Source organism: Rahnella sp. 1L-D-7-B-C2, from assembly GCF_057290995.1.
In genome coordinates this window covers 287,414-518,099 of the sequence record NZ_JBXAVQ010000001.1, presented here as the reverse complement: position 1 = coordinate 518,099, position 230,686 = coordinate 287,414, and the positions used below count along the sequence as shown (strand labels likewise).

Annotated in this window: 191 protein-coding genes, 5 tRNA genes and 1 pseudogene (2 of these 197 cut by a window edge); 107 read left to right on the top strand and 90 right to left on the bottom strand. The window is 52.7% G+C overall.

From position 1 onward, the window contains the following. The 3 genes from AC0Z7K_RS02275 to AC0Z7K_RS02265 all read left to right on the top strand — a co-directional run. Positions 1-32: the final stretch of a DUF1240 domain-containing protein gene (locus AC0Z7K_RS02275; RefSeq protein ID WP_485612597.1), read on the top strand. The gene continues 424 nt to the left of window position 1, outside the view; 32 of the gene's 456 nt are visible here — the last part of the coding sequence; its start codon lies beyond the left edge, outside the window; it ends in the stop codon at positions 30-32. Further along, complete coding sequence (locus AC0Z7K_RS02270) at positions 29-193, top strand: hypothetical protein (RefSeq protein WP_485612596.1); 165 nt, start codon at positions 29-31, stop codon at positions 191-193. Before AC0Z7K_RS02275 ends, AC0Z7K_RS02270 begins: the two co-directional genes overlap by 4 nt. A gap of 266 nt (positions 194-459) precedes the next feature. Then, positions 460-897: a hypothetical protein gene (locus AC0Z7K_RS02265; protein ID WP_485612595.1), complete on the top strand. Its 438-nt coding sequence runs from the start codon at positions 460-462 to the stop codon at positions 895-897. Positions 898-993: 96 nt separating this feature from the next. On the opposite strand, the gene moeB is transcribed toward AC0Z7K_RS02265, so the two are convergent. Together moeB and moeA are read right to left on the bottom strand one after the other, a co-directional pair. Further along, a complete protein-coding gene (gene moeB / locus AC0Z7K_RS02260; RefSeq protein WP_485612594.1) occupies positions 994-1,755 on the bottom strand; it encodes a molybdopterin-synthase adenylyltransferase MoeB in 762 nt (253 codons plus the stop codon). Positions 1,756-1,757: 2 nt separating this feature from the next. Beyond that, the gene (gene moeA, locus AC0Z7K_RS02255) at positions 1,758-2,999 is read right to left on the bottom strand and encodes a molybdopterin molybdotransferase MoeA (protein ID WP_485612593.1); all 1,242 of its coding nucleotides are present in this window, start codon (positions 2,997-2,999) and stop codon (positions 1,758-1,760) included. A gap of 247 nt (positions 3,000-3,246) precedes the next feature. On the opposite strand from moeA, the gene AC0Z7K_RS02250 reads away from it, so the two are divergent. The 4 genes from AC0Z7K_RS02250 (at position 3,247) to AC0Z7K_RS02235 (ending at position 9,842) form a co-directional block, all read left to right on the top strand. Continuing rightward, the gene (locus AC0Z7K_RS02250) at positions 3,247-3,480 is read left to right on the top strand and encodes a DeoR family transcriptional regulator (protein ID WP_056769160.1); all 234 of its coding nucleotides are present in this window, start codon (positions 3,247-3,249) and stop codon (positions 3,478-3,480) included. A gap of 214 nt (positions 3,481-3,694) precedes the next feature. Further along, a complete protein-coding gene (locus AC0Z7K_RS02245; RefSeq protein ID WP_485612592.1) occupies positions 3,695-4,894 on the top strand; it encodes a DUF6361 family protein in 1,200 nt (399 codons plus the stop codon). Further along, a complete protein-coding gene (locus AC0Z7K_RS02240) occupies positions 4,888-6,663 on the top strand; it encodes a phospholipase D family protein (RefSeq protein WP_485612591.1) in 1,776 nt (591 codons plus the stop codon). The genes AC0Z7K_RS02245 and AC0Z7K_RS02240 overlap by 7 nt, the downstream gene beginning before the upstream one ends. 2 nt (positions 6,664-6,665) lie before the next feature. Further along, a complete protein-coding gene (locus AC0Z7K_RS02235) occupies positions 6,666-9,842 on the top strand; it encodes a helicase C-terminal domain-containing protein (protein ID WP_485612590.1) in 3,177 nt (1,058 codons plus the stop codon). Between the two features lie 54 nt (positions 9,843-9,896). Here the strand turns inward: AC0Z7K_RS02235 and tsgA (AC0Z7K_RS02230) are convergent, their stop codons facing one another. Together tsgA (AC0Z7K_RS02230) and xapA are read right to left on the bottom strand one after the other, a co-directional pair. Continuing rightward, positions 9,897-11,093: an MFS transporter TsgA gene (tsgA, locus tag AC0Z7K_RS02230; protein WP_485612588.1), complete on the bottom strand. Its 1,197-nt coding sequence runs from the start codon at positions 11,091-11,093 to the stop codon at positions 9,897-9,899. Between the two features lie 9 nt (positions 11,094-11,102). Then, a complete protein-coding gene (xapA, locus tag AC0Z7K_RS02225) occupies positions 11,103-11,936 on the bottom strand; it encodes a xanthosine phosphorylase (protein ID WP_485612587.1) in 834 nt (277 codons plus the stop codon). Positions 11,937-12,095: 159 nt separating this feature from the next. Between xapA and AC0Z7K_RS02220 the strand changes: the two genes are divergently transcribed. Continuing rightward, positions 12,096-13,016: a LysR family transcriptional regulator gene (locus AC0Z7K_RS02220; RefSeq protein ID WP_485612586.1), complete on the top strand. Its 921-nt coding sequence runs from the start codon at positions 12,096-12,098 to the stop codon at positions 13,014-13,016. Positions 13,017-13,052: 36 nt separating this feature from the next. Here AC0Z7K_RS02220 and tsgA (AC0Z7K_RS02215) read toward each other — a convergent pair whose 3' ends face one another. After that, positions 13,053-14,252, bottom strand: coding sequence for an MFS transporter TsgA (gene tsgA / locus AC0Z7K_RS02215; protein ID WP_485612585.1), 1,200 nt, complete (start codon positions 14,250-14,252; stop codon positions 13,053-13,055). A gap of 278 nt (positions 14,253-14,530) precedes the next feature. Here tsgA (AC0Z7K_RS02215) and AC0Z7K_RS02210 point away from each other — a divergent pair, with 278 nt between their 5' ends. From AC0Z7K_RS02210 to gsiD, 5 genes are all read left to right on the top strand, one after another. Then, complete coding sequence (locus AC0Z7K_RS02210) at positions 14,531-15,532, top strand: isoaspartyl peptidase/L-asparaginase family protein (protein WP_485612583.1); 1,002 nt, start codon at positions 14,531-14,533, stop codon at positions 15,530-15,532. After that, positions 15,529-17,397 (top strand): glutathione ABC transporter ATP-binding protein GsiA, encoded by a 1,869-nt coding sequence (gene gsiA, locus AC0Z7K_RS02205; RefSeq protein ID WP_485612581.1) that lies wholly within the window; start codon positions 15,529-15,531, stop codon positions 17,395-17,397. Before AC0Z7K_RS02210 ends, gsiA begins: the two co-directional genes overlap by 4 nt. A 70-nt stretch (positions 17,398-17,467) precedes the next feature. Continuing rightward, positions 17,468-19,024: a glutathione ABC transporter substrate-binding protein GsiB gene (gene gsiB, locus AC0Z7K_RS02200; RefSeq protein ID WP_485612580.1), complete on the top strand. Its 1,557-nt coding sequence runs from the start codon at positions 17,468-17,470 to the stop codon at positions 19,022-19,024. Positions 19,025-19,145: 121 nt separating this feature from the next. Continuing rightward, positions 19,146-20,066: a glutathione ABC transporter permease GsiC gene (gene gsiC / locus AC0Z7K_RS02195; RefSeq protein WP_413528386.1), complete on the top strand. Its 921-nt coding sequence runs from the start codon at positions 19,146-19,148 to the stop codon at positions 20,064-20,066. Between the two features lie 8 nt (positions 20,067-20,074). Further along, positions 20,075-20,995, top strand: coding sequence for a glutathione ABC transporter permease GsiD (gene gsiD / locus AC0Z7K_RS02190; RefSeq protein ID WP_485612578.1), 921 nt, complete (start codon positions 20,075-20,077; stop codon positions 20,993-20,995). A 207-nt stretch (positions 20,996-21,202) separates the two neighbouring features. Here gsiD and AC0Z7K_RS02185 read toward each other — a convergent pair whose 3' ends face one another. From AC0Z7K_RS02185 to ptrR, 3 genes are all read right to left on the bottom strand, one after another. Continuing rightward, on the bottom strand, positions 21,203-21,673 hold the full coding sequence (locus AC0Z7K_RS02185) for a type II toxin-antitoxin system PemK/MazF family toxin (protein WP_485612577.1): 471 nt from the start codon (positions 21,671-21,673) through the stop codon (positions 21,203-21,205). Between the two features lie 312 nt (positions 21,674-21,985). After that, complete coding sequence (gene fghA / locus AC0Z7K_RS02180) at positions 21,986-22,843, bottom strand: S-formylglutathione hydrolase (RefSeq protein WP_485612575.1); 858 nt, start codon at positions 22,841-22,843, stop codon at positions 21,986-21,988. An 11-nt stretch (positions 22,844-22,854) separates the two neighbouring features. Beyond that, on the bottom strand, positions 22,855-23,814 hold the full coding sequence (gene ptrR, locus AC0Z7K_RS02175) for a putrescine utilization regulator PtrR (RefSeq protein WP_485612574.1): 960 nt from the start codon (positions 23,812-23,814) through the stop codon (positions 22,855-22,857). A gap of 188 nt (positions 23,815-24,002) precedes the next feature. On the opposite strand from ptrR, the gene AC0Z7K_RS02170 reads away from it, so the two are divergent. The 7 genes from AC0Z7K_RS02170 (at position 24,003) to mglC (ending at position 32,540) form a co-directional block, all read left to right on the top strand. Next, positions 24,003-25,130 carry a YbfB/YjiJ family MFS transporter gene (locus tag AC0Z7K_RS02170; RefSeq protein ID WP_485612572.1) on the top strand — a complete coding sequence of 376 codons (1,128 nt, stop codon included), beginning with the start codon at positions 24,003-24,005 and terminating at the stop codon, positions 25,128-25,130. Between the two features lie 125 nt (positions 25,131-25,255). Continuing rightward, the gene (gene folE / locus AC0Z7K_RS02165; RefSeq protein WP_112166448.1) at positions 25,256-25,921 is read left to right on the top strand and encodes a GTP cyclohydrolase I FolE; all 666 of its coding nucleotides are present in this window, start codon (positions 25,256-25,258) and stop codon (positions 25,919-25,921) included. Positions 25,922-26,034: 113 nt separating this feature from the next. Further along, positions 26,035-27,189 carry a DUF418 domain-containing protein YeiB gene (gene yeiB, locus AC0Z7K_RS02160; protein ID WP_485612571.1) on the top strand — a complete coding sequence of 385 codons (1,155 nt, stop codon included), beginning with the start codon at positions 26,035-26,037 and terminating at the stop codon, positions 27,187-27,189. 269 nt (positions 27,190-27,458) lie between these two features. Then, the gene (gene galS, locus AC0Z7K_RS02155) at positions 27,459-28,502 is read left to right on the top strand and encodes an HTH-type transcriptional regulator GalS (protein WP_413528394.1); all 1,044 of its coding nucleotides are present in this window, start codon (positions 27,459-27,461) and stop codon (positions 28,500-28,502) included. A 250-nt stretch (positions 28,503-28,752) separates the two neighbouring features. Continuing rightward, a complete protein-coding gene (mglB, locus tag AC0Z7K_RS02150) occupies positions 28,753-29,751 on the top strand; it encodes a galactose/glucose ABC transporter substrate-binding protein MglB (RefSeq protein WP_413528395.1) in 999 nt (332 codons plus the stop codon). A gap of 227 nt (positions 29,752-29,978) precedes the next feature. Continuing rightward, positions 29,979-31,511, top strand: a complete 1,533-nt coding sequence (mglA, locus tag AC0Z7K_RS02145; RefSeq protein ID WP_485612570.1) for a galactose/methyl galactoside ABC transporter ATP-binding protein MglA — start codon at positions 29,979-29,981, stop codon at positions 31,509-31,511. A gap of 18 nt (positions 31,512-31,529) precedes the next feature. Continuing rightward, positions 31,530-32,540: a galactose/methyl galactoside ABC transporter permease MglC gene (gene mglC, locus AC0Z7K_RS02140; RefSeq protein ID WP_413528397.1), complete on the top strand. Its 1,011-nt coding sequence runs from the start codon at positions 31,530-31,532 to the stop codon at positions 32,538-32,540. A 62-nt stretch (positions 32,541-32,602) separates the two neighbouring features. Here mglC and sanA read toward each other — a convergent pair whose 3' ends face one another. The 9 genes from sanA to AC0Z7K_RS02095 all read right to left on the bottom strand — a co-directional run bounded on the left by sanA (position 32,603) and on the right by AC0Z7K_RS02095 (position 41,344). After that, positions 32,603-33,526, bottom strand: coding sequence for an outer membrane permeability protein SanA (gene sanA, locus AC0Z7K_RS02135; protein ID WP_485612569.1), 924 nt, complete (start codon positions 33,524-33,526; stop codon positions 32,603-32,605). Between the two features lie 216 nt (positions 33,527-33,742). Beyond that, on the bottom strand, positions 33,743-35,440 hold the full coding sequence (locus AC0Z7K_RS02130) for an NAD-dependent malic enzyme (protein WP_413528399.1): 1,698 nt from the start codon (positions 35,438-35,440) through the stop codon (positions 33,743-33,745). 169 nt (positions 35,441-35,609) lie between these two features. Beyond that, positions 35,610-36,494 (bottom strand): cytidine deaminase, encoded by an 885-nt coding sequence (cdd, locus tag AC0Z7K_RS02125; protein ID WP_485612568.1) that lies wholly within the window; start codon positions 36,492-36,494, stop codon positions 35,610-35,612. A 171-nt stretch (positions 36,495-36,665) separates the two neighbouring features. Then, on the bottom strand, positions 36,666-37,400 hold the full coding sequence (locus tag AC0Z7K_RS02120; protein WP_485612566.1) for an arginine ABC transporter substrate-binding protein: 735 nt from the start codon (positions 37,398-37,400) through the stop codon (positions 36,666-36,668). A 236-nt stretch (positions 37,401-37,636) separates the two neighbouring features. Then, entirely contained in the window at positions 37,637-38,305 is a 669-nt protein-coding gene (artM, locus tag AC0Z7K_RS02115) for an arginine ABC transporter permease ArtM (RefSeq protein ID WP_485612565.1), read from the bottom strand. Continuing rightward, the gene (gene artQ / locus AC0Z7K_RS02110; RefSeq protein WP_413528402.1) at positions 38,305-39,021 is read right to left on the bottom strand and encodes an arginine ABC transporter permease ArtQ; all 717 of its coding nucleotides are present in this window, start codon (positions 39,019-39,021) and stop codon (positions 38,305-38,307) included. Before artQ ends, artM begins: the two co-directional genes overlap by 1 nt. 12 nt (positions 39,022-39,033) lie before the next feature. Beyond that, entirely contained in the window at positions 39,034-39,765 is a 732-nt protein-coding gene (gene artJ / locus AC0Z7K_RS02105; protein ID WP_413528403.1) for an arginine ABC transporter substrate-binding protein, read from the bottom strand. Positions 39,766-39,813: 48 nt separating this feature from the next. Continuing rightward, complete coding sequence (gene artP, locus AC0Z7K_RS02100; RefSeq protein ID WP_413528477.1) at positions 39,814-40,542, bottom strand: arginine ABC transporter ATP-binding protein ArtP; 729 nt, start codon at positions 40,540-40,542, stop codon at positions 39,814-39,816. Positions 40,543-40,762: 220 nt separating this feature from the next. Continuing rightward, entirely contained in the window at positions 40,763-41,344 is a 582-nt protein-coding gene (locus AC0Z7K_RS02095; RefSeq protein ID WP_413528404.1) for a lipoprotein, read from the bottom strand. A gap of 176 nt (positions 41,345-41,520) precedes the next feature. On the opposite strand from AC0Z7K_RS02095, the gene AC0Z7K_RS02090 reads away from it, so the two are divergent. Next, positions 41,521-41,847, top strand: a complete 327-nt coding sequence (locus AC0Z7K_RS02090) for a heavy metal-binding domain-containing protein (protein WP_112166422.1) — start codon at positions 41,521-41,523, stop codon at positions 41,845-41,847. After that, entirely contained in the window at positions 41,844-42,692 is an 849-nt protein-coding gene (locus tag AC0Z7K_RS02085) for an N-acetylmuramoyl-L-alanine amidase (RefSeq protein ID WP_413528405.1), read from the top strand. The genes AC0Z7K_RS02090 and AC0Z7K_RS02085 overlap by 4 nt, the downstream gene beginning before the upstream one ends. A gap of 18 nt (positions 42,693-42,710) precedes the next feature. Here AC0Z7K_RS02085 and AC0Z7K_RS02080 read toward each other — a convergent pair whose 3' ends face one another. The 7 genes from AC0Z7K_RS02080 to AC0Z7K_RS02050 form a co-directional block, all read right to left on the bottom strand. Then, complete coding sequence (locus AC0Z7K_RS02080) at positions 42,711-43,745, bottom strand: NAD-dependent epimerase/dehydratase family protein (protein WP_112166420.1); 1,035 nt, start codon at positions 43,743-43,745, stop codon at positions 42,711-42,713. A gap of 154 nt (positions 43,746-43,899) precedes the next feature. After that, positions 43,900-45,342: a DUF2867 domain-containing protein gene (locus AC0Z7K_RS02075; RefSeq protein ID WP_485612561.1), complete on the bottom strand. Its 1,443-nt coding sequence runs from the start codon at positions 45,340-45,342 to the stop codon at positions 43,900-43,902. Between the two features lie 78 nt (positions 45,343-45,420). Beyond that, a complete protein-coding gene (gene ltaE, locus AC0Z7K_RS02070; RefSeq protein ID WP_485612560.1) occupies positions 45,421-46,434 on the bottom strand; it encodes a low-specificity L-threonine aldolase in 1,014 nt (337 codons plus the stop codon). Between the two features lie 90 nt (positions 46,435-46,524). After that, a complete protein-coding gene (poxB, locus tag AC0Z7K_RS02065) occupies positions 46,525-48,246 on the bottom strand; it encodes a ubiquinone-dependent pyruvate dehydrogenase (protein WP_485612559.1) in 1,722 nt (573 codons plus the stop codon). Positions 48,247-48,433: 187 nt separating this feature from the next. After that, positions 48,434-49,447, bottom strand: coding sequence for an NADH oxidoreductase (gene hcr / locus AC0Z7K_RS02060; protein ID WP_485612558.1), 1,014 nt, complete (start codon positions 49,445-49,447; stop codon positions 48,434-48,436). Positions 49,448-49,453: 6 nt separating this feature from the next. Then, positions 49,454-51,106, bottom strand: coding sequence for a hydroxylamine reductase (hcp, locus tag AC0Z7K_RS02055; RefSeq protein ID WP_413528410.1), 1,653 nt, complete (start codon positions 51,104-51,106; stop codon positions 49,454-49,456). Between the two features lie 178 nt (positions 51,107-51,284). Next, complete coding sequence (locus AC0Z7K_RS02050; RefSeq protein ID WP_413528411.1) at positions 51,285-52,184, bottom strand: LysO family transporter; 900 nt, start codon at positions 52,182-52,184, stop codon at positions 51,285-51,287. A gap of 189 nt (positions 52,185-52,373) precedes the next feature. On the opposite strand from AC0Z7K_RS02050, the gene AC0Z7K_RS02045 reads away from it, so the two are divergent. Continuing rightward, positions 52,374-54,107, top strand: a complete 1,734-nt coding sequence (locus tag AC0Z7K_RS02045; protein WP_485612557.1) for a DUF2813 domain-containing protein — start codon at positions 52,374-52,376, stop codon at positions 54,105-54,107. On the opposite strand, the gene AC0Z7K_RS02040 is transcribed toward AC0Z7K_RS02045, so the two are convergent. Then, complete coding sequence (locus AC0Z7K_RS02040) at positions 54,104-55,093, bottom strand: VirK/YbjX family protein (protein ID WP_485612556.1); 990 nt, start codon at positions 55,091-55,093, stop codon at positions 54,104-54,106. The genes AC0Z7K_RS02045 and AC0Z7K_RS02040 overlap by 4 nt on opposite strands. A 287-nt stretch (positions 55,094-55,380) precedes the next feature. Beyond that, positions 55,381-55,602 (bottom strand): cold shock-like protein CspD, encoded by a 222-nt coding sequence (cspD, locus tag AC0Z7K_RS02035; RefSeq protein WP_413528414.1) that lies wholly within the window; start codon positions 55,600-55,602, stop codon positions 55,381-55,383. A gap of 383 nt (positions 55,603-55,985) precedes the next feature. Here cspD and clpS point away from each other — a divergent pair, with 383 nt between their 5' ends. Further along, positions 55,986-56,306 (top strand): ATP-dependent Clp protease adapter ClpS, encoded by a 321-nt coding sequence (clpS, locus tag AC0Z7K_RS02030; RefSeq protein WP_056769226.1) that lies wholly within the window; start codon positions 55,986-55,988, stop codon positions 56,304-56,306. Between the two features lie 27 nt (positions 56,307-56,333). Then, entirely contained in the window at positions 56,334-58,616 is a 2,283-nt protein-coding gene (gene clpA / locus AC0Z7K_RS02025) for an ATP-dependent Clp protease ATP-binding subunit ClpA (RefSeq protein ID WP_485612554.1), read from the top strand. Positions 58,617-58,850: 234 nt separating this feature from the next. Here clpA and infA read toward each other — a convergent pair whose 3' ends face one another. From infA to trxB, 5 genes are all read right to left on the bottom strand, one after another. Further along, positions 58,851-59,069 (bottom strand): translation initiation factor IF-1, encoded by a 219-nt coding sequence (gene infA, locus AC0Z7K_RS02020; protein ID WP_002211347.1) that lies wholly within the window; start codon positions 59,067-59,069, stop codon positions 58,851-58,853. Positions 59,070-59,162: 93 nt separating this feature from the next. Next, positions 59,163-59,897 carry a leucyl/phenylalanyl-tRNA--protein transferase gene (gene aat / locus AC0Z7K_RS02015; protein ID WP_485612550.1) on the bottom strand — a complete coding sequence of 245 codons (735 nt, stop codon included), beginning with the start codon at positions 59,895-59,897 and terminating at the stop codon, positions 59,163-59,165. Positions 59,898-59,950: 53 nt separating this feature from the next. Then, a complete protein-coding gene (gene cydC, locus AC0Z7K_RS02010; RefSeq protein ID WP_485612549.1) occupies positions 59,951-61,672 on the bottom strand; it encodes a heme ABC transporter ATP-binding protein/permease CydC in 1,722 nt (573 codons plus the stop codon). A gap of 2 nt (positions 61,673-61,674) precedes the next feature. After that, positions 61,675-63,441 carry a heme ABC transporter permease/ATP-binding protein CydD gene (gene cydD, locus AC0Z7K_RS02005; RefSeq protein WP_413528417.1) on the bottom strand — a complete coding sequence of 589 codons (1,767 nt, stop codon included), beginning with the start codon at positions 63,439-63,441 and terminating at the stop codon, positions 61,675-61,677. Between the two features lie 149 nt (positions 63,442-63,590). Further along, positions 63,591-64,559: a thioredoxin-disulfide reductase gene (gene trxB / locus AC0Z7K_RS02000; protein ID WP_213051049.1), complete on the bottom strand. Its 969-nt coding sequence runs from the start codon at positions 64,557-64,559 to the stop codon at positions 63,591-63,593. 731 nt (positions 64,560-65,290) lie between these two features. Here trxB and lrp point away from each other — a divergent pair. The 13 genes and pseudogenes from lrp to AC0Z7K_RS01935 all read left to right on the top strand — a co-directional run bounded on the left by lrp (position 65,291) and on the right by AC0Z7K_RS01935 (position 82,226). Beyond that, positions 65,291-65,785, top strand: a complete 495-nt coding sequence (gene lrp, locus AC0Z7K_RS01995; RefSeq protein ID WP_013574775.1) for a leucine-responsive transcriptional regulator Lrp — start codon at positions 65,291-65,293, stop codon at positions 65,783-65,785. A gap of 122 nt (positions 65,786-65,907) precedes the next feature. Then, positions 65,908-69,396, top strand: coding sequence for a DNA translocase FtsK 4TM domain-containing protein (locus AC0Z7K_RS01990; RefSeq protein ID WP_485612546.1), 3,489 nt, complete (start codon positions 65,908-65,910; stop codon positions 69,394-69,396). A 196-nt stretch (positions 69,397-69,592) separates the two neighbouring features. Then, on the top strand, positions 69,593-70,204 hold the full coding sequence (gene lolA, locus AC0Z7K_RS01985) for an outer membrane lipoprotein periplasmic chaperone LolA (protein WP_413534893.1): 612 nt from the start codon (positions 69,593-69,595) through the stop codon (positions 70,202-70,204). Positions 70,205-70,211: 7 nt separating this feature from the next. Then, positions 70,212-71,555 carry a replication-associated recombination protein A gene (locus tag AC0Z7K_RS01980; RefSeq protein ID WP_485612544.1) on the top strand — a complete coding sequence of 448 codons (1,344 nt, stop codon included), beginning with the start codon at positions 70,212-70,214 and terminating at the stop codon, positions 71,553-71,555. Between the two features lie 106 nt (positions 71,556-71,661). Further along, positions 71,662-72,954 (top strand): serine--tRNA ligase, encoded by a 1,293-nt coding sequence (serS, locus tag AC0Z7K_RS01975; protein ID WP_413528420.1) that lies wholly within the window; start codon positions 71,662-71,664, stop codon positions 72,952-72,954. Between the two features lie 232 nt (positions 72,955-73,186). Beyond that, positions 73,187-74,230, top strand: a pseudogene (locus tag AC0Z7K_RS01970) (molybdopterin-dependent oxidoreductase); the annotation flags it as partial. Next, positions 74,194-75,696 (top strand): DMSO/selenate family reductase complex A subunit, encoded by a 1,503-nt coding sequence (locus AC0Z7K_RS01965; RefSeq protein ID WP_485612868.1) that lies wholly within the window; start codon positions 74,194-74,196, stop codon positions 75,694-75,696. The pseudogene AC0Z7K_RS01970 and the gene AC0Z7K_RS01965, both read left to right, overlap by 37 nt. An 84-nt stretch (positions 75,697-75,780) precedes the next feature. Further along, on the top strand, positions 75,781-78,225 hold the full coding sequence (gene dmsA / locus AC0Z7K_RS01960) for a dimethylsulfoxide reductase subunit A (RefSeq protein ID WP_485612542.1): 2,445 nt from the start codon (positions 75,781-75,783) through the stop codon (positions 78,223-78,225). An 11-nt stretch (positions 78,226-78,236) separates the two neighbouring features. Then, a complete protein-coding gene (locus AC0Z7K_RS01955) occupies positions 78,237-78,854 on the top strand; it encodes a DMSO/selenate family reductase complex B subunit (RefSeq protein ID WP_413528423.1) in 618 nt (205 codons plus the stop codon). Position 78,855: 1 nt separating this feature from the next. Continuing rightward, a complete protein-coding gene (locus AC0Z7K_RS01950) occupies positions 78,856-79,713 on the top strand; it encodes a dimethyl sulfoxide reductase anchor subunit family protein (protein WP_485612541.1) in 858 nt (285 codons plus the stop codon). A gap of 71 nt (positions 79,714-79,784) precedes the next feature. After that, positions 79,785-80,393 (top strand): Tat proofreading chaperone DmsD, encoded by a 609-nt coding sequence (gene dmsD / locus AC0Z7K_RS01945; protein WP_485612539.1) that lies wholly within the window; start codon positions 79,785-79,787, stop codon positions 80,391-80,393. Next, positions 80,393-80,947, top strand: a complete 555-nt coding sequence (locus AC0Z7K_RS01940) for a 4Fe-4S binding protein (RefSeq protein ID WP_485612538.1) — start codon at positions 80,393-80,395, stop codon at positions 80,945-80,947. Before dmsD ends, AC0Z7K_RS01940 begins: the two co-directional genes overlap by 1 nt. 133 nt (positions 80,948-81,080) lie before the next feature. After that, complete coding sequence (locus tag AC0Z7K_RS01935; RefSeq protein ID WP_112166369.1) at positions 81,081-82,226, top strand: MFS transporter; 1,146 nt, start codon at positions 81,081-81,083, stop codon at positions 82,224-82,226. A gap of 71 nt (positions 82,227-82,297) precedes the next feature. Here AC0Z7K_RS01935 and pflA read toward each other — a convergent pair whose 3' ends face one another. The 4 genes from pflA to ycaO all read right to left on the bottom strand — a co-directional run bounded on the left by pflA (position 82,298) and on the right by ycaO (position 88,758). Beyond that, the gene (gene pflA, locus AC0Z7K_RS01930) at positions 82,298-83,038 is read right to left on the bottom strand and encodes a pyruvate formate lyase 1-activating protein (protein WP_112166367.1); all 741 of its coding nucleotides are present in this window, start codon (positions 83,036-83,038) and stop codon (positions 82,298-82,300) included. Between the two features lie 268 nt (positions 83,039-83,306). Beyond that, complete coding sequence (pflB, locus tag AC0Z7K_RS01925) at positions 83,307-85,589, bottom strand: formate C-acetyltransferase (RefSeq protein WP_413528428.1); 2,283 nt, start codon at positions 85,587-85,589, stop codon at positions 83,307-83,309. A 74-nt stretch (positions 85,590-85,663) separates the two neighbouring features. After that, positions 85,664-86,521 carry a formate transporter FocA gene (focA, locus tag AC0Z7K_RS01920; protein ID WP_413528429.1) on the bottom strand — a complete coding sequence of 286 codons (858 nt, stop codon included), beginning with the start codon at positions 86,519-86,521 and terminating at the stop codon, positions 85,664-85,666. A 473-nt stretch (positions 86,522-86,994) separates the two neighbouring features. After that, positions 86,995-88,758 (bottom strand): 30S ribosomal protein S12 methylthiotransferase accessory factor YcaO, encoded by a 1,764-nt coding sequence (gene ycaO, locus AC0Z7K_RS01915; RefSeq protein WP_485612536.1) that lies wholly within the window; start codon positions 88,756-88,758, stop codon positions 86,995-86,997. A 423-nt stretch (positions 88,759-89,181) separates the two neighbouring features. On the opposite strand from ycaO, the gene serC reads away from it, so the two are divergent. From serC to AC0Z7K_RS01845, 14 genes are all read left to right on the top strand, one after another. Further along, positions 89,182-90,267: a 3-phosphoserine/phosphohydroxythreonine transaminase gene (gene serC, locus AC0Z7K_RS01910; protein ID WP_485612535.1), complete on the top strand. Its 1,086-nt coding sequence runs from the start codon at positions 89,182-89,184 to the stop codon at positions 90,265-90,267. Between the two features lie 104 nt (positions 90,268-90,371). Beyond that, positions 90,372-91,655: a 3-phosphoshikimate 1-carboxyvinyltransferase gene (aroA, locus tag AC0Z7K_RS01905; RefSeq protein ID WP_485612533.1), complete on the top strand. Its 1,284-nt coding sequence runs from the start codon at positions 90,372-90,374 to the stop codon at positions 91,653-91,655. A 198-nt stretch (positions 91,656-91,853) separates the two neighbouring features. Further along, positions 91,854-92,552 carry a (d)CMP kinase gene (gene cmk / locus AC0Z7K_RS01900; RefSeq protein ID WP_112166358.1) on the top strand — a complete coding sequence of 233 codons (699 nt, stop codon included), beginning with the start codon at positions 91,854-91,856 and terminating at the stop codon, positions 92,550-92,552. A gap of 120 nt (positions 92,553-92,672) precedes the next feature. Next, the gene (rpsA, locus tag AC0Z7K_RS01895; protein WP_056769263.1) at positions 92,673-94,385 is read left to right on the top strand and encodes a 30S ribosomal protein S1; all 1,713 of its coding nucleotides are present in this window, start codon (positions 92,673-92,675) and stop codon (positions 94,383-94,385) included. A 60-nt stretch (positions 94,386-94,445) separates the two neighbouring features. Further along, positions 94,446-94,730, top strand: a complete 285-nt coding sequence (ihfB, locus tag AC0Z7K_RS01890) for an integration host factor subunit beta (protein WP_013574835.1) — start codon at positions 94,446-94,448, stop codon at positions 94,728-94,730. Positions 94,731-95,006: 276 nt separating this feature from the next. Beyond that, positions 95,007-97,250 (top strand): DNA internalization-related competence protein ComEC/Rec2, encoded by a 2,244-nt coding sequence (locus AC0Z7K_RS01885; protein ID WP_485612532.1) that lies wholly within the window; start codon positions 95,007-95,009, stop codon positions 97,248-97,250. A gap of 38 nt (positions 97,251-97,288) precedes the next feature. After that, entirely contained in the window at positions 97,289-99,037 is a 1,749-nt protein-coding gene (msbA, locus tag AC0Z7K_RS01880) for a lipid A ABC transporter ATP-binding protein/permease MsbA (RefSeq protein ID WP_485612530.1), read from the top strand. After that, on the top strand, positions 99,034-100,023 hold the full coding sequence (gene lpxK, locus AC0Z7K_RS01875) for a tetraacyldisaccharide 4'-kinase (protein ID WP_485612529.1): 990 nt from the start codon (positions 99,034-99,036) through the stop codon (positions 100,021-100,023). Before msbA ends, lpxK begins: the two co-directional genes overlap by 4 nt. 351 nt (positions 100,024-100,374) lie before the next feature. Continuing rightward, positions 100,375-100,584, top strand: coding sequence for a transcription antiterminator/RNA stability regulator CspE (cspE, locus tag AC0Z7K_RS01870; protein ID WP_218521340.1), 210 nt, complete (start codon positions 100,375-100,377; stop codon positions 100,582-100,584). Between the two features lie 262 nt (positions 100,585-100,846). Continuing rightward, positions 100,847-101,059 carry a cold-shock protein gene (locus AC0Z7K_RS01865; protein WP_413528436.1) on the top strand — a complete coding sequence of 71 codons (213 nt, stop codon included), beginning with the start codon at positions 100,847-100,849 and terminating at the stop codon, positions 101,057-101,059. Between the two features lie 96 nt (positions 101,060-101,155). Next, complete coding sequence (locus AC0Z7K_RS01860; protein WP_485612526.1) at positions 101,156-102,382, top strand: winged helix-turn-helix domain-containing protein; 1,227 nt, start codon at positions 101,156-101,158, stop codon at positions 102,380-102,382. A gap of 371 nt (positions 102,383-102,753) precedes the next feature. Beyond that, positions 102,754-102,936 (top strand): Trm112 family protein, encoded by a 183-nt coding sequence (locus AC0Z7K_RS01855; RefSeq protein WP_056771818.1) that lies wholly within the window; start codon positions 102,754-102,756, stop codon positions 102,934-102,936. Beyond that, positions 102,933-103,682, top strand: a complete 750-nt coding sequence (gene kdsB, locus AC0Z7K_RS01850) for a 3-deoxy-manno-octulosonate cytidylyltransferase (protein WP_485612524.1) — start codon at positions 102,933-102,935, stop codon at positions 103,680-103,682. Before AC0Z7K_RS01855 ends, kdsB begins: the two co-directional genes overlap by 4 nt. Before the next feature lie 188 nt (positions 103,683-103,870). Then, positions 103,871-104,764 (top strand): YcbJ family phosphotransferase, encoded by an 894-nt coding sequence (locus tag AC0Z7K_RS01845; RefSeq protein WP_413528439.1) that lies wholly within the window; start codon positions 103,871-103,873, stop codon positions 104,762-104,764. Position 104,765: 1 nt separating this feature from the next. Here the strand turns inward: AC0Z7K_RS01845 and elyC are convergent, their stop codons facing one another. Then, positions 104,766-105,545, bottom strand: a complete 780-nt coding sequence (gene elyC / locus AC0Z7K_RS01840) for an envelope biogenesis factor ElyC (RefSeq protein ID WP_485612522.1) — start codon at positions 105,543-105,545, stop codon at positions 104,766-104,768. A gap of 168 nt (positions 105,546-105,713) precedes the next feature. Here elyC and cmoM point away from each other — a divergent pair, with 168 nt between their 5' ends. From cmoM to AC0Z7K_RS01805, 7 genes are all read left to right on the top strand, one after another. Continuing rightward, positions 105,714-106,499, top strand: a complete 786-nt coding sequence (gene cmoM / locus AC0Z7K_RS01835) for a tRNA uridine 5-oxyacetic acid(34) methyltransferase CmoM (protein ID WP_485612520.1) — start codon at positions 105,714-105,716, stop codon at positions 106,497-106,499. Continuing rightward, positions 106,496-107,818: a chromosome partition protein MukF gene (gene mukF, locus AC0Z7K_RS01830; protein WP_213051035.1), complete on the top strand. Its 1,323-nt coding sequence runs from the start codon at positions 106,496-106,498 to the stop codon at positions 107,816-107,818. Before cmoM ends, mukF begins: the two co-directional genes overlap by 4 nt. After that, a complete protein-coding gene (mukE, locus tag AC0Z7K_RS01825; RefSeq protein ID WP_413528442.1) occupies positions 107,799-108,530 on the top strand; it encodes a chromosome partition protein MukE in 732 nt (243 codons plus the stop codon). The genes mukF and mukE overlap by 20 nt, the downstream gene beginning before the upstream one ends. Then, on the top strand, positions 108,527-112,978 hold the full coding sequence (gene mukB / locus AC0Z7K_RS01820) for a chromosome partition protein MukB (RefSeq protein ID WP_485612518.1): 4,452 nt from the start codon (positions 108,527-108,529) through the stop codon (positions 112,976-112,978). The genes mukE and mukB overlap by 4 nt, the downstream gene beginning before the upstream one ends. A gap of 361 nt (positions 112,979-113,339) precedes the next feature. Continuing rightward, a complete protein-coding gene (ldtD, locus tag AC0Z7K_RS01815) occupies positions 113,340-115,190 on the top strand; it encodes a L,D-transpeptidase (protein WP_485612516.1) in 1,851 nt (616 codons plus the stop codon). 177 nt (positions 115,191-115,367) lie between these two features. Continuing rightward, on the top strand, positions 115,368-115,919 hold the full coding sequence (mepK, locus tag AC0Z7K_RS01810; RefSeq protein ID WP_056769288.1) for a peptidoglycan L,D-endopeptidase MepK: 552 nt from the start codon (positions 115,368-115,370) through the stop codon (positions 115,917-115,919). A gap of 51 nt (positions 115,920-115,970) precedes the next feature. Further along, complete coding sequence (locus AC0Z7K_RS01805) at positions 115,971-116,618, top strand: MBL fold metallo-hydrolase (RefSeq protein WP_485612513.1); 648 nt, start codon at positions 115,971-115,973, stop codon at positions 116,616-116,618. A gap of 80 nt (positions 116,619-116,698) precedes the next feature. On the opposite strand, the gene AC0Z7K_RS01800 is transcribed toward AC0Z7K_RS01805, so the two are convergent. The 4 genes from AC0Z7K_RS01800 to pncB all read right to left on the bottom strand — a co-directional run bounded on the left by AC0Z7K_RS01800 (position 116,699) and on the right by pncB (position 122,429). Beyond that, positions 116,699-117,889, bottom strand: coding sequence for an amino acid aminotransferase (locus tag AC0Z7K_RS01800; RefSeq protein ID WP_485612511.1), 1,191 nt, complete (start codon positions 117,887-117,889; stop codon positions 116,699-116,701). Between the two features lie 244 nt (positions 117,890-118,133). Then, entirely contained in the window at positions 118,134-119,246 is a 1,113-nt protein-coding gene (gene ompC / locus AC0Z7K_RS01795; RefSeq protein ID WP_413528447.1) for a porin OmpC, read from the bottom strand. A gap of 300 nt (positions 119,247-119,546) precedes the next feature. After that, positions 119,547-120,947, bottom strand: a complete 1,401-nt coding sequence (gene asnS, locus AC0Z7K_RS01790) for an asparagine--tRNA ligase (protein ID WP_485612509.1) — start codon at positions 120,945-120,947, stop codon at positions 119,547-119,549. Positions 120,948-121,223: 276 nt separating this feature from the next. Further along, positions 121,224-122,429, bottom strand: a complete 1,206-nt coding sequence (gene pncB / locus AC0Z7K_RS01785) for a nicotinate phosphoribosyltransferase (protein ID WP_485612507.1) — start codon at positions 122,427-122,429, stop codon at positions 121,224-121,226. Between the two features lie 482 nt (positions 122,430-122,911). Here pncB and pepN point away from each other — a divergent pair, with 482 nt between their 5' ends. Then, positions 122,912-125,527, top strand: a complete 2,616-nt coding sequence (gene pepN / locus AC0Z7K_RS01780; protein ID WP_413528450.1) for an aminopeptidase N — start codon at positions 122,912-122,914, stop codon at positions 125,525-125,527. A 69-nt stretch (positions 125,528-125,596) separates the two neighbouring features. Here the strand turns inward: pepN and ssuB are convergent, their stop codons facing one another. Genes ssuB through ssuE form a run of 5 tightly spaced genes read right to left on the bottom strand, consistent with a single transcriptional unit; the run spans position 125,597 to position 129,970 of the window. Beyond that, on the bottom strand, positions 125,597-126,379 hold the full coding sequence (gene ssuB / locus AC0Z7K_RS01775) for an aliphatic sulfonates ABC transporter ATP-binding protein (RefSeq protein ID WP_413528451.1): 783 nt from the start codon (positions 126,377-126,379) through the stop codon (positions 125,597-125,599). Next, complete coding sequence (ssuC, locus tag AC0Z7K_RS01770; RefSeq protein WP_112166317.1) at positions 126,376-127,167, bottom strand: aliphatic sulfonate ABC transporter permease SsuC; 792 nt, start codon at positions 127,165-127,167, stop codon at positions 126,376-126,378. Before ssuC ends, ssuB begins: the two co-directional genes overlap by 4 nt. Before the next feature lie 11 nt (positions 127,168-127,178). Next, the gene (ssuD, locus tag AC0Z7K_RS01765; RefSeq protein ID WP_485612504.1) at positions 127,179-128,333 is read right to left on the bottom strand and encodes an FMNH2-dependent alkanesulfonate monooxygenase; all 1,155 of its coding nucleotides are present in this window, start codon (positions 128,331-128,333) and stop codon (positions 127,179-127,181) included. Between the two features lie 57 nt (positions 128,334-128,390). Further along, positions 128,391-129,371: an aliphatic sulfonate ABC transporter substrate-binding protein gene (locus AC0Z7K_RS01760; RefSeq protein ID WP_485612503.1), complete on the bottom strand. Its 981-nt coding sequence runs from the start codon at positions 129,369-129,371 to the stop codon at positions 128,391-128,393. A 17-nt stretch (positions 129,372-129,388) separates the two neighbouring features. Then, positions 129,389-129,970 carry an NADPH-dependent FMN reductase gene (gene ssuE, locus AC0Z7K_RS01755; protein ID WP_112166311.1) on the bottom strand — a complete coding sequence of 194 codons (582 nt, stop codon included), beginning with the start codon at positions 129,968-129,970 and terminating at the stop codon, positions 129,389-129,391. A gap of 314 nt (positions 129,971-130,284) precedes the next feature. Here ssuE and pyrD point away from each other — a divergent pair, with 314 nt between their 5' ends. Both pyrD and AC0Z7K_RS01745 read left to right on the top strand, forming a co-directional pair. After that, complete coding sequence (pyrD, locus tag AC0Z7K_RS01750; protein WP_413528454.1) at positions 130,285-131,295, top strand: quinone-dependent dihydroorotate dehydrogenase; 1,011 nt, start codon at positions 130,285-130,287, stop codon at positions 131,293-131,295. A 187-nt stretch (positions 131,296-131,482) separates the two neighbouring features. Next, complete coding sequence (locus AC0Z7K_RS01745) at positions 131,483-132,031, top strand: cell division protein ZapC (RefSeq protein ID WP_485612502.1); 549 nt, start codon at positions 131,483-131,485, stop codon at positions 132,029-132,031. A 69-nt stretch (positions 132,032-132,100) separates the two neighbouring features. Here AC0Z7K_RS01745 and AC0Z7K_RS01740 read toward each other — a convergent pair whose 3' ends face one another. Then, on the bottom strand, positions 132,101-133,204 hold the full coding sequence (locus AC0Z7K_RS01740; protein WP_485612500.1) for a YcbX family protein: 1,104 nt from the start codon (positions 133,202-133,204) through the stop codon (positions 132,101-132,103). Positions 133,205-133,314: 110 nt separating this feature from the next. Here AC0Z7K_RS01740 and rlmKL point away from each other — a divergent pair, with 110 nt between their 5' ends. The 6 genes from rlmKL to rmf all read left to right on the top strand — a co-directional run bounded on the left by rlmKL (position 133,315) and on the right by rmf (position 141,343). Continuing rightward, positions 133,315-135,435 carry a bifunctional 23S rRNA (guanine(2069)-N(7))-methyltransferase RlmK/23S rRNA (guanine(2445)-N(2))-methyltransferase RlmL gene (rlmKL, locus tag AC0Z7K_RS01735; protein ID WP_485612498.1) on the top strand — a complete coding sequence of 707 codons (2,121 nt, stop codon included), beginning with the start codon at positions 133,315-133,317 and terminating at the stop codon, positions 135,433-135,435. A gap of 5 nt (positions 135,436-135,440) precedes the next feature. After that, positions 135,441-137,345: an ABC transporter ATP-binding protein gene (locus AC0Z7K_RS01730; RefSeq protein WP_485612496.1), complete on the top strand. Its 1,905-nt coding sequence runs from the start codon at positions 135,441-135,443 to the stop codon at positions 137,343-137,345. Between the two features lie 78 nt (positions 137,346-137,423). Then, complete coding sequence (pqiA, locus tag AC0Z7K_RS01725; RefSeq protein WP_485612867.1) at positions 137,424-138,692, top strand: membrane integrity-associated transporter subunit PqiA; 1,269 nt, start codon at positions 137,424-137,426, stop codon at positions 138,690-138,692. Further along, the gene (gene pqiB / locus AC0Z7K_RS01720; protein WP_413528459.1) at positions 138,679-140,331 is read left to right on the top strand and encodes an intermembrane transport protein PqiB; all 1,653 of its coding nucleotides are present in this window, start codon (positions 138,679-138,681) and stop codon (positions 140,329-140,331) included. Before pqiA ends, pqiB begins: the two co-directional genes overlap by 14 nt. Then, positions 140,331-140,900 carry a membrane integrity-associated transporter subunit PqiC gene (gene pqiC / locus AC0Z7K_RS01715; protein ID WP_485612865.1) on the top strand — a complete coding sequence of 190 codons (570 nt, stop codon included), beginning with the start codon at positions 140,331-140,333 and terminating at the stop codon, positions 140,898-140,900. Before pqiB ends, pqiC begins: the two co-directional genes overlap by 1 nt. A 275-nt stretch (positions 140,901-141,175) precedes the next feature. Further along, entirely contained in the window at positions 141,176-141,343 is a 168-nt protein-coding gene (gene rmf / locus AC0Z7K_RS01710) for a ribosome modulation factor (RefSeq protein WP_112166295.1), read from the top strand. 191 nt (positions 141,344-141,534) lie between these two features. Here the strand turns inward: rmf and fabA are convergent, their stop codons facing one another. Together fabA and AC0Z7K_RS01700 are read right to left on the bottom strand one after the other, a co-directional pair. Further along, positions 141,535-142,053, bottom strand: a complete 519-nt coding sequence (fabA, locus tag AC0Z7K_RS01705) for a bifunctional 3-hydroxydecanoyl-ACP dehydratase/trans-2-decenoyl-ACP isomerase (RefSeq protein WP_413528460.1) — start codon at positions 142,051-142,053, stop codon at positions 141,535-141,537. Between the two features lie 68 nt (positions 142,054-142,121). Further along, positions 142,122-143,888: an AAA family ATPase gene (locus tag AC0Z7K_RS01700; protein ID WP_485612493.1), complete on the bottom strand. Its 1,767-nt coding sequence runs from the start codon at positions 143,886-143,888 to the stop codon at positions 142,122-142,124. Positions 143,889-144,098: 210 nt separating this feature from the next. On the opposite strand from AC0Z7K_RS01700, the gene matP reads away from it, so the two are divergent. Continuing rightward, positions 144,099-144,557, top strand: a complete 459-nt coding sequence (matP, locus tag AC0Z7K_RS01695) for a macrodomain Ter protein MatP (RefSeq protein ID WP_112166292.1) — start codon at positions 144,099-144,101, stop codon at positions 144,555-144,557. Positions 144,558-144,694: 137 nt separating this feature from the next. On the opposite strand, the gene ompA is transcribed toward matP, so the two are convergent. After that, positions 144,695-145,771, bottom strand: a complete 1,077-nt coding sequence (ompA, locus tag AC0Z7K_RS01690) for a porin OmpA (protein WP_413528462.1) — start codon at positions 145,769-145,771, stop codon at positions 144,695-144,697. A 356-nt stretch (positions 145,772-146,127) separates the two neighbouring features. Next, positions 146,128-146,634 carry an SOS-induced cell division inhibitor SulA gene (gene sulA / locus AC0Z7K_RS01685; RefSeq protein ID WP_413528463.1) on the bottom strand — a complete coding sequence of 169 codons (507 nt, stop codon included), beginning with the start codon at positions 146,632-146,634 and terminating at the stop codon, positions 146,128-146,130. 219 nt (positions 146,635-146,853) lie between these two features. Between sulA and AC0Z7K_RS01680 the strand changes: the two genes are divergently transcribed. After that, the gene (locus AC0Z7K_RS01680; RefSeq protein ID WP_485612491.1) at positions 146,854-147,507 is read left to right on the top strand and encodes a TfoX/Sxy family DNA transformation protein; all 654 of its coding nucleotides are present in this window, start codon (positions 146,854-146,856) and stop codon (positions 147,505-147,507) included. A gap of 19 nt (positions 147,508-147,526) precedes the next feature. Here the strand turns inward: AC0Z7K_RS01680 and yccS are convergent, their stop codons facing one another. Beyond that, complete coding sequence (gene yccS / locus AC0Z7K_RS01675; RefSeq protein WP_413528465.1) at positions 147,527-149,668, bottom strand: YccS family putative transporter; 2,142 nt, start codon at positions 149,666-149,668, stop codon at positions 147,527-147,529. Between the two features lie 51 nt (positions 149,669-149,719). Continuing rightward, positions 149,720-150,181: a YccF domain-containing protein gene (locus AC0Z7K_RS01670; protein WP_485612489.1), complete on the bottom strand. Its 462-nt coding sequence runs from the start codon at positions 150,179-150,181 to the stop codon at positions 149,720-149,722. A 207-nt stretch (positions 150,182-150,388) separates the two neighbouring features. Between AC0Z7K_RS01670 and helD the strand changes: the two genes are divergently transcribed. Further along, positions 150,389-152,443, top strand: coding sequence for a DNA helicase IV (helD, locus tag AC0Z7K_RS01665; protein WP_485612488.1), 2,055 nt, complete (start codon positions 150,389-150,391; stop codon positions 152,441-152,443). A gap of 33 nt (positions 152,444-152,476) precedes the next feature. Here helD and mgsA read toward each other — a convergent pair whose 3' ends face one another. Continuing rightward, positions 152,477-152,938 carry a methylglyoxal synthase gene (gene mgsA / locus AC0Z7K_RS01660; protein ID WP_485612486.1) on the bottom strand — a complete coding sequence of 154 codons (462 nt, stop codon included), beginning with the start codon at positions 152,936-152,938 and terminating at the stop codon, positions 152,477-152,479. Positions 152,939-153,056: 118 nt separating this feature from the next. Further along, complete coding sequence (locus AC0Z7K_RS01655; protein WP_413528469.1) at positions 153,057-153,716, bottom strand: YccT family protein; 660 nt, start codon at positions 153,714-153,716, stop codon at positions 153,057-153,059. Positions 153,717-153,908: 192 nt separating this feature from the next. On the opposite strand from AC0Z7K_RS01655, the gene AC0Z7K_RS01650 reads away from it, so the two are divergent. Further along, positions 153,909-154,322: a CoA-binding protein gene (locus AC0Z7K_RS01650; protein WP_485612484.1), complete on the top strand. Its 414-nt coding sequence runs from the start codon at positions 153,909-153,911 to the stop codon at positions 154,320-154,322. Between the two features lie 95 nt (positions 154,323-154,417). Here AC0Z7K_RS01650 and hspQ read toward each other — a convergent pair whose 3' ends face one another. Continuing rightward, positions 154,418-154,735 carry a heat shock protein HspQ gene (gene hspQ / locus AC0Z7K_RS01645; protein ID WP_413528480.1) on the bottom strand — a complete coding sequence of 106 codons (318 nt, stop codon included), beginning with the start codon at positions 154,733-154,735 and terminating at the stop codon, positions 154,418-154,420. Between the two features lie 123 nt (positions 154,736-154,858). Continuing rightward, positions 154,859-156,052: a 23S rRNA (cytosine(1962)-C(5))-methyltransferase RlmI gene (gene rlmI / locus AC0Z7K_RS01640; RefSeq protein ID WP_485612482.1), complete on the bottom strand. Its 1,194-nt coding sequence runs from the start codon at positions 156,050-156,052 to the stop codon at positions 154,859-154,861. 98 nt (positions 156,053-156,150) lie between these two features. Here rlmI and yccX point away from each other — a divergent pair, with 98 nt between their 5' ends. After that, positions 156,151-156,429, top strand: a complete 279-nt coding sequence (gene yccX, locus AC0Z7K_RS01635) for an acylphosphatase (protein WP_413528482.1) — start codon at positions 156,151-156,153, stop codon at positions 156,427-156,429. Between the two features lie 9 nt (positions 156,430-156,438). Here yccX and tusE read toward each other — a convergent pair whose 3' ends face one another. After that, positions 156,439-156,768 (bottom strand): sulfurtransferase TusE, encoded by a 330-nt coding sequence (tusE, locus tag AC0Z7K_RS01630; protein ID WP_485612480.1) that lies wholly within the window; start codon positions 156,766-156,768, stop codon positions 156,439-156,441. A 137-nt stretch (positions 156,769-156,905) separates the two neighbouring features. Continuing rightward, positions 156,906-157,568, bottom strand: coding sequence for an FtsH protease modulator YccA (yccA, locus tag AC0Z7K_RS01625; protein WP_056769361.1), 663 nt, complete (start codon positions 157,566-157,568; stop codon positions 156,906-156,908). A 260-nt stretch (positions 157,569-157,828) separates the two neighbouring features. On the opposite strand from yccA, the gene AC0Z7K_RS01620 reads away from it, so the two are divergent. The 6 genes from AC0Z7K_RS01620 to AC0Z7K_RS01595 all read left to right on the top strand — a co-directional run bounded on the left by AC0Z7K_RS01620 (position 157,829) and on the right by AC0Z7K_RS01595 (position 162,979). After that, positions 157,829-157,916 (top strand) — tRNA-Ser (locus AC0Z7K_RS01620). A 195-nt stretch (positions 157,917-158,111) separates the two neighbouring features. Further along, positions 158,112-158,199: transfer RNA gene (locus AC0Z7K_RS01615), tRNA-Ser, on the top strand. Between the two features lie 206 nt (positions 158,200-158,405). Next, complete coding sequence (locus tag AC0Z7K_RS01610; RefSeq protein WP_485612478.1) at positions 158,406-159,494, top strand: ABC transporter substrate-binding protein; 1,089 nt, start codon at positions 158,406-158,408, stop codon at positions 159,492-159,494. A 77-nt stretch (positions 159,495-159,571) separates the two neighbouring features. Next, on the top strand, positions 159,572-161,341 hold the full coding sequence (locus AC0Z7K_RS01605) for an ABC transporter permease (protein WP_485612477.1): 1,770 nt from the start codon (positions 159,572-159,574) through the stop codon (positions 161,339-161,341). Further along, positions 161,334-162,404, top strand: coding sequence for an ABC transporter ATP-binding protein (locus AC0Z7K_RS01600; protein WP_413528486.1), 1,071 nt, complete (start codon positions 161,334-161,336; stop codon positions 162,402-162,404). Before AC0Z7K_RS01605 ends, AC0Z7K_RS01600 begins: the two co-directional genes overlap by 8 nt. An 83-nt stretch (positions 162,405-162,487) precedes the next feature. Then, positions 162,488-162,979, top strand: a complete 492-nt coding sequence (locus AC0Z7K_RS01595) for a GNAT family N-acetyltransferase (RefSeq protein ID WP_485612474.1) — start codon at positions 162,488-162,490, stop codon at positions 162,977-162,979. A 12-nt stretch (positions 162,980-162,991) separates the two neighbouring features. Here AC0Z7K_RS01595 and AC0Z7K_RS01590 read toward each other — a convergent pair whose 3' ends face one another. After that, positions 162,992-163,591 (bottom strand): cupin, encoded by a 600-nt coding sequence (locus AC0Z7K_RS01590; RefSeq protein WP_485612472.1) that lies wholly within the window; start codon positions 163,589-163,591, stop codon positions 162,992-162,994. Between the two features lie 239 nt (positions 163,592-163,830). Here AC0Z7K_RS01590 and osmE point away from each other — a divergent pair, with 239 nt between their 5' ends. Then, the gene (gene osmE / locus AC0Z7K_RS01585) at positions 163,831-164,163 is read left to right on the top strand and encodes an osmotically-inducible lipoprotein OsmE (RefSeq protein WP_112164491.1); all 333 of its coding nucleotides are present in this window, start codon (positions 163,831-163,833) and stop codon (positions 164,161-164,163) included. A gap of 38 nt (positions 164,164-164,201) precedes the next feature. Here osmE and AC0Z7K_RS01580 read toward each other — a convergent pair whose 3' ends face one another. From AC0Z7K_RS01580 to puuD, 4 genes are all read right to left on the bottom strand, one after another. Then, the gene (locus AC0Z7K_RS01580) at positions 164,202-165,929 is read right to left on the bottom strand and encodes a potassium/proton antiporter (RefSeq protein ID WP_413528490.1); all 1,728 of its coding nucleotides are present in this window, start codon (positions 165,927-165,929) and stop codon (positions 164,202-164,204) included. 166 nt (positions 165,930-166,095) lie between these two features. After that, positions 166,096-167,409: an NAD(P)/FAD-dependent oxidoreductase gene (locus tag AC0Z7K_RS01575; protein WP_413528491.1), complete on the bottom strand. Its 1,314-nt coding sequence runs from the start codon at positions 167,407-167,409 to the stop codon at positions 166,096-166,098. A 50-nt stretch (positions 167,410-167,459) separates the two neighbouring features. Next, entirely contained in the window at positions 167,460-168,017 is a 558-nt protein-coding gene (gene puuR, locus AC0Z7K_RS01570; protein WP_413528492.1) for an HTH-type transcriptional regulator PuuR, read from the bottom strand. A 4-nt stretch (positions 168,018-168,021) separates the two neighbouring features. After that, positions 168,022-168,825 (bottom strand): gamma-glutamyl-gamma-aminobutyrate hydrolase, encoded by an 804-nt coding sequence (gene puuD / locus AC0Z7K_RS01565; protein WP_413528493.1) that lies wholly within the window; start codon positions 168,823-168,825, stop codon positions 168,022-168,024. Positions 168,826-169,202: 377 nt separating this feature from the next. On the opposite strand from puuD, the gene AC0Z7K_RS01560 reads away from it, so the two are divergent. Together AC0Z7K_RS01560 and AC0Z7K_RS01555 are read left to right on the top strand one after the other, a co-directional pair. Next, positions 169,203-170,627, top strand: a complete 1,425-nt coding sequence (locus AC0Z7K_RS01560) for a glutamine synthetase family protein (protein ID WP_413528594.1) — start codon at positions 169,203-169,205, stop codon at positions 170,625-170,627. Positions 170,628-171,090: 463 nt separating this feature from the next. Beyond that, positions 171,091-172,467 (top strand): APC family permease, encoded by a 1,377-nt coding sequence (locus AC0Z7K_RS01555; RefSeq protein WP_413528494.1) that lies wholly within the window; start codon positions 171,091-171,093, stop codon positions 172,465-172,467. 601 nt (positions 172,468-173,068) lie between these two features. Here AC0Z7K_RS01555 and sbcB read toward each other — a convergent pair. Then, positions 173,069-174,496 carry an exodeoxyribonuclease I gene (gene sbcB, locus AC0Z7K_RS01550; RefSeq protein ID WP_485612468.1) on the bottom strand — a complete coding sequence of 476 codons (1,428 nt, stop codon included), beginning with the start codon at positions 174,494-174,496 and terminating at the stop codon, positions 173,069-173,071. Between the two features lie 224 nt (positions 174,497-174,720). Here sbcB and AC0Z7K_RS01545 point away from each other — a divergent pair, with 224 nt between their 5' ends. Continuing rightward, a complete protein-coding gene (locus tag AC0Z7K_RS01545; RefSeq protein WP_485612467.1) occupies positions 174,721-175,818 on the top strand; it encodes an FUSC family protein in 1,098 nt (365 codons plus the stop codon). Positions 175,819-175,987: 169 nt separating this feature from the next. Then, on the top strand, positions 175,988-176,320 hold the full coding sequence (locus AC0Z7K_RS01540; protein WP_112164482.1) for a DUF496 family protein: 333 nt from the start codon (positions 175,988-175,990) through the stop codon (positions 176,318-176,320). Positions 176,321-176,400: 80 nt separating this feature from the next. On the opposite strand, the gene AC0Z7K_RS01535 is transcribed toward AC0Z7K_RS01540, so the two are convergent. Further along, entirely contained in the window at positions 176,401-177,504 is a 1,104-nt protein-coding gene (locus tag AC0Z7K_RS01535; protein WP_485612465.1) for an ABC transporter ATP-binding protein, read from the bottom strand. A 276-nt stretch (positions 177,505-177,780) separates the two neighbouring features. Between AC0Z7K_RS01535 and AC0Z7K_RS01530 the strand changes: the two genes are divergently transcribed. The 6 genes from AC0Z7K_RS01530 to AC0Z7K_RS01505 all read left to right on the top strand — a co-directional run bounded on the left by AC0Z7K_RS01530 (position 177,781) and on the right by AC0Z7K_RS01505 (position 185,003). Continuing rightward, positions 177,781-179,007 (top strand): extracellular solute-binding protein, encoded by a 1,227-nt coding sequence (locus AC0Z7K_RS01530; protein WP_413528498.1) that lies wholly within the window; start codon positions 177,781-177,783, stop codon positions 179,005-179,007. Positions 179,008-179,096: 89 nt separating this feature from the next. Further along, entirely contained in the window at positions 179,097-180,398 is a 1,302-nt protein-coding gene (locus AC0Z7K_RS01525) for a carbohydrate ABC transporter permease (RefSeq protein ID WP_485612863.1), read from the top strand. A 14-nt stretch (positions 180,399-180,412) separates the two neighbouring features. Next, positions 180,413-181,264 (top strand): sugar ABC transporter permease, encoded by an 852-nt coding sequence (locus AC0Z7K_RS01520; RefSeq protein WP_413528499.1) that lies wholly within the window; start codon positions 180,413-180,415, stop codon positions 181,262-181,264. A 5-nt stretch (positions 181,265-181,269) separates the two neighbouring features. Continuing rightward, positions 181,270-182,481: a glycoside hydrolase family 53 protein gene (locus AC0Z7K_RS01515; RefSeq protein WP_485612464.1), complete on the top strand. Its 1,212-nt coding sequence runs from the start codon at positions 181,270-181,272 to the stop codon at positions 182,479-182,481. Between the two features lie 67 nt (positions 182,482-182,548). Further along, complete coding sequence (locus tag AC0Z7K_RS01510; protein ID WP_485612463.1) at positions 182,549-184,612, top strand: beta-galactosidase; 2,064 nt, start codon at positions 182,549-182,551, stop codon at positions 184,610-184,612. A 73-nt stretch (positions 184,613-184,685) separates the two neighbouring features. Further along, positions 184,686-185,003: a PTS sugar transporter subunit IIB gene (locus AC0Z7K_RS01505; protein ID WP_485612462.1), complete on the top strand. Its 318-nt coding sequence runs from the start codon at positions 184,686-184,688 to the stop codon at positions 185,001-185,003. A gap of 271 nt (positions 185,004-185,274) precedes the next feature. Here AC0Z7K_RS01505 and AC0Z7K_RS01500 read toward each other — a convergent pair whose 3' ends face one another. Beyond that, on the bottom strand, positions 185,275-186,531 hold the full coding sequence (locus AC0Z7K_RS01500; RefSeq protein WP_485612461.1) for a maltoporin: 1,257 nt from the start codon (positions 186,529-186,531) through the stop codon (positions 185,275-185,277). A 279-nt stretch (positions 186,532-186,810) separates the two neighbouring features. Here AC0Z7K_RS01500 and AC0Z7K_RS01495 point away from each other — a divergent pair, with 279 nt between their 5' ends. Together AC0Z7K_RS01495 and AC0Z7K_RS01490 are read left to right on the top strand one after the other, a co-directional pair. Beyond that, positions 186,811-187,881, top strand: coding sequence for a LacI family DNA-binding transcriptional regulator (locus AC0Z7K_RS01495; protein ID WP_413528504.1), 1,071 nt, complete (start codon positions 186,811-186,813; stop codon positions 187,879-187,881). Positions 187,882-187,932: 51 nt separating this feature from the next. After that, positions 187,933-188,415 (top strand): DUF805 domain-containing protein, encoded by a 483-nt coding sequence (locus AC0Z7K_RS01490; protein WP_485612460.1) that lies wholly within the window; start codon positions 187,933-187,935, stop codon positions 188,413-188,415. Positions 188,416-188,566: 151 nt separating this feature from the next. On the opposite strand, the gene AC0Z7K_RS01485 is transcribed toward AC0Z7K_RS01490, so the two are convergent. From AC0Z7K_RS01485 to AC0Z7K_RS01475, 3 genes are all read right to left on the bottom strand, one after another. Beyond that, a complete protein-coding gene (locus tag AC0Z7K_RS01485; protein ID WP_485612458.1) occupies positions 188,567-189,265 on the bottom strand; it encodes a YopT-type cysteine protease domain-containing protein in 699 nt (232 codons plus the stop codon). Positions 189,266-189,591: 326 nt separating this feature from the next. Further along, positions 189,592-191,022, bottom strand: a complete 1,431-nt coding sequence (locus AC0Z7K_RS01480) for an EmmdR/YeeO family multidrug/toxin efflux MATE transporter (RefSeq protein ID WP_485612457.1) — start codon at positions 191,020-191,022, stop codon at positions 189,592-189,594. A gap of 113 nt (positions 191,023-191,135) precedes the next feature. After that, positions 191,136-192,584 (bottom strand): AMP nucleosidase, encoded by a 1,449-nt coding sequence (locus tag AC0Z7K_RS01475; protein ID WP_485612455.1) that lies wholly within the window; start codon positions 192,582-192,584, stop codon positions 191,136-191,138. 192 nt (positions 192,585-192,776) lie between these two features. On the opposite strand from AC0Z7K_RS01475, the gene AC0Z7K_RS01470 reads away from it, so the two are divergent. After that, positions 192,777-193,313, top strand: a complete 537-nt coding sequence (locus tag AC0Z7K_RS01470; RefSeq protein WP_413528509.1) for a DUF2058 domain-containing protein — start codon at positions 192,777-192,779, stop codon at positions 193,311-193,313. Positions 193,314-193,322: 9 nt separating this feature from the next. Here AC0Z7K_RS01470 and AC0Z7K_RS01465 read toward each other — a convergent pair whose 3' ends face one another. Together AC0Z7K_RS01465 and AC0Z7K_RS01460 are read right to left on the bottom strand one after the other, a co-directional pair. Then, complete coding sequence (locus tag AC0Z7K_RS01465; RefSeq protein ID WP_485612453.1) at positions 193,323-194,021, bottom strand: RluA family pseudouridine synthase; 699 nt, start codon at positions 194,019-194,021, stop codon at positions 193,323-193,325. Between the two features lie 136 nt (positions 194,022-194,157). Beyond that, positions 194,158-194,233, bottom strand: a tRNA-Asn gene (locus AC0Z7K_RS01460). Positions 194,234-194,689: 456 nt separating this feature from the next. Here AC0Z7K_RS01460 and nac point away from each other — a divergent pair. Further along, on the top strand, positions 194,690-195,616 hold the full coding sequence (gene nac / locus AC0Z7K_RS01455) for a nitrogen assimilation transcriptional regulator NAC (protein ID WP_485612452.1): 927 nt from the start codon (positions 194,690-194,692) through the stop codon (positions 195,614-195,616). Between the two features lie 73 nt (positions 195,617-195,689). Here the strand turns inward: nac and AC0Z7K_RS01450 are convergent, their stop codons facing one another. The 4 genes from AC0Z7K_RS01450 to AC0Z7K_RS01435 form a co-directional block, all read right to left on the bottom strand. After that, positions 195,690-197,477 (bottom strand): glycoside hydrolase family 19 protein, encoded by a 1,788-nt coding sequence (locus AC0Z7K_RS01450; RefSeq protein ID WP_485612450.1) that lies wholly within the window; start codon positions 197,475-197,477, stop codon positions 195,690-195,692. A 190-nt stretch (positions 197,478-197,667) separates the two neighbouring features. Beyond that, positions 197,668-198,612 carry a LysR family transcriptional regulator gene (locus tag AC0Z7K_RS01445; protein WP_485612448.1) on the bottom strand — a complete coding sequence of 315 codons (945 nt, stop codon included), beginning with the start codon at positions 198,610-198,612 and terminating at the stop codon, positions 197,668-197,670. A 198-nt stretch (positions 198,613-198,810) separates the two neighbouring features. Next, the gene (locus AC0Z7K_RS01440; RefSeq protein ID WP_485612447.1) at positions 198,811-199,362 is read right to left on the bottom strand and encodes a glycoside hydrolase family 108 protein; all 552 of its coding nucleotides are present in this window, start codon (positions 199,360-199,362) and stop codon (positions 198,811-198,813) included. A gap of 19 nt (positions 199,363-199,381) precedes the next feature. Continuing rightward, positions 199,382-199,912 (bottom strand): winged helix-turn-helix domain-containing protein, encoded by a 531-nt coding sequence (locus AC0Z7K_RS01435; RefSeq protein ID WP_485612445.1) that lies wholly within the window; start codon positions 199,910-199,912, stop codon positions 199,382-199,384. 422 nt (positions 199,913-200,334) lie between these two features. On the opposite strand from AC0Z7K_RS01435, the gene AC0Z7K_RS01430 reads away from it, so the two are divergent. Continuing rightward, a complete protein-coding gene (locus tag AC0Z7K_RS01430) occupies positions 200,335-202,392 on the top strand; it encodes a glycosyl hydrolase family 18 protein (protein ID WP_485612444.1) in 2,058 nt (685 codons plus the stop codon). 237 nt (positions 202,393-202,629) lie between these two features. On the opposite strand, the gene AC0Z7K_RS01425 is transcribed toward AC0Z7K_RS01430, so the two are convergent. The 4 genes from AC0Z7K_RS01425 to spy form a co-directional block, all read right to left on the bottom strand. Continuing rightward, positions 202,630-203,001 carry a phage holin family protein gene (locus tag AC0Z7K_RS01425; protein WP_485612442.1) on the bottom strand — a complete coding sequence of 124 codons (372 nt, stop codon included), beginning with the start codon at positions 202,999-203,001 and terminating at the stop codon, positions 202,630-202,632. Positions 203,002-203,235: 234 nt separating this feature from the next. Further along, positions 203,236-203,541 carry a YbdD/YjiX family protein gene (locus tag AC0Z7K_RS01420; protein WP_485612440.1) on the bottom strand — a complete coding sequence of 102 codons (306 nt, stop codon included), beginning with the start codon at positions 203,539-203,541 and terminating at the stop codon, positions 203,236-203,238. Beyond that, a complete protein-coding gene (locus AC0Z7K_RS01415; RefSeq protein WP_485612438.1) occupies positions 203,534-205,618 on the bottom strand; it encodes a carbon starvation CstA family protein in 2,085 nt (694 codons plus the stop codon). The genes AC0Z7K_RS01420 and AC0Z7K_RS01415 overlap by 8 nt, the downstream gene beginning before the upstream one ends. 307 nt (positions 205,619-205,925) lie before the next feature. Continuing rightward, a complete protein-coding gene (spy, locus tag AC0Z7K_RS01410; protein ID WP_485612436.1) occupies positions 205,926-206,423 on the bottom strand; it encodes an ATP-independent periplasmic protein-refolding chaperone Spy in 498 nt (165 codons plus the stop codon). Between the two features lie 367 nt (positions 206,424-206,790). Here spy and AC0Z7K_RS01405 point away from each other — a divergent pair, with 367 nt between their 5' ends. Next, complete coding sequence (locus tag AC0Z7K_RS01405) at positions 206,791-208,212, top strand: aminotransferase-like domain-containing protein (protein WP_485612435.1); 1,422 nt, start codon at positions 206,791-206,793, stop codon at positions 208,210-208,212. Here AC0Z7K_RS01405 and AC0Z7K_RS01400 read toward each other — a convergent pair whose 3' ends face one another. The 6 genes from AC0Z7K_RS01400 to AC0Z7K_RS01375 form a co-directional block, all read right to left on the bottom strand. Continuing rightward, entirely contained in the window at positions 208,213-208,821 is a 609-nt protein-coding gene (locus tag AC0Z7K_RS01400) for an SIS domain-containing protein (protein ID WP_485612862.1), read from the bottom strand. A 14-nt stretch (positions 208,822-208,835) separates the two neighbouring features. Continuing rightward, the gene (locus AC0Z7K_RS01395; protein WP_485612434.1) at positions 208,836-210,476 is read right to left on the bottom strand and encodes an FGGY-family carbohydrate kinase; all 1,641 of its coding nucleotides are present in this window, start codon (positions 210,474-210,476) and stop codon (positions 208,836-208,838) included. A 29-nt stretch (positions 210,477-210,505) separates the two neighbouring features. After that, on the bottom strand, positions 210,506-211,459 hold the full coding sequence (locus AC0Z7K_RS01390; protein WP_485612433.1) for an ABC transporter permease: 954 nt from the start codon (positions 211,457-211,459) through the stop codon (positions 210,506-210,508). Position 211,460: 1 nt separating this feature from the next. Next, complete coding sequence (locus tag AC0Z7K_RS01385) at positions 211,461-212,450, bottom strand: ABC transporter permease (protein WP_413528526.1); 990 nt, start codon at positions 212,448-212,450, stop codon at positions 211,461-211,463. Continuing rightward, positions 212,443-213,960 (bottom strand): sugar ABC transporter ATP-binding protein, encoded by a 1,518-nt coding sequence (locus AC0Z7K_RS01380; protein WP_485612431.1) that lies wholly within the window; start codon positions 213,958-213,960, stop codon positions 212,443-212,445. The genes AC0Z7K_RS01385 and AC0Z7K_RS01380 overlap by 8 nt, the downstream gene beginning before the upstream one ends. Positions 213,961-214,118: 158 nt before the next feature. Further along, positions 214,119-215,105 carry a substrate-binding domain-containing protein gene (locus AC0Z7K_RS01375; RefSeq protein ID WP_485612430.1) on the bottom strand — a complete coding sequence of 329 codons (987 nt, stop codon included), beginning with the start codon at positions 215,103-215,105 and terminating at the stop codon, positions 214,119-214,121. Positions 215,106-215,881: 776 nt separating this feature from the next. Between AC0Z7K_RS01375 and AC0Z7K_RS01370 the strand changes: the two genes are divergently transcribed. Genes AC0Z7K_RS01370 through astE form a run of 5 tightly spaced genes read left to right on the top strand, consistent with a single transcriptional unit; the run spans position 215,882 to position 222,033 of the window. Further along, on the top strand, positions 215,882-217,102 hold the full coding sequence (locus AC0Z7K_RS01370) for a bifunctional succinylornithine transaminase/acetylornithine transaminase (RefSeq protein ID WP_485612861.1): 1,221 nt from the start codon (positions 215,882-215,884) through the stop codon (positions 217,100-217,102). Positions 217,103-217,130: 28 nt separating this feature from the next. Continuing rightward, positions 217,131-218,204: an arginine N-succinyltransferase gene (gene astA, locus AC0Z7K_RS01365; protein WP_485612429.1), complete on the top strand. Its 1,074-nt coding sequence runs from the start codon at positions 217,131-217,133 to the stop codon at positions 218,202-218,204. After that, the gene (gene astD, locus AC0Z7K_RS01360; protein ID WP_485612428.1) at positions 218,201-219,679 is read left to right on the top strand and encodes a succinylglutamate-semialdehyde dehydrogenase; all 1,479 of its coding nucleotides are present in this window, start codon (positions 218,201-218,203) and stop codon (positions 219,677-219,679) included. The genes astA and astD overlap by 4 nt, the downstream gene beginning before the upstream one ends. A 10-nt stretch (positions 219,680-219,689) precedes the next feature. Further along, on the top strand, positions 219,690-221,033 hold the full coding sequence (astB, locus tag AC0Z7K_RS01355; protein ID WP_485612427.1) for an N-succinylarginine dihydrolase: 1,344 nt from the start codon (positions 219,690-219,692) through the stop codon (positions 221,031-221,033). Between the two features lie 19 nt (positions 221,034-221,052). Continuing rightward, entirely contained in the window at positions 221,053-222,033 is a 981-nt protein-coding gene (gene astE / locus AC0Z7K_RS01350; protein WP_485612425.1) for a succinylglutamate desuccinylase, read from the top strand. Positions 222,034-222,223: 190 nt separating this feature from the next. On the opposite strand, the gene AC0Z7K_RS01345 is transcribed toward astE, so the two are convergent. Together AC0Z7K_RS01345 and AC0Z7K_RS01340 are read right to left on the bottom strand one after the other, a co-directional pair. Then, positions 222,224-222,313 (bottom strand) — tRNA-Ser (locus AC0Z7K_RS01345). A gap of 194 nt (positions 222,314-222,507) precedes the next feature. Continuing rightward, a tRNA-Ser gene (locus AC0Z7K_RS01340) sits at positions 222,508-222,597 on the bottom strand. 395 nt (positions 222,598-222,992) lie between these two features. On the opposite strand from AC0Z7K_RS01340, the gene AC0Z7K_RS01335 reads away from it, so the two are divergent. The 4 genes from AC0Z7K_RS01335 to AC0Z7K_RS01320 all read left to right on the top strand — a co-directional run bounded on the left by AC0Z7K_RS01335 (position 222,993) and on the right by AC0Z7K_RS01320 (position 226,993). After that, positions 222,993-224,474, top strand: a complete 1,482-nt coding sequence (locus AC0Z7K_RS01335; protein ID WP_485612423.1) for a peptide MFS transporter — start codon at positions 222,993-222,995, stop codon at positions 224,472-224,474. Positions 224,475-224,599: 125 nt separating this feature from the next. Next, on the top strand, positions 224,600-225,541 hold the full coding sequence (gene ghrA / locus AC0Z7K_RS01330; protein ID WP_485612422.1) for a glyoxylate/hydroxypyruvate reductase GhrA: 942 nt from the start codon (positions 224,600-224,602) through the stop codon (positions 225,539-225,541). 66 nt (positions 225,542-225,607) lie between these two features. Then, positions 225,608-226,348, top strand: coding sequence for a PHP domain-containing protein (locus tag AC0Z7K_RS01325; RefSeq protein WP_485612420.1), 741 nt, complete (start codon positions 225,608-225,610; stop codon positions 226,346-226,348). Positions 226,349-226,408: 60 nt separating this feature from the next. Then, entirely contained in the window at positions 226,409-226,993 is a 585-nt protein-coding gene (locus AC0Z7K_RS01320; RefSeq protein WP_485612418.1) for a TorD/DmsD family molecular chaperone, read from the top strand. A gap of 74 nt (positions 226,994-227,067) precedes the next feature. Here AC0Z7K_RS01320 and AC0Z7K_RS01315 read toward each other — a convergent pair whose 3' ends face one another. The 3 genes from AC0Z7K_RS01315 to mdtH all read right to left on the bottom strand — a co-directional run bounded on the left by AC0Z7K_RS01315 (position 227,068) and on the right by mdtH (position 229,788). Continuing rightward, positions 227,068-227,631 (bottom strand): lipoprotein, encoded by a 564-nt coding sequence (locus AC0Z7K_RS01315; protein ID WP_485612416.1) that lies wholly within the window; start codon positions 227,629-227,631, stop codon positions 227,068-227,070. A gap of 148 nt (positions 227,632-227,779) precedes the next feature. Continuing rightward, positions 227,780-228,427 carry a glutaredoxin 2 gene (grxB, locus tag AC0Z7K_RS01310; RefSeq protein WP_413528538.1) on the bottom strand — a complete coding sequence of 216 codons (648 nt, stop codon included), beginning with the start codon at positions 228,425-228,427 and terminating at the stop codon, positions 227,780-227,782. Positions 228,428-228,582: 155 nt separating this feature from the next. Continuing rightward, a complete protein-coding gene (mdtH, locus tag AC0Z7K_RS01305; RefSeq protein ID WP_485612414.1) occupies positions 228,583-229,788 on the bottom strand; it encodes a multidrug efflux MFS transporter MdtH in 1,206 nt (401 codons plus the stop codon). A 212-nt stretch (positions 229,789-230,000) separates the two neighbouring features. On the opposite strand from mdtH, the gene rimJ reads away from it, so the two are divergent. Both rimJ and AC0Z7K_RS01295 read left to right on the top strand, forming a co-directional pair. Then, the gene (rimJ, locus tag AC0Z7K_RS01300; protein WP_413528540.1) at positions 230,001-230,588 is read left to right on the top strand and encodes a ribosomal protein S5-alanine N-acetyltransferase; all 588 of its coding nucleotides are present in this window, start codon (positions 230,001-230,003) and stop codon (positions 230,586-230,588) included. A 10-nt stretch (positions 230,589-230,598) separates the two neighbouring features. After that, positions 230,599-230,686, top strand: partial view of a DUF480 domain-containing protein gene (locus AC0Z7K_RS01295; protein ID WP_413528541.1) — the 5' end (the start) only. It continues 566 nt past the right edge of the window; the window shows 88 of its 654 coding nt (coding positions 1-88); it begins with the start codon at positions 230,599-230,601; the stop codon falls past the right edge of the window.

Sequence of the window (230,686 nt, the reverse complement as noted above, 5' to 3'; positions counted from 1 at the left end):
CCATTGTTCCTGACCAAAGGGTGAAAAAATGACAGAACCCAGAGGTGCGGATCACCGGCGGCGAACGAACGACGGCACACGATACGCCGTAGATCATCCGCAAATGCTGGAAATGGGCATCGGGATCCGCGGGCTGGGAAATGCGCTGATAAGGGGCACAAAATTTTGCATTTTTGCTTCACTGGCGTGGTGAGCCATTGAACTTATCTTTAAATCCGACTACGACCTGGTCGATTTTCTCGGCGATATTACGATGGATGCCGCCAAGGCGATGGTGATTATTGTTGCAGGCATTTTTTTGAATTTTTCTTTAAACGAGTTAGATGACAACGTGGGGTTATCTGTAACTCTAACACAAGAGTTACGAACGGCTCTGGTGGAATATCAAAGAATTAACGAATGGAATTTCCAATACTCGGGTCAGTTACTTAATAGTCGTTTCGGAAGGCAATGTTAAAAATGAATAATACTGACTCTATAAAATGGTTATTGTTTAAAGTAGGGGCGGTTTTAGTAATGGTTTTCTCGGTGATTTATATCTATTTTACAGTTTCTTATATGAAAGGATATAATTTTTATTCTCTGATTACATTAGGAGATGTAATTGAATATAATGGCAAGATTATCATTTGTGCTAGCGGTATCCCTATTATTGTTTTGGTGTTCTTTTTTTCGCTACGTCTCCTGCTAAAAAAAGGCGTCGATCCGTTAAAAACCTCCACTAGTTTAGGTCTTATTTGGGGGGGGCTGAGTATGATTTCCATATGTATAGGATTAATTTCCTCTTTTATTATTCCATTTATCTTAATGGTGTCGCCTTATACCTCATGCAATATAGGAAAATATAGTAGCTATTACGTGATTAAACCGGAGTTGTGCAAAACAATCACCCCGTAAAACTGGCAGTCATATGACCATAAGTAGCATTATTATTTAACGGGCGGAGTGAAACCGCCCGTTTTTATCTGGGGGCTTATAGAACCTGATTTTCTGTCAGCATTCCCCACACACCTCGCAACGCGGATCTTTCATCAGCTTCATCTCACGAAACTGCATCGTCATAGCATCGAACATCAGCAGTTTTCCGCGCGGAGTGTCACCGAATTTTGTCAGCAGCTTGATGGTTTCCATCGCCTGCAAGCTGCCGATGGTGCCGACCAAAGGTGCCATGACGCCTGCCTCGACGCAGGTCAGCGCATTTTCCCCGAACAACCGGCTGAGGCAGCGATAGCAGGGCTCCTGCGGCTGAAAGGTGAAGACGCTGAGCTGACCTTCCATACGAATGGCAGCGCCGGAGACCAGCGGTTTTTTCTGCGCGAAACATTCACTGTTTAGCTGATTTCGCGTCGTGACGTTGTCTGTGCAATCGACCACCACATCACAGGCGGCGATAAGTTCGCTCAGCATGTCGTCATCTGCCTGCGCATTGACCTGATTCAGACGGGTATGCGGATTAATTGCCGCCAGCGCCAGCGCGGCAGATTCCACTTTCGACATACCGATCCGCGCATCGGTATGTAGCGTCTGGCGTTGCAAATTGGAGAGCGAGACTGTGTCAAAATCCAGCAGCGTCAGTGTGCCGGTGCCGGCAGCGGCCAGATATTGCGCCGCCGCGCAGCCTAATCCGCCCAGCCCGACAATCAGCGCATGGCTGGCTTTCAGCTGTTCCTGGCCATCAAAATCAAACCCCTTCAGGACGATCTGGCGGTTATAACGCAGGGTTTCGGCGTCCGTCAGTTCCGGCAGCGTCGTCATATTCAGCTCCGCAGCAGGGCGTTGAAAGGTTCGATTTCGACGATTTCACCGGCGGTGACATTATCGCGCTCACGTTCAAGCACGATAAAGCAGTTGGCCTGACTGAATGAACTGAAGACGTGCGAACCCTGATGGCCGGTGGTGCGTACTTCCAGCTGGCCCTGTGCGTTGGTGCTGAAAATGCCGCGCTGAAAATCGAGACGACCCGCCGACTTTTTCAGTGGCGTGACAGCGACAGCCTGCAAACGTGGCGGAAACTGCCACGCGGTGTGGCCAGCCAGCTGTGCAATAAACGGCTGCACCAGCTGATAGAACGTCAGCGCCGCAGAGACCGGATTTCCTGGCAGGCCGCAGAACCAGCTGTCTTTCAGCTTGCCGAAGGCGAAGGGTTTGCCTGGCTTCATTGCCAGTTTCCAGAATCCGATTTCGCCCAGCTCGTCGAGCATTTGTTTGGTGTAATCGGCTTCGCCTACTGACACGCCACCGCTGGAAATCACCAAATCGGCAAACGCGTTGGCTTCTTCAAACGCTTTGCGCAGCGCCTGCGGATCGTCGCGAATGATACCCAGATCCAGTACGGTACAGCCCAGCTGTTCCAGCATCAGACGTACCGCAAAACGGTTGGTGTCGTAAATCTGGCCTTCCTGCAGCGGCGTTCCGACCGGTTGCAGTTCATCGCCGGTCGAGAACACGGCAACTTTCAACGTTTTCCACACCTGAACCTCTGTCACGCCGAGCGACGCCAGCAGCGGCAGCTCGGCCGCACCCAGCCGCACGCCCTGCGGCAATACGCTATCGCCCTGTCTGATGTCATCACCTGTCAGGCGGATGTTCTGACCGGAGAAGGGCTGATGAGTAAAACGAACGCCAGCATCCGAGACTTCCGCCTGTTCCTGCATGACGACCGCATCTGCCCCTTCCGGCACAGGTGCGCCGGTCATGATGCGGATACAGGTCCCCGCAGGCCATTCACCATGGAAGGGCGCACCGGCAAAGGCTTTGCCTGAAACCGGTAATACCGCGCCGTCGTGCAGATCGGCACAGCGCACGGCATAACCGTCCATCGCGGAATTATCGAAAGGGGGAACAAAAACCGGCGAAAGCACCGACGCAGCGGTAATGCGGCCACTGGCGGTATTGAGTGGAACGGATTCGGCGTCCCGTGCTGTTTTTGGCGGAACGTGGCCGCGCATTTTATCCAGCGCTTCCTGAAGTGAGATTAAACCGGCGGTATTGAATTCCATGAAAATTCCTTAGTGATAACGTCCCGCCGGCGCGGGTGATTTCACCGGAGGCCGGGCGGAAAAATAGAGCATGCGCACAGTATGACAGAGAAACGGGACGAACCAAAAATCGCTGTAGGCGTAAAAACTTCACGGGGATTGTCGAAAAATTGAGATCGATCCCAAAATTAACAATGTAACGCAGGTATCATGATTACCGTTATTTGTGACTTCCGTCACACAACTGTCATACAAACAGGAATAACCAGTGCTTAAAAAAAATCGCCATCAGGCCATCCTTCAGCTGGTTGAACAGCATGAAGTGTTACAGGTTAGCGAACTGGCACAATCGCTGGATGTGAGTCTTGAAACCATTCGCCGCGATCTCAGCGAAATGCAGGATAAAGGTTTGATCCTGCGTCGCCACGGACGCGCACGTCGTCTGGTCGCTCAGCCTCAGACATCCTGGCTCAACAGTTTGCAACGCTGCCCTCAGATGTGACCGGGTAGTAAGAATAAAAAAGGGAAGACAATTCAATGTCTTCCCTTTTTTTATTGGGGCAAAAAAGAGTTAAGCTAAATCAGCCAGATGCCGATATGCTTTTATATCCCTACTTTTATGCGTTGCATGGATGCAGCCGGTCGTGTAGTCCTGAATACCGACTTCAGCCATGTATCCCCGAAAATAATGTTGATAACGGCGAGCTGGTATAGCGATGATAAAGAGCCAATTTGGTTGGGTGGATTTTTCCGCCAGCGACCGAAGCAGGGTGCAATATGCACTGAAGCAACTTTCAGAGCCTGGCACCCTTGATGAATTGGGTATTGGCGGTCTGCGTGATGGTTTTGCTGATTTGATGTTTCCCGGATTTTCGACAATTCAGACCCGCGCAAAGTACTTCATAACAGTTCCACGAATTCTCAGAGATTATCTTGCACTCAGTGCGGTAGAAAGGCGTAAGTTGTCCCCTGGTGCGTATCTGAAGGAGCATGAAACCTATGTGGCCGACGCGCTTAAAGCGGCGCATCCAGATGGTGAACAGAAAGGCATTATCGGAGTCACTATGGAGGATGGCCAAACAGTGGCCAGATTACCTTCCTCGGTTTACTGGGTGGGATTACGCACCTGGGGGCTTGTGAATAGCCATGCTTCGCTCAATCAGTTTCTTCATACCTTCACTCCCCAAGATGAATTCTCCGGTAGCCTAAGCCTTGATGAGCCTGACGATGTTGATGCAGGCACAATTATCAATCGCGTCAATATTGATCGTTACATTCCCGACTGGCGCAAGCACTTAACCATAACGCTAACCTCATCTGAATCGGATTTTTTGAGCAATAAACTCAGAACCGGACCCTGCTACAGCTTGCCGAGGCAATTCGAACTGTGTGATTTACGTGCTCAGGCTTTGATCCATACTGATTTTCCTTCTCTTGCGGCCTGGATTGGCAGATGCAAAGTGCTGCCCGCTCATACCCGGCAAACGGTGAAGATGGCGCAGGCATTCAGTGAACTCATTTATGGGGCTCACCTGCGTTTCAACATCGTATTGGCTAAAAAGAATAAGCGAAATGACCTGTTGGAAAGTCTTGAGGAAAAATGGGAGGCCTGGCGTCAGCAACCGCAAGGGGTACCTGATGATATTGATATGTGGATCGCCCGAACCGACGTCCGTCTCCGACACCACACCAGAGTTTTCTTGAAGAAATGGTGTGTTGAAGCGCCCCGCAAAGGCAGCGAAGATTTACTTGACCTCCTGGTTGTGCGGCAGGCTGATGATAATAAGAAAGAGCGATCGGTTCTTCATAAACACCTTCCGGAAAGTTACCAGTGGGTTGGAATTGAGAGACTTAACTATCGCTGGTGGCAGGTGCGCACTATCTTAACGGATATTCAGGAAGGACAATCATGCTGAACCCGGGAAAGGATCGTATCGACTATGGCGAAAAACTGCGTCCTCCTGCCGGATATACACTCAGTTACGCGCTCGCGACGAGTTATTCATTAGAGCTGGATACATTGCTTGCTGTACCGCTGGCGCTGTCATTTAACAGCACGCTGGACGATGCGGAAAAAATTATTGGCGAAAAACTCGTGCTGCTTGAAGGGATTCATCAGTTGAAAGGTCGTATAAAAGTTTTCTTCCAGCAGGGAAACATTAAGCTTCCTGATACATCCAATAAACTTTATTCCCTGCTGGAACATTGTCTGGTACCGATGGTACCAGAGGGTCCTTTCAGCTCATTTCATCCTAAAATCTGGCTACTGAGATTTGTCAATGATGCTAAGGACGTGCAATACCGTCTGATCGTTTTATCGCGAAACCTGACCTTTGATCGCAGCTGGGATTTAGCCTGTACGCTGGAAGGGCGGGATTCTGGCAAAACCACTCAGGAAAATGACGGGTTGATAGCCTTGCTAGGCGATCTCGCACCCTGTGCGAAAGATTTCTCAACAGCTTTCAGACTGTTTAAAAAAGAATTACCCAATGTAATGTGGGATAAACCCACTGGCTTTCAAAGTCTGAAAACTCTGTATGGCAGAAAAGGACAAGTTCCGCTGGAATACGGGCTGGGCACGGACACGGTTTTGGTTATCTCGCCTTTCATTCACCGTGAAGCGCTGGCGATGCTCAAAGAGCGGGGAACCCGGCACTGGTTGTTCAGCCGTGGGGATGAACTGGAACGGATTGGTGAAGAGGATCTGCAAGGATGGGAATGTTTCGCGTTGAATGACCGTCTTATAAACGGTGAAGATGAACTCGAAAAAGCCAAGCAGCAAAATCTGCATGCCAAATTAGTGTTGTTGCAAAATGGCCGCACTTGTCACTGGCATATTGGATCCGCTAACGCAACAAAAGCGGCTCTTGGTGATAGAAAACATGCCTCGCCGCGTAATACCGAATTCATGTTGCGGATGTCTGGTTCGGCTCAAAACGGCTCCGCTGAAAAGTTGCGCGAAGAATTGGTGGGAACAGAAAAAAAGCCAGCCGGTATTTTCATTCCCTATGTTTTCGGTTCTTATTTGCCGGATGAACAATCCGAGTCAGAAGAGGTGAGCAGAAAACTGTTGCACGCGCTCATTTCGGTTGATTGGAATGTGGTGGCAACCCATGATGGCGATGAACTTTATACCGTTACCGTCAGCTACCCTGACAGTCTCCCTCTTTACTCTGCCACTATCGATGTTCGGCCACTGATCATTGGCCATTCTCAGCCTCTGCAAAACGTCATGGTATGGGAGAGATTGCATCTCACACAAATCAGCGCGTTTCTTATCCTGACCGTCAGTACACCGGAAGGCAACGTAGAACAACGGGTGATCAAAGCGAGTCTGGACATTGACGGAGGTGATGACCGGGAGCAGAAAATATTCTCCAGCATGATCGACAAACCTGGCAAATTGCTGTGGTACATCCAAATGATGTTACAGCCTAATGCCGAAAAAATGGAATGGCTGGCGGTAGAGCAAAATATGCAGCTGTCTGGTGAGGAGGAGACGGCTTTGAGCACTGTTTTTGATGGACCAATCTATGAATCTTTACTTCGCTGCGCCTCACGTCAGCCAGAAAAACTGGCCAGAATAGAGTCGGTTCTCACGCATTCAAGCGCATTAAACGCACAAATGCCGAAAACGTTTAACATGCTCTGGGCTCATTATCGTGCGTTTTTGGGAAATATATAGCGATGAGTGATACAAACTCCTCCCATGGAGAAGCCTGCGGTAAGCTGCAGATTACACTAGAGAGTTTGAAGGATTTTCAGCGTGCTACGGTCTCTCGGATTGTCCAGTTGTTTGATGACCCTGAGCACAGCCACCGCATTCTGGTGGCAGATGAGGTGGGCCTCGGAAAAACAGTGGTAGCCAAAGGTGTCATCGCTTCACTTTTGCTTAAGTGGCGTGAATCACGTCCTTTTCGTGTCGCTTATATTTGCTCTAATCTTGGATTAGCCAACGAAAACCGCAACAAACTGGCAGTATTTAAAGATAAAGCTGATTTGGCCAAATGGGTGCGCGAGCCTTCCTTTTCTCGCCTGGCAGAAGTGGCGTTGTTGCCAAAAAAAGATAATCAGAAGGCGGCGTTGCTGGAGATCTGTTCGCTCACGCCCGGCACCTCATTTACTTTGACATTTGGGGTTGGGAATCGTCGAGAAAGAGCCATTATTTTCACGGCATTAATGCTTCACCCTGTTATTAAACCTTTGCGTGAGCGATTAAATAACGTATTCCGGCAAAATGTCCAAAATAACTGGGAAGTGGATATCAGCAATGTTGAGTCGTATGAATTCAATATGGATATTGTCAGGGATTTCCATCAGAAATTGCATTTGCCGCTGGCGGGCGCAGAACAGACTCCACTGGATATTCTGAATGAGATTGCCACACAGTCTGGGCGTGCTTACAGCGCAATTCATCACTCTATTTTGCGTGATTTGCGGCAATTATTCACTGCATCCTGTGCAGCCCATTTACAAGCCGATTTATTTATTCTTGATGAGTTTCAGCGATTTGAAAGTCTGCTTGATCCCTCAGTGGAAAATGAGCAGGCGGTTATCGCCCAACAGGTTTTTGCGAAAACGCAGGGGCAAAAAATTTTGCTGCTTTCTGCCACACCGTTTAGGGCAATGAGCACAATTGCTGAGGATGAAAAGGACGACGGGCATCTGACCAAACTGCAGAAGATCCTTGAGTTCCTCAATCTTTCCCCGCTGTATGACTACGAACCCGCAAGAAAATTACTCCAGTCAGAATTGCTGCGTCTTGGGTTCAATGAGACCCGCGTTGAGGAACTTCAGGAGGCACCACGTCAGGCTGTAGAACGCCTTCTGCGCCCGCTGATTTCGCGTACCGAACGCAGTCAGATTGCAAAAGATGTTGATGGGTTAATCCGGGATTTACCGCTCGAATGTACTACAGAGCTTTGCGCGGATGACATCCGTTCATTCATTGAATTGGATCAGTTAGGACTATTGCTTCAAAAAAACGGGGCGCACGGCGTTTCGCGACAAATCCTCGATTTTTATAAATCTGCGGCCTGGCCGCTCTCGTTCAGCACCGGATACAGCTTGCAGGAGACGCTGAAAAAACAACTCGAAAAAAACACTGACGTTACTTCTCAACTGCGTAAAAGCAAGAATCTTTGGCTGCCGACCAAAAAGATTAAAAACTTTGAGCTTAACCTGGCAAAAGATGCACCCAATCCCAAAGTACGTGCCCTGGTGAAGCATTTATTTGGCGACAGTAAAAGAAGCGGCACGGAAATGTTGCTATGGATGCCTCCTTCCAGGCCTCATTATCCATTATCTGGCTATTTCGCAGGGCATGAAAACTTCACCAAAAGTTTGCTGTTCTCTGCGTGGGCGATGGTGCCGAGGATGCTGAGTGGCTTACTCAGTTATGAATCGGAACGACGCGTGCTGGGAAGACGCAGGGGTCCTGAAAATTATTTCTCGCAAACCGCTAATTCCGGACCAGATTCAATGGGGCAACTGATCAAACTCGATAAGGGTGATCTGGCCAATTGGTCTTTGTTATATCCGGCTAAAGTTCTTATTGATTTTCCGCCGGAGAATGGAAAAGCTTCGCTTGAACAAATTATAAATACGCGAACTGAATATTTTCAGAATTTACTTGCTCCTTTGAAGGGAAATCACGAAGGAGGTCGCAACCGGAATCATTGGTATTTGTTTGCCCCGATGCTGCTCGACCAGAGGTCTGCACCCGGTATGTATCAACAATGGATTGAGCAGATGAAATCCATTCCAAAGCTTTCAGAGGGTATGTGTAGTCGTCTTGATGAGATTGAAGGAAAGTTTGGGCGTCTCGATGAACTCGGTGAAATGCCGGATGATCTGCCGGACTATCTCGCCCGATTATCCGTAGGTTCTCCAGCTGTCTGTGCTTACCGTGCCTTAATGCAGTACTACCCTGAGGAAAACGCGGGAAATCATGCAGGCCGACTCGCGCTGGCCTTTATCAGCTTGTTCAACAGCGTGACAGGCAGTGCTGTGGTCAGAAGAATGCGCAATAAGCAACACTGGCGCAGTGTGGTTGATTATTGCGCGCAGGGCGGAATAGAGGCGATGCTGGAAGAATATTTCTACATGCTTTTTCCCGCATCTAAAAGTATTGATGACATGGTAAAGATTGTCGAATCAGTATTACGGCCTTCCCATTCAAATGTGAAAGTATGGAAGCCAGGCAAAAGAGAAAATAATATAAACCTGCGCTGCCATTATTCTGTTCCCTTAGGAACGCAAAAATCTAGTGATGAAGCCGGGCAGGTGCGGGTCATTAATATTCGTGAGGGCTTCAATTCTCCTTTTCGGCCCTTTATTCTGACATCGACGTCTATCGGGCAGGAGGGGCTTGATTTTCATTGGTATTGCAGTGAGGTAATTCACTGGAATCTGCCGAACAACCCAATTGATTTGGAACAACGTGAAGGCCGCGTGAACCGCTACCAGTCGTTGGTGATCAGACGGCGACTGGTACAGGCGATGTCTAAACAAACTGAGAAGCCAGCTTCCTGGTTCGCAATGTTTGCTCAGGCAGAAAAAAAGTCGACGCAAACTGATCTTGTGCCTTACTGGCACTATCCTGAGGGGGATGCACAAATTAATCGCGTGGTTCCGCGACTGGAGTTAAGTTACGAACATCAGCGTTATCCGCAAATGTTGAAAATCCTTTCACTTTACCGTCTGGCATTTGGTCAGCCAGGGCAAAGCGAACTGCTTGAACATCTGAGAAAGCTTAAGCTTGGGAATGAGGCTCTTGAAACGCTAAAAAACCGGCTGATGATTCAGTTGGCTCCAGTACTGTATGCATCTGAAATCCAGACGGAGCAGGAGACTGAGCAATGAGAAAAGGGAAGACAATTCAATGTCTTCCCTTTTTTATGCATCAAATCAGACTGACTAATGCGCCGGTTGTTGCTCCAGTGCTTCGGCCTTGCTGTTTACTGAGGCGAAAATCAGCGCGACCAGCAGGAAGACGTAGGCGATGGTCGCGGTGTTAAGCGCCCAGAACAGGCCATATTTGCTGTACACCAGAGACGACAGTGTAGAGAAAATTAACGTACCGATTGTGCCGATGGTCAGCAGTGCGGAGGTCAGCGTTGGCGGTGAGTTTTTCACTTGCAGGCTGCCGTAGCTCATGATGCCGGAGAACAGACCGGAGTTGCAGAAGCCGAACAGACCCGCGCAAATCAGAATCAGTGTGCTATTTCCGCTGTTGGCGGCAGTCGCCAGGCAGGCCAGCCCGACCACGGCGGAGAGCAACAGGTAAGTGCGTAGTTTGACGAACCGCACGGTGAACTGGTTCACAAACAGGCCAATAGATTTCACCGTCCAATAGGTGGTGATGTAAAACGCCGCGCGGTCCGCCGCCATACCAAAATGCTCTTTCAGCCAGCTCGGCAGCCACATGGTGAAAATCGGCTCAGCCAGCAGGAAGGCAAACAGTGCAAAGCACAGAACCCATACCGACATTCCCCAGTTTTGCTGCTCGCTTTTCGCCACGGAGCGGGTCACTGCCGCCTGCGGAATCGACGGGAATTTCTGCCCGACGCACAGCACAATCATCGCCAGACTCAGCACCGCCATCACGCCGTACATGGCCAGCCAGCTTGCGCCGTGCTGGAACAGATAGCCCAGCAGCAGGGATAACACCACACCGGCCAGCGCAAAGAAAAAGTCGGTGAGGATTAAGTTCGCCGAGCGTTTCTTCGGGTCTTCATTAATCCGCACCACCAGATAGCTGCCGATGGACATCATGATGCCCGACGCTGCGCCAATCAGAAAAACGCCGATGCCGAACATGGTGATGGTCGGCACCAGAAACAGCGCGATACAGGTCAGCACGGAAACCGCCGACCCGGTGATCAATTGCTTACCCAGATTAAACCGGCGCATCAGTACGCCGCTGACCATGATCGGCAGGAACAGACCGATATTCATCAGCGTAAACATCTGGCCGATAAAGGCCGGATCTTTGCCAAACGCCTGGGAAACCGGGCCAATAACAATGCCGAGCGTGGAAACCAGCGCACCGGTAAAGAAGTAACTCAGCCAGGAGATCATATTGATCCGCCGGCGGTTGAAAGTCTGTTCCATAGCCATTCCTTATTTTGCGGTCGCGGACAGGTCAGCGAAGAAGGCGCGGATCAGGCGGGTGAAATCGCCCACGGCCAGTTTGGCGCAGCTCAGGGTTTGTTCGTGTGAAAGCGGCGTATCGGAAAGGCCTTCGGCGAAGTTGGTCATGGCGGACACTGCCAGCACTTTCAGGCCGCAGTGACGGGCAGAGATCACTTCCGGCACGATGGACATCCCGACCACGTCGCAACCTAAGGTTTGCATCATGCGGATTTCCGCCGGAGTTTCGAAGTTAGGGCCGGTATAGGCGGCGAATACGCCTTCGGCGACGTCGATGTCCAGCGTGCTGGCCACCGCGTGAAGTCGGGCGCGAAGATCTTTGTCATAGGCGTTAGCCAGGCTAAAGAAGCGCGGCCCGAAGCGGTCATCGTTCGGGCCCGCCAGCGGGGATTCCGGCATAAAGCTGACATGGTCGGTCAGGGCGACTAAACGGCCCGGAGCCACTTCTTTACGCATTGAACCGGCGGCGTTGGTGGCCAGCAGGAATTCACAACCGAGCAGTTTGAAAGTGCGCACGGCGCTGGTCATCACCGACATGCCGTGGCCTTCATACATGTGGCCGCGACCTTTCATACACATCACCGGAACACCTTCCAGCGTGCCCAGCACCAGCTCACCGGCGTGGCCGACCACGTTGCTCTGCGGGAAGCCCGGCAGTTCGCTGTAGGGAATGGCGATGGCGTCGGTCATGTCATCACATAAAGTGCCGAGGCCGGAGCCTAAAATCAGCGCGGCCTTTGGAATAAAGCCGGGGGCGCGCTGGCGGATAATTGCTGCGCAGTCGAAAGCGTTGTTATTGAGCATGATCACTTCTCTCATTTTTCACAGTAGGTAGGAGTTACCGGCAATGCTAGGGTGAGCGGCCTTTCAGGTCTAATACCGTTGATGGCCGGGATTTATAGTCAAAACCTATAAATCTAATGAGCTAATATTTAAGGATAAATGAATGTTCCGGAGACATGCATGACGCGACCCTTTACCGATTCGGTGTTCGATCTCGGCCAGATCAACCTGCGGCTTTTGCACTATTTTCGCGTTGTGGGGGAAGAGCTGAGTTTCAGCAAAGCGGCGGTGCGCCTGAATATGTCGCAGCCGCCCCTCAGCCTGCACATCAAAGAGCTGGAAGTGATGCTCGGTACGCCGTTATTTTTGCGCACCACGCGGTCGGTTTCCCTGACGCCTGCCGGTGCGGCGCTGATGCGCGAAGCCGGGCTGATGCTCGACAGCATCAACCGCTCCCTGCATCAGGTGCGAAAAATCGGGCGCGGGGAAGTGGGGCATATTCAGTTTGGCACGGTCGGCACTGCCGCCTGGGGGCCTCTGATGCCTGCGCTTAACCGCTTTGGCCAGAGCGCGCCGGAAATTAGCTGGTCGATTACCGAGCTGACGCCGGTGCAGCAAATCGATGCGCTGCAACTGCAAAGGATTGATATCGGTATCTGGCGCGAAGCCAAGGTGACGCTGCCGCAGGGGTTATCGAGCAAACTGATGGGGCGGGAAAACGTCGCGCTGGCGATCTCAGAGCAGCATCCGCTGGCGGCGAAAAACAGCGTCGGGCTGGAGGAACTGGCGCATGAGGATTTTATTCTGATGCCGATGAACAGCTCGAGCCTCGGCGGATATCTCTATTCGATGTGTCGTCAGCACGGCTTTCTGCCGCAGGTCAAACATCAGGTGAATGAACCACAAACCGCGCTGGCACTGGTGGCGAACGGTTATGGCATCACGCTGCTGCCGGAAAGTTATGCGCGGATCCACTGGCCGGGGGTGCGTTTTTGCGCGCTAAGTGAAAGGTTGCCAGTCGATCTGTACGCGATGTATCAGGCGGATTCGATAACACCGGCGGCGGCTCGTTTTCTGGATTCACTGGACGGGGAAGGCTGAAGTAGCAGGGCCGAAGCCCTGCTGTAATCGTTGAGTTTAGTGTGCGGAAACTTCGTGGTTAATCTTCTCGGCCTTACTTTTCAGGCTGGCGAAAATCACCATCAGCACCAGCAACGCGTAGGAAATGGTCGCGATGTTCAGCGCCCAGAACAGACCGTACTTGTTGTAGATGAAAGAAGAGAACGACGCGAAAATCAGCGTGCCGACGGAGCTGGTGGTCAGCAGTGCGGAAGTCAGCGTTGGCGGTGAGTTTTTCACTTGCAGACTGCCGTAGCTCATCAGCCCGGAGAACATGCCAGAGTTGCAGAAACCGAACAGACCGACCGCAATCAGTACCAGCAGCTCGGAGTTGCTGGTGGTCAGCACGCTCAGGCTGGCCATACCCACTACCACTGACACCAGCAGGAAGGTGCGCAGTTTCACAAAACGGACGGTGAACTGGTTGAGGAACAGGCCAATCGCTTTCACCATCCAGTAAGTGGTGATGTAAATCGCGGCACGATCAGTTTCCATGCCGAAATGTTCATGCAGCCAGCTTGGCATCCACAGCGTGAAGACCAGTTCAGTAAACACGAACGCGAACAGTGCGATACACAGGAAGAACACTGCAATTCCCCATTTCTCCTGCGCGACGTTGCTGTTTTTCTCGGTTTTCACCGGCTGAACCACGGTCGGGAATTTCTGGCCTGCGCACAGCAGGATCATCAGCAGGGCCAGTACGCCCATGATGCCGTACATCGCCAGCCAGCTTGCGCCATGCTTGAACAGGAAGCCCAGCACCAGTGAGAGCGTCATACCGGACAGCGCGAAGAAGAAGTCTGTGAAAATCAGGTTCGCCGAACGCTTTTTCGGATCGTCATTGATGCGCACCACCAGATAACTGCCAATGGACATCATCAGGCCGGCCGTTGCGCCAATCAGGAACACGCCGACGCCAAACAGCGTGATAGACGGAACGATAAACAGCGCGATACACACCAGCACGGAAATGAAGGAGCCGGTCATCAGCTGTTTGCCCAGATCAAACTTACGCATCAGGATGCCGCTGACCATAATTGGCAGGAATAAACCGATGTTCATTAAGGAGAACATTTGCCCGATGAAACCCGGATCTTTGTTGAATGCGGTTGCCACGGGCCCGATAACGATACCGAGAGTGGAAACCAGTCCACCGGTAAAGAAGTAACTGAGCCAGGAGATCACATTGATCCGACGGCGGTTATAAACAGTTTCCATCACTGATTTCCTAAAAATAAAAAATATAAAAAGGCCGCAGGAAGCTTAGCCAGAGGTGCTTTTATCCACGGTTAGGACGTTTATTATTCCCGTTCTTTAGTCATTTGTCTTGGATGTTTATTCGATCCCCTTATTTAATTTTCTCAAACAATCTAAGCAATTAGCGCTGTATCGGTGGTTTTACATTTCTGCTTTACATACTGTAGCGGGCTAAATATAGTCAAAAACAGGTCCGCATTTCTCTTTACATAAATACAACAACACAGGGTGCAGTGCTAATGAGTTCTTCTACTGATAATTCAGCGGCTTCCGTTTCGAACAAGAAGCGCCCGGTCATTGCGATTCATGGCGGCGCTGGCGCGATTACCCGTGCGTCGATGAGTGCCGAAAAAGAACAACATTATTTAGCCGAGCTGGAACGCATTGTGTCCGGCGGGCAGGCCATTCTTGCCGCTGGGGGCAGCGCGCTGGATGCGGTGACAGAAGCGGTGCGATTGCTGGAAGAATGCCCGCTGTTTAACGCCGGAAAGGGCGCTGTTTTTACCCATCAGGGCACCCACGAATTAGATGCCTGCATTATGGATGGCCGCACGCTGGACGCCGGTGCCATCAGCTGCGTCAACCATATCCGCAATCCGATCCTCACCGCCCGCAAGGTGCTTGAAGTCAGCCCGCACGTGATGTTTACCGGCGCAGGGGCAGAAGCCTTCGCCCGCCAACAGGGGCAGGAAATGGTCGGGGCGGAATACTTCTTTACGCAGGAGCGTTACGACCAGCTGCAGCGAGCCATTGCCGCCGACAGTGGCGTACTGCTCGATCACGACGGCGCATCGCAAAGCGGTGATCCGCTTGATCCCGAACGCAAATTTGGCACCGTCGGTGCCGTGGCGATGGACGCACTGGGCAATCTGGCGGCGGCGACATCCACCGGCGGTATGACCAACAAACAGGCCGGACGCGTCGGGGATTCCCCCATCATCGGTGCAGGCTGCTATGCCAGCAACAACACGGTGGCGATTTCCAGCACCGGTACCGGCGAAGTATTTATGCGCACGGTGGCGGCCTATGACGTGGCGGCCCTGATCGAATACGCCGGTTTAACGCTGGAAGAAGCAACCCACAAAGTCGTGCAGGAAAAGCTGCTGCCGCTCGGTGGGATTGGCGGAATGATTGCCATCGATCGCTTTGGTAACGTGGCGCTGCCGTTTAACAGCGAAGGCATGTACCGTGGATTTGCACGCGTTGGCGATGCCCCCAGCGTCAGTATCTACCGTTCATGAATAATGCCATGAATCCCTTTCTTATCCTCCCGCCCGAGCGCGTTCTGGCGGTAAATAACCTCAGCGTGCAGTTCAGGCATGAGGGACAGGTGATCCCGGCAGTCAATAATCTGAGTTTTCAGGTGCGGCGCGGCGAAACGCTGGCGATCGTTGGCGAATCGGGTTCGGGTAAATCGGTGACGTCCCTGGCGCTGATGCGTCTGGTTGAGCAGGGCGGTGGCCTGATTTCGCAGGGTGACATGCAGTTTCGTCGCCGTAACGGTGAAGTGGTTGAACTGCTGGCCGCCTCGCAGTCGCAGATGCGCAGCCTGCGCGGTGCCGATATGGCGATGATTTTTCAGGAACCGATGACTTCACTCAATCCGGTGTTTCCGGTGGGTGAGCAAATCGCCGAGTCTATTCGTCTGCATCAGGGCAAAGATCACCGCGCCGCCCGTGCGGAAGCGTTGCGGATGCTGGATTTGGTGCGCATCCCCGAAGCCAAAAATATCCTCGACAGTTTTCCCCATCAGCTTTCGGGCGGGATGCGCCAGCGCGTGATGATCGCGATGGCGCTTTCTTGTAAACCAGCGCTGCTGATTGCCGATGAACCCACTACCGCGCTGGATGTGACCATTCAGGCGCAAATCCTGCAGCTTATCCGCGTGCTACAAAAAGAGATGCAGATGGGGGTGATTTTTATCACTCACGACATGGGCGTGGTGGCTGAAATCGCCGACCGAGTGCTGGTGATGCACCAGGGTAATAGTGTGGAAATCGGTGACGTGGCGTCGATTTTTCACTCACCGCAACAGCCTTACACGCAGGCGCTGCTGGCCGCCGTGCCGAAACTTGGTTCGATGAAAGGCAAACCGCTGCCTGCGCGTTTTCCACTGCTCGAACAGCCTGAAAGCGATCCTGAACTGGTGCAAAACACCCTGACGCCCGGCGCGCCGCCCATTTTGCAGGTGAAAGATCTGGTCACCCGGTTTGATCTGCGCAGTGGCATTTTCAACCGTGTAACCCGACGCATTCACGCGGTGGAAAAAGTCAGCTTTGATTTACATCCCGGCGAAACGCTGGCGCTGGTCGGTGAATCTGGCTGCGGAAAATCCACCACCGGCCGCTCGTTGCTCAAGCTGGTGAAGAGTCAGGGCGGGACGATCACCTTTAACGGCCAGCCGCTGACCGACATGAGCGGCAGTGCGCTGCAACATCTGCGACGTGATATTCAGTTCATTTTCCAGGATCCCTACGCTTCGCTCGATCCGCGCCTGACGGTGGGGTATTCGATCATGGAGCCACTGCTGGTGCATAAAATCGCTAAAGGCAAAGAGGCGGAAGACCGCGTGGCGTGGCTGCTGGAAAAGGTCGGACTGCTGCCGGAACACGCGCAGCGTTATCCGCACGAGTTTTCCGGCGGGCAACGGCAGCGGATTTGTATCGCCCGTGCGCTGGCGCTTAATCCTAAAGTGGTGATTGCCGACGAATCAGTCTCGGCGCTCGATGTGTCGATTCAGGCACAAATCATTAATTTACTCATGGATTTGCAGAAAGAATTTGGTCTGGCATTTCTGTTTATTTCGCACGACATGGCCGTGGTGGAGCGAATCAGCCATCGCGTGGCGGTGATGTATCTCGGGCAGATCGTGGAAATCGGCCCGCGTCGCGCGGTGTTTGAAAATCCACAGCACGCCTACACCCGCAAACTGATGGCGGCGGTGCCGGTGGCCGATCCAGCGCATAAGCGAAAAGAGCAGGCGCTGCTGGTCGATGAAATCCCAAGCCCGATCCACGATTTAAACGATGAACCGCGCGTGGCTCCGCTGGTACAAGTGGCGGAAGGGCATTTTGTGGCACGGCACGCCATTGCGGGTGTGTACTGATTTTTATGGCCGCTCATTTTGAACGGTCAATCTTGTAAGACAAACGGGTAAGACAGGAAAAGGAACTGACATGAATCAGCAGAAACGTAAAGGTAAGAACGTTGTTCGTCAGGCCGTGCTCGCTGCCGCTGTTTTCGGTTCGCTGGCGTCCGCCTCTGCGTGGGCAGCCAAAGACGTGGTGGTCGCCGTAGGCTCTAACTTCACCTCGCTCGATCCTTATGACGCCAACGACACGCTGTCGCAGGCGGTGGCTAAATCCTTCTATCAGGGACTGTTCGGCTTCGATAAAAATATGAAGCTGGAGAACGTGCTGGCGGAAAGCTACACGGTGAGCAAAGACGGTCTGGTGTACACCATCAAACTGCATCCGGGTATTAAATTCCAGGATGGTACGGATTTCAATGCGGCGGCGGTGAAGGTCAACTTTGACCGCGCCAGCAACCCTGACAGCCACCTGAAGCGTTATAACCTGTTTAAAAATATCGCCAGCACCGAAGCGGTAGATGACACCACGGTGAAAATCACCCTGAAAGAACCGTTCTCGGCGTTCATCAACATTCTGGCGCACCCGTCTGCGGTGATTATCTCTCCGGCGGCGCTGACTAAATATGGCAAAGACATTGGTTTCCACCCGGTCGGTACCGGCCCGTATACGCTGGAACAGTGGAACCAGACTGACTTCGTAAAAGTGAAGAAATTTGACGGCTATTGGAAGAAAGGCGAAACCAAACTCGACACCATTACCTGGCGTCCGGTGGTAGACAACAACACCCGGGCGGCGATGCTGCAAACCGGTGAAGCTGATTTCGCCTTCCCGGTGCCTTACGAGCAGGCTGCCTTGCTGGAGAAAAATCCGAAGCTGGATCTGGTTACCGCACCGTCGATCCTGCATCGGTACATCAGCCTGAACGTCACGCAAAAGCCGTTTGATAACGTCAAAGTGCGTGAGGCAATCAACTACGCCATCAACAAACAGGCGCTGATCAAAGTGGCGTTTGCCGGTTATGCCGTGCCGTCCGAAGGGCCTTTGCCACAGGGTATTGAGTACGCCGCGAAATTTAAACCCTGGCCTTACGATCCGGCCAAGGCCAAAGCGTTGCTGAAAGAAGCGGGCTATCCGGAGGGTTTCACCACCACACTGTGGTCGTCGCATAACAACAGCACCGCGCAAAAAGTTTTGCAGTTTACCCAGCAGCAGCTGGCGCAGGTGGGCATCAAAGTGAACGTGACGGCAATGGATGCCGCGCAGCGTGCGGCGCAGGTTGAGAACGTCGGGCAAAAAGACGCAGGCGTACGCATGTTCTACACCGGCTGGTCTGCCTCCACGGGCGAAGCTGACTGGGCGCTGTCGCCACTGTTCTCCACCCAGGCGGCTCCGCCGAAACAATTCGGCACGGCGTTTTACAGCAATGCGCAGGTGGATAAAGATCTGACCGACGCGCTGAAAACCACCGACAAAGCCGAGAAAGCCAAACTGTACGCCGATGCCCAGAAACAAATCTGGACCGATGCGCCGTGGGCCTTCTTAGTGACCGAACGTCTGGTATCAGCGAAAAACAAACGCCTGAGCGGTTTCTATGTGATGCCCGATACCGCGTTCAGTTTTGATGAAGCCGATGTGAAATAATTATCTCTGTTTTTACAGCGTTTCATTTTAGGGGAGGCACGGTGATGGGATCCCGCAGGGATGCCCACGCCGCGCTAGCCCCGTGTATCTCGGATGAACTAATGAACGTATCTGATTTGTCATGCTGAATTATTTTCTAAAACGACTGCTTGGATTGATCCCGACACTGCTGATTGTGGCTGTGCTGGTCTTTTTGTTTGTGCATCTTTTGCCAGGCGATCCGGCGCGGCTGATGGCCGGTCAGGACGCCGATGCCAGCGTTGTGGCGCTGGTGCGTCAGGACCTGGGGCTGGATAAGCCGCTGTATCAGCAGTTTCTCACTTTCTTTGGCAATGCGCTGACTGGTGATTTCGGTCATTCGATGGTCTCGAAGCGTCCGGTCATCGATGAAATCAGTTCCCGCTTTATGCCGACTTTCTGGCTGACGCTGACCAGTATGGTGTGGTCGGTGATTTTCGGGCTGGTGATCGGCGTAGTGTCTGCCGTCTGGCGCAACCGCTGGCCGGATCGTCTCGGCATGGCGCTCGCCGTTTCCGGTATCTCCTTTCCTGCTTTTGCTCTCGGCATGTTGCTGATGCAGGTCTTCTCCGTCCAGCTTGGCTGGTTGCCGACCGTGGGCGCCGACAGCTGGCAGCATTACATTCTGCCCTCCATTACGCTGGGGGCGGCCGTGGCGGCGATCATGGCGCGCTTTACCCGCGCCTCTTTTGTCGAGGTGATGCAGGAAGATTACATGCGTACCGCGCGGGCGAAGGGCGTTCACGAAGGCATGGTGGTAATAAAACACGGCCTGCGTAACGCGATGATCCCGGTAGTGACCATGATGGGCTTACAGTTTGGGTTCCTGCTCGGCGGTTCGATTGTGGTCGAAAAAGTCTTCAACTGGCCGGGGTTAGGGCGGTTGTTGGTGGATTCGGTCGAGATGCGCGATTACCCGGTGATCCAGGCCGAAGTGCTGCTGTTCTCGCTGGAGTTCATCCTGATCAACCTGTTGGTGGACATGCTGTACGCCGTGATTAACCCTTCAATCCGATACAAGTGAGCAAGCGCATGAAAAACTGGCGGCGAAATGCCGTACTCGCGGGTCTGCCGATGGTGACGGCAGAAACCGCTACATCACAGGCGGTAAGGACACCGTGGAAGGCGTTCTGGCGGCGTTTTCGCAGGCAGCATATTGCGATGATTGCGGGCGCTTTTATTCTGCTGCTGATAGCCGCCGCAATTTTCGCGCCGTGGCTGGTGCCTTTTGATGCGGAAAACTATTTTGATTACGACCGCCTGAACGAAGGTCCGTCGATGATGCACTGGCTCGGCGTGGATTCTCTCGGGCGTGATATTTTCAGCCGCATCCTGATGGGCACCCGTATCTCACTGACCGCCGGGGTGCTCTCGGTCGTCCTCGGAGCCGCCATCGGCACGGTCTTCGGCCTGCTGGCGGGATATTATGAAGGCTGGTGGGATCGCATCACCATGCGCATCTGCGATGTTTTGTTCGCTTTCCCCGGCATCCTGCTGGCCATCGCCGTCGTCGCCGTGATGGGCAACGGCATGTCGAACGTAATCATTGCCGTCGCCATCTTCAGTATTCCGGCGTTCGCACGGCTGGTGCGTGGCAACACGCTGGTGCTTAAGCAACAAACCTACATCGAATCCGCCCGCAGCATCGGTGCCTCCGACACCACAATCTTGTTCCGGCATATCCTGCCGGGTACGCTGTCGTCGATTGTGGTGTATTTCACAATGCGTATCGGGACGTCAATCATCACTGCCGCGAGCCTGTCGTTCCTCGGCATGGGCGCCCAGCCGCCGACGCCGGAGTGGGGCGCGATGCTTAATGAGGCGCGGGCCGACATGGTGATGGCTCCGCATGTGGCGATCTTCCCGAGTCTGGCGATTTTCCTGACCGTATTGGCGTTTAATTTGCTGGGCGATGGATTGCGGGATGCGCTGGATCCGAAATTAAAAAGTTAGTGTTTTGGGGGGAAGCCCCCAAATGTCCCATGTGTTCTTTGGAACGGGGGAAATGGGTGATTGTTTTATATTGAGTGAGCTTTAGCCCGCTGCTAATGCAGAAGCCCGATTATAAATAATCGGGCTTCGCGGTCCCTCAAGGGGAAAGGGTGAAGCTTAAAGGCCTCTAAGGGCAACACGAATATATTATCAAGGTAGAGAATAGGATCAAGCTGAAATTGAATCTTTAACTAAAAAAATGTTTGCGTTGATAGAACGAATCACCGCTATCTGGATTAATGTAACTATTTTATTAGGGATGCACTGCGATAATCTTCCACGATTATCTAATATCGGTTTATTCAGACGATTATTGCTGACTGTCTGAACCAGATCGCATTTCGCCCAACATGTTTTAGAACGAAAGTGCTTTAGATCAGCGATTAAACCTGATTCTAACTCGACATGTATCCCTTTACTTAACTTACATTCATTTTTTGTTGTTGATAAGGGGACAACTATCGAGGAATTGTTATTGAGTCTGCCATTGAGAACGATGACCAGTCTTTGTTTAATCATTTCTGGCGGCATGTGGGCATCAACCCTATCGGGGATAACGTTCCCGTTAATATCTATCGGGTAGAGTCCATAGTTACAGTTGAGAATCTGCCCGATTTTGGGTTTAAAGTTGATTGGCATTCGATTTCCTTTCTTTGCATTCAAAAAGAAAAGAACATATCGTGACTTATAATACCTGCCAATAACCGGTTCTGCTAAATACGAGATGTCTTCCAATAAATAAAAGTAATTACATCGAAATTACATTCGAAAATTATCTATTTGATAAATACATTGAAACCGAATATTTAAAAGCTAATTAAAAAGACGTAGAGATCCCAGAGAGGGCCGAGAATGGCCCCCTTTGGTTGGTTTCGACGCAGCGAGTTAGGCGCTTACTACAGGTGATAAACCGAAAGTTTTACACATGCGTTTTAAAAGGCATCCCTGAACTCATGTCTTCGGGTGCAAATATCCCGAGTGGAACCGCAAATGCTCTTCCACAAACGACGCAATCGTAAAGTAACTGTGATCGTATCCCGGCTGCGCGCGAAGCGTCACCGGCCAGTCGCGCTGGCGGGCAATTTCTGCCAGTTTTGAGGGCTGAAGCTGATCCGCCAGGAACTGATCGCCATCACCCTGATCAATTAAAATTGGGAACGGTGTTTGATCCGCAGGCAGCGAACTCAGCAGGTGACAGCTGTCGTATTGCAGCCACTGACTCTCGTCATCACCCAGATACGCACTGAACGCTTTGCGCCCCCACGGCACCTGTGCCGGATTGACAATCGGCGCGAAGGCAGAAACCGAGCGAAAACGCTGGGGATTGCGTAATGCCAGCATCAGCGCACCGTGGCCACCCATCGAGTGACCGAAGATTGACTGGCGATCGCTGACTTTGAAATGGCCATTGATCAGCGCTGGCAGCTCGTCTACCAGATAATCGTACATCCGGTAATGTGCCGCCCACGGGGCCTGCGTGGCGTTGAGGTAAAAACCTGCGCCCTGACCGAGATCGTAACCGTCATCGTTAGCGACACCTTCACCGCGCGGGCTGGTATCCGGCATTACCAGAACCAAACCAAGTTCGGCTGCGACGCGCTGCGCACCGGCTTTGGTCGTGAAGTTCTCATCATTACAGGTCAGGCCGGACAGCCAGTACAACACCGGCGGTGGGGTATCATCTTTCGCCGGTGGCAGATAAATACTGAACGTCATGTTGCAGTTCAGGCTTGCCGAGGTATGACGGTAGCGCTGCTGCCAGCCGCCAAACATCCGGTGCTCTTCGAGGAGTTCAATCGAGCTGCTCATCAACACTTTCCTTAATGGTTAAAATGAATAACGTTACGGATGGATTCAGTTTCGTGCATCAAATGCACTTCTTCGGGGGACAGAGGGTGTTTGAGTAACGGGATCACGCCGTCATTTTGGACGATGATCTGTTCTTTCAGCGCCCGGACGTTGGGGCTGAATGCATCCCGACGCCAGATAAGCCAGGTGGCGGTATCGGCAAATTGGTCAGGAATATCGTGGATTTGGACCCGCTCGTGGCCGGGCAGGTGCTCGAGCACCGAGCGCGGAACCATGGCGATCCCCGCACCGCTGGCCACGCACGCCATCATTGAATGGTAGGACTGAATCTCCAGGGTGTTGGCCACCGGTACGTTCATCTCTTTGATCCAGGCCTGTAATCGCTGGCGGTAGGAACAGCTCGGGCGGAAGGCAAAAACGGTGTGGCCGCTGCGCCCGGCGGGCGGTTTGAGCGGTGATTCATCGGGCGGGCTAATTATCACCATGCGCTCGCGATAGGAGATACAACCATTGAGATCGTCAAAATCGATCGGGCCATCCACCAGCGCCGCTGCGAGACGACCAGCCCGCACGCTGTCGATGATTTCGCCGGAGGTACCGGTGACCAGTGAGAGCGCCACCTGCGGAAACGCCTGATGATAGGCTGCGAGCAACGAAGGGAGACGCGTCGCGGCTGTGCTTTCCATCGAGCCCAGTGCGAAATTCCCAGCCGGTTCGCCCGCATGGGTGATGCTCATTGCTTCATCGCTCAGCGCCAGAATGCGCTCGGCGTAATTAAGGAAGTTATGGCCCATCGCAGAAAGGCGGATGCGTTGTTTCTCGCGGATGAACAAATCCGTGCCCAGTTCGAGCTCGAGCTGGCGCAGGCGGGTCGTCAGGTTCGACGGCACGCGGTGTAACTGCTCCGCCGCGCGCGCGAGCGATCCGGTTTTTGCCACGCAGCAAAACATTCGCAACTGGGTAAGATCCATGAGGTGTTCCTGCGTTCTCTTTTCGTAAGTAACTTGGTTTGTATTATTCAGTTTTCGTGATTGTAACTTTCCTGCATCCTGTCTGACAACTTTCTTTTGGAAAGACACTGTTATCAGTGATCGGCCTTGAGTATGTTTACTCATTGTTTCTATTATGTTGCGTCGCGGTTTCTCTTATCGGAGCAGTTATGGCTTTTCGTATTGCGCTAAGTGGTTTTCTGGCCTTTGTGGTCGCAATGGGTATCGGGCGCTTTGCCTTTACGCCACAGGTTCCTTTAATGATAGCTGAACATCAGTTTACGCTGACCGGGGCGGGGCTGGTGGCGGCCTTCAACTATCTCGGCTATTTGTGCGGTGCGTTCGATGCCATGCGTGCGACGAAACATCTTGAGCGCCGCCTGTGGCTGGGCGTGTGGGGCGGGGTAGTGCTGACCTTGCTGTCGGCGGTGATTTCCGGCGAAGTGCTGCACAGCGTCGTGCGTTTTCTGATTGGCTGGACCAGCGGCTGGGCGATGGTGATGGTCGCGGCATGGTGTAACGAGCGGCTGGCGCATTTCGGTCGTCCGGCGATGAGCGCGGCGGTATTTGCCGGTCCGGGCGCGGGGATTTTCCTCAGCGGTATGCTGGCAGTCGGTATCCACAGTTTGCAGCTGAGTTCTGCGCAGGCGTGGTGCGTATATGGTGTACTGGCGCTGATTTTTGTGGCGATTATCACGCCGAATCTGCCACGTAAAGGGGATTTGCATCGCTCGCACGTCGCGGCCGATCCGCTGGTGATGACGCCTGCACTAAAACGCTTAGTGTGGAGCTACAGTCTGGCGGGTTTCGGTTATATCCTGCCTGCAACGTTTCTTTCTCAGATGGCTAACGCACGTTTTCCAGACAGCCTGTTTGCACAGTTTGTCTGGCCGGTGTTTGGGGGCGCGGCAGTGATCGGCATTGTGATCGGTATTCTGACCCGTCACTGCCTGACCACGCACCGACGTCTGGCGCTGACGCTATGGATCCAGGCGCTCGGTATTTTATGTGCCGAAGTGGTACCGGGGGTGAGCGGGTTGGTGCTGGGCGCATTGCTCACGGGCGGTGGATTCCTCAGCGTAGTGCAGCTGGCATTACAATGCAGCCGCGAGCTGGCGCCCAATCACAGCCGGTATATGGCAGGGTTGCTGACCACCGGATATGCGGTCGGCCAGTTGTGCGGTCCGGTCTTGTCGGCCATTTCCACCGCGTTGACCCACCGTCTGGAGCCTGCGCTGTATGTCGCCTTTGTCGGATTTATTATCGCGGGGACTTTAGTGTTCAGGCATAAACGATAACTTGCAGCTATTTCATCCATCATGAAACACAATCACTGGATTCTGTTTCCGCTCTCCACTACAGTAAGCCACCTCACTTTGGCGTGATCTGCGTCAAAGTGATTACATCTGCCGGAGAAGAAAGAATGCCTACCCTGAGTAAAGAAGCCATTTTGGTCCATGAGGCCCTGTTAGCCCGTGGTCTGGAAACCCCTCTGCGTGAAGCTTTGCCTATCGACAATGAAACGCGCAAGCAGCGGATCCAGGAACACATGACCGGTATCATGCAGCTTCTGAATCTGGATCTCTCCGACGACAGTCTGGCAGAAACGCCAAACCGTATCGCCAAGATGTACGTCGATGAAATCTTCTCCGGGCTTGATTACGCCAACTTTCCAAAAATCACCGTCATCGAAAATAAGATGAAGGTCGATGAAATGGTTACCGTGCGCGATATCACCCTGACCAGCACCTGCGAACACCATTTCGTGACCATCGACGGCAAAGCGACCGTGGCGTATATCCCGAAAGATACCGTGATTGGTCTGTCGAAAATCAACCGCATCGTACAGTTCTTCTCGCAGCGTCCGCAGGTTCAGGAGCGTCTGACCCAGCAAATTCTGGTGGCCTTGCAGACTCTGCTCGGTACCACCAACGTGGCCGTTTCGATTGACGCCGTGCATTACTGCGTGAAAGCGCGCGGCGTGCGTGACGCGACCAGCGCTACCACCACCACGTCTCTGGGCGGATTGTTCAAATCAAGCCAGAATACACGTCAGGAATTCCTGCGAACTGTCAGACACGCCAGCTAAGCGATGACGCTTTGACCGGACAGAAAGTTTGATATTGCGGCACCTTATGGGTGCCGTTAGTCTGTCTGGAGTCCGCAACTTTTTGCACCTTAACGTTAACAGGAACGTCTGGTATGCGCTCACGTATTGCCACACTCGACTTTGCCCGTGGCCTCGCCATTTTTGGCATTCTTCTGCTTAATATCAGCGCCTTTGGATTACCCAAGGCGGCTTATCTGAATCCGGGTTATTCCGGCGTGCCATCGACGTCTGATAGCTGGACATGGGCAGTGCTTGATACTTTCGCGCAGGGCAAATTCCTGATGATGTTCGCGATGCTGTTTGGCGGCGGCCTGTATTTACTGCTACCGCGAGGCAAGCACTGGATCCAGGCGAGATTGTCATTACTGTTGTTTTGCGGATTTCTGCACGCCATTTTCCTGTGGGATGGCGATATTTTGCTGTCCTACGGGCTGATCGGTCTGGTGTGCTGGCGCATGGTGCGGGAAGGGCGCAGCAGCCAGTCGCTGATTTCGACCGGTATTATCCTGTATATGATTGGCGTCGCCGTGCTGGCGATGCTCGGTCTGATTTCATCTCCGTCGCCGGGTACGTTCTGGTTACCTGGCCCGGCGGAAATACAGTATGAACAATTCTGGAAGCTGAAAGGCGGCTGGGAAGCGATTCAAAACCGGCTGGATTTGTTGTCCTCAAGCCTGCTGGCAATCGGTGCGCAATACGGCTGGGAACTGGCGGGCGCGATGCTGATTGGCTCAGGGCTGATGCGCAGCGGCTGGTTGAAAGGCGAATTCCGTGAGTCGCATTACCGCAAAGTGGCGGCGGCACTGTTACCGCTTTCATTATTCATTCAAATCCCGGCGATTTATATGCAGTGGAAGACCGGCTGGGACTATCGCTGGAGCGGTTTTCTGTTACAGGTGCCGCGTGAAATCGGTTCGCTGATGCAAGCCGTCAGCTATCTGGCGCTGTGTTACGGCTTCTGGTCGGTGATTTCCGGCTGGCGTCTCGTGCGCTGGATCTCGCAGGTCGGCCGGATGGCGTTGACCAACTATCTGCTCCAGACGCTCATCTGCACCACCTTCTTCAACGTATTCGGCTTCTTTATGCACTTTGACCGCTTACAGTTGCTGGCGCTGGTGACGCTGGTCTGGGCAGGTAATTTGCTGTTCACGCTGGTCTGGATGCGGTATTTCCGGCAGGGGCCGGTCGAATGGATCTGGCGCAAACTTACCGTCAAAGCCTCGGGCGTCGAACTTAAATCTGCCTGAATTTTACACCGTCACATCACTCTAAATGATAGATTTGAGATGGACGTTGCATAATTGTATGTAAACGTTTTCTTTCCTGTGACGAGATTCACGCAGGCGTTTCCACAAAATGATTAGGATAGCGGTCGTGCCAGTCTGACGACCACTACTCTAATAAGGAAACGCCATGAGCACTTCACCTCGCTTCTCATTCTCTGCGTTATTTACCTCCTGGGTGATTAATTTCCGTATTCCTCCTTACCAAAGCCTGGCAGATCACGGAGCGACAAATGGTCACCATTCGTGATGTCGCACGTCTCGCGGGGGTCTCAGTCGCTACTGTTTCGCGGGTTCTGAACAATCCTTCTATTGCCAGTAAAGAGGCTCGCGAGCAGGTGTTACGCGCCGTCGAAACCTTAGGTTATCGGCCGAATGCCAATGCGCAGGCGCTGGCAACGCAAAGCAGCGACACCATCGGCGTGGTGGTGATGGACGTGTCCGATCCTTTTTTTGGCGCACTGGTGAAAGCGGTTGATACCGTCGCTCAGTTACATCAGAAATATGTTTTGATAGGTAACAGCTATCATATTGCTGAAAAAGAAAGGCACGCCATTGAAGTACTGATTCGTCAGCGCTGTAACGCACTCATCGTGCATTCCAAAGCGCTGGGCGATGATGAGCTGGCACGCTTTATGGATCAGGTTTCCGGCATGGTGCTGATTAACCGTGTCATTCCGGGCTACGAGCACCGCTGTGTTTGGCTCAACAACGTCAGCGGCGCGGAAATGGCGACGCGTCTGCTGCTGTCACAGGGGCATCAGCGCATTGGTTACATCGGTTCGAGCCATGCGATAGAGGATGATGTGCAGCGCTATCAGGGCTATGTGCAGGCGATGACGCAGCCAATGACGCAGTCACATCAGACGTATGACGCGCCGCCGGCCATCTGGCGCGCACAGGGTTCGCCAGATTTGCAGGGCGGTGAGGCGGCGATGGTAGAGCTGCTGGGGCGTAATCTGCACCTCAGCGCGGTATTTACCTACAACGACTCAATGGCCGCCGGTGCGATGGCGGTGTTGAAAGAGAACGGAATTAACGTCCCGAATGATTTTTCGCTGGTAGGTTTTGATGACATTCCGATCGCTCGTTACACCAGCCCGAAAATGACCACGGTACGTTATCCGATAGTTTCTATGGCAACGCTGGCGACTGAACTGGCGTTAAAAGGCGCAGCAGAACAGTTATCTGAAGGTATTTCGCACTGTTTTATGCCAACGCTGGTCAGACGGCATTCCGTTGCACCGTGGCAAAATGTGGCACCCGTCACTTATTGATCAAATAACGCGATGTAACCGTTTTCAATCTGTGAGAACTTTCACAGTTTATTAACATCGCGCCCATTATGATTCATTCGTTTTCGACATGATTCACTTTGTGTCCGGCTTACCGGACTGGTTTCACAGCGAGACAGGACGTTATAGGTCAAGGATGGCAGGCACCCCCACACATGACGTGGAGCTGTACTGCTCCCACATGGATTTCCGGTGCCAAATTCTGTAACACCCTACATAACCGGAGATACAAATGAATAAGAAGGTCTTCACCCTGGCGACTCTGGCTGCAAGCATGATGTTTGGTTTTGCTGCGCACGCTGCTGATACTAAAATCGGCGTTACCATCTACAAATATGACGATAACTTCATGTCCGAAGTGCGCAAAGCCATCGAAAAAGATGCGAAAGCGACGCCGGACGTGCAGCTGCTGATGAATGACTCACAAAACAGCCAGTCCACCCAGAACGATCAGGTAGACGTTATGCTGGCGAAGGGTGTGAAAGCTCTGGCCATCAACCTGGTTGACCCGGCGGCGGCTCCGGTCATCATTGAGAAAGCCCGCGGTGCTGGCATTCCTGTTGTTTTCTATAACAAAGAACCTTCCCGTAAAGATCTGGACAGCTACGACAAAGCCTATTACGTCGGTACTGACTCTAAAGAGTCCGGTATTATCCAGGGTGAGCTGATTGCTAAACATTGGAAAGCAACACCGGCCTGGGACCTGAACAAAGACGGCGTGATCCAGTACGTTCTGATCAAAGGCGAGCCGGGCCACCCGGATGCTGAAGCACGTACCAAATATGTCATCAGTACCCTGAACGGTAAAGAAGGCCTGAAAACTGACCAGCTGCAACTTGATACCGCTATGTGGGATACCGCACAGGCGAAAGACAAGATGGATGCCTGGTTGTCTGGCCCGAACGCCAACAAAATCGAAGTGGTTATTGCCAACAATGACGCGATGGCAATGGGCGCAGTCGAAGCACTGAAATCTCATAACAAATCCAGCATCCCTGTGTTCGGTGTCGATGCCCTGGCAGAAGCGCTGGCGCTGGTGAAATCTGGCGCAATGGCCGGTACCGTTCTCAACGATGCCAACAATCAGGCGAAAGCGACCTTTGATCTGGCAAGAAATCTGGCAGCCGGTAAACCAGCTGCAGAAGGCACCAACTGGAAACTGGATAATAAAGTCGTTCGTATTCCTTACGTCGCGGTTGATAAAGACAATCTGTCTTCATTCGTGAAATAAGAAAACGAAAAAAGCAGCAAAGAGCGACAGCAATAGAAAAACAAAGCTAAGCAGTGGCATAAATAATTGCGGTTAAGCCGTAAAAAAAGACTAAGTATGACCTAACGTTAATGCTTATCTGACAGGACGTCATGTCGCCCTGCCAGTGGTGAGAGTAATGACCGCTGGCAGGGCTGACATCAGGTATTAATACACCCGTTTATTTTTATCTTTAGCCAGGTACAACTATGGCCGATAATTCGTTATCTGACACAACACAAAAGCCGGACGAATTCCTGCTGGAAATGAGTGGTATCAACAAATCATTTCCTGGAGTCAGGGCGTTGGATAATGTGAATTTAAAAGTACGCCCTAGCTCTATTCATGCCCTGATGGGTGAGAATGGTGCCGGTAAATCCACATTATTAAAATGCCTTTTCGGGATATACAGTAAAGACTCCGGTACGATTCTTTTTCAGGGACAGGAAGTTAATTTTAAAAGTTCGAAAGAAGCGCTCGAAAGGGGCGTGTCGATGGTGCATCAGGAATTAAACCTGGTATTACAACGTACCGTCATGGACAACATGTGGCTGGGACGTTACCCGACGAAAGGCATTTTTGTCGATCAGGACAAAATGTACAAAGACACCAAAGCGATTTTTGACGAACTGGACATTGATATCGACCCGCGTGATAAGGTCGGTAAGTTGTCGGTTTCGCAGATGCAGATGATCGAAATCGCCAAGGCGTTTTCTTACAATGCAAAAATCGTCATCATGGACGAACCCACTTCCTCGCTGACGGAAAAAGAGGTGAACCACCTGTTCACCATCATCCGTAAGCTGAAAGACCGTGGCTGCGGCATTGTGTATATCTCTCATAAGATGGAAGAAATTTTCCAGCTGTGCGATGAAATCACTATTCTTCGCGACGGCCAGTGGATCATCACGCAGCCGCTGGAAGGCCTCGACATGGATAAAATTATCTCCATGATGGTCGGCCGTTCCCTGAGCCAGCGATTCCCGGATCGTCTGAATGTACCGGGCGAAGTGATCCTCGAAGTGCGTAATCTGACCTCGCTGCGTCAGCCTTCGATCCGCGATATCTCCTTTGATTTACACAAAGGTGAAATTCTCGGGATTGCCGGTCTGGTGGGCGCGAAACGTACCGATATTGTCGAAACGCTGTTTGGTATTCGCGAGAAAGTCTCCGGTACCATTAAACTGCACGGCAAAAAAATTAATAACCACAGCGCGAACGAAGCGATTAATCACGGCTTTGCGCTGGTGACGGAAGAACGACGTTCAACCGGTATTTATGCGTATCTGGATATCGGTTTTAACTCGCTGATTTCAAATATTCGCCAATATAAAAATAAAGTCGGCCTGCTCGATACGGCCCGAATGAAAAGTGACACCCAATGGGTGATCGACTCCATGCGGGTAAAAACGCCGGGGCATAAAACCAGTATTGGTTCATTGTCAGGTGGTAATCAGCAGAAAGTCATTATCGGGCGCTGGTTATTAACCAAGCCGGAAATATTGATGCTTGACGAACCGACGCGTGGGATTGACGTTGGGGCGAAATTTGAAATTTACCAGTTAATCACCGAGTTGGCGAAAAGAGAAAAGGGGATCATTATTATCTCCTCTGAAATGCCAGAGTTGCTGGGTATTACTGACAGAATATTGGTTATGAGTAATGGACAGGTTGCGGGTATTGTTGACACCAAAAATACCTCGCAGAACGAAATTTTACGCCTGGCTTCCTTGCATCTCTAATTTTTAAGGGTTCTTATTATGAAAGCATTAAATAAGAAAAGTGTGCTCACTTATTTAAAAGAGGGCGGGATTTATGTGGTGTTGCTGGTATTACTGGCGATTATTATTATCCAGGATCCCAGCTTCCTCAGTCTGGTCAACTTAAGTAATATTCTGACTCAATCCTCCGTGCGCGTCATTATTGCACTGGGCGTCGCGGGTCTGATCGTGACACAGGGTACTGACCTGTCAGCCGGGCGTCAGGTCGGTCTGGCCGCGGTTGTTGCAGCGACCATGCTGCAGGCGATGGATAACGTGAACAAGGTGTTCCCGAATCTTGAAGTGGTGCCGATCCCGCTGGTCATTCTGACCGTGTGTATCGTTGGCGCGCTGATTGGTTTGCTTAACGGTATTATTATCGCCTATCTGAACGTCACCCCGTTTATTACCACGCTGGGTACGATGATTATCGTTTACGGGATTAACTCCCTGTATTACGACTATGTGGGTTCATCGCCGGTTGCCGGTTTTGATCCGGGCTTCTCACAGTTTGCACAGGGCTTTATTCACCTGGGCGGCCTGAAGCTTTCCTACATCACCTTCTACGCCGTGATTGCTATCGCCTTCGTCTGGGTGTTGTGGAATAAAACCCGCTTCGGTAAAAACATTTTCGCCATCGGCGGTAACCCTGAAGCCGCGAAAGTTTCAGGTGTGAACGTCCCGTTAAACCTGATCATGATTTATGCGTTGTCCGGTGTGTTCTATGCATTTGGTGGATTACTGGAAGCAGGGCGTATCGGCAGTGCGACCAACAACCTCGGCTTTATGTATGAGTTAGATGCTATCGCAGCCTGTGTGGTCGGCGGCGTGTCCTTCGCCGGTGGTGTGGGCTCTGTGGCAGGTGTGGTGACCGGTGTACTTATCTTTACCGTCATCAACTACGGCCTGACCTACATCGGCGTTAACCCCTACTGGCAGTACATCATCAAGGGCAGCATCATCATCTTCGCGGTGGCGCTGGACTCCTTGAAATACGCTAAGAAGAAATAAGTTTTTGGCGGGAAACATGAAGGGCGCATATGCGCCCTTTTTAGTTTTGCTGAAAGATGCGATTACTGCTGAAACGGATTTCTGCCCACGGGTTTAACTGGCTCCGGTTTTGCCGTCGGTTCCACATCTTCCGTTTCATCCTGCGCCGCGTCATTGGCTTCCTGTTCTGCCTTCACTCTGGCGGCTTCATCAGCTGCAGCTTTATCGGCAGCGGCTTTGTCTGCTGCGGCTTTCTCAGCCGCCGCTTTGGCTTCTGCGGCTTTCTTCTCGGCTTCCAGTTGCTGTTGTAACGCCAGAACCTGCTCCGGGGTGACGGCAGGGTAGCCCTGCGCATCATCGGGAACGTTGTGGATGGCCGGGATCGGGATCAGCGGGCCTAAGAAGCGCGGTTCGCGTTTGAGCAAATAGAGATCCGTCAGTGCACCGAGGCGGGCGAAGATTTCACGACTGCGGACGCTGAGCATGTTTTTTGGCGATGGCACGGCGAAACATTGCGCCTGAATCCCCATATGTAGCGCAATAAACAGCGCGCGCTCACAGTGGAAACGCTGGGTGATGATGATGAAATCGTTGGTGTCGAAAACCTTGCGGGTGCGCACGATGGAATCGAGGGTGCGGAAACCGGCGTAGTCGAGCACGATATCGCTGGAAGGGATACCGGCTGCGATAAGGTCGCGTCGCATGGTGCTTGGTTCATTGTAACTTTGCTGCGCGTTGTCGCCGCTCAACAGTAAATACTTCACTTTACCGCTGTTGTAGGCGTTGATCGCGCCCTGGATCCGGTAGAGGTAATACTGATTGATGACGCCGGTGCGGTAATATTTTGAGGTGCCCAGCACCACGCCGACCTGACGATGTGGCAACGATTGTACTTCGTCGTAGATATATGGCTGCGTGCGCAAACTGATCCAACGATCAAGCCCAATAGCGACTGCCAGCATCAGAATAACGATGCCGATAACGCCAGCTATAATTCGCTTAATCATAGGTATCCCTGTTTATGATCGGATGGAAATCGGATCCAAGGCTACTTTACCTGCCAGGGTGACGCAATACGTTGAACTCTGCATCACCGGCCTTCGCGGGTTTTTTCAGCACTTTTCATGAAATTACTTACCTGAATGCGTAGCGGGCCGCAATTTGCGCAAAAAAAGACCAATGCGCGAGGCATTGGTCCCGATGGTAGCCAGTCTTTCTTTATATCAGAATGACGTACGTTTATACGTCCGGTACTGCGGTGCCCAGAAGTTGCGTTCGATAGCTTTCGACAGCGTATCTTCCGACGTCACCATCGCCACACCCTGCAACTGCGCCGCTTTGGCGACTTCCATCGCGATGCATTTTGACACACCCTGAATATCATCGACGTCCGGCAGCAATGAGCCGGTACCTTCGGTTGCCAGCGGCGAACATTCTGCCAGCGTGCGGCTGGCGGCCATCAGCATTCCGTCGGTGACGCGCGTGGCGCCGGAGGCAATCACGCCCAAGCCGATCCCCGGGAAGATGAAGGAGTTATTACACTGTGCGATAGGGTACAGCTTGCCTTTAAGGCTGACCGGCGCGAACGGGCTGCCGGTGGCGACCAGCGCGGCGCCGTCGGTCCAGTTCAGAATATCCGCAGGTGTGGCTTCGACGCGGGAAGTCGGGTTGCTCAGCGGCATCACCACCGGACGCGCACAGTGCTTGTGCATCTCGCGGATGATCTCTTCAGTGAACAGCCCCGGCTGGCCTGATACGCCGATAAGCACGGTAGGTTTGGCGTGACGCACCACGTCCAGCAGAGAAATGCTGTCGTTTGCCAGATCCCAGTGAGCCAGTTCGCTGCTTTTTTGCGTCAGCTTGCTCTGGAAATCCAGCAGGTTCGGCAGTTTGTCGGTCAGCAGGCCGAAGCGGTCAACCATGAAGACGCGTCCGCGCGCTTCTTCTTCGCTCAGACCTTCGGATTTCATCTGTGCGACGATTTGCTCAGCGATACCGCAACCTGCGGAACCGGCACCCAGGAATGCGACAGTCTGATCGCTCAGCTTGCCACCGGCGGCTTTGCTGGCGGCAATCAGGCTGCCCAGCGCCACGGACGCGGTGCCCTGAATGTCATCGTTGAAGCAGCACAGCTCATCGCGGTAGCGGGTGAGGAGCGGCATCGCATTTTTCTGCGCAAAATCTTCGAACTGCAACAGCACGTTCGGCCAGCGAATTTTCACTGCCTGGATGAACTCATCGACGAATGCGTCGTACTCTTCGCCGGTAATGCGCGGATGACGCCAGCCCATGTACAGCGGGTCATTAAGCAGTTGCGGGTTATTGGTACCCGCATCGAGCACGACCGGCAGGGTGTACGCCGGGCTGATGCCGCCACAGGCGGTATACAGCGAGAGCTTACCGATAGGAATGCCCATGCCGCCGATGCCCTGATCGCCGAGGCCCAAAATGCGCTCGCCGTCGGTCACCACCACCACTTTCACGTGTTGTTTGGTGGCGTTTTGCAACATATCGTCAATGTGCGCGCGGTTCGGGTAGGAGATGAACAGGCCACGGGCACGGCGGTAGATATCGGAGAAATGCTCGCAGGCTTCGCCGACGGTCGGGGTGTAAATCACCGGCATCATTTCGCTCAGGTGACTGTCCAGCAGACGGTAAAACAGCGTTTCGTTGGTATCCTGAATGTTGCGCAGATAGATGTGCTTGTCGATGTCGGTTTTGAAATTCTGGAACTGGCGATAGGCGCGGTCGGCCTGTTCTTCAATGGTTTCAACCGCTTCTGGCAGCAGGCCGTGAAGGTTGAAATTGTTGCGCTCTTCTTCGGTGAACGCGCTGCCTTTATTCAGTAATGGGAATTCTAGCAGGATAGGGCCGGCATGCGGGATATACAGCGGACGTTTGCTTTCGTATTCAAGTTCCATGATTTTACTCTTCCGGGGGCTCAGAATGGTGTTTTTTATTTTTTAGAGACATGAGGGTAACAGAGAGGAAAAGACGAATTCAAATTACAAATGTAATGACAATGTTATGTAACTAAAAACTCCGCGAACGGAGTCTTTAGTGTTATCTGGATCACTTCACTGCGGTGATTCAGCAGGTCACTGTTTTCACTTCTTCGCAGCCAATGGCTTTTAGCGTGGCGCGGGTAGCGTCGTTTTGTGTGAGCAGCGCGCCGGAATTCTCGACCAGCACCGCGCGGCGCACTTTCAGGCAATCTTCACCGGACATGTTCAGCAGGATCAGTGCCGCCTGAAGCGGTGGCAGGCTCGGGTTGAACGCGGCGTTTTCGGCATAGCGCCCGGCGAACTGCTTACCGCTGTGCGTTTCCAGCGCGACACCGCTGTAAGACTTGCTGTATGGCGCGTGGCTTTGATTGCAGGCATCCAGCGCCAGCAACGTCAGAGTATCGGCGTTATCGAGCTGATAGCCGTGATCGACCTTGTCCATCAGCAGGGTGGTGATGTCCAGATCTTTAGGGCCAAAAGAGTGCGGCAGGTAATCACCCAGCGTGGCGACGTCGCGATCCGGCAGGTGAATATCCAGTGCCGTGCCGCTGGTCAGTTCATTCATAAACTGACGGCAATGACCGCAAGGGGTGTAGTTGACCGTGATGGAAGCCAGACGGTTTTCACCCCGCAGCCAGGCGTGCGTCACGGCGGACTGTTCAGCGTGAACGGTCTGTTGCATCGGCGCACCGGCGAACTCCATATTGGCACCGAAATACAGGTTGCCGGAGGTTCCGCGGGCAATCGCGCCAACGTGGAAATGTGAAATCGGGGTGACGGAGCAGGCCGCAGCGAGAGGCAACAGCGCAAACGCCAGCGCATCGTCGTTGAGTCCGGTCGCCTGTTTTACTTGCGCAACGTCTGCCGCAGTGAGCATTGCCGGGAAGTCATCGTGTCGCAGAAACGGCTCAAGGGCGGAGGACAGATTTTCAGGGAGTGCCGCAAAGGCGGTGTGAAAACGTGCGTGCATAAACATTCGATCTCGAAATAGTTACGGTTTAACAGTGTAGAAGTCATTCCATGAACTAAGTGTGACGAATGTCACTATTTTAATGAAATGCATGCATCGGCGTTGCAAATTTGAGAGATGTTACGCAGAAAGCCGCCCTGGCAGGCGGCTTTCAGAAGGGTGTAACAGGAATTAATGCGCAGGGAACCACTTATCATTGATCTTCTGATATTCGCCGTTGGCTTTGATCCCTTCCAGCGCCGCATTAAGCTTCGCCAGCAGTTCTTTATTCTCAGGACGCACTGCCATACCCACGCCGGTACCAAAGTATTGCGGATCTTTAATCAGCTCTCCGACTTCGCCCAGATTCGGGTTGGATTTCAGCCAGCCATTCAGCACTGCAGTGTCACCCAACAGGCCGTCCAGACGACCACTTTTCAGATCCAGAATCGCATTCTGATAGCTGTCATATCCGACGGTGGTGATCTCAGGATATTTTTCCATCAGGTATTTCTGGTGCGTGGTGCCATTTTCCAGCCCGACGCGTTTGCCTTTCAGGTCAGCCATTGATGAAAACTTGCCTTTCGGCCCGATGATCATCGCGGTATTGGCATAGTACGGCTGGGTGAAAGTGACCTGTTTGCTGCGCTCTTCAGTGATGTCCATGCCGGAAATGATCACGTCAAAACGGCGAAATTTCAGCGCCGGGATCAGGCCATCGAAAGGCTGGTTGGTGAAGGTACAGGTTTCCTGCATCTGCTTACACACCGCGTTGGCCAGATCGATATCGAACCCGACGATCTGGTTATTGGCATCCATCGACTCGAAAGGGGGATAGGTTGCGGATGTTCCGAAACGGATGGTGTCTGCCGCAGTAGCAGCGAAAGCAGTAGCAGATAAAACAGCAGCAAGGATAAGCTTTTTCATGCAATACATTCCTGTTCAAAAAATGACATTCCCTTCGCGGTTCAGTTTACTGATTTTATTAATGTAATCGGGTAACTGGCAGGAAGTGAGACCTGTAAAACAAAGTGCCATTAAATGAATTTGTATGCAATAAATTTGATTAAAAAATTATAAAAGAGAATAAGCACGCCTGCCGGAGACAGAAAAAAAGGGACGATTTCTCGTCCCTTCCTGTGTGATGTATGCAACCTGAGCAATCAGTTACGGCGTTCAAACGCCAGCGCACGTCGCTCTATCAGGCGCATCATCAGTGTCAGTAAACCGTTGACGCACAGATACACCAGACCGGCGGCCCCAAACACCATCACGTCATAGGTCCGGCCATACATCAGCTGGCTGTGACCCATCACGTCCATCAGGGTAATGGTGTAAGCGAGCGAGGTACTTTTGAAGACCAGCACCACTTCATTAGAATAGGAGGAGAGTGCACGTTTAAACGCATAGGGCAGCAGAATACGCAGCGTTTGCGCTTTTGACATGCCCAGCGCTTCGCATGACTGCCACTGGCCGGACGGGATCGCCCGCACCGCGCCGGTAAACAGCTGCGTGGTGTACGCCGCACTGTTCAGCGCCAGCGCAAACATCGCGCACAGCCACGGTTGCGAAAGGACTTCCCATAACCACGGGATCTCCCGGATCGACGGAAATTGCCCCGGACCGTAGTAAATCAGAAAGATTTGCACCAGCAGCGGTGTACCGGTGAACAGCGTGATATAGCCTTTCACGATCTGGCTGATGACCGGCAGTTTCAACGTCAGGATCACGGTGAACAGCATTGCCAGCACCAGTGCCACAACCAGTGCGACCACGGTCAGCATCAGGCTGGTGTGCAATCCTTTCAGGACTTCAGGTAAATATTCCCACATCAGGAAGCACTCCGTTCAAAGCGGGTGGTACGCAGTTCGATTCGTTTGATCACGAACTGGCTGAACAGGGTGACAAGCAGATAAATGCAGGCGGCAATCACGTACCAGGTAAATGGCTCCTGAGTACGGGTCGCGATACTTTTGGTTTGCAACATCAGGTCGTTCACGCTGATAAGCGAGACCAGCGCGGTGTCTTTGAGCAGCACCAGCCATTGATTGCTCAGGCCCGGCAGCGCGTGACGCCACATTTGCGGCATGATCAGACGGAAGAAAATCGCCGCCTTCTTCATCCCTAACACCTGACCGGATTCCCACTGGCCCTGCGGTACGGCTTTCAGCGCGCCGCGCAGGGTCTGCGAGGCATAGGCGGAATAGAGCAGGGACAGGGCGATCACACCACAGACGAACGGGCTGACTTCGAAGTTTTCGATAGGCAACTTGACCGGGATGGCGAACAGCCCGAGGTTGATGCTAAAGCCATCGGCCAGCACCATCAGCAGTTGTGAGGAACCGAAATAGATGAACAGCACCACCAGAATTTCCGGCAAGCCGCGCAGCACGGTAACCCACGCGGTGCCCAGCCAGCTAAGTGGCTTCCACGGCGCAGATTCCCAGACAGCGAAAATCATCGCCAGAACAAGGCCGAGGATCAGCGCACAAACGGCAAGGCCGACGGTCATCCCGGCGGCGCTTACTAAAGGTTGGAATTCATTCATTGATAGGCAAACTTATTGCTGGAACCATTTTGAATACAGCGTCTTGTAAGTGCCGTCAGCTTTTACTTTCGCCAGTGCATCATTCAGTTTCGTCAGCAATTCAGTATTGTTCTGACGAACCGCAACGCCCAGACCGGTACCGAAATAGGTCGGGTCGGTGATTTTGTCACCCACGGCGGCAAGGTTTTTATTTTGCTTCAGCCATTCGTTGACCACAGCGGTATCACCAAATACGGCATCCAGACGACCATTTTTCAGATCCAATACGGCATTTTGATAGCTGTCATAAGGCACAGCAGTGATTTCGGGATGTTTATCCATCAGGTATTTCTGATGGGTGGTGCCGTTTTGCATCCCCACACGTTTACCTTTCAGCGACGCGACGTCAGTGAATGTGCCGGAGTGCGCGATGAACAGCGCAGAGTTGTCGTAATACGCATTGGTGAAGGCGACTTGTTTTTCGCGCTCAGGGGTGATGTCCATCCCGGAGATCACCGCGTCAAAACGACGGAATTTCAGGCTTGGGATCAGGCTGTCGAACGCCTGGTTAGTGAAGGTACAGGTGGCCTGCATCTCTTTACACATGGCGTTGGCCAGGTCGACGTCAAAACCCTGGATCTGGTTCTGGGAATCTACAAACTCAAACGGAGGATAAGACGCTTCCATCGCGAAACGGATAGTGTCAGCAGCGCTGGCTGACAAACTGACGGTAGCCAGAACCGCGGCAATTACTAATTTTTTCATCGCTAACTCCGTAGAAAACATCAATTGATGGTTTTATAGACAAAAACATTAATGGGACAGGTAGCTGGCAAACTCTTTGGTTTGCGGCTGCGTAAACACTGAGGCGTCGCCTTGCTCCACGATGCGTCCATTTTCCATGTACACCACGCGGCTGGCGGTTTTACGCGCCACTTCCACTTCGTGGGTCACGATAACTTGTGTGATCCCGGTACCGGCCAGTTCTTTGATGATGCTGACGATTTGGGCGGTAATTTCCGGATCCAGCGCGGCAGTCGGTTCATCAAACAGCAAGACCTGAGGTTCCATCATCAGGGCGCGGGCAATCGCCACACGTTGTTGCTGGCCACCGGAAAGGTGCAGAGGAAAACGGTCGGCGTAGTCGGTCAGTCGCAGACGGGTCAGCAATTTTTTGGCACGCTCCATCGCGACATCTTTTGTCAGACCCAATACACGCATCGGGGCTTCCAGTAAGTTGTCGAGCACGGTGCGGTGTGGCCACAGGTTGTATTGCTGGAAGACCATTCCGACGTTCTGACGCAGTTCGCGGACCGCTTTTTCATCCGGCTTGCGGGTGAAATCGAAGGTGTTACCGGCGATTTGCAATGTGCCTGAACGCGGCATTTCCAGCAGGTTCAGAACACGTAACAGGGAGCTTTTGCCTGCACCACTTGGCCCAAGTAAAACCAGAGTTTCACCAGCGGGGCAGTTGAGCTGGATGTCAAAAAGCGCCTGATGCACGCCGTAGAAGCAGTTGATGCTATTAAGTTGAATACTCATGCGCAAATAGTGAATAGCCATTGATGCCGCAGATGGTAACTTCCACAGCATAGTTATGCAACGATCGCGGGTTAAAAATTATCTGTCGCCGCAGGAATGCCAAAGTGTAGCACAAGATATTGTTGCATCACTGTGACGCAGATGTTGGTCAATGACGTTATTCATCATTAACCAACATTATGCATACGCTTTTTTAGGTTTTTTTCAGGAAACAAACCGGTTACTGATTTTCCAAAACCTGGCGCAACGTTCCGCTTGAGGCAAAATCGAGATCTGCCATATAACGGACGTCATCCACGGTCCAGCATTTGCCTTCACGAACCATCAGCACTTCATCTTTCCACGTTGTGGACGCGCCTTTATCTTTCTCATGTGTGAAGGTCACACGCAGAGGAATATTACGGGCATCGGTGTTGGGAATGGTCGAGGCGCTGTCGACAGACGCAGACGTCGGGCCGTCAAACAGGCTGGAGAACACGTCACCATCGCCGGAGCCGACGCCGGCTTTCTCGTTCGGAGACGCGGCGATATCGACTTTCGGCTGGGATTGCGCTTTCAACAATGCGTCATACAAACCGGTGCTCAGATAAGGGCGATATGCGGCGAGCTGGCTGGAGTTCGGTAAACCGCTGCCGCCTTGTTTGATGCGGAAGTCAAAAAACTGCTGGGCAACCGTGTCCGGGCCGCCATCAATGCACGGTGCCGTGCGGCTGCCGATATCTTTATACGCAGGTTCGACCGTGGTACAGGCACTGAGCATCAATGCCAAAGGGAGGGCGGCGGCAAGAATTTTCTTTTTCATTGTATTCCTTACTGAAAGATTGAACGTTTTCACCATGACTTTCTTTACCATACAGTATAAAAGCGATTTGGCTTAATGCATGGCGAAGAGAAAATGATACGTTTTTTGCCTGCGCATACTTTATGCTGTTCAGGTGCTTTTCAAAGAACCCGGACGAGAACTGATAAGGAATACTCATGCAAATTACGACGACCCCCACGCTCGAAGGTTTTGTCATCGCTGAATACTGCGGCGTGGTCACCGGCGAGGCCATTTTAGGTGCCAATATTTTCCGCGACTTTTTCGCCGGTGTGCGCGATATCGTCGGCGGACGCTCGGGCGCTTATGAGAAAGAGTTGCGAAAAGCCCGTGAGATTGCGTTCAGCGAGCTGGAAGAACAGGCCAAAGAACGCGGTGCCAATGCGGTGGTGGGCGTAGATATTGATTACGAAACCGTTGGCAAAAACGCCAGTATGCTGATGGTCAGCATTTCCGGTACCGCAGTGATTGTGCATCGCAAATGAGGTGCCGTGGCCTGAAAACTGGCGCGTGTGCGGCGCTGTTGCTGATGCTGGCCGGATGTCAGGCCGTCAGCCAGCCTGCGGAAAACGCGCCATTTCGGCTGGAAACCACCCGGCAGGCGCAGGGCGCAGATCAGCGGATCCGCTTTCTGGTCATCCATTACACCGCCGAAGATTTCCACAATGCATTAAATACTCTCACTGATGAACACGTCAGCGCACATTACCTGATCCCGGCCAAACCGCCGCTCGAACAGGGCAAACCGGTGGCCTGGCAACTGGTGCCGGAGGAGATGCGCGCATGGCACGCAGGGGCCAGCGGCTGGCGCGGACGGACCAATCTGAACGACACGTCCGTCGGCATCGAACTGGAAAATAAAGGCTACAGCGTGCATCTGCTGGGCAAGAAATTCTATCCGTTCCCGCAGGCGCAGATTGACCTGCTGGCGGATCTCAGTAAAGAAATTGTGGCGCGATATCAAATTGAACCGCGTAACGTGATTGGCCACAGCGACGTCGCGCCGCAGCGCAAAGACGATCCTGGGCCGCTGTTCCCGTGGCAGCAACTGGCAGAGCGGGGCATCGGCGCATGGCCGGACGCCGCGCGTGTCCAGGCGAATCTGGCAGGGCGCAGCCCGCTACAGCCGGTGAGTCAGGCACCGCTTCTGGCTTTACTGAAAGAGTACGGTTATACGGTAACGGATGACATGACGCCGGAGCAGCAACGCCGGGTGATCGCGGCGTTCCAGATGCATTTCAGGCAGAGTGATTACCGCGGGAATGCCGATGCACAGACCGAAGCAATTGTGCAGGCGCTGTTGCAGCAGTTTCCGGACAGTAGGAGTTAAACCGGCTGGCCCTCGCGGTCAGTCGCGTTTCGGGCCGATACCGTGCAGGCCCTGAAGTTTACCGTGATCGCGCAGCCAGTCCGCGGTGCGGATAATCCCCTGATCGAGCGAAATCACCGGCAGATAGCCCAGTTCTTTCTGCGCACGCTGCGTATCGAGCGTCAGGTCGAAATTGAGCTTCGCCACGCTGTAGTGGGTCAGCACCGGCTCTTTGTGCGAGCTTTTACTCATCCTCTCCATTCCGCGGGCCATCACGTCCAGCACCGGATAAGGCACCGAGCGGATGCGGTATTTGATGTCCAACTGCTCCATCAGCTGCTGCACCATAGTACGCAGCGGTCGCGGTTGCTGATTGGTGATGTTGAAGGCGCGGCCTGACTCGGTGGTGTCAGTCTGCGTCGCCAGCCACATGGCGTGAACGGCGTTCTCAACATAGGTCATGTCCACCAGCGCTTCACCGCCGCGCGGCAGCATCAGTGTGCCGCCGTATTTCAACATTTGCAGCAGACGCGGCAGCAGCACGTTGTCGTGCGGGCCGAAAATCCCCTGCGGACGCAAAATGGTGAAATGGGTTTGCGGATTAGACATCGCCAGCGTATGGATCACCTGTTCGCCGGCAGCTTTACTGCGGGCAAAGGAATTCGCAAAGCGGTGAGGGCGGAAGTCTTCCTGAATATCGCGGTGATGATGGAAATCGAAATAGATCGCCGGTGACGAGATATGGACGAAGTTTTCGACGCCGTAGGCCGCCGACCATTCTCCCAGACGCCGCGTGGCGCGGACATTAGCCAGTTCAAATTCCTTTTCACTGCCCCACGGCGACATCAGCCCTGAACAATGCCAGACGGTGTCGATATCCGCGAGCAGGGCTTTGGCCTGCGATGAGACCAACGTGGTGAGATCGGCGTGAATAAACTCCGCGCCGATTTTCTGCAAAAGTGAACCCATCGCGGCATTGCGACCCGTCGCTCTGACGCTGATGCCTTTATTTCGCAGAAACTCAACCGCGTTACGCCCAAGACCGCTGCTGGCGCCGGTAACCAAAACTCTCATAAACAGGCCAATGCCTTCATAAACAAAGAAAAATTGTTGTTCGCTTCGGGGGGAATGCACCCATGAGCAATAAGGGTGCCATTCTTTCGTGAATTTGTGCGGCTTGCAATGGGAAAGGGCGTGAGTAATGTCTGAAAGCGCGTTAAATAACCCTTCAACGCCCGCAGCGATCTTTCTGTCGCGCCAGGCTGGCAATGCGCTTCGCCATCCCACGAAAAATAAACTGATGAGCGGGCATCATACTAAACCAGTAGAGCAGGCCGCGGAACCCCGCCGGATGCCACCAGGCGCGCACATCAAGACTGCGGCTTTCGCCATTGTCGGTGATGGTGAAGGTTAAACGCCCGAGTCCCGGCGCTTTCATCCCGAAGAGCAGTGCCAGTTCGCGCTGGGGTTTCAGGCCGATGACTTTCCAGCCATCAATTTTATCACCTAATTTCAGAAATTCGCGGTCGGGGCGGCCATACTTTACGCCGCCGCCGAGTAAATCATCCATACGCGCCCGCGTTTTCCATAAGCCGTTGGCATAGAAATAGCCTTCGCGCCCGCCCAGTTGTTGCACCACCTGCCATAATGCCGCTTTCGAGGCCGAGGTTTCCAGCGTAAATCCGGCCTGCTTGGGGTAAAAGCCGTAGCCCGGACGCCACCGTTCACGAGCGTCGGCATCGTATCCCCAGTCCGGTGAATCCATCACCTGATGCTCTTCTTTTTCCAGCGTGCTGCGGATGGCCTCATCAACAGAGATAAGTTCCTGCGGGATAAGCGATTGTAACTCTGCGCTGTCTGCAGGGAGATCGTGGTTTAGCCCCTGAATCAGCGCTTTGGCGAGCGGCGTCGGTACTGAGGTGATCAGGCTGAGAAAATAGACGGAAACAAATGACGTCGGCATCGGAATGGGGATCAGCCAGCGACGTTTTCCACTCATGGCAATAAAGCGTTCAAACAGCGTCTGATAGCTGATGTACTCTGGCCCGGCGGCTTCTAGTATACGGTTTTCGTTGGCGGGCAAGGTCACCAGACCGCGCAGATAGACCAGCAGATTCTCCAGCGCCAGCGGCGAGGATTTGGAGCGTACCCAGCGTGGCGGCGTCAACACCGGCAGGTTATAGACCATGTCGCGCATCACTTCGAACGCGGCAGACCCTGCGCCGATGACAATACCCGCACGTAACTCGGTGACCGGAATATTGCTCATGCGCAGTAAATCACCGGTCAGCTTACGCGCCTGTAAATGCGGGGAATTGCTGTCTTGCGGCTGCATTGAGCCAAGATAGACAATGTGTTTGATTGACGAGTCTTTCAGCGCCAGCAAGGTATGCTGCGCAGCCTGCCGCTCTTTCTCCAGCAGATCGTCGTCTTCGGTCATGGCATGAACCAGATACACCAGCACTTCTGCGTCTTCGAACGCGGCGGCCAGCGTTTTACTCTGGTAGACATCGGCAAAACAGCAGCGGACGTTTTGCCATTTCTGTTGTTGCAGCCATTCAAGGCGACGCGCGGCGGCAGTGACCTTAAAACCGTGCTGGCTCAGGTGGGCAGTCAGGTGCTGGCCAATATATCCGCTGGCACCGAGTATGACGATCCGTGGCATGTGCATAATCCGTTTTGCTAAAGGTCTGATGAATCATGAAATTGCGGCGATAATTCTCATATTATCGCCGCAGGCAGGGCGATGTCAGGCGTGGTGGTGCAGGAATTCCTGCCACAGGGCGACAACTTTTTGCAGGTCTTCACGGCTGATGTCGATGTGCGTCAGTACGCGGGTCAGCGGACCGGCGCTGATCATCACACCGCGCTCACGCATCCACGGACCCATTTTTTCGGCCAGTTCTGCGCTCTGTCTGATGTACAGCACGTTAGTCTGCGCACCGGGTTCGGCGATTTCCACGCCCAGTCTGGTCAGCTCTTCAGCCAGCCACTGCGCGTTGTCGTGATCGTCTTTCAGACGTTCCACGTTATTTTCCAGCGCATAAATGGCCGCAGCGGCCAGAATGCCTGACTGACGCATGCCGCCACCGGTCATTTTGCGCCAGCGGTTAGCGCGGTGAATATATTCTTTGCTGCCGACCAGCAGTGAGCCTATCGGTGCGCCCAGACCTTTGGAAAGACAGATGGTCAGGGTATCGCAGTATTGGGTGATTTCGCAAAGCTCAACGCCCTGAGCCACGGCGGCATTCATGATGCGCGCACCGTCGATATGCAGCGCCAGCCCTTTTTCGCGGGTGAACGCGTAGGCTTTTTGCAGATAATCGAGCGGAAGCACTTTGCCGCTGTGCGTGTTTTCAAGGCTCAGCAGGCGGGTGCGGGCGAAATGAATATCATCGGGTTTAATGGCGGCGGCGATTTTGTCCAGCGGAATGGAACCGTCGGCGGCCATATCCAGCGGCTGTGGCTGAATGCTGCCGAGCACCGCAGCGCCACCGGCTTCATACATGTAATTATGGGCTTTCTGGCCGACGATATATTCTTCGCCGCGCTGACAGTGAGTCAGTAATGCCACCAGATTGGCCTGGGTGCCGGTGGGTAAAAACAGCGCAGCTTCTTTACCACACAGTTTTGCCGCCATGTCCTGTAAAGCATTTACCGTCGGGTCATCGCCGTAGACATCATCGCCGACTTCAGCGCGGGCCATCGCCTGACGCATAGCTTCACTGGGGCGGGTTACGGTATCACTGCGTAAATCGATCAACGTCGGCTTCCTTCTGCTGGATGAATGTTAAGTGCAGGAAAAGGCGAGCGACAAACGCCCGCCTGATTCTCCACTATAGCCCCGTCGGGGTTATCGCAGCCAGTTGGTTTTTGCCAGTTCGACGACTTCGTCACCCCGGCCGCTTATCACCGCGCGCAGCATGTAAAGGCTGAAGCCTTTGGCCTGCTCAAATTTGATTTGCGGCGGCATCGCCAGTTCTTCGGTAGCGGTGACGACATCCACCAGCACTGGCCCTTCGTAGGCGAAGGCGTCCTGCAAGGCAGCATCAACGTCAGAGGCTTTCTCCACGCGGATCCCTTTGATACCCGCAGCTTCGGCCATGGCGGCGAAATTCGGATTTTTCAGCTCGGTGCCGTCGGTCAGGTAGCCACCGGCTTTCATTTCCATCGCCACAAATCCCAGTACGCTGTTGTTGAAAATGACGATTTTCACCGGCAGTTTTTGCTGTGCCAGCGTCAGGAAATCCCCCATCAGCATGGAGAAACCACCGTCACCGCACAGCGCCACTACCTGACGTGAGCGGTCGACAGCCTGCGCGCCAATCGCCTGTGGCATGGCGTTGGCCATCGAGCCGTGGTTAAACGATCCGAGCAGACGGCGCTGACCGTTCATTTGCAGATACCGGCACGCCCAGACAGTAGGGGTGCCGACGTCGCAGGTAAATACGGCATCGGACGCGGCAAACCGGCTGATTTGCTGTGCCAGATATTGCGGATGGATCGCCTGCTTGTCGTTTGGCGTCGCCAGCGAATCGAGATCCTTACGCGCTTCCTCGTAATGTTTAAGCGCTTTGTCGAGGAACTTGCGTTCGCTTTTCGGTTGCAGCTGCGGCAGGAGCGCAGTGAGGGTGGATTTAATATCGCCCACCAGCGCCATATCAACGTGACAATGCGAACCGATGCTGCCGGGATTAATGTCGATCTGGATGATTTTGGCGTCGGTCGGATAAAACGCGCGATACGGGAACTGCGTGCCGAGCAGGATCAGCGTGTCGGCATTCATCATGGCGTGGAAACCGGAGGAGAAACCAATCAGCCCGGTCATGCCGACGCTGTAAGGGTTATCCCATTCGATATGTTCTTTGCCACGCAGCGCATGAACGACCGGCGCTTTCAGTGTTTCTGCCAGACGGATCACTTCATCGTGTGCACCTGCGCAGCCGCTGCCGCACATCATGGTGATATTAGTGGCGCCGTTCAGCAGTTCCGCCAGTTTTTCAAGTTCGGTGGGCTGCGGGATAACTCGCGGCAGCACCGGCGGGTACCAGCCGATTTTGGCATCTTCTGGCGCCGGTTTCAGCGCCACGTCGCCTGGTAACACAATCACCGACACCCCACGGTTAAGGATCGCTTTGCGCATGGCAATAGCCAGCACCTGCGGCAGCTGTTCGGGGTTGGTCACCATTTCACAATAGTGGCTGCATTCGCGGAAAAGTTCGGTCGGATGGGTTTCCTGAAAATATCCGCTGCCGATTTCGCTGGATGGAATGTGGGCGGCAATCGCCACCACCGGTACGTGATTGCGGTGGCAGTCAAACAGGCCGTTGATCAGATGCAGGTTACCCGGCCCGCAGGATCCGGCGCAGACCGCCAGTTCACCGGTGATCTGTGCTTCGGCGCCGGCGGCAAATGCGGCGACTTCTTCATGGCGCGTGCCCAGCCATTCGATAGTTCCCATGCGGTTGAGGCTGTCGCTTAACCCGTTGAGTGAATCCCCGGTGACGCCCCAGATGCGTTTTACGCCTGCGGCTTCCAAAGTTTTGGCTAAATAAGACGCTACGCTCTCTTTCATTCTGTGTTCCCTCAGTTAATCATCAAAAATGAATGCGTTAATCATAGTCCATGAATTCGCGGTGACATTTTCGCGGTGAATGACAGAGGTTAAACCATACAAAATTAGGCAGAGGAGGGGGGTGAAGATTTGTAAATATGCCCGCACAGACTGTAAAAAGTCATGAGCGGGCAGGGGCTTGCGGGGATCAGGCGAGAGTGACGTCGCCCTGAAGCTGACAGCTGCAGGCCAGCACATAACCCTGTGCGACTTCTTCGTCAGTCAGCGTCATGCGGCTGGTGGTCTGATAATCACCGCTGAGTACGCGGGTTTTGCAGCTCCCGCAGACACCGGCGCGACAGGCTGCGGTTACCGGCAGCTTGTGTTGCTCCATGGCTGCCAGCAACGTAGTGCCGACGGCAACACGATAATTGGCCAGCGGCGTCAGGCGGGTCAGCGTCAGAGTCCTTTCATCTGATACGTCCATTTCTATTGCCTGAAACTGTTCTTTGACGATATTTTCCGTCGCAGCGCCCAGCTCCGCCGTCCAGTTTCCGGCCAGCGTCATATACGGCGCAGGGCCGCAAATCATCACACGCCGTGAGCGGATGTCCGGCACCTGACTTTGCAGGAGATCCTGACTCAGACGCCCGGCGATCTGGCCCGGCAGCGCATCCTGCTCTGCCAAAATGATCAGTTTCAGCTGTGGATACTGCGCGTCCAGCCGTTGCCATTCGGCAGCGAAAATCACATCCTGCGGGCTGCGTACACTGTAAAAGACGTGTACGTTTTGCGCCGGGCAGTTCGCCAGCACGTCGCGCGCAATGGACATCACTGGCGTCACGCCGCAGCCTGCGGCGAGCAGCAACAGCGGTTGTGCGGTGTCGCAGGTAAATTCACCCTGTGCGTCTGAAAGCCAGACATAGTCGCCCGTTTTCAATTGCTGCGTCAGCCAGCCGGAACCGCTGCCACCGCTGATGCGTCGCACTGTCAGCTGAATAAACGGGCTGAGGCCAGGCGTGGAGGAAAGTGTATACGCCCGCTGCACGTCGCCGCGCTGGCCAATATTCACCAGCGCAAACTGGCCCGGGCGATAGTCATAAACGTCATGAGTGAGGAGCGAAATCGTCCACACATCAGGCGTTTCCTGCGTGACGGAATGCACCTGCATCCGGTTCTGACACAGCGCAGTCGGCTGATCGGGAAATAACGGAAAGTTCATCGTGGTTTACTCCGCCAGCATAGTGTGCAAATCCTGCTCCACCGAGGTGATCGCCCGCAGACCGAATTTCTCATTCAGCACTGCCAGCAGATTATCGGTGAGGAAGGCGGGCGCGGTCGGGCCGGTGGCGATATTCTTCACGCCCAGCGACAGCAGGGTCAGCAGGATCACAATGGCTTTTTGCTCAAACCACGACAGGACCAGACTCAGCGGCAGCTCATTTACGCCACACCCCAGTTTTTCTGCCAGATTCACCGCCAGAATAATGGCGGAATAAGCATCGTTACACTGGCCGACGTCCAGCAGACGCGGCAGCCCTTCAATGGTGCCGAAGTCCAGTTTGTTGAAACGGTATTTGCCGCAGGCCAGCGTCATGATCAGGCAATCTTTCGGCACGCTGACTGCCAGATCGGTGAAATAACTGCGCTCGCTGCGGCTGCCATCGCATCCGCCAATGAGGAAGATGTGGCGCAGTTTTTTGGCGGCGACGAGATCAATGACCGTATCCGCCGCGCTAAGTAAGGTCTGGCGGCCAAAGCCGACGGTAATTTCCTGCTCAATTTCACTGTAACGAAAACCCGGCAACTGCAACGCCTGGGCGATAACCGCCGCGAAATCTTCCCCTTCGAGATGCTGTACACCCGGCCAGCCGACGATACTGCGGGTCCAGATGCGGTCGCCATAATTGCCGACGTTGGGGTCGATAATGCAGTTGGAGGTCATCACTACCGGACCGGGGAATTTCGCAAATTCCACCTGCTGATTTTGCCAGCCGCTGCCGTAGTTTCCGGCCAGATGCGGATACTTTTTCAGCTCTGGGTAGCCGTGTGCAGGCAGCATTTCGCCGTGGGTGTAAATGTTAATACCCGTACCGGCGGTTTGCTCGAGCAGCATCTGCAGATCTTTCAGGTCGTGGCCGGAAATCAGAATCGCCTTGCCTGCCAGCGGACGGACATTCACGGAGGTCGGCTGCGGGTGTCCGTAAGCGTCAGTTTCGCCTTTATCCAGAATAGCCATCACGCTGAAATTCATCTTGCCGATAGCCATGGCGTTGTCCAGCAGCTCGCCCATGTCCGCCGGTTGGGTGCCGAGCCACGCCATCAGGCGGTGATATTCTGCGTAAATCGCCACGTCCGCCTGGCCGAGGACGTGCGCGTGTTCCATGTAGGCCGCCGCGCCCTTCAGGCCGTAAAGACACAACATCCGCAGGCCGTGAATGTCGTCGCCCACGCGCGCTTTGTCGTCGTTCAGCGCAAACTGCTGCGCCTGCTGTTGCAAATCGCTCAGACTGTTGCTGACCAGTTCCAGTGCGGCCAGCGGATGATCGACGGAGATTTCAGGATCCATCAGGCGGCAGCGCACCCGTAAAGATTCGCGATGGATAATCGCGTCACGGGCGTAACCGACGATACGGTCTGAGTCGAAATTAACGTTAGTCAGCGTGGAGAAAAAGGCGCGCGGGGCGAAGCTGTCGATCTCTTCATCGACGATGCCGTAACCACGCGCCGTCAGCGTCCAGGCTGACAAGCCCTGAAGCACGGCTACCAGTAAGTCTTGTAAATCAGAGGTTTCTGCCGTTTTTCCGCACATTCCCTGCGCATACGCGCAGCCATTGCCCGCCGGGGTACGGACTGTTTGTTCACATTGCACACAAAACATTTTTAGGTCCTTTTTTAAAGTTGCATTTGAAATGCTTGTTTTAAAATAAGACTAAGACCGGCAGGCGAAGAAATGAAGCATTTTTAAGACAATGTGAGGTGGAGTTGATTTATCGCAAGTTTTTGGCTGGGCTGAAAAGGGAGGTTCCCGCCGCAAAATGCCGCGGGAAGGCAGGGCATCAGGCGGAGAAAAAGGCCATCAGCACCGGAGATAACAGGCTGAGTACGAAGCCGTGAACGACCGCAGGCGGTACCATGTCCAGCCCGCCGCTGCGCTGTAAGACCGGCAGAGTGAAGTCCATGGACGTCGCGCCGCACAGGCCGAGCGCGGTGGAACGGCTGCTGCGCACTAAGGTCGGGATCAGCATGATGGCGCAGAGTTCGCGCGCCAGATCGTTAAAGAACGCCGCGCTGCCAATGACCGGCCCGAACGAGTCAGTCAGCACGATACCGGAAAGCGAATACCAGCCGTAACCGGAGGCCAGCGCCAGCCCGGTTTTCAACGGCAAGCCGAGAAGCAGTGCGGCAACCGCCCCGCCAATCAAAGCGCTTAACGCCACCACCAACGCGACGATAATGCCGCGACGATTCAGGATGATCTGGCGTAGCGTCATACTGCTGTTACGTAGCTGAATGCCCACCAGCGCCAGCAGGAACAGCAGTGCGATTTCGCTGGCCTGTGAGGCGAAGGTCAGCCAATGCCACTCCGTCAGACCGAGCGCGAAGCCGCCAATCACTACGCCGCACAATTTAAGTGACTCAAGCGCCATGTGTAAACGCGACGGTAGTTTTTCCTGTTTAAACTGGGTCTTCCAGGGACGGCGACGTTCGAGCAGCCACAGTGCGGCGTAGTTCATCACGAAGATACACAGGAAACAGACGGTGGCGTATTTGAAAATCAGCAGTAAATTGGTGCTGAGATTATCCAGGAAGGCCAGGCTGATGCCCATAATGAACAGAATGACGTACACCATCCAGCTCAGCATCTGGTTAACAATGTGCAGCAACGACCGGTTTTTGACCGGAATAAGGTAACCGACGATCAGCGGCAAAAGAATAATTAACAGGCCGGAATACATGAGGTAAAAATCCCTGAAAAGTGAGGTTCCATGAGAGGAGCGCGGCACAGAAAATACCGCCCGTCACGCTAACCAAAAGTTATCTGACTGTAAAGCAGCTTCGCTACACAGAGATCCGCGGGCAGCCTTGACGGGAACCGTTTTTTCACGCCATGCTCAGGAAGGTAATGAGCGCACAGGAGGCGTCTGATGTATCTGGAACATATTGATATTGTCGGTTTTCGCGGCATCAACCGGCTGTCTCTGACACTGACTCAGCCCGCGCAACGTGGCGCATCGATTACCGGCTCCGCGCATCAGGGGCAGAACGAATCCTTTCTCACCAACACCGTTTTGATTGGGGAAAACGCCTGGGGTAAATCCAGCCTGCTGGATGCCCTGACGCTGCTGCTCGCCCCTGACCCGAAACTGTACTGTTTTAAAGAAGAAGATTTCTATTTTCCGGCAGGAGAAAAAGAATCTAAATCACAGTATTTGCACATCGTGTTTACTTTTTGTGAAAATCAGCCCGGACACCACATGTCGCCGCGCTTCAATACGCTGTCGCCGCTGTGGGTGAAATGCCCCGACCGCCTTAACCGCATTTATTACCGGCTCGAAGGCGAGCTGGACGATGACGGCAGCGTGATGACGCTGCGCAGTTTCCTCTCCTCCAGCGGGCAGCCGCTGAATCTGACCACCATCGATCCACTGGCGCAGGCGCTGATCCGCCTCAATCCGGTTTTACGCCTGCGCGACGCCCGCTTTATCCGCCGTCTGCGCAGCGAAACGCTGGCGCCACGGCTTTCTGCCAATAACGAACAGCTGGCGCAGCAGCTGGATGAGCTGACGCGCGGACTGGTGCATAACCCGCAATCGTTGACCAACAGCGAACTGCGCAGCGGGCTTTCGGCCATGCAGCAGTTGCTGGAGCACTACTTCGCCGAGCAGGGGACATCCAACAGTGCGCCGTGGCAGCAGAAGCGTCATGGCCGCGCCGAAAGCCGAAGGGCGTGGCGTTCGCTGGATAATATCAACCGGATGATTGCCGAGCCCAACAGCCGCAGCATGCGCGTGATGCTGCTTGGGATGTTCTCCACGCTGTTGCAGGCGAAAGGTTCGGTGGTGCTGCATCCGGATGCGCGGCCACTTTTACTGATCGAAGACCCCGAAACCCGCTTGCACCCGATTATGCTGTCGGTCGCGTGGGGACTGCTCGATCAATTACCTTTACAGCGCATTACCACCACCAACTCCGGCGACTTGCTGTCGCTGGTGCCGGTCGAGCAAATTTGTCGTCTGGTGCGCGAATCGTCGCGCGTCGCAGCGTATGCCATCGGCCCGGAAGGGTTGAGTATGGAAGACAGTCGTCGGATCGCGTTTCATATCCGCTTTAATCGCCCGTCCTCTTTATTTGCCCGCTGCTGGCTGCTGGTGGAAGGCGAAACCGAAGTCTGGCTGCTCAATCAGCTGGCGCGCCAGTGTGGTTATCATTTTGAGTCGGAAGGGATCAAGGTCATCGAATTTGCCCAGTGCGGGCTGAAGCCGTTGCTGCGTTTTGCCCGGCAGATGGGCATTGAATGGCACGTGCTGGTGGACGGCGACGAAGCGGGGCGCAAGTATGCGGCAACGGTGACGGCTAACGTGGATAATCACGATGACAATCTGCGCTACCGGCTGACCTCGCTGCCGACTCAGGACATTGAATATTTCTTGTATCGCGAAGGGTTCGAAGACGTGTACCGCAAACATTCGGCGATACCGGAGAACGTGCCGATGTCGCCGAGAAGAGTGATCGATAAAGCTATTCATCGCAGCTCGAAGCCGGATCTCGCGATTGACGTCGCGCAGTCAGCGTCGCTGCGAGGGATCTCCTCGATCCCTCCGCTGCTGAGGCAAATGTTTTCCCGCGTCGCCTGGCTGGCGCGCGGCCGCGCGGATTAGGCTGCGCGGCTCTCTTCAACGACGACCTGATGACCATGTCCGCTGGAAAATGTCTGGCGGATCTGGCTTTCCAAATCGTCTAACAGCTGGTAACGGCGGCGGTATTCTGCGCGACGTTTACTGGCGATCTCTTCCAGCGGACGGTGGGCTATCTGGCGCGGCAGATGGAAATACCCGTCTTCGCCCTGTTTCGCCTCCATCGTTTCCCAGAAACTGTCGTAATCGGCAAATACCATGCCTTTACGCTTTTTGTAACGCGGGTTTTCATAGATGTGCGTGTGGTTTCCCACCGCGACAATCTGCGTCATGCCCGCCAGATCCGCCAGCGTGGTCAACGCTTCAATCACCAGACGTTTCGGGAACAAACCGTGGCAGGCTTTGGTCGCTTTCTGGATTTCCTGATGATCGACCTGCGCTTTCGGGCCCTGAAGTGCGCCGATGAACAACGTTGGCTGGCCCTGATAATAAATGAAAGAGAAAGTCACTATGGCGATCGGCTCGCCCTGCGGATTGTTAAAGGTCAGCGTGGCTTCGCCTTCTTTATCAAGACGGCTGACGGAGTTAAAAGTGATCGCGTAACGCTGCTCTTCCTTGCCGGTCAGGGTAGCTATCGCCATCGGTTTTTTATTCAGATAACCGTGGTTAATTGCCTCCGGCAGGCAGTGGCCAATCATGTCGTAGTGATCGGTGATGCGCTTCATCGCTTCTTCTGGCGTGATATTGGATGCCTGATAAACGCGATGCAATTTGCACGGCAGACTCGGCTGCGCCGTCAGGATCTCATCGCGTTGCGGGTGATGGGCCAGATAATCCAGCAGGCTAAAAGTGCGGCGCGGTTGGGTCAGCGCGCGGAACAGAAATTTAAACCGGTAGCGCGGCAATTTCCATGACGGTCCAGGCACCAGGCGTTTGGAAAGTAACGCCGTCATTAACTGAAGGCCGGAAAGAGGAGCCTTTTCTTCGCAAGGGTAACTGAATGTCGTCATGGTATTTACCTGTTATATCGGGCCGGATTTCAATAACGGCTATTTCAACAGGCCAACAATAAACAGGTGTGCAACGGGCAAAATTATGAAGGGAATGAACGGGATTTGTTGAGATTGTGTTTAGATTTAATTTGTTTTGTGTCGTGTCTTAGCAATCGGTGTCTAAAAAATGTACTTTAATTTGCACTGAGGACTTGAAGCCTGAGGCATTCTCCCCCATAAATAAAAAATGCCAGTCAGAGAATGACCGGCATTGGCTTTTAATCAAACGGACAGAACAGAACCGGTCAGGCGACCGCTTCACTTTCCACTGGAATAATGAGGCTGGCATGATTCCCCTTTGGGCCTTCATGAACATCAAAGTTGACCTGCTGGCCTGCCTTTAACGTTCTGTAACCCTCCATCTGAATCGTGGAGTAGTGGGCAAAAATGTCTTCACCGCCATTTTCCGGGCAGATGAAGCCAAAGCCTTTAGCATTATTGAACCATTTAACAGTACCCGTCAGCATGCTTCTCCATCCCTCTTATGGCTAGTCTGGTAGTAAAGAGTTTAAAGCCAGTTGAGTGAGCGGGAAGGTGAGAACGCGGCGGAAAAAGCCTGCTCAAAAGACGTCCAACTCACGAATTTACACTCTAGTGGAATCGGGTTAGAGATCAAGGGAACGGCATTTGCCATCAGGGATCAGATAACCAAACTTTGAAGCAGGTAACGCTATTGACATATTTTGTTAAATTTATGCCAACGGGGCTGATGGCAAAGAGGACATTTTGTGCAGCGGCGCCGTGATGCAAGAGATGGTAAAATGGGGAAATAACCTGGTGAAGCCCCGCAGAACGCTTTCACGTCAGGTATTTAGCATCCAATACGATCTTTACAGGTGATGAGCAGGCAATGGGCGACAAACAAGACTGGCTAAATTTTGAACATTTGACGGCGAATAAGCAAAAGGATGAGGTAAAACCGCCATCTATGTATAAAGTTATATTAAACAACGACGATTACACTCCAATGGAATTTGTGATTGACGTTCTGCAAAAGTTCTTTTCTTATGATATTGAACGTGCAACGCAACTGATGCTCCAGGTGCACTATAGAGGCAAAGCAATTTGCGGCGTTTATACCGCCGAAGTCGCCGAAACCAAGGTCGCACACGTCAATGAGTACGCCAAGGAGAATGAGCATCCGTTGCTGTGTACGCTGGAAAAAGCCTGATTAAGGCAATCTATTTGGGAGGTGCCTATGCTCAATCAAGAACTTGAACTCAGTCTCAACATGGCTTTCGCAAGAGCCCGTGAGCACCGGCATGAGTTTATGACCGTGGAGCACCTGTTGCTGGCTTTGCTCAGCAACCCTGCTGCCCGTGAAGCGCTTGAAGCTTGTACAGTTGATCTGGTGGCGTTACGCCAGGAGCTGGAAGCCTTCATCGAGCAAACCACACCCACCTTACCCACCAGTGAAGAGGAACGTGACACCCAGCCTACGCTGAGTTTCCAGCGCGTTCTGCAACGTGCGGTATTCCACGTGCAATCTTCTGGCCGCAGCGAAGTGTCCGGCGCCAACGTTCTGGTCGCGATTTTCAGCGAACAGGAATCTCAGGCCGCCTATCTCCTGCGCAAACATGATGTCAGCCGCCTTGATGTGGTGAACTTTATCTCGCACGGCACCCGTAAAGATGAATCGGGCAGCCAGGCGCCAAACAATGCGGAAAACCCAGTTAACGAAGAGCAGTCGGCGGGGGAAGATCGTATGGAGAACTTCACCACTAATCTTAACCAGTTAGCGCGTGTTGGTGGCATTGATCCGCTGATTGGCCGTGACAAAGAACTGGAGCGCGCCATTCAGGTGCTCTGCCGTCGCCGCAAAAACAACCCGCTTCTGGTGGGCGAATCCGGCGTCGGGAAGACCGCGATTGCTGAAGGTCTGGCATGGCGAATCGAACAGGGCGACGTGCCGGAAGTGATGGCCGACTGCACCCTGTATTCTCTGGATATCGGTTCGCTGCTGGCGGGCACTAAATACCGTGGTGATTTCGAAAAACGTTTCAAATCACTGCTGAAACAGCTTGAGCAGGATAAGAACAGCATCCTGTTTATTGATGAAATCCACACGATTATCGGTGCCGGTGCGGCGTCCGGTGGTCAGGTCGATGCGGCAAACCTGATCAAACCGTTGCTGTCGAGCGGCAAGATCCGGGTGATCGGTTCCACGACGTATCAGGAATTTAGCAATATCTTTGAAAAAGACCGTGCTCTTGCGCGTCGCTTCCAGAAAATCGATATTGTTGAGCCAACCGTCGAAGAAACCGTGCAGATCATCAATGGCCTGAAAACCAAATATGAAGCACACCATGATGTCCGTTATACCGCGAAAGCGGTGCGTGCTGCGGTGGAGCTGTCGGTCAAGTATATCAACGACCGTCATCTGCCGGACAAAGCTATCGACGTCATAGATGAAGCGGGCGCGCGCAGCCGGTTAATGCCGGTCAGCAAACGCAAGAAAACCGTTAACGTCAGCGATATCGAAAGTGTGGTGGCGCGTATCGCCCGCATTCCGGAAAAAACCGTGTCTGCGACCGATCGCGATGTGCTGAAAAATCTGGGCGACCGCCTGAAAATGCTGGTCTTCGGGCAGGATCCTGCCATTGAAGCGCTGACAGAAGCGATCAAAATGAGCCGCGCAGGTCTGGGTCAGGATCGCAAGCCGGTCGGTTCGTTCCTGTTCGCAGGTCCTACCGGTGTGGGTAAAACCGAAGTCACGGTACAACTGGCCAAAGCGCTGGATATCGAACTGCTGCGCTTTGATATGTCGGAATACATGGAGCGTCATACGGTCAGTCGTTTGATCGGTGCGCCTCCTGGCTATGTCGGTTTTGATCAGGGCGGTTTGCTGACGGATGCGGTATTGAAACATCCTCACTCCGTTGTGCTGCTCGATGAAATCGAGAAAGCGCACCCGGATGTCTTTAACCTGCTGTTACAGGTCATGGACAACGGTACGCTGACCGATAACAACGGGCGCAAAGCCGATTTCCGTAACGTGATTCTGGTCATGACCACCAACGCCGGTGTGCGTGAAACCGAACGTAAATCCATTGGCCTCATTCATCAGGACAACAGCCCTGACGCTATGGAAGAGATCAAGAAAGTGTTTACGCCAGAGTTCCGTAACCGTCTGGACAATGTGATCTGGTTTAACCATCTGTCTACGGAAGTTATCCAACTGGTGGTCGACAAGTTTATCGTCGAACTGCAGGCGCAACTGGATGCCAAAGGCGTTTCGCTGGAAGTCAGCGATGAAGCCCGCGACTGGCTGACCGTGAAAGGCTATGACCGTGCGATGGGTGCGCGTCCGATGACACGTATCGTGCAGGAAAACCTGAAAAAACCTCTCGCCAACGAGCTGCTGTTTGGTTCACTGGTGGATGGCGGTTCGGTCTCGGTAGCGCTGGATAAGGAAGCCGATAAGCTGACTTACCACTTCATGAGTGCGCAGAAGAAAAAGCCGGAAGGCGCGGTGCATTGATCCGCTGCTGAGATAAGCTGAAAAGCTTCAGGCAAACAAAAGGCGATGTGAAAACATCGCCTTTTTTCTTTCTGAAAATTCTTTATGAAACGTGAGTTAATGAGGAATAAGCAGAAAGGATAATGAAACTAAATGCCGAATTGCGGATACCACAAAACGCCCTTGCAACTGCAGGAAGGGCGAAGAGGGTATCCTCAGGTATCGCCGGAAAATCAGCGATGAGTGAGCCGTTTATTAGCGGCTACGGAAGACAATGCGGCCTTTGCTCAGGTCGTACGGGGTCAGCTCTACAGTGACTTTGTCGCCCGTCAGGATGCGGATATAGTTCTTACGCATTTTACCGGAGATGTGTGCGGTAACTACGTGTCCGTTTTCTAATTCTACGCGGAACATAGTGTTTGGCAGCGTATCAAGTACGGTGCCCTGCATTTCAATGTTGTCTTCTTTGGCCATCGAATCCTCTAGGTCTAACTACCATAGTTTTTAACCGGCAAGATAATGCCGAAAAACCCACATTATGTAAAGAAGTATGGTTCATGACCGCACCTATTCCCTATCCTTCGGGAACACCGGCAGGTCTTCATCATGTGGGGATAAGTCTTGTGGCAACCAGCAATCCGGCGCTAACGCGCGTTGCGAAAGTTCGGATAACTGCTGCAAAAATTGGCGGCGGGGGATCTCTCTCGCACCCAGCGACGCAGTGTGAGGGTTGAGCACCTGACAGTCAATCAGTTCTCCACCATTGCGGGAAAAATGTTGGCAAAACATCATCAGCGCGCACTTTGAGGCATTTTCACGGCGGCTAAACATGGACTCGCCGCAAAATAGCCCGCCAACGGAAACACCGTACAAACCGCCGACCAGCTCATCGCCTTCCCAGACTTCAAGTGAATGGGCGTGTCCGGCTTCGTGCAATTCCTGATAACCGCGCTGAACCAGCGGCCCGATCCAGGTGCCATCTTCCCGTTCAATTGCACAGGCGTGGATCACCTGTTCAAAGCAGCGATTGAGGGTAAAACGGAAAAGCATTTTACGCATAAATTTCTGTAAGCTGCGGCTGATATGGCGCTCTTCGGGCACGAGAATAGCCCGCGGATCGGGTGACCACCAGAGGATCATTTCGCCGGGTTCAAACCAGGGGAAAATCCCGTGCTGATAAGCGGAAAGCAGGCGCGGCGACGTCAGATCGCCACCAATAGCCAGCAGGCCGTTGGGATCCTGCAATGCAGTGTCAGGATCCGGAAAATGAACAGAACTGGCCTCAAGCTTAACTAACCGCATAGATCTCCTTATCCGGCGACTCACGGGCCGCCACATCATTCATGGGCAGACTTTCAGGTACGCGCAAGAAAACGCGTGTACCGGCCTTGTGCAGCGGCTAAGGTCTGATGATCGCCTTGTTCGACAATCTCGCCTTCCTCCATCACGCAAATCCTGTCGAGGTTATCGAGACCGTGTAAACGGTGCGTGACTAAGAGTAGCGTTTTATTTTCACAATACTTGTGCAACAGCGCCAAAATATGGTGTTCCGTTTCTGCATCCAGCCCTTCGGTCGGTTCATCGAGCAACCACAACGGAGCATCATGCAGCAGGGCACGCGCCAGACCCAGGCGGCGCTGTTCGCCGCCGGACAGTTGACGTCCGCCTTCACCCAGCCAGGCGTTCAGGCCTTCGCCTTCGAGAAGAACGTGCAGATCCACCTGTTTCAGCGCGTCGGCAATCTGCTCATCAGAGCGTTGCGTCGAGGCCATGCGCAGGTTTTCACGCAGCGTGGTGTTGAAGATATGAACACGCTGGCTGACCACGGTGATCATCTGGCGCAGCGTGGCCTCATCATAATCTGCGATTGCATGACCGTTAATGCTCAGTGCGCCGCTGTTGATATCCCAGCCGCGCGTCAGCAATTGCAGCAGAGTAGATTTCCCACAGCCGGTCTGGCCGAGCAGGGCAACATGCTCCCCGGCGGCAATCTCCAGCGTAATGTTTTTCAGCACCGGCAGTGGCTGCCCCGGATACGTGAAATTCACGTTAGTGAGCGACAGGCTGACCTGTTTGGCGGCGACAGGGCCCTGTGACGGGAAAGTCACGTCGGCCGGCTGACTGATGATCTGGCTGACGCGCTGCGCAGAGGCGATAACTTGCCCGAGGTGCTGGAATGCTGCCGCAACCGGCCCGAGTGCTTCGAAAGCGGCCAGCGGCGTAAACACGAACAGCGCAATCAGCGCGCCGGGTTGTGCGATGGTTCCGATACCGCCTGCGGCCAGCCACAACATCAGCGTCACGGTCAGACCTGCGGCGGCAATCACCATCGCCTGCGACAGGCCTGTCAGTTTCGCCTGCTGCTGCTGGCGCAACATCCAGCGGCGTTCGATATCATCAAGTTGCTGGCGAAAACGCGGCTGCGCACCAAATACCACCAGCTCGGACTGCCCCTCTAACCACGAGGTCAGTTGCATGCGGTAATCGCTGCGCAAGGCCGTCAGTTCCCGTCCGGCAGGTTTCCCCGCACGGTAGAAAATCACCGGCAGGAGTAGCATCAGAACCAGCATAATCGCTCCGAGTGTCAGAGCGAGTTTGACGTCAAGAAAGCTCAGGCCAAAGGTCACCAGAACAATCACTACCAGCGCGCTGACCAGCGGGGAGATGACGCGCAGATACAGGTGATCCAGCGTATCCACGTCGGCGACCAGCCGGTTCAGAAGATCGGCCTGACGGAATCGCGCAATGCCGCCCGGCGACAGCGGCATAATTTTGGTGAAAGTGAACACCCGCAAATGCGCCAGCACGCGGAAGGTCGCGTCGTGGCTGACCAGACGTTCAGCGTAACGGCCTGCGGTGCGGAAAATCGCTGCACCGCGTACACCGGCGGCGGGCAGCATGTAGTTGAACGTGTACAAACCGGCGATACCGGCGACGGCAGAAGCCGCAAGGAACCAACCAGAGAGTGTCAGAAGGCCGATGCTGGCGAGCAGCGTTACGATGGCCAGAATCACACCCAAAGACAGGCGGAACCAGTGACGGCGATACAGAGCGAGATAAGGCAGAAGAATTTTCATGATTACAGCTCCTTACTGCGCTGGGATAACAGGCTGGCGAATAATCCGCCCTGAGCAACCAGCTGCGTATAGCTGCCGCGTTCAGCAATCTGGCCCTGGTCCATCACCCAGATTTCATCGTAGTCCTGCGTATCCTCCAGCTGATGGGTCACCAGTACCGACGTCTGCGCTTTTGATGCATCATTCAGCGCGCTCATCACACGCTTTTCGCTGTGGGCATCGAGGCTGGCGGTCGGTTCATCCAGCAACAGTAATTCGCATGGCGAGAGCAGGGCGCGGGCAACGGCAACCCGCTGAGCCTGACCGACTGATAAACGCGCTGCGCTGTCGCCGAGTTCCGTTTCCAGACCCAACGGCAGCAGCGGTAAAAATTCGCTCACGTAAGCGCGATCAATGGCTGACTGAAGTTGCTGTTCACTGACATCCGGCTGATTGAGCAGAATATTGGCGCGCAGCGTTTGTTCCGGCAGATGGGGATTCTGACCCACCCAGCTCAGTTGCTGACGCCATGCGTCATTGCCTAACGATTTCAGCTCAATGCTGCCTGCGGTGAGTGATCCCTGATAGGGCAGGAAGCCGAGCAGGGCGTTTAACAGGGAGCTTTTCCCCGCACCGCTCAGCCCGACAATCGCAATACGTTGCCCGGCCTGAATGTTGAACGTCAGCGGCCCGGCCAGCGTTTTACCCTGCGGTGACTGGATGATGAGATCGCGGGCTTGCAGCGAAACTTTTTGTCCCCTTGGCCAGCTCTGGTTCCCGTCGCCCATTTCAGCACTTTCAACGGTCAGGAAGGTCACCAGACTTTCCGCAGCACCGACTGCCTGCGCTTTGGCGTGATAGAACGCGCCCAAATCACGCAGTGGCTGGAAGAACTCCGGCGCGAGGATCAGCACCAGAAAACCGGCAAACAGGGTAACCGGCGTACCGTAGCTGCCGAAATTCAGTTCGCCGAGATATGAGAAACCGAAGTACACCGCCACAACGGCGATTGAAATTGAGGCGAAAAATTCCAGAACGGCAGAAGAGAGAAATGCCAGACGCAGCACGTCCATCGTACGTGCGCGAAAACTTTCGGTGGAGCGTTTGATCTGCTCGATTTCCGCCGTACCGCGATGGAACAAACGCAGAGTATCGAGACCGCGCAGGCTGTCGAGGAAGTTGCCGCTCAGACGTGCAAGCGCGACAAAGTTACGGCGGTTGGCATCGGCAGCGCCCATTCCGACCAGCGCCATAAACACCGGAATAAGTGGTGCAGTAACCAGCAGGATCATGCCCGCCGCCCAGTTAATCGGGAAAATGCTCACCAGAATCAGCAGTGGGATAATCCCCGCGAGGGCAATTTGCGGCAGATAGCGGGCATAATAATCCTGCATATCTTCGATTTGTTCCAGAATGATGCTCGCCCAGCTGCCCGCCGGTTTGCCCTGGATCCACGCCGGCCCCAGTTTTTCCAGACGGTCGAGGACTAACTTACGCATCTCCTGACGAATAATGCGTCCGCAGATAAAGCCCACCTGCTCACGCAGCCAGGTCACGACGGCTCGCAGAATAAAGGTCAGCGCCATCAACAGGAAACTTTGCAGCAGCGCCTCACGCGGGGTGTGCTGGATTATCAGGCTGTGCAGCAGACCGGCCATCAGCCAGGCCTGCGCCAGAATCAGTAAACCCGAAAGTAAACCCAGCATCATAGACAGACGGATCCAGCCTTTGGCGCGTGAGCTTTGTTGTTTTAACCAGCGGATAAGTTCTTGTTGTCGTGTTTTATTCATCAGGCATCAGTCTGCGCAGCTATCCGGTTCGGAGGCTGAACATGTTACATGCTGAGTTCAAAAACTGAAAATATAAAGGCGGCACTGTGGCCGCCTTACTGCAACTCGAATTATTCAGGATAATTGGAGAAAAGATTTTGAAAAGAGGATTACAAATCCGGGGCTTGCGATAAGCCATCCAGATAACGCTCTGCGTCGAGCGCAGCCATACAGCCGGTGCCGGCGGAGGTAATCGCCTGGCGGTAAATATGGTCCATCACGTCACCCGCAGCAAAGACGCCGGGAATGCTGGTTTGCGTGGCATTACCGTGTGAACCAGACTGCACTTTGATGTAGCCATCTTTCAGCTCCAGCTGGCCTTCAAAAATGCCGGTGTTCGGACTGTGGCCGATAGCGATGAACACGCCTGCAACGTCTACCTGAGATTTCTCGTCGGTGCGCACGTCCATGAGGCTCGCGCCAGTCACACCCATTTGATCGCCAACCACTTCGTTCAGCGTTTTGTGGGTATGCAGCACAATATTGCCGCTGGCGACTTTATCATTGAGGCGGTCAACCAGAATTTTTTCAGCGCGGAAGCTGTCGCGGCGGTGGATCAGATGCACTTCTGACGCGATATTTGCCAGATACAGCGCTTCTTCCACTGCGGTGTTGCCGCCGCCGACCACCGCCACTTTCTGATTACGGTAGAAGAACCCGTCGCAGGTCGCACAGGCAGACACGCCACGGCCTTTGAACGCTTCTTCAGACGGAAGGCCGATATAGCGGGCGGATGCGCCAGTGGCGATAATCAGGGCGTCACAGGTGTACTCGCCACTGTCGCCGGTAAGGCGGAACGGACGGTTCTGTAAATCTACTTTGTTGATATGGTCGAAAATGATTTCGGTGTTGAACTTGGTGGCGTGCTCATGCATGCGATCCATCAGCGCCGGTCCGGTCAGACCTTCGGGATCACCCGGCCAGTTTTCCACTTCTGTGGTGGTGGTCAGCTGACCGCCTTTTTCCACGCCGGTAATCAATACAGGATTCAGGTTGGCGCGCGCTGCGTAAACCGCTGCGGTGTAACCTGCCGGGCCGGACCCTAAAATCAATAATTTACTGTGTTTAACCGTACTCATGGGCAATCTATCTCCGCGATGGGGACTAGCGATAAAGGGATTGTAGGGAAAAGTGCGTGTTAAAAAAAGTAAACTCAGATGTTGTTAGCGATTTGTCTGATAGTTTTTACTGCGTAACCCGCGTAAAAAGGTTTTCGCGCATGACCATGTCTCAGGTAACTGATTGATGGTAAGCATAAAAAACCAGCATGTCTCAGTTGTACGGCATGTTGAATGTTGTCTACAACGCGTCAAGTTAGCCACATATCACGGTAAGTTGTAAGGATTTGGCAGTAATAACGCGTGAAACTGAATTGTTATTGTTCAAAGAGAAAACATAGCTAAAAAGGGGGCGTTGGCTTTTCAATCTGGCACGTTCTTCTGATTTTGCTTCTTTTACTTTGACAATCCGCTGTGCATTTGCGAAAACATCAGGGTAAGAAGAAATTAACTGCCTGTCAGTGACTTGAATTTATCCAAATGGCTGCTACCCAATCCGTTCTGGTGTTGCTGTTTGATTTTTTTGTTGCCGCAGGGTTTGGTGAATCAGATTGGCAGTTCGCAATCTATTAATTCCACAAAGTTATTTCTTTTGAGTGTCCGGTTTTGGTCGTGTTCCTTATGACAGGGGATCAACGCGGCTTTTGGATGCGTAAACCTTAATAATCGGGTCTTCGCTTGGGACAACCCTTAGACATTGAAGTTGGCTGGGGTAGGCAGGTGCAGGGAAGGACAGCAGAGAGACAATAATAATGGTAGACAACAAAAAACGTCCGGGAAAAGATCTCGACCGTATTGACCGTAACATCCTCAACGAACTTCAAAAGGATGGCCGGATTTCAAACGTCGAGCTTTCCAAACGTGTGGGATTATCGCCAACGCCATGTCTGGAGCGCGTTCGTCGTCTGGAACGACAGGGCTTCATTAATGGTTATACCGCACTGCTTAACCCGCATTATCTTGATGCATCGCTTCTGGTATTTGTTGAGATAACCCTCAACCGCGGTGCGCCAGATGTGTTTGAGCAGTTCAATGCGGCAGTACAAAAACTCGAAGATATTCAGGAGTGTCATTTGGTTTCAGGGGATTTCGACTACCTGTTGAAAACCCGCGTACCCGATATGTCTGCTTACCGTAAGCTGTTAGGTGAGACATTGCTTCGTCTTCCTGGTGTGAACGACACCCGTACCTATGTGGTAATGGAAGAAGTGAAACAGACGAATCGCCTGGTCATTAAGACCCGGTAATTGTCAGGTGCAAAACCTTGTTTTTTTAGCTACACTCCTGTGTATCTATACAGCTATGGCGCCGGGGTCAACTCTCGGCGCTGTTGCTTTTTCTCAGTTCACAGGAACCTGGAGAGCCTTTCTTGAGCCAGGAATATACAGAAGATAAAGACGTTACCCTGAAAAGACTGAGCAATGGCCGCCGTATTCTGGAGGCTTTGCTGGTTGTGGTAGCTATTTTTGCTGCGTACTTGATGGCAGCACTGGTGAGTTTTAACCCCTCGGATCCCAGCTGGTCTCAAACCGCCTGGCATGGTCCTATTCATAACTGGGGTGGTGGCGTTGGGGCCTGGATGGCTGATACGCTGTTCTTCATATTTGGCGTATTTGGTTACGCAATTCCCCCTATTATCCTGTGTCTGTGCTGGGCGGCGTTCCGTCAGCGTGATAATCAGGATTTCATCGACTATTTTGCCTGGTCGCTGCGTCTTATCGGGACGCTGGCGCTGATTGTCACGTCTTGTGGTCTGGCGTCGGTCAATATCGATGACCTCTATTACTTCGCCTCCGGCGGGGTGATCGGCAGCTTGCTGAGCACGGCGATGACGCCTTATTTCAATAACGTCGGCGCCACGCTGGTTCTGCTCTGTGTCTGGGCTGCTGGCCTGACGCTGTTTACCGGCTGGTCGTGGCTGACCATCGCAGAGAAGATTGGCGGGGCAGTGCTTGGCGTGACCAACATTGTGACCAACCGTTCCCGACGTGATGATGATTACGACTACGACGAGCATGACGATCCGTTACTGGAAGAGGATGATGCTGAAAAACCGGTTGCGAAAGCGGCACCGGTTGCCGCTGCTGTAACGACAGCCGCAATCGCGTCAACGGCCGACGCTGCGCCATCTGACGTTGATGACGATGATGTACTGCTCTCTGCGCCGTCAGTTCATCAGCCTGCGGCACCTTCCGCTGCGGTTGTCGTTGAATCTGCACCGGTAGCGCCTGCGGGCGTCGTCGATCCTTACGCGGCAGAACCGCCGGTAGCGAACATTGCGCCACCGCCTTCGGCACCGGAAACGGCAGCACCGCCGCTATACAGTTTCGAAATTCCTGAAGAAACGCCGGTACCCCGCCATCCTCAGCCTGTTCAGCAGTCACCTTCACCGGTGCGGGCAGAGCATAATGATGATGACGGCCCGCGCATGGGTAACTGGCAGACAGCGGCAGAACACACTTCGCGTTCACCGTTTGATTTCAGCTCTCCGACGCCTGACAGCGCGCACGCGGCTAGCGTGGCGGCGACCGCTGCGCTGGCAACGGGCCTGGCGCAGGCGGGGCAGTCCGCCGCGTCCTCTGCGGGTAACACCTTCATGCCTGCATTCAGCGCAGTCAGTGATGAAAATCCGCAGATCAAAAAAGGTTTTGGCCCGGAGTTACCGAGGCCGAATCCGGTGCGTATTCCGACACGTCGTGAGCTGGCTTCCTACGGGATTAAGTTGCCTTCTCAGCGCCTGGCTGAACAGCAGGAACAGGAACAAAGCGCATCACAGCAGAACGCCTCTGTCCAACCTGTTTACCTGGATGAACAAGCTCAGGCTGATCAAGAAGCGATGCAGGAAGCCGCATTGCGGCAGGCATTCTCCGATCAGCAGCACCAGCGCTATGGTGAGTCTGTCACACAAGAAGAGCCTGACGATGAAGCCGCCTTGCAGGAAGCAGAATTGCGTAATGCCTTTGCGGCACGCGAGCAGTCACGCTATCAGCAGGACGTTGAGCCGCACAGCGGCGTGGTTGTGCATCATCATTCGCAGAGTCCGCAGGTGGACACACAGACTTCAGCGGCCGATGATTTCGCTGCTGCAGCGATGAAACTCAGTCAGCACGATGCGTTCAGCTTCTCACCGATGGCCGATCTGGTGGACGACACGCCAAGTGAACCGCTGTTTACGTTACCTGCTCAGGCAGAGGAAGAACCGCAGCCTGCAGAATTTGCACAACAAACGTATCAGCGTCCGCAGTCGCCTCAGCCTGTGCAACATGCACAGGAATATGAAGCGCCGCGTCAGGCACCTTCACTGGCTAAACCGGATATGGACAGCCTGATCCATCCGTTCCTGATGCGTCATGAACAACCGCTGGTGAAACCAACGACACCATTACCTTCGCTGGATTTACTGACTTCACCACCGGCTGAATCTGAGCCTGTGGATGAGTTCGCGCTTGAGCAAATGGGCAATCTGATTGAAGCGCGTCTGAACGATTACCGCATCAAAGCCGACGTGGTCGGTAAACTGCCGGGGCCGGTCATCACGCGTTTCGAGTTGGATCTGGCACCGGGTGTCAAAGCTGCGCGAATTTCAAATCTGTCGCGTGACCTTGCCCGCTCATTGTCCGCCGTTGCGGTTCGCGTAGTGGAAGTTATTCCTGGCAAACCTTATGTGGGCCTTGAATTACCGAACAAAAAGCGTCAGACCGTGTATTTGCGAGAAGTGCTGGACTGCGCGAAGTTCAAAGACAGTCCTTCACCGCTGACTATCGTGCTGGGTAAGGATATTTCAGGCGAGCCTGTAGTGGCCGATCTGGCGAAAATGCCCCACCTGCTGGTAGCCGGTACAACCGGTTCCGGTAAGTCGGTGGGTGTGAACGCCATGATCCTCAGTATGTTGTATAAAGCGACGCCTGAAGAAGTGCGCTTCATCATGATCGACCCGAAAATGCTCGAGTTGTCGGTATACGAAGGCATTCCACATCTGCTGACCGAAGTGGTTACTGACATGAAAGACGCCGCCAATGCGCTGCGCTGGTGTGTCGGTGAAATGGAACGTCGTTATAAGCTGATGTCGGCGCTGGGAGTGCGTAATCTGGCTGGCTATAACGAACGTATTCAGGAAGCGGAAGCCATGGGTCGTCCGATCCCCGATCCGTTCTGGAAGCCGGGCGATGGCATGGCAGCAGAACCCCCCTTCCTCGGTAAAGAACCGTTTATCGTCGTGCTGGTGGATGAGTTTGCTGACCTGATGATGACCGTGGGTAAAAAGGTGGAAGAGCTGATTGCACGACTGGCGCAGAAAGCCCGTGCAGCAGGGATCCATCTGGTACTGGCGACGCAGCGTCCGTCTGTTGACGTTATCACTGGCCTGATCAAAGCCAACATCCCGACGCGAATTGCATTTACCGTGTCGAGCAAAATTGACTCCCGTACGATCCTCGATCAGGGCGGTGCAGAATCCCTGTTGGGTATGGGGGATATGCTTTATATGGCGCCAAACTCCTCGATTCCGGTACGTGTTCACGGCGCGTTTGTGCGCGATCAGGAAGTGCATGCTGTCGTGCAAGACTGGAAAGCGCGCGGTCGTCCTAAGTATATCGAAAGTATCCTCTCCGGTGGCGAAGAGGGTGAAGGCGGCGGGCTGGGTCTGGGGGACGACGAAGAGCTGGATGCGTTGTTCGATCAGGCTGTGGCATTCGTCGTTGATAAACGTCGTGCGTCGATTTCCGGTGTACAGCGACAGTTCCGCATCGGCTACAACCGTGCAGCGCGTATCGTTGAACAGATGGAAGCGCAGGGGATTGTCAGCACGCCGGGCCATAATGGCAACCGGGAAGTACTGGCACCACCGTCACACGAGTAAATGACGACTGATTTGCACATTTGATATTAAGCAGGGTCGCGAATGCGGCCCTTGTGCAAAGATGCGTAAAACAATGTTTTTTCAGATGATTGAGCTACCGCTGGCGTTCAGCCTCGGATAGAGTTCGCACCATACGTCTTTTGCCTGTGTGAAAGGCATCGTCTGAAGTTTATGAATTTCTGAGGTAATTATAAAAATGAAAAAATTGTTATTGGTAGGGTGTTTACTGACCGCATTTACCTCCGCTTCCGTTTTAGCGGACGCCAGCAGCGATCTCAAATCACGCCTGGGTAAACTGAATACTTTCCATGCGAGCTTCACTCAGACCGTCACCAGTGATGACGGCGCTGCCGTTCAGCAGGGCGAAGGCCAGCTGTGGGTGAAACGTCCTAATTTGTTCAACTGGCACATGACCACGCCGGATGAAAGCATTCTGGTTTCCGACGGCAAAACCCTGTGGTTCTACAACCCGTTTGTTGAGCAAGTCACGGCGACCTGGCTGAAAAATGCCACCGGTAACACGCCGTTTATGTTGATCACGCGTAACGACAGCAGTGACTGGGCGAAATATAACGTGAAGCAGAAAGGCGATGACTTCGAATTAACGCCGAAAGCCGCCACCGGTAATCTGAAACAGTTCACCATCAACGTTACGCCAGCCGGCACCATCAAGAGCTTCTCTGCGATTGAGCAGGACGGCCAGAAAAGTGCGTATGCCCTTAAAGGCGAGCAAAATGCGTCCGTTGACGATGCTAAATTTAAATTTACGCCACCACAGGGTGTGACGGTGGACGACCAGCGTCAGTGAGGTCCCTTTGAGTAATATGTCACTCGATTTTTCCCATAATGAATTTCAGCCACTGGCCGCAAGAATGCGGCCAGTCACTCTTGCAGAATATATCGGTCAGCAGCATCTTTTAGCGCCGGACAAGCCTTTGCCACGTGCGATTGAAGCAGGGCAGTTGCATTCGATGATTTTGTGGGGGCCACCGGGCACGGGAAAAACGACGCTGGCAGAACTGATTGGCCGCTATGCCAATGCTGATGTTGAGCGCATTTCGGCGGTCACCTCAGGCATCAAAGAAATCCGTGAAGCGATTGAACGCGCCCGCCAAAACCGCGATGCCGGGCGTCGTACCATTCTGTTTGTGGACGAAGTCCATCGCTTCAACAAAAGTCAGCAGGACGCATTTCTGCCGCATATTGAAGATGGCACAATTACATTTATTGGTGCGACCACCGAAAATCCTTCATTCGAACTTAACTCCGCATTGTTGTCCCGCGCCCGTGTTTATCTGCTCAAATCGCTGACGGCTGAAGATATCGAAAAAGTCATCGATCAGGCGCTGACCAATGCAGAGCGCGGCTATGCCAATGAAAAAATCCGAGTCCCGCCAGAAACACGCCGTATGCTGTCCGAGCTGGTCAATGGCGATGCTCGCCGTGCGCTGAACAGCATTGAAATGATGGCGGACATGGCTGAAATCGACGCCAGGGGATATCGCACATTAACGCCGGAACTGCTGACGGAAATTGCCGGTGAACGCAGCGCGCGTTTCGATAATAAAGGTGACCGCTTCTACGATTTAATTTCCGCGTTGCACAAGTCGGTGCGTGGTTCATCCCCTGATGCGGCGCTGTACTGGTATGCCCGGATTATTACCGCCGGTGGCGATCCACTGTATGTCGCACGCCGTTTGCTGGCGATTGCGTCAGAAGATGTGGGCAATGCCGATCCGCGCGGTATGCAGGTGGCGATAGCCGCGTGGGACTGTTTCACCCGCGTCGGACCTGCGGAGGGTGAGCGTGCAATTGCTCAGGCCATCGTTTATCTGGCCTGCGCGCCGAAAAGTAATGCGGTGTATAGCGCATTTAAAGCGGCGATGCGCGATGCCCGCGAGAAATCCGATTTCGATGTGCCGGAACATTTACGCAATGCGCCGACCAAACTCATGAAAGAAATGGGGCTGGGTGCCGAATATCGCTATGCGCACGATGAGCCGAATGCTTACGCTGCCGGAGAAGATTATTTCCCACCGGAAATGGCCCGTACGCAGTATTATTATCCCACCGCGCGTGGCCTTGAAGGGAAGATCGGCGAAAAGCTGGCATGGCTTGCTGAACAAGATCAAAATAGCCCGACAAAACGCTACCGCTAACTTTATCGTTGCGGTAAGGTTACCTTGATAACTCTTTGACACGCTGCCTTTTAAAGCCGCGTGCATCATCAAATTAACATTCAATAACGACACGTACAGGATTAGCATGCTCGATCCCAATCTGCTGCGTAATGAGCTAGACGCAGTTGCAGAAAAACTCGCTCGCAGAGGTTTTAAACTCGATGTGGAAAAGCTGCGTTCTCAGGAAGAGCGCCGCAAAGTCTTGCAGGTAGAAACGGAAACTCTCCAGGCTGAACGTAACGCACGATCGAAAACTATCGGTCAGGCTAAAGCCCGTGGCGAAGACATCGAACCCCTGCGTCAGGAAGTGACTACGCTGGGTGAGAAGCTGGATGCTGCGAAAGCTGAACTGGACGCATTGCAAAATGAAATCCGGGATATAGCTTCCGCCATTCCTAACCTGCCAGATGATTCCGTACCTGCCGGTAAAGACGAAAACGACAATCTTGAAGTGAGCCGTTGGGGAACTCCACGTCAGTATGATTTTGCCGTACGCGATCATGTGTCGCTGGGTGAAATGGCTGGCGGTCTGGATTTCGCTGCTGCTGTAAAACTGACGGGCTCTCGTTTTGTGGTGATGAAAGGGCAAATCGCCCGCATGCACCGCGCGCTTTCCCAGTTCATGTTGGATCTGCATACCGAACAGCATGGTTATCTGGAAGCGTACGTTCCTTACCTGGTTAACCATGAGACGCTCTACGGTACAGGTCAGTTACCGAAGTTTGGTGAAGATTTGTTCCACACCAAGCCTCTGGATGAAGAAGCGGGCAGCAGTAACTATGCACTGATCCCAACGGCTGAAGTACCGCTGACCAATCTGGTGCGTGACGAAATTCTTGAAGAAGAATCGCTGCCACTGAAGATGACTGCACATACGCCATGCTTCCGTTCCGAAGCGGGTTCTTACGGTCGTGATACCCGTGGCCTGATCCGTATGCACCAGTTCGATAAAGTCGAGATGGTACAGATTGTTCGCCCTGAAGATTCCATGCAGGCGCTGGAAGAACTGACCGGCCATGCAGAGAAAGTGCTTCAGTTGCTGAATCTTCCGTATCGCAAAATGCTGCTCTGTACGGGTGATATGGGCTTCGGTTCAAGCAAAACCTACGATCTGGAAGTGTGGTTGCCGGCGCAGGATACGTACCGTGAAATCTCTTCCTGCTCAAACATGTGGGATTTCCAGGCACGTCGTATGCAGGCGCGTTGCCGCAGCAAAACTGAGAAGAAACCGCGTCTGGTTCATACCCTGAACGGTTCTGGTCTGGCTGTTGGCCGTACTCTGGTTGCTGTGCTGGAAAACTATCAGCAGGCAGACGGCCGTATCGAAGTGCCTGAAGTGCTGCGTCCTTACATGGGCGGTTTAGAATATATCGGCTAATCCCGTTATATATTCCAAAATATAGCGATAAAGCGCCTCCGGGCGCTTTTTTTATGGGTAAAATCGTGCGCTGATCGATAATTCTCCTGTTGCCTTCCAGACAATCCCTTCTTTTTTGATAGCAAACAAAGTTTCATACCCCATCGTGAGTAATATCCATGCATTCTGAGTGGGTAAGTGAATACTCCCAATCCTGCGCATATCTGCCCGCTCAACTCTTCGTCAATGTCTGATGACGCCGGTGAACACTGGTACGGATGGCGGAGTCACTTACCGGAGCGGAACTATGTCGGAAATCAAACCAGAAATCGCTGCTGAACAAAGCGGACTCAGCCGCCGGACGTTGATAAAAACCTCGACGCTGGCTGGTCTGGCTATCGCTGCGGGCGGCGTTTCGCTGCCCTTTGGCCGTACGGCGCTGGCCGCTGCCATAGGTGAAACAAAGCAATCAGAGCCTGAAGATAAAGTGGTCTGGGGCGCGTGTTCGGTAAACTGTGGCAGCCGCTGCGCATTACGTATGCACGTGCGTGATGATGAAGTGTATTGGGTCGAAACCGACAACACCGGCGACGATGTCTATGGTAATCACCAGGTCCGCGCCTGCTTGCGTGGGCGTTCAATGCGACGCCGCATGAATCACCCAGAACGGCTGAATTATCCGATGAAACGCGTGGGCAAGCGCGGCGAAGGAAAATTCAAACCTATTAGTTGGGAACAAGCCTTCGACGAAATTGCCAACAATCTCAAGCGAATCGTCGCGAAATACGGCAACGAAGCGGTGTATATCAACTACACCTCGGGCGTGGTCGGCGGCAATATCACCCGTTCTTCACCTTACGCCTCTCTGGTCGCTCGCCTGATGAACTGCTACGGCGGTTTCCTTAGTCATTATGGCACCTATAGTACCGCGCAGATTGCCTGCGCTATGCCCTATACCTACGGCAGCAACGACGGCAACAGCACCTCCGATATCGAAAACAGCAAGCTGGTGGTGCTCTTTGGTAACAATCCGGCCGAAACACGGATGAGCGGCGGCGGCATTACTTACTATCTCGAACAGGCCCGGGAGCGCTCCAATGCACGAATGATCGTCATCGATCCCCGCTATACGGATACGGCAGCGGGTCGCGAAGATGAGTGGATCCCTATTCGTCCCGGTACTGATGCCGCGCTGGTCGCAGGTCTGGCGCATGTATTGATTTCCGAAAACATGGTCGATCAGGCGTTTCTTGATACGCACTGTGTGGGCTACGACGAAAAAACGTTACCAGCGGATGCGCCAGCCAACGGTCATTACAAAGCCTATTTCTCGGGCTGGGCGCGGATGCAACAGCGAAGACGCCGGAGTGGGCTTCACGCATCACCGGTATTCCGGCAGACCGAATCGTCAAACTGGCGCGTGAAATAGGGCAGACCAAACCGGCCTACATTTCACAAGGCTGGGGGCCGCAGCGTCAGGCCAACGGCGAACTGACCTCCCGCGCCATCGCTATGCTGCCGATTTTAACCGGCAACGTCGGCATTAACGGCGGCAACAGCGGCGCACGTGAATCGACCTACACCATCACCATCGAACGTATGCCGGTGCTGGAGAATCCGGTAGAAACTCAGATTTCCTGTTTCAGCTGGACTGATGCCATCGCGCGCGGCCCGGAAATGACCGCAAAAGCCGACGGCGTGCGCGGTAAAGACAAACTGGATGTTCCCATCAAATTCATCTGGAACTATGCCGGTAACACTATTACCAACCAACATTCTGACATCAATAAAACCCACGATATTTTGCAGGACGATACACAGTGCGAAATGATCGTCGTGCTCGAAAACTTCATGACCTCGTCGGCTAAATACGCCGACATTCTGTTACCTGACCTTATGACGGTTGAACAGGAAGACATCATCCCAAATGATTACGCCGGGAACATGGGTTACCTGATTTTTATCCAGCCTGCGACATCGGCGAAGTTTGCGCGCAAAGGCATCTACGAGATGATGAGCGAAGTGGCGCGTCGTCTCGGGCCTGAGGTTTACGACAAGTTCACCGAAGGCCGAACTCAGCGCGAGTGGCTGCAATACCTCTACGCCAAAATGCTGGTAAAAGATCCGACTCTGCCTGGCTATGAAGCACTGCGCGAGATGGGTATTTATAAGCGTAAAGACCCCGCAGGGCATTTCGTAGCGTACAAAAAATTCAGACAGGATCCGCTGGCCAATCCGCTGAAAACCCCGTCAGGAAAAATCGAAATCTACTCTACGGCACTGGCGAAAATTGCCAGCGAATGGGAACTTCAAAAAGACGAAACTATCAGTCCGTTGCCGATCTACGCCTCCACCTTTGAAGGCTGGGATGACCCCAAACGTAGCCAGTTTCCGTTACAGATGTTTGGCTTTCACTATAAAGCTCGTACCCACTCCACCTACGGCAATATCGACGTATTGCAGGCAGCCTGTCGTCAGGAAGTCTGGATTAACCCGCTGGACGCCAAAACCCGTGGCATCCGAAACGGCGACAAAGTGAAAGTCTTCAACGATCGCGGAGAAGTCCGCGTGGCGGCAAAGGTCACACCACGCATTATCCCCGGGGTGGTAGCAATGGGGCAGGGTGCATGGCATCAGGCCAATATGAGCGGCGATCGTGTTGATCACGGCGCCTGCATGAACACGCTGACGACCCAACGCCCGTCCCCGCTGGCGAAAGGGAATCCTCAGCATACGAATCTGATTCAGATAGAAAAAGTTTAAAGAAGCCACGGACCAAGAGCCTGGCTCGATGACACTGTTGTTAATTTTTCGCCCCCCTGACAGGGGGCGTGAGCGGAGTAAGTCATGTCGGATTCAAAAAACAGTCAACCAGATCAGGGCGGGATCTCCCGCCGCAGTCTGGTAAAAGGAACCACGCTCGCCGGAATGGCAGCGGTGGTCGGCGGAATATCGCTGCCGTTCAAATCATTACGTGCAGAAAATATCCCTGCGGCCGCAAAAGCGGTGGACGAGAAAATTGTCTGGAGCGCTTGTACGGTTAACTGCGGTAGCCGTTGCCCGCTGCGCATGCACGTGGTGGATGGCGAAATTCGTTACGTCGAAACAGACAATACCGGCGACGATAACTATAACGCGCTGCATCAGGTTCGCGCCTGTCTGCGCGGGCGTTCCATGCGCCGTCGCGTGTACAACCCTGACCGTCTGAAATACCCGATGAAGCGCGTCGGTAAGCGCGGAGAGGGAAAATTCAAACAAATCAGCTGGGATGAAGCCTTCAATACGCTGGCGGGTAGCCTGAAAGATATCATTCAGCGCTTCGGTAACGAGGCAATTTACCTGAATTACGGCACTGGCACATTGGGCGGCACCATGACCCGTTCGTGGCCACCGGGCAAAACGCTGATCGCACGTCTGATGAACTGTTGTGGCGGTTATCTGAATCATTACGGTGATTACAGTTCAGCACAGATTGCAGCTGGCCTGAATTACACCTACGGCGGCTGGGCCGACGGCAACAGCCCGTCGGACATCGAAAACAGCAAACTGGTGGTGTTGTTCGGTAATAATCCGGGCGAAACCCGCATGAGCGGCGGCGGTGTAACCTACTACCTGGAGCAAGCGCGTCAGCGTTCAAACGCGCGAATGATCATTGTTGATCCGCGTTATACCGATACCGGCGCAGGCCGTGAAGACGAGTGGGTACCGATCCGTCCGGGTACTGATGGCGCGCTGGCGGCGGCGCTTGCCCACGTCATGATCACCGAAAATCTGGTCGATCAGCCGTTCCTCGATAAATATTGCGTCGGCTATGACCAGAAAACCTTACCCGCCGGTGTGCCGGAGAATGCCCATTATAAAGCTTACATTCTGGGGGACGGCCCGGATGGCATCGCTAAAACGCCAGCGTGGGCGGCAAAAATTACCGGTATTTCGGCGGATAAAATTGTCAGGCTGGGGCGTGAAATCGGTCAGGCAAAACCGGCGTTTATCACCCAGGGCTGGGGGCCGCAGCGTCACTCAAACGGTGAAGTGGCGACCCGCGCTATCGCGATGCTGGCGATCCTGACCGGCAACGTCGGTGTGAACGGCGGTAACTCCGGCGCACGCGAAGGCTCGTACGAAATCCCGTTTGTCCGTATGCCGACTTTTGATAATCCGGTGCAGACCAGCATCTCCATGTTTATGTGGACCGATGCAATCGTGCGTGGCCCTGAAATGACCGCCACCAAAGACGGTGTACGCGGAAAGGAAAAGCTGGATGTTCCAATCAAATTTATCTGGAACTACGCCGGTAACTGTCTGATCAATCAGCATTCTGATATCAATCGTACGCATGACATTTTACAGGATGATAAACAGTGCGAAATGATTGTGGTGATTGATAACCACATGACGTCCTCGGCGAAATATGCGGACCTTATTCTGCCGGATTGTACGGCGTCTGAGCAGATGGATTTCTGTCTGGATGCGTCCTGCGGCAACATGGATTACATCATTTTTGCCGATCAGGTCATCAAGCCGCGCTTCGAATGCAAAAATATTTACGAGATGATGTCCGAGTTATCACGTCGAATGGGCGTTGAAGAGAAATTTACCGAAGGCCGTACGCAGGAGGAATGGCTGCGTCACCTGTATCAGCAATCCCGCGAAGCCCTGCCAGAATTGCCAGACTTCGACACCTTCCGCAAACAGGGCATGTTCAAGAAACGCGACCCTGAGCAGCATCATGTGGCTTACAAGGCCTTCCGTGAAGATCCGGTAGCCAATCCGCTGACCACGCCTTCAGGTAAAATCGAAATCTATTCCGCTGAACTGGCAAAGATAGCCTCAGAGTGGGAACTCGCTAAAGAGGACGTGATCGATCCATTGCCGGTGTACGCCGCGGGCTTTGAGAACTACGACGATCCGCTGGCCAGCAAATATCCGCTGCAATTGACCGGTTTCCACTATAAAGCTCGCGTTCACTCAACGTACGGCAACGTAGATGTGCTCAAGGCGTCCTGCCGGCAGGAAATGTGGATCAACCCGCTAGATGCCGCCCAGCGCGGTATCAAAAATGGCGACATGATCCGTATTTTTAACGATCGCGGTGAAGTGCATATTGCGGCGAAAGTCACGCCGCGCATGATGCCTGGCGTTGTCGCGCTGGGCGAAGGTGCCTGGTATTCACCCGACAGCAAGAAAATCGACCGTGCGGGTAGCATCAACGTACTGACGTCTCAAAGACCTTCACCGCTGGCGAAAGGTAACCCCTCTCACACCAACCTTGTGCAAGTGGCTAAGGTTTAAAGGAATAAAACATGACTACTCAATATGGTTTTTATATTGATTCAAGCCGCTGCACTGGATGCAAAACGTGTGAGCTGGCCTGTAAAGATTTTAAGAATTTAACCCCGGATGTCAGCTTCCGCCGCATTTATGAATATGCCGGTGGCGACTGGCAAAAAGACGGTGACGGCTGGAATCAGAACGTGTTCGCCTATTATCTGTCGATTTCATGCAACCACTGCGCCGATCCGGCCTGTACCAAAGTCTGCCCGAGCGGTGCTATGCATAAACGCGAAGACGGATTTGTCGTCGTCAACGAAGACGTGTGTATCGGTTGTCGTTACTGCCATATGGCCTGTCCGTACGGCGCGCCACAGTACAATGAAGCGAAAGGCCATATGACCAAGTGCGACGGCTGCTATGAGCGCGTTGCCGAGGGTAAAAAACCTATCTGTGTCGAATCCTGCCCGCTGCGTGCGCTGGATATGGCACCTATCGAAGAGTTGCGTGCGAAATACGGTGATCTGGCGGAGGTAGCACCGCTGCCAGCCGCGCATTTCACTCACCCAAATATCGTCATCAAACCCAATGCGAATTGCCGTCCTGTAGGCGATACCACGGGTTATCTGGCTAACCCGAAGGAGGTTTGAGATGGGAAACGGATGGCATGAATGGCCTTTAATGGTCTTTACCGTATTGGGGCAGTGCGTTGTGGGGGGCTTTATCGTGCTGGCCATTGCGCTGCTGACTCACCGTTCCGTGGAAGAACATCGTCGCATTCACCTCTCGATGTTCTTTCTGTGGGTGCTGATGGCGGTGGCGTTTATCGCCTCTGTTCTGCACCTTGGCTCGCCGCTGCGTGCGTTCAATTCGCTTAACCGTCTCGGTGCATCGCCGCTGAGTAATGAAATCGGCAGCGGTTCACTGTTCTTCGCACTGGGCGGCATTTACTGGCTGCTGGCGATAATCAACAAAATGCCGCGTGCGCTGGGCAAAATCTGGCTGGTGATCACCATGCTGGCGGGGGTCGGTTTTGTTTACGCGATGTGTCGTGTGTATGAAATCAATACTGTGCCTACATGGGATAACGTCTATACCGCGCTCCACTTCGGGCTGACGGTGCTTATCGGCGGACCTGTGCTGGGCTATCTGCTGCTCCGCGGCGCCAACATTAATGGCTACGGTTTGCGTCTGCTACCGGCGATCAGCCTTATTGCATTGATAGTGAGCATGGCGGTGGTCGTGATGCAAAGCGCCGGTCTGGCGGGCATCAACAGCTCTGTTCAGGCGGCTTCTGCACTCATCCCCCAATATGGCGCATTATCTGCGTGGCGGCTGGTGCTGATTGTTCTGGGCCTGGGCTGTTGGTTCTGCCCGCTTATCCTGCGCAAACGCCCGGCATTAGCCTCTATGATTCTGGCCTTTGTGCTGGTCTTCGCCGGTGAGCTGATTGGGCGTGCGATTTTCTACGGGCTGCATATGACCGTGGGTATGGCCGTCAGCGGTTAATGACCGGCCAGTAATGAGTATCAGGAAACGCGTTGCCGCAGGTGGCGCGTTCCCGCAACAATGAGTGAATTATGTCAGCAGAATCTATCAGTTTAACCGGAAAGATTTTAGGCGCGATGCTGTTCTACCCACCAGGATCGCAAGAGGTTGAGCCTCTCGTCGCCTTACTGAAAAGTAGTGACTGGGCATCGTTGTGGCCCTGTGCTACGGAAGAAGCAAAAGCACAGGCCGCGATAATGTTTAGTCAGATTCAAAGCGCAGAGGAAAGTATCGATGATGCCTATCAGCGCCTGTTTATAGGGCCGTATGCCTTACCGGCTCCACCGTGGGGTTCAGTTTATCTGGATAAAGAATCGGTGGTGTTTGGTGATTCCACGTTGGCATTACGTCGGTGGATGCGCGAAAACCATATCGAGCCGCAGCTGACGCAGGCAGAACCTGAAGACCATATCGGCCTGATGCTGATGATGTGTGCATGGCTGGCAGAGAATTCACCGTCATTGCTGAACGTGTTTCTGACAGTGCATTTACTGCCGTGGGTTACGCGCTATCTCGAATTATTGCGTCAGAAAGCTGAGCATCCCTTGTATGCGGGTGTGGCAATTCTCGCTGAATCGACTTTGGCTGGCTGGCAACAGGCGCTGGTGGTGGAAACACCTGTAGCTGAGCTTTATTTCTAATGGGTAATTCACCAGGCGGGATGAGCAACCGTAACGTCAGTCGTCGCGGATTGTTTCGTGGCCTGCTGGCGTCAGGAAAGCAGGCAATTGGACAGGCTGCGGCGCCTGCAACTCCACCGTTGCAGCGCCCGTTACCCCGTCCGCCGCAGGCCGTGGCTGAGCCTCAGTTCATGCTGCTCTGTAGTGGCTGCGGAAAATGTACTGAAGCCTGCCCTGTAGGGATCCTACGTATTGAGCAAGATAAAGTCGCCCTGAGTATCGAACACGCGGAATGCGATTTTTGTGGTGCCTGTACGCAGGCTTGTGAAAGCGGGGCACTGGATCTTTGCATATCAAGTGATACAGGATTACGACCTATTATCCTGCCGCAGTGTCTGGGACGTTTGGATGACCTGTGCCGGATGTGCGAAATTGGGTGTCCGCGCACGGCAATATTTTTTAATCAACAGAATCAGCCCACTGTTGATCCGCAAAAATGCGACGGCTGCGGAAAATGTAAACTCGTTTGTTATCATGGCGATATTAGCTTGTCATTAAAGCCTTATGATTCCTAGTCGCACCGCTTGATTAACGATTTCAATCATCGCCATCCAGTTTGTGCTCACGCCTCTTTTTGCCAGATTGACTTTTATTACGCCGGTGGCATGATGCGCGCAATTTCTTCCTCTTTGTGGTCATCAACGCCCTATGTCCGCCTATTCCCGTCCCGTTTTTCTGCTGCTGTGCGGACTCCTTCTGCTGACGATTTCTATCGCCGTCTTAAACACGCTGGTTCCTTTATGGCTCAGCCATGAGCAGTTGCCGACCTGGCAGGTGGGCCTTGTCAGTTCATCTTATTTCACCGGTAATTTACTGGGGACGCTGATTGCTGGCGGCCTGATAAAACGGTTCGGTTTTAATCGCAGCTACTATTTCTCGTGCTTTCTGTTTGCGGTTGCGACAGCAGGTCTGGCGCTTTCCATGAGTTTCTGGAGCTGGATCGGGGCGCGTTTTGTAGCTGGTGTTGGCTGTGCGCTCATTTGGGTGGTCGTGGAAAGTGCGCTGATGCGCAGCGGAACAGTGAAGAATCGTGGGCAGCTACTGGCGGCGTACATGATCATGTATTACATCGGCACGGTCGTCGGGCAGTTGTTGGTCGGTACAGTCCCAACGTCGTTATTCAGTGTATTGCCGTGGGTTACGTCGCTTATCGTGATCGCCATGCTGCCATTGCTGTTTGCTCATCTCGAAAATCAGGACAGCGAGGAGCCGCGTCATTCGGTTCTGCCAATGTTTCGCCGCCGTAACGCGCGCCTTGGGATCAACGGCTGTATTATTTCCGGCATTGTGCTGGGCTCGCTGTATGGCCTGATGCCTTTGTTCCTGGCGCATCAGGGTATGAGCGATGCGGATGTTGGCTACTGGATGGCATTGCTGGTCAGTGCAGGGATTATCGGGCAATGGCCGGTCGGGCGTCTGGCAGACCGCTATGGACGCCTTATGGTGTTACGCATTCAGATTTTTTGCGTGATCCTCGGCAGTATCGCTATGCTCAGTGGTTATGCGATGGCACCGACGTTATTCATTCTTGGGTGCGCCGGTTTCACCCTGTACCCTGTCGCGATGTCATGGGCCTGTGAAAAGGTCAGTTCAGAAGAGCTGGTTGCCATGAATCAGGCGCTGCTGATGAGCTATACACTCGGCAGTCTAGCCGGGCCAACCATGACAGCAATGCTCATGCAGAGCTATTCTGACCGCCTCCTGTTTGTGATGATTGCCGTTGTTTCCCTGGTGTATCTGGTGATGCTGATGCGTAAAGCCGACAAGAGTCACAACCCGGTGGCAGCTGCATAATCTTAAAGTTCTGAGCCGCTCCCAATAAAAAAGACGCCGTAAAGGGCGTCTTTTTTGCATTGGATTAGGCATCAGTAAATAACTTTATGCCCGTAGCTGGCAAGAATGTTTTTTACTCTGTCCATAATTTCTGTGGTGGGCGGGTTCACTCCGTCCAGACCATACTTCTCACCCATCGCCGTCCATTTATGCTTACCCAGTTCGTGATAAGGCAGCAGTTCAATTTTCTCGATGTTAGTCATGTCTTTGGTGAATTCACCGAGTTTATGTGCGGACTCATCATCGTCAGACCAGCCCGGCACCACGACGTAACGGATCCACGTGCGCTGATTACGTTTCGCCAGATAACGGGCAAAATCCAGCGTTCGGTGGTTCGAGACACCGACCAGATTCTGGTGAATGTCATCGTTCATCTGTTTCAGGTCGAGCATCACCAGATCGGAAGCATCCAGTAATTCATCAATCACCGGGTCGTAACGGCGGACAAAACCGTTGGTATCCAGGCAAGTATTGATTCCTTCTTTCTGGCAGGCACGGAACCAGTCACGCACGAACTCAGCCTGAAGAATGGCTTCCCCGCCCGACGCGGTGACACCGCCGCCGGATGCATTCATAAAGTGGCGATAGGTCACCACTTCTTTCATTAAATCTTCGACATTGATTTCTTTGCCGCCGTGGGTGTCCCAGGTATCGCGGTTATGGCAATACATGCAACGCATCAGGCAACCCTGGAAGAAAACAATGAAGCGGATACCTGGGCCGTCTACAGTGCCACAGGACTCATATGAGTGGATTCGACCTTGAACTGACATTGCGGGTTATTCTCCATATTGACCAATGAATAGCAGTCTAAAAGTGCGGATGCTGGCCTGGCAGAGATAAACTGGGTTCTATCTGTTTATGATACCAGACAATCAATAAGGTTGATTGCCAGCGATTGCCGGAACTGCTTTGCCAGACTTCCACAATCATAGCGCTCTGGCAAAACAGACTGTCGGGCAGACAGTAAAGGATAGGGCGGATGAAACAAAGGCTCCACAGTGTGGAGCCTTTTTATCAACTAAACCAGAGCGTTAGTTATTACAGGGACTTGGTGAAAGTACGGGTAATAACGTCTTGTTGCTGTTCTTTAGTCAGTGAGTTGAAACGTACAGCGTAACCAGAAACACGGATGGTCAGCTGAGGATAGTTCTCAGGGTGTTCCATCGCGTCTAACAGCATTTCACGGTTCATTACGTTCACGTTCAAGTGTTGGCCACCTTCGATGGACGCTTCATGGTGGAAGTAACCATCCATCAGACCCGCGAGGTTCGCTTTACGAACATCATCGTCTTTACCCAGCGCATTTGGAACGATGGAGAAGGTATAAGAAATACCATCTTTCGCGTAAGCAAACGGCAGTTTAGCAACGGAGGTCAGAGAGGCTACAGCACCTTTCTGATCACGACCGTGCATTGGGTTAGCGCCTGGACCGAATGGCGCACCAGCACGACGACCGTCTGGGGTGTTACCAGTTTTCTTACCATAAACCACGTTAGAGGTGATGGTCAGAACAGACTGAGTTGCTACAGCGCCACGGTAGGTACGCAGTTTCTGAATTTTCTTCATGAAACGTTCTACCAGGTCACAAGCGATGTCATCTACGCGAGAATCGTTGTTACCGAACTGTGGATATTCGCCTTCAATTTTGAAGTCGATAGCTAGGCCGTCTTCGTCACGGATGGTGCTAACTTTGGCGTATTTGATAGCAGACAGGGAGTCAGCAGCAACGGACAGACCTGCGATACCACACGCCATAGTGCGATAAACATCACGGTCATGCAGCGCCATCAATGCAGCTTCGTAGCTGTATTTGTCGTGCATGTAGTGAATGATGTTCAGGGCAGTCACGTACTGTTTAGCCAACCAGTCCATGAAGTGATCCATGCGATCCATGACTTTGTCATAGTCAAGCACGGTATCCATCATTGGCGCTTCTTTCGGGCCAACCTGGATTTTCATTTTTTCATCAACGCCGCCGTTGATTGCATACAACATGGTTTTCGCCAGGTTTGCACGTGCGCCGAAGAACTGCATTTGTTTACCCACAACCATCGGGCTCACGCAACAAGCGATAGCATAGTCATCGTTGTTGAAGTCAGGACGCATCAGGTCATCGTTCTCATACTGTACAGATGAGGTATCGATAGACACTTTCGCAGCGTACTTTTTAAAGTTCATTGGCAGCTTTTCAGACCACAAGATGGTCATGTTCGGCTCTGGTGAAGGCCCCATGGTGTAAAGGGTATTCAGGAAGCGGAAGCTGTTTTTAGTGACCAGTGTACGACCATCAACACCCATACCTGCCAGGGATTCAGTCGCCCAGATTGGGTCACCAGAGAACAATTCATCATACTCAGGCGTACGCAGGAAACGTACCATACGCAGTTTCATGACCAGATGGTCGATCAGTTCCTGAGCTTGTTCTTCGTTCAGTTTGCCCGCTTTGATATCACGATCGATGTACACGTCAAGGAAGGTAGATACACGGCCGAAGGACATTGCAGCGCCGTTCTGAGATTTCACCGCAGCCAGATAGCCAAAGTAAGTCCACTGAACTGCTTCTTGTGCGTTAGTCGCAGGACCAGAAATGTCGTAGCCGTATTTCGCAGCCATTTCTTTAATCTGACCCAGAGCACGGTGTTGTTCTGAGATTTCTTCGCGCAGCTGGATGGTCATTTCCAGATTCACGCCGTTTTCCAGATCGTCTTGCAGAGACTGGAACTGTGCGAATTTGTCAGCCATCAGGAAGTCGATACCGTACAGCGCAACGCGACGGTAGTCACCAATGATACGGCCACGGCCATACGCATCTGGCAGACCAGTCAGAACACCGGATTTACGGCAGTTCAGAATGTCTTTAGTGTAAACGTCGAACACACCCTGGTTATGGGTTTTGCGGTAATCGGTGAAGATTTTTTTCAGCGCTGGATCCAGTTCACGGCCATAAACTTTACATGAACCTTCTACCATTTTGATGCCGCCGAATGGGATCAGGGCACGTTTCAATGGCGCGTCAGTTTGCAGACCAACGATGGTTTCCAGAGATTTGTTGATGTAGCCAGCGTCATGAGAAGTGATGGTAGCCGCAACGTCAGTATCGAAGTCAACAGGAGCTTTGGTGCTGTTCTCCAGTTTGATACCTTCCATTACTTTATCCCACAGGGTGGTTGTCGCTTGTGTCGCGCCAGCCAGGAAGGACTCATCACCTTCATACGGGGTGTAGTTCTTCTGAATGAAGTCACGGACGTTAACGCCATTCTGCCATTCACCCGCACTAAAACCTTGCCATGCGTTGGTCAATTTTTCATTGAGCTTGGACATTTTGCACCTACCTTCTAATTTGGATTTCTTTAAAAAATCGCGTGTAAAACTGTCGTAACGAGATCCACGTTGAATCAGTGATTTTTCTCATCGCGAAGATATATGACCCAGTACGTTAACCCTACCAGCAAACCACCCCCAATGATGTTACCTATGGTCACAGGGATGAGGTTGTCGATGATAAAGTTACTGATGTTTAATTCTGCGAACTGTGCCGGCGTTGTACCGACAGCTTGCCAGAATTCGGGTGTTGCAAAGTTCTTAATGACGATACCTAAGGGGATCATGAACATGTTGGCGATGCTGTGCTCGAAACCGCTGGCGACAAACATGGCGACCGGCAAAATCATGGCAAACATTTTATCCATCAGGCTGCGGCCGGAGTAACTCATCCAGACAGCCAGGCAAACCATCAGGTTAGCCAAAATCCCAAGGCAAACGGCTTCGATAAAGGTGTGATGCATCTTATGGTCGGCTGTTTGCAGAACGTTCAGTCCCCACAAACCGTTATCGACCATGTATTCACCGGAGAACCAAATCAGGGCAACAAAGAACAGTGCGCCGATCAGGTTGCCAACATAGACATTGGCCCAGTTGCGTGCCAGTTGTCCCCAGGTGATACGTCCGCTGGCTTTAGCAATAACAATCAGCACAGTGGAAGTGAACAGGTCTGCACCACACACGACGACCAGCATCAGACCCAATGAGAAGCAAATGCCCCCGACGAGTTTTGCCAGGCCGAATGGAACGGTCCCGGTGCCAGTGGTGGAAGTGATATAAAAAGCAAAGGCGATAGAAATAAAGACGCCAGCAGTAATGGCTAAAAAGAACGTTTTTAACGGCTGTTTGGTGGCTTTATAAACGCCGGCATCTTCAGCAACTTTAGCTGTAGCGGCGGGTAATATAAGATCGAAGGGGTTGTCAGCTTTCACATTAACTCTCTTATTCAGGGCTATGCACTGCGCAACGAGATACTAGCAAAGCAGTATAACGTAAAAATTGACGTGGATCATAAGGGGAGAATTTTAGTGGTTTATAGGCTACTACTGAATGGGTGCTTTGTTGGGTAACTTGTTGAAATTATTAAATTAAAAACATTTTAAATTTTACAAAAAAAGTTGATAGATACTTAAAATATTTTTATTAATAAGTGAATGAAAATGATTGCCTGTTAATTATTATCATTTATTTCAGTTCGATTTCATTACACATAATTAACGTTGTCGGTTTTTGCGGCTATTAACGCCCGAAAAAGGCCATTCATCGTTATTTAGCGCGAAATTACACGCCATTTCCTTAGCTGAGTCAAACCTTAGATCCCTGATAAAAGCAGCAGGCGAGAAAGGCAGATAATAAAACCGGCAGAAATGTCTGCCGGTTCAGATTTGTCATCGTGCGGTAATAATCAGGCCTTGGACCAGTGACGACGCTTTGCCACCTGTAACTTCTCGTAGGCGCCGAGTAAGGCCTGATGGGCTGGCAGCGCTTTAAGATCTGGATCAACCGCAAACAGGCTGTGGAAACGCACTTCGCCGCTAATTGCCGCAGAAGCATCTTCCACCGCTTTCTGACCGTACATTTTCACGAAGGCATTGTAGTACTGAGCCGGTTCGCGATCTTCTTCCAGCGAAAGCTGAAGCAAGGTTTGCAGACAACGATAATAGTTGTTGCGTTCGTCGCTGTAGACCGATGAGTTAAACTCATGTGCCCATTCCGCCCAGGTCAGTGCCTGATCGAAATCACCGCCCGCCAGTGCAAGCATTGATTTCAGCTCGCCAACGCGCAAAGTGTACCAGCCGTTATCTTTACCGCTGGCGATACCCAGCAACTCGCGCACGCGGGTGAAGTCATCCAAACCTTCATCATCAAGCTGAGTTATCATCTCGAGATAGGTTTCTTTCGGCAAATCGCTGTCCGGCAGTGCCAGAAGCTGCTCGCGCAGGTGTGCGCCCATGCTGTTATTGGCCAGCAGTAAATCTTCCGCCGGATAAATATCAGACATGCCCGGAACGATGATGCGGCAGGCATAAACGTCCAGATGCTCGTAATCGGCAATGTATACTTCAGCACCTTCTTTATCGAAGATGGCCATCAGCGTGGCGAACTCTTCTTCGGTCGATCCGCTGAAGCTCCAGTCAGCAAACGGATAGTCTGCGTCTTGTTTAAACATATCCCACGAAATCAAACCGCTTGAATCGATGAAGTGCGTTTCGAGGTTAGCGTGTTCGGCAACTTCTTCGTCGTCGAAGGTCGGCGGGGTGAACACATCCAGATCTTTCAGGCTGCGGCCCTGCAGTAATTCGGTCACAGTACGCTCGAGCGCCACGCCGAAATCAGGGTGCGCGCCAAATGAGGCGAAACAGGTACCGTTGGCCGGGTTGAACAGAACTACGCAAATGACCGGATAGTTGCCGCCCAGTGAGGCGTCATAAGAGAGGATCGGGAAACCTTCTTCTTCCAGTTTCGCAATAGCTTCCACCACGCCCGGGTAACGCGCCAGCACGTCGGCAGGAATTTCAGGCAGGCTGATAGATTCTGCAATGATGCGGTTTTTAACGTAACGCTCGAAGACTTCTGACAGACCCTGCACACGAGCCTCGTTGGCGGTGTTACCGGCCGACATCCCGTTGGAGACATACAGGTTGCTGATGATGTTCATCGGAATGTACACAGTTTGCAGATCAGACTGACGGGTGAACGGCAGGGCGCAGATTCCGCGATCGGGATTGCCCGATTGCAGATCGACCAGATCGCTGGCTACCAGCTCTTTGTCGGCATCGTAAAACTCATGCAGGCGCTCATCCAGAATGCCTTCCGGCAGCGCGTTGTCTTCGGCAATCGGGAACCATTTTTCGTTCGGATAATGAACGAAATCACTATTGGCAATTTCTTTACCCAGATAGAAATCGGCGAAGAAATAGTTTGTCGACAGACGCTCAAAATATTCACCCAACGCAGACGCCAGAGCGGCCTTCTTGCTCGCACCTTTACCGTTGGTGAAACACAGCGGACAGTCGCGATCTCGGATATGCACGGACCAGACGTGCGGAACCGGGTTCAGCCAGGAAGCTTCTTCGATGTTAAAACCGAGATCGGTGAGTTTTTGTTGGAAGCGGGAAATGGAGTCTTCCAGCGCCGCGTCTTTACCAGGAATAAAAGTTTGCGTCATTGAGTTCACTTTTGAGCGTGCTAAAAACGCGCAATGATACGGGGTTTTACGACGTACCTCCACGTATTCGTGTTAAGAATGTAATCGCGTTGTAACGCGCTAAGCCTGTCTATAAGGAGGCATCCGATAAGCGACTGTTTTTCTACTATCTGTGTAGCCGGGTGAAAGAGCTCAAAGTGGGTGAAAAGGCAGTCTGTCCACGTGGTCAGAATCTTACGTGGGTCAGGGCGCTGAACACGGTGCGCGTGTGAACAGATAATCCTGTTAAATCAGCTTTCCAGGGAGGAAAGAACCTTGTGACCCAGATCTCATCGTTGATTATCAGGTCGTCATCAATAACCGTTGCAGACTGCTTGTCTCGGATGATAAAACCGGTAAATTAATGGTTACTATGTGGCTGTCTCAGAGAAGTGGTGAGGGGAAATGACTCAGGTTTATAATTTTAGTGCAGGCCCGGCAATGATCCCGGCAGAAGTATTGCGTCGTGCGGAACAGGAACTTTGTAACTGGCACGGGTTGGGTACTTCGGTGATGGAAATCAGTCACCGCAGTAAGGAATTTATCCAGGTAGCCGAAGAGTCCGAAAAGGATATTCGTGACCTGCTGAATATTCCGTCGAACTATAAAGTTCTCTTCTGCCATGGCGGCGCGCGTGCGCAGTTTGCCGCAGTGCCGATGAATCTTCTGGGTGATAAATCGACCGCAGATTACATTGATGGCGGTTACTGGGCGCACAGCGCAGTAAAAGAAGCCCAAAAATACTGCACGCCCAATGTCATTGACGTCACCACCACGATTGACGGCAAACGCGGCATTTTACCCATGAGCGAGTGGAAGCTGAGTCCAGATTCTGCCTATGTTCATTACTGCCCGAATGAGACTATCGACGGCGTAGCTATCGATGAAATGCCTGATTTCGGTGACAAAATTGTGGTTGCTGATTACTCCTCCTGCATCCTGTCCCGCCCGATCGATGTGAGCCGCTTTGGTGTGATTTACGCCGGCGCGCAGAAAAATATCGGTCCTGCCGGCCTGACCCTGGTGATCGTCCGTGAAGATCTGCTGGGTAAAGCGCGCACTGAGTTGCCTTCCATCCTTGATTACACCGTGCTGGCCGATAACGATTCTATGTTCAACACCCCGCCGACGTTTGCATGGTATCTGTCTGGTATGGTCTTCAAATGGCTCAAAGAGCAGGGCGGCCTGCGTGAAATGGAAAAACGTAATCAGGCGAAGGCCGAATTACTGTACGGCGCCATCGACCGCACCGGTTTCTACCGTAACCCTGTTGCCGCGGCTAACCGTTCTTGGATGAACGTGCCATTCCAGATGGCGGATGCTTCTCTGGACAATTTATTCCTGGAGCAGGCGCAGGCAGCCGGCCTGCATGCACTGAAAGGCCATCGTGTAGCTGGCGGTATGCGCGCATCTATTTATAATGCGATGCCTCTCGAAGGTGTGAAGGCTCTGACCGACTTTATGGCGGAGTTCGAAAAACGCCACGGCTAAGCGGGCTGGCTTTCGGGCAAGCAAAATGCTTTTGTAAGAAGCCTTAAAAATGACCCCGATTTACAATCCGGGGTCATTTTATGAAATGAAGAATTGGAGAAAGAGTGGAATCCCTGACATTACAACCCGTTGCATTGGTTAACGGTAGCATCAACTTACCCGGCTCAAAGAGTGTTTCTAACCGTGCGCTTCTACTGGCTGCTTTTGCACAGGGTACTACCCGCCTGACTAACCTGCTCGACAGCGACGATGTGCGCCATATGCTCAATGCGCTGACGCAGCTGGGTGTTGCGCATCGCCTGTCTGCTTCCCGCACTGAGTGTGAAATCGACGGTCTGGGCACGGCTTTTTCCAATGCTAAAGGGCTGGAATTGTTCCTCGGAAATGCGGGCACTGCGATGCGTCCTCTGGCTGCTGCATTATGTCTGGGCGAGCAGGACGTCGTACTTACCGGCGAACCGCGCATGAAAGAGCGTCCGATTGGCCATCTGGTTGATGCCCTCCGTCAGGGCGGCGCGCAAATTGATTATCTCGAGCAGGAAGATTATCCGCCGCTGCGCCTGCGCGGTGGCTTTACCGGCGGTGAGGTCAGCGTGGATGGCAGCGTATCCAGTCAGTTCCTTACTGCTTTATTGATGACCGCGCCTTTGGCTGAAAATGACACCACAATTCAGATCAAGGGTGAACTGGTTTCTAAGCCTTATATCGACATCACCCTGAACCTGATGAAGACCTTCGGAATTGAAGTCGAAAATCATCAATACCAGCAGTTTCGCATCACCGGTAAACAGCAGTACGTTTCGCCGGGTGCTTATCTTGTGGAAGGGGATGCGTCTTCCGCGTCCTACTTCCTGGCTGCGGCGGCGATCAAGGGCGGCACCGTTCGCGTCACCGGTATCGGTAAAAACAGTATGCAGGGTGATATTCGCTTTGCTGACGTTTTGGAAAAAATGGGCGCAAAAATCCACTGGGCTGATGATTATATCGAATGCACTCGCGGTGAGCTGAAAGGCATCGACATGGACATGAACCATATCCCTGATGCAGCCATGACCATCGCCACGGCGGCGCTGTTCGCACAAGGTCCAACGAGACTTCGCAACATTTATAACTGGCGTGTAAAAGAAACTGATCGTCTCGCGGCGATGGCGACGGAGCTGCGGAAAGTTGGGGCGACAGTGGAAGAGGGTGAAGATTATATTCGTATAGAACCGCCGCAATCCCTTAAATTTGCAGAGATTGGCACGTATAACGATCATCGCATGGCGATGTGTTTCTCGCTGGTCGCGCTTTCCGATACGCCGGTTACCATCCTTGATCCGAAATGTACGGCGAAAACGTTCCCTGATTATTTTGAACGTCTCGCGGCAATAAGTACGCTGGCATAGTCTATAACTATGTGGGTCAATGCAGCGGACATCCTTGATGTCCGTTTTTTTTTGCTTATTCTCTTTGAGAACCGTCCGCTTTTTAGACAACTGGTCAATGTGGGGTAACAGTTACCGCAAAGGCAGCGTATAATGCCGCTCCTGAATTAGTCCTCTCAGGCTAATGAAGCGGGTATCACCCACCGAAAGGAGACAAAAATGACGGCTTTAGCCCCGGTAATCACCGTTGATGGGCCAAGTGGTGCAGGTAAAGGTACGTTGTGTAAAGCGTTGGCCGAAGCCTTTAACTGGCATCTGCTCGATTCTGGTGCCATTTACCGCGTTTTAGCGCTGGCTGCACTGCATCATCAGGTTGATATCGTCTCAGAAGAGGCGTTAGTTCCGCTGGCCGCACATCTCGACGTGCGTTTTGTCGCTCAGGATGGGCAGTTACAAGTAATTTTAGAAGGTGAGGATGTCAGCAATGAAATCCGCACCGAAACGGTAGGCAATACCGCGTCGCAGGCGGCCGCTTTCCCTCGTGTCCGCGAAGCGTTACTGCGTCGCCAACGCGCATTTCGTGAGGCGCCGGGCCTGATTGCAGACGGACGAGATATGGGTACTGTGGTATTCCCCGATGCACCGGTGAAAATATTTCTCGACGCCAGTTCCGAAGAGCGTGCCAACAGAAGAATGCTACAGTTGCAGGAAAAGGGCTTTAGTGTTAACTTTGAAAGGCTTTTAGCCGAGATCAAAGAACGCGATGATCGGGATCGTAATCGATCCATTGCGCCTTTAGTGGCTGCTTCCGATGCGTTATTACTGGATTCAACCAGTATGTCCATCGATGAAGTCATCGAAAAAGCGTTGGCTTACGCCACAGAAATTCTAGGGTTACCGCAAAAACAAACCCGGTAATCGAGCCGTAATCTGGTGCTGGAGTCTATTCAGTGCCAGTTTTGGCTATAGTTTTTTTTAACCTCGCCGCAAGGATCTGTAGCGGGGCATTTGAAACAACCCCATCCAGCAGGACGCCAGATGGACGTTAAACTTAAGAACCTAAAGATTAACAACATGACTGAATCTTTTGCTCAACTCTTTGAAGAATCCTTAAAAACAATCGAAACCCGTCCTGGTTCCATCGTTCGTGGTGTTGTTGTGTCCATCGACAAAGATATCGTACTGGTTGACGCCGGTCTGAAATCTGAGTCTGCAATCCCGGCAGAACAATTCAAAAACGCACAGGGCGAACTGGAAATCCAGGTTGGCGACGAAGTTGATGTTGCGCTGGACGCTGTCGAAGACGGCTTCGGTGAAACTCTGCTGTCCCGTGAAAAAGCTAAACGTCATGAAGCTTGGATCACGCTGGAAAAAGCTTACGAAGAATCTGCAACTGTTACCGGTGTTATCAACGGTAAAGTTAAAGGCGGTTTCACTGTTGAGCTGAACGGTATCCGCGCGTTCCTGCCAGGTTCCCTGGTAGACGTTCGTCCTGTTCGCGACACGCTGCATCTCGAAGGCAAAGATCTTGAGTTCAAAGTCATCAAACTGGACCAGAAACGCAACAACGTTGTTGTTTCCCGTCGTGCAGTAATTGAGTCTGAGAACAGCGCAGAGCGCGATCAACTGCTGGAAAACCTGCAGGAAGGCATGGAAGTTAAAGGTATCGTTAAGAACCTCACTGACTACGGTGCATTCGTTGATCTGGGCGGCGTTGATGGCCTGTTGCACATCACTGACATGGCTTGGAAACGTGTTAAACACCCAAGCGAAATCGTCAACGTGGGCGACGAAATCACTGTTAAAGTTCTGAAATTTGACCGTGAACGTACTCGTGTTTCCCTTGGCTTGAAACAGCTGGGCGAAGATCCATGGGTCGCTATCGCTAAACGTTATCCAGAAGGTACTAAACTGACTGGTCGCGTTACCAACCTGACTGATTACGGCTGCTTCGTAGAAATCGAAGAAGGCGTTGAAGGTCTGGTTCACGTTTCTGAAATGGATTGGACTAACAAAAACATCCACCCATCTAAAGTTGTTAACGTGGGTGATGTTGTTGAAGTTATGGTTCTGGACATCGACGAAGAACGTCGTCGTATCTCCCTGGGCCTGAAACAATGCAAATCTAACCCATGGCAGCTGTTTGCAGAAACCCACAACAAGAACGACCGTGTTGAAGGTAAAATCAAGTCAATCACTGACTTCGGTATCTTCATCGGTCTGGACGGCGGCATCGACGGCCTGGTTCACCTGTCTGACATCTCCTGGAACGTTGCAGGCGAAGAAGCAGTGCGTGAATACAAAAAAGGCGACGAAATCGCAGCTGTGGTCCTGCAGGTTGACGCAGAACGTGAACGTATCTCCCTGGGCGTGAAGCAACTGGCTGAAGATCCATTCAATAACTACCTGTCTGTTAACAAGAAAGGTACTATTGTTACTGGTAAAGTCACTGCAGTTGACGCCAAAGGTGCTACAGTTGAATTAGCTGGCGGCGTAGAAGGTTACCTGCGCGCTTCAGAAGCTTCTCGCGACCGTATTGAAGACGCAACTCTGGTTCTGAGCGTTGGTGATGAAGTTGAAGCTAAATTCACCGGTGTTGATCGTAAGAACCGCGTAGTAAGCCTGTCCGTCCGTGCTAAGGACGAAGCAGACGAGAAAGATGCAATCGCTGTGGTTAACAACAAACCAGCAGAAGAAAGCAACTTCTCTAACGCTATGGCTGAAGCGTTCAAAGCGGCAAAAGGCGAGTAATGACGGGGGGCGGTTCTGCCGCCCCGATACGGTAGTTTAGCTGCAAAGCTTGGAGGTAATATGACCAAGTCTGAACTTATTGAAAGACTTGCTGGCCAGCACTCTCATATCCCGGCGAAAGCCGTTGAGGATGCAGTGAAAGAGATGCTTGAACATATGGCTGCAACCTTGGCTGATGGTGAACGCATCGAGATCCGTGGGTTTGGCAGTTTTTCTCTTCACTACCGTGCTCCGCGTGTTGGGCGCAACCCTAAAACTGGCGACAAAGTTGAGCTGGATGGCAAGTATGTCCCTCACTTCAAACCGGGCAAAGAGCTGCGTGATCGCGCGAACATTTATGGTTAAGGTTTCGGCCTGAATCGTGAATGACTGCCTATAGCGAATGCTAAAACGGTGCCTTTCAAGGCGCCGTTTTTTTTGGTTTAAATTATCCAAATTTATTTCTCAATTTCTCCCCCTTATTTGCGTAACGTCCCGCATTCCGTCGTTCTTCTTCTTGTCCCCTGTTCATCTCAATACCATACTCCAGCCAGAATCTGACCAGGGTGGTCGAATGATGAACGTAGAGGGAACGCCATCAAAATCTCATTGGACGAGGTCGCTGTCGCGGTCGTTGTGGGTATGACTCCGCTGGTATTTATTGCTCAACTTCCCTCAATGCAGTGGCTTACGGCGATGTGCTTTATCGCATGGATTCTGTGGGGCTCACGCAGAAAGATAATCAGACTGGTGATGATCGCTTTACTGAGTTTCGTCTGGGCCAGCATGCAAGGCAGTAGCCTGCTTGAGCAGACGCTCACGCTTGCGGGTGCCAATCGTGAAGTCGTCGCCAGCGTGCAAACTATTAATCTGGGGCAGGGCAGTGCGACATCTCAGTTTTTCAAAATTGAAAAGGTAGGTGGGAAGCACATATTCCCGGCGGTTCTATTTCGTGCGAAATGGGAAGGAGCGGAAACGCCCCTCTCAGCGGGACAGGAGTGGAAATTGAACGCCAGTTTTCGTCCTGTCCACGGCCTGTTGAATGAAGGGGGATTTGATGCACAACGCTGGGCGCTGGCGCAGCATGCACCACTGACGGCGACGATCCGGCGAGGCGTAGTGCTGGAGGGAGGGAGCACGTTCCGCCAGCAATTCATCCATCGCGTACAAGCTGCAATGCCTGAACTGGCGAATACGCCGGTGCTTATCGCCTTGGCGTTTGGTGAAAAGGGGTTAATTAATGGCGATGAAAAGCTTTTACTGCAAAGAACCGGCATCGCTCATCTCGTGGCGATTTCAGGCCTTCACATTGGTATTGCCGCCTTGTTTGGCTGGTGGCTGGCGCGGGGAATGCAGTTTTTTCTGCCAGTAAGGCTGATTGATTACCGCTACCCGTTACTGGTCAGTGAGATATTTCTGCTGACATATACCTGGCTATCTGGTTGTAATGCCCCCGCATTACGCGCCGCGCTGGCAGTCTCGCTGTGGATTGTACTGAGGTTTTTTCGTATAAGTTGCCATCCGTGGCAAGTCTGGTTATGGGGCGTCGCGTTGTTGTTACTGGCTGACCCGATGAATATTCTGTCGGACAGTTTCTGGTTGTCTTGCTTTGCCGTAGCGTCTCTGGTTTTCTGGTTTCAATGGATGCCGTTATCTGCGCCTTTTCAGCATGCATGGTATTGGTCTTTCTTACGTTGGGGACATCTTCAGGTGGGTATAACTCTGCTTCTGTTACCCTTACAAGTCTCGATTTTTCATGGCCTGAATCCCTCATCATTTCTGGCAAACATGTGGGCTGTTCCGATTGTTTCGATGGTGACTGTGCCGATAGTCCTGATGGTTTTACTCTTAAATTTATTCCCTACTGGCTGGATGTCAGGGATGCAAAGCATCTTCTGGAAAATGGCAGATCACACCCTTAGCCTGGCGATCTGGGGCGTTAAATCCTTTTCCGAGAACTGGTTTACACTGGGGGGAAGCTTCTTGCTAATCAGTTTCTCAGGCTGGTTGGCAGTTCTCTTATGGCGACTCAGCGACATCAGGCATCGCTTGTCGTTGCTGATTTCATTATGCGTGGTCTCTCTGTGTTGGGTCACTCGCATGGCACCTGAGCGCTGGCGGGTAGATATGCTGGATGTCGGGCACGGGCTATCGGTGCTTATCAGCAAAAATGGCAGAGGAATTCTTTACGATACCGGCAACCGCTGGGAAGGGGGCTCGGCGGCAGAGCAAAATATCGCGCCACTGCTACGCTGGAGGAATATCCGTTTAGAGCAGATAATCATCAGCCACGATGATATGGATCACCGGGGAGGGCTCGAAATTTTACAGGCGATGTATCCGAAAGCGAGCCTGCGCGACAGTTCCCTCTCTGCGGGTCATCTACCTTGTATTGCTGGAGAACACTGGCGATGGCAAGGACTGAACTTCAACATTTTGTGGCCGTTGAAGCCGACGACGGATGCACGTAATGATGACAGTTGTGTCATTCGCGTTGATGACGGCACATTCAGTCTGCTGCTGACGGGTGATATTGAGGCCGGCACCGAAAAGGCGTTAATCAAAAAGGAACGAAAGGGGTTACAGTCCACCTGGCTTCAGGTACCACATCACGGCAGCAATACCTCCTCTTCCCCCCCATTCCTGCGGGCCGTTCAGCCGGCAATGGCGATAGTATCGGCAGCGCGTTTTAATAAATGGCATCTTCCGGCGCATAAAGTTGTTAGCAGATACAACAAAGCCCGCTATGACTGGCACTCGACCTCGGTATCAGGTCAGCTGAGTATCTTCATTTATGATGATTATTGGGCAATTAAGGGCTTACGTGAGCAATTAATCCCCCGTTGGTACCACCACCGGTTTGGAGTATCTGAAGATAATGAGTAGAATAGACCGCTATTTCTTTCGATGCTGGTTGATATTGCATGATGAACGATAAAGATCTCTCCACGTGGCAGACATTCCGTCGCTTATGGCCGATGATCACCCCTTTTAAGGCCGGGCTGATTGCTGCGGCTATTGCACTGGTCGCTAACGCCGCCAGTGATACATTCATGCTGTCCTTGCTGAAGCCACTGCTTGATGACGGGTTTGGTAAAGCCGACCGCTCAATTTTACTTTGGATGCCGCTGGTCGTTATCGGCCTGATGATTGTGCGTGGGGTCAGCGGATATATTTCAAGTTACTGCATCTCATGGGTTTCAGGCAAAGTGGTCATGCATATGCGTCGCCGCCTGTTCGGCCATATGATGAGAATGCCTGTCGCTTTCTTTGATCAACAGTCTACCGGTACCTTGCTCTCGCGTATTACTTACGACTCCGAGCAGGTTGCTTCGTCTTCCTCCAGCGCACTGGTTACCGTGGTGCGCGAAGGGGCGTCGATTATCGGGCTGTTCATCATGATGTTCTACTACAGCTGGCAGCTGTCAGTGATCCTGCTGGTGATTGCGCCGATCGTTTCTGTTGTTATACGCGTGGTGTCAAAACGTTTTCGTAACATCAGTAAATCCATGCAGAACACCATGGGGCAAGTTACGACCAGCGCCGAACAGATGCTGAAAGGCCATAAAGAAGTGCTTATTTTTGGTGGTCAGAAAGTCGAAACTCAGCGCTTTGATAAAGTCAGTAATCGTATGCGTCAGCAAGGTATGCGTATGGTCTCTGCTTCTTCGATTTCAGACCCTATCATTCAGCTGATCGCTTCTCTGGCTCTGGCATTCGTGCTCTATGCCGCAAGCTTCCCTTCCGTGATGGAAACGCTGAGTGCCGGTACGATCACCGTAGTGTTCTCATCGATGATCGCCCTGATGCGTCCGCTGAAATCCCTGACTAACGTGAACTCCCAGTTCCAGCGTGGTATGGCTGCCTGTCAGACTCTGTTTTCTATTCTGGATATGGAGCAGGAGAAAGATGAAGGCAAACTCGAAGTGAAACGCGCTAAAGGGGATGTTGAATTCAAAAATGTGACCTTCACTTACCCTGGCCGCGACATTCCTGCACTGCGTGAGATTTCTTTCAGCTTGCCTGAAGGAAAAACCGTAGCACTGGTTGGGCGATCTGGTTCGGGTAAATCGACCATCGCAAACCTGCTGACGCGTTTCTACGATATTCAGGAAGGGCAAATTCTGATGGATGGCCATGATTTGCGTGAATACACATTGTCTTCACTGCGCGATCAGGTGGCGCTGGTCTCCCAGAATGTCCACCTGTTCAACGATACCATCGCCAATAACATCGCTTACGCCCGTACTGACATCTATTCTCGCGAAGAAATCGAAAAAGCGGCGACTATGGCGTATGCGATGGACTTCATCAGCAAGATGGATCAGGGGCTGGATACGGTGATCGGCGAAAATGGTGTGCTGCTTTCCGGCGGTCAACGTCAGCGTATTGCTATTGCCCGCGCATTGCTGCGTGATTCGCCAGTCCTCATCCTCGATGAAGCGACCTCGGCGCTGGATACAGAATCCGAGCGTGCAATTCAGGCCGCTCTTGATGAGTTGCAGAAAAACCGTACCTCACTGGTGATTGCGCATCGCTTATCGACCATTGAAAAAGCCGATGAAATTCTGGTGATCGAAGACGGACGCATTGTTGAACGTGGCTCGCATACGGTTCTGCTGGAAGAGCGTGGCGTTTACTCGCAGCTTTATCGGATGCAGTTTGGCCAATGATTGAGCGCATCTGGTCAGGTCAGTCACCGCTTTACTGGTTACTTCTGCCACTTTCATGGTTGTATGGACTGATCGCTACGATCCTCCGTTACAGCTATAAATCAGGGCTAAAAAAAAGCTGGCGGGCACCTGTGCCCGTTGTGGTAGTCGGTAATCTGACTGCCGGAGGTAACGGTAAAACACCGGTGGTGATTTGGCTGGTGGAAACGCTGCAACTGCATGGATTCCGCGTTGGCGTAGTGTCACGCGGTTACGGTGGAAAATCATCCCACTATCCGCTTGTGCTGTCTGAAACCACGACGACAGCCCAGGCTGGTGATGAGCCAGTGCTGATTTATCAGCGGACGGGGGCACCGGTTGCGGTGTCACCGCTGCGTTCTGACGCGGTTAAAGCGCTACTTGCTGATAATGAACTGGATGTAATCATTACCGACGACGGTTTACAGCATTACGCACTTAAGCGAGATGTCGAAATTGTCGTCGTGGATGGTGTGAGGCGTTTTGGCAATGGTCTCTGGTTGCCAGCGGGTCCTATGCGGGAACGTGCATCCCGTCTGCGCTCCGTGGACGCCATCATTACCAATGGTGGTATTGCAGAAACAGGTGAGCTGGCGATGATTTTGCAGCCTGGCAAAGCGGTCAATCTGATGACGGGTGAACAGCGCGATGCGTCAGCATTGCGAAATGTTGTGGCAATGGCCGGGATAGGGCATCCACCGCGTTTTTTCGCTACGCTGAAACAATTGGGGCTGAGTTTGCAAAAAGAGGTCGCTTTTGCGGACCATAAGGCCTATCAGGTTGAGCAGCTTTCTGCATTAGCTCAGTCGGAACAAACACTTCTGATGACTGAAAAAGATGCCGTGAAATGTCGTGATTTTGCGCAGGCCAACTGGTGGTATTTACCCGTTGAAGCAAAAATTCAGGGTAGAATGGCTGAGGAATTACTGCAAAAAATCACTGATCTCATTCTTAAGAAATCCCACTAATTTTCTTTAAACTCGCTTGAATCATGTTTTCTGTTAAATTTCTGACTATTTTTTAAAATTTAAACTACATGATTTATAAAGAGTAATTCTCTTTATTCAGAGAATCATAACAATTGTTTCAGCACGCCGCTTGCTATTGTTTTATGAGTGTGAGTTAATGCGTGCAGCCTGTGTTGCAGCGCTATTTATGTATGAGTGTAGAGTAAAGCAGTTCCTCCCAGACGTTATCTCTTTCCCGATGATTCCGCTTCCAAGACGAACCTTCTAAGTCCTCCCCATAAGTAATTGTCTGAACTATTGGCCAACATTGCCAAATGGCAGGATTTTATATTTCGTAAAAAGGTTTTAAAAATGTCTAAGAAAATGGGTCAGGTTAAGTGGTTCAATGAAAGCAAAGGTTTTGGTTTTATTGAGCAAACTGATGGCGGTAAAGATGTCTTCGTACATTTCTCTGCAATCGCAACCGATGGTTTCAAAACTCTGGCTGAAGGTCAGCGTGTAGAATACACCATTCAGGATAGCCCGCGTGGTCCTGCTGCTGCTAACGTTATCGCTCTCTGATAAGAGGCTGACGTGATGATATGAAATAACGTTACCCGTTTTTTTATATCAGCAGAGCAAAGCCCGCCGGACGGCGGGTTTTTAATGCCTGTAAAGTGACATACGGCGTGAAGATAAGTCGTAAAGTTAGTTAAAATAATCGTTAAAACATATTCGCTCATTAGAGGTTTTTTATAAAAAAATAAACTTAGAAATGGGCAAACGCATCCGAACAATAATAAAAAAGTGTGTTCATGGATGCCCAAAAGAAAGGATAGAAATTATGATGTTAAAAATGGGTTTAGTTAAATGGTACAACCAGGCGAAAGGCTATGGTTTTATTTGCCCTCTCGACGGTTCTTCTGAGATTTATGTTCAGCGTACTTCCATTGCGAATACCAAAAATAAATCCCTGAGTGCCGGTCAACGTGTCGAATTCACTACGTATCGCAGTGTAGCGCACGGCCCTTCAGCGGCTGACGTTATCGCATTCTGAGTCTGAATTTTGTTGTTCCCCGTTGAGCTGAATTTTACGCTCCGGTAAAAATATGCTATCGGTATCCACAGTTTATTTGCTGCCATGGATACCGATATGTCTCACCCGGTTATATCTCTCGTTTCTGCCCGCACCCTGCATTTGTCTGCTCAAAACCTTCATAAACCTCGGATCAAAAAACCGTCCCCCGACGATGTTGTGCAGGCAATCCGCACTATGGGATTATTGCAGATCGACACAATAAGCGTGGTTGCCCGCAGTCCATATCTGGTGTTGTTCAGCCGGCTTGGCAATTACTCACCACAGTGGCTGGAAGACGCGTTGTCAGCGGGTAAGATTTTTGAATACTGGGCGCATGAGGCCTGCTTTATCCCCAGCGAAGATTACGGCCTGCTGCGCCATCGCATGTTGAATCCGCAAAAAATGGGATGGAAATTCTCGCAGGCATGGTTCGATGAACATCAGCAGGATATTCAGGCATTACTGGCCCATATTGCGGAGAATGGTCCTGTACGATCAGCAGATTTCAGCGCCGGGAAAAAACCAAACAGCGGCTGGTGGGACTGGAAACCGCATAAAAAGCATTTGGAAACCCTGTTCACGTCCGGCCAGCTGATGATCGTTGAACGGCGCAATTTTCACCGTGTCTATGATCTGGCTGAACGTGTTATGCCTGGCTGGGATGATGGGACCCAGTCACTGACGCAAGAAGAGGCAGAGTTTCAAATGCTCAGGCTTTCTGCGCAATGTCTCGGCTTATTCAAAGCGGAGTGGCTGGCGGATTATTACCGGCTTAAGCGTGTCGATACTAAAAAGGTAATCGCGCAGATGCTGGCGGATGAGGACATTACGCCCGTTGAAGTTGACGGACTGGAAGGTGTTTTTTATGTGCATCAGCAACAATGGTCTCTGTTACAGCAGGCGCTGGATTCAGGTATTTCCTCTACCGTAACGACGCTTTTATCACCCTTTGACCCCGTTGTGTGGGACCGCAAGCGTGCATCGACGCTGTTCAATTTTGACTATCGGATCGAGTGTTACACGCCAGAAGCGAAACGCCAGTATGGCTATTTCAGCTTACCCATTCTGCAACGTGGTGAACTTATTGGCCGCGTTGACGCCAAAATGCATCGTAAGGAAAAAATCCTTGAGGTTAAAAGTTTGCATCTGGAGCCAGGTACAAGAATCACATCACGACGGGTGCAGGATATCACCGGTGCTGTGAATCGGTTTGCGTTATGGCAGGGGGCCCGGCAGGTGACAGTCGGAAAAATTCCTGAATCGTTAATCACTTACTGGAATACAGGCTGGCCGATAGGGTGAAAAAGCAAAACGGCTGCGTCAGGCAGCCGTTGATTCACGATGATTGCAGGTGTCACGCAATGTTAGTTGCTGAAGTTTGCGAACATTGCGATGATTTTGTTAATGGTTTTCATTTGATGACTCATATTGGAAGTTATTTATGTGATGCAGCTCACAAAAAATTCTACTCCGGCTCCGCCAGTAACGCAATCCTCACAACGTGAAAATTTTCTCGTTACATTTCGATCTCTCTCTACCTCTTCCTGGGGATGTGGGTATTAACGCTGATCGGGCGGTTATGTTATTCTCTGGCACCGTCGTATTGTGTTTTCCAATGCATTTTCGCGCTGCGCCACATAGATAATGGGCGTATTCGCCCCCGGGAGAATTTTATGGATCACCGTTTGCTTGAAATCGTTGCCTGCCCTGTGTGCAACGGAAAGTTGTATTTCAATAAAGAGTCACAGGAACTGGTCTGCAAAGCGGACAGCCTTGCGTATCCCGTCCGGGATGGCATACCTGTTTTATTAGAAAACGAGGCCCGCCCACTTTCTGTTGATGAGACGCATCCATGAGTTTTATTGCCATTATTCCCGCCCGTTATGGCTCGAGCCGTTTGCCGGGTAAACCTCTGGCGGATATCAACGGTAAACCAATGGTTGTCCACGTTATGGAACGTGCGTTAGAGTCGGGCGCGAAGAGAGTCATCGTTGCTACCGATCACCCAGAAGTCGTGAAGGCTGTTGAAGCTGCCGGGGGGGAAGTGTGTCTGACGCGTGCGGATCATCAGTCGGGGACGGAGCGTCTGGCCGAAGTGATTGAATTATGCCAGTTTGCCGATGACGAAATTATTGTTAACGTGCAAGGGGATGAACCGTTAATCCCGCCGGTAATTATCCGTCAGGTGGCTGAAAATCTGGCCAACAGCGAAGCGGGAATGTCCACACTGGCCGTGCCGATTGAAACCGCCGAAGAAGCGTTTAATCCAAACGCTGTCAAAGTTGTGCGCAATGCTCAAGGCTACGCGATGTATTTCTCCCGGGCAGCCATCCCCTGGGAACGCGAGCGGTTTGCGGTATCAAAAGAGGCTATTGGCGATGTATTCCTGCGTCATATTGGTATCTACGCCTATCGCGCCGGGTTTATTCGCCAGTACGTTAGATGGGAGCCGAGCGAGTTGGAACATATCGAACTTCTCGAGCAACTGCGCGTGCTATGGTACGGTGAAAAAATCCACGTTGGCGTTGCGAAGGCCATTCCTTCGGTCGGGGTGGATACGCCGGAAGATTTAGAACGCGTGCGCGCAATCTTGAGTCGCTGATGATTTTCAAACGGGATGCCATCGCATTCCGTTTACCCTTTCCTGATTTACATGAATTTCATTTCTTTTTGCGTGATGTCTTCCCCTTTCTCTCCCGACTATCCGGTTTTTTTTTGATCTGAAACGGGGTATTCCTGCATTGAAGCTTCCATCATAACCGTTACTCTTTTCGTCACTGCGAACACGTTATGGAACAGCTAAAAGCCGAATTAAGTATTGTGCTGGGCGAGCGTTTATCCCGCCTGGAGTGCGTCAGTGAACAGCCTTATGCCCATCTTTTTTCACTTTACGATGAGCAGGGCTACGCCATGCCTCTGATGGCGAAAAGCTTTACCTGTCTGGGCATTGCTGGTCAGGAGGCTTATAAACTGTCGATGCTGGCTCGCGAAGGCGTGGTGCGCGTGCCGACGGTGTACGGCATGGTGACCACACACCAGAAACCCTATCAAGAAATTTTGCTGATCGAACGCCTCCGGGGCGTTTCGGCGGAAGCGCCTACGCGAACCCCTGAGCGCTGGCAGGTGTTGCAGGATCAAATCGTGGAAGCGATGCTGGCCTGGCACCGCATCGACAGCCATGGTTGCGTGGGTTCGGTCGACAGTACGCAGGAGAACCGTTGGGGAAACTGGTATCCGCAACGTGTAGAAGTGTTATGGGCCACGTTGTCGAACTTACAGGCCCCCGAACTCACGCCTGAGGATCGCACGCTGTTATTTCGATCACGCCAGTGTCTGGATGCCATGTTTGATGATTTTGACGATACACCGGTGCTGGTTCACGGTAATCTTTCACTGCGCAGTATGCTCAAAGATCCGCGCAGCGATCAGCTATTGGCGATGATCAATCCCGGCACCGTACTGTGGGCGCCGCGTGAGTTTGATATGTTCCGTTTGTGGGAAAAGGGCATGAGTGAACAACTGCTGTTCAGCTATTTGCAGAAAGCGCCCGTTTCGGAAACATTCCTTGCCCGTCGCTGGCTGTATCTGGTCTGGGAATCAGTAGCACACCTGATCCATACCGGTAAGCTTGATCGACGGCAGTTTGATTACGCACGGCAACAGCTGCTGCCGTGGTTGAATTAAGTCAATTTGCTGAAGCCTTGCGTTCGGATAACCATTGCCATCCACGACCTAGCGTTTCATACCATGCGCGCTCGCTGTGGGAAAAATACAAGGCCTGCGGCAAGGTTTTCTCCCATGGATTGAGCGGGGAGTCGATCGCCAACTGGTTCGCCGGTGCGGGTATCGGTGACAAACCCTGCTGATGGAAGAAAATCATCGCGCGCGGCAGGTGATTGGCCGATGTAACCAGCACGAATGGCTGTTGCCCGATCAACATTTTGACCTGCTGCGATTCCTCATGGGTATCTTTCGGCTTATCTAGTAGCAAGATGTCGCTTTCAGGCACGCCTAAACTTTCTGCTACTTTTCCCGCAACCGCCGCGCTGCTGACTGGATTGGTCATCGCCGCGCCGCCGGTAAAGATCAGTTTTGCCCCCGGATTGGCGCGGTAAATTCGGATCCCTTCTGCCACGCGTGGCAGGCTATTGCTGATCAAATTCGAACTTGGTGCCCAGTCAGGATTGAAGGTATAGCCGCCGCCCAGCACCACGACATATTTCACCGGTGGATGTGCCTGTGGCTGATACGTCGGATATTCTGATTCTATAGGTCGCAGCAGACTGTCAGCGACAGGTTGCAGGCTCAGCAGTAGCAACAGGAGCCAACTCAGCGAAAAACAAACTTTTCCGGTTTTCTGCCAGCGGGTCATCCACAGCAACACCAGCGCAACGGCCATGATCAGCAAAATAAACGGCAAGGGAAGCAGCAGGCCGCCCACGGTTTTTTTAAGGATAAACAACATCAGAAACCGGTCCTTTTGAGTGAAAAAACGACATCCGGGCGTGATTCCGCTTCAGGATGATTTATTCTACGTCCGCCTGTGCCAAAATAGCAGCCACATAGCTGTACTATGAATTATTCAGCAGGTATGTTTCCAGCAAAATGCTCAACCGCGAACAGGTAACACTTCATGCAGGATCGTAATTTTGACGATATGGCCGAAAAATTTTCGCGCAATATCTACGGCACAACGAAGGGACGTATCCGTCAGGCTGTGCTGGGTCAGGATCTGCAGGAGTTGATGAAAAGTATGCCTCAGCGGCCGCTGCGCATTTTAGATGCGGGTGGCGGCGAGGGACAAATGGCCTGTGAACTGGCCGCTTTAGGACATCAGGTCTTGTTGTGCGATCTTTCAGGTGAGATGATCCGTCGCGCCCAGGCAGCGGCGATTGAAAAAGGTGTGAGCGGTAACATGCAATTTGTACAATGCCCCGCTCAGCACATTGCAGAACATTTGGAACAGCCGGTTGATCTGATATTGTTCCATGCTGTCATCGAGTGGTTGGCCGAACCGCAGGAGGCGCTGGCTGCGCTGGTCGATTGTCTTGCACCGGGTGGCGCATTATCCCTGATGTTTTACAATATCCACGGTCTGGTCATGCGGCATATGATCCTCGGCAACTTCGGTCATGTTGAAGCCGGCGTGCCAAAAATTAAAAAGAGTTCATTGTTACCCGATCATCCGCTTGAACCTGCGCAGGTCTATCAGTGGCTTGAGCAGCTCGGGATGCAGATAAGCGGTAAGACCGGTGTTAGAGTGTTCCACGATTATTTGCGAAACAGACAACAACATAAACAGGATTTTGACGAGCTTCTGGCGCTGGAACAGCGTTATTGCCGCCAGGAACCTTTTGTTAGTTTGGGACGTTACATCCACGTGATGGCGCATAAACCCATTCTGAAGGACGAATTATGAGTGAATTTTCCCAGACTGTACCCGAACTGGTCGCCTGGGCACGGAAAAATGATTTCTCAATTTCGCTGCCAACGGAGCGGCTGGCTTTTCTTCTGGCGATTGCCACATTAAACAGCGAGCGCCTTGATGGGGAAATGAGTGAGGGTGAACTGGTCGATGCATTTCGTCACGTCAGCAAAGGTTTTGAGCAGACCAACGAGACCGTCACCGTGCGTGCCAATAACGCCATCAATGATATGGTGCGTCAGCGTTTGCTCAACCGTTTTGTCAGTGAGCTGGCGGACGGCAATGCCATTTATCGCCTGACTCCTTTGGCGATCGGCATTTCAGATTATTATATCCGTCAGCGAGAATTTTCTACGCTGCGTCTCTCTATGCAGCTATCTATTGTTGCGCAGGAACTCAAGCGTGCGGCCGATGCCGCTGACGAAGGCGGCGATGATTTCCACTGGCATCGTAATGTCTACGCACCGCTCAAATACTCGGTCGCTGAAATCTTCGACAGCATTGATATGACACAGCGCATCATGGATGAACAGCAGCAGGGCGTGAAAGACGACATCGCCGGCCTGCTCAACAAAGACTGGCGTGCGGCCATCTCCAGTTGTGAACTTCTTCTGTCAGAAACCTCCGGTACGCTGCGTGAGTTGCAGGATACGCTGGAAGCAGCGGGTGATCTGTTGCAGGCACATCTGATGCGCATTCAGGACGCTACGATGATCGACATGGATCTGAGTTTTGTCGACAAGCTGGTCTTCGATTTGCAGAACAAACTTGACCGTATCACCAGCTGGGGCCAGCAGGCGATTGACCTTTGGATCGGCTATGACCGTCACGTGCATAAATTTATCCGTACTGCGATCGACATGGATAAAAATCGCGTATTTGCTCAGCGGCTGCGTCAGTCGGTGCAGAATTATTTCGATCAGCCATGGACGCTGACTTTTGCCAATGCGGACCGTCTGCTGGATATGCGTGACGAAGAACTGGCGCTGCGCAGCGAAGAAGTGACCGGCGAACTTCCGCCTGATCTCGAATTTGAAGAATTTAACGAAATCCGCGAACAACTTGCGGCATTGATTGAACAGGCATTACAAGTTTACCAACAACAGAAAACGCCGCTCAATCTGGGCATGGTGATGCGCGAATATCTCATACAGTATCCGCGTGCCCGACACTTTGATGTCGCGCGAATTGTGGTCGACCAGGCTGTACGCCTTGGTGTGGCTGAAGCAGATTTTTCAGGGTTGCACGCCGAATGGCAGGCAATCAATGATTACGGAGCCAAGGTGCAGGCCCATGTCATCGACAAATATTGAACACATAATGCCAGCTAAGCTGGCGCAGGCACTGGCGAACTCAGTGTTTCCTGCTCTCGACAGCCAGTTACGTTCTGGCCGCCACATCGGCATTGATGAACTGGATAACCATGCCTTCCTGATGGACTACCAGGAAGAAATGGAACTCTTTTACAGCCGCTATCACGTGGAATTGATCCGCGCGCCGGAAGGTTTCTTCTATTTGCGTCCGCGTTCCACCACGCTTATTCCGCGTTCAGTCTTATCTGAGCTGGACATGATGGTCGGGAAAATTCTCTGTTATTTGTATCTCAGCCCCGAGCGTCTGGCGCATGAAGGTATTTTCACTCAGCAGGAGCTTTATGACGAGTTGCTGAGCCTGGCCGATGAAAACAAGTTGCTGAAATACGTTAATCAGCGCTCAACCGGCTCGGATTTAGACCGTCAGAAGTTGCAGGATAAAGTCAGGACTTCCCTGAACCGTCTGCGCCGTCTGGGCATGGTATTTTTCATGGGGGTCGACAGTACCAAATTCCGTATCACTGAAGCGGTATTCCGTTTCGGCGCCGATGTCCGCAGCGGAGATGATGCTCGTGAAGCCCAGTTGCGGATGATCCGTGACGGCGAAGCAATGCCCGTCGACAGTGCGTTGTCATTAAATGACGAACCCGAAGAAGGTGAAGCGCTGGCCGGACAGCAAGTACGCGAGAGCTCAGAGGATGAACAGGAATGATTGAACGCGGTAAATTTCGCTCATTGACGCTGGTTAACTGGAACGGCTTTTTCGCCCGCACATTTGACCTCGATTCACTGGTCACCACGCTTTCGGGCGGTAACGGTGCGGGTAAGTCCACCACCATGGCGGCCTTCGTTACGGCATTGATCCCCGATCTTACGCTGCTGCATTTCCGTAATACCACCGAAGCGGGTGCGACCTCCGGTTCGCGCGATAAAGGTCTGCACGGTAAATTGCGTGCGGGCGTCTGTTACTCGGTGCTGGACGTCGTGAACTCACGCCATCAGCGCGTTGTGGTCGGGGTTCGCCTGCAACAAATCGCCGGGCGCGATCGCAAAGTAGACATTAAACCTTTTACGATTCAGGGCCTGCCGGTCGCGGTGAATCCGACCGAAATGCTGACCGAAACCGTCGGGGAGCGTCAGGCGCGCGTACTGTCTTTGCAGGAATTGAAAGACCGCGTCGAAGCGATGGAAGGTGTGCAGTTTAAGCAGTTCAACTCCATCACGGACTACCACGCGCTGATGTTCGATCTGGGCGTGATCCCGCGTCGCTTACGTTCGGCGTCCGACCGCAGCAAGTTTTATCGTCTGATTGAAGCCTCGCTGTACGGCGGGATTTCCAGCGCCATCACCCGTTCTCTGCGCGACTATCTGTTGCCGGAAAACAGTGGCGTACGTAAAGCCTTCCAGGATATGGAAGCTGCGTTGCGTGAAAACCGCATGACGCTTGAAGCGATCCGCGTTACGCAATCCGACCGTGATTTGTTCAAGCATCTGATTTCTGAAGCTACTTCCTACGTGGCTGCCGACTATATGCGTCATGCCAACGAACGCCGTAAACATTTAGATGTCGCGTTGGTATTACGTAACGAATTGCTGTCGAGCCGTAAACAGCTGTCCAGTGAACAATATCGCCACGTTGAAATGGCGCGTGAACTGGCTGAGCAAAGCGGTTCACAAAGCGATCTGGAAACTGATTATCAGGCCGCCAGCGACCACCTGAGCCTGGTGCAGACTGCCATGCGTCAGCAGGAAAAAATCGAGCGTTACGAAAGCGACCTCGAAGAGCTGACCTATCGCCTTGAAGAGCAGAACGAAGTGGTTGCAGAAGCCAGTGAGCTGCACGCCGAGCACGAGGCTCGTGCAGAAGCGGCCGAGCTGGAAGTGGATGAACTGAAAAGCCAGCTAGCGGATTACCAGCAGGCGCTGGATGTTCAACAAACCCGTGCGATTCAGTATCAGCAGGCGTTACAGGCAATCGAACGCGCCCGTGAGCTGTGCCAGATCCCCGATCTGACCACGCAGAACAGCGAAGAGTGGCTGGAAACCTTCCAGAGCAAGGAACAGGAAGCGACAGATATCCTGTTGATGCTCGAGCAAAAAATGAGTGTGGCGTCAGCCGCGCACAGCCAGTTCGAAACGGCTTATCAGCTGGTGGTGAAAATCGCCGGTGAAGTCAGCCGCAGCGATGCCTGGAAAACCGCGCGTGAGTTACTGCGCGAATGGCCATCGCAGGTGCATCAGGCAGAACGTGTTGAACCGCTGCGGATGCGACTGTCCGAACTGGAAGGTCGTCTGCGTGAGCAACAGGACGCTGAGCGTCAGTTGCAGGAATTTTGCAAACGTACCGGACAGGACGTCCAGCCGGAAGATCTGGACGAAATGCAGCGCGAGCTGGAAGTGCAGATCGAAGAATTGCAGATCGTGGTATCGCAGGCCAGCGAGCGTCGCATGGAAATGCGTCAGGAATTAGAGCAGGCTCAGGCGCGTATCCGCGAACTGACTGCCCGCGCGCCGGTCTGGCTGGCAGCTCAGGAAGCCCTGAGCCAGTTAAGCGAGCAGAGCAAAGAGCCGCTGGAAAACAGCCAGCAGGTGACTGAGTACATGCAGCAGTTGCTGGAAAGCGAACGCGACACCACCGTTGAACGTGACGAAGTGGCTGCGCGTAAACGTCGCATTGAAGGCCAGATTACCCGCCTCAGCCAGCCGAGTGGTGCAGAAGATTCCCGCATGATCGCGCTGGCAGAGCGTTTTGGTGGCGTGTTGCTGTCTGAGATTTATGATGACGTAACCATTGACGACGCGCCTTACTTCTCAGCGCTCTACGGTCCGTCGCGCCACGCGATTGTGGTACCTGATTTATCGCTGATCCGCGATCAGTTAGACGGTCTGGACGATTGTCCGGAAGACTTGTATTTGATCGAAGGGGATCCGCAATCCTTCGATGATAACGTTTTCGAAGTCGATGAAATGCAGGGCGCGGTACTGGTAAAAACAGGCGATCGCCAGTGGCGCTATTCTCATTTCCCGCAGGTGCCATTGTTTGGCCGTGCGGCGCGTGAGAGCCGTCTGGAAACGTTGCATAAAGAGCGCGAAAGTCTGTCCGAGCGCTATGCCACGCTGTCGTTTGACGTGCAGAAAATTCAGCGTGCGCATCAGGCGTTCAGCCGCTTTATCGGCAGCCATCTGGCCGTTGCCTTTGATGCCGATCCGGAAGCGGATATTCGTACTTTGAGCGGCCGCCGCGGTGAGCTGGAACGTGCACTGAACGCACATGAAGGCCAGAATCAACAGCAGCGTCAGCAGTACGAGCAGGCGAAAGAGGCTGTCGGCATGCTCAACAAATTGCAGCCGCGCGTTAGACTGCTGTGCGATGAAACGCTGATTGACCGTGTGGAAGAAATCCGCGATGAAATTGAAGAAGCGCAGGACGCTGCCCGTTTCATTCAGCAGCACGGCATTTCTCTGAACAAGCTGGAACCGCTGGTATCGGTCTTGCAAAGCGATCCGGAACAGCACGAACAGCTGAAGGAAGATTACGCGCAGGCACAGCACGCGCAGCGTCTGGCGAAACAACAGGCCTTTGCACTGACCGAGGTGGTTCAGCGCCGCACGCATTTCAGCTACACCGACTCTGCCGGCATGTTAAATGAAAACGCTGACCTCAACGACAAACTGCGCCAGCGTCTTGAACATGCGGAAGCGGAACGTACCCGCGCGCGTGAGCAAATGCGTCAGCATCAGGCACAATTCACGCAATACAGTCAGGTTCTGGCTTCGCTGAAGAGTTCGTTCGATGCCAAGCGCGACATGCTTAAAGAGCTGAGTCAAGAGTTGCAGGATATCGGCGTTCAGGCCGATCCGAATGCCGAAGCGCGCGCCAAAACCCGTCGCGATGAACTTCATGTCGCACTCAGCACAAACCGTGCCCGCTGCAATCAACTTGAAAAACAGATCACCTTCTGCGAAGCCGAAATGGACAATTTGCAGAAGAAACTCCGTAAGCTTGAACGCGATTACCATCAGAGCCGCGAGCAGGTGGTGACATCGAAAGCTGGCTGGTGTGCGGTGATGCGCCTGGTGAAAGACAACGGCGTTGAGCGTCGTCTTCACCGTCGTGAACTGGCGTACATGGATGGCGACGAACTGCGTTCTATGTCGGATAAATCACTGGGTGCGCTGCGTCTGGCGGTATCGGATAACGAGCATCTGCGCGACGTACTGCGTTTGTCTGAAGATCCGAAACGTCCGGAACGCAAAATTCAGTTTTATATCGCCGTGTATCAGCATCTGCGCGAGCGTATCCGTCAGGATATTATCCGCACCGATGACCCGGTGGAAGCCATCGAACAGATGGAAATTGAACTGGGTCGCCTGACGGAAGAACTGACCGCCCGCGAGCAACAACTGGCGATAAGTTCTAAAAGCGTGGCGAACATCATCCGAAAAACAATTCAGCGCGAGCAGAACCGTATTCGCCAGCTGAACCAGGGCCTGCAGGCCGTGGCATTCGGTCAGGTGAAAAGCGTTCGTCTGAACGTTAATGTGCGCGAAGCCCATGCTGGTTTGCTGGATGTGCTTTCCGAACAGCAGGAACAGCACCAGGATCTGTTCAGCAGCAATCGTCTGACCTTCTCCGAAGCGCTGGCGAAGTTGTATCAGCGCCTTAATCCACAAATCGATATGGGTCAGCGCACGCCGCAAACCATTGGTGAAGAGCTGCTGGACTACCGCAACTATCTTGAGATGGAAGTGGAAGTTAACCGGGGTTCCGACGGCTGGCTACGTGCAGAGAGTGGTGCACTGTCGACGGGTGAGGCTATCGGTACCGGTATGTCGATTCTGGTTATGGTGGTTCAAAGCTGGGAAGACGAATCGAGCCGTATGCGCGGTAAAGACATTTCACCGTGTCGCCTGCTGTTCCTGGATGAAGCGGCGCGTCTGGATGCTAAATCAATCGCTACGCTGTTCGAGCTATGTGACCGCCTGGAAATGCAGCTGATCATCGCTGCACCTGAAAACATTAGCCCGGAAAAAGGCACGACCTACAAACTGGTACGTAAGATGTTTGGTAACAATGAACATGTACACGTTGTGGGGCTGCGTGGTTTTGCGCCACCTGAATTACCGGTGCTGGCAAATACGGAAGCTGATATTTCCTGATTTTTTTTCAGACAACATTTTCTCCTGAACTTCAAAAGCCTTGGCTAAAATGCCGGGGCTTTTTTACGTTTTTTCATTCACTTAGATTATGTTTTACTATGAATTCTCGTTGGGTACTTATATCTGCCGAGACATATCTGATGCACCGGTTGAAATGTAATCGACTGGCTAAAAACAGTACGGAAACCTTTAATGAAAGCTTTATTTCGGCTGGTTGCTGGCTTAGAGTCTTTAGGTTAGACGAGGGCTCTATTTACTTGAGTTTCTACGCAAAAAATGAATTTTCTTTATATACTTAATTACAGAGTCGCTGGAATATTTCGGGGATGAAATTGAGCAATTTACCGGGAGGCAAGGGAAGATGTTGATGAATCAAAGGTCTCTCAAGTTTTTGGTGGCCAGCTGCCTGCTGGCAAGCGGCCTGTCGCCGTGGTTTACTGCCTGGGCTACAGTACCGAACATGCCGGTGCGCACCGCCACGCTCTCCAGTGTACAGAGCATGAGCCAGCTACAAGCTGAACTATTACCGCGTGGCATTCGTCCGCTGTATTTGTCTTCCCTCTCATCACTCTATGCATCGAACCATATGCAGCCTATGTGGAAGGACCGGGAAACCGTCCAGATATTTCAGCAGCAGCTCGCAGAACTGGCTATTTCCGGTATTCAGCCGCAGTTTACACAATGGGTAAGATGGCTGACCGATCCCGAAGTCACTGGCATGGCACGCGACGTCGTGCTGTCTGATGCGATGCTAGGCTATTTGCAATTCACCAGCAGCGTAGAGGCCAAAGGAGATACCTGGCTTTACAGCAATGTGCCTTACAAAATGACGACACCACCGCTGACAGTCATTAATCAGTGGCAGCTGGCTGTGCGTCAGGGCACGACGGCGCAGTATTTGTCGACGCTGACACCGCAACATCCTTATTATGCAAAAATGCACGATGCGCTGAAGACCATGCTGGCGGATAATCGCCCGTGGCCGGTAATAACCGGCGCGACCAGCCTGCGTCCGGATCAGATAAGTGACGACATTCCTGCACTGCGTGAAATTCTCAACCGCACCGGCATGATGGTCGCGCCGCCAGAGGAAGCCAAAGCGCCGAAGCCGACGGATGAAACCATCGCACCAAACGTCCCAGGCAGCGCGGCAAATGACGATCTTTCGGTTGATGAAAGCGCTGACAAAGCGCAGGCAGCTACGCCAGCGGTGAGCCCATCGGCGACTTCTGTGCAAGACGTGCTGCCAACGGTCCAGTCAGCAGAAAGCCCGGCTCCGGCGGCACCTGTTGTGGTATCCAACAATCAGTACACGCCGGATCTGGTCGAAGCCGTTAAGCGTTTCCAGAAATGGCAGGGGCTTGAAGCGGATGGCATTATCGGTGCCCGTACGCGCCAGTGGCTAAATTCATCACCGCAGCTGCGTGCTACCTTGCTGGCGCTGAACATTCAACGGTTGCGTATTCTGCCGGGCAATGTGAACACCGGTATCATGGTGAACATTCCGAACTACCAGCTGACGTATTATCTTAACGGTAATGAAGTGTTGTCATCGCGGGTAATTGTTGGCCGTCCAAGCCGTAAAACGCCACTGATGAGCAGCGCATTAAATAATGTGGTGGTGAACCCGCCGTGGAACGTGCCGACGACGTTAGTGCGTGAAGATATCGTGCCGAAAGCCCGCAATAATCCGACGTATTTCCAGCAGCACGGTTATCAGGTGTTATCCGGCTGGAGTAACGATGCCGAAGTGATCGACCCGACAATGATTGACTGGGCCATGGTGTCACCGAGCCATTTTCCTTATCGCATTCGTCAGGCGCCGGGCGCGAGCAATTCCCTTGGTCGATACAAATTCAACATGCCAAGTTCTGATGCTATCTACCTGCATGACACGCCGAATCATAATCTTTTCAGTAAAGATATTCGTGCGCTCAGTTCCGGTTGTGTTCGGGTGAATAAAGCCTCCGAACTGGCCAATATGTTGTTGCAGGACGCAGGCTGGAATGACACGCGTATTTCCTCTGCATTGCAGGGTGGCAATACAACTTACGTGTCAATACGTCATCGCATACCGGTAAAACTGTTCTATCTGACGGCGTGGGTAGCGGAAGATGGTAAGCCGCAATTCCGTACAGATATTTACAATTATGATTCTACCGTGAGATCCGGCGCGCAAATCTTGCCTCAGGCAGAAAAATTACTGCAATAAATGCAGTAAAACTAGTCTGATAAAGGTCAGAGTATTTGGCCATTGAACGAGCGTGAGCTACTGGCACGCTCGTTTTGCTTATTTGGGTCCCTTGACTCGTCCAATTTAGGACGTTAAGGTTCGAAGCGGTGCTTGCATTGCACCTTTTTGACTCTCTTACCGGATAGTAAACTGTTCATGAATGAAATCGACAAACATCGCCGTAAATGGCTGGCATTAGGCAGTGCCGCTATGGGGATTGCATTGCTTCCGAGTCGTGCTTTCGCCACTCTTTCCACTCCTCGTCCACGTATTCTGGTCGTTAACAATCTTAATACTGGCGAAACCCTCAAAACTGAGTTTTTTGATGGAAAGCGTTACAACAAGGATGAATTGGCCCGGTTAAATCATTTGTTCAGGGACTACCGGGCTGAGAAGGTGAAATCCATTGATCCTGCTTTGTTCGATCATCTCTATCGCTTACAGGTCATGCTCGGGGGAACGAATAAACCCGTGCAGCTGATTTCTGGCTACCGCTCGCTGGCGACGAATAACAGCATGCGTGAACCAGGAAGTGGTGTGGCTAAGCATAGCTACCATACGCTGGGTCAGGCGATGGATTTCCACATTCAGGGCATCGAACTGAGCAATATCCGCAAAGCAGCATTAAAAATGCGGATGGGTGGTGTAGGATATTATCCACGAAGTAACTTTGTGCACATCGATACCGGCCCTGCAAGGACCTGGTGATGTGTGTCATTAGTGGCCTGCCCAAATGGACAGGCCATTTTGTGGAGCCTTATGAAAACCCATCTCATTACCGTCACGGCGTTCAGCCAAAATTGCTCACTGATTTGGTGTACTAAAACCAATCAGGCCGCGCTTGTCGATCCGGGCGGCGAAGCAGCCAAAATCATCCGCGAAGTCTCCGCTCAGGGCGTACTGGTCACGCAAATTCTGCTGACACATGGTCATCTTGATCACGTTGGTGCTGCCGCGGAACTGGCTGCACATTATCAGGTGCCTGTGATTGGTCCTCATAAAGAAGATCAATTCCTGTTGGATGCGCTGCCAACCCAAAGCCAAATGTTCGGGTTAGATCATTGTGACCCGCTGACGCCCGATACCTGGCTGGAAGAGGGCGATCACGTCAGTGTGGGCGAAGAAGAACTTTCCGTGCTGCATTGTCCCGGACACACGCCGGGACATATCGTTTTCATCAATGATAAAGCGCGTTTAGCCGTTTCCGGCGACGTCATATTTAAAGGTGGCGTTGGCCGTAGTGATTTCCCGCGCGGAGATCACCAGGCGTTGATCCATTCGATCAAAACCAAATTGTTGCCACTGGGCGATGACATCGTGTTTATCCCAGGTCACGGGCCGATGTCAGATTTTGGTTATGAACGTAAAACGAATCCTTTCTTGCAGGATGAATTACCGGTCTGGTGATTTAATTCCCGTCTCAGAAACAGCAAAAAGCCCGTCAGTTTCCTGACGGGCTTTTTTAATGGAGCAGCGTTGCTTATCTTTTACAGCACAGCGACGATGGCTTCACACAGCGGTGCCATGTTATCCAGCGTAATACCGGCTACGTTAATGCGTCCGGAGTTCACCGCATAAACACCGAATTCATCACGCAGACGCAGAACCTGATCTTTGGTCAGGCCGCTAAATGAGAACATACCGTTCTGGTTGATAATAAAGCTGAAGTCCTGTTTAGCGCCTTTTTCCTGCAAGGTGGTGACGAACAACTGACGCATGCGGTGAATACGCTGACGCATGTCGCTCAGTTCCTGTTCCCACTGCGCTCGCAGTGATGGGTTACCCAGTATGGTAGCGACGACGGCTGCGCCGTGTGCCGGTGGGTTAGAGTAGTTTGCACGGATAACGGATTTCACCTGGCTGAACGCACGATCGGCGGTTTCGGCATCAGATGCAACGATCGTACAGGCACCCACACGTTCGTTATACAAACCGAAGTTTTTCGAGTAGGAGCTGGCAACCAGCAGTTCTTTGTGTTTTGCCACGAACAGACGCAGGCCACCCGCGTCTTCTTCCAGACCTTTCGCAAAGCCCTGATAGGCGAAGTCAAACAGCGGCAACCAGCCTTTCGAGACAGATAATTCTGCCAGCTGTGACCATTGTTCCTGTGTAGGATCGATACCGGTTGGGTTATGGCAGCAACCGTGGAACAGCACTACGTCACCCGCTTGCGCTTCGCTCAGGCTTTTAAGCATACCGTCGAAATCAAGGGAGTGATTCTGCGCGTCATAATAGTTGTATTCAGCCACTTCCAGACCGGCAGCATTAAATACGCTTTTATGGTTCGGCCAGCTTGGGTTGCTGACCCATACGCGTTTAGCACCGGTTTGGGTGGCGATAAAATCCGCTGCGATACGCAATGCGCCAGTGCCGCCGGGCGTTTGCGCGGTGCGTGCACGTTTCTCAGCGATCACTGCGCTGTCTTTGCCGAACAGCAATTCTTGTGTACAGTGCGCAAAATCAGGCAATCCATCGATGCTCAGATAGGTTTTGGTCGTTTCATTTTCCAACAGGAATTGTTCGGCTTTCTTCACGCTGGCCAGAACCGGCGTTTTACCTGTTTCATCTTTATAAACACCAATCCCAAGATTGATTTTATCAGAGCGGTCGTCAGCGCGGAAAAGATCGGAAAGACCCAGAATCGGGTCGGCAGGTGCTGCAGTGATTTTTTCAAACATGTTGGAAACTTCCATTAGCCTGATAATACGAAAGAGGCCTTAAGGGTAACGCCAGAGCGCGGTTTTTGCCAACCGTTTGCGGGAAAAAGTAAGCAGAGTTGTGAGGGCGAATCCGAGATTAAAATATTTTATGAAAAGCGGCGGGAAAAGCTTGTTTTTAGCATTTCAGAAATGCAAAAGGCAGAGCCGAAGCCCTGCCTTGATATCCACTTTGATGCGCCCGTAAGCGCATCGTTAAGCGATATTAGAACTGGTATTGCAAGCCAACACCAACAGTGTCGTCGGTGCTGCGACCGGCGGCTTTGGTGTAGCTGTTGTCGTCCAGCAGGTTGATTTTGTAGTCAACGTAGGTAGACATGTTTTTGTTGAAGTAGTAGTAAGTACCAACTTCTACGTATTTAACCAGGTCAGCATCGCCGCCGGTGTAAGTAGAGCCGTTGTCGGTGAAGCCGTTCAGCTGCTTGCCTTTAGATTGCAGGTAAGCGATAGATGGGCGCAGACCGAAGTCGAACTGGTACTGTGCAACCACTTCGAAGTTCTGAGTTTTGTTAGCAATCGCATTTGGGTTGCCGTAATCAGTAGTGTTACGTGATTCGCCGTAGAAGGTTGCCAGGTACAGGTTGTTAGCGTCGTATTTCGCGCCGAATGCGTATGCGTCAGCTTTGTCGCCGTTGCCGTCAGCTTTTTGAGTCACGGTACGGTTAGAAGAGAAGTAAGCACCTGTCAGGCTAACACCAGAGTTGCCCAGTGCGTATGCAGCAGAAGTACCCCAGCCGTCGCCGTTGGAGTCAACTGCGCCACGGCCGTCACGACCTTCGTCGTTTTTACCCTGGTACTGTACAGCGAAGCTCAGGCCGTCAACCAGACCGAAGAAGTTGCTGTTACGGTAAGTTGCCATGCCATTACCACGACCAACCATGAAGTTGTCGTTGTTCTGGTACATGGTGTCATCGCCAAAGATTGGCAATTGGTCGGTGTAGGACATTACGTCGTAGATTACGCCGTAGTTACGACCGTAGTCGAATGAACCTGCATCACCGAATTTCAGACCTGCGAAGCCCAGACGAGTTTTGTTGCCTTCGTCACCAGCGCTTTCTGCATGGTTAGCCTGAACGTTGTATTCCCACTGGCCGTAACCGGTCAGTTGGTCAGTAATTTGAGTTTCGCCTTTGAAGCCGAAACGAACATAGGTCTGGTCGCCATCATCACCAGCGTTATCAGAGAAGTTATGGCGTGCGTCAACTTTACCGTACAAATCCAGTTTGTTGCCGTCTTTGTTATAGATCTCTGCTGCATTAGCTGCACCAGCAACTAACAGAGCTGGGATTACTACTGCAAGAATGTTGCGCTTCATCATTATTATTACCCTCATTGGTTTTATTCGGACACCTGCCACTGCCGTCAATAATTCTTTGGGGAACTATTCATGAAAGTTTGGTGTCTCCTGTGTCTGAACGCACTATTCCATCCGAGGTTCGCTTAATCTACAGCGAAAATGCTACTAAATTACTAAATATGTTTCAGCGGGAAAGAATGTATTACAAAATGTGTATTTTAGGGAGCTTTGTGACGGGGATCTATTTTTAAAAATGACTAAGGCCAGCATTGCTGGCCTTAGTTTTGTGAGCATTCTGTTAATTAAAAATAGTTTAATTAATTAGAAGGTTGCATTACGTGGTGTGCGAGGGAACGGAATCACGTCGCGAATGTTCTGTACGCCGGTGACATAGGCTACTAAACGTTCAAAGCCCAGACCGAAGCCTGAGTGTGGCACTGTGCCGTAACGACGAAGATCGCGATACCACCAATAATCTTCAGTTTTGAGTCCCATTTCGACCATTCGCGCGTCCAATACATCCAGACGTTCTTCACGCTGTGAACCGCCAATAATTTCACCGATGCCCGGCGCTAATACGTCCATCGCCGCTACGGTTTTGCCATCATCGTTCAAACGCATGTAGAAGGATTTGATATCCTTCGGATAGTTTTTCACTACCACCGGCGCTTTGAAATGTTGCTCTGCAAGATAACGCTCATGCTCTGAAGAAAGATCCACACCCCATGAAACGGCGTTCTCAAACTTCTGGCCACAATTCATTAGAATTTCTACTGCTTCAGTGTAATCCACCTGCGCGAAATCAGAGGTTACAAAACGCTCAAGGCGGGCAATCGCATCTTTGTCTACGCGTTCAGCAAAGAAAGCCATATCGTCAGAACGTTCGTTCAAAACGGCCTGGAAAACATATTTCAGCATGTTTTCAGCCAATGCGGCGATATCGTCCAGTGTGGCAAAGGCCACTTCCGGTTCCACCATCCAGAACTCAGCGAGGTGACGGCTGGTGTTGGAATTTTCTGCACGGAAAGTCGGGCCGAAGGTGTACACCTTGGACAATGCACAGGCGTAAGCTTCACCGTTCAGCTGACCAGAAACGGTCAGGAAGGATTCTTTACCGAAGAAGTCTTCGCTGAAATCGATGTCGCCTTTGTCTGTCCGAGGCAGGTTTTGCAGATCCAGCGTGGACACGCGGAACATCTCGCCAGCACCTTCGGTATCGGAGGCTGTAATCAGCGGCGTTGACACCCAGAAGTAGCCGTTTTCATGATAGAAACGGTGAATTGCCTGAGACAGGGTGTTACGTACGCGAGCTACCGCGCCAATCAGGTTAGTACGTGGACGCAGGTGCGCCACTTCACGCAGATATTCGATGCTGTGACGTTTAGCCGCCATCGGATATGTATCAGGATCATCCACCCAGCCGACGACTTTAATCGCAGTGGCCTGTAGCTCAAAGCTCTGGCCTTCGCCAGGGGAGGCGACAACGGTACCGGTCACTTCAACAGAACAGCCGGTCGTCAGGTGCAGAACCTCATCCTGGTAATTGGGCAGAGAATTATTGACGACGGCCTGTAATGGATTAAAGCAGGAGCCGTCATAAACGGCGAGGAATGAGATACCAGCTTTAGAATCTCTCCGGGTACGCACCCAACCGCGTACGGTGACTTCACTGTCAACCGCAGCACGGCCTTGCAGTACGTCGACTACAGGCACAACGCTCATAGATTTCTCTCTTTCTTTATATACAGATGTTGACTAAGAAATAATGGACACCCTGTAAAAAGGGATTTTGCTATGTTACTTAGCCTTTCTCAGGACACAAGCAGAAATCAACGTCGTGGTGTAAGAATTGTCAGGCAGGGGCGGGGATACACGAAAATTATTGAGCGAATGAATGAAAGCCGAGCAAATTGAATATCATCTATATAAAGGAGGAAAATACGCGGGGTAAAAAATCAGCAAAGCGCCGGGGGTGATTTTCCGGCACTTTGCGGTGGATCATGAGGCTTTTTTGACCAGCGGCAGATCAAATGCTTTGCGCAGCGCTTTCACAAACGCTTTATCCTGACAGATGGTTTTCCCCGGACTGTCGGAAAGTTTCGCCACCGGCTTACCATTACACTGAACCAGCTTGATGACAATATTCAACGGTTTCACGCCGGGAATATTACAGGTCAGGCGCGTACCGATGCCGAATACCAAATTCACCCGTTTGTAGAAATGGCGATATAAATGCAGCGCCTTATCCAGGTCGAGATTATCGGAGAACACCAGCGTTTTGGTCATCGGATCAATATCCAGTGCGTGATAATGCGCGATGGCTTTTTCACCCCACTCGAACGGATCCCCCGAATCATGGCGCAGGCCCTGATACGCGTTAGCGAATTTCGGTCCGAAATCACGCAGGAAAGCATCCATGGTTATGCAATCGGTGAGGGCGATACCGAGCTGATCAGGATATTCATCCAGCCATGCCTGTAGCGCCGCGCGCTGACTGTTGGCCAGCACCGGGCTGATTTGCTGATGCGCCTGAAACCATTCATGAGCCTGCGTTCCGACCGGTGCCAGTTGCAACTTATGGGCAACATCGTAGTTGCTGGTGCCGACCAGATAAGGGAATTCACTTTTCAGCGTGCTGACAATCGCTTCCTGCACCTCGCCGGAGAAACGGCGTCGCGTGCCAAAATCCATCAGCCGGAAAGCGGAAAGATCGATATCAGAGGCCTGCTCATTAAAACTGACCAGATTTTTACGCAGCTGTTCGACCGCCATCTGCGCAGTGATTAGCGGTGAACGATGGCGATGTACCACTTCGCTGATAACCGCCAGCAGCGGCACTTCCCACATGATGACTTCACGCCACGGCCCTTCGATGCGCACATGCAAATGCCCGTCGCGGTCAGAAACCGTGACATGTTCCGGATTGTAGCGGAACGTTTTCAGCCAGCTAAGATAGTCCTGTGTGAAGAAAGGCAGCCCGGAGAGGTAGGTGGACTCATCGTCGGTCAGCGCCAGTTCGCTCATCAACTGGATTTGCTGACGGATTTCACCGGCGTATTCGCCCAGCAATTCATCACCGCGGCAACGGAACTCGGCTACCACGCTGATACTGTGATAACGATGGAAAACCGCTTGCTGCATATGAAGCTTGTAGGCATCGGTATCTAACAGCGAAGTCAAAATCGGGGAGGCGTATGGAGTCATAGCGCTTTACAGCATCCTCGTCAGAAACTGAGTGTTTGAACACAAACAACCGTTCCGTAATAAAAACGTTCCGAATAAAACAGCAAAAGTCTGTGAAGTATACCGTAATATCCCGCCAAAGAACCCTCATCACATCATAATTGTCCGTGGTGGGTCGAGGCCAAAATGTGCTCACAGGCGGGGTTTACGGTGATATGCGCCAATTTGCGTAATAAATAAGGCACAAATTGATTACATTTAGTGGGGCAGATAAGTCTTCTCAGTAGACAGCGCGAACAAAATTCTGTGTTTTGGTTGAAAGGTGCGCATACGAACTCACAACCTTGCAACAATCTGGGATTTCCTGATGCCTGTGGTAGAGTTTAGAGAGAAAGTATGAAGGTCGCGTCAGGTTCTGTGCAGCTCTGTGCTGATGACAGGAACCCCCTTCAACGCCATAAATCGTCATCACCATAAACTATGAAAACGCCAAAAGGTTTTTTATGACTCAACTGCCGCAAGCCAAGTTCCGCCACGATTACCGTGCGCCGGACTACACCATCACGGATATTGACCTTAATTTCGAGCTTGATGCACAAAAGACGGTCGTGACGGCCATCAGCCAGATTAAACGTCTGGGCGCAGAAGGGGCTTCCCTGACGCTCAACGGTGAAGATCTTCAACTGGTCAGTCTGAAAATCAACGGTCAGGACTGGCCGAAGTATCAGTTACAGGAAGGCACTTTGGTGATCGACGGTCTCCCGGAAGCATTTGAGCTGGCGATCGTCAACGAAATTCACCCGGCGAAAAACACCGCGCTGGAAGGACTGTACTTGTCAGGTGAAGCGCTGTGTACCCAGTGTGAAGCCGAAGGTTTCCGTCATATTACCTATTATCTCGACCGTCCCGATGTGCTGGCGCGTTTCTCTACCCGCATCGTGGCCGATAAAGCCCGCTATCCGTACCTGCTGTCGAACGGTAACCGTATCGACCAGGGCGAACTGGAAGACGGCAAGCATTGGATTAAATGGCAAGATCCGTTCCCTAAACCTTGCTACCTTTTTGCGCTGGTGGCAGGTGATTTCGACGTGCTGCGCGATACCTTTAAAACCCGTTCAGGCCGTGATGTGGCGCTGGAGTTGTTTGTTGACCGCGGCAATCTCGATCGCGCCGGCTGGGCGATGGAATCTCTGAAACAATCAATGAAATGGGACGAAACCCGTTTCAATCTGGAATACGATCTCGATATCTTCATGATCGTGGCGGTTGATTTCTTCAACATGGGCGCGATGGAAAACAAAGGCCTGAACGTCTTTAACTCTAAATACGTGCTGGCGAAAGCCGAAACCGCCACCGACAAAGATTACCTCGGAATTGAAGCGGTGATCGGCCATGAATACTTCCATAACTGGACCGGTAACCGCGTGACTTGCCGCGACTGGTTCCAGCTGAGCCTGAAAGAAGGCCTGACCGTTTTCCGCGATCAGGAATTCAGCTCCGATCTCGGGTCGCGTTCGGTCAACCGCATCGATAACGTCCGCGTAATGCGTGGCGCACAGTTCTCTGAAGATGCCAGCCCGATGGCGCACCCGATCCGCCCGGATAAAGTCATCGAAATGAACAACTTCTACACCCTGACGGTGTATGAGAAAGGGTCTGAAGTCATCCGCATGCTGCACACCCTGCTGGGCGAAGAGAAATTCCAGGCCGGTATTCAGCTGTATTTCGAACGTCATGACGGCAGCGCGGCGACCTGTGATGATTTCGTGCAGGCGATGGAAGATGCGTCCAACGTCGATTTGTCACTGTTCCGCCGCTGGTACAGCCAGTCCGGTACGCCGGTCCTGACCGTACGCGACGACTATGATGTGGAAAAACAGCAGTACACTCTGACCGTCAGCCAGAAAACGCCGCCGACGCCAGATCAGACCGAAAAACTGCCGCTGCATATCCCACTGGATATCGAGCTTTACGATCCGCAGGGCAACGTTATTGCCTTGAAGCAGGATGGTCAGATTGTCAGCAACGTGCTTAATGTGACCGAAGCTGAGCAGACTTTCATCTTCGAAGACGTGGAAGCGCCGCCGGTGCCTTCTTTATTACGTGAATTCTCCGCGCCGGTGAAACTCGATTACAAGTGGGGCGATCATCAGCTGACCTTCCTGATGAAGTACGCGCGTAACGATTTCGCCCGCTGGGATGCGGCCCAAAGCCTGCTGGCGATTTACATCAAACTGAACGTTGCGCGTCACCAGCAAAAGCAGCCGCTGTCTCTGCCGCTGCACGTTGCTGATGCGTTCCGCGCGGTATTGCTGGATGAAAACATCGATCCGGGCCTGGCGGCGCAGATCCTCACGTTGCCTTCGGATAACGAAATTGCCGAACTGTTCGACATTATCGATCCCGAAGCAATAAGCGCCGTGCATGAAGCCATTACCCGCTGTCTGGCCACCGAAATGGCCGATGAGTTCCTTGCCGTTTACAACGCGAACCGTTTGCCGGGCTATCGCGTGGTACATGAGGATATCGGTAAACGTACCCTGCGTAATACCTGCCTGCGCTATCTGGCCTTTGCCGATGTGACGCTGGCCGATCAGCTGGTGAAAACACAGTTTGAGCAGGCAGATAACATGACTGATTCTCTGGCCGCGATGTCTGCGGCAGTGTCTGCGCAACTGCCTTGCCGCGAGGCGCTGATGGCGGCTTACGATGAGCGCTGGCATCACGACGGTCTGGTGATGGATAAATGGTTTATCCTGCAAGCCACCAGCCCGGCGGCCGATGTTCTGCAGAAAGTACGTTCATTGCTCAATCACCGCTCGTTTAGCATGGGTAACCCGAACCGCGTGCGTTCTTTAATCGGCGCGTTTGCGTCAGCCAATCCTTCTGCGTTCCACGCAGCGGACGGCAGCGGATATCAGTTCCTGACCGAAATGCTGACGGATCTGAACACCCGTAACCCGCAGGTGGCGGCACGTATGATCGAGCCGTTGATCCGTCTTAAACGTTACGATGCAGGCCGTCAGGCGCAGATGCGCAAGGCGCTGGAACAGCTGAAAGGGCTTGAAAACCTGTCCGGTGATTTGTTCGAGAAAATCACCAAAGCGTTAGACGCGTAATCAAAAAGTAGAAATGACAAAGGGCGATGGAAACATCGCCCTTTTTACATCCAAAGATCTCAAAATAAGTTACCGCTGGGCGCGTATCGCTTTCTGTGAAACCGTCGGCGCAGGCTGAGGCGTCAAAACTCGCTCCAGCACTTCGGCTTCCAGTTCTGCCAGTCTTGCCGAACCTTTACGACGTGGACGCGGCAAATCGACGGTTAAATCCATCCCAATCTGCCCCTGATCAATCAGGATCACCCGGTCGGCCACCGTGACGGCTTCACTCACATCATGCGTCACCAGCAGCACGGTAAAATCATGTTGCTGCCACAGGCGTTCGATCAGGCTTTGCATTTCGATACGGGTCAGGGCATCCAGTGCGCCGAGTGGTTCATCCAGTAACAATAAGCGCGGGCGATGGATTAACGCACGTGCCAGCGCCACACGCTGTTTTTGTCCGCCTGACAGCGCCGAAGGCCACTCGTCGGCGCGATCCGCCAGTCCGACTTCTTCCAGAGCCGCCAGCGCAGCTTCGCGCCATTTGCCTTTTAAGCCCAGCCCGACGTTATCGATCACTTTCTTCCATGGCAGCAGACGGTCATCCTGAAACATCAGCCGCGTATCGTCACGTACCTGACTCAGCGGGGCGCTGGCGCTGAGCAGTTCGCCCTGCGTGGTTTTTTCCAGACCGGCGAGCAGGCGTAGTAACGTACTTTTTCCGCAGCCGCTGCGGCCCACCACTGCTACAAACTGGCCGGGCGGAATGCGCAGATTGATGTCATTGAGCACGGCGCGGTTGCCGTACTTTTTGGTGATGCCGGAAAGCGTAACCGGCGTGCCTTGCGGGATTCGTGCAGGTGCGCTCATGCGGCGTCTCCTTGTTTTTTCTGATAAGCGGGATGCCAGCGCAGCCAGACACTTTCCAGCTGGCGCGCTAAAATATCGGCCAGTTTGCCAAGGATTGCGTACAACACGATGGCGACCACTACGACGTCAGTTTGTAAAAATTCACGCGCATTCATCGCCAGATAACCTATGCCTGAATTGGCCGAAATGGTTTCGGCGACGATAAGCGTCAGCCACATGAACCCGAGCGCAAAGCGCACGCCGACCATAATCGACGGCAGCGCGCCCGGTAACACCACCTGAATGAACAGCGGGAAACCGGACAAACCGTAGCTGCGCGACATCTCCAGCAGGCCGCGGTCAATGTTGCGGATACCGTGATAGGTATTGAGATAAATCGGGAACAGCGTCCCCAGGGCGACCAGGAAAATTTTGGCGGTTTCATCAATGCCGAACCACAAAATCACCAGCGGGATCAGGGCCAGATGGGGAATATTGCGCAACATTTGCAGAGAGCTGTCGAGCAGCCGCTCGCCCCAGCGGGAAAGCCCGGTGATAAAGCCGAGCAGCAAGCCCAGGCTGCCGCCGATAGCAAAACCGGTCAGTGCGCGGAAAGTGCTGATTTTCAGGTTTTGCCAGAGATCACCACTCTTCGCCAGTGTCCAGAACGCTTCGACCACCGCACTGGGCGCGGGAAGAATCCGGTTGGATAACCAGCCCGCTTCGACGGCAAGCTGCCAGCCGCCGATCAGCGCCACCGGCACAATCCACGGCAAAATACGGTCTAACCAGCGTTGTGATGAGGTCATGTCTGTTCTCCTTAATGCTGGCTGGCGACTTTTTTGTTGGCGAAGTCGTGAGCAACCAGCTCACCGCGCGGCAAAATAGCCTTCTTCACCACCTGCTCATCTTCCTGTTTAGCCAGATCCAGATGCGGGAACAGCAGCTCGCTGACGCGGTAGGCTTCTTCCAGATGCGGATAACCGGAGAAAATAAAGGTATCGATGCCCAGATCGGCGTATTCCTGCATACGTGCCGCCACGGTTGGACCGTCGCCTACCAACGCAGTGCCTGCGCCAGTGCGTACCAGACCGATGCCAGCCCAAAGATTCGGGTAGATTTCCAGTTTATTGCGATCGCCGCCGTGTAAAGCCGCCATACGGTGCTGGCCTACGGAATCGGTTTTGGCAAATGCCGCCTGGGCGCGTTGAATGGTTTCATCATCAATGTTGGCGATAAGACGGTCGGCGGCCTGCCAGGCTTCTTCATTCGTTTCGCGCACAATCACATGCAGACGGATCCCGAAGCGCACCGTGCGACCATGGGCAGCAGCTTTCGCGCGAACCTGATCAATTTTCTCTTTCACGGAAGCCGGTGGCTCCCCCCACGTCAGATATAGCTCAACCTGTTCTGCAGCCAGATCCTGCGCTTCCTCAGACGAACCACCGAAATACAGCGGCGGGCGAGGGTACTGAACCGGGGGATGCATCAGGCTCGCGCCTTTAACCTGAATATGTTTGCCTTCGTAATCCACCGTTTCGCCTTCCAGAACGCGACGCCAGATACGGGTGAATTCGGCAGAGGCTTCGTAACGCTCTTTGTGATTAAGATGAAGACCTTCGGCGGCCAGCTCAGCCGGATCGCCGCCGGTCACCAGATTAAACAGCGCGCGGCCACCGGACAGCCTGTCGAGCGTTGCCGCCTGACGGGCAGCCAGCGTCGGAGAGATAATCCCCGGCCGCAGCGCCACCAGGAATTTCAGCCTCTGAGTAACGGAAATCAGTGAGGCGGCGACCAGCCATGAGTCTTCGCATGAACGGCCTGTAGGCAGCAGCACGCCGCCGAATCCTAAGCGATCGGCCGCTTGTGCAATCTGTTGCAGATAACCGTGGTCAACGACGCGCGCACCTTCTTCAGTGCCTAAATAGCGACCGTCGCCGTGGGTAGGTAAAAACCAGAATACGTTAAGACTCATGGGTGACTCCTCTGTCGTTCGTTTCCGCTCGTGGATGGCGGTTAAATAGTCGGATATTCAGTTCGCTTGTACTGTTGGTTTCCAGATGCGGTCTTTGATTTCGACTTGCTTTGGCAAAATATGGTTTTCGTAGAACAGATCGGCGGTTTGCTGCTGGCGCTTTTCCGTTTCGGCACTGACGGGGGTGATAGGCAAATCCGGCAGATGATCCAGATACGACGCCACTACTTTTTCCGGCAGGCCCATCGACTGGGAAAGCAGCCTGATGCTCTGGTCGCGATCGGTTTTGGTCAGCGTATTCGCCTGCGTTAACACCGTCAGAACCTGCTGGATAAACTGCGGATTGGCTTCGGTATATTTTTTCGGCGCAAGATAGAAGGAACCGGTCTGATGGAGAGACGAGCCATCGGTCAGCACCCGGACATTCCCCTGAACCTGCGCGGCGGAGTAGTACGGATCCCAGATGGCCCAGGCGTCGACGTCATGCTGCTGAAAAGCCGCGCGGGCATCGGCGGGCGTCAGATAGACTGGCTGGATATCGCTGAGTTTGAGCCCGGCCTGTTGCAGGGCGCGGATCAGTAAATTGTGCGAGCTGGAACCTTTCTGGAAGGCAACTTTATGACCTTTAAGATCGGCGACGTTTTTGATCGGGCTGTCATTGTCGACCAGAATCACTTCTGCTTTGGGCTTTGGCGGTTCCGAGCCGATATAGAGCAGATCTGCGCCGGCTGCCTGCGCGAACAGCGGTGGCAAATCACCGGTGCCGCCTAAATCGATACTGCCGACATTAAGTGCTTCGAGGATCTGCGGCCCGGCAGGGAATTCAATCCAGGTGATTTTGGTATCAGGAAAACGCGTTTCCAATAGCTTGTGCGATTTCGCCAGCACCAGTCCGACAGATCCTTTCTGGTAAGCGATGCGCAGTTGCTCCGGCGCTTTTTCTTCTGCTCCCGCGTACGTGCTAAGGAGAAGGCTGGTCAGCAAACCGGCAATTACTGGCAGCCTGCGTAGTGATAACAAAGAGAATGACGCAGTCATGGTGAATTCCTTTTTAGTCAGACGCGCAAAACTTGCGCTGAAAGAGAGGCTGCGGAGTTCGCAATTGGCCGGCGACGGCTGAGTGCCAGATAAAAGTTTTCCAGCGATTCGTTCAGGCGCCCGGCAAGCGCCGGATCCAGCGTCGCAGGGAAGGTGTGATAATCAGTAATCAGGCTGTCATCGGCGAATACACCCTGCAAAACCTCCTGCGCTTTTAACGAGGCGAGGACCGGTTTGAGAGCATAGTCCACCGCCAGCATGTGGCCGATAGACCCAGCGGTCGCCAGCGGCAGAACGACTTTATGGTCGAGCGCGCGTTCAGGCAGTAAATCCAGCAGCGTTTTCAATGCGCCGGAAAACGAGGCTTTGTACACCGGCGTGGCGACGATCAATCCGTCCGCGCTCGCCAGTTCAGCAATCAGTTGTTTGAGCTGCGGGCTGGAGAAATTGGCAAATAGCAGATCATCAGCGGAGAAATCCTGAAGATTGTAGGTAAAAACTTCCACACCGCGGCTTGCCAGCCACTGATGACTGAGCGCCAGCAGGGAAGAAGAACGGGACGGCTGTCGGGGGCTACCTGCCAGGGAAATAACACGCATGTTTATTCTTCCTTATAACAATATGTTATAGAACCATCATTTTTCTTAACAAAGTGAATTAAAACTAGCAGGCAACGCCGTGGGAGCGGAAATCTCAATTTTGGCTATGCATAGTCACAAAACGGATAAAGACGGCAGCGAGGCAGGCGGGAAGGAAGAACAAAAGGCGTAAAACGTGAATCGAAAGTAAATAGAAAGTAATCGTTTGCGCATAAACGCATTTATTGCCACAAATGGCCGGTTATCGTTTCCAATTGACCGGCGGTTAGTCGATAATACTGCCCCGTCTAGCCACCGGGAATCCAGGAGTCTCCATGTATTATCCTCTTGTCAGGAAAGCACTGTTTCAGCTCGATCCAGAGCGCGCCCACGAGTTAACCTTTCGTCAGCTGAGCCGCATTTCCGGCACTCCCCTTGAATTTTTGATCCGCCAGTCTGTACCAACTAAGCCTGTCAGCTGCATGGGATTATCTTTTAAAAACCCGTTAGGTCTTGCCGCTGGCCTGGATAAAGACGGCACCTGTATTGATGCGTTTGGCGCAATGGGCTTTGGATTTGTAGAAGTGGGCACCGTAACGCCGCGTGCGCAGGACGGAAATGAAAAACCCCGTATATTCCGAATTGTTGAAGCAGAAGGCCTGATTAACCGCATGGGCTTTAACAACCACGGCGTCGATAATCTGGTCAATAACGTCAAGAAATCTCGTTTTGGCGGCATCATTGGTATTAATATTGGTAAGAATAAAGATACCCCGGTGGAGCAAGGTAAAGACGATTATCTGACCTGTATGGAGAAGGTATATCCGTATGCGGGCTATATCGCGGTGAATATTTCATCGCCGAACACGCCGGGATTACGTTCGCTGCAATACGGCGAAGCGCTGGATGATTTACTGGCGTCGATCAAAAATAAGCAGCTTGAGCTTCAGCAGCGTCACCAGAAATATGTCCCCGTCGCCGTGAAGATCGCACCAGATCTTTCTGAAGAGGAATTGATCCAAATAGCCGACAGTCTGGTGCGTCATAATATGGATGGTGTTATTGCGACCAACACAACGCTCGACCGCAAACTTGTTCAGGGACTTAATTATTGCGAACAAGTGGGTGGCCTCAGCGGTCGTCCGGTGCAGTTGCGCAGTACAGAAATCATCCGTATGTTGTCGAATGAGTTACAAGACCGCCTCCCTATTATTGGCGTCGGCGGGATTGATTCTTTAACCGCTGCGCGCGAAAAAATGGCGGCGGGTGCATCTTTAATTCAAATCTATTCCGGATTTATCTTCAAAGGTCCGCGTCTCATCAAAGATATTGTTACCCATATCTAATATTTTTCATCCTGAAGACGAGTCAGGGGTTTATTTATTAACCCGGCTCGTCTATATTTTGTCCACTGACCTTAATTAAGACTCAGGATTTGTCTGATTTCTTTTCATTATAAAAAATTCTATTCTTAACAGAGTAGCGGGTAATGAAGTCAGATTGGCGGGCATTGAGGGTGAACAGGATGACGAAATGAAAATCAAACCAGATGATAATTGGCGTTGGTATTTTGATGCTGAACATGACCGGCTGATGCTGGATCTGGCCAATGGCATGATTTTTCGTTCCCGTTTCCCGGCTAAAATGCTCACGCCCGATGCATTCGGCGATATGACTTTCTGCGTCGATGACGCCGCGTTGTATTTCGATTTCGAAGAACAATGCAAACAAATTAAACTCGGTGCAGAACAACGCGCCGAATTAGTATTAAACGCCTTAGTCGCCTTCCGTTTCTTAAAACCACTGATGCCAAAGAGCTGGCATTTCAGTCAGCAGGTTCGCACTTTCCAGCCTGGCAACGGCCAGCTTGCAGAAGTGCAGGTAACAGAAAGCGGTGAGCGAGCAACATTGTTGATTGTCGAATCAGGCGAAAACGCCAGTCTATGCCTGCTGGCGCAAGAAAGACTGACGGTCGCGGGCCGGGGAATGGTGCTGGGTGATGCGATTAAAATCATGCATGATCGTATGATGCCAGCCACTGTCCGCACCAGCAATCGCGACCTGTACGATCAGGCGGTTTAATCCTTTATCTTGTTGAATGAGTTAAACACTGATAAAGCCCGCCTGACCTTCCTGCCAGTTTCAAATATTCTAGCCGAGCACGATGTCTGATGCCGGAATACAGCTGCATGCCAAAATCGTCCCGTCTTTTCCCACTGCGCTTTCTTTTAGCGGCGACACTTGCCCGTCTCGTAACGTCATTTTACAGGCTCCACAAATTCCTGCCCGGCAAGAATAAGGGATGCGTAACCCCTGTAACTCAAGCTGTTCGAGTAAAATCTGCTGATTGTTGCCGGTAAATTCGGTGCCCCGATAATTTATCGTCAAAGTCTGCGCGCTGCTTTTAGGCGCTTCAACGCTTTCTACCAATTTACCGACGCCGTAAGGGCGGGGTGGTCTGGTCGCCAGCACCTCGACATTATCGCCTGCGCGTATCACACCGCTATTACGGGCAATCATGTTCTGACCGAAATCAACATCACCGTCGCTGGCCGTACGGTAACTTTGCAGTGTTTTCAGCGGTTCACCGCCGGGATGTTTGCGCCCCTTCTCAATGCTGACCGTTGTGAAAACACAGCGGCTGCACGGTTTGACAACATCAAAAATTACCTCGCCAACACGGATCGTCTGCCAGGTATCTTCGGCATAAGCCTCAGCGCCGCTGACCACAATGTTCGGTCGGAATTGCTCCGTTCTGACGCCGACCGGACAGCGACCTTGTAAATCCAGCATGGAGGCTTCATTAATCAACAGATACGGGAATCCGTCGGCAAACGAAAGTGGTACTTCAGGATGTTTTTTTACCCGTCGGGTCGGTTCTTCGCCGACCCAGCGCAGTTGAACCTCACGCTTTAAATAACCACTTAACCAGCGATTTACCGGTTCTGGCGCGATGAGTGAGGTAAACTGATTGCCCCAGACTTCTGTCGGCTCATTCTGGCCGTTGAATTCAGCGAATTTTACGCTGATGTTGTCGCCTTCCGGCGCGGATAGCATCAGGCCATCGGGTAACAAAACCGGGGTGAACAGCACCAGATTCGGATACTGCCGGGCGGTAATAAACATGCCCTGAGGATCCGTAATCATAAACTGACGGTCAAACGCCAGACCCGTAGCGGTAACCAACGCATGTGAAACTTGCAGGCCGCGCATGGATTTAACCGGGTGAACAAATAAACGTGAAAGAATGGGCACTTAACATCGCCTCTCTGATTTCTGATCCTAAAAGATAACCAGAGACTTTATGACAAGCGCCCGGGATTAGCTATAATGCGCAACTATTTTATTTTTGGTGATATGTCGATATGAACTCTTTGTTTGCCAGCACGGCGCGTGGACTGGAAGAACTGTTAAAAAGCGAACTGGAAACGCTGGGCGCGCAAGCCTGCAAAGTTGTGCAGGGAGGGGTGCATTTTGAAGGTGACGATCGCCTGATGTATAAAAGCTTGCTGTGGAGCCGTCTGGCTTCGCGCATCCTGCTGCCTCTGAACGAATTTAAAGTCCACAGTGACTTAGACCTGTATATGGGCGTGATGGCGATCGACTGGCCGGAAATTTTCAGCGTCGATAAAACCTTTGCGGTCCATTTCAGCGGCCTGAACGACGAAATTCGCAACAGTCAGTACGGTGCCTTGAAAGTGAAAGATGCCATCGTTGACAGCTTTACCCGCAAAATGGATGAACGTCCTAACGTCGCAAAACAGTTGCCTGACATCCGCGTTAACGTCTTCCTGCAGCGTGACACCGCCAGTGTGGCGTTGGATCTGAGCGGCGAAGGTCTGCATCAGCGTGGCTACCGTGATCTTGCCGGCCAGGCACCGCTGAAAGAAAACCTCGCAGCCGCTATCGTCATGCGCTCCGGCTGGCAGTCGGGCACACCGATGCTGGATCCGATGTGTGGTTCCGGTACTTTGCTTATCGAAGCGGCCATGATCGCATGCGATCGCGCGCCGGGCCTGCATCGCCCACACTGGGGTTTCACCGGCTGGAATAAATTTGATACCGAACTGTGGCGTGAGCTGACCACGGAAGCGCAGGTACGTACACGCCGCGCCGTGCAGGAAACCACATCGCGTTTCTTTGGCTCTGATATCGACCGTCGTGTGATCGAGATGGCGCGCTCCAACGCCCGCCGTGCCGGTGTTGCAGAGTTGATCAGTTTCGAAGCCGCTGAAGTTGGCAAACTGGTGAATCCGTTACCTGAAGGCCCGACCGGCACCGTCATCAGCAACCCGCCGTACGGCGAACGTCTGGAAAGCGAACCGGCTCTGATTGCGTTGCATAACCAACTGGGCCGCATCATGAAGATGCAGTTCGGCGGCTGGCAGCTGTCGCTGTTCAGCGCATCGCCTGAATTGCTGAGCTGCGTGCAACTGCGCGCCGAACGCCAGTTCAAAGCCAAAAACGGCCCGCTGGAATGCGTGCAGAAAAACTATCAGCTGTCGGAAAACCCGACTGGCGCCGCGGGCGTGCAGATGGCGGAAGATTACGCCAACCGTCTGCGCAAGAACGTCAAAAAGCTGGAGAAATGGGCCAAACAGCAGGGAATCGAATGTTATCGCCTGTATGACGCCGATTTGCCGGATTACAACGTGGCCGTCGACCGCTACGGCAGCAAAGTCGTGGTTCAGGAATACGCACCGCCAAAAACGGTTGATGCGCAAAAAGCCCGTCAGCGTCTGTTCGATGTGATAAATGCTACGCTCTCCGTGCTGGATGTTTCCTCCAGCCAACTGGTGTTGAAAACCCGCGAACGTCAGAAGGGCACCAACCAGTACGAAAAACTGGCGCAGAAAGGTGAATTCCAGCTGGTAGAAGAATTTAATGCCAAGCTTTGGGTGAACCTGACTGATTATCTCGATACCGGTTTATTCCTCGATCACCGCATCGCGCGCAAAATGCTGGGCGAGATGAGCAACGGTAAAGACTTCCTTAATCTGTTCGCTTACACCGGCACCGCCAGTGTGCATGCGGGGTTGGGTGGCGCTCGCAGCACTACCACCGTCGATATGTCCCGTACTTATCTGGAATGGGCGGAGAAAAATCTGCGCGTTAACGGCCTGACCGGTCGTCAGCATCGCCTGATTCAGGCGGATTGTCTGTCTTACCTTGGCATGTGTGACGAACAGTTTGATGTGATCTTTATCGATCCACCGACGTTCTCTAACTCCAAGCGTATGGCCGAAAGTTTCGACGTTCAGCGCGATCATCTTTCATTAATGAAAGATTTGAAGCGTATCCTGCGTCGCAACGGTACCATCATGTTCTCCAACAATAAGCGCGGTTTCCAGATGGATCTCGACGGACTGAGCAAGCTGGGTCTGAGCGCGAAAGAAATCACCAGCCAAACCCTGTCACAGGATTTTGCCCGTAATCGTCAAATTCATAACTGCTGGCTGCTGTCCCATGCTGGCGAGGAAAAATAAAGTTTATGTCGTTAATTAGTATGTCAGGTGCCTGGCTGTCATTCAGTGACTCGCCGCTGTTGGATAACACCGAATTGCACATTGAGCCAAACGAGCGCGTTTGCCTTGTTGGCCGTAACGGCGCCGGTAAATCGACGCTGATGAAAATTCTGAACCGCGAAGTGCCGCTTGATGACGGGCGCATCGTGTACGAACAGGATCTGATTGTGGCGCGTCTGCAACAGGATCCGCCACGTAACGTTGCCGGTACCGTATTTGATTTCGTCTCTGAAGGCGTATTTGAGCAGGCTGAGCATCTGAAGGCCTATCACGCCATTTCGCATCTGGTCGAAACTGACCCGAGCGAAAAGAACATGAACAAACTGGCGCAGGTGATGGAGATCCTCGATCACCAGGGCCTTTGGCAGCTCGACAGCCGGATCAACGAAGTGTTGTTGAAACTGGGTCTGGATGCGGATACCGAATTGAAATCTCTGTCCGGCGGCTGGCTGCGTAAAGCCGCGCTGGGCCGTGCACTGGTCAGCGCGCCACAGATCCTGTTGCTTGACGAACCGACCAACCACCTGGACATCGAGAGCATCGCGTGGCTGGAAGAGTTCCTGAAAGAGTTTCAGGGCAGCATTATCTTCATTTCCCATGACCGTTCTTTCATCCGCAATATGGCGACCCGAATTGTCGATCTCGATCGCGGCAAACTGGTGTCCTACCCGGGCAACTACGAAGCTTACCTGCTGGCGAAAGAAGAAGCGTTGCGTGTTGAAGAACTGCAAAATGCTGAATTCGACAAGAAACTGGCGCAGGAAGAGGTGTGGATCCGTCAGGGCATTAAAGCGCGTCGTACCCGTAATGAAGGCCGCGTTCGTGCTCTGAAAGCGTTGCGTAAAGAGCGTTCAGACCGTCGTGAAGTGATGGGCACCGCCAAAATGCAGGTGGTTGAGGCCTCAACGTCCGGCAAGATTGTCTTCGAAATGGAAGACGTCAGCTATGCGATTGCCGGTAAGCAACTGGTAAGTCACTTCTCTGCACAAGTGATGCGCGGTGATAAAATTGCGCTGGTGGGTCCGAACGGCTGTGGTAAAACCACATTGCTCAAACTGATGTTAAGTCAGATTCAGGCCGACAGCGGCCGCGTTCACTGCGGCACCAAGCTGGAAGTGGCTTACTTCGATCAGCACCGTGCCGAACTTGATCCTGAACGTACCGTGATGGATAACCTTGCCGAAGGTAAACAAGAAGTCATGGTCAATGGTCGCTCCCGCCATGTGCTGGGTTACCTGCAGGACTTCCTGTTCCACCCGAAACGCGCAATGACGCCGGTGAAAGCGCTGTCAGGCGGCGAGCGTAACCGCCTGCTGCTGGCTAAACTGTTCCTGCGTCCAAGCAACCTGTTGATTCTCGATGAACCGACCAATGACCTGGATGTGGAAACGCTGGAGCTGCTGGAAGAGATGATCGACAGCTATCAGGGCACCGTGATGCTGGTGAGCCATGACCGTGAATTCGTGGATAACTCGGCGACTGAATGCTGGATTTACGAAGGCAACGGCGTAATCAACAGCTATGTGGGCGGCTATTTTGATGCGCAGCAGCAGCGCCGTAACCAGAAGCCAATCCGTCAGGTTGCGCCGACCGAAAATAAACCGTCTGCACAACCTAAAGCAGAACCGGCCAAACGCACGGCGAACAAGCTCAGCTATAATCAACAACGTGAGCTGGAACAATTGCCTCTGCAAATCAGCACACTGGAAGGGAAAATTGAAGCACTGCAACAGCAGATGAGCGATGCGAATTTCTTCACACTTCCTCATGAAGAAACGCAGCAAGTGCTTGCCGCTTTCGCTGCGGCAGAGCAGGAGTTAGAGCAGGCGTTCGAACGTTGGGAAGCGCTGGAAGCGCAGAAAAACGGCTAACACTGCACACTTATCGGTAACCGGTCTAATGGATAACCGGTTGCCGATATCTTTGGCCTTTCCGCTATTGAGGAGTCGATTGTGTGTTCTGATGCCCATGGCCCGCACATTTTATGCCCCCAATGCGACATGCTGGTGGCAATACCTGGTCTGCATATCGGGCAGAAGGCCGTGTGTCCCCGTTGCCATACAACGCTGACAACCCGCTGGAATGAACCACGCAGACGCCCCGTCGGTTACGCAATCAGCGCCTTATTTATGCTGGTGCTGGCCAACCTTTTCCCCTTCGTTAATATGAATGTTGCCGGACTGAGCAGCGAAGTCACGCTGGTGCAGATCCCGCAGGTATTGGTGTCAGAAGATTACGCCAGTATGGCATCACTGTTTATGATCGTGGTGCAACTGCTTCCGGCAATATGCATGGTGTCGATCATCATCCTTTATAAGGGGATGAATATTCCAGTCCACTGGAAAGTCAGTATCGCCCGCACTCTGTTCAGGCTGAAAAGCTGGTGCATGGTGGAGATTTTTCTCGCAGGCGTCCTGGTCAGCTTCGTTAAACTGATGGCCTACGGTGACGTGGGGGTCGGGACCAGTTTCATCCCTTATGTCCTGTTTTGCTTACTGCAACTACGCGCCTTCCAGTGCACCGATCGTTTCTGGCTATGGCAGCACATTGAGCCAGCGCCGGCGGTGGAGCAACCAGTTCGCGTGGGTGAAAGTGGTCTGCGTCAGGGGCTTCGTTCCTGTCATTGCTGCATGGCGATTTTGCCGGTCGACCAGACCGAGTGCGGACGTTGTAAAAGCAAAGGACATGCGCGGCGTAAGAACAGCTTGCAATGGACGATGGCGCTGCTGGTCACCTCAATTTTGTTATATCTCCCGGCGAATCTGCTGCCAATTATGATCACACAGGTATTGGGAACCCCGATGCCTTCGACGATCATGGCCGGCGTCGTGCTGCTATGGAGTGATGGTTCGTACCCGGTAGCGATGGTGATTTTTATCGCCAGTATCATGGTGCCGACCTTAAAAATGATTGCTATTGCGTGGCTATGCTGGGACGCAAACAGCAATAAAGAAATCGACCGTGAAAGGTTGCATGTGATTTACGAACTGGTTGAATTTGTCGGCCGCTGGTCGATGATAGACGTGTTTGTAATTGCGGTACTTTCTGCGCTGGTAAGAATGGGGCAGCTCATGAGTATTTATCCGGACATCGGCGCGCTGCTGTTTGCTGGCGTCGTCATCCTCACTATGTTCGCTGCAATGACGTTTGACCCAAGGCTCATTTGGGATCGTGCCGGAATGAAATCTACAAAGGAGCCACAAGATGGCAGGAAATAATATGGCAGAGCATGACGGAACTGCCAAAGTAGAAAAGATTAAACGCTGGTCACCGGTGTGGATTGTCCCGATCGTCACTGCGCTGATCGGGGCATGGATCCTGTTTTACCACTACAGCCATCAGGGACCGGAAGTCACTCTGATCACCACGACAGCAGAAGGAATTGAGGGCGGGAAAACCACCATCAAAAGCCGAAACGTTGATGTGGGTAAAGTTGAAACAGTGACCCTGAGCGATGACTTACAGCAGGTCATTATCAAGGCACGTCTGAACACCGGTATGGAAAAAATGCTGCGTGATGATTCCGTATTCTGGGTGGTCAAACCGCAAATCGGCCGCGAAGGCGTCTCCGGTCTGGGCACATTGTTGTCCGGCGCGTATATCCAGCTACAACCGGGCAATAAAGGCAGCGAAAAATCAGAATATAAACTAGATGACTCTCCGCCGCTGGCCTCGCCAGATGCTAAAGGTATTCGCGTGGTTCTGGAGAGTGAACGCTCTGGCCAGCTTAGCCCCGGTGACCCTGTGCTGTTCCGTGGTTTCCAGGTGGGTACTGTTGAAACCAGCCACTTTGATCCGAAAGCCCGTAACATCAAATACCAGCTCTTCATTCGCGCGCCTTATGACACGCTGGTATCTGACAATGTGCGCTTCTGGAAAGACAGCGGCGTTAACTTTGATATGTCTGCTGCCGGTATGCGTGTGGAAATGGGTTCTCTGACCACGCTGTTTAGTGGTGGCGTCAGCTTTGATATTCCTAATGGCTGGACGCAAGGGCAGGAAGCGAAAAACGGCGATAACTACCAGCTGTTTGACGATCAAAAAAGCATTCAGGAATCGCTGTATACCCGCCATATGGATTACGTGATGTTCTTCTCTGATTCTGTTCGCGGCCTGCAACCGGGTGCGCCGGTCGAATTCCGCGGCATCAGGCTCGGTACGGTTTCAGAAGTACCTTTCCCGATCAATGCGCTGAAACAGCAAATTGCGAACGACTATCGTATCCCTGTGCTGATCCGCATTGAACCGGATCGCTTTGCACAGTTACTCGGCAGCGATTTTAACATTGCCGATCATATTCGTGATGGTATCGCTGAGGGCCTGCGTGCTTCGATGAAATCAGCCAACCTGCTGACAGGCTCGATGTATGTTGATCTCGATTTCTATCCGAATGAAAAACCGTGGAAAGGGCCGCTGGAAGTTGCCGGACATAAACTGCTGCCGACCGTGAGTGGTGGATTCGCGCAGATCCAGCAAAAACTGATGACCACGCTGGATAAAATTAACAATCTGCCAATCGAACCTATGCTGCGTGAAGCCACCAGCACATTAGCCGAAAGTCAGAGAACGATGAAGTCCACGCAGAAAACCATTGAGTCTCTGAATGCGATTGTCAGCAGCAAAGAGATGAAGGCGTTACCTCAGGATATGCAGCAGACGTTGATCCAGCTGAACCGCAGCCTGAAAGGCTTCCAGCCAGGTTCACCTGCGTACGGCAATCTGGTGGGCGATATGCAAAGTCTGGATAAAACCTTGCGTGAGCTTCAGCCGGTACTTAAAACGCTGAACCAGAAAAGTAACGCTCTGATTTTCGCCGCCCCAGGGCAAGATGATCCTCAGCCGAAGAAGGCCAAATGATGAAAAAATGGATACCCGTCGTCTTAGCATTATTCCTGACTGCCTGCAGCAGCAGTGAGCAGAAAACCTACTACCAGCTGCCGGTGCTGAGCAGCTCACCGGCAGCGGGCAGCGCGTCTTCATCTGGCGTGGTGGAGCAGCGTAAGCTGTGGGTTGAGCACGTAAGCGTGGCTGATTATCTGGCAGGTTCAGGGCTGGTGTATCAGACCAATGATGTGCAATACACGCTGACGCAAAATAACCTGTGGGCCAGCCCGCTGGATCAGCAGCTTCAGCAATCACTGGTGACCTATCTGCGCCGAGATTTACCAGGCTATCTGGTTTCAGGTCAGCCAGCCAGTTCCGACGATCAGGATGTGCTGAATGTGAACGTCACCGGTTTCCACGGTCGTTATGATGGCATCGTCGTAGTAAGTGGTAGCTGGACGCTGACTCGTCAGGGGCAGGTCGTTCAGCGTGATTTTGCACTGAATCTGAAACAGGGTGAAGACGGTTATGACGCTTTGGTCAGAACTCTGGCGACCGGATGGCAGCAAGAAGCAAGCCAGATAGCTGCACAAATAAGATAAAAACTTTTTTAGCTTAATTTTATTTAAGCTAAACAATATAAATCCCGGTTTCTGAATTTCAGACGCCGGGATTTTTTATTTGTGATCAGCCAGATGTGATTCTTGATGCGCGATTGATTTGCGCGCAATCCGATAAAGTATCTCAAATTTATGACATTGGTGTGAATTTTGAGCATTGACCTCGTCTGCGATTGCGGCTATTTGTTAGAGGTGGACGCAGAAGCGTACCACTGTTTTCTTTCCACCTAGACCTGAATAAATGAGGGATACAAGGCATGAAGAGACAAAAACGCGATCGCCTGGAACGGGCACAATCACGTGGTTACCAAGCAGGTATTGGCGGGCGCTCTAAAGAGATTTGCCCCTACCAATCGTTAGATGCCCGATCACATTGGCTCGGGGGTTGGCGACAAGCCATGGAGGTCAGGGCCGTTAACGCTTAAGCGACAGCTCTGTCAGAATAAGGAACAACCTCCGCTACGCGCGGAGGTTTTCGTTTGTGTGGTTGGCGATGACGCAAACATGATTCCCGGTAAAATGTTCTCAATAAAAAATAATCAAAAAAAATCATCAGACATAAAAAAACGGCGAACCTTGAAGGCTCGCCGTTCTTTCAAACGCGGTATTTTAACGTTTAGAACGCAGCAGCGTCCTTGAACAGACCGACTTTCAGATCGGTCGCGGTGTAGATCACCACACCGTCAACCAGGACTTCACCATCGGCGACGCCCATAATCAGTTTACGGTTGATGACGCGTTTGAAGTTCAGGCGATAAGTTACCACTTTGGCTGTAGGCAGAACCTGGCCGGTGAATTTCACTTCGCCGACACCGAGTGCGCGGCCTTTGCCTTCGCCACCGAGCCAGCCCAGATAGAAGCCCACTAATTGCCACATGGCGTCCAGACCCAGACAACCAGGCATCACCGGGTCACCGATGAAGTGGCAGCCGAAGAACCACAAATCAGGATTGATATCCAGTTCAGCTTCTACATAGCCTTTGCCATGGCTGCCGCCATCTTCTTGCATCTTGACGATGCGATCCATCATCAGCATGTTGCCTGACGGTAACGGAGGACCGCCAGCGCCGAAGAGTTCACTGCGGCCGGAAGCTATGAGGTCTTCTTTCGTATAGGAATCGCGTTTATCTACCATGTTCTAAGTAAGCCTTATTTTAATGAAGGACGAAGATTAGCTTACAGCTGTAAGCTGAACAACTCCGATCAGCTGTGACTAAACCAGTTCAACCAACGAAGAGGCCAGGGATAACGCGGGCCACCTTGCGATGTTGCCAGCGCAATGCGCTGCTGGATCAACCCCAACAAACTCGGACGCTCTTCTTCACCTTCTCCTTCGTTTGAGTAAATCAGTCCGGTCAGGATAGGCAGCGCTTCGGCTGCGTTATCTACTGCCCATAAATGAAACTGGCCTTCGCGAACGGCGTCCAGTACCTGCGGATGCAGGCACAAGTTACGCACGTTGCTGGCAGGCAGAATGACCCCTTGCTTACCGGTCAAACCGCGACGTTGACAAACTTCGAAGAAACCTTCGATTTTTTCATTAACGCCACCAATAGGTTGCACATTCCCAAACTGATCGACAGAACCTGTCACCGCAATTTGCTGGTTTATCGGCTGCATCGAGAGCGCACTGATCAGTGCGCAGAGTTCAGCAAGGGAGGCGCTGTCGCCATCCACTTCACCGTAAGACTGCTCAAACACAATCGAGGCGGAGAAGGGCAGTGGCTGGTCAAGTTCTAACTCGGATATCAAAAAGGCCTGCATGATCATCATACCCTTGGCATGAAGATTACCGCCCAGTTCCGCTTTACGCTCGACATCAGTAAATTCACCGTCGCCGGTGTGTACGACACAACTAATGCGCGAAGGTTCACCTAATGCCCTCGGGTGCCCTGGATATTCCAGAACGGAGAGGCCGTTGATTTGGCCGACGACTTCTCCTTCGGTTTCAATGCGGATCTGCCCCAGCTCAATTTCATCCTGCATGCGTTCCTGCAAATAGCTTTCACGCCATGCACGGGCATTGGACGCCGCTTCTAACGCCTTCGCGCTCAGAAGCTCGTCTTCGTTGTAGAGAGCCGCTTCGCTAAGTTGCATATTCAGCCAGACCGGGTCTAATGTCAGACTTCCCTGATCGGTACTCTGTCGGATTGCTATTTTCAGAAACTCTGGCCACGCATCCGCAGCAAGCCGCGGGACTTCCAGCTCATCCGCCAGCGTATTGATATATCCGCACCAGGTTTCCATGTCGCTCGGTTCGGTCAGTGGCAAGTCAGCTTCGAATTCACCGTAGATGGAAGAATCCATCAGCTCCGGTTCCATATCACTGAGATCCCCCAGAGACAGGCGATCACCGACCAGAATTACGCGGATATCCAACGGCATCGGCGGAATGGTCGCGGGCAGAGGACGAGTTTCATCAGGTGACACCCAATGATATTGCCCCTCAGTAATCATCTGTTTCAGACGTAACCACATCAGGGGCTGAGCGAGCAGGCTGCGAATCGACAATATCAGCACGCCACCATTGATGTGATGTACCAGACCAGGCTCAAGTTGGAGCTGGTCCTTATACACGCGGACGCAACCAAACAGCTGTTCAGGTTCAATCCATTCGCGGTACTGGCAGGTAAACTTGGCTGCAAAAGCATCTTCTGCCGATTTAGCCGCCAGCAAAGTTACCTTGTTACCTTCAATGTGATAGCGGTTTCCGACGACGTCATCCGGCTCAGGCAACAGCTCGCTGACCACATTGCAGATACGGGAAAGGTACTCACGGTTTTCCTGCGCTTTAAGAACCATAAAGCGGGGGCGGGAGCGGGGATGACAAAACAGCGTTAAACCATTTTCCAGCCGAGGCTGAGTTCCAGCGAAATCGACAGGGGCTAACTGGGCAGCCGTTGCAAAAATTGCCTCATAAGGCGCGGAGTCGGGCAGTAAAAGCTGCCAGTCAAGTCGGTTATTGGTCAATGTGTTAGCTGTTTTCTATAAAAAGGGAAAGTGCGATTATACAAGAATAAACACGGCTGCATACAATGAGAGTCACGACCGAATCCGAGTTACTGCACATTGCTGAACAGGTGCGCAAAAAACAAACAAAATATGCGGGTTTATTTGCAGTGAAAAATGAAATAAAGCTGTTATGCTTAGTAAAGTTACGTGGTCACATAAGAGTTCACGATGAAATATCAGCAACTGGAAAATCTGGAAAGTGGTTGGAAATGGAAATACCTGGTCAAAAAACACCGGGAAGGTGAGCGGATCACCCGCCATTTAGAAAACAGCGCTGCGCAGGAATCAGTGAATCAACTTCTCAGTCTGGAAAGTGAGCCGGTGAAGGTCATGGACTGGATTGCTAACAATATGAATCCGGCACTGGAAAATCGTCTCAAACAAACAATCCGTGCGCGCCGCAAACGTCATTTTAACGCTGAACATCAGCATACCCGCAAGAAGTCCATCGATCTGGAGTTTCTGGTTTGGCAGCGTTTGGCTGGGCTTGCGCAACGACGTGGTGCGACGTTATCCGATACGATTATTCAACTACTCGAAGACGCTGAACGCAAAGAGAAATACGCCAATCAGATGTCTTCACTGAAAGAAGATTTACAGCAAATTCTGGGTAAACAAGACAGCTGATCCTCTCGTCATCAGTGTTTCATAAATAACAGTGACGTTGCTGAATTAATACCCACTTTCAGTCATAACAATAAGCCATAAAAAAACCCCGCCTTGGCGGGGTTTTTGATATCTGTAGCAAAAGCTAAAGAGTGTTATTAAGCCTGTGGCTGAGTAACAGTATCTTTGTAGCCTTTAACTTCGATTTCTACACGACGGTCTGGTGCCAGGCAGTCGATCAGAGCAGCACGGCCTTTAACGGAGTCACAGGTAGAACCAGTAACTGGGTTAGATTTACCCTGGCCTTGTGCAGAGATCTTGTTAGCAGGGATACCTTTAGATACCAGGTAATCTACTACGCTCTGAGCACGTTGCTCAGACAGTTTCTGGTTGTATTGTTCTGAACCGATACGGTCGGTGTAACCCAGAACGATAACAGAACCGTCTTTAGGATCGATTGAGCTCAACTGGCTGTACAGCTGATCCAGAGCCTGTTGGCCTTCTGGTTTCAGAGTCGCTTTGTTGAAGTTGAAGAGAACGTCAGATTTCAGAGTGAATTTCTTAGTCTCTACAACTGGAGCTGGAGCTGGTGCCGGAGCAACAACTGGAGCAGCTGCTTCATCTTGACCGAAACGGTAAGAAACACCCACAGCCAGCATGCCGTTATCAGGACGTGCGCCAACTGTAGCTGCGTCACCGATGTTGTTAACCCACTGGTAATCCAGACGGGTAGCCCAGTTTTTGGTAACTGCGTATTCAACACCAACTGCTGCCAGTGGAGAAACACCGGTGTCGTGGTCGCTGATGCGGCCAGCTGCGCCATTGTTGAAGTTACCTTTAGAGTCTGCACGCCAGACCATACCACCCAGACGGGTGTAGATGTCCAGATCGTCAGTCAGTGGGTAGCTCAATTTAGCAGCCAGCTGAACGCCTTGTGCTTTGAACGCGCCGTTGTTTACGCTGCCTTTAGAAGGCATGCGACCAAGCCAGTCATATCCCATTTCAAAGCCCAGGTATTGGTTCGCTTGGTAACCCAAGAACGCACCTGCACCCAGTTGGCTTTCGTGGGTAGGGCCGTTGCCGATACCTTCGTAAGCGTTTGCGAAACCAGTGTCATGGTATTGGGACCAGCCCAATTTACCACCGGTATACCAGGTGTTATCTTTAGGGGCGGCTTGCGCTACGGTAGCGAAACCTGCCAGTGCCACTGCTAATGCGATAGCTGTCTTTTTCATTTTTGCGCCTCGTTATCATCCAAATAGGCAATTGAGCTTTAAGCTGTAAGCCCTTGGTTAAAATCCTTACGCCAAGGTTATTGCGTCAATTAGGAACTTGCCACTTTACGTTGGCATTATAGAGCAACCTTGGCGTTGTAAAGTCTACAACGTGGCGCGAAACTTACAAGCTTGAAGTGTTAACACCGTGGAAAAAAAGGGAAAAACGTACACATTTTTTAACGTGTTTGACCTTTTGATGACAAAACTTGGAGGATAACTGTGTCAGGAATGCCCGTTTTTACTGGCTTTGGCGCTTGTTCCAGCACAAATCACTAAGTTCCGTATTATTTTCATCAGAACATTCCTAATTTGAACTAATGATATACAGACGAGTGAATTTTTACTGTTGAGTGATGTCCATTGGCTGAACTTTGCTCATTTGTTGGCTTCATAATGAACCCGTAAGCCCCTCCCTGACGTGCTGCAATTTGCAGTCTTTCTCTCTCCACATCATTCAATTCGGGTAGCCATCCCAACACCACGCTGTAATTTCCTGTTTGAAGCGCTTTTTCCATCGCATCTACTGTCGACATCGCCGTAATCTGATTCACCTGAACCATTTTATCAACGGGCAAACCCGATTCAGACAGCCATACACGACTCAGTTTTTGTTGTGGAGTAAGCCATAACAGCCAGCGTGACTGTGTACCGAGATGGTGAAGCAGAGGCAGGAGTAACTGGGCAAAAGCAGGTTGGCTCGCACTATAGACGAACTCAGTGATCAGACCATTATTCAGGGATGCAGACATATTTACCTGTGGATGACTTACCGGCAAAGCAAGCTGACTAAAATGATGATTTGCATGTTGTTGAGTTCGCATAATGGTGTACCCCAGTGAGTTACTGTATGAATGTACAGTACTCTGGTGGTGAACAAAGATCAACCCAATTTTTTCCAAGATATCTCGCAAATTTCGAAGGTAACAGGCTGCAAATGCATTTTGTATTTGGCGGGATGCACCACATTGCGTATTTTGATTTTAGCTGTTTAGCTAACCCATAAATGGGGTGTATGGAATTAATGTGAAAAGGATAACGCAATGATAAGTCAGTCAAAAAAACGTATTCTTCAGTGTATGGAACTCTTCGCTTCATTCGGTAATATTCGCGCCCGCTCACAGTTTGGAGGGTACAGTTTATCGGCCAATCGCGTGATGTTCGCCCTGGTCTCAGACGGTGAGCTGTATCTGCGTGCGAGCCATGAAACCGAACAATATTTTTGTGAACAGGGCATGGAAAGGCTGATTTATCGAAAACGCGGGATGGCCGTTCTGCTCCGTTATTTTAAGGTGAGTAAAGCCCAGTGGGAGAATCCGAGAGCATTGCGTCAGATGGCAATGCTTTCTCTGCGAGGAATGCAACGTGATATCGACAGACGAAAAAACAACGAAGCCGGGCGGCTCAAAGACTTACCTAATCTGACGCTGGCATTGGAAAGAATGCTATGGGAAGTGGGGATCGAAAATTCAGATGATCTTCGCCTGCAAGGGGCATGTGTGACGTATGAAAAGCTCTGCGCAGTCAAAAAGGATCTGAGCATTAACATATTGATGGCTCTTGAGGGCGCAATTCTGGGCTTTCATGAAGCGGCTTTGCCAATGGCATCCCGTGAGTTGTTAACTCAGTGGTATAACCATCAGCAAGAGCGGCTGGAGCAGCAACGTCAAAATACACATAACGTCGCAGCAAGTTGACTGGCGCGGGACGTGCTTCTCAGGGATGACTTTGTCCGGGCAGAATTTTGTTGTTTAGGCTGGTGAGCTCAGGTAAATGAGCCACCAGCAAGCCAATCTGCTGAAGTACGAGCTGTTCTTTACTGTCGGATTCTGTCGTTCGTAATTGGATCCGCGCAGTCAGATGATTAAGCGCGCGCTGTATCCGGTCTGTTTCTGTCGGCATATGATTGAGAGCACCATCCACACAACACGCCGCATCATCGAGCAGGTGAAGTGTTTCAGTATCTTCAAGCTTCTCCCGGTGCGCACCGAGTGCTGAAATGTAGCTCAGCATAGTGTGATTGAGGCATAACAGTCTGAATGCAGCGTCGAGCGTAGCAGGATCGTTATTTTTCTCGGAGCTCATGTTGGAGACCACCGAAGCCAGTTCTGCATCGCAGTTATGCGCATCGCGGCGTGCCAGTCGGTAATCCAGGCTGTTATCTTTGCCCTGATGATATTGCACCAAAATGGCATCCAGATAGCGGCAGTTAGCTTCAAAGGTTTTGCTGACTACCCTGTCAATCTGGCGGAATTTCCAGTCAGGCCAGATATAACTCACCGCCGCCCAGGCAATCCCACAGCCAATCACCGTATCGATAATTCGGGGTATGGCTACTTCGAAACCTTCGCCCAGCAAATTGAAACACAATAACACCAACAGGGTGATAAACATGGTGGCCTGCGCATATTGCACGGTACGAAATGCAAAGAACAGCAGTCCACTGATGACAATCAGGATCATCTGGCCGTCAACGGAAGGGACGAAATACAAGATTGGAATACCCAGCGCGATACCCGCCAGTGTGCCGATAATCCTCAGCGCTAAACGACGACGCGTTGCGCTGTAATTGGGCTGGCAAACAAACAGGCTGGTCAGCAAAATCCAGTATCCGTGATTCATTCCACTGACCTGAATAAACACATATCCGACAAATAGCACGACGGACATGCGAATGGCGTGGCGAAACAGCACCGACTGCGGCGTAAAATGGCGCGAAATGCGCAGCCAGATATCATCCAGCCCGGTTAACCGGTCCTCTGCAAAAGGACTCTTGCCGGACTGGTTCTCAGGTTCTGACTGCTCTGATTCGATGTTTGCCAGCTGCGCATCGATCGCATGCAGGTTGCGTAAAAGATGTCGCAATGCCTGTAACATCTCACGATGATCGCCCTGGGCTTCGAGGCGTTTGAGCGCTTCTTCGAGCCGTGCAAATGCGCGCTCGAACTGGCTGTTATGCGAGTAAGGCTGACGATAAAGAATGCACTGCGAAAGTTGAGAACAGGCGCGGGCTTGCATACTCATCAGGCGTTGGAAACGGAAAAGGATGTCACTGTGGTGGAACTGTTCGCTGAGTTTCAGGTATTTCACATGCGAAGAACTGGCGCGCTCGTGAATATCCTGCACGACAAAATAGTAATGAAGCGTGCGGCGGGTGCCTTTCTGCCCCCGATCACCTTTCAGGCGGGTTTGCAGCGTATTTTTGGTCTGGTTCAGCGTGGCAACCAGTTGCCCGTTGGCCATCGCGAGTTCCACCAGTTGCTGATTATTGTCTTCCTGATCGGGGTCAAACAAGGTCGCTTTGGCTTCCAGATACGCTGCCAGTTGAGTGAAACAGCGTGAAATCTGATCCTGAAGGGGCCGGATAGGGTAGAGCAAATGGCCGGCAAGAGTTAGCAAGTTATACCAGATGGCACCAGCCAGCAGGAGCAGCGGCTGCTGATACCAGATATGGTACATACTGGTGCCAAGCATCGTGTAAATCGCAATCAGCAACGCGCCAAACGCGATAGTGGCGTAGCGCTGGCCGAGTGCGCCAAGCAGTATGAATCCACAGGTTGAGAGCATCAGTCCGGGCGCGAAAAGCCACGGATGGGGAAAAAGCAGTTCTATTGACGCCGATGCAATAAAAAAACACACCAGCGTAATCAGCAAATTGCGCAAACGGCCAGCCAGCCGGTCGTCGAGGTCGGCCAGCGCGGCGGCAACCACGCCCAGCGTCAGAGGTATGGTCAGCGTAATCTGACCTAACCACCATGGCACCGCTGCGGCGCCTGCCAGAGCAATGAAAATCCTGATGTGATAAAGAACATTGCTGTTATAGGCGTAACGCCTTAAACCTGGTGCAATAGAGAGCACGAAAACCCCACGTTAAACAAAAAAGTCACAGCTATTAAAAAGCGGTTTTATTCAGCGAATACGGCCATTTTCACGAAGGCGGGCGGCATTGGCTTCACGCATCTGTTTGGCCAGTTCGACAGAGACCACGCGGCGGCCGACAGGCCAGAGTGCGATCGCAGCGATTTTAAAATTCGCGATGCCAACAGGAATTCCGATAATACTGATACATTGAGCGAGACCCGCAACAATGTGAGAAATACATAACCACCAGCCAAAGAAAATCAACCAGAAAATATTCAGCAGGGTACCACCGCCGGAAAGCAGGGCATTACGTCTCTCGGGATATAAATCATCGACATGGACGGCTTCATTACCAAACGGCAGCAATGACAGGCGGGTGATTTCCCAGCAGGAGCGGGTCAGCGGCAGGGTGAAAATCAGCACAATACTGACCAGCGTGGCGAACAGCCAGGCGAGCGTGGTGAAAAAACCACCTAAAACAAAGTTAAGAATATTGAGTACAGTGCGCATGTGGGGATTTTCCCGAAGTTATTAAAAATGTTAAAAGATTTCATGTTCACTAAATGGAAACACCTGCTTTATTCTACCTTGTTTTGTGGAGCGGATCGCCTCTGCTATTCACAGGTGAACTCCTAAATACGCTTTACCCATCTTAAGATGTAAAATAACGCATACTATTTTTCCGTCAGGAATAAAAAGAAAACACGGTGTGATGATATGGAATTGAAATCGACTTCTTTCGGGAAACATCTGGCACAGCACCCTTACAACCGGGTACGCATGCTGAACGCGGGCGTTGAAGTCAGCGGCGACAAACATCACTACCTGATCCCTTTCAATCAGTTGATCCAGATCCGCTGTAAGCGCGGCATTGTCTGGGGTGAGCTGGAATTCGAACTGCCGGATGAAAAAGTCGTGCGGCTACACGGCACCGAATGGCAGGAAACGCAGCGTTTTTATCAGCATTTGCTTAAGGTCTGGCAGAGCTGGAGCGTTGAAATGAGCGACGTCAGCGCCGGGGTATTGCACGGGCAGGTTCAAAAAATAGAGCACATTGAACAGCAGGATAAATGGTTCAAACGTGTCGATCTTGCTGATGTGCAAAAAGACATCGCCGAGGCTTTTACCGCCATACCAGTACCGGTTGAGCGTCTGGATGATTTTGATAACTGCCGCGACGATTATCAGACCTGCCTGCGCTGGCTAGAACAGGGTAAACGCAGCGTAGAGCGGCGCAATCTGGCCTGGACTGAACGGGTCATTGCTGAGAATCGTGACTTCTTCGACACTGTTGAAGTTTCTCCGCTTAACGACAGTCAGTGCCGCGCAGTGGTCAATGGCGAAGATGCGGTTCTGGTACTTGCTGGCGCGGGCAGCGGAAAAACATCGGTGCTGGTGGCGCGCGCAGGTTGGTTGCTGCGCCGTCAGGAAGCGCAACCGGAGCAAATTCTCCTGCTGGCATTTGGCCGTCAGGCCGCTGACGAAATGAACACCCGTATTAAAGAGCGTCTGCACACCGACGGCATCAAAGCCAAGACGTTCCATGCGCTGGCCTTACAAATTATCCAGGAAGGTAGCAAGAAAGCGCCGAAGATAAGCAAACTGGAAACCGACGCCAAAGCGCGCCGCAGCCTGCTCATCAAAACCTGGCAACAACAGTGTGCCGAGAAAAAAGTTCAGGCCAGCGGCTGGCGTCAGTGGATGACAGAAGAGCTGGAATGGACGGTGCCGGAAGGTGATTACTGGAAGAACAAAGCGCTGGCCGAACGCCTGGGCAGCCGTCTGGAACGCTGGCTGAGCCTGATGCGCATGCACGGCGGAAGTCAGGCGGAGATGATTGAAGCGGCACCGGAAGAGGTGAAAGAGCTTTTCCAGAAACGAATCCGTCTGATGGCCCCGTTCCTGAAAGCGTGGAAAACCGCACTGAAAGAAGAGGGCGCTGTTGATTTTTCCGGACTTATCCATCAGGCCGTTAATATTCTTGAGAAAGGTCGTTTTGTCAGCCCATGGAAACACATTTTGGTGGATGAATTTCAGGATATTTCGCCACAACGCGCACAGTTGCTTTCGGCACTGCGAAAACTCAACAAACACACCAGTTTGTTTGCCGTCGGCGATGACTGGCAGGCGATTTACCGTTTCAGTGGCGCTGAACTTTCACTGACAACGGCGTTTGCAGAGAACTTTGGCGAAGGTGCGCAGTGCGCGCTCGATACCACCTATCGCTTTAACGATCGCATCGGTGAAATCGCCAATAAATTCGTCCAGCAGAATCCCTATCAGCTGAAAAAACCGCTTAACAGCCTGACGAAGGGCAACAAGAAAAACGTTGTGATCCTTCCTGAGGATCAGATGGAGCAACTCCTGGATAAGCTCAGCGGTTACGTTACGGCACAAGAGCGAATTATGGTGCTGGCGCGCTATCACCATCTGCGCCCGCAAATTCTCGAGAAAGCGGCCACGCGCTGGCCGAAACTTAACCTGGAATTTATGACCATTCACGCCAGTAAAGGTCAGCAGGCGGAATACGTGATTATTGTCGGGTTGCATGAAGGCAATGACGGATTCCCCGCGCCGGCACGTGAATCAGTGCTGGAACAGGCGTTACTACCGGAGCCGGAGAATTTCATGGATGCGGAAGAGCGGCGCTTGCTGTACGTGGCGATGACCCGTGCAAAGCATCAGGTCTGGCTGATGCAGGATAAAGCGCGCCCGTCGGTGTTTATCGGGCAGCTGGAAGATATAGGCGTACCGGCGCAGCGAAAACCGTAACGCAAAGGCCCGGATTGCCGGGCCTTTGATAAATCATTCTTTTAAGCGCGCCCACAAATAGCGCTGATAATCAGGGATAGTAATTTCAACCTCTGACTGGAACAGCGGTGACTGGATGAGAAAGTCAGCGGTAGAGAGGTTGGTGGCGACGGGGATATTCCACACCGTTGCCAGACGCAGCAGCGCCTTGACGTCCGGATCGTGCGGAACAGCATTGAGCGGATCCCACAGAAAAATCAGCATATCAATTTTCCCTTCCGCAATCAGCGCACCGACCTGCTGATCGCCGCCCATCGGGCCGCTCAGCATACTTTTGACATTAATCCCGGTGTTGCGCTGAACCAGATTTCCCGTCGTGCCGGTGGCATAAAGAACATGCTTAGAAAGCTCAGCAATGTTTTTATCCACCCATTTCATCAGAGTATTTTTACAATGGTCGTGCGCGACGAGAGCAATATGCTTTTGTTTGGCGATCGTGCGGGTTGTGAATTCCATCTAATTCCCTTCAACGCGAAAGTAAGAGTGGATCACAGAATACTGAAACTGGGTTTTACTGCATAGGGCGGGGGGAATAATTTGGTGTTAAGAAAGAGAATGCGTGATGCAGATTAAGTTACGACGCTTGTTCCTGTTTAACCGGAAGTTTAAACCAGAGCAAAAACTGTTCGATACCCGCATTGGCGGCGAGACGCGTCCACAGCGGATGAAGATAAGTTAACTCAATCTGCGAAGGCATTTCGCGAGTCATTACCGTTTTTCTTTCAGCGTTATTTTTGGCGAACGTGGGCACGGCCGCGCGCGCACCGGACAGGTTATAGGTCATCATGAGTTTTTCAGCGTCTGCGACATGCTCGGGATTAAACACATTCAGCACATCACGTTGGGTTTTAATCTGAAGACCTTGTTCATTGACCAACTGATAATTCATCATGTGGCTGAACTTTACGGTTTCTTTTTCGCTGCTTAATGACGGCAGAACGAAGGAAACAGAGCGGTGACCCTGCGCATTAAAGGTGACGATAAACGCCGGAGAGTGGTAAAGCAGGGGAGTTTGCGGTGCAGCCGTATGAACACTTTTGCTAACCTGAAACAGGATCTGATGCTGACCACCATCGAGTTCGAGGCTTTCCGCACCTTTAAGAATGGCACCAGACATCAGTTTGCCGTCAATCACCAGAACATCCACGTCCGGTGAAAGTTTGAGGGAGGTCGCCGAAGCTGACGCCATCAGGCTGAGACTCGCTAATGCGACCAGCGCATGACAGACTTTCATTCTTCTCTCCTCAAATACAACGCTCTTCATTGTCTATTATCAAGCAACGCTGATAGTGTGTCAAAGTTTTACAAAATGTTTTAAATTCACACGTTTCAGTCTGAGGTATGACGCTCCTTTTATAAGCGGCACACTGTCGGAATCCGGATGCTGAGTTACACTTAGCTCAGACAGGTCAAAGGAGATAATCCCGTGCAAGACAATGAGATCCGCGACATCCTGCAGAATGTGAAAACCATCGCACTGGTTGGTGCCAGTGATAATCCGGGGCGTCCGAGTTACGGCGTCATGGCTTACTTACTTTCCCAGGGCTATGAGGTCACCCCGGTCAGCCCTAAACTCGCCGGGCAGGAGCTGTTTGGGCAGACAGTTGTCGGTTCGCTGGCGGAAATCGCACATCCGGTGGATATGGTCGATGTGTTCCGCAATGCCGACGCTGCTTACGGCGTGGCGCAGGAAGCGATCGCGATTAAAGCGAAAGTCCTGTGGCTGCAAATAGGTGTGATCAACGAACAGGCCGCAGTGCTGGCCAAAGAGGCCGGGTTGAGAGTGGTAATGGATCGCTGCCCGAAAATCGAAATACCACGCCTGGGTATCGAACAATAGTTTTATGCAACAATCGTTTTGCCAGCGGTTACGGCAAAAATCGAAACAAAAAACCGGCTGCAATGGCCGGTTTTTTTAATGTGCTTTGCTGATGATCAGTTACGCAGACGTGGCGCCTGAAGCTGGCTGCGAACCGATGCGGCCAGGTCATCCAGAGACGTTTGCTCCGGGTGCGCCCGTGCTGCTTCGTGATCGATCTGAATTTCAGCCAGATAAGTATGCACTGGCTGGCCTTCATCATCTTCCATCACCACGTGATACCAGGGGGCAGCTCGCAGAGAGTCGTCAGTCGCGAGTTCAGCGATATCAGGCTTTTCCAGCGAGTACTGGGCATCGACATCGATTACCACGCCTAAATAGCCCAACATTCTGTGGCGGACCTGCTGGCCGATACCAAATTTACTGGCAATCATAGTCATCTCCTGAAATTAGTGTCTTATCTTCTATATGGAGATAAAACGCGCTGTTTCAAGTTTCGACCACTTAATCCACTAAACATTCGCCGGTCTGCGGCTAAAACAGCACATCGTGATCAATCAGTTTGTCACCAGACAGGCGAAACCTTTCAGATATAAGCCTTCCGGATATGCGCCGGTCACCGGATGGTCGGCGGCCTGACGAAACTGTTCGACGAACTGAATTTCGCGATGGGCGTCGAGTGCAGCGTCGGCCAAAATCTTCTGGAAAAGATCTGTAGGCAACAGGCCGGAACAGGAGAAGCTCAGCAGGATACCGCCGGGACGCATAAGTTGCAGCGCCAGCATATTGATATCTTTGTAACCACGGCAGGCACTCGCCAGTTGGTTCTTGTTCTCCACGAACTTCGGCGGGTCCATCACAATCATGTCGAACTGTCTGCCTTCGGTGCGGTATTTACGCAGCAGCTGGAACACGTCTTCGCGCACAAACTCTGCTTTGGACAGATCCAGCTTATTCAGCTCGACGTTCTGACGCGCCACATCCAGCGCCGCCTGAGAAGTATCGACGTTGGTCACTTTAGTACAACCGCCCATCAGCGCCGAAACGGCAAATGCGCCGGTGTATGAGAAGCAGTTCAGCACGTCACGGCCCGCCGCATAGTTACGTGCGGCAAGACGGCTGTCGCGCTGGTCGAGATAGAAACCGGTTTTATGGCCTTCTTTGATATCCACCAGCAGGCTCATGCCGTGTTCCTGAATCGGCAGGAGGGCAGGAGGCTCATCGCCCAGCACATGACCCTGCACCATTTCCAGACCTTCTTTCTTACGCACGGCCACGTCGGAGCGATCCCAAATCGCGCATTCCGGGTAGCAGTGTTGCAGGGCGGCAATCAGCGGCGCGCGCTGATATTCCGCACCGGCAGACAGCAATTGAAGGACCAGGAAGTTCTGGAAGCGGTCGATGGTGATACCTGGCAGACCGTCGGATTCACCGGCAATCAGGCGGTAACCGTCCAGACCGTCGCGTTTGGCGATATAATTACGCCAGTTCTGCGCCTGCTGTAAACGGCGGATGAAGAAGTCGATGTCAATCTCTTCGTCCTGGGTGAAGGTCCAGACTCGGGCACGAATTTGAGATGACGGCGAATAGGCACCGCGCGCGAGCCATTTGCCCTGACTGTCTACAATATCAATAGTGTCGCCGGAATTGGCTTTGCCATCGATGCGCTGAACAGCGCCGGAAAACACCCACGGATGGCGGCGCAGAAGAGATTTTTCGCGGCCTTTGGCCAGAATTAAACGTGCAGTCATAGAATTAGGTTCTGTCGGTTCGGAGACAAAAAAGAGCGACATTGTCCGGTCATGCAGGTGAAATTGCAACGAACCATACCGCTAACGGAGAGATTATTATGGCAACAGTCAGTATAGCCGCCTGGGTGCACGGCATGGTGCAGGGCGTCGGTTTTCGTTTTTCCACGCAACATCAGGCCACCGCATTAGGGCTCACCGGTTACGCCAAAAACCTGGAAGACGGCAGCGTAGAAGTGGTGATGTGCGGCGAGCAGGAAAAAGTGGAACAGTTGTTAGCCTGGCTGAAACAGGGCGGTCCGAAACATGCGAGGGTGGATCGCGTGCTCAGTGAACCGACCGCACCCGGCAATTACAGTGATTTTAAAATCAGATACTAAAGCGCGGCGCTACAGGCATTTCACCGGTTTTGGCAGGCCCGCAATTTTGGTGGCCTGCCTGGCCGGGCCTTTCGGGAACAGCCGGAACAAATAGCGGCTGTTGCCTTTTTCTTCGCCATATTTTTGTGCCATGGCTTTTACCAGCATGCGCACTGCAGGCGACGTATTGAATTCGAGATAAAACTCGCGAACGAACCGCACCACTTCCCAGTGTGCCTTGGTCAGCTCGATACCTTCTTCTTCCGCCAGGAGCGGCGCCATGCCTTCCTGCCAGTCTTTACTGTTTTTCAGGTAACCCTGTGCGTCGGTTTCAATAACCTGACCGTCAAACTCCAGCATACAACCTCAAACCTGTAAAAATGCAGTAACCAGTTTAGCAAAAAGCCGTGCCTGACAAAATAAAAAGCCCCGCGGGAAGCGGGGCTGCAATTTACTTCGGACTTAATTAACGGCGGACTACGCCCAATAAAACCCAATCAGTTACGTGATGACAGGCCGAGGATGCTCAGCAGGCTGACGAACACGTTGTACAGCGAAACATATAAGCTGACGGTAGCGCGAATATAATTGGTTTCGCCGCCGTGAATGATGTTACTGGTTTCCCACAAAATCGCGCCCGCCGAGAACAGAATGAACAGGCAACTGATTGCCAGAGACAGCGCAGGGATTTGCAGGAACAGGTTCGCGACCACTGCGACCAGCAGCACGACAAATCCAGCCATCATCATGCCTGACAGGAACGACATGTCTTTACGCGTGGTCAACACGTAGGCCGAACAACAGAAGAACACCAGTGCTGTACCGCCGAGCGCCAGCATAATAATGTCACCCGCACCGGCTGCCAGCAGCGAGCTTAGCAACGGCCCCAGCGTGTAACCCATAAAACCGGTCAGCGCGAAGGCGGAAAGAATACCGGCCGGACTGTTTGCGGTGCGATAGGTCAGGAACATCAGGCCATAGAAGCCGACAATCGTCAGCAGGAAGCCAGGCGATGGCAGACGCAGAACGGTACTTGCCGTTGCAGTTATGGCCGAAACACCTAAAGTCAGGGCCAGCAGGAAATACGTATTACGCAATACCCGGTGTGTGCTTAACAACGAGCCTGCGCGCGATGACGAAGAGGCAACGTAACGATCCATAATAAAATTCTCACTCTTATAAAAGGATTGGAGTCGGTGAAAATACAATCAGACTGGAGTGTAAGTAGTTGCGCAGCGTCATTAAAGTCGTTTTACCCTTCTTTACCTCGCCAAACGGGGCAGGGCGCGGTTTGCTGACGCCAAAATCGCCGTAATGATGCTTAAATCATCATTTACGATTTGAATGCCTGTTTTTCAGGCGATTGAACGGGATCAGGCTTTACAAGAGGATCGGCACTGTTTATAGTTCGCTTCGTTGCGGAGGGGTGGCCGAGCGGCTGAAGGCACCGGTCTTGAAAACCGGCGATGGGAAACCATTCGAGAGTTCGAATCTCTCCTCCTCCGCCATAAACAACACAAGAAAGCTGCTAAGCAATTAGCGGCTTTTTTTGTGCCTGTGATTTGGGTGAATTTAAACGAGCGTGGTTTAAATGCTCATAAAATCAACAAACTAGACTGAAAATAATGTTTGCATCTTTTCATCGGTCTTGTATACTGCGCCCCGTACTGAACGACTGACGTCGGGAAGTGCTTGTTGTTTACGGAGGGGTGGCCGAGCGGCTGAAGGCACCGGTCTTGAAAACCGGCGATGGGAAACCATTCGAGAGTTCGAATCTCTCCTCCTCCGCCATAAACAACACATCAAAGCTGCTAAGCAATTAGCGGCTTTTTTTGTGCCTGAAATTCCTGCCTTCTCCGTGGTTTTAATGGTGTTAATTGCCTAAAAAACGCCCCGAATCACACTTCGGGAAGATAAAAAATTTACCCCATTGCCTGTCAGATGTTATGCGCTATGTTGATTTTTAGTTTCTCAAATGTAACTAGAGGTTAACAATAATGTCGAATAAATTACGTATCTCTCTGATTGCTTCCGCTGTACTGATGTCTTCCTCTGCAATGTCAGCATTACCTCAGGGGTATCCGGCCGATTATCAAAAAATCGTCGATGCCGCGACTAAAGAAGGCAAAGTAGTGGTGTATTCCACCACGGACACTAAAGCCGCAGGTCCGCTGATTCAGGGGTTTGAGACAACGTATCCGGGTATCAAAGTCGAATATAACGACATGAACAGTACCGAACTGTACAACCGTTATATCAGTGAGCAGGCCGCAGGCGGCACCAGCGGCGATGTGGTCTGGAGCTCATCGATGGACACCGCGCTGAAGCTGGCGACCGATTACGCTCAGGAATACAAATCGCCGGAGCAGAGCCAGTTGCCGAAATGGGCTGTGTGGAAAGACAAAGCCTACGGCACCACCTACGAGCCGGTGGTGTTCATCTACAATAAACGGCTGATCCCCGCGGGCGACGTCCCTGATTCCCACGCGGCGCTGGCGAAGCTTATCGCCAGCCAGACCGACAAATTCAGCAAAAAAGTCACCACCTATGACATCGAAAAATCCGGTCTCGGTTTCATGCTGTCGGTGCAGGATTTCAAAGCCGATCCCAATTATTTCAAAACGCTGGCTGACGTCGCCAAAGGTGGCTTAGCGGTACAGTCCTCCACTGGCACCATGATGGAAAGGGTCTCCTCGGGCGAAAACCTGATCGGCTTTAACATCCTCGGCTCCTATGCCGAAGCCCGCGCCAAAACCGATCCGTCACTCGGTATTTCCTATCCGAAGGATTACACGCTGGTGCTTTCCCGCGTTTCTTTCATCAGCCAGGAATCGAAAAACAGCAACGCAGCCAGACTGTGGCTGGACTATGTGTTGTCTGAGAAAGGCCAAAGTATTCTGGCGAATCAGGCCGACATTCCGTCCATCCGTAACGATATCGAAGGCAAAAACGACATCGATGGTCTGACCAAAATGCTGGGTAACGCGCTCAAGCCAATTCCGGTCGATGAAACCCTGCTGGAATATCTGCAACAGAAAAAACGTCTGGATTACATCAAACAGTGGCGTACCGCCGCCGCCAAATAAGAATTACGGAGGCGTTCGCGCCTCCCTTTCTCTTGCCTGATTCCGTCGTTCAGGGTTCCTGACCTAAGGGAAGTAACATGAATGCATTGCGCAGAAAGTGGCAAAGTTTGCCGCGTGGCATTGTGGTGCTGATAACCGCGCTGGCTATCTACACTCCGTTGTCGTTCATCGTGATACAAAGTTTTCTCTCCGCGCCTTTCTTCTCGCCGTCGAAAGAGTGGAGTCTTGAGTCGTTTGAGTTTATTTTCACCGATCCGGATTTTTACAAGGCGCTGAAAAGCGGCTTTATTCTGGCGTTCGGGCTGGTGGTGATCGCTATCCCGCTGGGCGGAATTCTGGCGTTCCTAATGGTACGCACCGATTTGCCCGGCAGGCGTCTCATCGAGCCGCTGATTCTGGTGCCGATTTTCGTCTCGCCAATGGTTCTGGGGTTTGGTTATGTGGTCGCTGCCGGGCCGGTAGGCTTTTTCTCGCTGTGGGCGCAGGCGATTCTCGGATTCGTGCCGTGGAATATCTACGACATGTCGAGCATCGTGGTGATCGCCGGCCTGACCCACGTTCCGCACGCCTATCTCTATATTTCTTCGGCGTTGCGCAGCGTCGGTTCTGACGTCGAAGAGGCCGCGCGAACGGCCGGCGCTTCGCCGTTACAGGTCATGACCGCTGTCAGCTTGCCGATGGTGCGCCCGTCCATTTTGTACGCCACGGTGTTGTTGTTCTTCCTCGGGCTGGAAGTGTTCGGCCTGATGCTGGTGCTCGGCGACCCCGAAGGCAACATGGTACTGGCGACCTATCTCTATCAGTTGACTAACAAACTCGGAACGCCTTCTTATCATCTGATGGCCGCCGTCGCTGTGGTGCTGATTTGTATCACCATTCCGCTGGTAATGTTGCAGCGCCGCCTGATGCGCACCGCCAATCGCTTCGTCACCGTTAAGGGAAAAGCGTCGCAGGCGCGGGCGTTACCGCTGGGTAAATGGCGCTGGGTGGCGGGCGCAGTGGTGGCTTTCTGGCTGACCGTGACCATCGGCGTCCCGCTTCTGGGTGTGGTTCTGCGGGCGTTCATCTCCAACTGGGGTGTCGGTGTCTCACTGTGGGATGAGCTGTCGCTGAATACTTTCCGTACCATCTGGGAGCAGCCCAATCTGCTGCGCGCCATCGTCAACTCAATGGCTATTGGCGTGATCGGCGGGGCGCTGGCCGTCGCCTGTTATCTGTTTATCGGCATCGCGATGCACCGTAAACCTGACGGCGTGACCCGTTTCCTCGATTACAGCGTGCTGGTACCGCGCGCCGTTCCGGGGCTGCTGGCCGGTCTGGCCTTCCTGTGGGTATTCCTGTTCCTGCCTATGTGGCTGGATAATGCGCTCAAATCGGGCTGGCTTTCCGGGATGCCGTGGTCGCAGTGGCTGCGCGATAACCTGGTGGTCTGGTTGCGATCGCTGCGCAGCACGATTTTCAGCGTCTGGCTGGCATATACCGTGGTGTGGATGGCGTACGGTCTGCGGCTGATTTCCTCGACGCTGTTGCAGGTCGGGCCGGAGTTGGAAGAGGCGGCGCGCAGTGCCGGAGCGACACGCGGGCAAATTACCCGTCACGTCACTATTCCGCTGTCACGTTACGGCCTGATTGGCTCCTGGCTGCTGATGTTCCTGATTTTCGAACGCGAATATTCCACCGGTGTGTATCTGCTTTCACCCGGCACGGAAACCATCGGTTCGATGCTGGTTTCCCTATGGGCGGCCGGAGCGATTGATATCGTCGCCGCGCTCTCCTTTATTAACATCCTGCTGGTGGTGTTAGGTCTGGGTATTGCCCTTCGTTTTGGAGTCAAATTACATGATTGAATTATCGGTCGAGAATCTGCACTTAACCTACGGCGACAATCCTGTGCTGAAAGGTGTGTCGATGGATCTAAAGCGTGGCGAAGTGGTGTCCTTACTCGGGCCTTCCGGCAGTGGCAAAACCACCTTACTGCGCGCGGTCGCCGGGCTGGAAAAGCCGACGCAGGGCACGATCATTATCGGAAAAAATAAAGTCTATGACGGAACACCGCGCAGCGAAATTCCGGCCGAGGAGCGCAATCTCGGGCTGGTATTTCAGTCCTATGCGCTATGGCCGCACAAAACCGTTTTCGAAAACGTCGCGTACCCGCTGAAACTGCGCAAGGTAGCGTCGGGTGAAATCACGCAAAGAGTGCAGGCGGTGCTGGATCAGCTTGGTCTGGGGCACCTGGGCAAACGCCATCCGCATCAGCTTTCCGGTGGTCAGCAACAGCGCGTGGCGATTGGTCGTGCGCTGGTGTATAACCCGCCGGTGATTTTGCTCGATGAACCGCTGTCTAACCTCGATGCCAAGCTGCGCGAAGAAGCCCGTGTGTTCCTGCGTGAACTGATCATCAAACTTGGCCTGTCGGCGCTGATGGTGACGCACGATCAGAACGAAGCGATGGCGATTTCCGACCGCATCCTGCTGCTTAACAACGGTAAAATCGAACAGCAGGGCACGCCGCAGGAGATGTACGGTTCGCCCAAAACGCTGTTTACCGCCGAATTCATGGGCAGTAACAACCGGCTGCACGGCAAAGTTACCGACGTGCGCGACGGCAAAGCGCGCATCGAAGGCAAAGACTGGGCGTTGTGGGGGCAGGCAGGCGAAGGCGTCCAGAGCGGGCAAGAGGGCACGGCGGTGATCCGCGTTGAGCGCGTGGTGCTGGCCGACGGGCCGGGGGATAATCAGCTGGAATTACCGCTGCTGACCAGCATGTACCTTGGTGATCGTTGGGAATATCTGTTCCGCACCGCCGGCGATGACTTTGTGATCCGCGCCTATGGCACCGATGTACGTGATCCTCAGCACTGCCATCTGGCGTTGCCGGAGCAACATGTGTGGATCTTCCCGAAAGTTTAACGAGTTAACTTAAGGCAACGGCTTGACACTCGCAGGGGGAATCCGCAAATTGGTTCCCCCTGATTGTTTAAAACGGTTTTTCCATGACTCAAAACACCTCCCCCACTGATACCGTAAAAATCGCCAGTCTGGCTGATGTCCCGCAATACCTTGAGACTGTCACCGAATATCTGCACGGTGAATGGTCTGATTTCGCCCACTGGGCACAAAAAGATTTTATTCGTCAACGCCTCGAACAGCGTCTCCTCAGTCGTGGCCGCCAGTGTGTGTTAATCGCATTGGATGAAAACGAGCAGGTGGTGGGAACAGCTGGCGTTATGCGCTATGAGCTCAGCGATGTCGCCGAGCGCAAATACTGGCTCGGCGAAGTGTTCACCTGCCATCATCTGCGCGGGAAGGGGATCGGTTCGGCGCTGGTCAAAGCCTGTATCGAGCGTTCACGTGCTGCCGGTATTGATACGCTGTGGCTGTATACGCCCGATCAGCAGGGCCTGTATGGGCGTCTCGGCTGGCAGGAGGTGGAACAGCGCGAGCAGTCCGGTGAGTGGGTCACGGTGATGAAATTACCGTTGTAATACGCTCGTTTTTTATTTCTGATGCCACGTGATCATACTGCCCTCGTTGTGTCCGGTCACCGGATCGGTCGCAGGCAGCGGTACCGCAACGACAGCTTTGGTTCGCGCCGTCAGCTGCGCGGGCTCGTCATGACAAAGATCGGCCTTCATTTCGGGCGGATATGCGCCCACCAGCATGAATTCCTCGTCGGCGGAAATCTGTTTATGACCGTTACCCGCCGGTAAGAGCAAAACATCTCCCACCTTCACTTCAATGATTTTCCCGTTCTCGCCACCGAGTTGTAATCTTGCCGTGCCGGCAAATACGCCCAGCGCCTCATGAGTGTTCGAATGAAAATGGGTAAAGGTATACACCGGGTAGCGCCACTGCGGTGGCCAGCCATTGGAACGGAACAGATGCTCGAGGTAATCGGCATTATCGACGATGTTAGGTGGGATAACGCGGTGATAAATCATGACGGGGAGTTTGTTGTTGGGCACGCCACCCGAAGGTTTATCAATCAGCAAGGTTTCCATCGCGACCTCTCTGGGAGTGGCAAAAGCAACCGGAGGAAGCGGCATCAGCGCGATGACCCCCAGTAACGTAACAAACCGACGTCGATCCACAGGCATCAGGGCGTGCTCCTTTTATCTCAATGGCTTACCTCATTCAGGTATAGAACAAAATTGCCTGAAAATCATCTTTTCTCAGACAGTTTTACAGGGGGCAAATAACAGGCAGGCTTATCAGATAAAACTTAAAAACTGTAGCATTCAACAATTAGAAGTCCTGAACACTGGATAAATGCCTTATGTCTTCTATGCTTAAGTGGCTTATACAAAAATAGAAAATGGCCTCAGGAGGAGATGTTATGAATAAGAAAATGTTACTTGTGGTTGCTACAGCAGTTTCTGTACTGGCAGGTTGTCAGACTTATGACCGCGCAGCGAGCTACGTTAAAGAGCCAGTGGTCAGCGATGTTAAAGTCGGTATGACGAAATCTCAGGTTCGCGCTATTGCAGGGCCACCGTCTACAGAAGCGACGCTTATCCATGCGAAAGGCACTTGCCAGACGTATGCTGTGGCTCCGCGTGATGGTAAAGCACAGACCTACTTTGTCAGCTATAACGACACCGGTCATGTCATGAACAAAGGCTATCAGTCCTGTTCAGACTACGACAAAGACCCGCAAGCTGCTCAGTAATTTAAGCGCCTCCCCCTGCGAAGGGGGAGGAAATCAGATCAGGCCTTCTCCGTCACAATCCTCACACCGACTTTACTGACCCGGTTGCCCTCCATCTCGGCAATTGTCCACGTCAGCCCATCCCATTCGATATGGTCACCGATCACCGGTTCACCGCCCAGCAATCTGATAACGAAATGCCCCAGCGACTGTGACTGATCGACGGTGTCTTCCAGATTCAGGCCGTAAAGTTGTGAAATCGCATCCAGCGGCGCATCAGCCTGCAAGATGAAATCCCCGAAGAAGCGGTCATCGAGCACCACTTTATTGCTGTCGCTGAACAGTTTGCCCAGTTCCGGCAGGTGTTTTTCCTGGCCGATGACACACAGAATATCGCCTTCTTTCAGCCGCGTACTGCCGGTCGGGTGCAACATCTCTTTGCCACGGAACAGGGCGGCAATACGCGTTTCCTGCGGCATCTGCAAGTCACGCAGCGCCGCGCCGACGCACCACTTCTCCGAACCCAGCTGGTAGATAAACTGCTCCCAGTCGTTATACACATCGATATCCAGCCCGACGCGTGAAATCGGCGTCGGCTGCGGTGGTACCAGCACCTTGGCTTTTTTAGCCGCGAAACCCAGCGACGTGCCCTGCACCAGCAGCGACACCAGTACGATAAAGAACGCGACGTTGAAGAACAGGGTGGCGTTAGGCAACCCGGCCATCATCGGGAAAACGGCCAGAATGATCGGTACCGCGCCGCGCAGGCCTACCCAGGAGATAAAGAACCGTTCGCGCAGGGTGAAGTTTTTGAACGGGATCAGACTGACAAACACCGACAGCGGGCGCGCCAGCAGGATCATCCACAGGGACAGCGCCAGTGCAGCAACGGCAATCGGCAGCAAATCGCTTGGCGTCAGCAGCAGGCCGAGCACCAGGAACATGCCGATCTGGCTCAGCCACGCCAGCCCGTCGAAGGTTTGCATAATTCCGTGGCGGTTGCGGATCGGCATGTTGCCGAGCATCAGCCCGCACAGGTACACGGCCAGAATGCCGCTGCCTTCCAGCGCCATAGTGGCGGCGTACACCAGCAAGCCGCCGCTGAAGGCCAGCAGCGGATACAACCCGGCTGCCAGCGTAATTTTGTTGATGAGTTTGTGCAGCAGCCAGCCACCGCCGACGCCAAACACAATGCCGAGGCCAAACTGGCGCACCACATCGACCACAAACATCAGGCTCAGCCCGTGTTCGCCCTTAGAGATCATGTCGATGAGCGTAATGGTCAGGAATACCGCCATCGGGTCATTGCTGCCGGATTCAATTTCCAGCGTCGCGCTCACGCGTTCGTTCAGCCCTTTACCGCCAATTAACGAGAACACCGCTGCCGCATCAGTTGAGCCGATAATTGCGCCAATCAGCAGGCCCTGCATGAGGTCGATTTTAAACAGCCACGCCGCCGCCATGCCGGTCAGCCCGGCGGTTATCAGTACCCCAACCGTCGCCAGCGACAGGGCCGGCCACAGCGCCACGCGGAAAGAGGACGCACGGGTGCGCATCCCGCCGTCGAGCAGAATAACGGCCAGTGCGAGGTTACTGACCAGATAGGCCGCTGGATAATTATCGAACGCAATACCGCCGATGCCGTCGACGCCCGCCAGCATGCCGATGGCGAGGAAAATGACTAAAATAGGGATGCCGAGCTTAGAAGAGAACGAACTGAGCAAAATGCTCGCTGCGACTAACAGGGCGCCAATAAAGAAAAGTGTGTTGATCGTGCTGGCGTCCAAGATAAATCTCCTGTCAGTGCAAAAATATGGCTAAGGCGCCATCAGAAAAGCGCTCCTTAATTTATCAGGAAAATGAGGGCGTTGCTGAGTTCATTTGGGATTTTTATTAACCTAATAAGGCTTTCCGCCGGATCGGTAACCCAACCGGCGGAAAGATGAGGAAAGGCTAAACGCCCAGACGATCACGCAGGGAATAATAGGCCGCGCCAAGCATAGTGAAAGGCACCTGGAAGTTGCGGCCACCAAAGAATGGCATATGCGGCAGGCGGGCGAAGGCATCAAAACGCTCAGCGTCGCCGCGCAGTACTTCGGTGATCAGTTTCCCTGCCAGATGCGTCAGCGTCACGCCATGTCCGCTGTCGCCCTGCATATAGTAGATGTTGTTCTCCAGCCGCCCGAACTGCGGCAGGCGTGAGAGAGTCAGCAGGAAATTACCGCCCCAGCGATAATCGATTTTCACGCCTTTCAACTGCGGGAAGGTGCGGTTGAGCTTGGGCAGGATCACAGAATCTATATTCGGCGGATTTTTACCGCCGTAGGTCACGCCGCCGCCGTACAGCAGCCGGTTATCCGCGGTAAGACGGAAATAGTCGAGCAGATAGTTGCAGTCTTCCACGCAGTAATTATTCGGCAGCAATGACAGCGCCATGTCTTCTGAAAGAGGTTCAGTGGCGATGATTTGTGAACCACACGGCATACTCAGACGCGTGAGGCGCGGCGCGAGTTGCTGGCTGAGATAAGCGTTGCCCGCCAGAATCACAAACTTCGCTTTCACCTGACCCTTCGCGGTGTGTACACGAGCCGGATCACCGTGTTCAATGCGCGTGACCGCCGAGCCTTCGAAAATGCGTCCGCCGTGACGGCGTATAGCTTCGGCCTCGCCCAACACCAGATTTAACGGGTGAATATGCCCGCCATTCTTATCCAGCAGCCCGCCGACGTAGCGGTCGGTGGCTATTTCACGGCGAATAGCACTTTCATCCAGCAGGGTTAATTCGGTGTGACCGTAACGGTTCCACAGCTTTTGCTGGTCACGCAACCTGGTAAGCTGGCGCGCACTCAGTGCGGCAAACACGCAGCCCGGCCGGTAGTCGCAGTCGATGGCGTACTGGTCGATGCGCTGGCGGATAATGTTCGCGCCTTCAAACATCATGCTGCCGAGCATATCGGCGGTCTGACGGCCGTAGCGGTCTTCGATGACATCAATATCGCGGCTGTAGGAATTGACTACCTGACCGCCGTTGCGCCCGCTGGCGCCCCAGCCAACGCGGGCAGCTTCCAGCACCACTACGTCGTAACCGGCTTCACAGAGATATAAAGCAGAGGAGATGCCGGTGTAACCGGCGCCGACAATGCAGACATCGCACTCAATATTGTCAGTCAGCTCCGGCCATGGCGCGTGCGCGTTGACGGAGCTGGCATAGTAGCTGTCGGTGTGGGGCACGCCGGCAGCGTCGGGACTTCGTGTGTGAGTACTCATAGTGACATCCTTCTTTTGGTTCCCGTTGTCAGGCCCAGATCCTGCGACAACTAGAAGGTATTAGGGGTATGTGCGCTAACTATCCTGCAAATTCGCGTGGAAATATTACTGAAGCTGTGTGGGTTGGCGGTATTGATGGCATAACTCTGCCCGGCACGCAGCGGATAACTCTGACCATTGATGGTTAAAATAATCTCCCCTTCTAACAGGGTGCCGACTTCCTCTCCCTGATGCTTGATTTTGTCGCCGGTGGTGCTGCCGGGCTGATAAGTTTCCAGCAGCATGGCGACCGCGTGGTTGGGCGTGCCGTTGTGTACCATTTTCATGGACACGCCACGGCTGCCGATTTCAATCAAGTCTGCCGAATTGATGACAATTTTTGGTTTGTCACTCTCGCGGGCTTCAGCAAAAAATTCGGATAACGACAGCCCGTACACCCGCAACAGTTTTTGTAACGTGCTGACGGCGGGGCTGACTTTATCCTGTTCGATGGTACTGATGGCGCTGTGGGTCAGGCCAGACAACTCGGCGGCTTTGCGTTGAGACATGCCGAGTTGCTGACGAATTTCAGAAAGCCGGCGGCCAGGCGCCAGACTGACTTCGCTCATCCGTCTATTCCTCGCGAGCGCTCCGGGCCTGATGGCCTTTGCGGCAGGCATTAATAAAAGCGTTGAACAACTGACGAGACACCGGGTCCGTCAGGCTGTGCCATTCAGGATGCCACTGCACCCCCAGAGCAAACGGATGGTCGCGAACGCTAACGGCCTCTACCAGATTATCTGGCGCACGGGCTTCCACATTCAGTTCCGCCCCCAGCGTTTTTGCCCCCTGACCGTGCAGGGAGTTCACCTGAAACTGCTGATAATCGGGTAACAATTCCGAAAGTAAACCGCCCGGTTCGATATGCACCGGATGCACGACGTTATATTGGTCGTCATGTGGCAGGCTGGTATCTTCGCGGTGATCCCTATAGCCCGGCACCTCCTGCACCTTGCGATACAAACTGCCGCCGGTCGCGACGACCAGTTCCTGCATGCCGCGGCATGCCGCAAATAAAGGGATCTTTTTATCCAGCGTGGCACGGATAAGTTGCAGGCTCAGGCGATCGCGCCCCGGATCGGCGAGTGCCTCGACACCTTCTTCACCGTACTGATGGGGTTCAATATTGCTGGGGCTGCCGGTGAGGAAGATGCCGTCAAGACCGCGCAGGATCTGATCTATTGCACCTTCGCGCGCCGCCAGTTCATGCGGCAGACAGACGGGCAGGGCGTCGGCGTTAAAAATGGCGTCCAGATATTTTTCGTGGACGGTGAGAGCCGGGTTTTCATCAACGGTGTTTTCACACATTACTACCCCAATGATCGGCCTGTAGCTGGTCTGTTTTCCAGCGGATGCCGTGGAAAATATATTGCCCATAATACCGCCTCGTTGAGTGGATGAATGAATTGGCAGCGGGCGTCTCTCCACACGCGGCTGTTCGGAATTATTTCAATGATTCTGGCCTTCTCCTGACCAATTTAGCAGCGCATTGATGGCATTTCAAACTGAGTTGTTATCAAATTGTAGGTGTTGCAAAAAATTAATGTTAAGGCTAGGGTTAATCATATGGCCTATATTTTGAGCACGGTCGGGCGGATAAGCGAATCACTGTGATAACTGAGAATGAAGACTCATGAGAAAACTGCGTTGAACAGAGCACTCAAACGGTAAGGCTTAACCGGCAGGCATCATGGTGGTGCCATTGACGCCGGAAACCAGCAAATGGCGGAAAACCTATGCAAGCGACTCAACTGATGAATGAAATTAAGAAAGAGATTAGCGAGAACGAACCTCTTGCTAAGCACATTGAAGAGCGAAGTAGCGCGTTCCAGGATGAAGTGTCTCAATACCTGGAGCGTCACCCGCTTACCCTTCACGTCGACGTCCTGCTCACCGATCTCAATGGTTCCTTCCGCGGCAAACGCGTTCCTGTCTCTTCATTACGTAAACTCGAAAAAGGCTGCTATTTCCCGGCATCCGTATTCGCCATGGACATTCTCGGTAATGTCGTGGAAGAAGCGGGCCTCGGCCAGGAGCTTGGCGAACCCGATCGCAACTGTATTCCGGTTCCCGGCACTTTAACGCCTTCAGCCTCTGACCCTGAGCACACCGGGCAACTGCTGCTGACCATGCTTGACGAAGATGGCACTCCCTTTAACGTTGAACCCCGCAATGTGCTGAATCATATCTGGCAAACATTGCGCCAGCGGGGCCTGTTCCCGGTGGTAGCGGTAGAGCTGGAGTTCTATCTGCTTGACAGGCAGCGCGACGCCGAAGGCTTTATCCAGCCGCCGTGTACACCCGGCACGCAAGAGCGCAGCATGCATACGCAGGTTTATTCTGTAGATAATCTCGATCATTTTGCTGATGTGCTGAGTGACATCGACCGTCTGGCGCACATTCAGGGCTTGCCGGCTTCTGGCGCGGTGGCGGAGTCCTCTCCGGGTCAGTTTGAAATCAATTTACAGCACAGCGAAAATATTCTGCGCGCCTGCGACTATGCCCTGATGCTCAAGCGTCTGGTGCGTCTTGTGGCGGAAAATCACGAAATGGACGCCACCTTTATGGCGAAACCCTATGACGAGTATGCCGGCAGCGGGATGCACATCCACCTGAGCGTACTCGACGACAATGGCAAAAACCTGTTTGCCAACGCCAATGGCGATGACTCCGAATTAATGAAACGGTCACTGGCCGGGATGATTGCCCTGATGCCCGCGTCGATGGCGGTGTTAGCGCCGAACGTCAATGCGTTCCGCCGCTTCCAGCCGGGCATGTATGTGCCGACGCAGGCATCGTGGGGGCATAACAACCGCACAGTTGCACTGCGCGTGCCGTGCGGTGGCGTGGCCGATCACCGGGTTGAATATCGTGTGGCCGGTGCTGATGCCAACCCGTATCTGGTGGTCGCCACCGTGCTGGCGGGGATGCTGTACGGGCTGGACAACGATTTACCGCTGCCGGAACCGGTGACGGGGAACGGTCTGGAGCAGGAAGGCATTCCGCTGCCTATTCGTCAGAGCGATGCTTTGTATGACTTTGATGAACAACCGGCGTTGAAAAAATACCTCGGCGAGCGTTTTTCACAGGTTTATCACGCCTGTAAGTCAGATGAATTATTGCAATTTGAACGCCGTGTAACGGAAACAGAAATCGACTGGATGCTGCGTAACGCATAGTGAATGGTTAACAGACATGCACATGATGTTCAAAACTGGAAAAGAAATTGTAACTGGACGCCACTGATTGTTGTCATTCATGCGTGATTTGTGCAAAATACGCCGCACTGCAGATAACCGACGCTTAAAGGCGCCGGTTATTTTTTTTGTATGTGCAGTACCCAAACTAATTTAACAGAGGCCGGACCCAGATCCGGATAGATAACAAGGTTCGTGTGCGATCCCAAATTCAAAACGGTCGCCACTATGAGGAAATGTAAAATGGGGCAATACTTCAAACCTGTACCGGTGCCCGCCGGTGCTTCTTTCAGCTGCAGCCACCTTCGCTCAGCCTTCACCTCCATGTTCAGCGATGTGAAGATCAATCCCCCGTTTACTGGTAATAACTCACGAAGTTTTCCCTGTACGTTGCGTTCAGAGGCGTCTAAGCGCCCGGTGTCTGCAATCCAGGGAGGGCTGAGCCATGTCTGCTAATGTTTCTGCCGCTCCGGCACCTCAGCGCGCGCAACTGCGTAAAACCCTGACGCTGGTTCAGGTTGTGATGATGGGCCTGGCCTATCTGCAACCGATGACCATTTTCGATACTTTCGGTATCGTCTCCGGCCTGACCGATGGTCACGTCGCGACTGCGTACATCTTTGCACTGATTGCCGTTCTGTTTACCGCCGTGAGTTACGGCAAACTGGTGCGTCGTTTCCCGTCCGCCGGTTCTGCTTACACTTACGCACAGAAGGCGATTAGCCCTCACGTCGGCTTTATGGTGGGCTGGTCATCTCTGCTGGACTATTTGTTCATGCCGATGATCAACATCCTGCTGGCAAAAATTTACCTGGAAGCCATCTTCCCGGGCATTCCTTCGTGGATCTTCGTTACCGCGCTGGTCGCACTGATGACTGCCTTCAATCTGCGCGGCATTAAAGTGGTAGCGAACCTGAACAGCATTATCGTGGTCGTTCAGGTTGCGATCATGGTGGTCTTCCTCGGGCTGCTGGTGCATGGCGTGTACATGGGCGAAGGTATGGGAACGCTGGCGACCACCAAGCCGTTCTTCAGTGAAAACGCGCATGTGGTGCCGATGATTACCGGTGCGACTATCCTGTGCTTCTCGTTCCTCGGCTTCGACGGCATCAGCTCGTTGTCTGAAGAAACGCCAAACGCGGGTAAAGTCATTCCGAAAGCGATTTTCCTGACAGCGCTGATCGGCGGCATCATCTTCGTAGTGGTGTCTTACTTCCTGCAGCTGTACTTCCCGGACATTTCGCGCTTCAAAGATCCGGACGCTTCTCAGCCTGAAATCATGTTGTACGTGGCCGGTAAATTCTTCCAGTCCGTCATCTTGTGCTTTAGCTGCGTGACCGTTCTGGCCTCAGGCATGGCCGCTCATGCGGGCGTATCACGTTTGTTGTACGTGATGGGCCGCGACGGCGTCTTCCCGGAAAAAGTGTTCGGTTATGTGCACCCGAAATGGCGTACCCCGACGTTCAACGTCGTGCTGGTAGGGGTTGTTGCGATGTCCGCGATAACGTTCGATCTGGTAACCGCGACGGCGCTTATCAACTTCGGTGCGCTGGTCGCTTTCACCTTCGTGAACCTGTCGGTAATCTCGCAGTTCTACATTCGTGAGAAGCGTAACCAAACCTTTAAAGATCATTTCCATTATCTGATCCTGCCGGTGATTGGCGCACTGACCGTCGGTGCCCTGTGGCTGAATCTGGAATCGAGCTCAATGACGCTGGGTCTGGTCTGGGGCGCGATCGGGTTGGGATACCTGGCATTTATTACCAATGCTTTCAGGAAGCAGCCACCGCAGATGAGTGGAGAAATTGCCCCCGAGGCGTGATGGATGGCCCTTTGGAAAGGGCCGGAAACTTTTTTTTTGCAGAAGGCCGCTGCAATGGCGGCCTTTCAAATCTGATTGAGATGATTTCGGTTTCTTAATTGCGGTGATCTCTTAACGCGCAGCGCCGAAACCGAGCAAAGGGGGGAAGTGCTTTCCCCCTTTGCATTCCCCCCGCTTTTTCAAACACGCGCTATCGTCTGGCCGATGGACGTGTTCTGCGAGTTTCGCGTGTGGCGTAAAACCCTGCCGCTACGCGGTGCCCTCTCTCGGTCTTCGAGCCTAAGGTCTCGAAGCCGCTCCGTTCGGCAGGATTTTTTGATCGCGCCATTTCACCATTTTTCAAAGTCAAAACCAGATGAATTTTGAGCAAAGTGTTTTGCTTTTAAAGTGATCCGGGCGGGCCAAGTTGCGGCAATAGCGGGAGTTTATGAAACATAGCCGATTTGCATGGCACTGGTTTGAAAAAGCGAGGGGAGTCCCGAGGGGAAAAGCTTTTCCCTCGGGTCGGTTTCGGCGCGAAAGGTCAGGCAATTACAGATATTGAGAAACCGAAATATTCTCGATCAGATTTAAAAAGCCGCCATTGCGGCTCTTGTGCAATCTACGAAACCAACTTTTTCCCATATTCAAACAGCGCCCCGAGAAGCGCTATCTTCTCCGCATCCCCCTCATGCAAGTTATAGAGCGATTCAAGCTCAAAAATGTACGCCTGCACGCGCTCATCAGTGAGCTTCGTCTGCCTGTGCGCCATCCATCTTTTTTGTTCGGCGTCCGTCAGCGTCTCGGGATAATTCCTCGCTCTGAAGCGAAACAACAGAGGTTCTATACGTGAATCGTTAAACGTCAGATCCAGCGCAGGGAGGTTCTCGGGGCGAGTTTCAAGGAGAATGCGCATCGCGGCGCGATCGGCGTCGCTGAAGAAACCGTCGTACAGGCGGGCATCAACGTCCTCGGAGGCGACATAAGGCTCGGCTTCGGCGAACATTGTCACCACCTTTTCGCGCACCTGTGGATTCTGACGCAGCAGTTGCAGGTTCTCCAGACAACGCTGACGATCAATTCCTAAGCGCTCGGCATTTTCCGGCAACAGCGTTTTTGCCGGGGCAAGCACCGGACATTTATTGATGTGCACCAGCTTGACCGGCAGAGGAGACTGGCCGGGCTCGAGCGAATCGCGGCGGCTGTACAGACGTTCGCGCATCTGATCGGGATCGAGATCGAGCAGCGTCGACATATCACCGGCCAGATCGCACATGATCACGGCATTTTTATTCTCAGGATGCCACGCCAGTGGCGCGACCCACGCAGTGTTGCCGCGCGCGGCACCAAACATACCGGAGACGTGAACCAGCGGTGCCATAGACGGGATGTCGATAAGCTGGTTGAGTTTGTGTTTACTGCGATGCTCCAGCAGGAAGCTGAACAGACGCGGCTGCGCCTGCTTCACCAGCTTGGCCATGGCAATGGTGGCGTAAACGTCAGCCATCGCATCATGAGCATTTTCGTGTTCGATACCGTTGGCTTTGGTCAGGTGCTCAAGGCGGAAACTCGGGAAGCCTTCGTCATTTTCCGGCCAGTTGATGCCTTCCGGGCGCAGCGCGTAACAGGCACGCATCACGTCGAGTAAATCCCAACGGGAATTGCCATTCTGCCAGCTGTAGGCGTAAGGGTCGTAAAAGTTGCGATACAGAATGTTGCGGCTGACTTCATCGTCGAAACGGATGTTGTTATACCCGACGATACAAGTGGCCGGTACGCTGAAGGCTTTATGGATTTGCGCGGTAAACTCCGCTTCGTTCACGCCGCGTTCGAGAGCGATTTGTGGCGTAATGCCGGTGATCATCACCGCTTCCGGCTCTGGCAGATAATCGTCAGACGGGCGGCAATAGATGACTAACGGTTCTTCGATGATATTGAAATCTTCGTCAGTTCTTACCCCGGCAAATTGTGCCGGACGATCCAGCGCCGGATTTTTACCGAATGTCTCGTAATCATGAAAATAAAAGGTTTTTTGCGGCTTGTCTGACATTACGGAGATAACCTTATCACTGCGGGAATGGGACGAAACTGTGGATAGGATACCATCCGTCGGCCTGATGTCATGACAAAATCCTCTGCTCTGGAAGACGGTACTAAAAACGCCGGGATTTTCCGTCCCCATCTCCCCAAACCCTGACCAAACCGGGGTGATCCACTTAATTAACTCAGCTAAACTAGCGACATCATTTAACTTTCGCCTACGGCTGGCTAAACGTGCGTCTCGACAAGAAAATTTCTCCGCTGGATAACGTCATCTACCGCAATTATCGGGTCACCCATGCGCTGCGTATCGCGCTGGCGTTTATCCTGACGTTCCTTATCGTACGCCTGACCCATATTCCTGAAAGCACCTGGCCGCTGATCACGCTGGTGGTGGTGATGGGGCCGATTTCATTCTGGGGAAACGTGGTTCAACGGGTGATGGAACGCGTGACCGGCACGGTGCTCGGAGCCGCGTCGGGGCTGATTGCCCTGTGGCTCGAGCTCTATTCCCTGCCGGTGATGCTGGTCTGGTGCGCGTTGGTAATGTTTGTCAGCGGGTATCTGACCCTCGGTAAGCGGCCTTACATGGCGCTGCTGATCGGTATTACGCTGGCGGTAGTATGCGGGGCGGGGCCGGGGGATATGGAAATGGCGCTGTGGCGTTCCGGTGATGTCATTTTCGGATCCCTGCTGGCGCTGTTGTTTGCCAGTATTTATCCGCAGCGCGCCTTCATTCACTGGCGTATGCAGATGGCAGATTATCTGATGTCGCTGAATAAAATCTACAGCGCGTGGCTGTCGCCGAACCTGCTGGAACGCCCGCATCTGGATCGTAAGCTGAAAAATGCCATGAGCCAGATGGTCAAGATGCGTTCCCTGTTTGCGCCATCGAGTAAAGAAACCCGTGTGCCGCGCGAGGCGTTTGACGCTATCCAGACACTGAGCCGTAATCTGCTGTGCACGCTTGAGCTGCTGGCCGATGCCTACTGGAGTTCCCGCGAAAGCCATTTTCTGATGCTCAATGCCCGCACCTTACGCAGCGCACAGCTGCTGATGCTTGATACGCTGGAAAAACTGAGCCTGATGCTGCTCAACGGTACGCGCGGCGATGAACTGAAAATTTCCAATGAGCTGAATGAATCGGCGGAAGAGCTGAAAGCGCTGATGACCGAAATGAATGCCGCCAACCATCTGGAAGCGCAGGTGTATGGCTACGTCTGGCTGAGTGCGCAGGTGGCGGAGCAACTCAAATCCATGGGTGACCTGATCACCATGGTGATGCAGAAAGAAGAAGCTCAAATAAGCAGCGTTAAAACGCCGAAAGCGTGAAGGGATTTTTGTCTGCGGCCTAAAACGGGTAAGATGACGTTATTGGACGATTATCTGAGCGCGCAGCACGAATTTTGCTACGCTTTTTGCTAAGTTGTTATTCTTTGTAGGCAAAGCGGTTGCGACAAGTCAGTCACTGAATCTGTGTAACTTAATCGAAGGTGTTAAAATGGACAATATCAATAAGCCTAGCTTCCAGAACGTTCTGGAGTTCGTGCGTATTTTCCGTCGTAAAAACAAATTACAACGTGAAATTGCTGACAACGAAAAGAAAATCCGCGATAACCAGAAGCGCGTTCTGCTGCTCGACAACCTGAGCGATTACATCAAGCCAGGCATGAGCATCGACGAAATTCAGGCGATCATTGCCAGCATGCGCGGCGACTATGAAGATCGCGTTGATGACTACATCATCCGTAATGCAGACCTGTCGAAAGAACGTCGTGAAATGTCTAAAAAGCTGAAAGCGATGGGCGAAATCAAAGCGAACGAAACCAAGTAATTTCGTTACTGCTAAAAGCAAAAAACCGGGTTTATGCCCGGTTTTTTTACGCCCGAATTTTGCAGGAGAGGATGTGGCGGTTAGTGAAGATGAGACAAACTTGCCGCGCTGATACGCAGACCGGCGTCGTTGAACACCATGCAGCGATCGGCGTCAAACCACGTGGTCAGGCTCTGGTACGGATTGAACGCCATGTCACCTGGCAGCAGCATTTTGAAACCGTCGGTGCCGTAGCACTGGCCGAACAGGTACGTACTGTTGCCCAGTCGCTCGACCACTTCGCAGTTAAACTCCAGCTGATTTTCCGTCTCTTTCGATAATAAGTGCTCCGGGCGGATACCGAGCGTAATGGCATCACCGGTAGCCAGTTCGCTGGTGCGCAGGGCCAGCGTCAGGGTTTTCTCCGGCGTCAGGCGGACTTCCAGCCGCTCCGGCTGCCAGCTGATCACCTCGGCGGGCAGGAAATTCATCTTCGGCGAACCTATGAAACCGGCGACGAATTTATTCACCGGGTTGTAGTAGAGATCCATCGGCGCGCCCATCTGTTCCACTTTTCCGTAATTCATCACCACAATTTTATCCGCCAGCGTCATCGCCTCGGTCTGATCGTGGGTGACATACACCATGGTGGTTTTCAGTTCCTGATGCAGTTTAGAAATGTGCAGACGCATGTCCACGCGCAGTTCGGCATCGAGGTTGGAAAGAGGTTCATCGAACATAAACACCTGAGGATTGCGTACAATCGCCCGTCCGATGGCGGTGCGCTGGCGCTGACCGCCGGAAAGCTGTTTCGGCTTTCTGTCCAGCAGATGGGAAAGCTGTAAGGTTTTGGCGACCATCTCCACCTGATGGCGGATTTCCTCTTTTGGTACGCCGTTCACTTTCAGCCCGTACCCCATGTTCTCGGCAATCGTCATGTGTGGATAAAGCGCATACGACTGAAACACCATCGCCACACCGCGTCGTGACGGATCGACGTCATTCACCCGCTGCTCACCGATATACACATCACCTTCAGTAATCTCTTCCAGCCCGGCAATCATGCGCAGCAATGTGGATTTTCCGCAGCCGGACGGCCCGACGAACACCGTGAATTCGCCATCTTCAATATCAATATTGATGTTATGCAGCGTCACTGTCTTATCGAAACGCTTCACCACATTTTTGAGTCTGATGCTGGACATGTTTGACCTCTTAAAGATTCATACCGCTGATATTTCGGACTATAACCACCTTGTGTAAACGTTTGCACAGGGCGGTTCGAATTTTGGAGAGCAGATCACACAATACACATCTTTTGGTAGTGATTTTGTTATTCAAAGTTTAACGTATAACACGAATTCAAGAGCGACATTAATCACCGTGCGTGCAGGTTTTAAAGGGTTTTTTAGCATGGGTTGTTGATTGGGTGTCGTCAGGTTCCATACAAAAATGTTATACCTTCACATCCAGGAGCAACAATGAAAATTACACACCTTACTGCCTTGGTACTGATGTCATTAAGCCTTAGCAGCCAGGCCGTCCGGGCAGCCGAGGGTCAGTTACTTGTCTGGGAAGATATTAAGAAATCTTCAGGTATTGCCGACGCCGTCAAAGACTTTGAAAAAGAGAACAACGTCAAAGTCGTCGTGCAGGAAACGCCTTACGCGCAGCAAACCGAAAAATTACGTCTTGATGGCCCGGCGGGGATTGGTCCTGACGTGGTGGTGATCCCCAATGACCAGCTTGGCACTGCCGTGGTTCAGGGATTACTGGCGCCGCTGACGCTCGACAAAGCGTTCACTGACAGCTTTACGCCGTCGGCGATCAACGCGTTCCAGCTGAAAGGGCAAACCTATGGCGTGCCGAAAGCGGTCGAAACGCTGGTGCTGATTTACAACAAGGACCTGCTGCCAAAAGCGCCGGATACCCTCGATGAGTATTACGCCTTCTCCAAAGAGGAAAGGGCGAAAGGCAAATATGGCCTGCTGGCCAAATTCGATGAGGTGTATTACGCCTACGGCGCGATTTCATCAATGGGCGGCTACATATTTGGGAAAGACGCCAAAGGCGAGCTGAACGTTGAAGACATCGGCCTGAATAAACCCGGCAGCGTCGAAGCTGTGACCTATCTGAAAAAATTCTATGCCGACGGATTATTCCCTGCGGGCATCACCGGCGATAACGGCCTGAACGCCATCGATTCCCTGTTTACTGAAAAGAAAGCGGCGGCAGTGATCACCGGCCCGTGGGCGTTCCAGCCGTATGAAGCGGCGGGCATCAACTACGGCGTGAAACCGTTACCGCTGTTGCCCAATGGTAAACCGATGAGCTCTTTCCTCGGTGTGAAAGGGTATGCGGTATCGACCTACAGCAAACAGAAACCGCTGGCAGAGAAATTCATCACTTTCATCAACCAGCCTAAGTACGCCAAGGTGCGTTACGAAGTGACCAAGGAAATCCCGGCACTGACTGCGCTGGTCAATGATCCGATGATTAAGAACGATGAAAAAGCCAACGCGGTGGCGTTACAGTCCACCCATGCGACCGCTATGCCGGGCGTACCGGAAATGCAGGAAGTCTGGGGACCGGCTAACAACGGCATCCAGCTCGGCGTGACCGGCAAGCAGCCGGTGCAGGCCGCGCTCAATGACGCCGTGAAAAACATCCAGATGCAAATTGAAGCGGCAAAAGCCAGCAACGAGTAATTCGCTAAATTATTCGCTAACCAGCCAGTACGTCTGAATGGAGGGAGTGATTTCACTCCCTCACCAGTGAAAGGAATATCTTTGTGTCTATGCGTCTTGACGAGGAAAATCACGTGCCACACTCCGCCAGCCACCATGCGCCGGTGGCACTGGCTGCGGCGCTGATCCCCGGTTTTGGTCAGTTCTATAACCGACAATGGGCCAAGGGAGTCATCTTTTTTATCATTCTGTTTTGCTTCGCCGGTGTATTTTATGATTTTCTGCAACAGGGCTTGTGGGGCTTATATTCGCTGGGCGAAGAAGTTCCGCGCGATAATTCCATCTTCCTGCTGGCTAAAGGGATTATCAGCGTCCTGATCGCCGCCTTTGGCGTTGGCTTTTATTACTGGAGCCTGCGCGATGCGTGGGTGAACGGAAAACGACGTGATCTGGGTATGGAATTACCCGGCGTCAGAAAGCAGTATCATTTACTGCTTCGCGAAGGCTTTCCTTATCTGATGATAACGCCAGGCTTTATTTTGCTGGTGTTTGTGGTGGTATTTCCGATTATTTTCGGCTTCTCCATCGCGTTTACTAATTATAATTTGTACCACACGCCGCCGGCGAAATTGGTCGACTGGGTTGGGTTCAAAAACTTTATTAATATCTTCACGCTGAACATCTGGCGCTCAACGCTGCTGGACGTTTTACAGTGGACGGTAGTCTGGACCGTGCTGGCGACCACGCTGCAATGTACCGTCGGCGTGATGCTGGCGATTCTGGTAAATCAGAAAGATTTACGCTTCAAGGCGTTGATCCGCACTATCCTGATTTTGCCCTGGGCGGTGCCTGGCTTTGTGACCATTCTGGTGTTCGCCGGGATGTTTAACGATACCTTTGGCGTTATCAACAACGGCATTCTGGCCGCGTTAGGGATTGAGCCGAAAGCGTGGATGACGGATCCGTTCTGGACCAAAACTGCGCTGATCATGATGCAGACCTGGCTGGGCTTCCCGTTTGTCTTCGCAATGACCACCGGCGTATTGCAGGCGATCCCGAATGATTTATATGAAGCGGCGACGATGGACGGCGCGAGTACCTGGAAGAAGTTAAAAACCATTACGCTGCCGCTGGTGTTGTATTCCATTGCGCCGATCATTATTACGCAATACACCTTCAACTTTAATAACTTCAATATTATCTATCTGTTTAATAACGGTGGCCCGGCTGTGGCCGGATCGAATGCGGGAGGAACGGATATTCTGGTGTCATGGATATATAAACTGACCATGTCGTCATCGCAATATGCCATTGCCGCAACCATTACGATTTTGCTGTCAATATTTGTTGTCGGTATTGCGCTGTGGCAATTCCGTTCAACCAATTCATTTAAACAAGATGATATGGCGTAAGCGGGAGCAGGGTGATGAGTAAAAACAGCAGTATTAAAAGAAGTAAGTTTATCCGCCTGTCGCTGAGTTATTTCCTGTTACTGATCGTGGCGGTCATTATTATTTATCCGCTGATCTGGACCGTCGGTGCCTCGCTGAATGCCGGTAACAGCCTGCTCAGTACGTCGATTATCCCGGAGAACGTCTCTTTCCAGCATTACAAAGACCTGTTTAACGGTGACGTGAATTACGTCGGCTGGTACTGGAACTCGATGAAAATCAGTTTCCTGACCATGATCCTGACGCTGATTTGCGTCAGTTTCACCGCCTATTCCTTCTCGCGCTTTCGCTTTAAGGGGCGCAAAGACGGGCTGATGCTGTTCCTGCTATTGCAGATGATCCCGCAGTTTTCGGCGCTGATTGCCATCTTCGTGCTGGCGCAGCTTCTGGGGCTTATCAACAGCCATCTGGCGCTGGTGCTGATTTACGTCGGCGGCATGATCCCGATGAATACCTATCTGATGAAAGGCTATCTGGACGCCATTCCAAAAGATCTGGATGAATCAGCGCGGATGGACGGTGCGGGCAATTTCCGCATCTTCATCGAAATCATCATGCCGCTGTCGAAGCCAATTCTGGCAGTCATTGCGCTGTTCTCCTTCACCGGGCCGTTAGGGGATTTCATTCTCTCCAGCACCATTTTGCGCACGCCGGATAAATACACGCTGCCGATCGGCCTGTACAACCTGGTCGCGCAGAAAATGGGGGCGAACTACACCATGTATGCCGCCGGTGCGGTGCTGATCGCAGTGCCGGTCGCTATTTTTTATCTCGCCTTACAAAAATACTTCGTCTCCGGCCTGACCGCCGGCAGTACTAAAGGATGATCATCATGACTTTGCTGAATAAAAAGATTTTCAATAAAAGCACGATTGCCTGCCTGTTGCTGGCGATGTCATTTTCCTGTGCGGCAGAAAGCGTCAACATCAAAAAGGTCGCCAACGTTCCGGCAGATTTCATCAAAGGCGCGGACATTTCCACGCTGATTGACGTCGAAAAACACGGCGGTAAGTTTTTTGATCAGAACCACAAGCAACAGGACGCGATGGTTATCCTCAAACAAAACGGGTTTAACTACGTGCGCCTGCGGCTGTGGGTCGATCCGAAAGATGCGGCGGGTAAACCGTACGGCGGCGGCAATAACGATCTGGCGACCACGCTGGAACTGGCGAAACGCGCCAAAGCGCAGGGCTTCAAAATCCTGCTGGATTTCCATTACAGCGATTTCTGGACCGATCCGGGCAAACAGTTCAAGCCGAAAAGCTGGGCGAAGATGGATTATCCGCAGCTGAAAACCGCCATTCACGATTACAGCCGTGACGTGATCGCGCAGTTCCGCCAGCAGGGCGTGGTGCCGGATATGGTGCAGGTCGGCAACGAAATGAACGGCGGAATTTTGTGGCCGGAAGGCAAAAGCTGGGGCGAGGGCGGCGGTGAGTTTGACCGTCTGGCCGGGTTGCTGAATGCGGCGATTTCCGGCGTGCGGGCGGATGAGAAAGATCCGTCGAAAATCAAAATCATGCTGCATTTGGCCGAAGGCACTAAGAATGACACCTTCCGCTGGTGGTTCGATGAAATCAATCAGCGCAACGTACCTTACGACGTGATTGGCCTGTCGTTTTATACCTACTGGAACGGTCCGATTTCGGCGCTGCAAACTAACATGGACGACATCAGTAAACGCTACAACAAAGACGTGATCGTCGTGGAAGTGGCGTACGGCTACAGCACCCAAAACTGTGATGCCGCCGAGAACAGTTTCAACGAGAAGGAAGCCAAAGACGGCGGCTACCCGGGCACCGTGCAGGGGCAGGCCGACTTCCTCAGCGACATGATAAAAAGTCTGGTCGCCGTCCCGGATAACCGTGGCAAAGGGCTGTTCTACTGGGAGCCGACCTGGATCCCGGTTAACGGTGCGGGCTGGGCGACACCGGCCGGAATGACCTACATCAACGACCACTGGAAAGAGGGCAACGCCCGCGAAAATCAGGCGCTGTTCAGCTGTGACGGTCAGGTTTTACCTTCCATCAAAGTCTTCAACTGATTCCCTTTTCCCCGGTCACCTTGGCCGGGGAGCACTGTCTATTTCTTACGGATTTAAAGGATTAAGCATGACGAAATTCCCTCTTCTGAGCAGTAAGATTTCCGGTCTGTTACACGGCGCGGATTACAACCCTGAGCAATGGCTGGATCACCCCGATGTGCTGGTGCGCGATGTCGAAATGATGAAAGAAGCACGCTGCAACGTGATGTCAGTGGGGATTTTCAGCTGGTCAGCGCTGGAGCCTGAAGAAGGCTGCTACGCCTTTGACTGGATGGATCAGGTGCTAAACCGCCTGCATGAAAACGGTATTTCGGTGTTTCTCGCCACACCAAGCGGCGCGCGTCCGGCGTGGATGTCGCAGAAATACCCGCAGGTTCTGCGCGTCGGGCGCGACCGCGTTCCGGCGCTGCACGGCGGGCGTCATAATCATTGCATGAGCTCACCGGTTTACCGCGAGAAAGTGCAGCTGATGAACGGCCAGCTGGCGAAACGTTATGCGCACCATCCGGCAGTGATTGGCTGGCACATCTCCAATGAATATGGCGGTGAATGCCACTGCGACACCTGTCAGGGGCAATTCCGCGACTGGCTGAAAGCACGCTACGTTACGCTCGATGCGCTGAACAAAGCCTGGTGGAGTACCTTCTGGAGCCACACATACACCGACTGGTCGCAGCTCGAATCACCGTCGCCACAGGGCGAGAGCGGCGTTCACGGTCTGAATCTCGACTGGCGACGCTTTAACACCGATCAGGTCACGCGTTTTTGCAGCGATGAAATCCGTCCGCTGAAAGCTGAAAACCCGGCGTTACCGGCGACCACTAATTTCATGGAATATTTCTACGATTACGATTACTGGAAACTTGCCGGGGTGCTGGATTTCATCTCCTGGGACAGCTACCCGATGTGGCATACCCGTCAGGATGACATCGGTCTCGCGGCGTATACCGCGATGTATCATGACCTGATGCGCACCCTCAAACAGGGCAAGCCTTTTGTACTGATGGAATCGACGCCGAGTTTCACCAACTGGCAGCCGACCAGCAAACTGAAAAAGCCGGGAATGCATATTCTGTCTTCCCTGCAGGCGGTTGCGCACGGTGCGGATTCCGTCCAGTATTTTCAGTGGCGTAAAAGCCGTGGTTCTTCCGAGAAATTTCACGGTGCGGTGGTCGATCACGTCGGGCACATAGATACCCGCGTCGGGCGCGAAGTCGCAGAACTCGGCTCGATTTTAACGGCATTAGCGCCGGTGGCGGGCAGCCGTGCGGAAGCCAGAGTCGCCATTATCTTCGACTGGGAAAGTCGCTGGGCAATGGACGATGCCATGGGGCCGCGTAACGCCGGATTGCATTACGAAAATACCGTCGCCGACCATTATCGCGCACTGTGGGCGCAGGGCATTGCGGTAGACGTGATCAACGCTGACGGCGATTTACAGGGCTACGATCTGGTGATCGCCCCGATGCTTTACATGGTGCGCGAAGGCGTCGGTGAGCGCATCAGCGCCTTCGTTCAGGCGGGCGGTCGCTTTGTCGCAACCTACTGGAGCGGCATCGTTAACGAAACGGATTTGTGCTTCCTTAATGGATTCCCCGGACCGCTGCGTCCGGTGCTGGGTATCTGGGCGGAAGAGATCGACAGCCTGACCGATGACCAGCACAACAGCGTCGCCGGTGTCGAAGGTAACGTGCTGGGGCTCAGCGGCCCCTATCGCGCCTCGCAGCTGTGTGAAGTGATCCATCTGGAAGGGGCGGCGGCGCTGGCCACCTATGGCGACGATTTCTATGCCGGTAATCCGGCGGTGACGGTGAATCTGTACGGCCAGGGGCAGGCGTATTACGTGGCGTCGCGCAACGATCAGCAGTTCCACGCGGACTTCTTCACCGCGCTTGCCAAAGAGATGAACCTGCCGCGCGCCATCAATACGCCGCTGCCGGAAGGGGTTAGCGCCGCACGCCGTACCGATGGCGAAAGCGAGTTTATCTTCCTGCAAAACTACAATGCTGATAGCCAGACCGTTGTGTTGCCGCAGGATTATCAGGATATCGTTCACGGTGGAAATCTGCCGCGCAAACTGACGTTACCGGCATTTGGCTGCCAGATCCTGACGCGTAAAATTACACAATAAGTTTCACTCCTGACGTGCCGTGGGGAATATTCCCTGCTGCACGTTTTTTCATTTCTGCAAGAGAGGATTAATCATGGTCAATATTAAAGACTTTATGCATGTGTTCTCGGCGAAGAATAAAAACCTGAAAGATGAAGTACCGCCGTCCACCGACGTAGCGTTATTAATAGAGGCGCTCGGCGGACGCGATAACATTATAAATGTCGATGCCTGTATTACCCGTCTGCGTGTGAAGGTCAGAGAGTTAAAGCGCGTTAACTCCGGCGCTATCCAGCAGACCGGCGCAATTGGCGTGGTGATTATCGGCCAGGAAGTGCATGCGATATTCGGTAAGCAGTCCGACAGCCTGAAGAAACTGATGACAGATAAGTTTGGCTTACAGAGCAATTAATTTTATTTATCGGATTAAGCGCAATTAACCCTGAGTGAAATAATGAAAAAGGCAGCCATAATATCTGGCTGCCTTTTAATTTATCACAATACATTTATTTAATAATAACGATGCTGCTGTGCGGGTACAAAAAACGTCACGATCCCCTACAAGAGAAAATGCGTTAAACCCTGAGCATTTATAACAATGAGGTTATTTCTTAATATCATCAGACACAGATTTATTTTAATACGGTATTTCAGGCATAACGTTTACTTCATGAACAAACAACTTACCACCAGGCTTCAACCTGAACCCCAAAGTTCCAGGTGTCGGATTTGGTGTGATCTTCAAACGTATCGCCATGCTCTGAGTCATTCAGATATGACGCAAATACGCGCAGTTCAGGACGGGACATAAACTCAGGACCTGCTGCCAGACCCATCGCCAGGGTGTATTTCTGGCCGCCCTGTTTGTAGTTGGAGCCGTTCTTGTAATCGTCTTTCTGGTAGAAAGTACCGACTTCACCGATGGTACGCACGTAATCCGTCCACTGATATTGCGCGCGGCCAACCAGTGAGACCAGCTCGGTGGTGTCAGTGTATGCCGTGATGTTATCCGCATGACCGTAGGTCAGCACGTGGTTAAGGCTGAATTTGCTGGTGATCGGAATCAGACCGGTGATGATGCCGCGATAACCGGTGGCGTCATTGGTGTAGTTCCACATGTCATACCAGCCGCCGCCCTGGGAGATCATGTTCTGCGCCAGACCTTTGTCCGCGTACTGTAAAACCAGTTTGTTGTAGCCGCCCCACATGTCCTGACTGATTTCGCCGGTCAGCATCACGCCGTTATCCGCGTCGTACAGACCGCCGTACTCTTTTTGATCGTGCGTCAGGTTCGGCATGGCGTAGTCAGCACCGATTTCCATCCACGCGCCGTTCCACGGTTTGATCCCGGCATAACGCACGTCGATGTAGTTGATGTTGACGTCGTTATCGCCGTCGACGCGGTAATCCACGTCATTGGCATCGCCACGGATCCACGCCACAGACAGCGCGCCTTCGCCCAGCTTCAGGTTTTCCACCCCGGCTCCGGCTCCGGAAATATTCCAGTATTTGGTGTCGATGATGTGTAAATCATGGCGCTGGTAATAGCGTTTCCCGCCCCAGATCACCGCATCTTTATCCCACGGCACCAGCCCTTTGATTTGCAGGTTCAACTGACGCAGGCCGAACTGCGCGTCATCGTTGACGGTGCTTTCATCATCATTTGAGCCGTCGGAGACCATGCTGACCATGGAATCAACATAAAAACTCACATCATCTTTTTTATAAACTTCACTGCCCAGTTCGACTTCGCCGTAGGTGTCGTTTTCGTTGCCAAGACGACCGACTTTATTTTTCTGGAACTGTTCTAAGCTGCCGCTGCCGGAAACACCCAGCCCTGAGCGCAGATAGCCATGAAAATCAATATCGTTTGCCACTGCCGGGCCTGCCGTGATGGCGAGGGAAACCGCCACAGCCAGAGTGCGTAAGTTGTGTTTCATTCTTTTTCCTTATGATTGTATGACGTTCACATTTACGGAATCTATAAGATACCCAGAAACAATAATGATCAATTTTACACATCCTGAATTGTGATTTAGATCCAGAACTTGTGGTGTATAAATAAACGGGTAGTGATTTAAATCACAAGATTATGCAATGTTAACGTATAACTTATGCAGTGTTTGGTACGCCAGATTGAACTTTTAGATGAGATCCCGTAGTTTGAGTCGATTGATGTGGGGGTAAGCTACGTTCACGGGTTCCAGCAGGGAAAGAGAATGAAATCGAAAAGTTCGACGTTAGAAGATGTTGCCCGCTATGCCGGTGTGTCTTATCAGACCGTTTCGCGGGTTTTAAACAAGTCAGCCAACGTTTCTGACGCCACCCGTCTCAAAGTCGAGCAGGCAATTGAAGTCCTGCGTTATGTACCTAACCGTCTGGCACAGCAGCTGGTCGGTAAACAAAGTTTCACGCTGGGGCTGGTCACCACCTCGCTGGCGCTCCACGCACCTTCGCAGATAGCCGCCTCCGTCAAAAAATATGCGTATCAGGCCGGTTATCAGGTGCTGATTTCGATGATTGATGAGGACGTGAATCAGAGCATTCAGGACTCCATTAACGAGCTGAAATCCCAACGGGTCGATCGTGTGATCATCAACATCCCGCTGGAGAGCGATGAAGCGGAGCAAATTTATGAGAATAACCGCGATATTCTTTGCCTGTTTGTGGACGTCGATCCGACCAGTCCGGTATTTAACGTTTGCTTCAACCCCGCCGACGGTTCACGCGCCAGCGTTGAATATCTGCTGGAGCTAGGCCACCGGGAGTTCGCGCTGCTGGCGGGGCCGGAGGATTCGGTGTCATCGCGCCTGCGCCTGAAAAGCTGGCAGGAGACGCTGACGGAAAAGGGGTTACAGCCGGTGACCGTTATCCACGGTGACTGGAGCGCGAAAAGCGGTTACTACAATGCATTGCAGATGCTGCGTGAGACGCCGCAGTTTACTGCGGTGCTGGTGGGAAATGACCAGATGGCGCTCGGCGTGATAAGCGCCTTGCATCAGCACAATGTCGCTATCCCGCAGCAGGTGTCGATCGTCGGCTACGATGACACCTACGATAGCGCGTTCTTTCACCCGGCGCTGACCACGGTGTCGCTGGACCTGGATTTGCAGAGCAAAGAGGCGGTAGAACGGCTGCTGGCGACAAATAATGACGTTACGGTCTCCAAAGTGTTACCGGCAAAGCTGGTTGTGCGTAATTCCACCCGTGCGCCGGGTGAACAGGACAAAGACCTGAACCAGATCGCCGATCAGCTGGATAAACTCGCTTCGCAGTTGCGCGGCCAGTAAGAAACGGTTTAAATCCCTCAGACTTTTAAAAAGACAAAAGGAAATGAAGGAATGACCTTATGGCAGTGTTATTTACAAGGCTGGAAAGGCTATGTGAAATTTGCGGGCAGGGCGACCAGAAAGGAATTTTGGGTCTTCACGCTGGGTAATATCTTGTTAATGATTTTGCTGGTGATGGGCACCATTTCGTTCTTCTCCATGGCGGGGGATCCTTACATCGGCGTGCTCTATGCCGGAATGGCGTACAGTCTTTTCGCCCTCTTACTGGCGCTGCCTCTTCTCGCCGTCGGTATCCGCCGTATGCACGATATTGGCCGCTCCGGTTGGTGGTTTGGCGGCGTCTATCTGGTGGGTGTTATATCGCGGTTACTTAATATCATCCTGCTACAATATGCTGCGCAGGAAACTTACGCCGTGATGAACGTGGTGCTGGGCATTCTGCTTGGCTGGATCCCGCTGCTGGGGATTATTTACCTCTGCTGCCAGAAATCTACGTCTGCGGTGGATTTGCAAAAGCAGGTTATTGCTGACTAAAAAGTTAACAGGCGTTTGTGGTCAGGTATGGGGCTAGCCCTTATGACGCGGACATCGCAAACGCCGTTAGCTGAATTATTTTCCCTGATATTTCAATGATAATCGACGTGGGAATATCGTCCCTTATTATAATTGCAATAAATTACATTAATTAACGAACATTAAAGCAATGGACATAAAGTTCATTGTATGATGGATATTCATTACGAATAAATGATTCGATAAATCGGGCCATAGCAGCGCCATTGGCTTTGCGATAGGGTAATATAAATTCACCCAGATTTGGATCGAAAAAGTGAATGGTACCCTGACCAACTCTCAACCCTAAAACATGCCCTCCCGTAGGGGAATTAATGATGAATAAATATCCAATTTTGGTATTTAGATTGGACACTACATCCCTACGTAAAGAGTTATAGCAATTATTTAAAGGAACCTTCCCGCTTTTAATATGAGTAACGTCGTTATTTTTAAGTATTATTTTATGAATATCCAGTATTATTATGCCCCCGTGATACCATCCATTTTTACAGTTAGATATTAGTTGTTCTTGAAAATTATGATTTCCACGAATCACACTTTTACCGGCTTCACTTGCGATATAGTGAGTAAATGAAGTCCATTGGCTTCCGGCGATAAGGTAACAAGATGCTAATCCCGCGCAAACGCCACCTTCCAGGCCATAAGACGTTACTTCTCCTTTTTCATCATAATTATTATACGTCCAGGCTCCTTTTCTTGTTAGCGGATTAATACTATCCCACTGATTTTTAGTTATAAACTCATCCTGCTGGAAATCGTTATGTCTTCCTCCGAGCAGGATAAGAAGATTTCTGGTTTCATTTCTCATGTGCACCTTAATTAATTATTAAATTAGATTGAGTTAACTATGGGTAATTAACATTCATGATATGGCGAAAACTATAATGATGAGTATATGTAAAGCAAACCCCTATTAACTTAATTAATAATTAAGTAATTTAAAAGTATTTGATTTCAATGGTTTGTATTTTTTTTGATATTTTATTGATCTAGGATCTTTATTATTTGTGGATGTAGGGTGCCTGAAGTGGGAAGGGGAAATATTTTTTTATTATCAGGTGATTGCTGATTTGGCCACTGTGGTTAAACGAAAAGAGTGCCCCCCACCAACGATGCCGGCGGAGGACACAGAGGCTATTGCGTTCTCTTCGATTTAGGATACTTCCACAGCCAGCGACCGCTGGCCATGCGCCAGTAGAAGAAGACTCCGCGCACGATCCAGTCGAGGAACATGCCCAGCCAGATGCCCACGACGCCAAAGCCGAGCACGATGCCGAGGAAATAGCCGACCACAATGCGACAGCCCCACATGCCCACCATCGATACGTACATGGTGAAGCGGGCGTCACGCGCGCCTTTAAGACCGGCGGGCAACACCCAGGATGCGGCCCAGAACGGCATAAACGCGGCATTCAGCCAGATCAGGATTTTGACTACGTCAATCACGTCTTCTTCGTTGGTGTAAAAGCGAGCCAGCAGGCCTGCGAAGGGCACCGATAGGAACGCCAGTACGCATAGCCCGAAGGTGGAAAGCCAGAAGATGTGACGCAGCTGGCGCTCGGACTGGGCGATTTGCCCCTTGCCCAGCCGCGTACCGACGATAATGGTCGACGCCGAGCCCAGCGCGTTCCCCGGCAGGTTTATCATCGCGGCAATCGAGAAAGCAATAAAGTTACCTGCAATCACGTTAGTGCCCATCCCGGCGACGAAAACCTGCGTCAGTAATTTCCCGCCGTTAAACAATACGGATTCGATACTGGCGGGAATGCCGATACCCAGCACTTCGCGCAGGATATTGGTATTGAGCCGCTGGAAGTAACTTTTCAGCGAGATTTTCAGTGCCGGATTAAAACCCACCATCAGCACATAAATCACCGCAATCGCGCCGATGTAGCGCGCAATGGTCAGCCCGAGGCCCGCCCCGATAAAGCCCAGTCCGTTCCAGCCGAAACAGCCGTAAATCAGCACGCTGCTGATCACCAGATTGAGGATGTTCATGCCGCCGTTCAGCAGCATCGGAATTTTGGTATTGCCCGCGCCGCGCAGTGCACCGGAGCCGATCAGCGCAATCGCCGCTGCCGGATAACTCCAGCTGCTGATTTGCAGGTAGGACAGCGCCATCTCTTTCACTTGCGGTTCTGCCTGACCGGCGATCATGTCGATAATCACATGGCCGGAAAACTGTAGCGCCACCGCCAGCAGCACCGCAAAGACGGTCATGATCGCCAGCGACTGACGCGCCGCCGCGCGGGCGCGTTCGTGATCAAGTTTGCCGAGGCTGAAGGCGACCACCACCGTCGTCCCGAGATCGACGGCGGCGAAGAACGAAATGATCACCATGTTGAAACTGTCTGCCAGCCCGACGCCCGCCATCGCTTCTTTGCCCAGCCAGCTGACCAGAAACGTACTCAGGACACCCATCAGCAGAACGCAGGCATTTTCGAAGAAAATAGGCACGGCGAGGGGCGTGATTTCACGCCAGAACAGGGTGCGGTAAGAACGCCGTTTCAGATACCAGGGCGTGCGCTCGATGGCTTTGCGCAAAGAGACGATGACGTTTTGCAAGAGAATTCCAGATGCCAGAAAGTAGAACAGCGTTTTAATTTATGATGGTAAAAGACTCTGCATTATGCAAAGTCTTTTTTAAGAAGCGGGGTAATTAAAGTGTTAAAAAACAATTATCGGAAAGGCGGTTCGTTAAAGGTACGTAATTTGCGTGAATGCAGATGATCACCCTCGGCGCGCAGCAGATCGATGGCGCAGATACCGATTTGCAGATGCTCTGAGATCGCCCCTTCATAGAATTTGTTGGCCTGACCCGGCAGTTTGATTTCGCCGTGCAACGGTTTATCAGACACGCAAAGCAGGGTGCCGTAAGGCACGCGGAAGCGGTAACCCTGCGCGGCAATCGTCGCACTTTCCATATCCACAGCCACCGCGCGGCTGAGATTAAAACGCAGCGCCGAGGCGGCGTAGCGCAGCTCCCAGTTGCGGTCATCAGTGGTCACCACCGTTCCTGTGCGCAGGCGTTGTTTCACTTCCTCACCCGGCATGCCGCTCATCTTTTTCGTGGCGTCGTACAGTGCGCGCTGCACTTCAGCAATACTCGGGATCGGGATATCCGGTGGCAGGACGGCATCAAGAACATGATCATCACGCAGATAAGCATGCGCCAGAACGTAATCGCCGATCGACTGTGTTTCGCGTAATCCGCCGCAGTGACCAATCATCAGCCAGACGTGCGGGCGTAATACAGCCAGATGATCGCAAATGGTTTTGGCATTCGCCGGGCCGACGCCGATGTTCACCAGCGTTATACCCGCACCGTCGCGGGCAATCAGATGGTAGGCGGGCATCTGATGCTTTTTCCACGCCAGATCCGAAACGGCCTGTTCCGGATAGAGTGTATCGGCGGTAATAAACACGCTGCCCGCACAGGCCAGCGCTTCGTACGGACTGTCCGGATCGGCAATCTGCGCGCACGCCCAGCTGACAAATTCATCGACGTAACGGGTGTAGTTGGTGAACAGCACGTACGGCTGGAAATGCTCAATAAGCGTGCCAGTGTAATGGCGCAAACGCGCGAGGGAGAAATCAGCGCGCAGCGCGTTAAAATGCGAAAGCGGGAAGGTATCGCCGGGATAATACAGACCGTCTGCGGTTTCATCGCCAATTTGCGATAGCTCTGTGGTCGGAAAATGTTTCGCCAGCCCGGCGCTCATTGAGCGGTCGAGCATTAAATCAGAACCGTCGATGACGTAGGAATAGGGGATCTCCTGCTGCGAGGGTACAACCTCAATCACCGCATTATATTCTTCCTCAAGCAGTGACAGCTGCTCGATCAGATAACGGTGGAACAGTTCCGGGTGGGTGATGGTGGTGGCATAACGTCCGGGGTGAGAAAAGCGGCCATAGGCGCGGGTAGGATTTTTAGCGGGCGTTACGCCGTCCCAACTCACCCGCAGTTCCGGGTAAACGAATAATCCCGCTGCGCGCGTCGCCACGTCCGGCAGCGTGCCCTGAACGATGAAATCTTTAATCGCATCCCGCAGTGCCGCGACCGAGTTATTGTACATCTCTTCGAGTTTATCAATCACCTCTACAGCGGTAAGTGACTTGTTATCCATACGCTTTTCCTTTTTTCTTCGTTCATCATCAGGTCACTCTAAATATGGCGGGTCTGGCCGGTGACGCCAATGTTTAATTGGTACGGGAGGGGTAAAAATCACGCGGTACAGTGTTCAGCCCCTGCAATCTGGCATAGCATCAAAAATTACAGGTATAATCCCGCACATTATTCAACGGATTTAGAAACGAACATGACAAAACTTACCTTACAAGAGCAGCTGCTAAAAGCGGGATTAGTGTCCAGCAAAAAAATGGACAAAGTCCAGAGAACGGCAAAAAAATCACGCGTTCAGGCCCGTGAGGCCAGAGAAGCGGTGGAAGAGAATAAAAAGGCGCAGATTGAGCGTGATAAACAACTGAGCGAGCAACAAAAGCAAGCGGCCTTGTCGAAAGAACATAAAGCTCAGGTAAAGCAGCTGATTGAAATGAACAAAATCGATTCAAAAGGCGATATCGGCTTTAACTTCACAGACAATAATTTAATCAAAAAAATCTTTGTGGATAAGACCACTCAGGCTCAGCTGATCAGCGGCCGTCTCGCTATCGCCCGTCTGCTGGTCGAGAGCAGCGGCGAAAGCCAGTATGCGATTATTCCCGCCAGCGTCGCCGATAAAATTGCCCAGCGCGACGCCAGCAGCATTGTACTAAACAGTGCGCTGAGTCAGGAAGAGCAGGATGAAGAAGATCCGTATGCTGACTTTAAAGTGCCCGATGATTTGATGTGGTAATCGACGTTTTCAGAACGGGCTGTCATTACGGGCAGCGACCGGCTCTTGGCTGACCGGATGCACAAAATGCAGCTCACTGGCGTGCAGCATCAGCCGCGGTGTCCGTTCAGTGCCTGGCAGCAGGAGGCCACCGTAGAGGTCACAGCCTAAAATAGGGTGGCCGAGCTGCTGGCAATGGATGCGCAGCTGGTGCGTACGACCGGTTTCCGGGATGAGATCTACCCGCGTCAATGGCAGTAACTTTCCATCTTCCCGCTCGTGATAAATCCGCTCAGCGACCCGATAACGGGAGCGGGCGGGTTTGCCCGTCATTGCGCAAATCGACATCAGCGGAAACAGCGCCGGATCTTTGGCAATCGCCGCGTCTATTATCCCTTCGTCTTCATCCAGATGTCCGCACAGCAGGGCGCTGTACACTTTGGTCACCGTGCGGTTGCTGAACTGCTGGCAGAGTGCGGCGTTTATTGCCTTATTGCGGGCAACCACCATCAGCCCGGACGTCCCGAAATCAAGACGGTGGACCAGCGTACAGCCGGGGAACAGCTTTACCAGCCGGTGATGCACTGAATCGAGGTTTTGCGGATTCTTTCCTGAAAGGCTGAGCAGCCCGGAAGGTTTGTTGATCAGCACCAGATGATCGTCCTGATAGAGGATATCTATCTGGTCATGGCACGGCGGGGCAATAAAAGTATCGATAATGGCTGACATCAGACTGGCCGGAAGGAAAGTGGGGGGCGGATGATAACGAATTTTACGGCGGCTGACGAATCATGCCCTTAACTGTCTTCCATAAAATTACAAAAGCAAAAAGCCCTCTTAGTTTCCTAAGCGGGCTTTTCTAATATGGCTCCTCTGACTGGACTCGAACCAGTGACATACGGATTAACAGTCCGCCGTTCTACCGACTGAACTACAGAGGAATCGTTGGAACGGGGCGAATAATAACGACTGCCCCTGTGCATGTCAAAGGGGAAACTGCATAAATGTGTGCGTTTGCTGATACTTTGCTCAAGTTGTTGAGAATAGAGTCAAAAAGGCCATTTTTTAGCGTTGCACAGGGGCAGGAGGCCACATTTCACCGGTGGTTATTAACCCTGCTAATTGATAAGGCTGACCCATAAGAATGCATTATGTTGGTGCAGCACACGCGAAAATCCCCCTGCTTTTACCTTTCTTTTTCTCTGTGCCAGGCTTTTCTGCGAACGTCCTGCGATAGTTTTCTCTTATGTTCTGCGGCGTTGTCGCGGTCAGGTAGGGTTTTTCTCATCCAAACCCGAGATTGGCGCAAATCTTGCTTTTATCAGACCTGCTAATAAATACACCGTTCGACTTTTTATAGTTCAGGGCACCCCTTACCGCGCAAGATGGAGGCAGAGATGAATCTCAGACGTTTAAAGTACTTCGTGAAAATCTTCGATATCGGCAGCCTGACGCAGGCCGCTGAGGTTCTGCATATCGCCCAACCGGCGCTGAGCCAGCAACTGGCGACGCTGGAAGGTGAATTGCAGCAACAATTGCTGATTCGCACCAAGCGCGGCGTGACGCCTACCGAGGCCGGTAATATTCTTTATTCACATGCGCAGGCGATATTACGCCAGTGCGAGCAGGCGCATTGCGCGGTGAGCAGCGCAGGGCAGTCGCTGAGCGGGCAGGTGTCGGTCGGGCTGGCGCCGGGAACGGCGGCCTCGCAGCTGGCGTTGCCGCTGTTGCAGGCCGTCCGCGAGCAGCATCCGGGCATTTTGTTGTATCTCAATGAAAATTTCGGCACGGCGCTCGGCGAAATGGTGCTCGATGGCCGCATGGACATGGCGGTGCTTTACGGCGCACGCCCTGAAATCGGGCTGTGCAGCCAGCCGCTGATGAAAGAAGATCTGTATCTGGTCGGCACGCATGCCGTACCGAATCCGGGAAAATACGTTGATTTGAGCGATGTGGCAAAACTGAATCTGTTCATGCCGCGTTCTTATAATGTGATGCGTCGTCTGGTGGACGATGCGATGGCGATACGTCGTCTGAGCGCCAACGTGATTGGTGAAATCGAATCCTCGGCGACGCTGACCGCGGCCGTCGCCAGCGGTCTGGGGGCGACGATTTTGCCGGAATCTGCCGCGCGGGCGATGACAGGCCCGGCGAAAGCCTGGATGTCCTGCATCAGCAGCCCTGCCATTCAGGTGCCGTTGTCTTTATGTGTTTCTGAAACGCTGGCGCTGTCACAGGAGGCGACGGCGGTGAAGAAAATTCTGCTGGGATTGGTTCAGGAACAAACGATACCGGTGCTGGAACCGATGCTGGCGGCAAGCTGAATCACGAAAAAATGGGCGATCACCGATCGCCCATTTGATTTTCCCCGGTCAGGAGTGACCGTAATAACAAAGACTACTTACAGGCTTTTATTTCCTTCCATTGCGACCACTCACCAGTGAACTCCGGGTTACCGGGCTCATTGTTTTGTGTCCAATAGTTAGCCAGATACTCCTTGCCTTTCCACACAACGCTTTCACCACCGTAATAGATTTTCTCTGCGTCCCAGTTATTTGCACAACTTGTTCCCGTTCCGCTATCCGGCAACGGCTGAACCTGCGGCGTCACCGTGAGCGTATAAGCAGCCACGTTACTTTTCTTGCCGTCAGAGACCGTCAGGTTGAAGGTGTACTGTTTTTTCACCGTCACAGTTGGGGCAACAAAACTGATGCTGTCGCGGTCGGTGCCCTCAAGCGTGGTGCCGTTGGGCAAGAGCCAGGTGAACGAAAGTTTGTCACCGTTGGCATCGCTTGATGCCGAGGCATTAAGGGTTACGTTTGCCTGACTTTCCACATCACCAATTGGACCGGTCAGTACCGCAACGGGTGCCACGTTGGTGTCCGTCGGGGTTGGATCCGGTGTTGGTGTTGGTGTCGGATCCGGCACTGGTGTAACTGGCTCTGCTTTACCGGAGTCATCGACAATCGTCACGTTGAAGAAATGCTGCACGCAGCGCTGGTAGTCGCCCTCTTTGAACGCGGAGAACGGCGTCTGGTAACCGACTAACTGACAGGAATACGTTGAGCCTGTCGGCGTGGTCGGGTCCCATCCCCAGTCCTGTTCCCAATACTGCGGCAGAGCACCGGAACCGCCTTCGTCGAACTGTTTCATGTTCTTACAGCCCAGCACTTCATCGGCGGCGATCGGCACCTTCAGGTAATCAGCTTCACTTTTGTAGTAGGAGATACGGTTTTCGCCCTGAGCAATTTCAGTCGGGCCGCCGCATTCCACACCGCCGTTGATGATCTGAATGGTGACGCCGAAGCCCGGCACCAGGCCGTTGGCTTTATCGTGGTCGTTCGGTACCCAGGTTCCGTCGATGACGTGCAACATGCTTGGCTTAGGTGCCTGCGGGGTAACGAAGAAGAACACGGCGCTGGCGAGGTTTAGCCAGGTGTCCGCCACCAGCTCCGGTTTATCGAGCAAGGTTCTGACGGTGCCAAACATCGCATCCGAGAATGGGCCATAATTATAGTTATAGGAAAGTTGCTTCGCGCCACGGCCAAAGTAGCTGACAAAATCACCTTGCGCATCTTTGCCGCAAGGCCATGTCTGCCCCTGCCAGACATCCGGATTACATTCGCCGTTATAGCCACCTTTCTGGCCTTCAACCCAGCCCATTTCCCGCAGCCATACCAGCCCCTGTCGCCATTCGGCTTCAGGACGCCAGTTTTCATGCCCACCGGTTTCCTGCGCGAAGTGCGCAAACATGGTCGCCAGCCCTTTGCGGCAAATGGCATCGGAATCCCGCCCGTCGGTGTAAGTGCCGCACACTGCCGGGAATTTGCCTATCGCCTTGAGGAAGTTTTCGTAGCTGTATTCTGGCGCGCGCAGCGGGAAGATATATTCCCATTGATCTTTGCTGAGGATTTTTTCAACCCGTTTCACGTTATCGGGGTTAGCTGCGCGTCCCGGCGCAATTTTTTCAACGGAGTCGTTATCGAGCGTGCGGATGGACGCCTTCACTTCCTGCATCAGCGGATTTTGCGTCAGTGAGGCTTCTTTTTTGACCAGATCACTTTCTTTTATGACATAGGGTTCAGAGGTGGCGGCAGTATCGTCCGCAATAGCTATTGATGAACCTGCCAGAAGGCAAGACAGGGTAATGAGATTGAGGCAGAGCTGGGGCTTTAATCTGTGCATAGTTAATACCCTTAATACATTGCATTAAAAACAGAAATACGGCTCTTCAGCGTGGATATAATTATATGTCAGTCGGAAACTGACATATAAAGAGTAGTGCTGACTTGATTATATAACGATTAAAATAACAACATATTTCATCATAAACTCTGTGTGATGCTGGCTGTGTGGTTAATTAAATAATTCATTTTTATTGACAGGTTTCTACGGCCTTGAGTGAAGAAATAATATGATTGACGCCGCGAATTTTGGTGGTGCGTGTGACAAAGTTTGCATATGTTTTTAATGTTTCATGATGAATGTCATTAGGTAAGGGGAAGATAACTAATTTGCTGTGACGTTTATCAATAAAATATTCTGCGACTTTGGTAGGGAATATGGCGATCATATCACTGCGTTCAATAGCGGCAATGATGCCATTGAGTGAGGACGAGTTATAAACCACTTTTCTCATATTGTTTTTATTATTTTGCACATGCTGGTTACTGACTGAAATCAGTTTCTTTGCCTGACTTTCACTGTGGCAATAGACAGCATGAGGTAACGTATAATAATGTGAAAGTGTAAAGTTTTTTTGTGAAGCCAGTAAGCTGGTGTCGCTGCACACCACCACGAAATCATCGACGGAGTCAATTTCGACGGAAGTAATACTGCTGTGATGCAGCGGGAAATTACTCAGAACAATATCATTACCAGACTGCAAAAGGTTTCTCACGCATTCATCATGGTTAAAGAGGGTTGCATTGGTGAAAGCGAACAGAGTTTCCTGTAAATCATCTTGTTGATGCAGACGTTGAAAATAAAAACTTTCGATCAAATCGGAACACATGACTCTGACAGAGGACACTGTTTTTTCGTGATTTTTGGCCTTGTGCACCACATCATCAATAATGCACATGGCATGTGAAAAAGATTCATGAATATCCAGCGCGGTTTGTGTGGGTTTCATCCCCTGAGCCGTACGGATAAAAAGTTCAACGCCTATGTAGCGTTGCAGCTTATTAATCGAGATGCTCACCGCAGAGACTGAAAGTTCCAGTTTATCGGCAGCGCGGGAAAGGCTGCCGGAAACTATCACTTCATTCATTATCTTGATCAAGTTATAATCAAATTCATTTATGTTTTCGTAATTCATTACTTTTCTCCGTAACACAGACAGGGAGTCAGCATCATTCACATTGTGACGCTATAAATAAAGTAAAAAAATCTCAAAATATCATGGCATTGCTTTAATTTGATAACTGTGTTGAATAATTAATTAGCAGGTGAAACCCTTTTTACATCACAAGTGAAAGTCTGTGACTGCGATTATTAATATAAGGAATGCTTATGTTTATGTGTTGCTCAGACGAACCCGGCCTTTCATCCAGCCATAGATAAAAGATTCATTACTGGCTTTATTCTCTGCTAAATCCAGATAGCGTTGTCCCTGACTGCAATTGAGTGAGGTGACAAGCACGGCATCACCTTCCTGGCCGCGTACTTTGAGAAAAGCAGATAACGCATCGAGGGTGAGTGGCCCTATTTTTCCGTCTACGCTAACGTCAGGATAATAGCGAGCTTGTTGATTGTAGGCATTGAGCCAGCGCTGTAACCACTTAATTCCAACGGACGGTCCCATATTGGTTCCTGTATCACATAGCTCAAGTGCCAGTGCCGGAGAGAGTGCATTGACTTTGTCAAATCCTGGCTGATACCAGTAATTTTTCTCAAGTATGGCGTAAGCCTGATCGCGGGTAAAATCTTTCATATCTCCGGTATAGCCATTCTCCCTCGCCGTTTTTTCAGTGATCCCCCAATGGGTAGCACCGCCCGGGTCGTCGGGGTGATTGACATAAGCACCTTCGTTTTCCAGTACTGCATCTATCACGGGATTAGTCGACATGGTCAGGCCCTCGGTAGTGTCAGATTGTCAGAGCCAGATATGCACCCACGCCAATTAAAAGCAGGGAAGCGATCAGGCTTATTAACAGTGGTTTATAAGATAATTTGCGTTTGGGGATCTTTTCCTGAATAACATCAATGCTTACCGACGTATTTACCCGAATTCCAGATTTAGGCACGGTGATAAACAATTCATCCAATCCTAATGTTTTAAGATCACGACGAATTAAATACAGCGTTTGGGTCAAACTGGCATCGCTGGTAAAAGTACTTCTCGCTCCCCATAACGCATAAGATATCGCCGATTTCTCGATAACTTCATCTTTAGCATGTTCAATGATAAAGCTCAGGCAGCGGGATCTCATTGTTGTCAGTTTAATATTCATACCGTTATTTAGAGTCTTGAGTTCTTTGGTTCCTTCATTGAATACGTACTGACCATTAATAAGATAAACACTCATCTTTAAACTCTCTCCAGGCCGGTGATTGAAAATATCAGAAATCCACTTTTCGATAGGATTTATCGTATCTGGTTTTTTAAAATTCACCATGCTCAATCAGATTATTATGAGTAATTTTAGATAAGTTGTGATCTGTTATAAAAAATGATGCCCATTTTGAGTGAAGCTAAAAATACTTTTGAGTCTTACTCAAAATGGAAATAATAAAAGATATAATAATTCAAGTTGAGTCGTGTACTTTATTAACATCATTTGTCTCACTACAGAGTCACTGTCATCTCAGTCTGTCCGACCTACTATGTCGATGATTTAATCAACAATTCCCGGTCTTATTCACCCTTTTCGCTATTTACAGTACCCTCAGAATTAGAATTGATATTCATCAATGTCATATCATTGCTGTCATAAATATTTTTGCTGAATGATGATTTGAGAGAAATAACATCCTCTCCAATTATAGACCCAACAGCACGACGCTGTTAGACCCTTAACTTTTTATTCAGGAAACTTATATGACAACCAGTAAATTGATCCAGACTGATTCCCTGACTGACAAATCTTATAAAGCAGACGGCTTTGATGCGTCTAAAGATACAGCGAAATACAGTTATACCTCTGCCCGCGTCGCTAAACCGGTTTACAACAAGTATGACACTACCAACAAACCGAAAGTCTTCGGTTACTACACCGACTGGTCACAGTACGACAGCCGTCAGACCGATGGCGATGACACACCCGCAAACCGCGGCCGCGGATATGATTTAGCCAACGTCAGCCCGACGGCGTACGACAAAATCATTCTCGGCTTCCTGGGCATCGTTGGCGATACCACCGGTGAGAAAGCGGACGTTATTGCTCGTGCAGCCACCAGTTTACTTAAAGTGAACAACGAACCGACTTTCCTGGATCCGTGGGGCGACTTCCATACCAGCAGCAACGTGGGCCTGGCCGATTCCGGCTGGGTGGAAATGGACGTGAATTCCGCTACACAGGCGACGGTAAAAGGTATCGTCGGTGGTCTGCGTGATTTACAAGCGAAAGCCAAAACGCTGGGCCATACCCTGGCGCTGTCGATGAGTATCGGTGGCTGGACCATGAGCAGCGGTTTCCACAACATGTCGCAAACTGCCGCAGGCCGCAGCACCTTTGCAAAAGGCGTGGCGAAACTGTTCACCCGTTTCCCGATGTTCTCCGAAGTGGATATCGACTGGGAATATCCGGGCAACGCCGGTAACAACAATGCGTACAGCGATACCGATGGTGCGAACTATGCATTATTGCTAGCTGAAATCACCAAAGAGCTGAAAGCCATTAAGCGTACTGACGTTAAAATCAGTATCGCCAGCTCCGCCGTGGTGGCGATTCTGGAAAAATCCGATGTTTCTACGTTGCTCAAAAATGGTCTGTACAGCATCAACGTCATGACTTATGACTTCTACGGTACGCCGTGGGCGGAGCAACTGGATCACCACACTAACCTGCATGCACTGGTAGAAGGCGGCTGGGGCGTGGACACAATCGTCGATTATCTGTTGGCGAAAGGCTTCCCGGCTGATCGTATCAACGTGGGTTATGCCGGTTATTCACGTAACGGTCAGAATGCAGTTCTGGAAAGCTACTCTCCGCTGAAAGGGACGTACACCCCAACGGCAAATGCAGAAACGACCGGGACATTTGAAAGCGGTTGTAGCGAATGGTATGACCTGATCAATAACTATCTGGATCTGGAAAACCAGAAAGGCCGTAACGGGTTCAGCGTTTACACCGATCAGGTGGCCGATGCTGATTACCTTTACAACAAAGACACCAAACTGTTCATGTCCCTCGACACGCCGCGGAGCGTCCGCGCCAAAGGGCAATATGTGGCGAAAAAAGGCCTTGGCGCACTGTTCACCTGGACTATCGATCAGGACAACGGCGTGCTGGTTAACGCCGCGCGTGAAGGTCTGGGCTGCACCGTGACTAATCAGGTCATCGATATGGCACCGTTCTACTTCGATGGTGTCAATATTTCGGGCGAAGTACCGGATGAGGATAAACCTTCGACTAACACTGCGCCGGTTGCTGACATTCAGCTGCAGGTCATCAGCGGTTCGAAAGTGCGTCTGAGCGGTGCCGCGTCAAGCGATGCTGACAACGATTCCCTGACCTACAAATGGAGCGTTCCAGCCGGAATTTCTCCGAGCAGCACTACGACATCGACTATTACCTTCATTGCGCCAACCGTAGTCAGCCGTGCAGAGTTCTCATTCTCTCTGACGGTTACGGATTCTAAGGACGCGTCTTCCGTTGCCAAACAGTACACGCTGGTGGTGTTTGGTGAAGAAGTCGTGGAGCCTGTTGTAGATCCGGTTGTAGATCCGGTTGTAGACCCGGTAGTTGACCCTATTGTAGATCCTGTGGTTGACCCGGTTGGCAAATATGACGAGTGGGTCTCCAGTAAGGTGTACAACACCGGTGATAAAGTCAGCCATAAAGGGAAAGACTACCAGGCTAACTACTGGACTCAGGGTAACGAACCGGGCGATGCCCAGTTCACCGGTGAATGGGCGCAGTGGAAATTACTTTAACAGTTCGATGCAATATCCCTGAGGTTAAGGCCTCATGATATTGAAAGCACAAAGCGGGACACTTTCTGGTGTCCCGTTTTTTTTGGGTCCGACTTCAGGATAACAGCGCAAAGAAAAGGGCTTACCGGCGTGCAGAGGCAGGTGCAGGGCGAATCTGAATACGTGGAGTGGGAGGGCAGAAGAGCCGAAATTCAGGCAAAAAAATCCCCCGGGAGAGGTTTCTCGCCGGGGGAAATGTTATTCAGAGGTCTTTGGGATTTTCTCTGTTTCAGCATCCTTAGGGCCGGGAGCGAAAGTATCAATCATCGTTGCAATTTTCTTACCCAGGAATGTGATGATAGGCCCGGCAAAGACACCTCCCAGACCGGCGATGACCAGCAATCGGTCATCGTTGGCATTGCGTGAAAGAACAAAAATACTCAATATCATGCCGCTGAAACAGGAGACGATAATTTGCATCAGACAAGCTTCGAGCTCCTCCATAAACGGTTTTTTCTGCCTTAGCATGATGTAACGGACGATCCCGCCCCATGCTGACATTCCTATTACTGAAAAGACGATACCGTGCTCCATCGTAACGATGTCTCTGGCATGTGCTGCACCAATCATGACGCTTTCCTCAGAAGTAAAAATAAAGTGGGTACGATTAAAATATCACCAGAGGACGCGGGGCAAAAATCACAAGACAACACATTTTGGCATGAGCATTTTTAGTCAGACAGCCGGCAGAAAGTGAGAGTGATGATGGATTTCAACCGGAAAGCGGTGTGATTTTTTTGTTCGAAATCCAGGACTTTCTGCCCGTCTTGTGAGACGGGCAGAAAGGGGCGTATCACTCAGGCTTTAACACGGGCATTTGCCCATCTTGCCGCCTTCGCTCGGGAATCGGGCCTCGAGACAGCGGCGGTGAAAATCCCGCTCGGTCATGGGCTCGGCACCGGGATGTCGCACTTTCATATGCTGCACGTAATTCTGGTAATCCTGCACGCCGACCATCAGCCGGAAACTTTGGGCGGTGCGCCGGATCGCCAGTTTCAGCCAGTCGGCAACGTTATGCGGTTTAGGTTCGACGATAAACAGCGGCTGGCAACGGATGATCCGCAGCGCAGCAGGCCGTGGCGTTTTAAACAGCGCGCGCGAATCAGACATGGCGCACCTCACGGGTCGGGCGGCCTTCGCGGCGGTTGACCACGGCGGTTTCATGCACCGTCGGCGTGGCAGATTTCAGCGCGCGGCGGATAACGAAGAACGACGACACCAGCATAGTCACGGCCACCAGCATGAAGAATCCGCACAGCACGGCGTTGATCTGATTGTTCAACACAATGGTGTGCATGTCGGCCAGCGTTTTGGCCGGTTTGATGATTTCGCCGCTGTCGATCCCCGCAGAGAATTTCTTCGCCTGCGCCAGGAAGCCAATCGACGGTTTTTCGTGGAAAATCTTCTGCCAGCCAGCGGTCATCGAGGTGATGAACAGCCAGACGGTCGGCAGAATGGTCACCCACGCATAACGCTGTTTCTTCATTTTGAACAGCACAACCGTACCCAGGATCAGCGCCATCGAGGCCAGCATCTGGTTACCGATACCGAACAGTGGCCACAGGGTGTTGATGCCGCCCAGCGGATCCACCACGCCCTGATAAACAAAGAAGCCCCAGCCCGCGACCGCCACCGTTGTTCCGGCAAAGGTGCCGAGCCATGAGCGGTTGTTGGCGAGAGAGGGCACAGCGACGCCCACCAGATCCTGCACCATAAAGCGGCAGGCACGGGTCCCGGCATCGACAGCGGTCAGGATGAACAGCGCTTCGAACAAGATTGCGAAGTGGTACCAGAACGCCATCATCGCGCGGCTGTTAAATACCTCGGTGATGATATGCGCCATGCCGACGGCGAAGGTCGGTGCGCCACCGGCGCGGGAGAGAATCGACTGCTCGCCGACGTCTTTGGCGATTTGCGTCAGGATGTCCGGCGTAATGACAAAGCCCCAGCCGTTAATCACCTGCGACGCACTTTCCACCGTAGTGCCAATCAGCGCCGCGGTTGAGTTCATCGCAAAGTACACGCCCGGATCGATAACCGATGCACAAATCAGCGCCATGATGGCGACGAAAGATTCCATCAGCATTGCGCCGTAGCCGATAAAGCGGATGTGGCTTTCACGTTCAATCAGCTTCGGCGTGGTGCCGCTGGACACCAGCGCGTGGAAACCGGAGATGGAGCCGCAGGCGATAGTGATAAAGAGGAACGGGAACAGGCTGCCAGAGAAGACCGGGCCGCTGCCGTCAATAAAGCGCGACACCGCAGGCATTTTCATTTCCGGCATGGCAAAGACGATCCCCACCGCCAGCCCGGCGATGACGCCAATTTTCAGGAAGGTTGAGAGATAATCGCGCGGTGCCAGCAACAGCCAGACTGGCAGAACCGAGGCGATAAAGCCGTAAATCACCAGCACCCAGGTCAGCGTCGTGCCGTGCAACGTAAAGAACGGTCCCCAGTAAGGATCTGCCGCAACGTTACCGCCGTAGATAATCGCCAGCATCATCAGCACGAAGCCAATCACTGAGACTTCGGCGATTTTTCCTGGACGCAGAAAACGCATGTAAACGCCCATAAACAGCGCGATCGGAATGGTCGCGGCAATGGTGAACAATCCCCACGGGCTGTCGGCCAGCGCTTTTACCACCACCAGCGCCAGCGCCGACAGGATGATGATCATCACGCCCAGCGCGCCAAGCATGGTGACCACACCGGCAAAGTTGCCCAGTTCCTGCTTGGCCATTTCACCGAGCGAACGTCCGTCGCGGCGGGTGGAGATGAACAGGATCAGGAAATCCTGCACTGCACCGGCCAGCATCACGCCGACCAAAATCCAGATTGTGCCCGGCAGGAAGCCCATCTGCGCGGCGAGGATCGGGCCGACTAACGGCCCGGCACCGGCAATCGCGGCAAAGTGGTGGCCGAACAATACCCATTTGTTGGTCGGCACGTAATCGAGCCCGTCGTTGTGACGTTCGGCGGGGGTCATGCGTTTATCATCGAGTTCGAAGACTTTTTCAGCGATAAACAGGCTGTAAAAACGGTAAGCAATGCTGTAACAGGCGATGGCGGCAACCACCAGCCAGAGGGCGTTGACGTGTTCGCCACGGCTTAAAGCCAGCATGCAAAAAGCAAAGGCACCAATTAACGCCACCACCAGCCAGATAATTCCGGACTTGACGTTTTTCATGATTACAACTCCTTGTGAGTGGTCCGGCGCAGGGCTGGCCACTTTTTTTTGCGAGAGTGTGATGTAGGGAGGTAAGGGTCGCCGGCAGATTTGCACGTTACGACTTTGTTAAATTACTGGATGAAAATAATGTTTTTGAACAGAAAAGTTTGAAGTTAAAGATGAAAATGTGATGCGGTTGACGGTTTGCGCCGAGACGGCTGGTCGGATGACATTCAAGTTGTGGCGGAGCGGGGATAAAAGCAAAAAAAAACCGGCCTTAAGAAGGCCGGTCTGTGGGTAAACCTGTGAGTTACAGTATCAGAACTTATTCAGCATCAGCGGGTTTTGGCTGACCTGGTTTGTGGTCACGCATCTGTTCCATTTTCTCAGCACGTTTCTGATAGTTCTCGTTGAACTGTTTTTTCTGCTCTGGCGTCAGCAGATTGTACATCTTGTTTTCAGCACGGGCGCGGTCCAGCATACGATCGGACTGCGCTTTGGTGATGGTATCAATCTGCGATTTCACTTTCGCTTCATCGAAGCTGTCGGATGCTACCAGGCTATGCATCTGATCCATCTGCGCTTTCATGGCTGCGCGATCCGGACGTGCGCCGCTGTCTTTCATAATGTCTTTCATCTGAGTTTTTTGTTGCTCAGTGAGGTTCAGACCGGCAAACGGATTCATATGCTGCGGACCTTTATGGTGCAGCATTTTGCCGTGTGCATCCGGTGGCGTTGGTGCAGTTGTCTCGGCAGCAAACGCGAAAGAAGCAGAGCTCAGAGCCAGAGTTGAAGCCACAATCATTGCGGTAAGTTTACGCATAATTAAATTCCTCATTGGAGATTCAGGCACGTCGCCCGTTTTGTTTCGACGAAAGCAAGTCTACTGAATCCAATGAATAGTAATGCGATGGTGGTGTAAAAGAGTGAAAGGCGAAGAGTCATTTTTCCGGCAATCATGGAGAAAATGTTTAGAAAGCGTAAGGTTAGGCGAACAGACGTAAATGGATGTTCAGATAAATCCGAGTCATGCAGTGAATTGACACATTAACATGCTGAATGTTTCGCCGCTACAGGTCGCGTGTAAAGAATGCCATAAGTTTACTCAGGGTTTACTTAGCGGTGATGGCCTTAAAACAGGCATAATAGTTTTCATTCCATTAACACCTTCTGTAACAGTGACCCAGACGATGACTGAATCCCGCTACGCCACACTGGCGCGCACGCTGCGCAAACAAATCGAGATGCAGGTCTGGCTGCCCGGCGACAGGCTGCCTTCGCTGCGCGATACCTGCAAACAGTCTGGCCTGAGCCTGATGACGGTTTTGCAGGCTTACCAGCTGCTGGAAAGTCAGGGCGTGATCGTCGCCAGACCGCAGTCCGGCTATTACGTCGCGGCAGGATTGCAGCGTCCGGTACGTCATCAGCCGGATGAGCGGCTGCACGCCGCCGAACAGATAGACGTCAACGACGCGATTTTCGATATCCTGAAAGCCGGGCAGGATCCGGCTGTCGTGCCACTCGGCTCGGCGTTTCCCGATCCGACCTTATTCCCTCAGCCACGTCTGGCACGCTCCCTTGCCAGCGCCGTTCGCCGGATGTCACCGCACAGCGCCACCGCCAATTTACCGCCGGGCAACGAAGAGCTGCGCCGCAGCATTGCACAGCGTTACGCGCAAAACGGCATTGAAGTCGCGCCGGATGAAATCGTCATTACCTCTGGCGCAATGGAATCGCTGGGGCTGAGTTTGCAGATGGTGACCGAACCGGGCGACTGGGTGGCGATTGAGTCTCCGGCCTTTTACGGGGTTTTACAGGCGATTGAACGGCGCAAACTGAAAGCCGTGGCGATACCGACTGATGTGCGTTTTGGCATGGATCCGGATGCGCTGGAAAAAGCGCTGGAAACTTATCCGATCAAAGCCTGCTGGCTGATGTCCAGCTTTCAGAACCCGCTGGGCTGCACGTTGCCACCGGAGAACAAAGTGCGGCTGGTGGAAATCTTGCAGGCGCATCAGGTCGCTATTATAGAAGACGACGTTTACAGCGAACTCTATTTTGGCAGTGAACGCGCCGTGCCGCTGAAGGCCACGTCCTACCGCAGCGAAATTCTGCACTGTTCGTCATTTTCAAAATGTCTGGCACCGGGTTTTCGCGTCGGCTGGGTGGCGGCGGGGGCATATGCTGAACGTATTCAACGTTTACAGCTGATGAGCACATTATCGGCCAGCGTTCCGGTACAACTGGCGCTGGCGGATTATTTACAGCAGGGCGGATACGACACTCATTTGCGCCGCCTGCGTCGCGTTCTCGAACAGCGGCAGATGGCAATGCACCACGCCATCATCAGAGAATTTCCCGCGCAGGTCTCGGTCAGCCAGCCCAAGGGCGGCTATTTCTTATGGCTGGACCTGGGCGAAAACGTTGATGCGGCGCGTATCTATCAGCTCGCGCTGGCGAAAGGCGTCAGCATTGCGCCGGGCACCATGTTTTCCGCCGACGAACGTTTTCGCCACTGTATCCGCATCAACACCTCATTCGAATGGGGGCCGCACACCGCCCGCGCGATTTCGATATTGGCGGCGCTGGTCGGGGAGGAGGTGCGGGGGTGATCACACATCCTTCTCCCGCAATGTTTTCCCGACATTTCCCCCCGGATGGACTTTTAACAGACGCTGCTGATCGAACCCGTTGCGTAGCATGATGCTGCCGCACAGCGCATCGAACACGGCCAGTACCAGTACGATGGAAGTCGTGGCCAGCATATTTAACGGATCGATTTCTCGCTGAATGTGCGTTTTCACCACCAGCGTTGCGGCACGGGCAATCGCGGAATCCAGATTCTCGGTGACGCTGATGATGGCTACGCCTTTGGCTTTCAGCGTCGGCAACAGGCGCGTCAGCTCTTCGGAATTGCCGCCGCGCGAAATCAGTATCATCAGGTCATCGCTGCGCAGAAAACCCAGATCGCCGTGAGCGGCATTGGTGGCGCTGAGATAAACTGCAGGCTGCTCGACGCACGCCAGCATGTGCGCGATTTTCCGCGCCGCAATGCCGGAAGTGCCGACGCCGGTGACGGCGATTTTGCCGGTGCAGCCGGTAACCCGCGTCAGCAGTTGTTGCCACGTATCGGCGTTAAGATTATGTTGCAGCGCCAGCAGCTCCTGGCTGTAGGTTTGCCAGCCCTGACACGCCTGCATAAACTCCTGTTCCGCATTCATTTTCTGTTCTGTATTCACTCGTTCTCCCCCTGCATCAGGCGGCGGTACTTCATGCTGTCGTGGAACATCTCATGAAATACACGGTATTTACGGTCGTAATACTCTTTGATTTTGTTGGTCTGCGGCGTGACGGTTTTGCCGATGCGGCTCATGGCGGCCATCGCCTCCGGCAGAGAATCGTAGGCGCCCGCCGCGACGGTGCCCATCATGGCGCTGCCGAGCAGCATCGCTTCGCTCTCTTCCGGCAGTAACATCGCGCAGCCGGTGGCGTTGGAATGCTCCTGCACAAACACCGGATTCTTAGTGCCGCCGCCGCTGGCCATCATGGTATCAATGCGGTAGCCGCTCTGGTTCATGGTCTCAATGATATGACGGGTACCGAGCGCCAGCGCCTGAATAGTCGCCAGATAATGCAGCGCCATATCTTCCGGCGTGCGCGAAAGCTTCAGGCCGGTCAGCGTACCGGTCAGCGTCGGGTTGGCACGCGGCGAACGGTTACCGTGGAAGTAGGGCAGCATATGAATGTCTTTGGTCAGGAAGGCAATATCCTCCGGCTCACCGGCCATTTTGCGCAGAATCGCGTTCAGGACTTCGTAAATGGTTTTACCACTGTCTTTGCCCTGTTTGAGCAAATCCTGATAACACGGATGCGACTGAATCACGTGGTCGATAAGCGCCCCGGTGGTGGACTGACCGCCTTCATTCAGCCAGTAATCTGGCAGAATGGCGGAAAAATACGGACCCCAGATACCGCCGATATAACGTGCGCTGCGTGACATCGCCATGTGCGCCGTCGAGGTACCGCCGATCAGCGCGATACGGTTGTCGAAATCAGCAGTTTCGCCGGACGCCCCGCTGGCACCGAGAATGCCAAGGCTGCCGGCGTGAGCATCAATGATCGAAACGCTGACTGCCGTTCCCGCCATTAATCCCATTTCGGCGGCGGCGCGCTGGGTCAGGCCATGGCCGAGCGGTTCGCCCATGGTTTTTACTTCACTGCCGATTTTCGCCGCGTTGTTTTCCAGCAAATCTTCCAGCCCTATCTGGCGGAAATAGCTCGGATCCCAGCGGTCTTCGTGGCCGACGTAGGTCCATTTACACACCGTGGAACACAGCGAGCGGGTAGTACTCTGCGTGGCGCGCCAGGTCAGGAAATCTGGCAAATCAAACAGATGCCCGACGTTGTTCCACGTCGTTGGCATATGCTGTTTCAGCCAAAGAAGTTTTGGTGTTTGCATCTCTGGCGAAATAATTCCGCCGACAAATTCCAGTACCCGATGGCCGGTGGCGTTGATGCGTTCGGCCTGCGTGATGGCGCGGTGATCCATCCACACAATGATGTTTTGCTCGCTGCGCCCGGACGGGCTGACGGTCAGCGGTTTGCCTTCTTTATCCAGCACCACCAGCGAACAGGTGGCATCGAAGCCGATGCCTTTGACCTGAATCGGGTTGATATCGGCCTGATTCACCGCATCTTTGACGGCGTTGCAGACGGATTGCCAGATCTCATCGGAAGACTGCTCGACGAAATCGGCTTTCGGCCGGTACAGCGTGATCTCACGGCTGGCCTGGCCGACCATGCGGCCGGTCATGTCGAAGACGCCCGCGCGGGCGCTGCCGGTTCCTACGTCTACTCCAATAAAATAACTCGCCATGTTCGTTCCCTTCGGTAAAAAGCGTGAGCTTAAGATTGTCGATTTTGTAAGGCGATAAACAGGATCAGGACGCCGCCCCAGAGTGCCATCGTCAGGTAACTGCTGACGCCCATCAGGTTCAGGCCACTTTCCAACATTTGCAGGACGATCAGTGCCAGCACCAGCCCGATGATCCGTCCGAAACCACCGTCGGGGTTGATCCCGCCGAGCACGGACGCGAGGATGGTGACCAGCAGATAAGAGTCGCCGTAGCCCGCTTTCGCCGAGTTAAATTTGGACATCATCAGCAGCGCCGCGCCCCAGCCGAGCAGGGCAGACAGAACGTACACCGCGATGGTCACTTTATGCGTGTTGACGCCGCTAAAACGCGTCGCCTGTTCATTGGAGCCCATCAGATACAGGCTGCGCCCGAGCGTGGTGTGTTCGAGTAATACCCACAGCAGCAGCGCCACCAGCAGAAACAGCAGCAGGGCGACCGGGATACCGAGCACGCTGGCGTTGCTGAGATACTCAATCGCCGGGGGGAAACCGGAAATCACCGCGCCATTGGTGAGCAGAATATTCAGCCCGGCGATAAGCGTCATAGTGCCGAGCGTCGCCAGAATCGGCGATACACCGATGTAGGCGATCAGCGCGCCGTTCAGCACGCCAATTACCACCGCCACTGCCATTCCGGCCAGCAAGGCCAGCGCGAAATACTCCGGCTGGCCGGGGTGCGCGACCATAATCGCCGCCATCGCCAGAGAACAGGCGTTGGCCCCGGCAATCACCGAAAGGTTAATGCCGCCGGTGAGCATGGTGATGCCCATTCCCAGCGCCAGCATGCCCAGAATCGGCAGCTGCGAGGAGATCGACTGGAAATTACCGACGCTGTAAAAACTGCCACCCAGCGTGAACGAGAACAACACGGCCACGGCGACGATGATCAGCAACTGCAAACGGATGATGCGGTCGCCGGGGAAAAATCGGTTTAAGGTGCTCATGTCACATCCCCTTCGCCAGTTTGCGTTTTTCGTTCCACGCGGTGCTGCTGATGCTGATCAGGATGATCACGCCGCTGAAAACCTGATGCCAGTAAGACGAAATACTCAGCAGCGTCAGGCCGTTTTGCAGAAACGCCAGCAGCATCACACCGAGAATGGTACCGGTCAGCGAACCGCGTCCGCCGGTCATGCTGGTGCCGCCAAGCACCACCGCTGCCAGTACCGTCAGCTCGTAGCCGAGCAGGGAATTCGGCGCGACCGACTGGGTGATTTGCGCCTGAACCACGGCGGCGATCCCCGCCAGTAATCCCATAAAACCGTAAACGTAAAAGTGCAGACGCAGAATGTTCAGGCCGAGGCGCGAGGCGGCGTCGCGGTTGCTGCCCATGGCGTAAATCTGGCGGCCCACGCGGGTACGGTTCATCAGCACACCGGTGGCGATAATCACGCCCAGCAGGCTGAGCAGCGGCAGCGTAAGCCCGTAGTCATAGCCGTCGGCGGCGGTAAATTTGAACCAGCTGATGCCGTTCATAAACCAGTCCGGGAAGCCGTACAGCCAGGTGCCGTTGGTGAGATACACCAGCAAACCGTAGAACAGGTTCAGCGTGGCGATAGTAATGATGATGGCCGGAACGCGCAGCCAGTACACCAGAAAACCGTTGACCAGCCCGAGCAGCAAACCGGTGCCCATCGACATCGCAAACGCCAGCGGGAAGCTGCCGCCGTGGTGAATGATGTAGCTGGCCATCACGTACTGCCCGATGGAGGTGACGGCCGGGAAGGAGATGTCGATCCCGCCGGCGATCAGCACCACGAACAGGCCGCAGGCCAGAATGCCAAGAATGGCGTAGCTGGTGGCGACATCGGTCAGATTGCCGAGGGTCATAAATTCCTGGGTGCTGACGCTCAGGCCAATCACCAGAACCAGCACCAGTAATCCCAGCCAGAATTCGTGTTGAGAAAACAACTTCGACAGGTTTTTGTTATCCATTGATCGCCTCCGCAATCTGCGCTTCGCTGCTCTGATGCGGCGCGAATTCGGCCACCAGCTCGCCTTTGCGCATCACCAGCACGCGGTGACTGTTGTAATAGGCTTCAGGAATTTCATCGCAAATCATCAGCACCGCCATGCCGGATTCCGCCAGATCCCGCGCAATGCGGTAGATACCTTCTTTATTGGCGATATCCACGCCGACGGTCGGCGAATCAAGGATCAGAATATGTGGCTGCGTCGCCACCCATTTGGCGATGGCGATACGTTGTGCATTACCGCCGGAGAGCGTTTTCACCGGCAGACCACTGTCGGAGACTTTAATGTTGAGGTCGCGGATCAGGTCTTTCACCACCGATGCCGCTTTGCGATGATCCATCAGGCCGGTGCGGGTTTGCAGCTTGCCGAAAATCGACACCAGCGTGTTGTCATAAATGGATTGTTCCATGATCAGTCCCTGCGTCAGACGGTCTTCCGACACATAAGCGATCCCCTGACGGATAGCGTCACGGTTGCTGTGAAATTTCACCACTTTGCCATTGACGCGGATTTCCCCACTGTCCGGCTTACTCATGCCGAACAGGCTCAGGCACAATTCGGTGCGCCCGGATCCGAGCAGGCCGATAATCGAGGTGATTTCCCCCTGACGCAGCGACAGCGAAATATCCTGATACTGGCCTTTGCGGCTGAGATGGCTGACTTCCAGAAGGGGCGTGGCTTCTGCGGGCGCGCGATGCGGCAGATGGCTGTAGCTGAAACGCTGTCCGGTCATCAGGAAGGCCAGCTCGTTGCTGTCCAGACTGCTGGCCGGATAGGTGCCGACCAGTTTGCCGTCGCGCATCACGCTGATACGATCGGCGACTTCCATCACTTCATCTAAACGGTGGCTGACAAACACCACGCAAATGCCCGCCGCTTTTAGCTCATTGACCACCCGTAGCAGGCCGTTGACTTCGGTGCGGGTCAAAGACGCCGTGGGTTCATCCATGATCACCAGACTGGCGTCGGCGGCGATCGCGCGACATATCGCCACCAGCTGGCGATCGGCGATGGATAATTTTTCGACTTTACGATCCGGATCGAGAGAAACGCCGACCCGTTGCATGGCGGCCATCGCTTTTTTGCGCATCGCCTCGCGGTGTACCCAAAAATCGCCGCCCGGCAAATAGCGGTGAATGGCAATATTTTCGGCGACCGATAAATTAGGAAATAAAGACAAATCCTGATAAATAACCTGAATACCGTAATAAGAAGAAAGTTGCGGCGTTAATGTGTGAAATAATTTTCCGTCGAGCGTAATACTTGCGCCTTTTTCCGGCTGGTAAACGCCGGAAATAACTTTAATAATGGTGCTTTTACCGCAGCCATTCTGACCGGCCAGACAGTGCACTTCGCCTTTATTCAACGTCAGGCTGACATTATCCAGCGCTAAAACGCCGGGGAATTTCTTACTGATTTTCTCGAGGCTGATAAACGCCTCAGCAGGAACGGCGGGCGTGAGAACATTCATCACATTATCCTTTCTGCGTTCATTGTTTTATATTTTTGACATGTCTTGTAGAAAAGCAGATACGGCACCACACACTACGCCGTACCTGTTCCTATTTGCCTGGTGATGGCGTTGGGAATAAAACTATTCCCGGTAAATATTAAACGTGTATCGTTATTTTAGAAGCCGAGTGATTTTGCATTTTCAGACGTCACTTCGAGAATTTTATTAAAGCGGATAACGTGCGTATCCATATCCACATCGGCTTTACCCAATCCATCAATGCTCAGGTCTTTAGTGACTTCTTTACCCTGTAACAACTGATCGGCCACGCTTACCAGCGCGAAGCCAGCATCTTTCGGATCCCACAACAGGACTTTCTTGATATCACCGCGCATCAGATATGGCGCAGCCTGTGCAGGCATGGCGATTCCGACCACGGCGATTTTATTTTTCGCACGTTTCTGCTGAACGGCCTGACCAGCCCCGATCGGGCCGAGTGAACCGAATCCGATAATCCCTTTCAGGTCGGGATAGGTTTTCATCAAATCGAGCGTAGTGGAGTAGGACTTGTCGATATTTTCTGCCACCGGTAAACGCGAAGTGACTTCATGCATATCCGGGTATTTTTGTTTCTGATATTTGATGGCCGCATCCGCCCACGCGTTGTGCAAAGGCACGGTCAGAGAACCCACATAGATGGCATATCCGCCTTTACTGCCCATGTCTTTGGCCAGCTCATCCATGTTAGCTTCGGCATATTTCTGACTATCAATGGTTTCGATATCCCACTGACCGATCTGTTGATCCGGGGATTCGTGGGTCAGTACCACGATGCCTTGTTCGCGGGCTTTTTTCAGTACCGGCTCTAACACTTTAGCGTCGTTTGGCACCACGATAATGGCATCGACTTTTTTGGCGATCAGGTCTTCAATCACTTTCACCTGCTGAGCCGGATCGGGCGTCGAACCACCGACCTGGTAGGCATTGACATTGAGTTTCTGCGCGGCTTCTTTTACGCCGACTTCCATGCGGGTGAACCAGGGAATACCGGTCACTTTCGCGACCACGGCGATATCGTAGGGCTTGGCGGCGAACGTTGGTGTGGTGAATAACATGCATGCTGAAACCACACATGCATTGATTAATGCGAGGTTAAATTTCATGTCTGTACCTTTCTTATGATGTTCTGTTCTGGTGTAGGGGACGGGCGGTGGTTATTTATTCCACACTCAGAGATTAACTTAACGGGAAAGGCGTTTTCGCGCAGTCGTGAATGAAATGTGATCAGTATCCGTAAATGTTAATTTATGTAATTTTATTTGTTAAATTTAGGTTATTTAAAACCATAATAAGTGTACGGAGGACAAGCGTGGGCTGAAGTTACCGATAACAATGACACCAAATAAAAACAATTTACTAACATTTTTGCATCATTTGTAACGAGCGGAGGCCGGAACGGGCGGGAACATCGAAGCTGCTGGTTTTTATTTACACAGAGTGTGAAGGCGGTCACGGAGCGAGATTGCGCCAGAAAAGTGCAATGACGCACCTTTATCGCGCATCGCACCACGAAGTGGTAGAGCCGATACGCGCCGGATCACAATCCTGCACAATATCTGTCAGCCGGAATGGAAATAAATCCCTGCATACTCATTCTCTGTCCCTCGTTGCTGCGAAAGGGTATTTTTCCTCTTATTCATTTTTTATGCAATTTAAGTGAATAAGCGACGCTTTTAAGTGATTGTTTTTTCTAACTCCCGCCGGTTTTATTCACTTTTATCCTTTGCTGGCACGAAGACTGCACTCTATGATGTGACTGAGTGAGATTATTCATTAACTTTTAGATAACAAACCAATAACCAAAATTCCCGCCAGTCCGGGGGGCGGAAACGTGCACCCTGAATTCAGCCAGTCACTGGCATTCAATAAAGAGGTTTATATGGAACACCAACAGCAACCGCAAAACGTCAGCCGCCAGAACTTTGATGACTGGATGGTGCCGGTATACGCCCCTGCCGCGTTTATTCCGGTGCGTGGCGAAGGCTCCTGGTTATGGGATCAGGCGGGCAAAGACTACGTGGATTTTGCGGGAGGTATTGCGGTGAACGCGCTGGGACATGCGCATCCTGAAATTCGTAAAACGCTGCACGAGCAGGCCGACAAAGTCTGGCATCTGGGCAACGGTTACACCAACGAACCGGTGCTGCGGCTGGCGAAGCAGCTGATAGACGCGACGTTTGCCGACAAAGTCTTTTTCTGTAACTCCGGTGCGGAAGCTAACGAAGCGGCGCTGAAGCTGGCGCGACTCTACGGCCATAAAGCCGGCGGCGAAAAGAATGAAATCATCGCCTTCAAAAATGCCTTCCACGGCCGCACGCTGTTTACCGTTACCGCGGGCGGTCAGCCGAAATATTCGGAAGATTTCGCGCCGCTGCCACCGGCTATTACCCATCTGCCGTTTAACGATCTGGCCGCCGTGGCCAGCCAGATTTCCTCACGCACCTGTGCGGTGATCGTCGAACCCATTCAGGGTGAGGGCGGCGTGGTGCCTGCTGACGCCGAATTCCTGCAAGGCCTGCGTGAGCTGTGCGACAAACACCAGGCCGTGCTGATTTTCGATGAAGTGCAGACCGGCGTGGGCCGCACCGGCGAGCTGTATGCCTATCAGCATTACGGCGTGGTGCCGGACATTCTCACCAGCGCTAAGGCGCTCGGCGGCGGTTTCCCGATAGGCGCGATGCTGACCACCGACCGTTATGCCGTGCTGTTCCAGCCGGGTACCCACGGCACCACCTATGGCGGTAACCCGCTGGCGACCGCGGTCGCAGGTAAAGTGTTTGAGATGATCAACACGGCAGAGGTGTTATCTGGTGTCAGCAAGCGTCATGAGTGGTTTATCGCCGGACTTAAGCGCATTAACGACCGTTATCACGTCTTTAGTCAGGTACGCGGTCAGGGCCTGTTGCTCGGCGCAGTGATGAGCGAACGCTATAAAGATCAGGCAAAACAGCTCAACACGCTGGCGGCGGAAGAGGGGCTGATCGCCCTGATTGCCGGGCCAAGCGTTCTGCGTTTCGCGCCATCGCTGATTATTCCAGGTGCGGATATCGAAGAAGGGTTGAACCGGCTGGAACGCGCAGTGGCACGCCTGTGCGTGTGATTTCTCTGTATGAATGAGGTAAAGCATTATGATGTTGATTAGACCTGTGCGGCCCGGCGATCTCGCCGATATCCTGCAGTTGTCAGGCAAAACCGGCATCGGTTTAACGTCTTTGCCCAAGGATGAAGCGCATCTGCGAGCGCGCATTGAACGTTCCGTGGCGACCTGGGAAGGCAGTCTGGAGAAAGCCGATCAGGGCTATCTGTTTGTGCTCGAAGACACGGAGCAGCAGAAAGTCGTGGGCGTCAGCGCCATTGAAGTGGCGGTCGGGCTGAGTGAGCCCTGGTACAACTTCCGCCTCGGCACGCTGGTGCACGCGTCCAAAAGTCTGAACATTTATAAGCCGGTGCCGACGCTGTTTCTCAGCAACGATCACACCGGCTACACCGAGCTTTGCACGCTGTTTCTCGACAACGATTATCGCAACGGCAAAAACGGTCAGCTGCTGGCGAAAGTCCGTTTTCTGTTTCTGGCGGCGTTCCGCCAATACTTCTCCCGTAAGGTGATCGCCGAAATGCGCGGCGTTTCTGATGACACCGGCCATTCACCGTTCTGGGACAGCGTCGGGCGGCATTTCTTTGGGATGGAATTCGCCGAAGCCGACCGACTGACCGGGATGGGACAGAAATCCTTTATTGCCGAACTGATGCCTAAACATCCGCTTTACACTGAACTGCTGAGCCCCGACGCCCGGGCGGTAATTGGCGAAGTGCATCCGCAAACCGCACCGGCGCGTGCGGTGCTGGAAGGAGAAGGTCTGAGTTATCAAGGATATGTGGATATTTTCGACGCAGGTCCGACGCTTGAGGGCGAAATCGATCAGCTGCGCGCCGTCAAAGAGAGCCGGCTGATTCCGGTTCGGCTTGCACAACACAGCGAAGAAGCCGACCAGCCGTTGTACCTGGTGGCTAACGAACAGTATCAGAATTTCCGCGCGTTGCTCATTACCGGCGGAGAATCGCCAGAATCTCTGACGCTGAGCAGCGCCGAAGCTGAAATTCTTGACCTGCGCGAAGGCGATAATCTGCGTGCCGTGGCGCTTTTTCCCGGCAAGGATCCCAATCCCGCTCCGCAATCTTTCAAAAAGGAAACACTCGCATGATGCAACCCGCACTCTATATTCAGGGCCAGTGGCGCAGCGGACAGGGCGCGCAGCTGAGCAAAACCAATCCGGCGGATAACACGCTGCTGTGGTCGGCGCTGAGCGCCACTGCGGAAGATGTCGATATGGCCTGCCTCGCCGCCCGCACGGCATTTCCGGCATGGGCGCGCAAAACCGTGGCCCAGCGCGCGGAAGTCATTACGCGTTTCGCCGAATTACTCACTGAACATAAAGCCCGGCTGGCAGACGTCATCAGCCAGGAAACCAGCAAACCACGCTGGGAAACGCTGACAGAAATTCAGGCGATGATTGGCAAAGTAGCGATATCACTGGAAGCCAATCAGCACCGTACCGGCGAAAAACACACTGCTATGCCTGATGGTGAAGCGGTACTACGCCATCGTCCGCACGGCGTGCTGGCGGTATTCGGCCCGTATAATTTCCCCGGTCATCTGCCGAACGGCCACATCGTTCCGGCTCTGCTGGCAGGCAATACGATCGTTTTCAAACCGAGTGAGCTGACGCCGAAAACCGCTGAAGAAACCGTGAAGCTCTGGGAAGAGGCTGGTTTGCCGGAAGGCGTGCTAAATCTGGTGCAGGGCGGACGCAGCACCGGTGAGGCTCTGGCCGCCTGTGCTGATATCGACGGCCTGCTGTTTACCGGCAGCGCGGGCACCGGCTACCAGTTGCATCGACAGCTGGCCGGTCAGCCGGAAAAAATTCTGGCGCTGGAAATGGGCGGCAACAATGCGCTGATCGTCGAACCGGTGGAAGACATTGATGCGGCGGTCAATCTGACCATTCAGTCGGCGTTTATTTCTGCCGGGCAGCGTTGTACCTGCGTGCGCCGTTTGCTGGTCAGAGAGGGCGCAGCGGGCGATGCATTTATTGCACGTTTGCTGGATGTCACCATGCAGATCCGCACCGGTGGCTGGAATGACGAACCGCAGCCTTTTATGGGCGGCGTGATTTCTGACGCGGCGGCCCGCAACATGCTGAAAGCGCAGGACAGCCTGATGGCGCTCGGCGGTAAACCGCTGCTGTTACTGACCCGCCCGGATCCGCTCAACACCGTTCTGACGCCGGGGATTATCGATCTGACCGGCGTGGCGGGTGTGCCTGACGAAGAATATTTCGGTCCGCTGCTGAGTATTTATCGTTACAGCGACTTTGACAGCGCTATCGCTCTGGCCAATCAGACACGCTTCGGGCTGGCGACTGGCCTGATTTCCGCTGAGCGGGTTCAGTTTGAGCAGCTATTATTGGAAGCACGGGCGGGCATTGTGAACTGGAACAAACCGCTGACCGGTGCCTCGAGCAATGCGCCATTTGGTGGCATCGGTGCGTCGGGCAATCACCGTCCGAGCGCGTATTATGCGGCGGATTACTGCGCGTGGCCGATGGCCTCGCTGGAAACAGACAAGCTGGAACTCCCTGCGACGCTGTCGCCGGGTATTGATTTCCGCACAACCTGAGGAGACAGGCATGTCTGGATGTGAAGCAAATTTCGACGGACTCGTCGGGCCGACGCACCATTATGCGGGGCTGTCGTTTGGCAACGAAGCCTCGACTAAAAACCAGAATGCGGTAGCGAACCCGCGCCTGGCAGCGAAACAAGGCCTGCTGAAAATGAAAGCGCTGGCGGATCTGGGGTTTGCGCAGGGTATTCTGCCGCCGCACGAACGCCCGCATCTGAGTACATTGAGACAAATGGGTTTTGGCGGCAGCGACCGCGAAGTGCTGGCTAAAGCGCAGGCCTATTCGCCGCGTTTGCTGTCGTCGCTAAGTTCAGCGTCATCTATGTGGGTGGCAAATGCCGCCACGGTGTCACCTTCCGCCGACAGTGCGGACGGGCGCGTGCATTTCACCGTTGCCAATCTGAATAATAAATTCCATCGCGCCATTGAAGCTGAAACAACGTCTGCGATTTTGCGCGCGACGTTCCATGCGGATCGTTATTTCGCCCATCACGCCGCATTGCCGCAGGTGGCGGCGCTGGGTGATGAAGGCGCGGCTAACCATAACCGGCTGTGTGGGGAATATGATAAGCCCGGCGTGCAGGTGTTTGTTTATGGTCGCGACGGGCTGGTGACCGGCGATAACGAACCGGTGCGCTATCCGGCGCGTCAGACGCGTTTAGCTAGCGATGCCGTGGCGCGTCTGCATCAGCTCGATGAAAGACGTACGGTGTTTATTCAGCAAAACCCACAGGCCATCGACAGTGGCGTATTCCACAACGATGTGATTTCGGTCAGCAACGGCAACGTGTTGTTCCATCATCAGCAGGCGTTTGTGAATTCCTCCGCTGCGCTTGATGAAATCCGCCGCAAAATGGCGGCGCTTGAACTGGATTTCCAGCCGATTGAAGTTCCGCAGGCCAAAGTCTCTCTCGATGACGCTGTGGCAACTTATCTGTTTAACAGCCAGTTGCTGACCAAATCCGACGGTAAAATGTTGCTGGTGGTGCCGGAAGAATCCCGTCAGCACCTCGGCGTCTGGACGTATTTATCGACGCTGATGGAAAGCGGTGGCCCTGTCAATCAGATTGAAGTGTTTGATCTGCGCGAAAGTATGCGCAACGGCGGCGGCCCGGCGTGTTTGCGACTGCGCGTGGCGCTCAACCGTAACGAACTGAATGCGGTGAACGTCGGTTCGCTGATGAGTGATACGCAGTTTATCAGCCTCAATAACTGGGTGGATAAACACTACCGCGACCGCATGCAGGCGAAAGATCTGGCCGATCCGCAGCTGCTTACCGAAGTGCGTACCGCGCTCGACGAGCTGACCAATATTCTCGGTCTGGGACCGATTTATCCGTTCCAGCGCTGAGCCTTCAAAGGAGTGAACCATGTTTGATTTACTGGCGATGACGCTTTCCGGCGAGCCGGTTGCTGAGCCTAGCGGGCAAACGGAAACGCTGGACTGGCAGTGGCGCGGTGAAGGCATTCTCGAGTTGTCACCGCGTCAGCCCTGCGATACGGCGTTGGTGATTTCCGCCGGTATTCACGGCAATGAAACCGCGCCCATCGAACTGCTGAATCAGCTGGTCAGCCAGCTGCTGGCGGGGGAGCGGGCGCTGACTGTCCGTCTGCTGGTGCTGCTGGGGAATCCGCCGTCGATGCGTATCAACCAGCGGTATGTCGATGCGGACATGAACCGCATGTTCGGCGGCCGCCATGCCCGTTACAAGCCCAATGATGAAACCCGACGTGCGCAGGAACTGGAGCAGGTGATGGCGCTGTTTTATATCAGCGCAAAGGCTGCCGGCGCGAAGCAGCGTTTTCATTATGATTTGCATACCGCTATTCGCGGATCTCAACACCTGCGTTTCGGTCTGCTGCCTTTCCAGTCACGGCCGCAAGGCAAAGCAATGCTTGAATGGCTGGATGCCGCCGGGCTGGACGCGCTGGTGCATCATCGCTCGCCGGGTGGCACATTCACGCATTTCAGCAGCGAGGTGCTTCAGGCCGACAGCTGCACGCTGGAACTCGGCAAAGCCTTACCGTTTGGCGGCAACGATCACGCGCAATTCATCGGTGTGCGGCGGGCGCTGGAAACACTGGTCAGCGGTGAACCACTGCCTGGCCGTGAAGCCGGTTCCCCCCTGTTGCATTACCGCGTAGTACAGGATGTGATCCGCTCAAAAGAGGATTTTCAGCTGTTTGTTCCCGGTGACGCCCTGAATTTTACCCCCTTCAAAAAAGGGTTTGTGATTGCGCAGGAAAACGGCAAAACCTATCGGGTGGAGGCGGAGGAAGAAGTGGTGCTGTTCCCGAATCCGAACGTGGCGATAGGATTACGGGCAGGTCTGATGCTGACGAAAATGTAATTTTCCCCAACCTATCCCTGCGAAGGGGTAGGTTGGGGGCAAATAAAAAAGTCGAAGTATCCTTTTACAAAAAGTAAGGTTTTAATATCCACTCCCGGCCTCCCCCTTCGCAGGGGGAGGAGCGAATATTCTTAACCTGCAACAAAAGAAAAAGGGTCCTGATTTTCATCAGGACCCTTTTTCTTTAATTTGGCGGTGAGAGAGGGGTTCGAACCCTCGATACGATTTCTCGTATACACACTTTCCAGGCGTGCTCCTTCAGCCACTCAGACACCTCACCGTTTCCGTTACATCGCGAACGTTGCAACGGGGCGCTACTATAGGGAGACTGCCGAAAAGGGTCAAGCAGAATTTAGGGCAAATGTGCTGTCTGGTCAGAGACTGTTCAGGCTAATGATTTGTTAACCCTGGTGGACTTGTAAAAGCCAAAAAGAAAAAGGCCCGGATTTTCATCTGGGCCTTTCACTTATAATGTGGTGGAGAGAGAGGGGTTCGAACCCTCGATACGATTGCTCATATACACACTTTCCAGGCGTGCTCCTTCAGCCACTCAGACACCTCTCCAGCTATCAGCTGCACCGCAGTACTGCTGACCGGCGCTAATGTAGGGAAAAGCGGGGCCATCGTCAACACTCTTTTGCAGGATCCGTGCCGATTAGCCAAACTTAGAGCAATCTGATGATTTACAGAACAAATAGTGCTTTAAGCCTGAGCAGATGGAAACTGTTGCACTTGGTCATTAGCCAGGCTAATTAAAGTGAATAAATAATTAGCCTGGTTGCATAAAAGCGCAATTTACCCGCAAACACTTTTTGTTACTCACAAATAGCAACATATGTTGTGAAAAACAGCATTGGCGGAGGTATAACAGTGCCCTTTGAAAAATTGCTTCCTATTAGAACCGTAAAAGTCGCACAGCGAAGCTGCATTAATTTCTCATATCACGACAGGGGTCACTCTTGAGTCAGCCAAACAACGCGACCACGTCGCAGCACCGTACGGCGATCCCCGCCGGTGCGGGCACGTTATTCTTTGTTCAGACATTCGCGACGCTCGGCTTCGCGGTGTTGTATTCCACGCTGGTGCTGTACGCCACCAAAAAGCTCGGATTTAGCGAAGACAACGCCAACGCTATTATGGGCGTCTTCGGGGCATTCAACTACGGCCTGCACATGTTCGGCGGTTACCTCGGCGGACGTTATCTTAGCAACCGTAATCTCTTCGTGCTCGGAATGGTGTTGCAGGTCTTTGGCTGCGCACTGATTGCACTGGAGGGCGTAACCGGTCTTTACTGGGGGCTGGCGATGTTCCTCACCGGCAGCGGGCTGAACGTCACCTGCCTGAACATGATGCTGACGCAGCGCTTTGCGCCGGACGACGATCGCCGTGAATCGGCCTTCCTGTGGAATTATGCCGGGATGAATCTCGGCTTCTTTATTGGGTTTGCCGTCGCCGGGTATTTCCAGCTCAGCGAAAACTATCGCGCGCTGTTCCTGTTCGCCACGCTGGGTAACGTGGCGGCGATCGTCGTGACACTTTCCCGCTGGTCCATTCTTGCCGATATCAGCACGCCGCTTAAAGAAGCCAGCCGCAGCCAGATGCTGCGCCGCATGGCCGTCGGTATTGCGATTCTGGTCGTGCTGGTGCCGGTTATCCGCCTGCTGCTGACCCATGCCGAGTTCAGCAGCTACTTCGTCGTGGTGCTGGGCGTGATTATCTTCGCACTGATGGCGATGGTGACGTTCCGTCATCGCGATGCCGGCGAGCGCCGCCGCATGAAAGCCTATCTGCTGCTGGCACTCGGCTCACTGGTGTTCTGGACGCTGTATCAGCTTGCCCCGATGGGGCTGATGCTGTTCTCCGAGCACAATATCGACCTGAACGTTTACGGCATTCGCGTGGCGCCGCAATGGATCCAGAATATTAATACCGTGGTGATCGTGTTAGGTGGCCCGCTGATGGCGCTGTGGTTTAAAAACCTGCGTCAGCGTGGCTGGAACATTGATATCCCGACGCAGTTCTCTGCCTCCCTGTTCTGCATGGGGCTGGGTATGCTGGTGCTGCCGCTGGGCATTCATCTGGCGGGCGGCGACGGGCTGGTGGCGTTCAAATGGATTGCCATCAGCTATCTGCTGCAAAGTATCGGCGAGCTGCTGATTTCACCAATCGGTTACGCGATGATCGGCAAACTGGCTCCGGCCCGCTATCAGGGCGTGATGATGGGCTGCTGGATGATGGTTACCGGTGTAGCCTCGGTGCTGGCGAGTTACATCTCGGGACTGATGCCGCAGAACGCTGGCAGCACACCGGTACTGACCAATCCGGGCTACAGTCAGGTGTTCAACGCGCTGGGCTGGGGCTCTGTCGCCACCGGCGTAGTGCTGCTGGTGCTGATCCCTCTGTTACGCAAAATGATCAGCCGCGAACCCGCTGCTGCCTGAGTTATTTATCGCATCAATGTCTCATCTCACAGGCTCCGAATTTCGGGGCCTGTTCTTTTTTCAGCCTCAGGGTTGCATCCTGATGATATTCAGGGAAATCTATCAGGAAAACGGAGGTCACAAAGATGAACATAATTTTTTACCACCCTACATTTGATGCAAAACTCTGGATTGATGGAATAACAAAAAGATTGCCGCAGGCCAGCGTCCGCGCCTGGAACGCCGCCGACCATCAGCCCGCCGACTACGCGCTGGTCTGGCGTCCGCCACATGCGATGCTGGCGCCGCGCAAGGAGCTTAAAGGCATTTTTGCGCTGGGGGCGGGCGTCGATGCCATTCTCACGCAGGAACAGCGTCAGCCCGGCACGCTGCCCGCAGGCGTGCCGCTGATCCGCCTCGAAGACACCGGCATGGCGTTGCAGATGCAGGAATATGCGCTGGCGAGCGTGTTGCGCTATTTCCGCCGTATGGATGAATATCAGTTGTTCCAGCAGCAAAAACAGTGGCGTCCGCTTACGCCGCATTCCCGCAGTGATTTCACGATCGGTATTCTCGGCGCGGGGGTACTCGGCAGCCGGGTGGCTGAGGCGCTGGTAGGAATGCAATTTTCCGTGCGCAGCTGGAGCCGTAGTCCGAAATCCGTTGAGGGCGTGCACAGTTTCTACGGCGACGATCAGTTAGCCGCATTTGCTACGGGCTGCAAAGTGCTGATTAACCTTTTGCCCAATACGCCGCACACCGCCGGGACGCTCAATCATCAACTGTTCACATTCTTATCGCATAATGCGTACCTGATTAACCTCGGTCGTGGCAGTCATCTGGTGGAAGGGGATTTACTGCGCGCGCTGGACAGCGGGCAAATTGCCGCTGCCCAACTCGATGTCTTCGTCGAAGAACCGTTACCGGCCATGCACCCGTTCTGGTCGCACCCGCGCGTCAGTATTACGCCGCACGTGGCAGCTGATACGCTGCCTGAAGAGGCGATGGATAGCATTGTCAGGAATATTCTGGCAATGGAGGCGGGGCGCGAACCGGCAGGGCGCGTCGATCTTGAGCGAGGTTACTGACTCATCTGCTAACATTATTAAAGCTGCGGTTATTGCGCCGCAGCGGAACATTCTCAAGGAGAGCACATGCCGTACCCGGTCGATTTACATATGCACACCGTCGCCAGCACCCACGCTTACAGCACGCTGCATGATTACATTGATGAAGCAGCCGAAAAGGGCATTAAGCTGTTTGCCATCACCGACCACGGCCCGGATATGGCCGATGCACCGCATTACTGGCACTTTATGAATATGCGGGTCTGGCCGCGACTGGTTAACGGCATCGGCATCCTGCGCGGGATAGAATCGAACATCAAAAACATCAACGGTGATATTGACTGCACCGGCCCGATGCTCGATGAAATCGACGTAATCATTGCCGGTTTCCATGAGCCGGTGATGCAGCCGGTCGATAAAGAAACGCACACCGCCGCGATGATTGCCGCGATGGCGGGCGGCGAGGTTCACATTATTTCCCATCCCGGCAACCCGAAATACCCGATAGATATTCCTGCCGTAGCGGCGGCAGCGGCGAAATATGACGTGGCGCTGGAGCTGAATAATTCCTCCTTCATTCATTCACGAAAAGGCAGTGAACCGAATTGCCGTGCGATTGCGCTGGCGGTAAAAGAAGCCGGTGGCTGGCTGGCGCTGGGATCGGATTCGCATATTGCCTATTCCCTCGGCGGATTCGAACACTGCGAACGTATTTTGCAGGAAATTGATTTCCCTGAAGATCGTATTCTAAACGTCAGCCCGCGACGCTTCCTTGATTTTCTTGAGAAGCGCGGTCGCGCGCCAATTGCAGAACTCAGCGAACTGTGACATTGTCGCCGCCAATTCGCAGGGGTTTAACCCTTTACACCGTCTGATCAGGTTACTGTTATGAATGAATTTTCAATTGTTTGTCGCGTACTCGGCACGCTGTTTTACCGCCAGCCGCAGGATCCGTTACTGGTTCCACTTTTTGGCCTGATTCAGGACGGTAAGCTGCGTGAGCACTGGCCGCTGGAGCAGAACGCGCTGCTGATCCGTTTGCAGGAAAGCGCCAACCCGGAAACCCTGGCCGCAGAATTTAATCATCTGTTTGTCGGTGCCGAATGCGCTGTTTCGCCTTTCCGCAGTGATTATGTCGAAGGCGCGAATGAGATGGACGTGCGGACTTTCCTGCAACAGCGCGGAATGCCGCTGGGCGACGGACCGGCCGACCATTTCGGCGCGATGCTGCTGGCCGCGTCATGGCTGGAAGATCAGTCAACGGAAGATGAAGTCACGGCGCAAATTACGCTGTTCGATGAGTTCCTGTTCCCGTGGTGCGGTAAGTTCCTCGGCAAAGTAGAAGCCCATGCGACCAGCGGTTTCTACCGCACGCTGTCTGAAATCAGCCGCGAAGCCTTGCAGGCAATGCGTGACGAACTGGAAGAGCAACTCCCGGACGATTTGGAAGATGACGAGGAAGACGATCAGTAATCGACTCTTCTGAAATGCGAAAAGCCCGGCCATGAAGATGCGCCGGGCTTTCTATTGACATGCGTATGGCTAAATCAGTCAGTGAAAGGGATCACCAGTTGCCCCGGTTTCACTTCAATGCCTTTCGCCAGTTTTTTGGCCATCGCTTCGCCTTTACTGCGATCGGCGTTCAGCACGTAGGCCGGACGCTGGTCAAAGTAGGCTTTCAGCGAGTTGTTCAGATACGGCATCAGGCCTTTCATCACGCTGTCCATTTTTTCCGGCTTGATGGTGTAATCCACCACCTGCATATCTTTGAGGAAAATGGCGCTTTTCTCGCGGTCAAACGAAGGATTGGCCTTCAGCGTCAGGTGCATATCGGCTTTCTGCGGGCCGAACAGCGAGGAGATATCCACGCTGGCATCGCCGGTCAGTGTCACAACGCCAGGATCAGCGCGACCAATCTGGCTGCTGAGGTTGGTCAGAACGATTTTCGCATCTACCAGCCCCGGCACGCCGAGCTGCTTCTGGAAATTATTGTTCTTTTGCAGATAATCATTCACCTGCTGTTCGCTGATGGTGTACTGCGTGAGCTGGTTACAGCCGGTCAGCAGAGTGGCGCACAGCATAAATGCGGCACCGAGAATTCGTTTAGTCATTCTTCCCTCATTACATGAACACTATTTTGTCAGCATGACCGCGAAACGGCATGACTCCAATCAGACAACGCTGATTAGCCTAAGTGCTGGGGGCGCAGAAGAAAAGGAAAATGAGCCGGAAGCGGGCTTCCGGCTGAGTGAGGACGGATCAGCGGGCGATGCCGGTGAACAGATTGACCTGGGTTTGTTTCGCCATATTGTCGCGGTACGCCTGCACGCGGGACGGCCAGTCGATGCCCTGAACAATGGAAAGCGAACGAAGCAATGGCCACAGATGGATGTCATCCTCAGACAGTTCGCCGTTCACCGCATTAGGCTCGACGATCAGTTTGTCGAGGGCGCGCAGATCCTGACTGATTTTTTTTACCAGACCGTCGGAGTGTTTCAGATGCTCCTGGAAATCCCCGCTGGCGGCCTGTTTTTTATCGGAGAAATACTTACGCGCTTCCGGCGTGGCAAACTCTTCCAGTGGCGCAGCGGCAAAGCGTGGCAGTAACAGACGGCCGGTATATTCAGAGACGTGTCGCAGCCAGGTCGCAATGGCAGCGTTGGTCGCGCCGGTCAGTAGCGGTTTGCCGTCACTTTTATCGATGAAATTCACGATATCCATACTTTCTGGCATGAAACTGCCATCCTGTTTTTGCAGGATCGGCACCATCTTTTTACCCACCATCGAAATCGGGGTTTTCTCGTCATCGTTGGGCAGAACTTTTATCTCAACGGGAATGTTCTTCAGACCGAAAATCATGCGTGCTTTAACGCAAAAAGGGCAATGTTCGTAAACGTAAAGTTTCATATTTCATAGCTCCTGTTTTCGCCGGCGTTGACCTGTAGGGTGCGTGAAAATTGCCGGATGTAGGTTCGGATTTTATCGACGTGTTAAAACCAGTATGGGTATAGATGGTAGCGAGATCAAACGGCGATACTGTGACCGCCGTTTTAATAAGCAGACTAATTGCCGTTGAGCATCGCCGGTTCGATACGGCGAAGATTAAATTGCCAGTACAATCCGGTGAGGGTGATGAAGCCGACTACGCCGAGTAATAACCACGGTAATTCAGGCAGTTCGAGGGCGCGGCCGGTGTCATACATCCAGCCTCCGCCGGTATAACCAATGACGCCGCCCAGGGCCAGCCCCAGACGGCTGAAGCCCATATAACTGCCGCGTGCGCGGGCGTCGGCCAGTGATGCACTCAGCGTCTCGCGCGCCGGTTCCGCGATGATTGAGCCAATGTAAAAGAAGCCGATGAGCAGCAACAGCGGGTTGATTGATGTCACCAGCCCTACCGGCAGCAGGCTCAGAGTCATGATCAGCAGGCCAAACATCAGGCGCTGCTCGAGGCGGAAACGTTTTTCGCTCCAGCGGGCGATCGGATAGAGCAAAGTCAGAGAAAGCACGGCTTCGATGGCATACATCCATTTCACCGCTGACGGACTGCCCGCGACGTCGTTTACCGCAATCGGCAACATCAGCATGACTTGCACGGTTAGCATGTAATAGCCGGTGAGCGTCAGCACGTAGGCCAGAAAACGGCGATCGCGCAGTACGCGCATCATGCCTTCACGCATCGGTGTGCGCATCGTGGAAATCCGGTAGGCGGGTAACAACCAGGCGTTACAGGCGGCGGCCAGAACAAAGATTGCCGCACCGGCCCAGCAGACATAATGGAAATCATATTGCAGCAGCCAGCTGCCGATCAGCGCGCCAATTACCGCACCGGCGCTGTCTTGCATCATCATCAGTGAGAAAAAGCGGCTGCGCTCATGCGGGCGGGTGAGTTTGATGACAAGCGCAGTGCGCGGCGGGTCGAACAGCGTGCCGCCAAGCCCGGAGAGAATGCACGAGCAGATTAAAATCCACGGCTGGTCGGCCATCGCCATGGTGGCGAAACCGGCGGCGCGTAACAGCATGCCGGTGATGATCATTGGCTTGGCACCGAAGCGGTCGGCGATAGCACCGCCGAATATCCCTAATCCCTGTTGCGTTAACTGCCGGACACCCAGCGCCAGACCGACGATCATCGCGGCCCATCCCAACTGATCAACAAATCGAATCGAGATCAACGGAAAAACCACGAAAAAGCCTAAAATAACCAGCGCGTTGTCTAATAACAGAAAATACTTACCCAAGCTCCGAGCTTGTGATACCAGAGACATGCTTCACCATGAGCGATTATTTGTATCCTGTCCGGCGGATACAGAAAGGAGAAAAGACCGTTCCAGTCTGAACCGGAAACAGGCATTTAGATAGGGCGCTATAGATAATATTTTTTTATCGTCAAGCCGCGTTCTGACTGGCAGAATTAGGCATGTTTTATGGTTTCCTATAAATTCTATTTATCGACCCATGCGGGATGTGGAGGGAAGGGATGTTTGGCTATAAATCTGCCGTACCAAAAGTACGGCTTACCACTGACCGGATGGTTCTGCGACTGGTGCACGATCGCGATGCGCACCGGCTGGCGGAGTACTATGCGGAGAACCGGGCATTTCTGAAACCCTGGGAGCCGGTCAGGGACGAAAGTCATTGTTATCCTTCAGGGTGGCAGGCACGTCTGAGCTTAATTACCGAAATGCAGAAACAGGGCAGCGCTTATTATTTCATTTTGCTCGATCCTGATGAAAATCGCGTGATGGGCGTGGCGAATTTCAGCAATGTATTACGCGGCTCATTCCATGCCTGTTTCCTCGGTTATTCGCTGGGTCAGGAATGGCAGGGGCAGGGGTTGATGCAGGAGGCGTTGCAGTCGCTAATCCGTTATATGCAACGTCAGCAAAAAATGCACCGTATTATGGCCAATTACATGCCGCACAATAAACGCAGCGGCCAGTTGCTGGAGCGTCTCGGTTTCGAGCGCGAAGGGTATGCGAAAGACTATTTGCTGATCGACGGTAAATGGCAGGATCACGTACTGACTGCGTTAACCTGGCGAGAATGGACACCCCCGTCCCGATAAGGAGAGCAAGATGAAACATGAACTCAGTGCCCGGGAGGCCCGTGTTGTGGGCTGTTTGCTGGAAAAACAGCTCACGACGCCAGAGCAATATCCGATGA

Excerpts from the sequence above, each read along its gene's own strand:
- ghrA (WP_485612422.1), top strand. The coding sequence starts at position 224,600 with ATGAACATAATTTTTTACCACCCTACATTTGATGCAAAACTCTGGATT.
- puuR (WP_413528492.1), bottom strand. The coding sequence starts at position 168,017 with ATGAGCGAAGTCAGTCTGGCGCCTGGCCGCCGGCTTTCTGAAATTCGT.
- sbcB (WP_485612468.1), bottom strand. The coding sequence starts at position 174,496 with ATGTCAGACAAGCCGCAAAAAACCTTTTATTTTCATGATTACGAGACA.
- astD (WP_485612428.1), top strand. The coding sequence starts at position 218,201 with ATGATGCAACCCGCACTCTATATTCAGGGCCAGTGGCGCAGCGGACAG.
- AC0Z7K_RS01940 (WP_485612538.1), top strand. The coding sequence starts at position 80,393 with ATGGGTAATTCACCAGGCGGGATGAGCAACCGTAACGTCAGTCGTCGC.
- AC0Z7K_RS01445 (WP_485612448.1), bottom strand. The coding sequence starts at position 198,612 with ATGAATTACGAAAACATAAATGAATTTGATTATAACTTGATCAAGATA.
- AC0Z7K_RS01805 (WP_485612513.1), top strand. The coding sequence starts at position 115,971 with ATGAAAACCCATCTCATTACCGTCACGGCGTTCAGCCAAAATTGCTCA.
- AC0Z7K_RS02220 (WP_485612586.1), top strand. The coding sequence starts at position 12,096 with ATGACGCGACCCTTTACCGATTCGGTGTTCGATCTCGGCCAGATCAAC.
- yeiB (WP_485612571.1), top strand. The coding sequence starts at position 26,035 with ATGCGCTCACGTATTGCCACACTCGACTTTGCCCGTGGCCTCGCCATT.
- ldtD (WP_485612516.1), top strand. The coding sequence starts at position 113,340 with ATGTTGATGAATCAAAGGTCTCTCAAGTTTTTGGTGGCCAGCTGCCTG.
- AC0Z7K_RS01405 (WP_485612435.1), top strand. The coding sequence starts at position 206,791 with ATGACTGAATCCCGCTACGCCACACTGGCGCGCACGCTGCGCAAACAA.
- osmE (WP_112164491.1), top strand. The coding sequence starts at position 163,831 with ATGAATAAGAAAATGTTACTTGTGGTTGCTACAGCAGTTTCTGTACTG.
- AC0Z7K_RS01885 (WP_485612532.1), top strand. The coding sequence starts at position 95,007 with ATGACTCCGCTGGTATTTATTGCTCAACTTCCCTCAATGCAGTGGCTT.
- ycaO (WP_485612536.1), bottom strand. The coding sequence starts at position 88,758 with ATGACGCAAACTTTTATTCCTGGTAAAGACGCGGCGCTGGAAGACTCC.
- AC0Z7K_RS01320 (WP_485612418.1), top strand. The coding sequence starts at position 226,409 with ATGAATGAATTTTCAATTGTTTGTCGCGTACTCGGCACGCTGTTTTAC.
- AC0Z7K_RS01950 (WP_485612541.1), top strand. The coding sequence starts at position 78,856 with ATGGGAAACGGATGGCATGAATGGCCTTTAATGGTCTTTACCGTATTG.
- AC0Z7K_RS01465 (WP_485612453.1), bottom strand. The coding sequence starts at position 194,021 with ATGTCAGCCATTATCGATACTTTTATTGCCCCGCCGTGCCATGACCAG.
- AC0Z7K_RS01430 (WP_485612444.1), top strand. The coding sequence starts at position 200,335 with ATGACAACCAGTAAATTGATCCAGACTGATTCCCTGACTGACAAATCT.
- AC0Z7K_RS01440 (WP_485612447.1), bottom strand. The coding sequence starts at position 199,362 with ATGTCGACTAATCCCGTGATAGATGCAGTACTGGAAAACGAAGGTGCT.
- AC0Z7K_RS02270 (WP_485612596.1), top strand. The coding sequence starts at position 29 with ATGACAGAACCCAGAGGTGCGGATCACCGGCGGCGAACGAACGACGGC.
- gsiA (WP_485612581.1), top strand. The coding sequence starts at position 15,529 with ATGAATAATGCCATGAATCCCTTTCTTATCCTCCCGCCCGAGCGCGTT.
- aat (WP_485612550.1), bottom strand. The coding sequence starts at position 59,897 with ATGCGGTTAGTTAAGCTTGAGGCCAGTTCTGTTCATTTTCCGGATCCT.
- pqiC (WP_485612865.1), top strand. The coding sequence starts at position 140,331 with ATGAAAAAATGGATACCCGTCGTCTTAGCATTATTCCTGACTGCCTGC.
- hspQ (WP_413528480.1), bottom strand. The coding sequence starts at position 154,735 with ATGATTGCCAGTAAATTTGGTATCGGCCAGCAGGTCCGCCACAGAATG.
- AC0Z7K_RS01315 (WP_485612416.1), bottom strand. The coding sequence starts at position 227,631 with ATGACTAAACGAATTCTCGGTGCCGCATTTATGCTGTGCGCCACTCTG.
- AC0Z7K_RS01855 (WP_056771818.1), top strand. The coding sequence starts at position 102,754 with ATGGATCACCGTTTGCTTGAAATCGTTGCCTGCCCTGTGTGCAACGGA.
- AC0Z7K_RS01370 (WP_485612861.1), top strand. The coding sequence starts at position 215,882 with ATGGAACACCAACAGCAACCGCAAAACGTCAGCCGCCAGAACTTTGAT.
- AC0Z7K_RS01420 (WP_485612440.1), bottom strand. The coding sequence starts at position 203,541 with ATGTCTGATTCGCGCGCGCTGTTTAAAACGCCACGGCCTGCTGCGCTG.
- AC0Z7K_RS01485 (WP_485612458.1), bottom strand. The coding sequence starts at position 189,265 with ATGAGAAATGAAACCAGAAATCTTCTTATCCTGCTCGGAGGAAGACAT.
- AC0Z7K_RS01655 (WP_413528469.1), bottom strand. The coding sequence starts at position 153,716 with ATGAAAGTCTGTCATGCGCTGGTCGCATTAGCGAGTCTCAGCCTGATG.
- AC0Z7K_RS01395 (WP_485612434.1), bottom strand. The coding sequence starts at position 210,476 with ATGGCGAGTTATTTTATTGGAGTAGACGTAGGAACCGGCAGCGCCCGC.
- moeB (WP_485612594.1), bottom strand. The coding sequence starts at position 1,755 with ATGACGACGCTGCCGGAACTGACGGACGCCGAAACCCTGCGTTATAAC.
- yccA (WP_056769361.1), bottom strand. The coding sequence starts at position 157,568 with ATGGATCGTTACGTTGCCTCTTCGTCATCGCGCGCAGGCTCGTTGTTA.
- AC0Z7K_RS01525 (WP_485612863.1), top strand. The coding sequence starts at position 179,097 with ATGCGTCTTGACGAGGAAAATCACGTGCCACACTCCGCCAGCCACCAT.
- hcr (WP_485612558.1), bottom strand. The coding sequence starts at position 49,447 with ATGAACTTTCCGTTATTTCCCGATCAGCCGACTGCGCTGTGTCAGAAC.
- asnS (WP_485612509.1), bottom strand. The coding sequence starts at position 120,947 with ATGAGCGTTGTGCCTGTAGTCGACGTACTGCAAGGCCGTGCTGCGGTT.
- folE (WP_112166448.1), top strand. The coding sequence starts at position 25,256 with ATGCCTACCCTGAGTAAAGAAGCCATTTTGGTCCATGAGGCCCTGTTA.
- AC0Z7K_RS01860 (WP_485612526.1), top strand. The coding sequence starts at position 101,156 with ATGTCTCACCCGGTTATATCTCTCGTTTCTGCCCGCACCCTGCATTTG.
- artQ (WP_413528402.1), bottom strand. The coding sequence starts at position 39,021 with ATGAATGAATTCCAACCTTTAGTAAGCGCCGCCGGGATGACCGTCGGC.
- mukE (WP_413528442.1), top strand. The coding sequence starts at position 107,799 with ATGTCATCGACAAATATTGAACACATAATGCCAGCTAAGCTGGCGCAG.
- ssuC (WP_112166317.1), bottom strand. The coding sequence starts at position 127,167 with ATGACCTCATCACAACGCTGGTTAGACCGTATTTTGCCGTGGATTGTG.
- AC0Z7K_RS01425 (WP_485612442.1), bottom strand. The coding sequence starts at position 203,001 with ATGATTGGTGCAGCACATGCCAGAGACATCGTTACGATGGAGCACGGT.
- rpsA (WP_056769263.1), top strand. The coding sequence starts at position 92,673 with ATGGACGTTAAACTTAAGAACCTAAAGATTAACAACATGACTGAATCT.
- mukB (WP_485612518.1), top strand. The coding sequence starts at position 108,527 with ATGATTGAACGCGGTAAATTTCGCTCATTGACGCTGGTTAACTGGAAC.
- AC0Z7K_RS01505 (WP_485612462.1), top strand. The coding sequence starts at position 184,686 with ATGGTCAATATTAAAGACTTTATGCATGTGTTCTCGGCGAAGAATAAA.
- elyC (WP_485612522.1), bottom strand. The coding sequence starts at position 105,545 with ATGTTGTTTATCCTTAAAAAAACCGTGGGCGGCCTGCTGCTTCCCTTG.
- tusE (WP_485612480.1), bottom strand. The coding sequence starts at position 156,768 with ATGCTGGAGTTTGACGGTCAGGTTATTGAAACCGACGCACAGGGTTAC.
- AC0Z7K_RS02075 (WP_485612561.1), bottom strand. The coding sequence starts at position 45,342 with ATGCACATGCCACGGATCGTCATACTCGGTGCCAGCGGATATATTGGC.
- mglC (WP_413528397.1), top strand. The coding sequence starts at position 31,530 with ATGAAAGCATTAAATAAGAAAAGTGTGCTCACTTATTTAAAAGAGGGC.
- rmf (WP_112166295.1), top strand. The coding sequence starts at position 141,176 with ATGAAGAGACAAAAACGCGATCGCCTGGAACGGGCACAATCACGTGGT.
- AC0Z7K_RS01375 (WP_485612430.1), bottom strand. The coding sequence starts at position 215,105 with ATGAAATTTAACCTCGCATTAATCAATGCATGTGTGGTTTCAGCATGC.
- AC0Z7K_RS01385 (WP_413528526.1), bottom strand. The coding sequence starts at position 212,450 with ATGGATAACAAAAACCTGTCGAAGTTGTTTTCTCAACACGAATTCTGG.
- serS (WP_413528420.1), top strand. The coding sequence starts at position 71,662 with ATGCTCGATCCCAATCTGCTGCGTAATGAGCTAGACGCAGTTGCAGAA.
- AC0Z7K_RS02085 (WP_413528405.1), top strand. The coding sequence starts at position 41,844 with ATGAGGTGCCGTGGCCTGAAAACTGGCGCGTGTGCGGCGCTGTTGCTG.
- AC0Z7K_RS01390 (WP_485612433.1), bottom strand. The coding sequence starts at position 211,459 with ATGAGCACCTTAAACCGATTTTTCCCCGGCGACCGCATCATCCGTTTG.
- pqiB (WP_413528459.1), top strand. The coding sequence starts at position 138,679 with ATGGCAGGAAATAATATGGCAGAGCATGACGGAACTGCCAAAGTAGAA.
- dmsA (WP_485612542.1), top strand. The coding sequence starts at position 75,781 with ATGTCGGATTCAAAAAACAGTCAACCAGATCAGGGCGGGATCTCCCGC.
- AC0Z7K_RS02130 (WP_413528399.1), bottom strand. The coding sequence starts at position 35,440 with ATGGAACTTGAATACGAAAGCAAACGTCCGCTGTATATCCCGCATGCC.
- AC0Z7K_RS01380 (WP_485612431.1), bottom strand. The coding sequence starts at position 213,960 with ATGAATGTTCTCACGCCCGCCGTTCCTGCTGAGGCGTTTATCAGCCTC.
- AC0Z7K_RS01955 (WP_413528423.1), top strand. The coding sequence starts at position 78,237 with ATGACTACTCAATATGGTTTTTATATTGATTCAAGCCGCTGCACTGGA.
- xapA (WP_485612587.1), bottom strand. The coding sequence starts at position 11,936 with ATGCTCAATAACAACGCTTTCGACTGCGCAGCAATTATCCGCCAGCGC.
- fabA (WP_413528460.1), bottom strand. The coding sequence starts at position 142,053 with ATGGTAGATAAACGCGATTCCTATACGAAAGAAGACCTCATAGCTTCC.
- AC0Z7K_RS02235 (WP_485612590.1), top strand. The coding sequence starts at position 6,666 with ATGAGTGATACAAACTCCTCCCATGGAGAAGCCTGCGGTAAGCTGCAG.
- cydC (WP_485612549.1), bottom strand. The coding sequence starts at position 61,672 with ATGAAAATTCTTCTGCCTTATCTCGCTCTGTATCGCCGTCACTGGTTC.
- AC0Z7K_RS02045 (WP_485612557.1), top strand. The coding sequence starts at position 52,374 with ATGTATCTGGAACATATTGATATTGTCGGTTTTCGCGGCATCAACCGG.
- AC0Z7K_RS01745 (WP_485612502.1), top strand. The coding sequence starts at position 131,483 with ATGAAAATCAAACCAGATGATAATTGGCGTTGGTATTTTGATGCTGAA.
- tsgA (WP_485612588.1), bottom strand. The coding sequence starts at position 11,093 with ATGGAACAGACTTTCAACCGCCGGCGGATCAATATGATCTCCTGGCTG.
- AC0Z7K_RS02265 (WP_485612595.1), top strand. The coding sequence starts at position 460 with ATGAATAATACTGACTCTATAAAATGGTTATTGTTTAAAGTAGGGGCG.
- artP (WP_413528477.1), bottom strand. The coding sequence starts at position 40,542 with ATGAGTATTCAACTTAATAGCATCAACTGCTTCTACGGCGTGCATCAG.
- gsiC (WP_413528386.1), top strand. The coding sequence starts at position 19,146 with ATGCTGAATTATTTTCTAAAACGACTGCTTGGATTGATCCCGACACTG.
- rimJ (WP_413528540.1), top strand. The coding sequence starts at position 230,001 with ATGTTTGGCTATAAATCTGCCGTACCAAAAGTACGGCTTACCACTGAC.
- AC0Z7K_RS01595 (WP_485612474.1), top strand. The coding sequence starts at position 162,488 with ATGACTCAAAACACCTCCCCCACTGATACCGTAAAAATCGCCAGTCTG.
- tsgA (WP_485612585.1), bottom strand. The coding sequence starts at position 14,252 with ATGGAAACTGTTTATAACCGCCGTCGGATCAATGTGATCTCCTGGCTC.
- AC0Z7K_RS02185 (WP_485612577.1), bottom strand. The coding sequence starts at position 21,673 with ATGCCAATCAACTTTAAACCCAAAATCGGGCAGATTCTCAACTGTAAC.
- mepK (WP_056769288.1), top strand. The coding sequence starts at position 115,368 with ATGAATGAAATCGACAAACATCGCCGTAAATGGCTGGCATTAGGCAGT.
- ptrR (WP_485612574.1), bottom strand. The coding sequence starts at position 23,814 with ATGGATCTTACCCAGTTGCGAATGTTTTGCTGCGTGGCAAAAACCGGA.
- AC0Z7K_RS01730 (WP_485612496.1), top strand. The coding sequence starts at position 135,441 with ATGTCGTTAATTAGTATGTCAGGTGCCTGGCTGTCATTCAGTGACTCG.
- AC0Z7K_RS01680 (WP_485612491.1), top strand. The coding sequence starts at position 146,854 with ATGATAAGTCAGTCAAAAAAACGTATTCTTCAGTGTATGGAACTCTTC.
- mukF (WP_213051035.1), top strand. The coding sequence starts at position 106,496 with ATGAGTGAATTTTCCCAGACTGTACCCGAACTGGTCGCCTGGGCACGG.
- AC0Z7K_RS01760 (WP_485612503.1), bottom strand. The coding sequence starts at position 129,371 with ATGACTGCGTCATTCTCTTTGTTATCACTACGCAGGCTGCCAGTAATT.
- ssuD (WP_485612504.1), bottom strand. The coding sequence starts at position 128,333 with ATGAGTCTTAACGTATTCTGGTTTTTACCTACCCACGGCGACGGTCGC.
- AC0Z7K_RS01535 (WP_485612465.1), bottom strand. The coding sequence starts at position 177,504 with ATGTCCAGCATCAGACTCAAAAATGTGGTGAAGCGTTTCGATAAGACA.
- AC0Z7K_RS01325 (WP_485612420.1), top strand. The coding sequence starts at position 225,608 with ATGCCGTACCCGGTCGATTTACATATGCACACCGTCGCCAGCACCCAC.
- AC0Z7K_RS01490 (WP_485612460.1), top strand. The coding sequence starts at position 187,933 with ATGACCTTATGGCAGTGTTATTTACAAGGCTGGAAAGGCTATGTGAAA.
- msbA (WP_485612530.1), top strand. The coding sequence starts at position 97,289 with ATGATGAACGATAAAGATCTCTCCACGTGGCAGACATTCCGTCGCTTA.
- astA (WP_485612429.1), top strand. The coding sequence starts at position 217,131 with ATGATGTTGATTAGACCTGTGCGGCCCGGCGATCTCGCCGATATCCTG.
- poxB (WP_485612559.1), bottom strand. The coding sequence starts at position 48,246 with ATGAAAGAGAGCGTAGCGTCTTATTTAGCCAAAACTTTGGAAGCCGCA.
- AC0Z7K_RS01500 (WP_485612461.1), bottom strand. The coding sequence starts at position 186,531 with ATGAAACACAACTTACGCACTCTGGCTGTGGCGGTTTCCCTCGCCATC.
- AC0Z7K_RS01520 (WP_413528499.1), top strand. The coding sequence starts at position 180,413 with ATGAGTAAAAACAGCAGTATTAAAAGAAGTAAGTTTATCCGCCTGTCG.
- fghA (WP_485612575.1), bottom strand. The coding sequence starts at position 22,843 with ATGAGCAGCTCGATTGAACTCCTCGAAGAGCACCGGATGTTTGGCGGC.
- AC0Z7K_RS01435 (WP_485612445.1), bottom strand. The coding sequence starts at position 199,912 with ATGGTGAATTTTAAAAAACCAGATACGATAAATCCTATCGAAAAGTGG.
- AC0Z7K_RS01540 (WP_112164482.1), top strand. The coding sequence starts at position 175,988 with ATGGACAATATCAATAAGCCTAGCTTCCAGAACGTTCTGGAGTTCGTG.
- AC0Z7K_RS01845 (WP_413528439.1), top strand. The coding sequence starts at position 103,871 with ATGGAACAGCTAAAAGCCGAATTAAGTATTGTGCTGGGCGAGCGTTTA.
- AC0Z7K_RS02095 (WP_413528404.1), bottom strand. The coding sequence starts at position 41,344 with ATGAAAAAGAAAATTCTTGCCGCCGCCCTCCCTTTGGCATTGATGCTC.
- ompC (WP_413528447.1), bottom strand. The coding sequence starts at position 119,246 with ATGATGAAGCGCAACATTCTTGCAGTAGTAATCCCAGCTCTGTTAGTT.
- AC0Z7K_RS02050 (WP_413528411.1), bottom strand. The coding sequence starts at position 52,184 with ATGTATTCCGGCCTGTTAATTATTCTTTTGCCGCTGATCGTCGGTTAC.
- matP (WP_112166292.1), top strand. The coding sequence starts at position 144,099 with ATGAAATATCAGCAACTGGAAAATCTGGAAAGTGGTTGGAAATGGAAA.
- ssuE (WP_112166311.1), bottom strand. The coding sequence starts at position 129,970 with ATGCGTGTTATTTCCCTGGCAGGTAGCCCCCGACAGCCGTCCCGTTCT.
- AC0Z7K_RS01450 (WP_485612450.1), bottom strand. The coding sequence starts at position 197,477 with ATGCACAGATTAAAGCCCCAGCTCTGCCTCAATCTCATTACCCTGTCT.
- AC0Z7K_RS01575 (WP_413528491.1), bottom strand. The coding sequence starts at position 167,409 with ATGAGTACTCACACACGAAGTCCCGACGCTGCCGGCGTGCCCCACACC.
- pepN (WP_413528450.1), top strand. The coding sequence starts at position 122,912 with ATGACTCAACTGCCGCAAGCCAAGTTCCGCCACGATTACCGTGCGCCG.
- AC0Z7K_RS02170 (WP_485612572.1), top strand. The coding sequence starts at position 24,003 with ATGGCTTTTCGTATTGCGCTAAGTGGTTTTCTGGCCTTTGTGGTCGCA.
- spy (WP_485612436.1), bottom strand. The coding sequence starts at position 206,423 with ATGCGTAAACTTACCGCAATGATTGTGGCTTCAACTCTGGCTCTGAGC.
- nac (WP_485612452.1), top strand. The coding sequence starts at position 194,690 with ATGAATCTCAGACGTTTAAAGTACTTCGTGAAAATCTTCGATATCGGC.
- AC0Z7K_RS01475 (WP_485612455.1), bottom strand. The coding sequence starts at position 192,584 with ATGGATAACAAGTCACTTACCGCTGTAGAGGTGATTGATAAACTCGAA.
- mgsA (WP_485612486.1), bottom strand. The coding sequence starts at position 152,938 with ATGGAATTCACAACCCGCACGATCGCCAAACAAAAGCATATTGCTCTC.
- gsiD (WP_485612578.1), top strand. The coding sequence starts at position 20,075 with ATGAAAAACTGGCGGCGAAATGCCGTACTCGCGGGTCTGCCGATGGTG.
- cspE (WP_218521340.1), top strand. The coding sequence starts at position 100,375 with ATGTCTAAGAAAATGGGTCAGGTTAAGTGGTTCAATGAAAGCAAAGGT.
- dmsD (WP_485612539.1), top strand. The coding sequence starts at position 79,785 with ATGTCAGCAGAATCTATCAGTTTAACCGGAAAGATTTTAGGCGCGATG.
- sulA (WP_413528463.1), bottom strand. The coding sequence starts at position 146,634 with ATGCGAACTCAACAACATGCAAATCATCATTTTAGTCAGCTTGCTTTG.
- trxB (WP_213051049.1), bottom strand. The coding sequence starts at position 64,559 with ATGAGTACGGTTAAACACAGTAAATTATTGATTTTAGGGTCCGGCCCG.
- mdtH (WP_485612414.1), bottom strand. The coding sequence starts at position 229,788 with ATGTCTCTGGTATCACAAGCTCGGAGCTTGGGTAAGTATTTTCTGTTA.
- cspD (WP_413528414.1), bottom strand. The coding sequence starts at position 55,602 with ATGCTGACGGGTACTGTTAAATGGTTCAATAATGCTAAAGGCTTTGGC.
- AC0Z7K_RS01530 (WP_413528498.1), top strand. The coding sequence starts at position 177,781 with ATGAAAATTACACACCTTACTGCCTTGGTACTGATGTCATTAAGCCTT.
- galS (WP_413528394.1), top strand. The coding sequence starts at position 27,459 with ATGGTCACCATTCGTGATGTCGCACGTCTCGCGGGGGTCTCAGTCGCT.
- rlmI (WP_485612482.1), bottom strand. The coding sequence starts at position 156,052 with ATGACTGCACGTTTAATTCTGGCCAAAGGCCGCGAAAAATCTCTTCTG.
- pflB (WP_413528428.1), bottom strand. The coding sequence starts at position 85,589 with ATGTCCAAGCTCAATGAAAAATTGACCAACGCATGGCAAGGTTTTAGT.
- mglA (WP_485612570.1), top strand. The coding sequence starts at position 29,979 with ATGGCCGATAATTCGTTATCTGACACAACACAAAAGCCGGACGAATTC.
- cdd (WP_485612568.1), bottom strand. The coding sequence starts at position 36,494 with ATGCACGCACGTTTTCACACCGCCTTTGCGGCACTCCCTGAAAATCTG.
- moeA (WP_485612593.1), bottom strand. The coding sequence starts at position 2,999 with ATGGAATTCAATACCGCCGGTTTAATCTCACTTCAGGAAGCGCTGGAT.
- artJ (WP_413528403.1), bottom strand. The coding sequence starts at position 39,765 with ATGAAAAAATTAGTAATTGCCGCGGTTCTGGCTACCGTCAGTTTGTCA.
- AC0Z7K_RS01555 (WP_413528494.1), top strand. The coding sequence starts at position 171,091 with ATGTCTGCTAATGTTTCTGCCGCTCCGGCACCTCAGCGCGCGCAACTG.
- grxB (WP_413528538.1), bottom strand. The coding sequence starts at position 228,427 with ATGAAACTTTACGTTTACGAACATTGCCCTTTTTGCGTTAAAGCACGC.
- AC0Z7K_RS02040 (WP_485612556.1), bottom strand. The coding sequence starts at position 55,093 with ATGACGACATTCAGTTACCCTTGCGAAGAAAAGGCTCCTCTTTCCGGC.
- AC0Z7K_RS01670 (WP_485612489.1), bottom strand. The coding sequence starts at position 150,181 with ATGCGCACTGTACTCAATATTCTTAACTTTGTTTTAGGTGGTTTTTTC.
- rlmKL (WP_485612498.1), top strand. The coding sequence starts at position 133,315 with ATGAACTCTTTGTTTGCCAGCACGGCGCGTGGACTGGAAGAACTGTTA.
- AC0Z7K_RS02245 (WP_485612592.1), top strand. The coding sequence starts at position 3,695 with ATGATAAAGAGCCAATTTGGTTGGGTGGATTTTTCCGCCAGCGACCGA.
- ompA (WP_413528462.1), bottom strand. The coding sequence starts at position 145,771 with ATGAAAAAGACAGCTATCGCATTAGCAGTGGCACTGGCAGGTTTCGCT.
- AC0Z7K_RS01495 (WP_413528504.1), top strand. The coding sequence starts at position 186,811 with ATGAAATCGAAAAGTTCGACGTTAGAAGATGTTGCCCGCTATGCCGGT.
- ssuB (WP_413528451.1), bottom strand. The coding sequence starts at position 126,379 with ATGAGCGCACCTGCACGAATCCCGCAAGGCACGCCGGTTACGCTTTCC.
- serC (WP_485612535.1), top strand. The coding sequence starts at position 89,182 with ATGACTCAGGTTTATAATTTTAGTGCAGGCCCGGCAATGATCCCGGCA.
- AC0Z7K_RS01605 (WP_485612477.1), top strand. The coding sequence starts at position 159,572 with ATGAATGCATTGCGCAGAAAGTGGCAAAGTTTGCCGCGTGGCATTGTG.
- AC0Z7K_RS01515 (WP_485612464.1), top strand. The coding sequence starts at position 181,270 with ATGACTTTGCTGAATAAAAAGATTTTCAATAAAAGCACGATTGCCTGC.
- lpxK (WP_485612529.1), top strand. The coding sequence starts at position 99,034 with ATGATTGAGCGCATCTGGTCAGGTCAGTCACCGCTTTACTGGTTACTT.
- artM (WP_485612565.1), bottom strand. The coding sequence starts at position 38,305 with ATGTGGGAATATTTACCTGAAGTCCTGAAAGGATTGCACACCAGCCTG.
- AC0Z7K_RS02080 (WP_112166420.1), bottom strand. The coding sequence starts at position 43,745 with ATGAGAGTTTTGGTTACCGGCGCCAGCAGCGGTCTTGGGCGTAACGCG.
- astE (WP_485612425.1), top strand. The coding sequence starts at position 221,053 with ATGTTTGATTTACTGGCGATGACGCTTTCCGGCGAGCCGGTTGCTGAG.
- AC0Z7K_RS02210 (WP_485612583.1), top strand. The coding sequence starts at position 14,531 with ATGAGTTCTTCTACTGATAATTCAGCGGCTTCCGTTTCGAACAAGAAG.
- AC0Z7K_RS02240 (WP_485612591.1), top strand. The coding sequence starts at position 4,888 with ATGCTGAACCCGGGAAAGGATCGTATCGACTATGGCGAAAAACTGCGT.
- sanA (WP_485612569.1), bottom strand. The coding sequence starts at position 33,526 with ATGATTAAGCGAATTATAGCTGGCGTTATCGGCATCGTTATTCTGATG.
- AC0Z7K_RS01590 (WP_485612472.1), bottom strand. The coding sequence starts at position 163,591 with ATGCCTGTGGATCGACGTCGGTTTGTTACGTTACTGGGGGTCATCGCG.
- AC0Z7K_RS01415 (WP_485612438.1), bottom strand. The coding sequence starts at position 205,618 with ATGAAAAACGTCAAGTCCGGAATTATCTGGCTGGTGGTGGCGTTAATT.
- AC0Z7K_RS01470 (WP_413528509.1), top strand. The coding sequence starts at position 192,777 with ATGACAAAACTTACCTTACAAGAGCAGCTGCTAAAAGCGGGATTAGTG.
- AC0Z7K_RS01610 (WP_485612478.1), top strand. The coding sequence starts at position 158,406 with ATGTCGAATAAATTACGTATCTCTCTGATTGCTTCCGCTGTACTGATG.
- cmoM (WP_485612520.1), top strand. The coding sequence starts at position 105,714 with ATGCAGGATCGTAATTTTGACGATATGGCCGAAAAATTTTCGCGCAAT.
- gsiB (WP_485612580.1), top strand. The coding sequence starts at position 17,468 with ATGAATCAGCAGAAACGTAAAGGTAAGAACGTTGTTCGTCAGGCCGTG.
- lolA (WP_413534893.1), top strand. The coding sequence starts at position 69,593 with ATGAAAAAATTGTTATTGGTAGGGTGTTTACTGACCGCATTTACCTCC.
- pflA (WP_112166367.1), bottom strand. The coding sequence starts at position 83,038 with ATGTCAGTTCAAGGTCGAATCCACTCATATGAGTCCTGTGGCACTGTA.
- yccX (WP_413528482.1), top strand. The coding sequence starts at position 156,151 with ATGGCAACAGTCAGTATAGCCGCCTGGGTGCACGGCATGGTGCAGGGC.
- hcp (WP_413528410.1), bottom strand. The coding sequence starts at position 51,106 with ATGTTTTGTGTGCAATGTGAACAAACAGTCCGTACCCCGGCGGGCAAT.
- puuD (WP_413528493.1), bottom strand. The coding sequence starts at position 168,825 with ATGGGCAATATATTTTCCACGGCATCCGCTGGAAAACAGACCAGCTAC.
- clpS (WP_056769226.1), top strand. The coding sequence starts at position 55,986 with ATGGGCGACAAACAAGACTGGCTAAATTTTGAACATTTGACGGCGAAT.
- AC0Z7K_RS01865 (WP_413528436.1), top strand. The coding sequence starts at position 100,847 with ATGATGTTAAAAATGGGTTTAGTTAAATGGTACAACCAGGCGAAAGGC.
- AC0Z7K_RS01510 (WP_485612463.1), top strand. The coding sequence starts at position 182,549 with ATGACGAAATTCCCTCTTCTGAGCAGTAAGATTTCCGGTCTGTTACAC.
- AC0Z7K_RS01600 (WP_413528486.1), top strand. The coding sequence starts at position 161,334 with ATGATTGAATTATCGGTCGAGAATCTGCACTTAACCTACGGCGACAAT.
- helD (WP_485612488.1), top strand. The coding sequence starts at position 150,389 with ATGGAATTGAAATCGACTTCTTTCGGGAAACATCTGGCACAGCACCCT.
- AC0Z7K_RS01800 (WP_485612511.1), bottom strand. The coding sequence starts at position 117,889 with ATGTTTGAAAAAATCACTGCAGCACCTGCCGACCCGATTCTGGGTCTT.
- lrp (WP_013574775.1), top strand. The coding sequence starts at position 65,291 with ATGGTAGACAACAAAAAACGTCCGGGAAAAGATCTCGACCGTATTGAC.
- astB (WP_485612427.1), top strand. The coding sequence starts at position 219,690 with ATGTCTGGATGTGAAGCAAATTTCGACGGACTCGTCGGGCCGACGCAC.
- cmk (WP_112166358.1), top strand. The coding sequence starts at position 91,854 with ATGACGGCTTTAGCCCCGGTAATCACCGTTGATGGGCCAAGTGGTGCA.
- ihfB (WP_013574835.1), top strand. The coding sequence starts at position 94,446 with ATGACCAAGTCTGAACTTATTGAAAGACTTGCTGGCCAGCACTCTCAT.
- AC0Z7K_RS01560 (WP_413528594.1), top strand. The coding sequence starts at position 169,203 with ATGAATGAAATTAAGAAAGAGATTAGCGAGAACGAACCTCTTGCTAAG.
- AC0Z7K_RS01935 (WP_112166369.1), top strand. The coding sequence starts at position 81,081 with ATGTCCGCCTATTCCCGTCCCGTTTTTCTGCTGCTGTGCGGACTCCTT.
- clpA (WP_485612554.1), top strand. The coding sequence starts at position 56,334 with ATGCTCAATCAAGAACTTGAACTCAGTCTCAACATGGCTTTCGCAAGA.
- mglB (WP_413528395.1), top strand. The coding sequence starts at position 28,753 with ATGAATAAGAAGGTCTTCACCCTGGCGACTCTGGCTGCAAGCATGATG.
- cydD (WP_413528417.1), bottom strand. The coding sequence starts at position 63,441 with ATGAATAAAACACGACAACAAGAACTTATCCGCTGGTTAAAACAACAA.
- AC0Z7K_RS02120 (WP_485612566.1), bottom strand. The coding sequence starts at position 37,400 with ATGAAAAAGCTTATCCTTGCTGCTGTTTTATCTGCTACTGCTTTCGCT.
- AC0Z7K_RS01400 (WP_485612862.1), bottom strand. The coding sequence starts at position 208,821 with ATGAATGCGGAACAGGAGTTTATGCAGGCGTGTCAGGGCTGGCAAACC.
- AC0Z7K_RS02090 (WP_112166422.1), top strand. The coding sequence starts at position 41,521 with ATGCAAATTACGACGACCCCCACGCTCGAAGGTTTTGTCATCGCTGAA.
- pyrD (WP_413528454.1), top strand. The coding sequence starts at position 130,285 with ATGTATTATCCTCTTGTCAGGAAAGCACTGTTTCAGCTCGATCCAGAG.
- kdsB (WP_485612524.1), top strand. The coding sequence starts at position 102,933 with ATGAGTTTTATTGCCATTATTCCCGCCCGTTATGGCTCGAGCCGTTTG.
- infA (WP_002211347.1), bottom strand. The coding sequence starts at position 59,069 with ATGGCCAAAGAAGACAACATTGAAATGCAGGGCACCGTACTTGATACG.
- pncB (WP_485612507.1), bottom strand. The coding sequence starts at position 122,429 with ATGACTCCATACGCCTCCCCGATTTTGACTTCGCTGTTAGATACCGAT.